Consider the following 225,469-nt stretch of genomic DNA (forward strand, 5'->3'; position numbering starts at 1 on the left):
AAGATGGGGGCGATCAAACTCTAGCTCGGCCCGGCATTCGCAAGAACGTCGACCTGCCATTTCACGATCCGTCCCCCATCGCCGGAGAAGGATGGCCGTCCTCTCCGGCGCTTCTTTATCTCAACAAGAAGCGTGGAAATCATAAGACAAGCCTTTTCTGGTCAGCTTGAAGCATCTGCCGGAGCAGGTTTTCGTCCGGCCCACCGGCCGCACCGCTTCGCCGTGGCGAAGCGACAAGTGCGTCCGGCGATTCCAAAGTCTTGATCCAGGCAAATCTGCGGGAGGGTTGGCTGAAACGGGCCGCCTGCTCGACCGGCCGGCTTGGCCGTAGAGACGGGCTACGACACGCGCCGGCCGGTCGACCATCCGACTCCGTTTGAGCCAACAGAATGCTTCAATCTAACCCGGAAAGGCTCTCCATAATCAGCGGACCTGATCGAGCAGACGTTTGCATTCCAGGAGGTCGTAGAGCGCCTCCTGAAGCAGCGCCCTGTCTTCCTTGCCGACGCTCGATTTGCCGATCGAGACCTCCGGCTGCTCGTCGTCGCCGGCGACGAAATTGAAGAACCGGCGGGTGATCGGCGGCTTGGCGCGGCCGACAATCTGATCCTCCTCCGCCATGCCGACACGCGGTTCCCCGGCGCCCATCTCCTGCGCACCCGAGGCAAGCGCCTCGACGCTGGCGAGATCACCGTGGCCGACCGAGATGACGAACTTGTTGCCGTTGGTCTTCAGAAGCTTCTGCACGCCCTTGATCGTATAGCCGTGATCATAGAGCAAATGCCGGATGCCCTTGAGGAGGTCGACGTCCTCCGGCCGGTAGTAGCGACGGCCGCCACCTCGTTTCATCGGCTTTATCTGGGGAAACCGTGTCTCCCAAAAGCGCAGCACATGCTGCGGCAGATCAAGATCGTCTGCGACTTCGCTGATGGTGCGAAAGGCATCGGGGCTCTTGTCCAACGTCATATGCTACGCAACCTCGCAGGCTCGATCCAACAGCGACTCACCATATTTCAAAGGTTTGGCGTCGACAATTCAAGTCATGTCTCGACGTTGCGCACAGGGGATCGACCAGTGCGAGAAAAAAACACCGCTCCAAGAGGAGGAAGGCTGATCTCAGGGAGCCGGATTCTGCGGCTTCAGCTTGATCTTGCGGGCGACATGCGCCTTGAGGATGCGCGTCTTCAGCACGTTCGAAGCCTTGAAAGTCATCACCCGGCGCGGAGAGATCGGAACCTCCTCGCCGGTCTTCGGATTGCGGCCGATCCGCTCGTTCTTATCGCGAACCTGGAAGGTGGCGAAGGAGGAAAGCTTGACGGTTTCGCCACGCACAATGGCATTGCAGATTTCGTCGATGACGGTTTCCACAAGTTCAGCGGATTCGGTCCGGGAAAGACCAACCTTGCGGAAAACGGATTCCGCCAGGTCTGCTCGCGTCACTGTTTTTCCGGTCATGGTTTCCCCGCCCATTACAAAATATTTTTTGAAAGCGAACGAAGAGTATTTGTCTTGCGCCTCACGGTCAAGCTCTTGTTCGCCGCCAGTTTTTTAGGATTCGTGCTTACCAGCGCAGCAGAACAGCGCCCCAGGTGAAGCCGCCGCCCATCGCTTCGAGCATCACGAGGTCGCCCTTTTTGATCCGGCCGTCGCCGGCGGCGGTCGCAAGCGCGAGCGGGATCGAGGCGGCCGAGGTATTGCCGTGCAGGTCGACGGTGACGACGACCTTGTCCGCATCGATGTTCAGCTTCTTCGCCGAACCGTCGATGATGCGTCGATTGGCCTGGTGCGGCACCAGCCAGTCGAGGTCTTCGGCCGTTGTCCCGGTCGAATCGAAAGCGGCCTGAATGACATCGGTGATCATGCCGACGGCATATTTGAAGACTTCGCGGCCTTCCATACGCAGCTTGCCGACGCTGCCCGTCGTCGACGGTCCACCATCGACATAAAGCTTGTCCTTGTGCGAACCGTCGGAGCGCAGATGCGCGGTCAGCACGCCGCGATCGGCAGACGTGCCCTCACCTTCTGCCGCCTCGAGCACGATCGCGCCGGCGCCATCGCCGAAAAGCACGCAGGTGGTGCGATCGTTCCAGTCGAGAATGCGCGAAAAAGTCTCGGCACCGATGACGAGAACGCGCTTTGCAAGGCCGCCGCGGATATAGGCGTCGGCGGTCGTGACCGCATAGACGAAGCCGGTGCAGACGGCCTGGACGTCGAAGGCAAAGCCGTGGCTCATGCCGAGACGGTTCTGGATGTTGACCGAGGTGGCCGGAAAGGTGTTGTCCGGCGTCGAGGTGGCGCAGATGATAAGATCGATATCGGCAGGCGTCAGGCCGCCATTGGCAAGCGCCGCACGCGCGGCGGCTTCGCCAAGCGAGGCCGTCGTCTCGTCGTCGCCGGCCACGTAACGCTGGCGGATGCCGGTGCGCTGGACGATCCATTCGTCCGACGTATCGACGATAGCCTCCATATCACTGTTGGTCATCACGCGTTTCGGAAGTGCGGCTCCGAACCCGCGAACCACTGAACGGATCATATTCGATTGAACCCCATAGCTCATGCCGCTTCCGGGCCAATGGGAGGCAGCCGCTTGGCATGATATTTCTTAAGATCGTTTTCTATTTTCTGATTGAGGCCGTTCTTAGCCATGTCGTAGCCGACCTCGATGGCAGCGGCGATGCCTTCGGCATTCGCCCCGCCGTGGCTCTTGATGACGATGCCGTTCAGGCCGAGAAACACGCCGCCATTGACCTTGCTTGGGTCGAGCTTCTCACGAAGCATATCGAAGGCGCTCTTGGCGAAGAGATAGCCGATACGGGCGAGCAGTGTGCGCGACATGGCGGCACGCAGATATTCGGCGATCTGCTTTGCGGTGCCTTCGGCCGTCTTCAGCGCGATATTGCCAGAGAAGCCTTCGGTGACCACGACGTCGACCGTGCCCTTGCCGAGGTCGTTACCCTCGACGAAGCCGGAATATTCGAGCGAATCGATATTCGCCTCCCGCAACAGCCGGCCGGCCTCCTTGACCTCTTCCTGGCCTTTCACCTCTTCGACACCAACGTTCAGAAGACCGATCGTCGGGCGTTCGATCTCGAAAAGCGCGCGCGCCATGGCGCCGCCCATCAGGGCAAAATCCATCAGTTGCTGTGCATCGGCGCCGATCGTCGCACCGACATCGAGCACGATGCTCTCGCCCTTCAGCGTCGGCCAGATCGCCGCGATCGCCGGGCGCTCGATATTGGCCATCGTGCGAAGACAGAATTTCGCCATCGCCATCAGTGCGCCGGTATTGCCGGCCGAAACGGCGACATCGGCATCGCCCGTCTTCACCGCCTCGATCGAGCGCCACATGGTCGAGACATAGCGGCCGCGGCGCAGCGCCTGGCTCGGCTTCTCTTCCATGCTGACAGCAAGCTCACAGTCGTGAAAGACTGATTTTTCCTTGAGTTTCGGGAACTTGGCGAGAACGGAATCGCACTGTTCCTTAAGACCGTAGAAAACGAAGGAAATATCCGGATGCCGGTCCAGCGCCTTGGCGGCGCCGGGGATGACAACCTGGGGACCAAAGTCGCCACCCATGAGGTCGAGAGATATTCTGATCACGCGTCCCTGATCCTTCTTTTCGCCGAGGGGCGAAATTTCGGCCAAAATACCGGTTTTGGCGTCGCATACAACTGAATTATGTCAAATGCCAGAGGTGCTTCAGTCCTTTTTCCAGTCCTTGAGGACCGCGAAAGCGGAGGGCTTTTTATCGTTCTCGCCGCTATCCTCGATATGACCCTTGAACTCGACACCCTCCTTACGGGGATAGGGATCAATGGCGAGCGCGGCGAATTCGGCAACCACCTCGCCGGCATCGATCGTGTCGCCGACAAAGGCCTCGGGCAGGTCGGGACCGTCGGGATCGAGCAGCATCTCGCCGGCGTCGTTGCCGGGCTGGCGGGCAAGCTTGGAACCCTCGGGCACGAAGATCTGCTCGAAACTTTCGTCGATCACGGCTTCGACCGGTTCCAGCGTCACGACGCAGGACTGGACGATCTTCACCTGTACGCGGCCCTTGACACGCACGCCGTCGCGTTTCCAGCGGGCGATCTGCAGATCGGCGCTGAGATCGTCGACGGAGACAACGCTCCAGGCCTCGGCAAGCGCCTTCAACTCGCTGGCATCGGCCTCGATATGAACCTCGACGGGATTGGCCGAGATGTGGCCGACCTTGACGCGATAGGAGAAGGGAACATCGTCCCGATCGTTCTTCATCGTTTCCTCCTTCAGGCGACCGGCGGCAGCGTTGCCGAACCGCTGGCGATCAGCTCCTCCGGAACGGCGGACAGATGGGATTCTGCGGCCATCATCCAGCTGGCCAGGCCGGACATATCCGCCGGTGTCTCGGTTTCCGGGTGGATATTGCGCATCAATGCAAGCGCCAGCGCCTCGGCGTCGCCGGCGTCCATCGCCTTCGAATAGGTTTCGAGCCGGCCATAGAACATGCCCGCGAGCTTCTTCATGCGTTTCGGCACGCTGTTGTCGCCGATGCCGAGCTCGCGGATCGAATAGTCGATGTCCTGAAAGAAGGCATCGACGATCTCCTGAGCAATCTCCTGGCCGCTGACGGCCGAGGCGCGCGTGCGGCGAAAAAACAGAATCATCACGATCGACAGCATTTCGAAGCGGCCCATGACCGTATCCGGTACATCGAGCCGCTCGTAGAGATCGGGCATGCGCGCGGCTGCGGTCAGCGTCGCATATTGCCTGTCGACGATCGCCTGATTGTTGTTTTTCTTGCGGAAGAGCCCGAGGATCATTGTTTTTTCCGGAAATGCCTCATTCTTCACGCCGGCTAGCGTCCGGCCTTGTTGCATGATTTCGAAAGCTGGTTTACCGAAGCAGGCGCGAATTGCAATGCCGTTCGTGGCCTGCTTCGGGACGACGCCTTCGAGCCGCCAGCGAAGCGAATTCGGGAAACTCGACCCGGAATGGCCACAATGGTTTTGCAGGAGGAAAGCGTGCAAGGCACAAAATGGCTGCTATCGACACCCAAGGGAGTAGATGTCGTTGAAGAAACGGTATTTCAAGTCTGACATGAAATTCTTCAGCAGCGCGGCCATTGCCTTCATAATCGCCTCCACATCAGCTCTTTCAGGCTGCCAGACCGGCACCGTGCTCAACGGCGGCTATGTCGTCGATCAGCAGTCGCTCAATCTCGTTCCGGAAGGTTCCAGCCGCGAACAGGTCCTGCTCTCGCTCGGCACGCCATCGACGACGGCGACCTTCGACGGCGAGGTCTTCTATTATATTTCACAGCGGCGCACGCGCGCCGTCGCCTTCCAGAAGCTGAAGGTCGTCGACCAGACCGTTCTGGCCATCTATTTCGACAAGGACGGCGTCGTCACCCGCCGCGCCAACTACACACTGCAGGACGGCAAGGTCTTCGATACGGTCTCGCGCGTCACGCCGACCGGCGGCAGGGAACTCACCTTCCTGCAGCAGATGCTCTCCGGCGGCAGCGCAGCAAGTGCTGCCCGCAGCCTGTTCGGCGGCGGCGCCGGCGGCACGCCGCAAAATCCGAGCAGCCTGCGCTGATCGGACAGATTTCCAACAAAAACCCGCCGGATCGCTCCGGCGGGTTTTTATATGTTCGGGGTAGCATCCGCGGCGCACCGCGGTGCTTGGACCATCAACCGGCGAGAACGGCCAGCAACAGCAGCGCGACGATATTGGTGATCTTGATTGCCGGGTTGACGGCGGGGCCGGCTGTATCCTTGTAGGGATCGCCGACGGTATCGCCGGTGACGGAGGCCTTGTGTGCATCCGAGCCCTTCATGTGACGCACGCCGTCCTTGTCGACGAAACCGTCCTCGAAGCTCTTCTTGGCATTGTCCCAGGCGCCGCCGCCCGAGGTCATCGAGATGGCGACGAAGAGACCGTTGATGATGACGCCGAGCAGCGATGCGCCGAGGGCGGCAAAGGCCGAGGCCTTCGAGCCGGAGATCAGAAGCACACCGAAATAGACGACGACGGGGGCGAGCACCGGCAGCAGCGAAGGCACGATCATCTCGCGGATGGCGGCCTTGGTCAGCAAGTCGACGGCCTTGCCGTAATCCGGCTTTTCCGTGCCTTGCATGATGCCGGGCTTCATCTTGAACTGCCGGCGAACCTCCTCGACGATCGAGCCGGCGGCGCGGCCGACGGCTGTCATGGCGATGCCGCCGAACAGATAGGGAATCAGGCCGCCGAAAAGCAGGCCGGCGACGACGTAAGGGTTCGACAACTCGAACGAGATTTCGCCGATATTGGCGAAATAGGGATATTGGTCGCCATGAGCCGCGAAATACCGCAGGTCGTTGGCGTAGGCGGCAAAAAGTACCAGTGCGCCGAGACCGGCCGAACCGATCGCGTAGCCCTTGGTGACCGCTTTGGTGGTGTTGCCGACGGCGTCGAGCGCGTCGGTCGACTTGCGCACTTCCGGCGGCAGATGGGACATTTCGGCGATGCCGCCGGCATTGTCGGTGACCGGACCGAAGGCATCGAGGGCGACGATCATACCGGCGAGGCCGAGCATGGCGGTGACGGCGATACCGGTGCCGAAAAGGCCGCCGAGCTGATAGGTGGCCAGAATACCGCCGACGATGACTATGGCCGGCAGAGCGGTCGATTCGAGCGAGACTGCCAGGCCCTGGATGACGTTGGTGCCGTGACCGGTCACCGAAGACTGGGCGATCGAAACGACGGGGCGTTTGCCGGTGCCGGTATAGTATTCGGTAATGACGACGATCAGCGCGGTGACGACGAGGCCGACGAGACCGCAGACGAAGAGGTTGGTACCGGTGACGTCGGCGCCGGCGACCGTGCCAAGCGAGCCCCAGCCGACGGTCAGCGAGGTGGCGGCGCCGAGACCGACAATCGACAGCAGGCCGGTGACGATGAGGCCCTTGTACAGCGCACCCATGATCGAGCCGTTCGAGCCGAGCTTGACGAAGAACGTGCCGATGATCGAGGTGATGATGCAGGCAGCGCAGATCGCCAGCGGATAGACCATTGCTGATTGAAGGATCGGCGCGCCGGCAAAGAAGATCGCGGCGAGAACCATGGTGGCGACGACGGAGACGGCATAGGTCTCGAACAGGTCGGCCGCCATGCCGGCGCAGTCGCCGACATTGTCGCCGACGTTATCGGCAATCGTCGCCGGGTTGCGCGGATCGTCTTCGGGGATACCGGCCTCCACCTTGCCGACGAGGTCGCCGCCGACATCGGCGCCCTTGGTGAAGATGCCGCCCCCGAGACGGGCGAAGATCGAGATCAGCGAGGCGCCGAAGCCGAGCGCCACCAGCGCGTCGATGACTTCGCGCGAGCCGCTCTCGTGTCCGAGCCCGACTGTCAATATCGTATAGTAGATGGAGACGCCGAGCAGCGCGAGGCCCGCCACCAGCATGCCGGTGATGGCGCCCGACTTGAAGGCGATGTCGAGACCGGCGGAAAGGCTGGCGGACGCCGCCTGGGCGGTGCGCACGTTGGCGCGGACGGAGACGTGCATGCCGATGAAACCGGCAGCACCTGACAGAACGGCGCCGATCAGGAAACCGACGGCGGCAGTGGCGGAGAGAAGCAGCCAGGCTGCGATGAAAACAACGACGCCGACAAGCGCAATGGTTCTATATTGACGCGTCAGGTAGGCTTGGGCGCCCTCGCGGATGTAGCCCGCGATCTCCTGCATCCGGCTGTTGCCCTGATCGGCGGCAAGCACCGACCGGGTTGCCCAGGCGGCATAGACCACCGAGAGCAGACCGGATGCGATTACGCATAAAAGAATGGTCATTTCGCTCTTTCCTCCCATAGGCCGGAGCTCACTCCTTCTCCGGCAGATACGCCGCCGACTCGCCTTCCTCTCCACAGAAATGCACAGCTAAGCGGTGCGGAGATTGCGTGGTCGATCACGTGGCGTCAAGCCCGCAAAGGCCGAAAACCATTGCGGTACGAAGAAAGACGTATGGAGATTGTTCGGCGGCTAAAGAGTTACTTCTTCGCCTCGCCGCGGACCTGCTTGGCGATGCGGTCGAGCACGGCATTGACGAGCTTCGGCTCGTCGTCATCGAAAAAGGCTCGAGCGATCTCGACATATTCGGTGACGATGACCGCCACCGGGACGTCCTTGCGATCGAGGAGTTCGAAAACGCCGGCACGCAGGATGGCCCGCACCGTGCTATCGAGGCGCGACAGCGCCCAATCATCCTGCAATGCCGCGGCAATCAGGGGGTCGAGACGAACCTGATCACGCACGACGCCGGAGACGATGGAGCGGAACCAGGCGGCATCGGCCTTCAGATAGGTGGCGCCGTCGAGTTCCTGACCGAGGCGGTGCGCCTCGTATTCGGCGACGATTTCCAGAACGCCGGTGCCGCCGACATCCATCTGATAAAGCGCCTGAACGGCCGCCAGGCGGGCAGCGCCCCGCTGGTTCGCAGTCTTGACCGGCCGTTCCGTCTTGTCGTCGTTCATTCGTTATGCACCCAGTTTCTGCTTCAGCGCGATCATCGTCAGAGCCGCGCGGGCGGCAAACCCGCCCTTGTCCTTGTCCGAACGGCGGGCGCGCGCCCAAGCTTGTTCGTCATTTTCGACGGTCAGGATGCCGTTGCCGATGGCAAGGGATTCGCTGACCGCGAGATCCATCAGCGCGCGCGAGGATTCGTTCGATACGATATCGAAATGATAGGTCTCGCCGCGAATGACCATGCCGAGAGCGACATAGCCGTCATAATGCGTGCCGCCATTGTCGTCCCCATCGAGCGCCATGGCAATCGCTGCCGGAATTTCCAACGCGCCGGGAACGGTGACAACCTCATAGGTGGCGCCGGCTTGTTCGAGCGCAAAGGTCGCGCCTTCGAGCAGCGCGTCGGCCATGTCGTCATAGAAGCGGGCCTCGACGATCAAAATATGGGGAGCGGTCTCTCTCGACATTGTTTACCTTCGGTTGGCGGGACTTTTTCCACTCGACAGCCCGCGGTCAAAACATGCCTTCATCAGAATGGCAAGCACTTTCGGCCAGTGCTGCAAAAGCGAAAGAGGAAATATCGACAGCGGGATAGCCGCACCATCCCTGCCGAGCCTGCCAAGCCTTCGAAATCCGCTTTTCCGGGGGCGTGGAAAATGGCAATTCGAAGGCGGTTTTCATGAAGAATTTTTAATTCTTTTTCAGGTACTTATCCCATTGAATCGCGAAAGTGACAACGCCAATTCCATCTCGTGACGCAGACGATCCCCTGCACGACAGCCGACCGTCAAAGCAGATGAAAGGATTAAATCATGAACCGCGTTGTCACAATAACCATCGCCGCAGCCCTCTCCTCACTCGCTTTTGCCGGCGTCAGTCGGGCCGAGAGCTTCAGAATGAACTCCGCCCAGGGCATCGAGCAGACGCTCAGGACCTTCCGGGGCAATGACTTCAATGTCGAGCAGGTCCGAAACTGGCACAATCTCGACGACGAGACGACAGGTCCGCGCTCGGCCCCGGAACGTTCCGGCCAGGCGATACACGGAATCCAGGCCTCGATCCATGCCAACAGATCGCTTGCACACCGTCTGAACAATGAGGGCGTCGATGTACGCAACATCGTCAACGCCGAACAGGCGGCGGACGGAAGCGTGACCTTCTACGTCCGCTGAGATCACAACCTGTTGCAAGCTCGAAGCATGGGCGGCGTTCTCCTCTCCGCCCATGCCGAGGATTTTCCCGGGTCAGCGCGCGATTGCCATTGAATTTTCCGGCAAGATGATAGCTTCTCTTCCTGCAACAGGAGGACATCATGGCGGCGGAATCGAAAGCGATCATCAATATCGCTGATCTCAAGCTCGATCACTGGAAACAGGGCGAGTTCTACGAAGGCGCCGACGTCTCGTTCGGCGCGCTGCTCGGCCTTGCGGGCCTCGGCATCAGCTACAATGAGGTGCCATCCGGCAAATCGAGCTGCCCTTTCCACAATCACCACGTCGAAGACGAGTTGTTCTACGTGATCGCAGGCACCGGCGAATACCGCTTCGGCAGCGAGCGCCATCCGGTCCGGGCGGGCGACGTACTCGGCGCACCCGCGGGCGGGCCGGAAACGGCGCATCAGCTTATCAATACCGGCACAACCACGCTCGTCTATCTCGGCATTTCGACGATGGCGAAAACCGAAATCGTCGAATATCCCGATTCCGGAAAGTTCCTTGCCAAGACCAACAGGGAGGCGACAGAAACCGGGCGCTTCCGCCATATCGGAAAGACTGAAGGCGATCTCGACTATTGGGATGGCGAGCCCGGCGCCTGAACGCGATTTCCCCAAGGACCTATCGTGATCGACATCCCCACCCTAGAAACGGAGCGGCTGACGCTTCGCCCTCACCGCCTCGACGATTTCGAGGCGCATGCGGCGCTGTGGGCGGATGAAACCGTCGTTCGCTTCATTACCGGCGCGCCGTCGACGCGCGAGCAGAGCTGGAGCCGCATGCTGCGCATCGCCGGCATGTGGCACCATATGGGTTTCGGCTTTCTGGCCATCGTGGAAAAGGAAAGCGGCAGGTTCATCGGCGAAGCTGGTTTCCTCGAAGCCCGGCGCGATATGGAACCGTCGATCGAGGGAACGATGGAGATCGGCTGGGCGCTGTTGCCCGCAGCCCACGGCCGCGGTTATGCCACAGAGGCGCTGACGGCTCTGATCGGCTGGGCGGAGGCGCATTTTCCGGGACAGCCGATGAGCTGCATCATCAGTCCCGAGAACTACGCCTCGCTGCGGGTCGCGGCCAAGCTCGGTTTCCGCGAGACCACGCGCACGCAGTACAACGGCGAGATCATTCAGTTTTCGCGTTAGGGAATTCAGCCAAGCGGGGAACGCAACGCAGAGAGTCCACCGCGCAGGCCCAATGCTCGTGGAACGCGGAGTTGCGAATGCCCGAGGGCGTGCCACCTTTCTCCCAGCAATCATTTATCTATCTGGCGAGATCCGCGGCGTCTTTTGCCGATTTTGCCTGTCCTTCCGCGCAAGCCTCGCGTAACGCCCGAGTTCTATGGTGATGGCAAGCCGTCTGCTTCGGTCCTCCGGCGAGGCGATCACCGCTTTCGCCGGCTGAGGCTGGAGAAAAGCGTTTCAAGGGGAGAAACATTTGCCGCGCGTGTCGATCTGTATACCGGCCTACAAGCCTGATTTCTTTGAACTCACCCTGAAGAGTGCAATCGCGCAAAGCTATACGGATGTCGAGATCATCGTCTCGGACGATTGCCCGACGGACGCCATCGAGGCAATCTGTTCACGGTATTCCAGCCTCATTACTTATAGCCGCAATCCCCATCCCGGCGAATACACCAATATCATGAGGCTCGCCGGTCTCGCCGAGGGCGAATACATCAAATTTCTGTTCGATGACGACGTGCTTAGCCCTTTCTGCGTGCAGTTTCTTCTTGAAGCGCTGGAGGCAACGCGCGGCAGAGGGACGAAACTTGCCTTTTCACCGCGGCATGTGATCGACGAGAGGAACAATTTCATCAACCTGATCAACCATTTCCAGGTTGCCCAGGGTTTAAAGGTCATCGAAGGCCGGGATTTCATCCGCTTGACAGCCATGCATCACCTCAACCTTATCGGCGAATATTCGACCGTGATGATGCGCAAGGCGGACTGCTTCGATGAGAACGGCGAGTTCCGGCTTTTCAGACCGGAAAACGGTATCTTCCGCGGCCTTCTTGATCTCTCAGGCTGGATGGAGCTCGCCAAGGAAGGCGCATTCGTCGCCCATCCGCACCCGCTTTCCTATTTCCGGCAACATTCCAATTCCAAATCAAACCATACCACGAACCCGATCTTCATCTACGCCATCATCTTTTACGAAGACATTCTGAATTATGCGCACGCCAACGGCTTCCTCAGCCCGCAGGATTTGCCGGTCTCCTATCGCAATCTGATCAATGTCTACCAGTATTGGCGCGCCGCCTTTCCGGAACTTGAGGCGAGGATCGCTCGCCTGAGCACACTGCTTGATGATACTGGGCGATGGAGCGCGTAGCGGTTTGGGGCCGCTCGATTCCGGCGAGCTTCGCGGTACCCGCAGGTTTCGCACAATTCTCACGATTTAATTGATGGTCGACATGGAGCGATCATGCAGGCAGAGGATTTCAAATGATGCAGTTGATGGATGCTACAATGGCGGGTATCAGCGGACGCGAGCAGATCGTGCAGGCGTCTTTTTCCGTCGTCGTCCCCGCCTTCAACGCATCAAACGTCATTGGGCGATGCCTGCAGAGCCTATTAAGTCAGCAGGGGCAGACGGCATTTGAAATTATTGTCGTCGACGATTGCTCGGCGGACGACACGATCGCTAAAGCCGAAGAGATAGCTCGTGGGCATAATAACGTTAGTGTCCTGCGCCTCGACGGCAACGGCGGACCCGGTATCGCCAGGAATGCAGGGGTACTCAGAGCAAAAGGCGAATGGATTTGCTTTGTCGATGCCGACGACGTCGTCGAGAACAACTTTCTGGAGATGCTTCAAGCATCCGTCGAAGACCTCACGGATATCCTCGCGTTCAACTCCAGCCTTCATGACGCAGAAACCGGCAATAGCCTGAAAGCCAGCATCCGCGAGGATCTCGCCCGAGTCGAGGGCGCCGACAGGCTGGCGGATTATCTTCAGGATCGCGTTGATCGATCAGTCATCTTCCATCTGTTCCGCCGCCGTTTCCTCCTCGACAACAACATCATGTTCCGCGGCGGCCTTCACGAGGACGTCGATTACATGTTTCACGCGCTGATGCGCGCGCGTTCGGTCAAGAGTCTCGACCGGCAGATCTACCGCAAGCTCGATACACAGGGCTCAATCGTCAATTCTCTCAGCACCCGTCACGTCGACGGCTTCTTCGATGCGCTCGACGCCATGCATGCGCTCGTGGCGGACACGCCTATGTGGCCTGACCTGAAAAATCCTTTCCTGACGGGCATCATCAACGTGACCGCGTCTCGCCTGCTCAGGCTGCTGCCCGGCAAGGTGGTCAAGCTCGAGGATGCCGGCAAGATCCTCTCCACGCTTCACGACCGTGTCGTGCGCTCAATGAAGCTTGCCGAGATCGTCTATCCCCTGCCGGTTCCGCCATCCGGCTTCCGCACCAAATACCGGATCACCTTCGATGCCTTCATGAACGGCATGGAAAAAGGCGATACGACCGAAGATATGCTGAAAGTCTTCGCGGAAATCGCGCCGAAGCTCTGGAGCTGCTACGACCTTCATCATTCCATTCTGCTCGGACCCGGCGAGGTGCGCACCTGCTGCAAGCGCTTCACCTATGAAGGCGAGCTGAAAGGCGATGTGGTTCTTTTTGGCGGTAACGGCAAGGACTTCGAGTTCACCTACGGCGATATCAAGCAGGCAAAGGATGCCCTGTTCCTCGAGATCAACCGAGACAACTCAGATGAATGCCGCGGTTGTCCCTTCTTGAAATTCGAGGATTGGGGGCGGCCGCTCAATCAGGGCGTCAAGTATCTTTCCTTCGAGCATCACTCGCTTTGCAACATGCGCTGCACCTATTGCAGCGAGACGTATTTTGGCGGCAAGAAGCCTGCTTATGATGCGGGCGCATTTATTGACACGTTAAAGGATGCCAAGGCCCTCGAGAACATGGAATATATCGTCTGGGGCGGCGGCGAACCGACGGTCGAGCCGCGCTTCGACGAGCTGCTCAGCAAACTGGCTGAGGGCATTTCCAATGTTAAGCAGCGCGTCATCACCAACGCGACAATGTATTCGGAGCCCCTTGCAGACCTTCTCCGGAAGGATCAGGCTCATATCGTTACCAGCATCGACGCCGGAAATAGCAAGAATTTCAACGAGATTCGCAAGTACAAACATTTCGAGCGAGTATTCGAAAACCTCCGCCGCTATGCTGCCTGCTCTTCGCGCAACGTCGTCATAAAATATATTCTCTTGCCGGAAAACAGCTCCTCGGACGAACTCCGGCAATACGCCGACCTGATCGTCGAGAATGGCTTGACCGATTGCAACTTCCAAATCAGCTGCGATTTCAAAACGGATCGCGTGACCGATGAGCAGTTAGTGTCGATCGTAGAACTTCACCATCTGCTGAGAGTTCGCGGCGCGCGTCTCATTTTCCTTGACGATCTCGTCTGGCAGCGGATCTTGACGGTTACGCCGGATACTCTGGAATTGCTGAAATCCAAGTTGGAACCTTCGGTGCTGGAGACGGCATTCGAGCCGGTCCATCCTAAGGGCGTTGTGGTTTGGGGGATTGGCGGACAAGCTCAGATCATTCGCCGCAAGTCGCAGTTCTTCAAAACGAGCAAGATCGCCTATTTCATAGATCCGCGCCCCGAAATGATCGGCCAGAGGCTCGGCGGCATCGAAGTGCGCGCTCCTCATTCGGCCCTGTCGGATGACCTGCCGATCATGATCGGCGCCGTGCAAAGCGCGCCGGAAATCTATGATCAGATTGAGGCCCTCGGCATAAGCCCCCAGCGGATCCTGCAGAAAGTCATCCTGTAGCGCTGAAACACTGATCGAAGCGATTGGAAGTCAACCGCCTCGATCAGCAAGCCTCGGGAAACGCCCGCAGCTTATGATTTTGATCACCGCGTCCGTTTTCGAGTCTTTGAACACCGCAAGCGGATGGAAGAGAGCTGTTAATCTGCAGCTCCAGCGGTTTGATGCGCAACGCCCCTAACTCGTCAGGGGATGTGGGAGGGATTTGAGAATGACCAAGAGAGCATTGCTGGTCGGCAGCAACTTCAGCGCAGTTCCCCTTCTATTTGCCCTGAAGAGGCGCGGCCTGCATATTTCCGTGTGCGGAAACCGGCCGGATGAGCCCTGCCACGCGCATGCGGATCAGTCGCATTTCATCGACTACAGCGATCCGACTGTGTTGCTCTCCCTCGTCGAGAACGGCGATTTCGATTTCATCGTGCCGACCGGCAACGACGTTGCCTATATGTCGACCACCTTCGTCGCCGGAAAGCTCGGATTCCCGCGCTTCGATTCCATGGAAACCGCGACGATCATTCACACGAAGCAGGCGTTCCGCAGCTTCACCGAGCAGTACGATATCCCTGCCCCACGTTCGGTGCGCTTGCATGGCGACTCGCCGGTCGAGACCGGCGAACTGCGCTATCCGCTGCTTGTGAAGCCAAGCGACAGTTTCAGCGGTCGTGGCGTCACGAAGGTTTTCGACAGGACAGAACTTACCGACGCCGTCGCCGACGCCCGGCGCAACTCGCGCGCGGCGGAGATCGTGATAGAGGAATTCGTCGAAGGCAGCCTGCACAGCCATTCCGCCTTCATCAAGGATCAGGAAATCGTCTTCGACGTCTTCGTCGACGAATATTGCACAATCTACCCATACCAGGTCGATTCATCGAATCATCCGTCGCGGCTCTCCGAAACTGTTCGTTCGAAGACGCGTGCCATTATGGCGCGTGTCGTCAAGCTGCTCGGACTGCAGGACGGCCTCATCCATACGCAGTTCCTGTCAAATGGCGACGATGTCTGGATCGTCGAATGCATGCGACGCTGCCCGGGTGACCTTTACGGCTCACTTGTGGATCAGTCTCTCGGCATCGATTATGCCGACCTCGTCATAACGCTGCTGCTGGGCGAGGAATTTTCAGTCAATCCGCGCTTCAAACCGCCGCTGTTTTTTGGGCGCCACACCATCACCTCCGACACGCCCTCGACGCCGTTTTCCTTCTCACATTCCATTCCATCATCCGATGTCCGCATCGCGCAACTCAAGACCACCGGCAAGCCGATGAATTCGGCACCGTTCGACAAGCTGGCCATCCTCTACGCCCGCTTCGAGACGCGAGACGAGATGCTGAAGGTGGTGCCGGATTTCAAGACCTTCATTTCGCTCCAAACGATGCAAGGAGACTTCGCATGAGCCGATCAAGCCAAGGAGTACCGGAAAAGCTGCGCCTCGCGTTTCTGGGCGGCGCCGTCAATTCTGCTGTAGGCCGCGCTCATCGGGATGCAATCGAGCTTGATCAGAAATTCGATCTTGTCGCTGGCTGCTTCAGCCGCCATGAGGAGATCAATCGCGAGACGGCGGAACAGTACCGCATTTCACCGGAGCGCTGCCATGGCGACTTCGATACTTTGCTATCGAAAGAAGCCGGCAACATCGATGCTCTCGTCGTGCTTACGCCGACGCAGCAGCATACGAAGCAGGTTGTCGGCGCACTCGAGGCGGGTATTCCGGTGATCTCGGAAAAGGCTCTTGCCGGTTCGAGCGCCGAGACGCGCACGATCGACAATGCGCGCAGTAATGGGACCTTTTTGGCCGTAACCTACAATTACACGGGATACCCCATGCTCCGCGAAATCCGTGGCATGGTCGAGCATGGTGTTTTCGGCGAATTGCAGCAGATCCATATTGAGATGCCGCAGGAGAGCTTCCTCCGTTTCCGCCGCGACGGGACACCGATGACGCCACAAGATTGGCGCTTGCGCGACGGTCCCGTGCCGACGGTTTCGCTCGATCTCGGCGTTCATGTGCACTCGTTGCTTCATTTTCTTACCCAGCGAGAGCCGGAAGAAGTCTGCGCGACCAGCCAGAGTTTCGGCAACTTCCCGCAGGTGCTCGACAATGTGCAGGCGCTCGTGCGATGCGCCGGCGGCCTGCATTGCAGCATGTGGTACGGCAAGACAGCCCTCGGGCAACGCAACGGCCTGCGTGTGCGGCTCTATGGCTCCAAGGCATCAATCGAATGGCTTCAGGAAACCCCCGAAGTTGCCCATTTCTACGACCGCAACGGCCGCAAGCAGATCCTCGATCGCGCCAGCCCGGATATCATGATCGCCAACGCTAGCCGCTATGAGCGGTTCAAGGCGGGTCATCCTTCGGGCTTCATCGAAGCCTTCGCGAATTATTATGCCGATCTTGCGGACGCCCTCCTGCAGCGCAAGACCAATAGCGCACGCTTGCCCCATCCCTATGTGCTCGGGCTCGATGAGGCGGAAGAAGGACTGCGGCTGCTGGAAGCGATCGAACGCTCGCGGCTGGAAAAGCGCTGGATCGAAATTGAGCCGCGGGGCGTACGGCGCCCTGTGACAGAGCGGCTCGAAATCCAGGCTCCGCAACTGGCACTCTAATCTGTCGTCTACAGGATGAAGAAAACGGCGTGATCGATGGTCACGCCGTTTTCTTGTGAGTTGCCGGCTGCATGCGCGGTTTCGCAATTTCTTGTTTGGCAGGCCCCGCGTTCCAAATCCTGCTGACAAGGGAGGCCGCCTGGCCTATTGGCGAGGGATACCGCATAGCAGATCGTTTCTATCTGCGGTGCGACATGACATCCGGAAGATCGTGTTTTAAACCGACTGGATCAGCCCGCAGACCTTGTCGACGATCTCCATCTCCATGTCCGGATAGATAGGAAGGCAGAGCACCTGTAGTGCTGCTTCGCTTGCGACCGGCAGGTTCGACGGCTGGGCGGAAGGCAGGCTGCGATACATCGAGAAGCTTGAAATCAGCGGATAGAAATAGCGGCGCGGATGAATGCCGTTTTCCTTCAGTAACTCGTAGAGCCCGTCGCGTGAAATGGGATAGCCAGCGCGGACGAGGATCGGGAAATAAGAGAAGTTGGAGACGGTCTCGCCGGAACGGTCCAGGCATTCAATGCCCGCAACGCCGCGGAGCCGCTCGCGGTATGCACCGTCGATGAGCTCCCGCCTTTCGAGTGCAAACTTGATGTATTTCAGCTGCAACAGGCCGAGCGCAGCGTTGAACTCGCTCATCTTGCCGTTCGTGCCCGGCGCCACCACGGTCACTTCATCGACGTAACCGAAGTTCTTCAGCTGGTCGATGCGGGTCTTCGTCTTGATGTCCGGGCAGATGATGGCTCCGCCTTCGAATGTGTTGAAAACCTTCGTCGCATGGAAGCTCAGGATGGAGAGGTCGCCGTGATTGAGAACGCTTCCCCGTTCGTCTTCCACGCCGAAGGCATGGGCGGCATCATAGATGATCTTGAGATTGTAGAGATCGGCGATCTTCTGGATCGCATCGACGTCGCAAGGGTGGCCGTAGCAATGCACCGGCATGATCGCCGTCGTCTGCTGTGTGATCGCCGCCTCGATCTTCGCTGGATCGAGATTGAGGGTCACCGGGTCGATGTCGACGAAGACGGGCTTTAAGCCGTTCCAGAGAAGCGAATGCGAAGTGGCCACGAAGGAATAAGGCGTGGTGATGACTTCGCCCGTGACGCGGAGCGCCTGAAGCGCCGTCAGCAGCGCAACGGTAGCGTTTGAAAAGAGGCTGATGTGCTTCACGCCGAGATGATTGCAGAGCTCCTGCTCAAGTTGCTCATGGAACGGCCCGCCATTGGTCAGGATGCGATTGCTCCAGATCGCTTCAAGCGAAGGAATGAATTCTTCAAGCGGCGGCAGGCTGGGCTTCGTTACGTAGATCTTTTCGTTTTTCATGACGCCGTCCAGGGTTGGGCCCTATCTCGGAAATGGGCCTGGTACGAACATCAGGGCTTAACCTGTTGCGAAGCTGACCAGCGAAATTCCTGTCAACAGTGTGGCGCAAGCTTCACGTCCAATAGTCGACCCCCATACGAATGCCGTATCGTGAATCACGAAGACGGCAGCCATTCGCGAAGGACGATACCTTGACGATCAATCAGCCCATTTCTTCTTTGCCGGCCGGTCTTCCTGATCTGGCGCTTCTCACGGAGAAAGCTGCCGGGACGGGATCTGTCATTATCTATCAACCTTATCTCGACCCTTCGCAACGCAGCCAGATCGACGCAGCGGCCATGCCGCTCGATATCTCGTTCAATACGCAGGCCACGACCCGCGAATATGAACTCTTCCGCACCCTGTATCAGCATCACGAGGCGATCGGCCTCGGCGACGACGTATTCTGGGGGCTGCTCTCCAGCAAATTCGAGATGAAGTCGGTGACGAGCTTCCCGTCCTTTGTCACGGAGGCGGAAAAGGCCAGGGCAGAAGGTGCGGACGCCTATCTTTACAATCCGCTGATCGGCCACGCGGCGATCTACAGCAACGTTTGGGAACATTCGCTGCTTGGCGGTCATCCCGGCATGGACCCGATCTTCCTGCATATCCAGAACCTCGGCTATCCGATCGCGCCGCCTCAGGACAAGACTGCCTTCGCGTTCTGCAACTATTTCTGCGGCAACCGGAAATTCTGGTCCGGGTATTTCGCCTTTTGCGAACGCATTCTCGAATCGCTGGAACACCAAGCGCGTGCCGGCACGCCGGCGGGTACTGCCTATGCCGGCACGGCTCACTATTCGCGCGATGCCAATGCGAAGATGCGCCCCTTCGTGATCGAGCGCCTGCTCGGGCTTTATGTCCAGCAGGCTGCCGCCTCCGGATTGAAAATCGCCGCCTTCGTGCCGGCCCTTGCCGATTTCGAATGGAAATTTGGTATCCGCCTCGGCCGTCTGCTGCATGGGCTCTTCGCTGCCAAGGAAGCCTTTCTGAAGAGCCTTGACGAGGCGCTCCTGACCTCGTGGCAGGAAGGCCGCCAGCCGCTCATCAAGCAGCCGCATCTGATCTGGATGGCTGATGATCCGCCCGCCTGGATGCCGCGCGGCCAGTTTATCGGCGGCCGCGAATTGATGCGCGCCTATGCTCCGCAGGCATCAGGCGCCACCCCGACGCCGCAGCAGCCGATACGGATGGAAAGGCCCGCTATATCAGCCGCGCCGAAAATCGAGCAGCCGCTCCGCAACCCGCTGCAGCCCTTTGCCGGCGGATGGCAGGCGCACAAGGACCGTCACTGCATCTGGATCGTGACGCCCGAAAACTACAATCACAGCCACGCCTTTGACGAAGTCGCGCTCGGCCTGCAAGGCGCCTTCGAGGAACTCGGCGGCTCGGCACCGATCGTCCGCGACATGAACGCGTTCGCAGGCCGTGCGCCGATCATCTACGGCGGCAATCTTCTCCCCGCCGAAATCGCCGGCCATCTGCCGAAGGACAGCGTCATCATCAACCTCGAGCAGGTGTCCGAGGAAAGCAGCTGGATCAATTCGCGCTATATGTCGATCCTGAGGGCGATGCCGGTGCTCGACTACAGCCCGCGCAACCGCGAAAACCTTGCCGCCAAGGGCATCGATCACGCCGGTGTCCTCGAAATCGGTTACAGCGGTTGCCTGAGCCAAATCCAGCACAACCCCGTCAAGGATATCGACGTCCTCTTCTACGGCTCGATGAACGAACGCCGCCACCATATCCTGAAGACGTTGAACGACAGCGGGCTAAAGGTCGCGCATCTCTTTAACATCTATGGTGCGGAACGCGATGCGGCGATTGCCCGCGCCAAGATCGTCATAAACATCCATCATTATGCGAGTGGCGTTTTCGAGATCGTGCGTATTTCCTATCTGCTCGCCAATCGCGTTTGCGTGCTGACGGAAGGTGATAGCCGCGATCCAGACCTCCAGCCCTTTATCGGCGGCTTGGCAATTGAGCGCTATGACGACATGATCGACCGCTGCTACAAGCTGATCGCAGACGCAGACGAGCGCGATGCCACTGCCGCGACTGGCCTTGCGGCCATGCGGAGCCGCTCGCAGGCGGACATGCTGATGAGCGTCATGAAGGCCGCAGAAAAGGTAAGTCATGCGCATTGAGACCGCAGCCATCGAGGGCATTGTTGCAATCACGCCGCCACGCTTCGGCGATCACCGCGGCTACTTCTCCGAGGTATTCAAGGATGCCTGGTTCCGGGAAAATGTGGCCAACGTCACGTTCATCCAGGACAATGAGTCGCTTTCGGCGCAGGCTGGAACCGTCCGGGGGCTGCATTTCCAGATCCCGCCCTTTGCCCAGGGCAAACTGGTGCGCTGCCTTGCCGGTCGGATCATGGATGTCGTCGTCGATATCCGCGAGGGATCGCCGAGCTTCGGCAGATGGCTCTCTCAGGAACTCTCGCCGGAAACTGGCAAGCAGCTCTGGATACCGGCCGGTTTCGCGCACGGATTTGTAACGATCGAGCCGAACAGCGTTATCAGCTACAAGGTAACTGCACCCTACAGCCCGCAGCATGATCGGGGCATCGCGTGGAACGATCCGATGATCGGCATTCGCTGGCCGTTCGATGAGAGAGAGATAGTGTCGTCCGACAAAGACAAGACGCTGCCGCGGCTCGCCGATCTGCCAAGCCATTTTTCTTATTCAACACAGCAACCCAAGGATTGATCGTCGATGCGCATACTGGTCACGGGCGGAGCGGGCTTCATCGGATCGGCATTGGTGCGCCATCTTGTCAGCGAGATCGGCGCCGAGGTGCTGAATGTCGACGCACTGACTTATGCCGGCAATATGGCATCGCTGAAATCCGTCGAATCGGCGCCGAACTATCAATTCCTGCGCGCCGATATCTGCGACCACGCCAGGATGCAGGAAGCATTCGCGTCCTTCCGCCCTGATATCGTCATGCATCTCGCCGCAGAGAGCCATGTCGACCGCTCGATCTCGGGCGCTGCCGATTTCATTCAGACCAATATCGTCGGCACATTCAGCCTGCTGGATGCCGCGCGGCACTATTGGGACGGGCTGGACGCGCGCAGCAAGAGCGCCTTCCGCTTTCTGCATGTCTCGACGGACGAGGTCTACGGCTCGCTCGGCGACGAGGGCCTCTTCGCGGAGACGACGCCTTACGATCCGTCCTCGCCCTACTCCGCCTCCAAGGCCGCGAGCGACCACCTGGCGGTCGCCTGGCACCGCACCTATGGCCTGCCCGTCGTCGTCTCCAATTGCTCCAACAACTACGGCCCGTTCCATTTCCCGGAAAAGCTCATTCCGCTGATGATCCTGAACGCATTAGAGAGCAAGCCTCTTCCGGTTTACGGCAATGGCGCGAATGTTCGCGACTGGCTCTATGTCGAAGACCACGCCCGCGCGCTTTTCACGATCGCATCCAGAGGACGCCCCGGGGAAAAATACAATGTCGGCGGCCGCAATGAGCGCCGGAACATCGATGTCGTTCATCGCATTTGCGCGATCCTCGACAGCGTCTACGCTGACAAAGCACCTCATGCACATCTGATCGCCAATGTCACGGACAGGCCCGGACACGACGCACGCTATGCGATCGATGCCTCGAAGCTCGAAAGCGAACTCGGCTGGAAGGCGCAAGAGACTTTCGAAACCGGCATCGAGAAGACGGTGCACTGGTACTTGGAAAACGAATGGTGGTGGAGGCCGCTGCGCGAGAACGTCTACTCCGGCGAACGCCTCGGCGTTCTCAAAGGACAATAAGCGATGCGCATTGCCGTCACCGGCAAACAGGGCCAGCTCGTTCAGTCGCTGCTCAGACGTGGCGCCGAAACGGACGTCGACATCAGTGCGGTCGGGCGCCCGGAAATGGACCTCGCGAATCCCACAAGCATTGCGGCCGCCTTCTCGGCTCTGCGCCCAGATCTGATCGTCTCGGCCGCCGCCTATACGGCGGTCGACAAGGCCGAGAGCGAAGCCGAGCTTGCTTTCTCAGTCAACGCGACCGGCGCCGGGGCGGTTGCCGAGGCTGCCGCGCGGATCGAGGTCCCGGTGATCCACATTTCGACGGACTACGTCTTCAGCGGCGACAAGGCCTCCGCATATTCCGAAGAGGATGCCACGGCGCCGATCTCCGTCTATGGGCGTTCGAAACTCGCGGGCGAGAAGGCCGTCGCGGCGGTGAACCCGAACCACGTCATCTTGCGCACTGCCTGGGTCTATTCGCCCTTTGGCACCAATTTCCTGAAAACGATGCTGCGGCTTTCCGAGACGCGCGATCATCTTCGCGTTGTCGCCGATCAGACAGGATGCCCGACCTCGGCACTCGACATCGCCGACGCGATTCTTGCGATCGCAACCCGCATCGTAGCGGATCCTGCGCCATCGCTCCGCGGCACCTTTCACCTGACCGGCAGCGGCGAAGCTAGCTGGGCGGACTTCGCCGAAGAGATATTCGCGGAGCTTCATAAATCCGGCGGCAAAAAGGTCGAGGTCGAACGCATCCCGACGGCGGATTATCCGACGGCGGCGATGCGTCCCGCCAATTCGCGTCTCAGCGGCGACAAGCTCGCCAGAACATATGGAATCCGACTCCCGGAGTGGAAGCAGTCCATGATGGTGGTCATGCAAGACCTTTTGAATAAAGGTCTTTAAGGAGATTGGCATGAAGGGAATTATCCTCGCCGGCGGCACAGGCACACGTCTGCATCCGATCACAGAGGCCGTCTCGAAACAGTTGATGCCGGTCTACGACAAGCCGATGATCTACTATCCGCTGACGACGCTTATGCTCGCCGGCATCAGGGAGTTGCTGATCATCACCACGCCTCACGACGTCGAAGCCTTCAAGCGCCTTCTCGGCGACGGCTCGCAATGGGGAATTTCGCTGAACTATGCCGTACAGCCGAGCCCGGACGGCCTCGCCCAGGCGTTCATCATCGGCGCCGACTTCGTGCACGGCGACAGCTCGGCACTCGTTCTCGGCGACAACATCTTCTACGGGCACGGCTTGCCGGAAATCATGAAATCTGGCACGAGTCGTCGCGAAGGCGCGACAGTTTTCGCCTATCATGTCACCGATCCGGAACGCTATGGCGTCGTCGGCTTCGACGAAAAGATGAATGCGCTGTCGATCGAGGAGAAGCCGAAGGAGCCAAAATCGAACTGGGCGGTGACCGGCCTCTATTTCTACGATCAGCAGGTGGTCGATATCGCCGCCAACCTGAAGCCGTCACCGCGCGGTGAATTGGAAATCACCGACGTCAACCGCACCTATCTCGAGCGCGGCCAGCTATTCGTGGAGTTGATGGGCCGGGGCTATGCCTGGCTCGACACCGGCACGCCGGACAGCCTGCACGATGCCGCGGGTTTCGTCAGCACCCTGGAGAAACGCCAGGGCTTCAAGATCGCGTGTCCCGAGGAAGTCGCCTGGCGCATGGGTTACATCTCGCAGGCCGAACTCGCCAAGCTCGCGGAGAAGCTCGGCAAGAGTGCCTACGGCCAGTACCTGCGGAAGCTGTCCCCGGATTGGTGAACTGTCTGGCCGACCAGACGCGCTGTCCCTTTCAACCCGCATAACTGCAAAATCGACCGCGATTTTCGCAGTTATGCGTTCGTCCGTATGGATCAGACGTTTCCGGCTTCTCGCGCACTCGGAAATTCCGCCAGCCGGGCAGCGTAACGCGCCATGGTGTCGACTTCGAAATTGACAAAATCGCCGGCCTTGCGCTCACCCCAGGTGGTGACGTCGAGCGTGTGGCGGATGAGCAGGACATCGAAATCGGTGCCGTCGACAGCATTGACGGTCAGCGAAGTGCCGTCCAGTGCGATCGATCCCTTGGGGGCGACGAATTTCGCCAGATGTTCGGGCGCACGCAGGCGATAGCGGGTGGCGTCACCCTCCGATGTCACCGAGAGGATTTCCGCCTTGCCGTCGACATGGCCGGAAACGATGTGGCCGCCGAGCTCGTCGCCGATCTTCAACGACCGCTCGAGATTGATGCGGCTTCCTTCTTGCCAGGTGCCGATCGTCGTCAGCCGCAGCGCTTCTTCCCAAGCTTCCACCTCGAACCAGCGGCCATTGCTGCCTTCATCAGGCAGGCCGGTCACGGTCAGGCAGATGCCGGAATGGGAGATGGATGCACCCATATCGATGGTGGAGGGATCATAAGCGGTCGCGACGCGCAGCTTGATGCCCTCCTTCAGGGGGGAAACGGATTCTACTATACCGACATCGGTGACTATTCCGGTGAACATCAAAGCCCTCTTTCATACTCGTCCAGGCGATCGTCGCCAAAGATTCGCGTGCTCATATGCATGAAACCGGATGGTATGTCGGTTGCCTGCAACGGGGATTCAATACCGCCCTCACCGAGGGCGACAGGCGCCTGATAGAGCTGGATGTGGTCGACAAGACCGGCTTCGAGGAATAGCCGCGCCGTCTTTGCGCCGCCTTCGACCAGAAGCGAAGAAATGCCCCGCGTCGCAAGCGCCGGGAGCAGGACCTCGGGGTGATAAGGATTGCAGTAGACAATTTCGACGCCGGCGGCTTCGAGCGCGGTGCGGCGGGAGTCCATGTCGGCGGGGTCAGTGGTCGGCGCCCCAGCATCCGCCCCCAACGGCGAAACCTCTTCCCTCGCCACCACAATCACCGGCACGTCCCGCGCCGTCTGAACCAGCTTGCTCGTCAACGGCAATGCCAGCGCGGGATCAAGGACGATGCGGATCGGCGACTGTGCTTCGAGGCCTGGCGTGCGCACCGTCAAAAGCGGGTCATCTGCTATCGCGGTGCCGATGCCGACGAGGATCGCGTCGGTTTCGGCGCGCAGCGCCTGAACCTCAGCGCGGGCCTCCGGACCTGTGATCGCCACTTGGCCCTTCCCCTCACGGCCGATCATGCCATCGGCGGAAACGGCAAGCTTGAGAGTCACATAGGGGCGGTTCTTCGTTTGGCGGGTGAGATAGCCGGCCAGCGAGCGCCGGCCCTCTGTTTCCAGCACGCCTGGCGTCACCTCGATGCCGGCGTTGCGCAGCATCGCGATGCCGCGGCCCGAGACGCGCGGGTCAGGATCGGTGACGCTGACAACAACGCGGGCAATGCCATAGGCGATCAGCGCCTCTGCGCAAGGTGGCGTCTTACCGTGGTGCGAGCAGGGTTCGAGCGTCACATAAGCGGTGGCGCCACGGGCGAGTTCGCCGGCTTCGGCGAGCGCCTGCGGCTCGGCGTGCGGGCGGCCGCCGAGAGCCGTGACCGCACTGCCGACGACGACGCCGTCACGAACGATCAGGCAGCCGACGGAAGGGTTGGTGGCGGTACGGCCGAGATGCCGGCGCGATAGGCGGATCGCCGCCGCCATGAAACCTTCGTCCTCCGCCGAGACTCTCATGGCTCATCTGTCCAGCGGGTCGCGGGCGATCTTGGCGTTGATTTCGGAAATGACCTTCTCGAAATCCTCGGCAAGCGAGAAATCCCGGTAGACCGAGGCGTAACGCACGAAGCCGACATCGTCGAGGCTCTTCATGGCTTCCAGCACCTGCAAGCCGATTTGCTCGGAGGAGATTTCCGTCTCGCCGGAACTCTCAAGCCGGCGGACGATGCCGGAAACGGCGCGCTCGATGCGATCCCGCTCGACGGGGCGTTTGCGGAGCGCCACTTCGAAGGAGCGCACCAGTTTGTCACGATCGAAGGGCACCTTGCGGCCAGTCTTCTTGATGACCATCAGCTCGCGCAGCTGGACGCGCTCGAAGGTGGTGAAGCGGCCGCCGCAATCCGGACAGATACGCCGCCGGCGGATGGACGTGTTGTCCTCCGCCGGACGCGAATCCTTGACCTGGGTATCTTCCGAACCGCAATAGGGGCAGCGCATCGCTACTCCTTACCCCATGTAGCCATACATGGGGAAGCGGTCTGTGAGGTTGACCACCTTGCCGCGCACGGCGGCTTCAACGGCGGCGTTGCCGTCATCGGAATTGGCGACCTTCAGGCCGTCGAGAACCTCGACGATCAAATTGCCGATCTCGCGGAATTCGGCTTCCTTGAAGCCGCGCGTCGTGCCGGCCGGTGCGCCCAAACGCACGCCTGACGTGACGAAGGGCTTTTCCGGGTCGAAGGGAATGCCGTTCTTGTTGCAGGTGATATAGGCGCGGCCGAGAGCTGCCTCGGCGCGCTTGCCGGTGGCGTTCTTCTTGCGCAGGTCAACGAGCATCAGGTGGTTGTCGGTGCCGCCGGAGACGACGTCGAGGCCGCCTGCGATCAGCGTCTCGGCCAGCGCCCGGGCGTTCTTGACGATCTGAGCGGCGTAATCCTTGAATTCCGGCTGCAGCGCCTCGCCGAAGGCGACGGCCTTGGCAGCGATGATGTGCATCAACGGACCACCCTGCAGGCCCGGGAAGACAGCCGAATTGAACTTCTTGGCGAGATCCTCTTCATTGGTGAGGATGACGCCGCCGCGCGGGCCGCGCAGCGACTTATGCGTCGTCGTCGTCGCGACATGGCAATGCGGGAACGGCGACGGATGCTGGCCACCGGCGACGAGGCCGGCGATGTGAGCCATGTCGACCATCAGATAGGCGCCGACGCTGTCGGCGATCTCGCGGAAGCGCTTCCAGTCCCAGATGCGGGAATAGGCGGTGCCGCCGGCGATGATCAGCTTCGGCTTGTGCTCTTCGGCTTTGCGGGCGACTTCATCCATATCGAGCAGGTTGTCGCCTTCGCGCACGCCGTAGGAAACGACGTTGAACCACTTGCCCGACATGTTGACCGGCGAACCATGCGTCAGGTGGCCGCCCGAATTCAGGTCGAGACCCATGAAGGTGTCACCGGGCTGCAGCAGCGCCAGGAACACGGCTTGGTTCATCTGCGAGCCGGAATTCGGCTGGACGTTGGCGAAATTGACGCCGAACAGCTTCTTGGCGCGCTCGATCGCCAGTTCCTCGGCGATATCGACGAACTGGCAGCCGCCGTAATAACGCTTGCCCGGATAACCCTCGGCATATTTGTTGGTCATGATGGAGCCCTGGGCTTCCAGCACGGCGCGGGAGACGATGTTCTCGGAAGCGATCAGTTCGATCTCGTGCCGTTGGCGACCGAGTTCCTTTCCGATCGCGCCGAAAATTTCCGGATCAACGTCCGCAAGCGAGCGATTGAAGAAGGATTCGGTGGAAGCATTGGTCATGGGCGGGCTCCTCAACTGGAATGCGCTGAGGTATTAGCCTTCCGCCGTGGCAAGGGCAATACGAAGAACGACATTTGCTGAGCAAAGCGCGCGCTCCGGCCATTTTGCGACAGCGCGGCGCCGATGAATGGCGGCCGCATGACGCAGCGCCCTGCCCGGCATAAAAAAACCGCGCCCTCGAGGCGCGGTTCTCAAAATCACGATGCTGAGGTCGCCGCTTACTGAACCGGCTGTTCCATGCCGGCCGTGGTGTCGAGTGCGAGCTCGGCATTGCCGTCCATCTGATAGATGTCGTCGCGAAACTGGACGATGCCGTCGGGCATGCCCCAGGCGGAGATGTAGACGAAATAGACCGGAACTTCGGTGGCGAGCTTGATCGGCGTGTTGACGCCGCTTGCGATCACCTGTTCCATCTGCTGGCGGTTCCAGCCCGGCGTCTCGCGCAGCAACCAGGTCGACAGGTCGCGCACGTTCTGAACGCGGACGCAGCCCGACGATTCGAAACGCATGAGCTTGTTGAACAGGCCCTGCTGCGGCGTGTCGTGCATGTACTCGCCGTTCTTGTTGTAGAAGTTGATCTTCGTCGACGCCATGGCGTTGATCTTGCCCGGGTCCTGGCGAAACATCAGGTTCGGCGCCTCGCCGTTCCAATCGACAGTCTCCGGAGAAACCTCATTGCCCTTGCCGTCGATCAGGCGGATCGCGTTCTTTTCGAGATATGTCGGATCCTTGCGCATCAGCGGCATGATGTCCTTTTCGACGATCGAGCGCGGCGCGGTCCAGTAGGGGTTGAGGATGACTTCGTAGATCTTCGAGTTGACGAGATGCGTCGGTCGGCTCAGACGGCCGACGACCGCGGTGTGGCGCGTCGCAACGCTGCCGTCTTCGACGGCCTCGACATAGGCGGCCGGAATGTTGACCATTAGGTGGCGGCGGCCAAGATCTTCCGGGAAGGTCTGCAGGCGGACCAGATTGGTGTTCAACTGCTGCAGGCGGACATCGGCCGGAATGTTCATCGCCTTCAGCGTGAACTCGCCGAGAACGCCGTCGGACGGCAGGCCGTGACGCGCCTGGAAGCGCTTGACGGCGCCGTCGACATAGGAATCGAAGGCGTTCGACATGCCTGCCTCGCGCGGCAGGTCGCCGGTGATCGCAAGGCGCTGGCGCAGCGCCTGGACGGCGGGAGAGGAAACGCCGAGCTGCAGGCGCTGATCACCGGGATTGACTTCCGGCCAGCCGCCGGCTGCCGCAATCTGCTGATACTGCATGATCGCCTGCTGTGCGCTCGCGACCGATTGGGGACCGAGGATCGGCGTATTGGAAACGACGGCGGTCGCCGTGCGCGAAGCCGCCTTGGCATCGAACTGGTCGTCCCAGTTGCCGCGGCGCGGCGCGTTGATCAGCGTATCGAGCGCCGACTGCGCCAATGCCGGCGCGGCCATAGCGCTGGCGCCAATCGTTGCCGCGGACGCAAGGAAAGCGCGGCGCGAGAGAGCTTCATTTCCGTTTTTCTTCGACATAGTCCCAACCACTGAATGCCGCATGCAAGGAAGCGCGGCGCTTTGCGATATCACTGCGCCGTAACGCAGATCCCTATCCATTCGTTCTCCCGGCACATCGGAAAATCCTGCCCCGCATCACAAGACTGCGATGCGGAAGCCTGAACGTTCCTGGTCCATTGAAAGCGCCGGTTGCTAACCTTCCGCTGCCACACCAATATGGCCAATTCGTGTTGCCGGGACCGCAGATCGCTGCCGATGGCCGAGTCATCACGCAACGAACCATGTGACGAGGTAAATCGTGCCGGTTAATAACGGCTAAAAAACGGCTTGAATACCGGCCCTTACGCTTGCCTGCCATGCGTTGCAAAGATGCCACGCGGGCGCAAACGGCAAAACCGGACGCGCAGGGAACGCATCCGGTTTTCTTCAACCCTGAAAGGAGGTCGAGGGTCTTAGAGGCGATACATGATCGAGTCGTTCCAGAAGCGGTCGAGCCGCTGGAGCAGCTTGTTCATCTGAGTGAACTCGTCGGTGCCGATGCCGCCGACCTTGTCGATCGAGGCGATGTGGCGTTCGTAGAGCTTGGCGACCGTTTCGGCGATGTCCTGGCCGGTGTCGGTCAGGCTGATGCGGACCGAGCGGCGGTCGATGCGGGAGCGCTGGTGGTTGATGAAGCCGAGGTCGACCAGCTTCTTCACGTTGTAGGAAACGTTGGAGCCGAGATAGTAGCCACGGGAGCGCAGCTCGCCGGCGGTCAGCTCGGAATTGCCGATGTTGAAAAGGAGCAGCGCCTGGATGGCGTTGACGTCGCTGCGACCCTGGCGGTCGAACTCGTCCTTGATGACGTCGAGAAGACGGCGATGAAGACGTTCGACCAGATGAAGGGATTCCATGTAAAGATCACGGATGCCCTGATCCTGCTGGTCACGGAAGTTGGATACCGCCTGCGGCTTGATTTTCGTGTTCATATTGACTGCCTCACTGTTTGTTTGGCGGTGTCGTTTTCTTCCCGCCTTGAGTGAGACCCTATCGAATACATATAAAATTCGACTTAAACCGCAGGCTTAATGGAGCCTTACCGGAAACTCCACGTTGTCTCAGGGTAAATCAACACTTACCTGGCGGCGGTGCCGGCGCTTTTCCAGCCAGAGCAACAGGCGGAATATGCAGTAGACCGCGGCGACCATGAGATGCAGCAGAATGATCAGCTTGTTGGGTCCGAAGATATCAGGCAGCAGGCCATACATCAGGATCTGCCCGCCTGCTGCCAGCACCCAGATAACCGGCCCCCAGGAGACGGTAAGCCAGAGGCCGAGGGAGGCGACGGGGAAAAGCACGGCAAGGCTGGTGCTCGCCACCTTCCACGGCAGGTTCAAAAGATCGAAGCGGCCGGCGCCGACCAAGGAATAGCCGACGAGCATCGCCCAATATTGGAGACCGAACCAGAAGCAGGATACGGCCACCAGCCTCAGGAGGAGGATGAAGAGAAGATCCGCCAGCGTGCGTTTCGGTAGTGTCGGGGATTCGGTTTCCATGGCGCAAACATCGGTTCGGGATCGGATCGTTACAAGCAGTTTTTCCGCCGCGGCCAATCGTCCGGTTTGGATTTTCCGGGCGCCATGATAATGAGCGCTCCGATAAATGGAATGGGCCAGGGACAGATATCATGCAAGATAAGACGCATCTCGTCGACGACATCACCGGCCATCGCCGCATGCGGCGCAACCGCAAGGCGGACTGGACGCGCCGGCTGGTGCAGGAGAACCGGCTGACGGTCGACGACCTGATCTGGCCGATCTTCATCGTGCCGGGTTCCGGCATCATCGATCCGATCCCGGCCATGCCCGGCGTCAACCGCATGAGCATCGACAAGGCCGTCGAGGCCGCCCGCGAAGCGGCCGATCTCGGCATTCCGGCGCTGGCGACCTTTCCCAATATCGAGATGGAGCTACGTGACGAGACAGGCTCGAACAGCCTCGAGGCCAACAATCTGATCAATAAGGCCACGGCGGCGATCAAGAAGGCGGTGCCGGAGATCGGTGTCATCACCGACATCGCGCTCGACCCCTTCACCAGCCATGGCCATGACGGCATTCTGAGAGACGGCGAGATCGTCAACGACGAGACGGTCGATCAGGTGGCGCGCGCTGCCGTGATGCAGGCCGATGCTGGCGCCGACATCATCGCGCCGTCGGAGATGATGGACGGGCGCATCGGCGCCATCCGCATGGCGCTCGATGCCGCCGGCCACCAGAGCGTCGGCATCATGAGCTATGCAACGAAATTCGCCTCTGCCTTCTACGGCCCCTATCGCGAGGCGATCTCGACAGGCGGCCTGCTGATAGGCGACAAGAAGACCTATTATATCGACCCGGCCAACGGCACCGAGGCGATCCGCGACGCCGCCCTCGACGTCGAGGAAGGCGCCGACATGCTGATGGTCAAGCCCGGCCTGCCTTATCTCGACATCTGCTGGCGGATGAAGGAGGCCTTCGGCCTGCCGACCTTCGCCTACCAGGTTTCCGGTGAGTATACGCAGATCAAGGCGGCAGCGATGAACGGCTGGATCGACGGCGAGCGGGCGATGCTCGAAACGCTGCTGTCGTTCAAGCGGGCGGGATGCGACGGCATCCTCACCTATTTCGCGGTCGAGGTGGCGAAAATTCTCGCAAAGAGGTGATTTCGGGGCGAATGATTGTATTTCGCCCCGCCGACACCATATCAGCGGCGTCGCTTTTGCGAGAGGAGATCGAGATGAGCTACAACCCCAATCCGCTTTATGCCGCACCGGAGGACTGGCGCGCCTATAGCGGCGTGTTGAGCCGCCGTGTGTTTGCCTTCATGCTCGATTACCTCATCGTGGCGCTGCTGTGCATTCCCGCGGCGATCGTTCTGTTCTTCCTTTCGATCGTCACGCTCGGCCTCGGCTTCTTCCTCTACCCTGCCCTCTTCGTCATCGTCGCCGGCCTTTACTTCGGCCTGACCGTCGGCGGACCGAGCCAGGCTTCGCTCGGCATGCGGGCAATGGGGATTGCGATCGTGCGCGTCGATGGACGGCCGATGGATTTCCTGACGGCGATCGTGCATCTGGCGCTGTTCTGGATCCTGAACTCGGTGCTGACGCCGCTCATCCTGCTTGCCGGCCTGTTTATCGAGCGCAGCCGTCTCATCCACGACCTACTGGTCGGCACGGTGACAGTGCGCACTGCCTGAGATCCTGCTGCCTGGGACCTGGTGGCGGAGACGAAAAAACTCTCCGCCTTCCCTGTACCGGGGATCACGATGCTCCATATCCAAGATTAGAAGACTGAAATGAAGGGCGGAGACCGCCGCGCTGTTGACGTTTTCTATTCTTAGGTCATGCTGTCAGAAAACGGCACTGTCTCGACAAGGAAACTTCCGCGACAAATGAATACGCAGACGACGCCATCCCCGCAGTTTTATCTGACGGCTCCGGCTGCGTGTCCGTATCTGCCGCATGAGATGGAGCGCAAGGTCTTCACCCATCTGGTCGGCCCGCGGGCCGCCGAGATGAACGACATCCTCACCCAGGGCGGGTTCCGCCGCTCGCAGAACATCGCTTACCGCCCGGCCTGCGAATCCTGTCGCGCCTGCGTTTCCGTGCGGATTCTCGCCCAGGAATTCGAACCGACGAAATCGATGAAACGGGTGCTTGCCGCCAATTCCGACGTCATCGCCACCGAATTCGCAGCCCAGCCTTCCAGCGAGCAATATTCACTCTTCCGGCGCTATCTCGATTTCCGCCACCAGCAGGGCGGCATGTCCGACATGACCGTGCTCGATTATGCGATCATGGTGGAAGACACGCATGTGAACACGCGAATCATCGAATACCGCCGGCGCGAGGAAGGCTCCGGGCTGGAGGAGCGGCCGAAGGGCGAACTGCTTGCCGCCGCACTCACCGACACGATGAGCGACGGGCTGTCGATGGTCTATTCCTATTTCAATCCGGCGCTCGAGCGGCGTTCGCTCGGCACATTCATGATTCTCGACCATGTCAGGCGCACCAAAGCGCTTGGCCTGCCGCATGTCTACCTCGGCTACTGGGTTCAGGGTTCACGAAAAATGGACTATAAGACCCGTTTCCAGCCGCAGGAGCATCTCACTCCGCGCGGCTGGGAGCGTTTCGACCCCTCCTCCATGCCCGAAAGCACCCACGATTAGAGCCTTTCCCGGTCAGCTTGGAGCATTCTGTTGGCTCAAACGGAGTCGGATGGTCGACCGGCCGGCGCGCGTCGTAGCCCAGATCTACGGCCAAGCCGGCCGGTCGAGCAGGCGGCCCGTTTCAGCCAACCCTCCCCCAGATTTGCCAGGCAAATCTGCAAGACTAAAAAATCGCCGGATGCACTTGTCGCTTCGCCACGGCGAAGCGGTGCGGCCGGTGGGCCGGGCATCTCTAGCCAGGGCAGAGGCGATCGGCTCGGACGTACTTGGGGGTATGCCCGTCGCCAATCGCTTCTGCCCTGACGAAAACCTGCTCCGGCAGAATGCTTCAAGCTGACCAGCAAAGGCTCTAAATGCTCCCCACCGCTCTTTCCGATCATCGGAAGGGCCTGCTGCTGACGGCGATCGGCGGGCTGGCGCTTTCCATGGATATCCCGCTCGTCCGCCTTGGCGACGGTGACATCTGGTCGATTCTCGGAATGCGGAGCGCAGCAACGGTCGTCGCCACGCTCGTCATATTAGGAGCAATGCGCCTGGTTTCGGGCAAGTGGCCGGTTCTCGTTCCGGGGCGACCCGGTTTGCTCGCCGGTCTGCTCTACGGTCTCTCTTCCCTCACCTTCGTGCTGGCCGTCTTCAATACGGCCACAGCCAATGTCGTCTTCATCGTCGCCTTCAACCCGATGTTCGGAGCTCTTCTTTCCTGGATTTTCCTCAAGGAGAAGCCTCCGGCCGCAACGCTGGTCGCGATGCTGTTCATGATATCAGGCGTCGGATTGATCGTGAGCGAAGGACTTTCCAGCGGCCATGTTTTTGGCGACGCCATGGCGCTTCTCAGCGCGCTCATTCTTGCCGCAGCCATTACGGTCGGGCGTGCCTCTCGCCGGCAAATGGGCTTCGTGCCGCTGCTTGCCGCCATCCTGCCGGCTGTACTCGGCCTCACGCAGGCTCTGCCCTCAGGGCTTGCCATCGTCCATCCCGGCTGGATCCTCTTCAACGGCGCCATCGTGATGCCGGTCGCCTTCTGGTGCCTGGCGACAGGACCACGTTATCTGTCCGCGGCTGAAGTCGGCATGTTCTATCTCTTGGAAACGGTGCTGGCGCCGATCTGGGTCTGGCTGATCTTTGCCGAAACGCCCGCGACCATGACACTCGTCGGCGGCGGCATCCTGACGGCGACAATCGCCGTGCATTCCCTCTGGATGGCGCGACGCAAGAGCGTCAGGCAAGTCTCATGATGTGACCCTGGCCCCATGTCATACAACGATGAAGGAGCGACGCGCTTCCCTTGGGACTTCAGCGTGCCGCTCAACCGGTAGCCTTCAACTGCTGCTGTTCCAGTTCCCGGCCGAGGGCTTCGACGACATGCGCCCAGCCTTGCCGCGTTTTCTCCTCGTGTGCGGCCCATTCGGCGCACATTTCGTGGGTCAATGTAAGGCGGCTGCCGCCGCCGAGAGGCTCGATGTCGATTTCGACGCGATCGCAATTGTGGTCGTGCTCCTCGACGGAAAAGCTGAAGACCATGCGTTGCGGGCGCTTCAATTCCAGAAAGACGCCCTGATGAAAGGCGTCGCCGGTCGGGCGGCGGTCAACGACGAAGAAACGGCCGCCGACACGCGGGTCGATGTCGGCACGGATGACATGTCCATCATCGGTCGCAAACAGGAAGCGGCGGGCAATTTCGGGGTTGAGCCAGGCGTCGTAGACCACAGCGGGCGGGGCCTTGTAGGTCTGGCTGACATGCAATTTGATGGTGCTGGCGGGCATCGATTTTCCTCCGGTAGGGGCACGGGCGCCTTCTCGAGGCGCAACGGACCACAGCCGCTCCGTCCGCCCACGCAACCGGCCTTCTCTTATTTTGATAACAGCAATGAGATAGAGAAGTTCCCACGCCCGCCAAGAGCCGAGCGCGGAATTTAATTCGACAGAAAACCAAGGCGTTACGACGGTCCTTTGCGCGCCTGGACAGGTGCGCGGCGCCGTAAAGCCTCAGCCGGCGAATTTGCCGCTGCGCGGGAAGCCCTTCGGCACGGTGCGGCCGGCGCTAGCGCGATCGCCCAGCCATTCGGCCAGTTCGTCCTTGTTCTTCGTGAAGGTGCGGCCGGCGCTGTCTTCCCAGACGAGGCCGTCTGATATTGCGAAGCAGCGGACATCGGAAATGCCGCCATCCTTGTAGCGCTGCAGGCGCACGCCCTTGCCGCGCGACATTTCCGGCACCTGCGCGAGCGGGAAGACCAGCAGCTTGCGGTTCTCGCCGACGACGGCAACATGATCGCCGCTAACCGGCACCAGCAGCTGCGTTTCCTCCGGCAGCGCGACATTCATGATCTGCTTGCCTTTGCGCGTATTGGCGACCAGCTCCGCCTCTGGAACGACGAAACCGTTGCCCGCCGTCGACACGATCAGTTGCTTGCGCGCGGAATCGTGGACGAAGGCGGTCAGCACCGCCTGGTCGTTATCCATGTCGACCATGATACGCAACGGCTCGCCGTGGCCGCGTCCGCCCGGCAGCTTGTCACCACCGAGCGTGAAGGCCTTGCCGCCTGTCGTGACGATCAGGATCTTGTCCGTCGTCTGCGCCGGGAAGGCCACCTTCAAGCCGTCCCCTTCCTTGAAGGTCAGCGTCGCGGTGTCGGCGATGTGGCCCTTCAGGGCGCGGATCCAGCCCTTTTCGGATATGACGACCGTGATCGGCTCCTTCTCGATCATCGCCTGCTGGATCGCCTCTTCATCGGCCTCAGGCGCGTCGGCGAACTGGGTGCGGCGGCGGCCGACCTCGGTCGCCTTGGCGAATTTCTTCTTCACCTCGCCGATTTCCCAGGCAACCGTCTGCCACTGCTTGTCGTCCGAGGCAAGCAGCGCCTCGATCTCGCTCTTTTCCTTGGTGAGTTCGTCAAACTCCTTGCGGATCTCGAATTCTTCCAGTTTGCGCAGGGCGCGCAGCCGCATGTTGAGGATCGCTTCGACCTGATTGTCGGTCAGATCCCATCGCGCCATCATGACCGGCTTCGGCTCGTCTTCCTCGCGAATGATCCGGATCACCTCATCGATGTTGAGGTAGGCGATCAACAGACCGCCGAGGATCTCGAGACGCTTGTCGATTGCGGCCAGGCGGAAGCGCGACCGGCGCTGCAGGACTTCGCGACGGTGGTCCAGCCACTCCTTCAGCACCTCGTTCAGCGCCATGACTTTGGGGATGCGCCCCATGGACAGAACGTTCATGTTGAGCGGAAAGCGGCTTTCGAGCTCCGTCAGCTTGAACATCGATTCCATCAGGATGGTCGGATCGACGCTGCGGGACTTCGGCGCCAGGACGATGCGAATGTCCTCGGCCGATTCATCGCGGATGTCTTCCAGCAGCGGCAGCTTGCGGGCGATCAGCAGCTCGGCGATCTTCTCGATCAGCCGCGATTTCTGCACCTGAAAGGGAATTTCGGTGATGACGATCTGATAGCCGCCGCGACCGAGATCCTCCGTCTGCCATTTCGCCCGCACGCGAAAACCGCCGCGGCCGGTGCGGTAGCTCTCGATGATGCTGTCGCGGCTGTCGATGATAATGCCGCCTGTGGGGAAATCCGGGCCGGGAATGAATTCGACGAGCTTTTCGATGGTCGCATCGGGATGCTTGATCAGATGCAGGGCGGCGTCGCAAAGCTCATGCGCATTGTGAGACGGGATCGAGGTCGCCATGCCGACGGCGATGCCGGAGGAGCCGTTGGCGAGCAGGTTCGGGAAGGCGCCGGGAAGCACGACCGGCTCGGAATTCGATTCGTCGTAGGTGTCGCGGAAATCGACCGCATCCTGATCGATGCCTTCGAGCAGCAGTTCGGAGACCGCCGTCATCTTCGATTCGGTGTAACGCATGGCGGCGGGGCTGTCGCCGTCTATATTGCCGAAATTGCCCTGGCCGTTGACCAGCGTATAACGCTGCGAGAAATCCTGGGCGAGACGGGCAAGCGCGTCGTAGATCGACTGGTCGCCATGCGGATGGTAGTTACCCATCACTTCGCCGACGATCTTGGCGCATTTTCTGAAGGCCGAAGTGGGCCTCAGCCCCATCTCGTTCATCGCGTAGACGATGCGGCGATGGACAGGCTTCAGCCCGTCGCGCACGTCAGGCAGCGCGCGGTGCATGATGGTCGACAGCGCATAGGCAAGGTAACGCTGCTCGAGCGCCGCCTTGAGGTCGACCGGCTGGATGTTGTCGTCGTCTCCGCCGGAAGGCGGCAAAATCTCTTGTCCCATGGGCCTTGACTAGCCCAGAAGTGGCCGGCGGGCAAGGAATCCGGCCTATTGCAGCTGTGGATGAAGTCTTGGGGGCGACATCAAAGGATGAGACAAACGTTCCGCCGCAATTTGGACTTCGTTTGCCGTTCCCTTCAACAGAAATTTAGAAGTCCGCAAATATAAAGCGGCCCCAATCCGTAGTAGCGTAACTGCAGATTTCCAAACCGCCACACGCCACCAGAGGAATCACCCTTATGAACATTTATCGGACAACGCGGCTGATGCTGTCGGGCGCAGCCTTTTTCTCGCTCGCCGGCTCGGCCTTGGCCCTCGACGGCAATGATCTGCTGAAGAAGCTCAATGCCGCCTATGCCGCACAGGGCGGAACGATTTCGGCTGACGGCGTCGATATCAATGGCACCACCGTGACCTTGAAGAAAGTCAGCATCAAACCGGCCGGCAACGAGAGCTTCGCCATCGGCGAAGTCACCCTGTCCGGCGTGGAGGAAGATGAGGAAGGTGGCTATTACATCGAAGAGGCCGCCTTCCCCGATATCAACACGACGAAAGACGGCGTCACCATGACCGCACAAGAGCTGACGCTCGGCGGCATTTCCATTCCGGCGACAGCCGGCGGCGACAGCCTCGACACAATGATGCTCTACGAAACCGCCCATACCGGCCCGCTGAAGGTGGTCAAGGACGGCGCGGAAGTGTTCTCGCTACTGCAAAGCGACATGAACCTGACGCTGCGCGAGGACGAATCCGGCTTCGATTTCGACGGCGCCTTCAAAAGCATGAAGGCCGATCTCACCAAGGCCGAAGATCCGCAGGGCAAGGATGCGATCGAGAAGCTCGCCCTGCAGCACGTCCAGGGCGACATCACCATGAAAGGCGCCTGGGAGCTCGGGCCCGGCACGTTCGACGTTTCGGAAATCGCCTTCGACTTCACGAACATCGGCAAGCTCAACCTCGGCTTCAAGATCTCCGGCTATACGATGGCCTTCATGAAATCACTGCAGGATGCGGTGAAGGAATCGGAATCCAATCCGAACACGGAACAGTCGCAGCAGGCGCTCGGCCTTGCCATGCTCGGCCTGATGCAGCAGCTGTCCTTCGAGGGCGCTCACGTGCGCTTCGAAGATGCCTCGATCACCAAGCGGGCGCTCGATTACGCCGGTTCGCAGCAGAACATGTCAGGCAAGCAGATGGCGGATTCGCTGAAGGCGATGACGCCGATCATGCTGGCGCAGCTCAATATCCCGGAACTGCAGAACGCCGTTTCGGCCGCCGTCAACACCTTCCTCGACGACCCCAAGAGCTTGACGGTGAAGGCCGCTCCTGAAAAGCCGGTGCCGTTCCCGACGATCGTCGGCGCCGCGATGGGCGCTCCGAACACGCTGCCGCAGGTGCTCGGCGTCAAGGTTTCGGCCAACGACTGATCGCTCAAATTGCAAGAAAGGGCCCGACAGTTCCGCTGCCGGGTCCTTTCTTGTTTCAAATCAAACGATCCGCGCAGACAAAAAGCCCGGCGTTTGCGGCCGCCGGGCTTTTCTGTTCGACGCTGAGCCGAACTCAGTCCTTCTTGACCGGCGGGATCGGCCGGATCGAAAGCTCGCGCAGCTGCGTCGGGGTTGCCGGGGTCGGCGCGCCCATCAGCAGGTCCTGGGCCTGCTGGTTCATCGGGAACAGCGAGATCTCACGCAGGTTCTTGGCGCCGACGAGCAGCATGACGATTCGGTCGATGCCGAAGGCGGCGCCGCCATGCGGAGGCGCGCCGTACTGGAAGGCGCGGTAGAGGCCGCCGAAGCGGTCCTCGACGTCCTGCTGGCTGAGACCGACCTTCTCGAAGGCGGCGACCATGGTTTCCGGCGACTGGTTGCGGATCGAACCCGAGGCGATCTCGAAGCCGTTGCAGACGGCGTCGTACTGGAAGGCCTTGATCGTCAGGGGATCCTGGTTCCTGAGCGCATCGAGGCCACCCTGCGGCATCGAGAACGGGTTGTGGGCGAAATCGACCTTCTTTTCCTCGTCGTTCCATTCGAAGAATGGGAAGTCGACGATCCAGCAGAGCTCGAAGCGGTCGCGGTCGACGAGGTTGAGTTCTTCGCCGGCCTTGGTGCGGGCCTCACCCGCAAACTTGTAGAATTTTTCCGGCTCTCCGGCGACGAAGAAGCACGCGTCGCCGTCACCAAGACCAAGTTGGGTCCGGATCGCATCGGTGCGCTCCTCGCCGATGTTCTTGGCAAGTGGTCCGGCGCCTTCGAGCTTCTCGCCTTCCTTGCGCCAGAAGATGTAGCCGAGGCCCGGCTGGCCCTGGCTCTGCGCCCAGGCGTTCATGCGGTCGCAGAAAGCACGCGAGCCGCCTGTCTTGGCCGGGATCGCCCAGACCTGGACCTTCGGGTTGGAGGCGATCATGCCGGCGAAGACTTTAAAGCCCGAGCCGGCGAAATGTTCGGTCACCGCTTCCATGACGATCGGGTTGCGCAGATCGGGCTTGTCGGAGCCGTATTTGCGGATCGCCTCGTCATAGGGGATGCGCGGCCATTCCTTGGTGACCGGCTTGCCTTCGGCAAACTCTTCGTACACCTTGGTCATCAGCGGACCCATGGTGTCCCAGACGTCTTCCTGGGTGACGAAGCTCATTTCGAGGTCGAGCTGGTAGAATTCGCCAGGCAAGCGGTCGGCGCGCGGGTCTTCGTCACGGAAGCACGGCGCGATCTGGAAGTAACGGTCGAAACCTGCGACCATGAGCAGTTGCTTGTACTGCTGCGGCGCCTGCGGCAGAGCGTAGAAGGTGCCGGGATGAATACGGCTCGGCACGAGGAAGTCGCGCGCGCCTTCGGGCGAGGAGGCTGTGAGGATCGGCGTGGTATATTCGGTAAAGCCCGCGCCGCCCATTTCACGGCGCATGGCCGAAATCACCTGGGTGCGCTTGACGATGTTTTTGTGCAGGGTTTCGCGGCGAAGATCGAGGAAGCGATACTTGAGGCGAACGTCTTCCGGATAATCAGGCTCACCGAAGACCGGCAGCGGCAATTCCTTGGCGGCGGAGAGCACTTCGATCTCCTGCGCGTAGAGCTCGATCTCGCCGGTCGCCATGTTCTTGTTGACGGTCTCTTCGGTACGGGCTTTGACGAGGCCGTCGATGCGGATGACCCATTCGCCACGCACGGTTTCCGCCGTCTTGAAGGCAGGGCTATCCGGGTCGGCGACGACCTGGGTGATGCCGTAATGGTCGCGAAGGTCGATGAAGAGAACGCCACCATGGTCGCGAACGCGATGGACCCAGCCGGCGATGCGGACGGTCGAGCCGACATCCGTCTTGCGGAGGGCGGCGCATGTGTGGCTGCGGTAGCGATGCATGATCTCAAATCCTGGCATGTGGCTGAAGACGGCAGCAGGGGTTCGAAGACCCTCCCGCGCCGACAAGAAAATCGGGCGGAAAAGCGCATGGACGCTCCGATTTGTCAAGGCTTGGCGCGCCCCGCCCCTGGGTTTGGCATGCGTTTATGGCAAGGCTGCGACCCGCAGGCTGCGGCAGTTTGGCCGCATTTCCCATATTGATGAAGATGCGGCTCAACTTTAAAAGGATCAGCATTCCCATCCTGGAGCCTCCGCATGCCTCTGCTGACCCGCCGCAACATTCTGAAGGCATCCGTCGCGGGCGCATATGGCGCAGGCATGGCCATTGCGGGCAAATTCGGACTGGCCGAGGCGGCGTCGGAACCGCAGCTGCTGACGGCTGTGAAAACCGAGGCCATCCTGACCGAGGCGGGTCCGACTCGGGATGTCATGAGCTGGGGCCATGACGGCATGCCGCCGGTTCTGAGAATGACCAAGGGGCGGCCCTACGCGGCAAGGCTGAAGAACGGACTCGATGAGCCGACGACGATCCATTGGCACGGGCTTCGTATCGACAACCGCATGGATGGCGTGCCCTTCGTGACGCAGCCCTATATCTATACCGGCGACAGCTTCGACTATGCCTTCACGCCGCCCGATGCCGGCACCTTCTGGTACCATCCGCATTGCAACACGCTGACGCAGATGGGACATGGCATGACCGGCATGCTCGTCGTCGAGGATCCGGCTGATCCGGAATTCGATGCCGAGGTGTTGCTCAATCTGCGCGACTGGCGTCTCGGAGGCGACGGGCAGTTCATCGCGCCCTTCCGGCCGCGCGACGCTGCCAAGAGCGGCACCTACGGCACGGTGCGCACGGCCAACTGGCGCCAGGAGCCGCAATATGACGCCCCGGCCGGCGGGTTGGTGCGGCTGCGCATTGCCATCACCGACGTGACGCGCATCTTCTTGCTGAAGATGGCGGGCGCAGATGCGACCGTCATCGCAATCGACGGCAATCCGGTGCCGAAACGCTTCCCCCTCGACCTCCTGCAGATCGGGCCGGGCCAGCGGCTCGATCTTGTGGTGCGCATGCCGGACGATGAAGGCGCCGTCGCGATACTGGAAGACATTCGCGGCACGGCGCCGAAGACGATCGCCAGCCTGCGTGCGGTCGGGGCATCGCTGAAGCGCGACATCGGCGATCTCGGGCCTCTTGGCCAGAATCCTGTTCCGAAGGCCGATCTTTCCGTTGCCGAACAGATCCCGCTGGTGTTGAGCGCCACTGCGGAAAATGCCGCCGTGGAAAGCATCTGCGGCACGCTCGGCTACAGCTTCTGGGCGATCAACAAGGTGCCGTGGCCCGGAGACACGCCCGATCCGACGGCGCCGCTGGCGGAACTGAAGCTCGGCAGAAGCTATGTCTTCAACCTCGAGAACACCACGCCGCACGCGCATCCGATCCATCTGCACGGGATGAGTTTCACGGTGATCTCCTCCTCGGCGCGGGAGGCGATGCCGCTGGTGTCCGACACCTACCTCGTCCAGCCGGACGAGAAAGTGCAATTGGCTTTTGTCGCCGACAATCCCGGCGACTGGGTGCTGCATTGCCACATCATCGAGCATCAGAAGACGGGAATGACCAGCTATATCAGAGTGAGCTGAAGCATTCCCTGTGCCTCAGTTTGGACGTGATTCTTCTTCAGCAATGCTTGAAGCGTATGCTGTTGTATTGACATATCGAAGCGAAAGGAGAAGGAAGGTTCAACCAACCTTTTCCTTGCGAATGAAATGATATGATCGAAACCACCGCCGATTTGGCGGCCGCCTGCAAAGAGCTGGCCAAGTCCGACTTCATCACCATCGACACCGAATTCCTGCGTGAGACGACGTTCTGGCCGGAGCTCTGCCTGATCCAGATGGCAAGCCCGACATTGGAAGTACTCGTCGACCCGCTGGCGAAGGGCATCGATCTCGCTCCCTTCTTCGAGCTGATGGCGGACACCAAGGTGTTGAAAGTCTTTCACGCGGCGCGTCAGGACATCGAAATCATCTTCAATCGCGGCAATCTCATTCCGCATCCGATCTTCGACACGCAGGTCGCCGCCATGGTCTGCGGTTTCGGCGACAGCGTCTCCTATGACCAGCTGGTCAGCCGCATCAAGAACGTCCATATCGACAAGTCGTCGCGCTTCACCGACTGGAGCCGCCGGCCGCTCTCCGAAAAGCAGCTGGAATATGCGCTGGCCGACGTCACCCATCTGCGCGACGTCTACCTGTCGCTGAAGGCGGAACTCGATCGCGAAGGCCGCACGTCGTGGCTGCGCGAGGAAATGGACATTCTCGAGGCGCGCGAGACCTACGACATGCATCCCGACGACGCCTGGCAGCGTCTGAAGATGCGCCTGCGCAAGCCGCAGGAGCTGGCAATCCTGAAATACGTCGCCGCCTGGCGTGAGCGCGAGGCGCGGGCCCGCAACGTGCCGCGTTCGCGCGTTTTGAAGGACGATGCGATCTATGAGATCGCCCAGCAGCAACCCAGGGATTCCGAAGCGCTCGGCCGCCTGCGCACCATTCCGAAGGGCTGGGAGCGTTCGGCCGCCGGGACGGCAGTCGTCGAAGCGGTCAATGCGGCGCTCGCCCTTCCGAAAGCCGAGATGCCGCATGTGCCACGTCAGGCACAGGCCCCGGAGGGCGCAGCTGCCGCCGTCGAACTCTTAAAGGTGCTGCTGAAGCTGATCTCGGAAAAACATGGGGTGGCGCCGAAGGTGATCGCCAACAGCGAGGATCTCGACAAGATTGCCGCCGATGGCGAGAAGGCCGATGTCGCTGCCCTGCACGGCTGGCGGCGCGATCTTTTCGGCGAGCCGGCGCTGCAGCTGATCCAGGGCCAGATCGGATTGCGATTCGCCGGCCGGAAGGTTGAAACCGTCGCACTCTGACACCAAATCGAATTCGCTCAACGCCTTTTTCCCAACCGAAAACAATGGCGGAGACACTGCGAAGCGAAGGGCGCGGCATGCGGGAAATTTCTCCGACGCAGAACTGGATCCTGATCGTCATCGTTCTCGCGGCGAGCGGCGTCGTCTATGATTCGATGTTCTATTCGGAGCAGACGCCGGTCGTCGGGGCGATCTTCGCGCTGTTCATCGGCATGCCGATCATTGCCTTCGAGCGCAAGGTGCTGTTCCGCGGACTCTACAGACGCATCCAGAAGCTACCGACCTTCGCCTTCATCATAACCGAACTGGCGATCTACGAAATTCTGATGAGCATTGGCTTTGCCTGCGCCGGGCTGCTGCTTCGCTCGGTCGGCGTGCTGAAGCCGACGTCGCTCCTCGATCTCGTCATCATGCCGTTCGACGTCTTCCTTTATGCACTTGTCGTCTGCTTGGCGCTGATCTTCATCCTGCGCGTGCGCGAACTGCTCGGCCGCGAAGTATTCACCAGCATGCTCATCAGCCGCTATCGCAATCCGGTCAAGGAAGAGCGGGTCTTCCTGTTCATCGATCTCGTCGATTCGACGGCTTTTGCCGAAAAACACGGCGACCTCAGGGCGCAGCAGCTGCTGAGCTCGCTGTTTGCGACTTTCGCCGAGCCGGTCAGACGCCACAAGGGCATGATCAACGACTATGTCGGCGATGCGGCGATCATTACCTGGCCGCTGGCCCGCGGCGTCAAGGATGCGCGCTGCGTTCGCTGCATCTTCGATATCCTCGCCGATATCGAAGCCAATGCCGCCGGCTGGCGGAAAAATTACGGCCAGGTGCCGAAGCTTCACGTTGCACTTCATGGCGGCGAGATCATCACGGCGGAAGTCGGCGTCGACCACCACAAGATCAGCTATTTTGGCGATACGGTGAATACGACCGCCCGGCTGGAGACGCTCTGCCGCAGCCTGAACCGGCAGGTGCTGATCTCCGCGGAACTGGCCCGGCGCATGACCTTTCCCGATGACATTTCCTGCGAGGATCTCGGGATCCATGCCGTCAAGGGACGCGGCCAGGCACTCGGCGTCATGGCGCTGTCCTCGCGTGCGGTGACCGTTCTGAACACGCCCGCAGTCGTTCTGCACGGCTGAGCAAGTCCATTTATCACCCGTCACCAAAGCTTCACCCAACCGTCAATTCGCTGACACGGAAGCCCTGTTAAGCGGAAGCCATTCGCATCCGTCCATGGGGATATTATGAAGAACGTCCTTTTTGCTTCCGTATCGCTTTTCATCCTGATTGCCGGCCCCGTTTCGGCCGACCAGCAGCAGTTCCCGGCCAAGCTCACCGGCCAGGCGATCCTGCCAGCCAATACCATGGTTCCGGCTCCGGCCGACGCCCCCGAATTTCTCAAGCATTCCGGCAAGTTCACGACGCCGGACCGCAAGCGCAGCGAAGCTCTCGGCGCCGTTCCAGGCAAGGACGGCGCGCGCGTGACCGACCTCAAGATTCCGTTCGACGGCCAGCCGATCCAAGGTTTCTCAGGCATCAAGACGATGGCTGACGGGACCTTCTGGACGCTCTCCGACAACGGCTTCGGTTCGAAAGCCAACTCTTCCGACTCCATGCTGTTCCTGCATCAGATGAAGTTCGACTGGACTGCCAACAAGGCTGAGGTCGTCAAGAACCTCTTCCTCTCCGATCCAAACAAGATCGCCCCGTTCCCGCTCGTGCTCGAAGGCACGGAAAAGCGTTACCTTACCGGCGCCGACTTCGACATCGAATCGATCCAGCCGGATGCCGACGGCTTCTGGCTGGGCGACGAGTTCGGTCCCTATCTCCTCAAGGTCGATACCGAAGGTCGCCTGACGGACGTGATCCCGACGATGCTCGACGGCAAGCCGGTGCTTTCGCCCGACAACCCGCTGATCCAGCTGCCTGGCAATCCGGCCGCCAAGATGCCGGTCTTCAACCTGAAGCGCTCCGGCGGCTTCGAAGGCCTTGCCATGTCGAAGGACGGATCCAAGCTCTACGGCCTGCTCGAAGGCGCCATCTACGAGGATGACGGCACGATGGAAACGGCTGACGGCCATACGGCCATCCGCGTCATAGAATTCGACGCTGGCTCCAAGAAGTGGACAGGCCGCAGCTGGCTTTATCCATTCGAAGACAAGGGTGTATCGATCGGGGATTTCAACATGCTCGACGACTCCACCGCTCTCGTCATCGAGCGCGACAGCGGCGCCGGCACCAGCGACAAGGTCTGCTCCGACCCGAAGCAGCCGAAGCCGGATTGCTTCGAAGCTCCGGCGGTGCTGAAGCGCGTCTACAAGATCGAATTCAACGACGCCAACCTCGGCAAGGCCGTCCGCAAGATCGGTTACATCGATCTCCTTGATATTCAGGACCCCGACAACAAGAAGCAGGCCGGCAGCAAGGATGGCGTCTATGACATGCCGTTCGTCACCATCGAAAACGTCGACCGCGTCGACGCCACCCACATCATCATCGGCAATGACAACAACCTGCCCTTCTCGGCCGGCCGCGCTGTCGACAAGGCCGACAATAACGAGTTCAGCCTGCTCGAGGTTGGCGAGTTTTTGAACGCGAAGTGAGCAGAAAACCCTGAGGACATCCGGAGGGTGGTGCGGTCAGCGCCGCCCTTTTGCGTATGGCACTACTTCGACCTCCCTCATTCCTGTGCTCGTCACAGGAATGAGGGAGGTCGAACGGTCCGCACCGCGGGAAGAGCCCGCGGAAAGAATGCCTCTCTACTCGAACCGAAACGCCAGCCTCTTGTTCGTCAACCGCGACAGCTGCTGCAGGCGGCCGTCCAGGCGCTCGCCGGCGAAATCGCGGTATTCCGGCGGCACGACGAATTCGAGGTCGAAGTCCGGATTCGACGATTTGCGGAAGGTCAGGTGCTTGACGATGCCGGGCATGGAGGCCGAGAAGAGATAGACGACGCGCAGCATGCCGCCGAGCAGTTTGGCGCGGTCGATGAACTGAGGGGTGGCGATCTGCGCCAGCGGACCGGTGGCGCCGTCGTCGTGCAGGCCCTCGAAACGGTAATAATTGGTGAGCGCGATGAAGGCGCGGCCGGGATGGCTGATGCCGACGAAGGAGGAGTGGGCGATGACGTTCAGTGCCTGCAGGCCACGATAATCAGGATGGGCGCGCCAGCTGATATCGGCAAGCAGGCAGGCGGCCTGACGATAGCGGCTTTCCTCTTCGGTTTCCTGGACGCCGAACAAGGGCATCATGCGGCCGGTCCATTCCGCCAGTTCGCGGGCATGCTCGGGCGAACGGGCACGCAGGATCGCTAGTTCGCCAGCGGCAGCCAACAACGGATCGGCGCGGCGCTCGGCCTCAGACAGCAGCGAATAGAGATAACCCTCGCGCACGCCCTGTGCCGAGAAGGAGATCACGGACGGCTTCATGACGCTCAAGACTTCCTTCATGGCGATGGCGCCGAAAGGCAGCAGCGAACGGCGATGCTTCGAGACGGCCTGGAGGGCCGGTTCCTTGGAATCGCGCGCGGTCACCACCTGATCGAGGAACAGCATCATCGCTTCGAGGGATACCTCATAGCCCTGCATCATATGCAGCGGATAATGGGTGATCTCCATGTGCAGCTTGGCGATATTTCGCCAGGTGCCGCCGACGGCATAGAAGGTGCGCCCCTCGCCTTTCGCCAGGAGTTTTGCCGTCTTCACCTGCTTGCGGGCAAAAGTTCGCGCCTTGGAGAGCGAGCCGCCGGCATATTCCGACAGGCGCAGACCGCCGAGCGGCAGCGTAATGCCCTTGCCGACCTCCTTGCCCTTGATGTCGATCAGTTCAAGAGAACCACCGCCGAGGTCGCCGGCAATGCCGTCAGGATTGAAGAAGCCACTGATGATGCCGAGCGAGGCGAAACGAGCCTCCTCCTCACCTGAAAGCACCCGGATGTGGCGCTGCAGGATCGTCTCCGCCTGATGGATGAAGTCGGGGCCGTTGCTCGCCTCGCGGGCGGCGGCCGTCGCCAGCACATACATGGTGGCGGCCCGCGCCTGATCGGACAGGGCCTTGAAACGGTGGAGCGCTGCCAGAGCCCGGGCGACGCTCTCTTCATCCATCTTGCCGGTGATGGCTATGCCCTTGCCGAGGCCGCAGAGGACCTTTTCGTTGAAGAGGATCGTAGGCGAACGGGACAGGCCTTCGTAAACGACAAGACGAATGGAATTCGATCCGATGTCGACGACGGAGACCGGGGCGATCCCTGGAAGGCGCCCCTGGGCTTCAGATTCAACCATATGGTCCAGTTTTACTTGTTGTTGCGGCCTTCGAGCAGGCCGGCGATCAGTTTCGGCGCGCTTGATTTCAGAGCTTCACCACGGCCTGACAGGCTCGGATTGGTCATGAAATACTGCTGCGCATTGAACGGCTCCTCGCCCCTGCGCACTTCCATGCGCCGCGACGTACCGTCGGGCAATATCTCGTAGCTTTGTTGATTGTCAATCACGTTGCCGAGCATAATCTGTGACAAGACCTGCTCATGAACAGTCGGATTCGTCAACGGAACCATGGTCTCGACGCGGCGGTCGAGATTTCTCGGCATCATGTCGGCAGAACCGATGTAGACCAGCGCCTTGTCCGACGGCAGGCCATAGCCGTTGCCGAAGCAGAAGATGCGGCTGTGTTCGAGGAAGCGGCCGACGATTGATTTGACGCGGATCTTCTCCGAGAGACCGGGCAGCTGCGGACGCAGGCAGCAGATGCCGCGCACGACGAGATCGATTTCGACGCCGGCATGGCTGGCGCGATAGAGCGCATCGATGATGTCGGGGTCGACAAGCGAGTTCATCTTCATCCAGATCGCCGCCGGCGCGCCGTTCCTGGCATGCTGAATCTCTTCCTCGATGTGACGCAGGATGCGCGAGCGCAACGTATAGGGCGAGACGGCGAGCTGCATGCCCTCTTCAGGTTCGCCATAGCCGGTGATGAAGTTGAAGATATTCGCCATGTCGTGGGCAATGACGGGATTGCAGGTGAAATAGGAGAGATCCGTATAGATCTTGGCGGTGATCGGGTGGTAGTTGCCGGTTCCCAAGTGACAATAGGTCCTGAGCTTCCCTTCCTCGCGGCGGACGATCATCGACATCTTGGCGTGGGTCTTGAGCTCGATGAAGCCGAAGACGACCTGCACGCCGGCGCGCTCGAGATCGCGCGCCCAGCGGATATTCGCCTCTTCGTCGAAGCGGGCCTTGAGCTCCACCAGCGCCGTCACCGACTTGCCGGCCTCGGCGGCGTCGACCAGAGCGCGGACGATCGGGCTGTCGTTCGAGGTGCGGTAAAGCGTCTGCTTTATCGCCAGAACGTCAGGATCGCGCGCAGCCTGGAGAAGGAACTGGACCACCACGTCGAAGGATTCATAAGGGTGATGGACGACCATGTCCTTCTCGCGGATCGCGGCGAAGCAGTCGCCGGCATGTTCGCGGACACGCTCGGGAAATCGCGCATTGTAGGGCTGAAACCTGAGATCGTCGCGCGGCGCCTTGGTGATCTCCGACAGAGTGTTCAGCGCCAGGAGCCCCGGCAGAACGGCGACGCGATTTTCGGGAATGCTGAGCGCCTGCACGACGAACTGACGCAGCGAGGCCGGCATTTCCGAATCGGTCTCGATGCGGATGACCTTGCCGCGGCGGCGGCGCTTGAGTGCCGTTTCGAAGAAGCGCACGAGATCCTCGGCCTCTTCCTCGACTTCGATATCACTGTCGCGGATGACGCGGAACGTACCGGAGCCCTGCACCTCGTAACCCGGGTAGAGCCTATGGATGAAGATGTTCGCGACGTCTTCCAGCGTGATGTAGCGGATCGTGTTTCCATCGTCGGGCAGCCGGACGAAGCGGTCGAGCGCCGGCGGCAGGCGCAGCAGCGCCGTCATCGGCTCGCGGCCGTTCTTGCTGACGAGCTGCAGGCCGATCGAGAAGCCAAGATTGGGGATGAAGGGGAACGGATGGGCCGGATCGATGGACAGCGGCGTCAGCACCGGGAAGATCGCCTGTTCGAATTCGGAGGCGAGCCACTGGCGGTCTGCATCGCTCAAGGCGCCCGGGCGCACGATCAGAATGTCTTCCTTGGCGAGGTACTGCTGCAGCACAGCGAGCGAAGCCTGCTGCTCCATCTGCAGATGGTCGATCTCCTGCAGGATCGAATCGAGCTGTTCGGCCGGTGTCTTGCCGTCGGGGCTGCGGATAGCGATGTTCTGGCGCACCTGGCCCTCGAGGCCGGCGACGCGCACCATGAAGAACTCGTCGAGGTTGGCCGCCGAGATCGACAGGAAGCGGACGCGCTCGAGCAGCGGATGTTCGGTATTCAGCGTCTCTTCCAGGACACGGCGGTTGAACTGCAGCCAGGAGAATTCACGGTTGATGAAGCGCTCGGGGCTTGCCAGCAACTCGTCCAGCGGGGGGATATTGTCGTTGGTTTCCGGAGTGAGTTCCTGATGTTCTGCGACTGCGCTGTCCATGGTCGGCTTACCCCGTTTTCAATCGCGATGGCAATTATATCAGTTTCACGACGGAACTGTGACAGTCAATCGGCCGGCTCCGAATTTCCCAATTCATTCAATACTTCAGCGGCAAGAGTGCGGGTGATTTTCGTGCCCCGCGACAGGGCCAGCCGGTCGAGCCGTTCGACGATTGTCTGGGCCGCGTTCAGCGACCGCTCCATCCGGTTGACGATATAGAGCACGAGTTTGTCATCTATATAAAGCTGCCGGTCGGCGAAGAGCTTGACGATCACCTGCGACAACAGGGCTTCATCCGGCTCGCCGATCTCGACGACGGTGGCGGCCTTGAGGCGAGAGCGCAGATCCGGCAGCAGAACCGGCCACGACATCGGCCAGAGACGGCTTGTCATCAGCAGGCTGGTGCCGTTTTCGCGCACGCTGTTGATGACATGGAAGAGCGTGTTGTCGTCGAAGCCGAGACGATCGGCATCCTCGAACAGGACAGGGCCGTTCGCCGCCCTGACCGCGGCATTGGAACCGGCCTTGGGGTGAATGATCTCCGCTCCGCTGTGTTCTTTCCAGATGCCGGCCAAGTGCGATTTTCCCGAACCGACCGGGCCGGCAAGGATAACGACCGGCGACGCCCATGCGGGCCACGCATCGACGATCGAGACGGCGGCGGCGAGACGCTCCGAGATCAGGAGATCGTCGCGCCCGCTTGCGGCATCATGCGAAAACACCAGCGGCAGCTGCTCTTCGGCCTTGCGCTTCGGATCAGCGTTCTTCACGTCATTCATTGGGTACTGATTTCGTCTTCCGGGCGTGGCCGTCTGCTGACCCGCCAAAATAAAGATCGCTCTGAAGGTAACGCGAAAGCGCGAAGCGGACAAGGACGCCGACGGCGGCGGCAGCCGGCACGGCGACCAGAAGCCCGACGAAGCCGAAGAGCGCGCCGAAGGCAAACAGTGCAAACATCAGCCAGACCGGATGCAGGCCGACGCTGGAGCCGACGAGCTTCGGCTGCAGGATGTTGCCTTCGAAAAACTGGCCGCTGAAGAAAACCACGAGCACAAGTCCGATCCAGGGATAATCCGGCCAGAACTGCACGATTGCCACGCCAACGGCAAGAACGAGGCCGACCAGCGAGCCGACATAGGGAATGAAACTGATCATGCCGGCGAAGAGGCCGATCAGCAGGCCGAAGTTCAGCCCGACGAGGGAAAGGCCGGCGGCATAATAGATGCCGAGGATAAGGCAGAGGGAGCCCTGACCGCGGATGAAGCCGGCGATCGCCTGATCGATCTCGCTGGCGATCTGGCGGACATCGCTGACGTAATCGCGCGGGATCCACTGGTCGACCTTGGCGACCATGCGGTCCCAATCGAGCAGGATATAGAAAGCGACGACGGGAGTGACGACGAGCAGCGAGATGACGTCGACAATCGCCTTGCCGGAATTCCAGATCTGCGCGAAGAGTCCCGTCAGGAACCCCATGCCTTCGGAGAGGATGCCGGAGAAATTATCCTTGATCGTGCCGACTTGGCTCCTGATCCACGGCGGCAGCAGCGAATGCTGCGACTGGGCGATGAATTTCTGCAGCTGGCTGATATAACTCGGCAAGCGCTCGGCGAAATCGTTGAACTGGCTGATCAGCACGGGAATGAGGATCATCAGCGCCAGCGCAAAGACGATGACAAAGGCGATCAGAATGCCGACCGTCGCCATCAAGCGGCTGAGGCCCAGGCGCTCCAGCCGGTCGGCGACGGGATCGAGGAAATAAGCGATCGCCATGCCGGCGATGAACGGCAAGAGGATCGAGCTGAAGACATAGAGAAAGGCGATGAAGAAGACGAGCACGGCCAGCCAGAAGAAGATCTGGCGCTTCAGACTGTTGCCGCTGACATGCTGTGGCATTGCTTCCCCGTTTCGCTCGCCGCCGCCGAACGCCGCCTCTTGTCCGACGCGGCCATTCAGCACATAGGATGCAGGCGCAAAGATGGTCAACCCTGTCACGCCAAATCCCGGAAAGGCCGATTAAAGACACGGGAAATTGGAGGCTTTTGCCATGCGACGCTTGCATAAAGGCCCCTGTCATGCAATTGCGACCGGCAGATGACGCGGCGCGTCTGCCGCCTGGAAATAGCCATCGGAGACCAGCATGAGCCAGTCTGGAAAAAACGGCCTGACCTATAGCGATGCGGGCGTCGACATCGATGCCGGCAACCTCCTCGTCGAGAAGATCAAGCCGGCAGTGCGCTCGACGCGTCGGCCGGGCGCTGACGGCGAGATCGGCGGCTTCGGCGGGCTCTTCGATCTCAAGGCGGCGGGCTTTACCGATCCGGTTCTCGTCGCCGCCAATGACGGCGTCGGCACCAAGCTGAAGATCGCGATCGACGCCGATTACCACGACACCGTCGGCATCGACCTCGTCGCCATGTGCGTCAACGACCTCGTGGTCCAGGGCGCCGAGCCACTGTTCTTCCTCGATTATTTCGCAACCGGCAAGCTCGATCCCGACCAGGGTGCGGCGATCGTCGGCGGCATTGCCGCCGGCTGCCGCGAGGCAGGCTGCGCGCTGATCGGCGGCGAGACGGCCGAAATGCCCGGCATGTATTCCTCCGGTGACTATGATCTCGCCGGTTTTGCGGTCGGTGCGGCCGAACGCGGCAAGCTGCTGCCGTCAGGCGATATTGCCGAGGGCGACGTGATCCTCGGCCTTGCCTCCTCCGGCGTTCATTCCAACGGCTTTTCGCTTGTGCGCAAGATCGTCGAACTGTCCGGCCTCGGCTGGGACGCGCCGGCGCCCTTTGCCGAAGCCAAGAAGCTTGGCGAAGCGCTGCTCGAGCCGACCCGCATCTATGTGAAGCCCCTTCTGAAGGCGATCCGCGAGACCGGCGCGCTGAAGGCGCTCGCCCACATCACCGGCGGCGGCTTCCCGGAAAATATTCCGCGCGTGCTGCCGAGGCATCTGGCGGCCGAGATCGATCTCAATGCCGTCAACGTGCCGCCGGTCTTCTCGTGGCTCGCCAAAACCGGCGGCGTCGAAGCCAAGGAAATGCTGCGCACCTTCAACTGCGGCGTCGGCATGATCGTCGTTGTCGCTGGGGAAAATGTCGCCGCGGTATCGAAGGTGCTCGAAGCCGAAGGCGAAAAGGTTATCACGCTCGGCCGGATGATTGCGCGCGACGAAGGCGCTGCCGGCACGGTCTACAAGGGCACGCTTGCCATATGAGCATGAAGCGCAAACGCGTCGTCGTCTTCATATCAGGCAGTGGCTCCAACATGATGGCGCTGGTTGCGGCGGCCAAGGCCACCGACTACCCTGCCGAGATCGTCGGCGTGATCTCGGACAAGGCGGATGCCGGTGGACTTGCCAAGGCGGCGGCCGAAGGCATCGCCACCTTCGCCTTCCCCCGCAAGGACTACGCCAGCAAGGAAGCGCACGAGGCGGCGATCTTTTCCGCGCTCGACACGCTCTCCCCCGATATCCTTTGCCTCGCAGGCTACATGCGGCTGCTGACGGCGACCTTCATCCAGCGTTATGAAGGCCGGATGCTCAACATCCACCCTTCCCTGCTGCCGCTGTTTCCAGGGCTGCACACGCATCAGCGCGCCATCGACGCCGGCATGCGCATCGCAGGCTGCACGGTGCATTTTGTCACCGAAGGCATGGATGAGGGACCGACGATCGGCCAGGCCGCCGTTCCGGTTTTTTCCGCCGACACCGCCGAAAGCCTGGCCGCACGGGTGCTGACCGTCGAGCATCAGATCTATCCGAGGGCGCTGCGGCTCTTTGCCGAGGGGCGTGTGGCGATGGAGGGCGGCAAGGCCGTTGGCTTCGAGGCTTCAACGGCGGCGCCTAAGGCCCAGCTGATTTCGCTGATCGGCGACTGCGGTTAGATATCGGTATTGCTGGTTCTCCCCCCGAACCATCGCTTGGTCAGCAGAACCATATTTCCAATGATGACGTAGGACGACAAAAACAACATCGGAAGGTGGATCGCAACCGAGCCGTAACTTCCCCTCTCGCACAGCGTCACTGTCGATGATTCACTTAGAACAATCCTGGCTCCACCCCACATGGCAGCAAATGGATAGCTAAAAAATATGACACATATTGTAATAAAGATAAATATACCTCTGTCATGGACACAACAGAAAATTACCGAAATAAATGAGATAATGAGAAGAGCCAAACCGGGATATTTGTATACCAAGACAATGGCCTTCAACAAAGAAGCAACCGACTTTTCGCATTCTATATACTCTCCACCTACATAGACATACGAAATTCCGTATTGGTTATCGTAGTAAATCGATATGATGAATACAGATATCGTCCCAATTCCACTCAAAACGAGCGGCAGGAGCCCCCATTCCTTGTGTAGCAACCGTGGCTCAGATGACATCTTGATTCCCCATCCTTGCCAGTCTTGTTCCGGAGAAATGTGATAGTCGGGCACCGCCGATGAGAAAGCTCGCCTCGGAGGTATCTCGTCATCGACGTTCAAACCTGCAGCTAAGCCGCCAGCGCCCGCAATGGATGCAGGGTGCCGTCGCTATACACGAACTGGCCGGCGCGGAAGGTGGCGCGGATGCGGTTGATCTCGCCCCGCTCGACGACGACCAGATCGGCGCGCTGACCGATGGCGATTTCGCCGCGATCGGAGAGTCCTGCCGAGCGGGCCGCGTTGCCGGTCGCCATGGCGACGGCGGCCGGCAGGCCGCCTTCCACCGTGTCGGCGAGCTTGAAGATGCCGGGTACGAAGGCGGCCGGGTGATAATCGGCGGCGATGACGCCGAGCAGGCCGGCCCTGGCGGCATCGAGCGCGCTGAGATTGCCCGACATCGACTGGCCGCGCAGCGCGTTCGGCGCGCCCATCAGCGTCCAGAGGCCGCGGCGGCGCGCTTCTTCGGCCGCGGGTGCGGTGACCGGAAACTCGCTGATGGTGACGCCGAGATCGTGCATTTCTGCGACCTTCTCGACGCTGTCGTCGTCATGCGAGGCGAGCGACAGCTTGTGCTTCAGCGACAGCGCGACGATCTCCCGCAGCTGGGCCTCGATGTCAGGATTGCTGCGCATGGCGATGCGCTTGGCGACGATCTCAGCGGCCATCTCCTCGGAGATGGCGCGGCGCTCGGAAATGCTGAGGATATAGCTCTGCAGGTTGTTGTACTGGCCCTGGCCCGGCGTGTGGTCCGTCAGCGAAACCATGTCGATCTGGTGGGCATTCAGCAGGCGCTCGAGCGCAGGTGCTGCGCCGACATTGGTGATTTCATAGCGGGCGTGAACGCGGTGGTCGATCAGCAGATCGTTACGCAGACGGTTGATGCCCTCGATCACCGCCGAAGTCGTCTCCAGCGAGCGGACATGGCCGTAGACGCTTTCGGTGGCGAAGGAGACCGCGGCAAAGGCGGTGGTCACACCGGCAGCGGCAAGTTTCTTGTCGAGCTCGTGGATGCCGAAATCGATCGGCATCGTCGCGTTCGGCCGCGGCGCGATCTCGCGCTCGATCATGTCGCCGTGCAGGTCGACGAAGCCCGGCATCAGCAGCCGCCCGCCGCCATCGATCGCAGCCCCGGCAACCGGCTCCGGCCGGATTTCGGCGATGGCGCCGTCCTCAACAAGCACGGAACCTTCGCTCACCACCTCGTCTGGGAGAACGAGGGTGAAATTGCTGAGCCACATGGGCTTTCTCCTGACTGCATCCGATGATCGACAAACCGCAGCGGATAGAACCGCTTCGTGACAAACGTATGAATTTTCGAGCGCTGGCGGCTCAATGCCGGAGCCATCATGGGCAATCGAAAGATCACCCCTGACGGCTCGCCCCATTATCCGATCCTATCCCGGTTCAACGCGGCCCATTGCAAAAGCATGATCGTCTTGGCGTCGAAAATCTCGCCGGTCTCTATCATCCGGGCGGCTTCGTCGAGAGGAATTTCCAGAACCTCGATGTCCTCATGCTCCTCGTCCAGCCCGCCGCCTTCGGCCACGCGGTCGGCGGTGTCGATCAGGGCTGCGAAGACGTGGACGACTTCGCTGATTGCGCCCGGCGACATGTAGCATTTGAATAGGAAGCGCGCCTCACGCAGGCGATAGCCGGTCTCCTCCATCGCCTCACGGCGGATCGCCTGTTCGGGATGGTCATCGTCGAGCAGGCCGGCCGGCACTTCGATCACCCAGGCGGGGTCGCCGTTGAGATGCACGGCAAGACGGAACTGGCGGACAAGGACGACGAGATCGCGTTTCGGATCATAAAGTAGAATGCAGGCGGCCGGCGTGCGGTGGTAGACCTCCCGCTTCAACCGCTGGGTCGCGCCGTTACGGTCGATATAGTCGAGCAGATAGCTGGCGAGCCGCGTCCACCCATTCGACAGCGTTTCCTCGCTGACAATCCTTACCCGTGATTTCGGCTGCATCATGCTGCGTCCTTGCGAAGCCAGACCTTGTTGTCGTGAACGGCCGCTCCGCCATAGGGCGCGACCGGGTCGGCGCCCGTCAGGACGTTGATGCCCTCGCCGTCGACATGCGCCTTGTTCGGCCAGAGGCCCTCGGCGATCAGCACGCCCGGCTTCACCTCGGTGGTGATACGGGCATGGATGCGGAGATCACCGCGGCTGTTGCCGATGCGGATGAGATCGCCATGGGCGACACCGTTGGCTTCGGCATCGACAGGATTGATCATCACCTCGGGACGGCCTTCTTTCTGACGAGACGTCTTGGTCTCCGAAAAGCTCGAATTCAGGAAGTTGCGCGCCGGCGACGTGGCGAGACGGAAGGGATGCTCTGGATCGGCAACTTCGATGATATCGACCTGATCGGGGAAGGCCGGCAGTTCGGCATGCGGCCCGAGCGCGCCGATTGCGGCCGGCGGCTTGTTCGGCGCCGGCTGGTTGATCCAGTCGGGGCGGAAATGGAACCTGCCGTCCGGATGGGCAAAGCCGTTCAGGAAATGGGCGTCCTCGAAAGCCGGCTGGCGATCGAACCATTTGTGTTCGAGGAAATGGTCGTAGTCCGGCAGGTCGCTCGATTGGAGGATGCGGTCGATCATCTCGCGGGCGGTAAGGCCGAAACCGGGGCGATCGGCGACGCCGAGGCGGCTTGCCAGCTCCTCGATCACGAAGAGATTGGTGCGCACGGTCGGTGGCGGCTCGACCAGCTTCGGTCCCAGCAGAATATGGTTCTGGCCGCCGGCTCGATAGATATCGTCATGCTCGACGAACATGGTCGCCGGGATGACGATATCGGCGACCTCGGCCGTTTCGGTGATGAACTGCTCGTGGACGGCGACGAAGAGATCGTCGCGGGCGAACCCGCGCCTGACGAGGCGCTGCTCGGGAGCAATGTTGGCGGGATTGGTGTTCTGGATCAGCATCGCCGTCACCGGGCCGCGATGGCGCAGCGCCACCGGATCGCCGGTCAGCACGCGGCCGATCTGCGACTGATCGAGCATGCGGATATCGCCGTCCTTCATCGACCGGCCGGTCAGTTCCGCATTGTTCATGCGGAAGATATCGCTGTTCGAATGGAAGGCGCCACCGCCCTCATATTGCCAGGAGCCGAGAACGGTGGCGACCGAGGCGGCCGCATGCATGGCGACCGCGCCGTTGCGCTGGCGGGTGAAACCGTAGCCGAGGCGGAAGAAGGTCTTCTTCGTCATGCCGACGAGGCGGGCAAAGGCCTCGATCTCCTCGACCGACAGGCCGGTGATGGCAGCGGCCCATTGGGGCGTCTTCGTCTTCAGATGCGCTTCCAGACCTTCGGGATCGTCGGCATATCTCGCCATGTAGTCACGATCGGCATAGCCGTCGCGGAAGGCGATGTGCATTGTGGCGCAGGCGAGCGCGGCATCAGTGCCCGGCTTGACGATCAGAGCCATATCGGCCTGCTTCATAGTCGGGTTGTCGTAGATATCGATGACGACGATTTTGGCGCCGCGCTCCTTGCGCGACCTGATGGCATGGGTCATCACGTTGACCTGGGTCGAGACGGCATTGGTGCCCCAAATGACGACGCAATCGGTGCGGCCCATCTCGCGCGGATCAGGCCCGCGGAGCACGCCGGTCGCCATGGTGAAGCCGGTCCAGGCCGGGTTGGTGCAGATCGACGAGAAAAAGCCGGAATAGCGCTTGGCGTGACGCAGGCGATCGATCGAATCGCGCTGCACCCAGCCCATGGTGCCGGCATAGAAATAGGGCCAGACCGCCTCGCTGCCGTCCCTCGCCTCGGCCTTCACGAAGGCTTCGGCGATTTCATCCAGCGCATCGTCCCAGGAAATCTGCTGCCACTGCCCTGCCCCCTTGGGGCCAGCGCGGCGCAAGGGGTGCATCAGCCGGTCGGGATGGTAGAGTCGCTCGGCATACCGGGCGACCTTGGCGCAGATGACGCCCGAGGTGTAGGAATGGTCGCCGGCGCCGCGCACGCGGCCAATGCGGCCGTCCTCCGATATCTCAACCTCCAGCGCGCAAGTGGAGGGACAGTCGTGCGGACAGGCCGTGTGGCCGATCTTGCTGCCCAGCTTCGGGGATTTGGCGTTGATGGGGGTCGCAATGTTCATGGCATTTGTATATGCCAAGGCCTGCATGGCCAAAAGCCAGAAAAACTCCCCATGATACGAATTCATACGGGCATCAGCGAAAATGAACTACCGCCATATCTACCACGCGGGCAATTTTGCCGATGTGTTGAAACATGCCGTGCTGGCGCGGCTGATCCGCTACATGCAGAAGAAGGAAGGCGCCTTCCGCGTGCTCGACACGCATGCCGGCATCGGCCTCTACGACCTCTCCTCCGAGGAAGCGCAGAAAACCGGCGAGTGGCAGGCTGGCATCGGCAAATTAATCGTGGCCGAACTCGGGCCTCAGGTCTCCGAGCTGCTGGAGCCCTACCTCTCGGCCATCCGCGAACTCAATCCCGAGGATGGCATCCGCTTCTATCCGGGCTCGCCGAAACTTGCGCGCATGCTGTTCCGGCCGCAGGACCGGCTGTCGGCGATGGAGCTGCATCCCGAGGATTACGCCCGCCTGCACCGGCTATTCGAGGGCGATCACCATGCCCGCATCACCGAACTCGACGGCTGGCTGGCGCTCGGCGCGCATCTGCCGCCGAAGGAGAAACGCGGCATTGTGCTCATCGATCCGCCCTTCGAGGAAGAGGACGAATATCAGCGCCTCGCCGCCGGGCTGGAAAAGGCCTATCGCCGCTTTCCCGGCGGCACCTATTGCCTTTGGTACCCGTTGAAGAAGGGCGCGCCGATCAAGGAATTCCACGAGACTCTGCAGGCGCTCGACATCCCGAAGATGCTTTGCGCCGAACTCAGCGTGCGCAGCGACCGCGGCATTACCGGACTGACCGGCTCCGGCCTCGTCATCGTCAATCCGCCCTTTACCTTGAAGGATGAGCTGCACCAGATGCTGCCGGCGCTGAAAGACCATCTGGCGCAGGACCGTTTCGCCTCGCACCGCGCCTTCTGGTTGCGCGGTGAGAACAAGATGGTCAAGGCCGATTGACCGGGCAACCGGCTTCGGAAATAGTCGGCACCGCAGCTCCACAGTCTCGCCAGGTGCCCCATGAAACTTCTCTGCTCGCCCGCCTCGCCCTACTCCAGCAAGGTGCGCATGGCCGCGCATTTTCTGAGCATCGAACTGGATGCCATCCGGGTCGACACCAACACCGGGCCGGCGATCCTCGTGGACAACAATCCGCTCGGCAAGATCCCGACGCTTCTGACCGATGACGGGACCTCGATCTTCGACAGCGTGGCGATCATGCATTATTTCGACCGGCTGACGGAAGGCGGGCTCTATCCTGCCAAGAAAAGCAAGCGGACGGATGCGGAAGTGCTCGAAGCGCTCTGCGACGGCATTTGCGACTGCCTGCTCACGATCGTCTACGAGCGCCGCTTCCGTGACGAGGAGAAGGTTCACCAGCCCTGGATCGACCGGCAATGGAAGAAGGTGACGGCCGGACTCGCCCATCTCGGCGCCAAGCCGCCAAAAACAGGCAAGAAGCTCAATGGCGGACATTTCGCGCTGGCCGCCACGCTCGACTATCTCGACCTGCGTTTTAAAGACCAGTGGGAAGCCGAGCATGCGCCGCTGATCGACTGGCTGGCTGAGTTCGAAAAGAAATTCCCGGCTCATCGCGAGCTCAAGGCCAGCGCCTGATCCGGAGCCGAAACGGAGCGCCTGCAAACCATGAGCGGACAGCAAAAAGCCGGGCGATGAGCCCGGCTTCTGCATGTTCGGAAGGGTCAATCGGCTTAGAACTTGACGCCGATACCGAGCTTGACGCTGTTCTCGTCGTAACCGCGCGAGAAGCTGCCGGAGTCGAGGTCGTAGTCCTTGCTCTGGTAGTCGGTGTAGCGATATTCGAGGCGGGTCGTGATGTTGTTGGTCACGAAGGCTTCGACACCGGCGCCGACCGTATAGCCGTAGTTCGTCTTGCTTTCGTCCGAGGTGCCGTCGGAAACCTTGACGTTGCCGAGGGCAAGACCAGCCGTACCGTAGAGCAGGAAGGGATTCATGTCGTAGCCGACTCGGCCGCGGACGGAGCCGTTCCAACCATACTTGTTCTTGACGCCGCCCGAGGAGACGTCATCGCCGCTGTAGCCAAGATCGGATTCAACGCCGTAAACGATCTGGCCTGCTTGCCAGTTGTAACCGGTGAAGACCTGGCCGCCGAAACCGTAGGTGTGGCGATCGGAACCGAAGTCACCCATGTTGTAGGTGCCGGCGCCGCCGAGATAGAAGCCTTCCCAGTTGCCGGCCGGCTTGACCGGGGCGTCCTGGGCGACCGGTGCTTCCGGAACCTGGTCGACGGCATCAGCCGCCTGAGCTGCCGAAACGCCCGCGATTGCAAAAGCAGAGGCCATGAGGCCAGCAATGAGTACACGCATACTTTTCTCCTTTCAGTCCCGCGCCGCTTTCATCTGTCTATCAGCGAAGCATTGGCGGGGAAATTGCCAGATGTCCCTTCCGGATCGAGACTGAAATTGGAACTGAAATGCGGATTTGAAAGAGCCAAATTGTGATATCATTGTGGCTGCCGGATGGCGGAAATTCGATGTTGCTTGAGAGCAACATAGGTTTCATTAACCCTACCTAATGGTTAAACTTAAAATACTTATTTTAAGAAATCACATTATTAAATAATACATAGAATATCCCAACCGCAGATGCAACCGTGGCTGCCTATTTATATAATCTCCGCCCGCCCTTATATAGGCTGCACACAGACTCGCGGGATCAGAAGGCAAGATTTTGAACCACAAAAGACTTCGCTCAGCCCTGATAACGGGGGCGGCCAAGAGAATAGGCCGGGCAATCGCCGAAGACCTTGCTGCAAATGGCTTTTCCGTTGCGATCCACGCCAACAGCTCCCTCAGCGAAGCGGAAGAGCTGGCGGCGGAATTGCGGCGAAAGGGACAAAGGGCGGCCGCATTGCAGGCCGACCTTACCGATATCAGCGAAGCGGGCGAACTGATCGCGAAGGCGTCGGAAGCGCTCGGGCCTCTCGATCTGCTCGTCAATAATGCGTCGGTCTTCCAGCATGATTCCGCACGTAGTTTCAACGCCGACACATGGGCGCTGCACTTCGACCTGCATGTGCGTGCGCCGTCGATCCTTTCGGCAGCCTTCGCGCAGCAGGTGCCAGCTCAGGCAGCGGGGATGATCGTCAACATCATTGATCAGCGGGTCTGGGCACTGAGGCCCAGCTTCTACTCCTATACGCTCTCCAAGTCCGCGCTGTGGACGGCAACGCAGACGCTCGCCCAGGCATTGGCGCCACGTATTCGCGTCAATGCGATCGGCCCCGGCCCCTCGATGCCGAGCGAGCGGCAGTCACTGGAGGACTTCCAAGCGCAGGTCTCAGCCCTTATCCTGCAGCGAGGGCCGGCACTGGAAGAATTCGGACAAACGATTCGCTTCCTTTACGACACGCCCTCGATCACCGGCCAGATGATTGCCCTCGACGGCGGCCAGCACCTTGCCTGGCAGACGCCCGATGTGGCGGAGATTAAGGAATGAACGGACGAAAGCTGCCGGATGGCGGCGTTCTCTACGACGATACGGATGAGAGCGAAGACGAAATCGAGGTGGAAGGCGAGGTTTCCGCCGCCCCTCTGGCGGCTGCGGTCGACTGGAATGCCGGCAGCCTCAACGAGACCGGGCTTGTCGGCGCCGAATTGATCGGCGAATTCGTCAAGCGGCTGCCGAACAGCCCCGGCGTCTATCGCATGTTCAACGCCGAAGGCGATGTGCTCTATGTCGGCAAGGCGCGCAGCCTGAAGAAGCGCGTCGCCAACTACGCCGTCGGCCGTGTGCATTCCAACCGCATCGCCCAGATGGTCCGCCAGACGGCGAATATGGAATTCGTGACGACGCGCACGGAAACCGAAGCGCTGCTCTTGGAAGCGAATCTGATCAAGCGCTTGCGGCCGCGCTTTAACGTGCTGCTGCGCGACGACAAGTCGTTTCCCTATATTCTCATTACTGGGGATCACCGGGCGCCGGCCATCTTCAAGCATCGCGGCGCCAGGGCGCGGAAGGGCGACTATTTCGGGCCTTTCGCTTCGGCCGGCGCGGTCGGACGCACGATCAATTCGTTGCAGCGGGCCTTCCTGATCCGCACCTGCACTGACAGCGTCTTCGAAACGCGCACGCGGCCGTGCCTGCTCTACCAGATCAAGCGCTGTTCGGGGCCTTGTACGCATGAGGTCAGCGATGCCGGTTACGCCGAGTTGGTGCAGGAGGCCAAGGATTTCCTGTCCGGGAAGAGCCAGAAGGTGAAGTCGCACATGGCCGAAGCCATGAACCAGGCGGCCGAGGATCTCGATTTTGAGCGGGCGGCGATCTATCGCGACCGTCTGGCCGCTCTGTCGCATGTGCAAAGCCACCAGGGTATCAATCCGGCCGGTGTCGAAGAGGCCGACGTTTTCGCCATCCATCATGAAGGCGGCGTCTCCTGCATCCAGGTTTTCTTCTTCCGCACCGGGCAGAACTGGGGCAACCGCGCCTATTTCCCGAAGGCCGACCCGCAGCTTTCAAGCGCCGAAGTGCTGAATGCCTTTCTCGCGCAGTTCTATGACGACAAGCCGGTGCCGAAGCAGATCATGCTGTCGGAAACGGTCGAGGAACTGGAACTTCTCGCCGCGGCCCTCAGCGAAAAGGCCGGCCACAAGGTTTCCATCCTCGTGCCGCAGCGCGGCGAGAAGCGCGATCTCGTCGAGCATGTGGTCGGCAATGCGCGCGAAGCGCATGGGCGAAAGCTTGCCGAGACGGCGTCGCAGTCGCGGCTGCTCGAAGGATTCAAGGAAACCTTCGGGCTCGCCTATGCGCCGCAGCGCATCGAGATCTACGACAACTCGCATATCATGGGCACCAACGCCGTCGGCGGCATGGTGGTGGCGGGGCCGGAAGGCTTCGTGAAGAACCAATACCGCAAGTTCAACATCAAATCGACCGACATCACTCCCGGCGACGACTTCGGAATGATGAAGGAGGTGATGACGCGGCGCTTCTCGCGGCTGATCAAGGAGGAAGGTATTCCCGATCGGACGGCGCAGGCAGCAGCTGCCGACGCCGCCGACATGCCCTTCCCCGCCTGGCCGGATGTGATCCTCATCGACGGCGGCCAGGGGCAGATGACGGCGGTGCGCGCCATCCTGGCCGAGCTCGGCATCACCGACAGCGTGACGGCGATCGGCGTCGCCAAGGGTGTCGACCGCGACGCCGGGCGGGAGCGCTTCTTTGCGCCGGGACGCGAGAGTTTCACATTGCCGCCGCGCGATCCGGTGCTCTATTTCATCCAGCGCATGCGCGACGAAGCGCACCGGTTCGCGATCGGCTCGCACCGGGTGCGGCGAAAGAAGGAAATGGTCAAGAACCCACTCGACGAGATCGGCGGCATCGGCCCGTCACGCAAACGCGCGCTGCTCCAGCATTTCGGCACGGCGAAGGCGGTTTCGCGTGCCGCTTTGTCCGACCTCATGGCGGTGGAAGGTATTTCGGAAGCCGTGGCAAAGCAGGTCTATAACCATTTCCACGACGACGCCGCGAAATAAGCGGCGGCCGTCGCAAATTCCACGCAATGGCGGTGAAAAGACAGAAAGAATGTTGACGGTCGCCGGCCAAAGCCGTCATCTACATCGACCCGAAAATCGGAATCGGTTTTCGTAAAGACGCGGCGCGGCAGCGGCGCTTCAATTCAGAGAAACGATCCATGGCATCGCGTGCGTACAGCCTTCCCAACCTTTTGACTTACGGCCGCATCCTCGCCGTGCCGCTGATCGTTCTCTGCTTCTTCGTCGAGGGCAGGCTGTCGATCAGCAATACGGCGCGCTGGGTAGCGCTGTGGATCTTCATCATCGCCTCAATCACCGATTTTCTCGACGGCTATCTCGCGCGCATCTGGAACCAGACGTCGAATATCGGCCGGATGCTCGATCCGATCGCCGACAAGCTGCTGGTCGCCTCGATCCTCCTGCTTGTCGCGGCCGACCAGACCATCGCCGGCTGGTCGATCTGGGCGGCAATCATCATTCTCTGCCGTGAGATCCTGGTTTCCGGCCTGCGCGAATATCTGGCGGCGCTGAAGGTCAGCGTGCCGGTGACACGGATCGCCAAGTGGAAGACGACGCTGCAGCTCGTCGCCATCGCCTTCCTGCTTGCCGGCCCGGCCGGCGACGAGATCTTCCCCTATACGACGCAGACCGGCATCGCGCTCTTGTGGATCGCGGCACTGCTGACCATCTATACCGGCTACGACTATTTCCGTGCCGGGCTGAAACATATCGTGGATGACGAGGAATGACGCGGCTTGTCTATTTCGCCTGGGTGCGCGAGCGCATCGGCAAGGGTGATGAGGAGATCGACCTCCCCTCCTCCGTCGTCACCGTCGCCGATCTTCTAAATCATTTGAAGACGTTGGGCGAGGAATATGAAGCCGCACTTCAATATCCCGAGGTGATCCGCGTGGCGCTCGACATGGAGCATGTTGAGCATGACGAGCCGATCGGCGCCGCACGCGAGATTGGGATTTTTCCGCCGATGACGGGGGGGTGATTGCCGCCCCGTCGGGCTTTGGAAGCATACAATGGCTAGGACTGCGCCTTCGTTTCTCTCCCTCATTCTTGTCCTCGGGCTTGACCCGAGGACAAGAATGGGGGAGTGCTGCGTACCGGTGACCTTCCAAATTGACGGAGGTCTGTGAGGTGACCACCCCCACCATCCGCGTCCAGCGCGAGGACTTCGACCTGCAGGCCGAGGTCGACCGGCTCTCCAAGCACAAGCCCGGCATCGGCGCCGTCGTGACCTTCTTCGGCCTATGCCGCGATGAAGGCGGCACGCTGGCCGCCCTCGAGCTCGAGCATTATCCCGGCATGGCCGAAGCCGAAATGACCCGCATCGGCGAGCTTGCCATCGCCCGTTTCGGGCTACTCGGCCTCACCGCCATTCACCGCTATGGCAAGATCGCCGCTGGCGAGAATATCGTGCTCGTCGTCGCAGCCGCGCCGCATCGGCAAGCGGCGTTCGACGGCGCCAATTTCGTCATGGATTTCCTGAAGACCGCAGCCCCCTTCTGGAAGAAGGAACACGGCAAGGATGGCGCCGCCGGCGACTGGGTCGCGGCGAAAGACGCCGACGATGCCGCGCGCGACAAGTGGAAATAAGTTAGAGAACCACGCGCTCCCTGCGGCTCATGACCAGAAGCAGGACCAGCAGCGAGAAGATCACTAGGTCTCGCCAGACGAAGGCGCCATAGGCGCCCCACATGGTTTCGATGACGGCAAGCCCGGCAGCACCGCCTGCCGAACGCAGCGGATCGGAATAGCCGCCGACGGCTGCGATCAGCAGTACCTTGAGCCCGAACATCAGGCCCGCGCCGAAATCCATCGAACCGTAGTAAAAGGTGGCGAGGATGCCGCAGAGGGTGGCGACGAGCGCGGCTGCCGCATAGGCGACAAGGAAGACAAGGCTGGCGCTGGTGCCGCAGAGCTCGGCGGCCAGCGGATCGTCGGTGACGGCGCGCCAGAGGCGGCCCCAGGCCGTGCGCCTGAGGATCAGCGCACCGATCGCGACGATGGCCGACATCAACGCCGTGTCGATCAGCTGGATATAGGTGAGCGTCACCTTGAACGGACCGTCGCTCCAGAAGACGACGACGTCGTTCAGGAACGGCGGCAGCCAGATCGCCCTTGTATCGGCTGCAAGGCGCGCGCTTTCCATCAACACGATCATGATGCCGAGGGCGGCAACGATCACGGTATTCGGCGATTTGCTGGCGAGCGGCAGCATGATCGAGCGGCCGATCCAGATGCCCGCCGCCAGCGAATAGACAATCGCGGCGCAGGCGCCGATGGCAAGGGCGGCCGGCAGCACCAGCCAGAACCTGACATAGGCGAGCTCGGTAAAGAGCAACAGGATCTGGCCCGAGAAGGCGAAGATCGCCCCATAAGTGATGTCGGCCCGCTTGGTCACGCCGAAGGCAACGGCATAACCGAAGGCGAGCGCGGCATAGAGGGCGGCAAGCGGCACCGCATTCGCCAGCTGCTGCAGAAGATAGGCCATTCCGAGAACTCCGCGTCAGCAAATTATAACTGGTAAAACCTATTTCGCCAGTTATAATTTCACCATGAGCTTTTCCTGGACCCCTCACCGTTTTGCCGGCGGCGCGCTGGCGCTGGATGTCGCCAACAGCGTCGTGCTGCGCGACGACCCAAAGCGGCGGATCGACCGCTTCGCGAGCCGCGAGCAGATGCGGAACTTCCCGCGTGCCGCCGCCGAATTCTGCGCCGAACGGGCCTTGTTCGGCGAGATCGCACCGCTGGCAGCACAAGACGAGGCCGATTTCTTCGCGCTGAGGGAAGCGATCGACCTCTATTTCCGCAAGCGTATACTGGACGGCAGCGACAACCAATTGCTGGCCGGGCTACTGGAAGCGGTGGCCAATATCTTGCGTGGAACCAATCCCGGCAATCTGGCCGCGGCGACCGCCCATTCGGCGCTCAGGCTGATTGCCATGCCGGATCCCGAGCGCATGAAGATCTGCGGCAATTGCGGCTGGCTGTTCATCGACCGCAGCAAGAACAGGAGCCGCGCCTGGTGCGACATGGCGGTCTGCGGCAACCGCGCCAAGGCGAACCGTCACTATCGCCGCAAGAAGGAGGAGACGCCATGAGAAAACATCTGATCGTAGCGGCGGCTGCCACGGGGCTTCTGCTTTCCGCCTGCCAGCGTCAGGCCGAAAACCTCGTCGAAGTCACCGGCCACCTCTTCGTCTTCAACTATCGGGTGGCGAGCGCCACCTATCTGCTGACGCTGAAGAAGACAGGCCCGATCCCTGATGGCTCGGTCATCATCGCCGAATTCGAAAACCCCGTGGGCGGCGCGCCGCTGATATTGAACCAGAAAATCTACCCGATCGACGACAAGATCGCGCTGCAGAGCGAAAACCTGCACTGCGTGCGCAAGGACCGCCCCTATTCGGTGAATGTCCGGCTGGTCGACAAGGACGGCAAGGTGCTTCAGCAATTGAAGACTGAGTTCCGCTCCGACCTCGACCAAACCGTACTGCCGAGCAAGCCGCTCGTCGTCGGCGCGCTTTATGACAAGAACCCGGAAGTCTTCAAGCCTGACGGCAGCGTCGATTTCTCGAACACCGACAAGTGTCCATCATAGAAAAAGCCGGAGCGACACCCCGGCTTTCAAGAGTCAATTCAAGGTATTGCGAGGCAATGCCGAAGCGCGGCCTCAGCCGACGATTTCGGTGTCGGAGAACCAGTACTTGATTTCCTGGGCAGCCGTTTCCGGGGCATCGGAGCCATGCACGGAGTTTTCGCCGATCGACAGCGCATGGACCTTGCGGATCGTGCCTTCGTCAGCGTTGGCCGGGTTGGTCGCGCCCATGATTTCGCGGTTCTTGAGGATCGCGCCTTCGCCTTCCAGAACCTGGACGACGGTTGGACCGGAGGTCATGCCTTCGACGAGTTCGCCGAAGAAGGGGCGATCCTTGTGAACGGCGTAGAAGCCTTCAGCTTCGCGGCGGCTCATCCAGACACGCTTGGAGGCGACGACGCGCAGGCCGGCATCTTCGAGCATCTTGGTGATGGCGCCCGTCAGGTTGCGCTTGGTTGCGTCCGGCTTGATCATCGAGAAGGTGCGTTCAATCGCCATAGTCAGATCCTCTGTTTTCTCGGGAAAAGTGGGCGGTCTTTACCCGCCCCAACGCCCGAAAACAAGGGGTCGGCGGCAATTTCACGCCGCTGTCACAGTCCTGCCGCGGCTTTCGTGAAGATCGAGGCAGCGTTCGAACCAGGCGACGACGGGATCGTCGGCGGCCAGCATGGCCAGCCCTGCGGACACGCGCAGCCATTGCAGCGCGCCGAAGACAATATAATCGGCAAAGAGCGGCGATTGCCCGCCGATGAAGGGCTGGAACTTCAGCATGTGACGGAGCGGCTCCAGCTTGGCGCCGAAGGCAGCTTTCTCCGCCTCGCTGTCGGCAGCAAAGACTTCCAGCGGCTTGCCGAGTCTGACCTCGCGGCTCTGACGAAAGTACGCCTTGTCCCCTTCGTCCAGGATCGCGTGGATATCGAGAAGGGCGATCCGCATGATCGCCGGGTGGATGATCATCTGCGAATAGCCCTCGACCATGCGCGACACCGCCTTGCCGCCCTCGCCATTGAACAGCGACGGCCGCTCCGGATATGCCTCTTCGAGATAGAGCGCGATGGCAAAACTGTCCGAGATCAGCCGGCCGTTATCGTCGAGCACGGGCAGGGTCGACGAGACGCCGCCGCCGATTTCGCGGATGCGGGCATAGGTTGTGGGGAGCTCCTCGAAATCGAGCCTCTTATGCGCGAGCGCCATCACCGCCTTCCAGCAATGGGGCGAAAAGAAGCGCCGTTCGTCGGCGCCGCAGAGGGAATAGAGGGCTCTGGTCATGATAATCCTTTCGAGGTCTGATCTGCCTGCATTCGACGACAGAAAGCGAGCGTGATCAAATCAGGAAATTTCATGGCGCCATCACTCGGATTACTTGGGAAACCGGCTAGACTGCTCCAGCAACGTCAGGGGAAATATATGCTTAGACATTTCAGGATGTTCGCGGCCTATAACCGCTGGGCCAATGCCCAAGTCTATGAGGCTGCGGCCGAACTCAGCGAGACGGAATTCCGCAGGGACCGCGGCGCCTTCTTCGGCTCGCTGCATCGCACGCTCAATCACCTGCTCGTCGCCGACCGGATATGGATGAGGCGTTTCACCGGCATCGGCGAAGCGCCGGCGACTCTCGATGCCGTGCTTTTCGAAGAGCTGGATGCGCTTGCCGCCGCGCGCAAGGCGGAGGACGAGCGCATCATTGCCTGGACAAGTACGCTCGATGAGGCGAGCCTTGCCGGTGACTTCACCTATGCCCCGGTGACGGAGCCGATCCGGATCACTCAGCCACTGTCGAGCGCGCTCGCGCACCTTTCCAATCACCAGACGCATCACCGCGGCCAGTGCCATATGACGCTGACGGCGTTGGGCAAACCGAGCCTCGGGCTGGACCTTATCTACTTTCTGCGCGGCGAAGGCCGCGAGTGGATGTGAGGCAGCCGTCTCCATCAAGACTGAATTAACCGCCTTTGCCGGTTCCCATCGCCAATCCGGCGCTTCCCTTCGTAAATTCAGCCTCTCTTAAAAGCTTGCGAGCATAGCAGACGTGAGAGCAATGAGACCGGGCGCGAGGGGTTCGTCATGCAGAATGCAAGTACAAAGGCACTGGTGGCGCGCGAGCCTGTACGCCCAGGGTCAATGACGGATATCCAGAAGATCGCCCAGCACATGGCGCGGCTCAACGTCGCCGCACTGCCACGCAACTACGAACTCTTTCATGAGGCGATCATCGGGCACAATCCTGGTCTTGCGCAGGATATCGCGGCGCTCGGATCGCAGCCGCAGCAGTCGATGCTCGACGAACTCGGGCTGAAATACCGCCTCGTCGGCCATTGCGGGCTGGCGGGCGAGACGTCGCGCAACGAGGCCAGCCGGACGCTGCGCGCGGTGGCGGAAAGGCTTGCCGAAGGATTGCGGCACAGAGACGCCTTTGCTCGCGCCTGCGGCACGATCCTGAGATCTGTCGGTGGTCACGAGGACCAGAGCCTTGCCGCCTTCATCGGCGAGGTCGATTACCTCTCCGCCTCGCTTGCAACGGTGATGTCGGCGGAGATGGAAATCGGCGCCAGACTGCAGGACGACATCAACAGGCTGGAAACGTTGGAGCGCGGCATTTCGGCGATGCAATCGGCCACCGTCGCCGACAAGATTACCGGCCTTGCAAACCGCATCGCGCTGAACCGGCAGATCACCGAACTCTACGAACGTGAAGAGGGTGCCGCCGGCAGCGCGCTGATCATGGTCGATATCGACGATTTCACCGAGTTCAACGACAGATACGGCACTCAGGCAGGCAACAAGCTCTTGAAGAAGCTTGTCGCGCTCTTTCGGAAGTCGGTGAAGAAGAACGACTTCGTCGCCCGCACAGAGGCCGACGAATTCGCCTTGCTGTTTGCCAATGTCGGCATGCAGGATGCGATTGCTATCGCCGAGCGCCTGCGCGCCTCCGTCGAAGAAAATCTCGTCTTCGCCACCTCCGACAAGGGTGATAGCGACAGACTGACCATCTCGGTCGGCCTGGCGCTCAGCGCCGATGCGGCAACACCGGGACAGCTCCAGGCCAACGCCCGCGTCGCGCTGCTTGCCGCGCAATCGAACCGCCGCCTGCCGGTCCAGGCTTTCGGCCGCTCAGGCGTTTGAGTGCTGTCGGCGCGGACGAGCTCGCCGGGGGACGAGCGTGTTCGCCCGGACGAGCAAGCTCGCCGGGGGATAAGCGGTCTTGCCTTGGCGGGCAGTTTCGGCCAAAACGCCGGCCATGATCACGATTACCGACATTTCCGCCCGCATCGCCGGACGCCTGCTTCTCGACAATGCCAGCGTTTCGTTGCCTTCGGGCACGAAGGCGGGGCTGGTCGGGCGCAATGGCGCCGGCAAATCCACGCTGTTTCGCGTCATCACCGGCGATCTCGGTTCGGAGACCGGGGCGGTGTCGATCCCGAAGGCGGCGCGTATCGGTCAGGTGGCCCAGGAAGCGCCGGGAATCGAGGATTCCTTGATCGAGATCGTGCTTGCGGCCGATAAGGAACGGGCGGCCCTGCTTGCCGAAGCGGAAACGGCAAGCGACCCGCATCGCATCGCTGAAATCCAGATGCGCCTCGTCGATATCGATGCGCATTCGGCCGAAGCGCGGGCTGCGAGCATCCTTGCCGGTCTCGGCTTTGACCAGGCGGCGCAAGCCCGCCCCGCCTCCTCCTTCTCCGGTGGGTGGCGCATGCGCGTAGCGCTCGCCGCCGTACTGTTTGCCGAGCCGGACCTGCTTCTGCTCGACGAGCCGACAAACTACCTCGATCTCGAAGGCACGATGTGGCTGGAGGACTATATCCGCCGTTATCCGCATACGGTCATCATCATCAGCCACGACCGCGATCTCCTGAACAATGCGGTCAACTCCATCGTTCATCTCGATCAGAAAAAACTCACCTTCTACCGCGGCAACTACGACCAGTTCGAGCGGCAGAAGGCTGAGGCCGACGAGCTGCAGACGAAGGCAAAGGCAAAAAACGAGGCGGCGCGCAAACATCTGCAGAGCTTCATCGATCGCTTCAAGGCCAAGGCTTCCAAGGCCCGGCAGGCACAGTCGCGCGTCAAGGCGCTCGAGCGCATGGGAACGGTCGCCGCCGTGATCGAGGACCATGTGCAGCCGATAACCTTCCCCGAGCCGGAGAAGCAGCCCGCCTCGCCGATCGTCGCAATCCAGGGCGGCGCCGTCGGCTACGAACCCGGCAAGCCGATCCTGAAGAACCTCAACCTGCGCATCGACAACGACGATCGCATCGCCCTGCTCGGCTCGAATGGCAACGGCAAGTCGACCTTCGCCAAGTTCATCTCAGGGCGATTGTCGCCGGAGAGTGGCGAAGTAAAGGTTGCGCCGAGCCTGAAGATCGGTTTTTTCGCCCAGCATCAGCTCGACGACCTGATCCCCGAGCAGTCGGCGGTGGAACATGTGCGCCGGCTGATGCCGGCCGAACCGGAGGCCAAGGTGCGCGCCCGCGTTGCGCAGATGGGGCTGGCGACCGAAAAGATGGCTACCGCCGCCAAAGACCTTTCCGGCGGCGAGAAGGCACGCCTGCTGATGGGGCTTGCCGCCTTCCATGCGCCGAACCTGCTCATTCTCGACGAGCCGACCAACCATCTCGACATCGACAGCCGCCGTGCCCTCATCGAGGCGCTGAACGATTATGACGGTGCAGTCGTCCTGATTTCGCACGACCGCCACCTGATCGAGGCAACCGTCGACCGGCTGTGGCTGGTCAACGGCGGCACTGTCACCACCTTCGAAGGCGACATGGACGAATACCGCGACCTCATCGTTAGTTCCGGTAAGAAAAAAGAAGAGAGGCCGCAGACCAGCGACGATACGACCTCGAAGGCCGACCAGCGCAAGCTCAATGCCGAAAGGCGCGCCTCGCTGACGCCGCTGAAGAAAAAGATCAACGAAATCGAATCCTTGACGGCGAAGCTGGAGAAACAGATTCAGGCTCTTGATGCGGAGCTTGCGGATCCTGTTCTCTATGAGAAGACGCCTGCCAAAGCCGCGGAAAAGGCAAAACAGCGTGGCGAGGCAGCGGCAAAACTGACTGCTGCCGAGGAAGAGTGGCTGATGCTGTCAACCGAATATGAAGAGGCAATGGGAGGATAGCCACAGTCTTTTGGGAAACGCGGCGGAGCGCGGCGTCAGCACAATTCCTGCCGATCTCAACCGATCGTTAACCATAATTCGAAAGGTTGTCTCAACATTCATTACTGATTTGTTGAGCCCTTTCCATGCATCGATTTTTCGTTCTTTCCTGCATCGCCCTTGCGGCCGCCCTCTCCGCCTGCAGCACGACCAGACAAGCCCCCGACACCTCGATCAAAACCGCCTCGGTGATTGCGCCGGAGGGACGGACGTTTTCCGGCAAGCGCTCCGAGGATGATGAAGCGCCGCGCATGACCGGTTGGCACCATCTGGCCGGGCGGACGCTGGAGGTTTCCTCGCTTGCCGATCTCAAGCTGCAGGACAAGGAAGTGATCCTGAGCTTCGACGATGGCCCGATCCTCGGCCGGACGAACAAGGTGCTGGCGATCCTCGACCAGTTCGGCGTCAAGGGTGCCTTCATGATGGTCGGCGAGATGGCCGAGATGTATCCCGCGCTGGCGCGCAAGGTGGCGATGGACGGCAATGCGATCGGCAGTCACACCTATGACCACGCCAACCTGAGTTCGCTCGATTTCGACGCGGCGATGGCCGAGGTGATCAAGGGCGAATTGGCGGTGACCAAGGCCACGGGAACCAACGTCGCCTTCTTCCGCTTCCCCTATCTTGCCGAAAGCCACAGACTGCGTGCCGCGATCGCCATGCGCGATATGGTGGTCATGGATGTCGATATCGACAGCAAGGACTATTTCGCCACAACGCCGCTCTCCGTGACGCAGCGGACGATGGCCCTGCTGCACAAGCGCGGCCGCGGCATCATCCTGATGCACGACATCCATAAACGTACGATAACCATGCTGCCGACTCTGCTTTCGGATCTCGAAGCCGAGGGCTACAATGTCGTGACGCTGAAATTCAAGAAGCCGGAGGCGCCAAGCAACCTCGTCGCCTCGGCCGATCTGGTGATGACCCGCTAAGGCGGCTTGCCAAGCCGGGACCGGCTGCCTAGATCTGGGCGACGTCAATGCACGCGGCAGGTCAGCTATGAACCTTCACCTCGAAACGGACGATGATCCGCGCACCCGCCAATTCATCACCGAACACAATGCGCTCTCCGACACGGTATTGAGAACGCCGCAATTTGCCGAAGATCGTGAGGCGATCAAGGCGCTGATCGAGCGGCAGGACAGGCTGATCGTGCCGATGCGCCGCGGCGGTTGGCTGTTCGATTTCCGGCAGAGCAAGGACAATCCGCTCGGGGTCTGGCTGCGCCTGGCAGCCGGCCAGCAGCCGTTGCCGGAGGCCGATTGGGAGCCAGTCTTCGATCTCGACGCCTTCTGTCTGGACGAAGGCAGGCGCTGGAGCTGGCGCGGCGCTGTCACCTGCCCGTGGGAGCCGACGCGCGTTCTGCTGATGCTTTCGGACGGCGGCTCAGACCTCATCCGCCTGCTCGAATTCGACGCCGAGGGCAAACAGATCGTGAAGGGCGGTTTCGACACGCCCGCCGCGCGGTCGCATGCCACCTGGCTGAGCCGCGATGAGATCTGTTATTTCGGCTCGATCGACCGATTTTCGGCCACCCGCTCGGGATGGCCGCGCGTCGGGCGGCGGTTGAAGCGCGGGCAGCGGCCGGAAGATGCCGCCATCATGTTCGAAGCCGCCGATGAGGATGTGTATGGCTTCAATCTCGTTATCGACCCTGCCCTATTTGGCGCTTCGGCGAATGCCGGGCTGATCGACATTTTCGTCACCAGCCACGAAATCGGCGTGGCCAGCGCTTTCCTCATTGCCGATGATGGCGGGCAACGGCGCATCGATCTGCCCAAGGAGGCAGATTTTCAGTTCAATCATAATCATTGCCTCTGGCGGGCAAAGACCGATGAGCGCGTTGCGACCGGCAGCCTCGTGCTGCAATCCTTCGATCTCGCCTCACGGGCGCTGCTCGGGCCGGAACGGATCCTGTTTCAGCCTGGCGAGGGCCAGTCTATTTCGCAGATGATGCTGATGCGCGAATGGTGCGTGTTCATCGTTTCCGACCGGCTGCGCCCGCGTCTTCTGGTGCTCGACCTGACAAAGCCCGATGCCGAACAGCGGGAAATCGTGCTGCCGGCGGAGATGCAGACGGCTTATGTCAGGCCGCTCCATGCGGATCTGCATCTTGGCGACGACACACTCCACATCGTCGGCCAGGGTTTCCTGCAGCCGCCGACCTGCTACCGCCTCGAACTCTCCGATCGCAGCAGAGAGCCGGAGCCGATCTTCATCGCGGCAGCGCCGAGCTATTTCGATGCGACCGATATGTCGTCGGAACTGCTGGAGGCTGTGTCCGAGGACGGAACCAGGGTCGTCTACCAACTGGTGCTGCCGCGACAGTGGACCAAGGGAGCGCTGCCGGTGCTGATCTACGGCTATGGTGGCTTCGATGTCTCGCTATCGCCGAATTACTCCGGTGTAATCGGCCGCTGGCTGGAGCAAGGCGGCGCCTATGTGCAGGCCTATATCCGCGGCGGCGGTGAATTTGGCCCTGACTGGTATCGCAGCGCCAAGCGGCAGGGGCGAGACCGGGCCTTTGCCGATTTCGTCGCCATCGCCCGCGATCTCGTCGCTCGCGGCTACACCGTGCCATCGCGGATTGCCTGCCAGGGCGGCAGCAATGGCGGCCTGCTGACGGGTGTGATGCTGACGCGCTACCCGCACGATTTCGGCGCGGTCTGGTGCCAGGTGCCGGTGCTCGACATGACACGCTTCCACCTGTTCAGCGCCGGCCAGGCGTGGATGGACGAATATGGCGATCCGGAGACGCCAGCGGACCGGGAGTTCATGCTCGGCTATTCGCCGCTTCACAATATCAGGCCGGCCGGCGAGGTCACTTATCCGCCGATCTATATTGAAAGCTCCAGCAATGACGATCGCGTGCATCCCTCGCACGCACGCCGTTTTGCCGCGAGGCTGGAGGAAGAAGGACATCAGCTGCTCTTCCACGAATTCGGCTTGGGCGGGCATGGTGGCGACGGCAGTTCCGAGGAGCGCGCCGCCCGCGCGGCGATGGGTTACAGCTTCCTTCGCGAGACCATCATGCAATAGGATTGAGGAGCAGAGCTTGTCGGCGCTCTTCTTTCTGCTACAACAGGCTTAATAAATCATACTTTTCATACAGACACGAGCGAAACACCATGTCCCCTATCAATCTCGCCATCGTCGGCGTCGGCAAGATCGTCCGCGACCAGCACCTTCCTTCCATCGCCAAGAACCCGGATTTCAAGCTCGTCGCCACGGCAAGCCGTCACGGCACGGTCGAAGGCATCAACAGTTACACCACGATCGACGCGATGCTGGACGCCGAGCCTTTGATCGATGCCGTTTCGCTCTGCATGCCGCCGCAGTACCGCTATGAAGCCGCCTATAAGGCGCTCGTTGCCGGCAAGCATGTCTTCCTTGAAAAGCCGCCGGGTGCAACACTGAGCGAAGTGGCCGACCTCGAGGCGCTGGCGAACAAGCAAGGGGCGTCGCTCTTTGCCAGCTGGCATTCACGTTATGCGCCGGCCGTCGAAGCCGCCAAAGCGTTTCTTGCCTCGACGACAATCAAAAGCGTGCATGTGATCTGGAAAGAGGATGTCCGCCACTGGCATCCGAACCAGGACTGGATCTGGCAGGCCGGCGGCCTCGGCGTTTTCGATCCCGGCATCAATGCGCTGTCGATCGTCACCCATATCCTGCCGCGGCAGGTCTTCATCACCGGGGCTGTGCTCGAATTCCCAGAAAATCGTGATGCGCCGATCGCCGCCGACATTCACTTCCGCGATGCCGACGGCCTGCCGGTTCATGCCGAATTCGACTGGCGCCAGACCGGCAAGCAGAGCTGGGACATCGTCGCGGAAACGGCAGCCGGCCAAATGGTGCTCTCCGAGGGCGGCGCTAAGCTTTCCATCGACGGTAAGCTGACATTCGCCGAACCGGAACAGGAATATCCCTCGCTCTATCGCCGCTTCGCCGAAATCATCAAGGCGGGCAAATCGGATGTCGATCTCGCCCCCCTGCGCCACGTCGCCGACGCCTTCATGCTCGGCAAGCGGAAATTTGTTGACGCTTTCCACGACTGAGTGATTGGGCGGTCCTTGCCTGTCGGCTCCGACGGCAGGCACCCGCTCAGGCCTTCTTCTCCCACCGCCCTTCCGGTGTCTGCTGCCAATAGGTGAGGTTATGCCCCTCGCCTTTCAGTTTCTTCCATTGTGCGCGGGCAGCTTCCAGTTGCTCCTGGTCGTGGCCGTCGAACATGAAGACGACGCGCTCATAGGCATCGGCCGGCGGCGGCTCGGCGCCGTCGACAATGAAACGAACCGTCGCCGCATTGGCATTGTCCGACGTGACCGTCAAAAGCACCGGCTGGTTTTCGGCGAAATCAGCCGTGTCGATCCCATGCGGCAGGAAACTCTCCTCGCGAAACGTCCAAAGATGCGCATCGAGTGCATCGCGCCGCGCGGCCTCGCTCGTCTGGACGACGACGCGCCAGCCGCGCTCGATGCTTTTGTCGAGGAGCGGCGGAAGCGCGTCTTCCAGCCTGGTTTCGGTCAGATGATAAAAGAGAATGTCGGTCATCGGGATTCATGATGGGCGCGAACGAGCTCGTCGAGCAGGCGCACCCCGAAACCGGAACCCCAGGACTGGTTGATCTCATCCTGCGGCGAACCCATCGCCGTGCCGGCAATGTCGAGGTGCGCCCAGGGCGTGTCCTGCACGAAGCGTTTGAGGAAATGCGCCGCGGTGATCGAGCCGGCCTGACGGCCGCCGGTGTTCTTCATGTCGGCGAATTTGCTGTCGATCAGCTTGTCATAATCCTTGCCGAGCGGCATGCGCCAGAGTTTCTCGTTTGTGGAAAGGCCGGCCGCCGTCAGCTGGGCGGAAAGCTGGTCGTCATTGGAGAACAGGCCGGCATGCACGTTGCCAAGCGCCACGACGATTGCGCCGGTCAAGGTGGCCAGATTGATCATGAACTGCGGCTTGAAGCGATCATTGCAATACCAGAGCGCATCGCAAAGGACGAGGCGGCCTTCGGCATCGGTGTTGATCACCTCGATTGTCTGGCCGGACATTGAGGTGACGATGTCGCCCGGACGCTGGGCGTTGCCATCGGGCATATTCTCGACCAGGCCGATGATGCCGACGGCGTTGACGGCCGCCTTGCGGGAAGCGAGCACGTGCATCAGGCCGGTCACGGCTGCGGCACCGCCCATATCGCCCTTCATGTCCTCCATGCCGGCGGCCGGCTTGATCGAAATGCCGCCGGTATCGAAGACGACGCCCTTGCCGACGAAGGCGACGGGACGGTCCTTGCTCTTGCCACCCTTCCACTGCATGACCGCCAGACGCGGCGGGCGCACGGAGCCCTGAGCGACGCCGAGCAGCGCGCCCATGCCGAGACGGCGCATTTCCTTCTCGGTCAGGATTTCCACCTCGACGCCGAGCTTTTCCAGCTCCTTCGCCCTGGCGGCGAATTCGACAGGTCCAAGCGCGTTCGGCGGTTCATTGACAAGGTCACGGGCGAGATTGACGCCGCCGGCGATCGCTTCGGAATCGGAAAACGCCTTTTTGGCGCCGGCCGCATCGGTGGTGATGATCGTCACCCTGACCGATTTTGCCGGCTTCTCCTCGTCGTCGTTCTTCTTTGTCTTGTAGGCATCGAAGCTATAGGCGCGCAGCAGCATGCCAAGCGCGAAATCGGCGGCGGCGCGTGCGTTCGTCTCAAGGCCGGGCACGTCGATGAAGATGGCGGCCTTGTCAGTATTCTTGATTTTCGATGCCGCAGCACCGCCGGCCTTCAGCCAGTCATGGGCGGCGAGTTCGCCGGCCTTGCCAAGCCCGATGACGACGATGCGATCGACGGGTGCGCCTTCCGGGGCCACAATATCGAGCGCAGCCGTGGATTTCGCGGAGAATCGGGCGATCTTCGCAGCCTTGGCGATCACGCCTGCCGGATCAGCCGTTTCGGCGCCTGCGGCGCTGCCGGCCTCGGCAGTCTTCAACAGGATCGCCAGCCCGCCATTGAGCTTTGCCGACTTCGAGAATGAAATTTCGAACTTTACTGACATGTCTTCTCCGCTGGGATTCTTGAAATCCGTCCCAGGCGGATAATTTCGCGTTTGGCGGGTCTGTCAATGGCTCGCGACTATTGTTATGGTCGCCCGCGGCTGTCCAGGCCCTCATGTTTTCGTCAGTTTTGCAGATATTCGCGTTGACAGTTTTTTCGAAAAATCGATGGCGGAGACCGGTGATCCGCCTGCCGAAAACGACTTTCGGTGCATTCCTGCTTCTATTCTGGGCGTGGTGGGCGCTGCTTGCCATCTTTCGCGCCTTCCCTGGAATAGACATTTATTTTTCCCAGCTTTTTTTCGTGGGCGCAGATTGTGACGCGACTGCCGCTGCCGGGAGCATCTGCGGCGGCTTTCCTTATCGCGACTCGGGGAATTTCGACCTGCTGCGAACCATCTTCTTCCGCCTGCCCTACGTCGTGGCGATCGTCATGGCGTGGAAATTGATCGAATGTTACCAGCAGCACGGCGCGACCTTCAACGCCGAGCGGGCGCGCAAGCTCAAAGTCGCACTCGGAACGATGCTGATCGGGCCGGTGCTGCTCGTCAATGTTATCCTGAAGGAACATTGGGGTCGGCCGCGGCCGGTGCAGACGGATATTTTCGGCGGGAGCCTGCATTTTGTCGAGGCAGGCTCGCTTGCCGGCAAATGCGTGTCGAACTGCTCCTTCGTCTCCGGCGAGGCGGCGAGCGCTGGATGGCTGTTCTGCCTTCTGCTCTTCGTGCCGAAATCGATGCGTTACGCGCTGGTTCCGCCCGTCGCCGCGATCTCGATCCTGACGCCAGCCTTGCGGCTATCCTTCGGCGCGCATTATCTTTCCGACGTGACGCTCGGATGGCTCTCCTCGCTTGTCGTCTTCGCGGCGCTGCTGGCGTTAACTGAGTCGCAACAGGACCAAAAAAATTCTGAAATTTGAATGAATTTTTGACACCTGCTTGTCGCAAAAGCGCGACAAAGAGCGTAGAGGGATTCTCCTGCAAGCCGTTTGGGCGTGCAGGTGCTTTCAAGGGCCGGCATGAAACTACTCGAGACATACATATTGCGGCGCGTCGGCCAGATGTTTCTCGTGGCGCTCCTGCCCGTGCTGGCGATCATCTGGACGACACAGGTTTTGCAGCGCATTAACCTCGTCACCGACAGCGGCCAGTCGATCGGCTCGTTCGCCAAGCTCGCGACGATGATCCTGCCGTCGATCATTCCCGTGGTGCTGCCCTTCGCCCTCGTCATCGCCATCACCCAGACGCTGACGACGATGAACAACGATTCCGAGCTAACCGTCATCGACGCAGCCGGCGCACGGCGCAGCATTCTGGTCCGGCCGATCCTGCTGCTTGCCGCCGTCATCAGCGTCTTTTCCTTCTTCGTCGACAATATCGTCGAGCCACGGGCAAAGACCGTGGCGCGTCAGATGATCGCCGAAACCTACGCCGATCTCCTCTCCTCGGTCATCGAGGAAAAGACCTTCCGCAAGCTCGACGAGGGTCTCTATGTGCAGATCTCGCAGCGCCTGGCCGGGCGCATGCTGAAGGGCCTGTTCGTCGCCGACGAGCGGGACCCGGCCTACGAGCTCATCTATTACGCCAAGGAAGGCGCCGTCGACGATACCGGCACGACGCTGATCATGCACGACGGCGAGGTGCATCGCAAAACGCCCGACGGCAACGTCTCGGTCATCAATTTCGATTCCTATTCTTTCGACCTCTCCGACATGACGGAGAGCCGCGGGCAGGCGACGCTGAAAGCCAGCGACCGTGACCTGTGGTTCCTGTTCAATCCGGATCCGAACGACAAGGACTATACGATCCGGCCGCAGAGCTACCGCGCCGAACTGCATCGACGGCTGACGGACTGGATCCTGCCCGTCGTCTTTGCATTGTTCTCACTGGCGATCGCCGGCGATGCGCGCTCGCACCGCGAAGCGCGGCTGCATCCAATGGTGAGTGCGCTCGGCTATGCTTTTGCGCTACGATGGGCTGCCTTCTACGCGGCGAACCAAATCGACACCGATCCGGAATATATCGCAGTTCTCTACGCCATTCCGATCGTCAGCAGCCTCGTCTCGATCATCTTCCTCGGCCTACACAAGCGGCTGGTCATGCCTTCATTCGTCTGGGACCGGATATCGGCTTCCTGGAGACGGATGCAAGAAAGACTGCTTACCGCGACCAGCAGGTCCGGCGGGGGCACGGCCCAATGATGTTCGGGACATTGTCGCGTTATTTCTTTCGCCGTTACCTGGCGACGACCTGCTGGTTTCTGATCGGCGTGTCGGCGATCGCCTTCCTCCTTGATTTCAGCGAGACGGCGGGACGCATGTCCGGCCTGCCTGGCTACACGATCGGCGGCGGCATCGTGATGACCGCCGTGCGCCTGCCGCTCATCCTGCAGCAGACAATCCCCTTCGTCGCCCTCTTCGTCGGCATGACGGTGCTGATCGGGCTCAATCGGAAATATGAGCTCGTGGTCACGCGTGCGGCTGGCATCTCTGTCTGGCAATTCATGTTTCCCTTCATCGCCGGCTCAATTGCGCTCGGCGTGCTGACGATGACGGCGCTCAACCCGCTTGCCGCCTGGGGACAGCGCCAGGCGCTGCTGGTCGAGTCCGACTGGCGTGGCGAAAACGCAGTTCTGCGCAAGGCGCCGCAGATCCCATGGCTGCGCCAGATCAGCGGCCGCGACGATGTCATCATCGGCGCCCAGACGGTCCAGGAGAACGGAACCAAGCTGGTCGACGCCGTATTGATCCATTTCGATTCAAGCGGCCGAGTCATTCTGAGACAGGATGCCGCCACGGCAAAGTTGGAAGATGGTTACTGGCAGCTTAACGGCGTCGTCGAGCGCAAGCCTGGCGAAATCCCGCTGCGCAAAGCTTCGGTCCAACTTCGCACCAATCTGAAACAGGATTTCGTTCAGGAGCGGCTGACAGCGCCGGAAACAATTGGTTTCTTTGACCTTTCCAATCGCATTGCAGCGGCAAAGTCCTTCGGCATCTCGACCAAGGCATTGGAGACGCAATTCAACTCCCTGTTGTCTCAGCCATTGCTGTTGGTGGCCATGACTCTCATTGCTGCAACAGTGTCCCTAAAATTTAGCCGGTTCAACCAATCCCGCTCCGTGATTCTGGGTGGAATCCTGTCAGGCTTCATGCTTTATGTCATCACCGTGCTTGTTAAAGCATTCGGAAGCAGTGGAGTCGTGCCTCCCTTCGTGGCGACGTGGATACCGGTCGTCGTCGCGTTGGCCTTGGGCGCGACTATTTTGCTTCATCAGGAGGACGGCTAGTGGCGGTAGGCGACCGCAAGTACTTTAGTAAACAGTTGGTTGCCCTGCTTGTCGGTGCGGCTCTATGTTCCTATTTCGGCAGTGCCCCGGCCTCCTATGGCCAGGCCAGCACGCCTGAACAAAATATCGAGAATAAGATTCCCGAAGGGGCCAAGCTTCTGCTTTCGGCCAATGAACTCGTCTATAACCGTGACGCCGAACTCGTGTCGGCGATCGGCGGCGTGCAGATCAACTATGGCGGCTATAAAATGGTCGCACAGAAGGTCGAGTACAACCAGAAGACTGGCCGGATGATGGCGCTCGGCAATGTCGAACTCGTCAGTCCGGACGGCAACCGCATCTATGCCGACAACCTAGACGTGACCGATAATTTCGCCGACGGGTTCCTGAACTCGCTGCGCATCGAAACCGCCGACAATACGCGTATCGTCGCCGAAAGCGGCGAGCGGGTCGGCGGCACGAAGATGATTCTTAACAAGGGCGTCTATACCGCCTGCCTTCCCTGCGCCGAAGATCCGAAGCGCGCACCGTTCTGGCAGGTCAAGGCAAAGCGCGTGATCCAGAACGGCGAGACCCATACGATCCGTCTGGAGCGGGCGCGTTTCGAGCTGCTCGGCTACCCGATTGCCTTCGTGCCGTTCATCGAGGTTCCCGACAATACGGTGAAGCGTAAGTCCGGCTTCCTGTTCCCGACGATGAGCCTGTCGCAGAACCTCGGCTTCGGTCTTTCCATTCCTTATTATTATGTGATCTCGCCGAGCATGGATGCGACGGTCACGGCGACCGGCTACACGGCCCAGGGCTTCCTCGTCGAAGGCGAATTCCGTCAGCGCTTCGAGAACGGCACGCATATCCTGCGCGTCGCCGGCATCAACCAGGCAAAGCCGGGCAATTTCAGCTCGGGCACCAGCGATGCCGAAGCCGAGCAGCGCGCCATGGTGGCGTCAAAGGCGGAATTCCGCATCAATCCGCGCTGGACGTTCGGCTGGGACGTCATGGTGCAGAGCGACAATAATTTCTCGAAGACCTACAAACTGCGCGGCTTGAGCGGCACGGATCGCACGAACCAGATCTACCTGACGGGGCTCGGGAAACGGAATTATTTCGACATGCGGGCGTTTTATTTCGACGTCCAGGATGCCGACCGGACGAACACGGCCGAAAAACAGCAGGCCATCGTCTATCCCGCGCTTGATTATCACTATGTCGCGCCTCAGCCGCTTGCAGGCGGCGAACTTTCTGCGGACGTCAATTTGACGAATATTTCGCGCACACACGACGACTTCTATACTGTCGACGGATTCGACCGCTTCCGCGGCCTGAAGGGCCAGACTTCGCGCCTGACCGCCGAACTTCAATGGAAACGCACCTATGTCACGCCGACCGGTCTGGTGATCACGCCGCTTCTGGCCGCGCGCGGCGACGCTTTCGCGCTGAACATGAACGACCCGACCGGTTACGCCGGCAATTATCTTGACGACGAATCCGCCACCCGCTCGATGCTCACCGCCGGGCTGGAGATGCGGTATCCGATCCTGATGACGACTGATAACAGCACGCATATTCTGGAGCCGATCGTCCAAATCTATGCACGCCCCGACGAGCAGCTCGCCGGCCGGCTGCCGAACGAGGATGCACAAAGTTTCGTTTTCGATGCCACCTCGCTCTTCGACCGCGATAAATTCTCAGGTTACGACCGCGTCGAGGGCGGCACTCGCGCCAATGTCGGCTTCCAATATACCGGGACGTTTGACAGCGGTTACAAGCTGCACGGCATTTTTGGCCAGTCTTATCAGATTGCCGGCCAGAATTCGTTCGCGACCGATGACCTCGTCAATGTCGGCGCGGATTCGGGCCTCGAAACCGATCGCTCCGACTATGTCGGCCTCGGCGGCGTCGAAACACCCTATGGTGTTTCCGTTGCGGCCTCCTACCGGCTCGACGAGAAGGATTTCGAGTTTCGCCGTGGCGACCTGACGACAGGCTACCAGAACGACACCTTCCAGACGCAGGTGACCTACACGCATCTCAGCGCCCAGCCGGCCTATGGCTTCGCCGAGGACAACGACGAGATCCAGACCAGCAGCAGAGTCAAGTTCAAGGACTATTGGTCGATCTTCGGCGGCATCGCGTGGGATCTGAACAACGATGTGATCAGCCGCCGGACGCTCGGCCTTTCCTATGAGGACGAATGCACGATCTTCACGATCGCCTATACGGATAGCAGGGATTCCGACGACGAGTCGGCAAGCGACTGGACGATTGGCGCGCGGCTGACGTTCCGCACGCTCGGCGACATCAAGATCGGCTCCGACACTCTCTCCAACTAGCGGGCGGACGGCGTAAACATGGCCTCAAGTCATTCTTTCGCCGTAAGCCTGTGCAGGACATTGCCGCCAGTCGATATCAGAGGCATAGGAGTTTCGCGCCGCCACGGAAGCGATTTCCGCGTGTCTCGCACTGTGGTAAGGACGCCGCGATCAACCTCTCGCGGCGCAATTGGGAGGTCAACAGATGATTGACGCAAAAAAAGCCATAACCGCCTTTCTCGCCGGCGCAGCGATTGCCTTGCTGACGGGCCTTGCTGGCCCGGCGCTTGCAGCAAGCGGAGTCCAGGCCGTGGTGAACGGCACAGCCATCACCAGCGGCGATGTCGCCAAGCGTCAGGCCTTCCTGCGCCTGCAGCATACCAAGGCCGACGCCAAGACCGCCACGGAGCAATTGATCGACGAGACGCTCAAGCGCCAGGAGGTCGCCCGCGTCCATATGTCGGTTTCGCAGCAAGACGTCGATGCGTCTTTCGCGCGCTTTTCGGCCGGCAACAAACTTTCCGTGGAACAGATGTCGCAGATTCTCGATCGCGCCGGCGTCGGCGTCGACCATTTCAAAGGCTTCATCGCCGTGCAGATGAGCTGGCCGCGCGTCGTCAATGCGCGCTACGGCTCGACCTCGCGGCTGTCGAACTATGATCTCGTCTCGCGCATGATGCAGAACAACAAGCAAAAGCCGGTAACAACGGAATATATGCTGCAGCAGATCATCTTCGTCATTCCCGAGGCCAAGCGCGGCGCCGTCACCGGCAAGCGCAAGGGCGAGGCCGAGGCATCGCGCTCAAAATTTCCTGGCTGTGATCAGGCAAAGACCTTTGCCGCGACAATGCGCGATGTTTCCGTGCGTGACCTCGGCCGCATGCTCGCTCCCGAGATCCCGCCGGACTGGAAACCTCTGGTCGAGCAGGCCAAGGGCAACACCACAGGCACCCGCGTCACCGAGAAGGGCGTCGAATATCTGGCGATCTGCAGCCAGCGCCAGGTCTCCGACGACCAGGCCGCCGAAATGGTCTTCCGCCAGGAGGACCTCGACAAGTCCAAGGCCGGCAAGAATGGCCCGCCGGAAAACGAAAACAGCAAGAAATACCTGGACGAACTGCGCAAGAAGGCGCAGATCGCCTATCGCTGACCGACGATGGCGATACCCTTTTCACGACCGCTTGCGCTGAGCCAGGGCGATCCCGCCGGCATCGGACCGGATATCACCCTGATGGCTTGGCTCCGGCGGCGTGAAATCGGGCTTCCGCCTTTTTTCCTTATCGGCGATCCGGATGTCTTGGCTCTGCGGGCCCGCCAGCTCAATCTGGCGGTTTCCATTCGTGAGATCGACACGGCGGGCGAGGCCACCGGCATATTTGCCGATGCGCTGCCCGTCATGAGCGTCCCGGCCGGCATTGAGGTGGTGCCCGGCGAGCCGCATGCGGCAACGGCGAAGGGCACGATCGCGGCGATCGAGAAAGCAGTCTCGCTTGTCATCGGCGGCGAGGCACTCGCAGTCGTCACCAATCCGATCGCCAAGGCCGTGCTCTACGAGGCGGGTTTCCGGTTTCCCGGCCATACCGAATTTCTCGCCGATCTTGCCGCCAGGGCGACCGGCAGTCCGGTGACGCCGGTCATGATGTTGTCGGGACCGAAAGTCAGGGCCATTCCCGTTACCATCCACATTCCTGTCCGCGATGTGCCGCAAGCACTGACCGGCGAACTGATCATCGAAACCTGCCGGATTGCCGATGTGGATCTCAGGCAGCGTTTCGGAATCGACGCGCCGCGGCTTGCCGTCGCCGGCCTCAACCCGCATGCCGGTGAAGGCGGAGCGATCGGCTCGGAGGATGAGGACATCATCCGCCCGTCGATCGAGCAGCTGCGTGACGAGGGTATCGATGCGATCGGCCCCCTGCCCGCCGATACGATGTTCCATGACGAGGCGCGGGCGCGATATGATGTCGCCATCTGCATGTATCACGATCAGGCGCTGATCCCCGCCAAGGCCCTCGGTTTCGATGACAGCGTCAACGTCACGCTCGGACTTCCCTTCGTGCGAACCTCGCCGGATCACGGCACCGCTTTCGGCATCGCCGGCAAGGGACTGGCGCGTGAGCAGAGCTTGGTTGCGGCACTGAAGCTTGCCGCCCAGCTCGGCCGCACCGCCGAAGGCCGCCGCTGATGGCAGCACTCGATGGCCTGCCGCCGCTTCGCGACGTCATTCAGCGTCACGGCCTCGATGCGCGCAAGGCGCTCGGGCAGAACTTCCTGCTCGACCTCAACCTTACGCAGAAGGTCGCCCGCACGGCAGGCGCGCTCGAAGAGACCACCGTTTTCGAGGTCGGCCCCGGTCCCGGCGGGCTGACCCGCGCGATTCTGGCGCTCGGCGCCAAGAAGGTCATTGCCATCGAGCGGGACGCGCGCTGCCTGCCGGCGCTTGCCGAGATCGCCGATCGCTATCCCGGCCGCCTGGACGTCATCGAAGGCGATGCGCTGAAGACGGATTTCGAATCATTGGCGCCGGAAGGCCCCGTCAAGATCATCGCCAACCTACCTTATAATGTCGGGACGCAACTGCTGGTCAACTGGCTGCTGCCGAGGGCCTGGCCGCCATTCTGGCAGTCGCTGACGCTGATGTTTCAGAAGGAAGTCGGCGCGCGGATCGTCGCCGGCGAGGACGACGACCATTACGGCCGTCTCGGCGTGCTTTGTGGCTGGCGAACGGAGGCACGCATGGCCTTCGACGTACCGCCGCAAGCCTTCACGCCGCCGCCGAAGGTAACTTCGACAGTGGTGCATCTTGTTCCCAGGGCGAACCCCATCCCCTGCGCTGTCGCCAATCTGGAAAAAGTAACGCAGGCCGCCTTCGGCCAGCGCCGCAAGATGCTGCGCCAGAGCCTGAAGCCACTCGGCGGCGAAAGCCTGCTCATCAAGGCGGGAATCGATCCGGCGCGACGGGCGGAGACCCTTTCAGTCGAAGAATTCTGCCTTCTCGCAAATAGCCTTTAGCGCCACATCTGCTGTTGGATGCAGAAGGACGCGCCCTTAGGTCTAAGGCCGCCTTCCGCACTGGCGATCGGACGCCAGGCTTGATGAGGCGCACTTTGCTTGCAGATCGCCTGGGCAAGAAAGCCGCGCATCGCATCGCCGAAGGGCGGGCCGCATCATATGCTTCGCCTCCACCATCTTACTCTGGTGATAAACGGCGCGCGGATGCGAGAAGGCGAGGAAACCGCGGTCTGGGCGACTCCTCCTCAAACACAGAAGTCAGTTCTTTCAGCGACCTATACACCAACTCTCTTCGCGATATTACCGCAGAAAGTTACTCTGCAACGTTGCGCTTTGCCTGATGTCCCGACGCGCGACACTGTCTGAAAGTCTTGCCAGAGCCGCAGGGGCAAAGGTCGCTGGTACGCCGTTGCAGCCGACCGATCAGCGGCAACAGAATGGTCTTAGGCAAAAATGTGGCAATTGCTATTGTTACCTTCGCCGAAAACCCGGGAACCACGAACCCGCGGCCGGCCTTAAATCCGTGCCAGGCCTTTTCCGCGACGTATTCCGCGCTGACCTTAGGTAAAATCTTGAACAAGGCGGCGCGGCCTGCACCTGAGCTACGGAGAAACTCAGTCGCCACAGGGCCTGGGGTAACGCAAGTCACGGTGACGCCCGTTCCGCGAAGCTCTTCATTCAGCGATGTTGAAAAGGAACGCACGAAGCTCTTGCTGGCATAATAAAGCGCCATGTTTGGGCCCGGCAAATAGCCGGCGACAGACCCGAGGTTGATCACTCCGCCCCTTCCTCTCGCCGCCATCGCAGGCAGAAATCGCAGTGTCAGTTCTGTCAATGCGCGAATATTGAGATCCACGATGCCCAACTGGTCGGATCTCGGGATGATCGTCGCCGCGCCACGTACGCCGTAGCCAGCGTTATTGACGAGCACATCACAAAACAAACCGCTCTCGTCAAGAAACATTTCCAGCCGCTGGGATGCCCCAGGTGCGGCAAGGTCCAGCTCGAGTGTGACAGCGTTACCGCCGGCTGCTCGTACGTCCGCCGCTGCCGCCGCCAATCCTTCACCTGAGCGGGCAAGAAGAACAACGGTGGCGCTCTCGCCTGCTGCGATCTTCGCTATCGCGCGACCTATACCTCGCGACGCGCCAGTGACAACGACGCTTGGTTGAGGATTTTTATCCACTTTCATTGTTATTCCCGCGAGGATTCGTTGGCACATCCGCGTCTTGAGCAGGTGCGCTTACCTCGTTAGCGATCTCCCCATTGAGGATCGCCTCGAAGCGTTGCAAAGCTCGTGCGACGATCGCGCCATCCATGACCCGGTGATCGTAAAGGATGCGGACTGTGACGGTTGCGTCCTCGCTGATCGGCCCATAATTGAGTAAGGTGGTCAACGGCGTCAGGGGATTTAATGATTCCGCTCCCAGCCCTGAATAGACCGAAAACTGAAAAGTGCCGAAAAAGCGCGGCCGCTGCCGACCGAGATTGAGCCCGATCCACATAATAAACCAGCGAAGCGGCGCCGGAAGCCGAGCGAATTTCAGACTGCGGCGGAATTGCTTGATCTCCGTGACTGGTCGTGTACGTGCGTCCCGGATCAGTGCATCGAGTTCGGCGATGGACTTGCGTTCGGGGCGCCGGATGGGACACAAAAGGACGATACGCTCACCCTCGTATTCGCGCTCATGGGCCACCGACGCCACACTTTCGGGATATTCGTAGAACTGAGGCCGTGGGAGCTTCACATAGGCGCGGCGGAATTCGGGAACTTCAAGGGCAAGAAGCCCATAACCTTTTATGAAGAGCGCCGTCCATGAGGGACGCTCCGGCCGAGCTCGCCGTGCTGCCACCAATGGAGCAAGGTTCATTTGCCGCTGTACGGTCACCCTCGGCACGCGAATCGAGAATCGCATCAGGTCTCCGACAAGACGCCTAGCTGCCGAAAGCTTGATCGGTTTGCCCCGCATGAAGTTCACTCAATAGAGATAGGGGATGATGCGCTTGGTCCTGTCCATGTAATCGCGATACTGCGGGCCGAAGAATTCGATCATCATCTTCTCTTCTCTATGCACTCTCAGGAAGAACAGGAATGCGAAACCGATCAGTCCCGCCATTCCGACAAACCAATTTGCCAGCAAGCATGCTTGGCCGAGCGCCATCAGCAGGAATGACGTGTACATCGGGTGGCGTATGACGCTGTATGGGCCAGTCGATATCAGCTTGTGCTCCTCGCGGATCTCCAGCGAAATCGACCAGTTTCTGCCAAGTTCCTTATGCGTTCGGCGGAAAATCCATATCCCCGCGGCGTAGACGATTGTGCCCAGCGCAAGGGCCCAGCCGGCCAATGGATAGTCAAAGTGAGCTGGAAATCCCGAAAAGACATATATGCCTGGAATGACTGCGAGACCGATGATAGCGGCGACAAGACCAAAGCTGTCCCGCGCGGACCGTCTATTGTTGACTATCGCATTGCGCTTGGCGCGCCTCGCGGCCGGCCGGCGGACGAAGTACCAAGCGATGATTCCCAGTACCCAAATCGTCTTACCAAGCGTAATCAGCGAAAGGCTCACAGGGATCACCCACTACGTTGCGGGCCGCTGATCGCAGAAAACGTGTCGGGCAAACAGCCCAATCGCCCATACGCCAACGAGCAAACAGAACGCAAGCTTACCCAGCGCAGGCGACCTAGGCAAGACGCCGACGCGCTCAGCCCGTATTCATTTCTCTAAGCTGAGTAATGTATTGTTGTGGTCTGAGCCAAATGCCGGGAGTTTTGTATCCCATGTGGCGAGCGATTTGCCCGGTCCAGGCGTTGCAATTATTGACGGTCGCCTCCCAGGTTTTGGACGTAGCCTGTAGCTTGCGAATGTAGGCGACAACATTGCTGTATTCCACCGGGCTGAGCAGCACACGCCAACTTGCAGATCGATATTGCTCTTCAAGATCCCCATCGGTCCACCCGGTCGAAGCCGGGACGGGCACGAAATGGCCAAGCACATAGTCGGCCGGACTGTGAGAAGCCGGGGCAAGTCCTGCCACCTCTGGATTGATCATGTTGCCGCTCTGGTCCAACTTGCCGAAAACCACATAAGTGTGGCCGTAACTCAACGCATATCTCGAGCGAAATTCGATGAAATACTGATTCCCGACAACCCTACCGGTTGTTGCGGCAGCGTTCTTACTGACGGATGTAAAGCGCGGTTGTTGAGGCTTATCTGTTCCTTGGCAAGAGACCAGCACACCTACCATCAGAATCGCCAGCCACGAGCGACCATTTCCAAAGAGCATCAATACGCTCCATTTGCTTGCCCTGCCACGCAGGCCGGAAATTACCGACCACTCTTGAACGTCGAGCATCGAAAACCGACGAGCAAGCCTGACGGATTTAAAGGAGGGAAGGACTATGTCAGCCCTCCCCTACTTAAATCGCATTTACTTATAGACAGCCGCAGCGGGCGGCGGCGCCTTACCTTTTCCCTTGCCAATGGTCCCGCAGGCACTCAGATTGGCAACAGCAAGCACTGCAAAGATCACGACTACGATTCTGCTCATCAAGAAGTCCTCTGCTAGTCTGGAGTGGCTATCAACAAAACGAATCAAAGTTTAGCGGCAAACCGGTTCCTGACTAGTGCATAAAGAACACAATCTGCAACTTCGCTACATTAGCAGCTTGAAATGCGAATAGCCAACCCTTCAGTTCAGATGGTTAACGTCGTCAAATTACCACTACCCGAGTACCCACCGGGACGCGATTGAAGAGATCAACGATGTTTGCGTTGGTCATCCGTATGCAACCATTTGAAACAGCCTGACCGATCGACCAGGGCTCGTTCGTCCCGTGCACGCGGAACAAGGTGTCTTGCCCGCCCTGATAAAGATATAGCGCCGCAGCGCCAAGCGGATTAAGCGGTCCACCGGGAACGCCGTTGGCATATTGTGCCAGTCGCGGCTTGCGCCGCATCATGTCCTCGGTCGGCCTCCAAGATGGCCACTCCGCTTTCCGCCCAATGATTGCTTCGCCCTTGAAGCTTAAACCTTCCTGACCGACAGCAATACCATAGCGTGTCGCCCGTCCGCCGGACTCTACGTAGTAGAGAAATCGTTCCCTGGTGTTAACTATGACAGTACCTGGCGCTTCCCACCCGTAGTAAGCTACCTCCTGTTTGCGATAGCGCGGATCTTGATCGGGATTACCAGCGAAGACTGACCTTATCGTCCAATCTTCCGGAGCGCCACATCCAGAAACTATAGTTGCCAGTCCACCCAAGATGATTGCCCGGCGCGTAATGTGGTCTATCCCCATTTCCACCTGCTGCCTTCTTATTCTCTCTCCGCAAGCTATCATTGCAGAATACAGTGGCCATGCCAAGTGATGGTCCTGTAACAGCATTTTGAGAATTATAGGTTATTCGCTTGCGATGTGTTGTTATCTTCTCAAGGAAGTGCGATGAGCCTCACGTCGCGGTGACAAGGACCAGCAGATGAAACTTGGCCTTCAGGGAAAGATTGCGGTTGTGACCGGCGGAGCTTCAGGAATAGGGGCCGCAATATGCCGGCAGCTTGGCAGCGAAGGTGTGGCCGTGGTGATCGCCGATATCAACCTGGCTGGGGCAAGCCGCGTTGCACAAGAGGTTCGCTTGGAAGGTGGCATCGCCTTCCCCTTCTTTGCCGACGTCACCGATCCCCTTTCGGTGGAGCAATTGATGGCCTTCGCTGAAGCGGAAGGCGGCGGGATCGATCTGGCCGTCAACAACGCGGGAATTCGCGGCCCCCACAAAGCGACGAGAGACTATCCGATAGAGGAGTGGCATCGGGTGATCAAGGTCAATCTCGATGGGGTCTTTTACTGCATGAAAAGCGAGATCGCAGCGATGATGGCGCGCGGCGGCGGAGCAATTGTCAATGTTTCATCCATTTTAGGCGCTGTTGGCTTACCGTTAACATCAGCTTACACAGCCGCCAAACACGGCGTACTCGGACTGACAAAAGCCGCAGCCCTTGAATATGCCAGGTTTGGAATCCGCCTGAACGTTGTCGGGCCGGGCTGGATCGAAACGCCGTTGCTGACAGAACAACAGGAACTTCCGATGCAGAAAAAAATCGAGTCCCTCCAACCGATGGGTCGGCGCGGCAAACCCGAGGAGGTTGCAGCCCTCGTCTGCTTCCTTCTCTCCGAGCAGGCGAGTTTCATCACAGGTAGCTACCATGCGGTCGATGGAGCCTACACCGCGCACTAAGTGCAAAGGCCGCTAGCAACAGCCTCGGCCACAACCTGATTGTTGGGCCGTAGGGGCCGCGACGGCTGTTGAATCGATCGCCCAGGCCTACTGCGATGTTTCGGGCCGTCGGTGCAACGCCGCACGCATTCCAGGGCCGATCTGCGGGAGGAAGAAGGATACTCATGTCAGGCCGAAGGCATTCCTTTCTGCTGGCTTGATGAGAAGCGCTTTACTTGCGGATCGCTTCGGCCAGAAAGCGGCGCATCGCCTCGCCGAAGGGTGGCCGCATCATATGTTCCGCCTCAACCATCTTGCTCTGGTGATAGACGGCGCGCGGATGCGAGAAGGCGAGGAAACCGAACTTGCCATGATAGGCGCCCATGCCGGAATGACCGACGCCACCGAACGGCAGGCCTTCAGCCGTAACATGGCTCATGCAATCGTTTATGGTCACGCCGCCGGAGGTCGTATTGTCAAGCACACGACGCTCCTCTTCGCCATCCTGGCTGAAGTAATAAAGGGCGAGCGGCCGCGGCCGAGCGTTGATGCGATCGATAACGTCGGCGACATCGCGATAGGGAAGAACCGGCAGAACCGGCCCGAAGATTTCCTCCTGCAGCGCGCGCATGTCGTCGCTGGGCTCGAGGATCAGGGTCGGCGGCATGCGGTGGGCCGGTTGCTGGGAGAAGTTCTCTCCTGCCGGATTGATTTCGACGACGCGGGCGCCCTTGGCCCTGGCGTCGTCGACCAGGCCCTGCACGCGGTCATGATGACGGGCATTGACGATCGAAGTGTAATCAGGATTGTCCTTCAGCGTCGGATACATCGCACCGACCGCCGCGACCGCATGTTCGACAAAGGCTTCGACGCTTTCCTCGGGCACGTAGACATGATCCGGAGCCAGGCAGATCTGGCCGGCGTTCAGCGTCTTGACGGTCATGACACGGCGCGCTGCGTCTGCGATATTGGCCGAACGGCCGACGATGACGGGCGACTTGCCGCCGAGTTCGAGCGTCAGAGGCGTGAGGTTTTCCGCCGCGGCCCGCATGACCTGATGGGCAATCGCCGTGCCGCCGGTGAAGATCAGATGGTCGAAGGCGAGCGAGGTGAAAGCGGTGCCGGTCGCCGGTCCGCCCTGCACCACCGCAATTTCCGTTTCGTCGAAGGAGCGGGCAACGAGTTCGGCCATCAGCGCGGCCGAAGCCGGCGTCACCTCCGACGGCTTGATCATGGCTCGGTTGCCGGCGGCGAGAATGCCCGCAAGCGGGGCAAGGGCGAGCTGATACGGGAAATTCCAGGGGCTCAGGATGCCGACCACCCCCTTCGGCTGATAGACTACCTCGGCAACAGCGTCCGGGAACAATGCCTCGTGCTGCTCGGGTCTCAGCCATTCTGCAAGATGAGCCTTGGCATATTTGAGCGAACCGACGCAGGTGAAGACGTCGAGAAGCAGGCTCGCCTCGACGCTGCGGCTGCCGAAATCGTCCGAGAGAGCCGCCGCAATCGCATCCTTATGATCGACGAGAAGGGCGACGACACGGTCGATGCGATTAATGCGGGTCCCGATATCAGGCGGCCCCTCCTTGAGGAAGGACGCCCGTTGCCGGGCAAGCAGCGCCTTCATGGCGTCAGCACTGTTATCGGTGGCGATTGGGGTGACGGTGTTCATTGGTTCCTCCCTTAAAACGATGTCAGGCGGCCGGCTGGCGCACGACCGGTTTCAGCACAACGCCTCTTTCCGAGTCCTCCACCGCGCGGTTGATGTCGGCGAAATCGTAGAAGCTGACGAGCCTGTCGAACGGGAAGCGCCCTTGGCGATGAAGGTCGATCAACAAGGGGATCAGCACGTCGGGATTGGAATCGCCCTCGACGATGCCGCGCACCCGGCGTCCGCCGGACAGGATATGGGTGAGATCGAGCGTCAACGTTGCACCGTGAGGCGAGGCCCCGACGATGCCGCATGTGCCGCGCGGCGCCAACACCCGCACGCACTGGTCGATGACGGCGGGCACACCAGAGGCATCGATCGAATAGTCGACGCCAGCACCGGTCAGCGCCATGATCGCGGCGGCCGCGTCGCACGCCTTGCCATTGACGATGTCGGTCGCCCCGAGTTCCGCTGCAAGCGCCAGCCGCGTCTCGTTGACGTCGACGGCGATGATCCGTGACGCACCGACGACCCGCGCCGCCATCACGGCGGCCAGACCAACAGAGCCCATGCCGAAAACTGCAAGTATTTTTCCAGGCTTGACGCTGAGGGCATTCATCACCGCGCCGGCGCCGGTCTGGATACCGCAGGCGAGCGGGCCAAGCAGCGCCAGATCCGCATCTCTCGGCACTTTCACGATATTGCGTTCATGGCAGAGCGCGTGGCTTGCGAAGGACGATTGTCCGAAAATGTTGCCATGAATACGCTCTCCTTCGCATGAGAGCCCGCTCGAACCGTCGGCGCGCGCACCGAAGAAGTTGCGCGGGAAGAACTCGTGGCAGTAGGTTTCTTCATGATCGTTGCAGCTCGGGCAATGACCGCAGGAATTGAAGGTCATAACCACGTGATCGCCCGGGACCACCTTGGCAACGCCCGGCCCGACACGTTCGACGATGCCGGCGCCCTCGTGGCCGAGCACGACCGGCTGCGGCACCGGCAGATGCTGGTCCCGCATGACGATATCGGTATGGCAAACGCCGGTCGCTATGACGCGAACCAGGATTTCCCCCTCGCGCGGCTCCTCCAGATCGAGACTTTCCAATGAAAACGGCATATGCGGCGCACGCGCCACCGCGGCATGAATCTTCATTCTATCCCCCTCCCGAGATCAATCCGCGCCCTCAGCCGCGCTTGTAGGCGCCGAGCCCCGGCTGATAGGTCTTGTCGTCGAGGAACTGCTTCAGCCCCTCATCGCGCCCTTTGGTCTTGTCGAGAAACAACATCTGCTCCAACTTGGCGTAGATGTAATCGTCGGCGAGATCCCACGGCAGGTTGCGCACCCGCTTATAGGTGTCCTTGGCGGCCTTCAGCGTCACCGGGTTCTTTTCGAGCAGGCTCGCGCAAATCTTGCGAACCCGGTTTTCGAGCTCGGCGAGCGGCACGGCCTCGTTGACGAGACCCATTTCGGCAGCCTTGCGCCCGCCGAAGAGTTCGCCGGTCATGATGTAGTAGAGGGCGTCGCGATGGCGCATCACCTCGGCCACCGCACGGGTGACATTGCCACCCGGCAAGATGCCCCAATTAATCTCGGAAAGGCCGAAATTCGCCTCCTCGGCGGCGATGGCAAGGTCGCAGGAAACGAGCGGTGTGAAGGCGCCGCCGAAGCACCAGCCATTGACCATGGCGATCGTCGGCTTTTCGAAATACATCAGCCGACCCCACCAGCCGCCGGATTGGCGCCGCGCCTTCAATGTGGCATCGCGCGGCTTGTCGTCATTGTCGCGAAAGTATTCCTTGAGATCCATTCCGGCGGACCAGGACTCGCCGGCGCCGCGCAGGACGAGCACGCCGCAGCGCTCATCGCCCTCGAGCTCATCGAGCACCTCCAGCATCCGTGCATTCAAGGCCGGATTCATCGCATTGCGCTTTTCCGGTCGGTTGAGAGTCACGAAAGCGAGGCCGTTATCGAACTCGACCAGAACCGGCGATTGGTCTTCAGTCATGAGGTCACTCCATTGGTTTCGGCGTGATTGCCGAGGGCCGTTTCATCAGGCCTGTCGTTGACGGGTTTCGTCGGCATGAAGCTGGCGCAGAACATGTTTCTGCACCTTGCCGGAGGCGGTGCGGGGAACGGCTTCGACGAAGAGGATGTGCGCCGGGCGCTTGAAGGCGGCGAGCTTCGCCGCGCAATGGCCGGCAATCGCCTCGCCCGTCACCACGGCACCCGGCCGCAGTACGACATAGGCAACGCCGCATTCTCCCCACCTGTTGTCGGGAAAGCCGACGACCGCGACGTCGAGGATATCGGGATGGCTTGCGAGTACGGCCTCGACTTCGGCCGGATAGACATTCTCACCGCCGCTGATATACATATCCTTCAGCCGGTCGACGATGCGATAGAAGCCGTTTGCTTCGCACCGGCCGAGATCGCCGGTACGGTACCAGCCATCGGTGAAGGCGTCGGCGGTTTCCGCAGGCTTGTTCCAGTAGCCCGGCGTCACCGCCGGTCCACGCAGCCAGAGTTCGCCGATCTCGCCGCGGCCAACGTCGTGGCCACCCTCGCCGACAATGCGGATGTCGACCAATGGTGCGGGAAGACCGACGCTGCCAAGATTGTCCTGCACCGCGCGCCGGTCGATCGGCACATGCAGCACCGTTCCGGCCTCGCTCATGCCGTAACCGTTGACCAGTACAACGCCGTCATCGAGATAGCTTTCGATCAGCGCCTGCGTCAGCGGCGCGCCGCCGACGAAGAGCGCCTGCAGGCCAGAGAGAGCCGCGGCGCTATAGGCGGGATCGTTGCGCAGAGCGAGGGCGATCTGCGGCACGGCGAAATAATGGGTGACGGCACGCTCACGCAAGACGGCCAGCGTACGCGCCGGAGTGAAGCGGTCGCAGATGACGAGCGTACCACCCAGCATCAATGTGGTTCGAGCCACGGCAATGAGCCCGATCGTGTGGAAGAACGGCAGATCGCACAAAGCGACCGATGCCGGCCCGATCTCTCCGACGAAGGAAAAATTGATGGCGGCAAAGAAAGCATTGCGGCCGGTAATGACGACGCCCTTCGGCCGCCCTGTCGTGCCCGAGGTGTAGAGAAGGACGCACGCCCGATCGGCATCTCCGGACACCGGATCGGCGGAGGCGCTCGCCTCGATGCGGCCCGCAAGCCCGGCTGGGCCATCTGCCGTCGAGATCACCGCCATGTCAGGATCGGTATCGGCAAGGGTCGCCGCAACAGCCGAAAACTCCTCGTCGCAGACCAGGAGCGCCGGCGCGCAATCGGCAAGGATCGGCAGCAGTTCGGCGGCGCCGAGACGCCAGTTGAGCGGCACATAAACGGCGCCGACGCGCTGGCAGGCAAAAGCCAGCACGATCGAATCGATCGAGTTGCGCGCCAGCATGGCGATCCGCGCCCCGTCCCGGCGCGCTCCGAGCATATCATCGAGGAAACCGGCGCATCGGGCGATCCGCATATCGAGCTCGGCATAGGTAAGCTCCCGGCCGGTCGCGATCTCGAACAGGGCCTGTCGATCCGGCGCGACACGGGCGCGGTAAAGGATGGGATCATCCGCCACCAGTCCGCAATCGACGGACGAAGACTTTCCGGAAAGGCAATGCGCCATTTTTCCTCCCATGCCAGCCGCTCCTCCGCGGCCGACAAATTTGTATGTAACACATACTAATATTTTTTTAGGAGGATGCAAGAGGCTGCTCGCCGCAAATCCATCCACTCCGACAAGCTCTGGGAAATCTTCGGGGCGGATATTGACTAACCTGCTGATTTTGATGGTTATGGCGCCTTGACTGGGCGAGAATGAATAATGGCCGGAAAACCACCGCAGGATGATTTTGAGAGCGAGGATGTTCCGGCGACCCCGTCACTCGACGTCGGCCGGCTTGGCAATCTCCTCGGTTTTCATCTGCGTATGGCGCACGTCGCGATCTACCGCGACTTCGCTGAAACCATGGAGGAGCTGGGGCTGACGCAAAAACAGCTCGCGGTGATGGAACTGCTTGCAGTCAATGCCGGTGCATCGCAGATCGACCTTGCCAATACGCTCGGCACCGACCGCGCGACCATGATGGCCCTCGTCAACCGGCTCGCAGGCCGCGACCTCATCGAGCGCCGCCCTTCAGCTACGGACCGGCGCCGCCAGGAACTGCATCTGACGATGGCCGGTCACGCCATGCTCGCGCGGGCGCGCAAGCTGATCGATGCGCACGAACAGCGTTTCATCGACCGGTTTTCGCAAGATGAAATGGATGCTCTGCTGGCTGCGCTGAAGCGGATATATAAGCGCGACTGAAACCCGCTTCCGCCCTTTGCCGGCTTGCCAGAGCAGAACAGGAGCCTTGGCAACTCCGGCGAAGCAATGCGCGCAGACCTAAGGCCAGTCCGCATAACCCGAGGAGAGCATACTGTTTTCCGAGCCGGCGGAAGCGCGGGCGATCTCTCTGTAGCCCGCAGGGGAAAGGCCGGTCCTGCGCTTGAAGAAATGGCTGAAATAGGTCGGGTCGCGGAAGCCGAGGCTGTCGGAGATTTCCTGGATGTTGCGGGCCGAGCGCTCCAATCTCAGCTTTGCCTCCTGCACCACGCGCTCGTGCAGAAGCTGGATCGGCGAGCGGCCGAGCGTCCTTTGACAGATCGAATGCAGCCGGTCGGCGGTGACGCCCAATTCCGCGGCATAGTCGCTGATCGGCCGGTGCTGGCGGAAACCGGCCTCGACCAGCTGGCGATAGCGCTGCAGGATCGATCCAGTTTCGCCCTGCCCACGCGGCTCACTTCTTTCGCCGTCGCTGCCGCGCCACAGCGTCATCAGGATCAGCCTGAGATAGGCCGAGACCACCATCCAGGAGGCCCGGGAGGGATCGCCGAGTTCCCGCACGAAGCCCGAAATCAATGGACCGATTTCGGCCACCAGCAAGGGATCCCGTGCCTCGACCAGCTTGCGCTGCTCGATGAGGAGGCGCAGCGAGTAGGATTCCACCTTGTCGCCGATCGCGTCGACCATGATCTGCGCCGAGGCGCCGATGAGATGGGCGGCACTCCCGGCAGCAATCGACAGATCGCAGCGTGCCTGCGGCGGTAGGAAGGCAAGCAGCGGCCCGTGCAGCGGCCGATCTTCGCCGCTCTCGAAATGAAGCTCGGCGGCGCCTTCGCCGAGAAGCAGGAAATGATGGAAATCGGCATAGAGCCCTTTTTGCAGACGGATGCGCCGATGCGACAGCGACGGCGCGTGCCACTCGCCCCTGGCATAGTGATGAATGCCTCCGTCCGTGGCCAAAGCCGCTCCTCCGCTTCTGTCAAATAGTGCCGCAATCGCCAGATAATGACAATATTAACCCAATAAATCGCATTCCATCCGCCATCGATCGGCGTAACCTTCTCGTCATCAGCCTTTGGGAGGAGGCATTTCATCAGACGCACGAACGCTTAAGCGGCCTCTAGGCCGTCGCGTCCGCTCGTCTTTTCCCGTGGCAATAATGCAGGCGTCAGCACTTGGCGCCAGCATGTGACGAATGGGTGAAACCGTGTTTTCGGCAAAGCTGATGATCAACAACGAGGCGATGGATGCGTCCGAGGGGGCCACCTTCGAACGCATCGATCCGCTGACCGGCGACGTCGCGACGATCGCTTCGGCAGGATCCGTCGCCGACATGAGGCGGGCTGCCAATGCCGCCGCTGCCGCCTTTCCCGATTGGTCGCAGACCGGCCCGGGCGAACGGCGCAGACTGCTCAACGCCGCCGCCGAACTTCTCGATGCCCGTTCGCCGGAACTGATTGCCGCCATGACCGGCGAAACCGGCGCCACGAGGCAATGGGCGGCGATCAATTGCCGGCTCGGCGCCGATATTTTCCGCGAGGCGGCGGCGATGACCACGCAAATTTCGGGTGAACTCATTCCATCGGGCATTCCCGGAAACCTTGCCATGGCGGTGCGCCAGCCGGCCGGCGTCTGCGTCGGCATCGCGCCCTGGAACGCGCCCATTATTCTCGGCACCCGCGCCGTCGCCATGCCGCTTGCCTGTGGCAACACCGTCATCCTGAAAGCCTCCGAACTCTGCCCGAAGACCCACGGCCTGATCGGCGACATCCTCCGCGACGCCGGCTTTCCCCGCGGCGTCGTCAACGTCGTCTCCAATGCGCCGAGCGATGCCGCCGCCGTCGTTGATGCCCTGATCGCCCATCCGGCTGTGCGCCGCATCAACTTCACCGGCTCCACCCGTGTCGGCAGGATCATCGCGGAAAGCGCGGCACGGCATCTGAAGCGCTGCCTGCTCGAACTCGGCGGCAAGGCACCATTCATCGTTCTTGCCGACGCCGATATCGACGAGGCAGTGGGTGCCGCCGCCTTCGGCGCCTTCATGAACCAGGGCCAGATCTGCATGTCCACAGAGCGGATCATCCTGATGGACGAGATCGCCGATAATTTCGTCGGCAAATTCCGGGCGAAGGCCGAGACCCTCGTCGCGGGCCATCCCGGGGACGGCAATACGCCGCTCGGCACGCTGATCAACGCCGAAGCGGCGCGCCGCGTGAAGTCGCTCGTTGAGGATGCCCTGCAGAAGGGCGCGGCGCTCGTCTGCGGCGGCCGGCCCAACGGCACGCTGATGGATGCGACCGTCATCGATCACGTGACGCCTGCCATGCGCATCTACCGCGAGGAAAGTTTTGGGCCGGTCGCGGCGATCGTCCGGGTCGGCAGCGTCGACGAGGCGGTGACGGTTGCCAACGACAATGAATACGGGCTCTCGGCGGCGGTTTTCAGCGCCGACATCAATGCGGCGATGGCTGTTGCCATGCGGCTTGAATCCGGCATCTGCCACATCAACGAGGCCACGGTTTCCGACGAGCCGCAAATGCCGTTCGGGGGCGTCAAATCAAGCGGCTACGGCCGCTTCGGCGGCAAGGCCGCAATCGATGAATTCACCGAGCTCAGATGGATCACCATGGCATCGGGAAAACGACACTACCCGATCTGACTTCAGATCGGGATGAACACAGGGAACGGGCTGGGAGGCCCGCATCAGGAGGAGGAACGATTTCATGAACGGCATTTTCCGCAACGGCAAACTCAACGCGGCAACTCTCACCCGCCGCTCTTTCATCGCATCGGCTGCCGCAGGCGGTGCGGCGCTGGCGCTTTCCGGCCGCACGGCTTTTGCCCAAGGCGGTACGCTGAAGGTCGGCTTCATCAGCCCGCGCACCGGCCCTCTCGGCGGCTTCGGCGAGACCGACGGCTATGTGCTGGAACTGGCGCGCAAGGCGCTGGCGAACGGCCTGCAGGCGGGCGGCAAGACCTGGAAGGTGGAGATACTCGACCAGGACACCCAGTCAGATCCCTCCCGCGCCGGGCAACTGGCGAAAGACCTGATCAACAATGAGGCGATCGACCTGATGCTCGCCGTCTCGACGCCCGAAACCATCAATCCGGTGGCCGATGCCTGCGAGGCGGCAGGCATTCCCTGCCTTTCCACGGTCATGCCCTGGGAAGCCTGGTATTTCGGCCGCGGCGCCAAGCCCGGCGCGCCCTCGCCCTTCAAATGGACCTATCATTTCGGCTTCGGCGTCGAAGAGTTCCACAAGGCCTATGTCTCGCAGTGGAGCCTGATCGAGACCAACAAGAAGGTCGGCGTCATGTATCCGAACGATGCCGACGGCAATGCGATCCGCGCCCATCTGGCTCCGGCACTTGCCAAGGCGGGCTTCACCATTGTCGACCCAGGCGCCTATGAAACCGGAACCACCGATTTTTCGGCGCAGATCGCTCTCTTCCGGCAGGAGGGTGTGGAGATCTTCAACTCCTTTCCGATCCCGCCCGATTTCGCCGCCTTCTGGCGTCAGGCGGCACAGCAGGGCCTGACCCAGCAGATCAAGATCTGCCAGGTCGCGAAAACCGGCCTCTTTCCATCCGACATCGAGGCGCTCGGCGATCTCGGCCTCAACATCGGCAGCGCCGCCTACTGGCACAAGGCCTTCCCTTACAAATCGACGCTGACCGGCGTCTCCGGAACCAAACTTGCCGACGGCTATGAAACGGCCAGCGGCAAGCAGTGGACGCAGCAGCTCGGCGCCAGCCTGGCGCTGCTCGATGCCGGCTTCGATGCGCTGAAGGCGAGCACCGACGTCAAGAGCAAGGAGGCGGTCGCCAAGGCGCTCGCCACGCTGAAAACCACGACGATCGCCGGCAAGGTCGACTTCACTAGCGGTCCCGTCGCCAATGTTTCTCCCGGGCCGATCATCGGTACGCAGTGGGTGAAGGCGCCGGAGGGCTCGAAATTCGCGCTCGACTACGTCGTCACCGAAAACGCCACCGATCCCAATGTCCCGGTCGGCGCCAAGCTGACCGCCTACAACGGATAACAGCAGTGCAGAGGCAAGAAGCGCAAAGACGGCCGGGGGAAGCTTTTCTCTCGGCCAAGGGGATCCACAAGCGGTTCGGCGCGCTTGTCGTGCTGGAGAACCTGGATTTCTCCATGGGCGACGGCGAGGCGGTCGGCATCGTCGGGCCGAACGGCGCGGGCAAGACGACGTTGCTCAGCGTGCTCGCCGGCGCCTCCCCGCCGAGTGCGGGAACCGTCGTCTTCGACGGCGCCGACGTCACCAACCGGACGGCGGCGGAGCGCTGCCGTTCCGGGCTCGTGCGGACGCATCAGATTCCCAAGCCCTTTGGCGGCATGACCACCTTCGAAAATGTCTTCGTCGCCGCCTCGCACGGCAATGCGGCAAGCCGGGACGAGGCCTATGAGCGTGTGGTGGATTCGCTGTCGCTCTGCGGCATGCTCGGCGTGGCTAACCGTTCCGCCGACACGCTCGGCCTGCTCGACCGCAAACGCCTGGAGCTTGCCCGTGCGCTCGCCACGCAGCCGAGGCTGCTGTTGCTCGACGAGATCGGCGGCGGCCTGACCGATGGCGAGGCGAGCGAACTCGTCGAAACCATCCTGGAATTGCGCCGCCGCGGCATCGGCATCGTCTGGATCGAGCATATCGTCCATATCCTGCTGCAGGTGGCGGAACGGCTGATCTGCATGGATGCCGGCCGGATCATCGCCGACGGCGAACCGAAGACTGTCATGAGCGATGCGGAAGTGGTCAAGGCCTATCTTGGAGGGGCGCCCGCATGAGCCTGCTTTCCATCGACAATCTCGACGTCCGCCACGGCCTGCTGCAGGCGGTGCGCGGGGTCAGTTTCGACCTGGCCAAGGGCGAGGTGCTGGCGCTGGTCGGCGCCAATGGCGCCGGCAAGACGACGCTGCTGAGATCGATCGCCGGCGCCCACCTGCCCGCCGCCGGCCGCGTTCTTCTCGGCGATGAAGACCTGGCTGCAGTCCCCTCCCACAAGCGGATCGCCAAGGGCATCGCCCTGGTCCCGGAAGGCCGGCGCCTGTTTGCGCAGATGACCGTCGAAGAGAACCTGCTTCTCGGCAAGAGCTGCGGGCGCAAGGGCGAGTGGAACATCGACCGTGTGCTCGACGCTTTTCCGAACCTGAAACCCCGCCGGCACGCCAAGACCGGGCACCTCTCCGGCGGGGAGCAGCAGGCGACCGCCATCGGCCGGGCGCTGATGAGCAATCCCGATATTCTTCTCTTGGACGAGGTCTCGCTAGGGCTTTCGCCTCTCGTCGTCGACCGCGTCTATACCCAGCTGCAGGCGCTCCTGACTTCGGGAACAACGATCGTGCTGGTCGAGCAGGATCTTGGCCGCGCCATGAGAGTCGCCGGCCGGGTCATCTGCATGCTGGAAGGCCGCATCGTGCTCGACAGGCCGGCAGCCGCCGTCACCCGCGACGAAGTCACCAAGGCCTATTTCGGACTGCACCGGACAGCCGGCGAAAGGAGCGCATCATGATCAACACCCTGATCCAGGGCCTCCTGCTCGGCGGTTATTACGCCGTCATCGCCTGCGGCCTGTCCTTCATGTTCTCCGTCATGCGGATCATCAATCTCGCCCATGGCAGCCTGGCGGTCGCCGCCGCCTACGGGCTGTGGCTGCTCGCCGCCAAAGCCGGCATCCCGCCTTTTGCCGGCCTGCTGATCGTGCTGCCCGTCATGGCGGTGATCGGTTGGCTGCTGCAGCGCTTCATCCTCGAACGCAGCGCCCGCGGCGGCGCGCTGCTGCCGATTCTCACGACCTTCGGCCTGTCGATCGTCATCGACAATCTGCTGTTCGAACAGTTCGGCGCCGACACACGCTCGCTCGCGCCCTTCATCGGTAATCTCTCCTACGCATCCTGGCAGCTGCCCGGCCACATCTTCGTCGGCGAGCTTGCCGTGATGATGATGGTTACGGCGATCCTCATTCTCGGCGGGCTGCAGTTCTTCCTCGGCCGCTTTGCGCTCGGCCGCGCCATTCGCGCCACCGCCGAAGATCCCGATACGGCAGGGCTCGTCGGCATCGATGCGCGCAGGGTGAATGCGGTCGCCACCGCCATTACCATGGTCACGATCGGCATCGCCGGCGCCTTTCTCGGCATGCGGGCGACCTTCAGTCCCTATGCCGGCGGCCCGCAGCTGCTCTTTGCCTTCGAGGCCGCGGTCATCGGCGGAGCGGGATCGCTCTGGGGCACGCTTGCCGGCGGCATCGTCCTCGGCCTTGCCCAATCGCTCGGCGCGCAATTGCATCCCCAGGGCTTCCTGATCGGCGGCCATGCCGTGTTCCTGCTGGTGCTTTTCATCCGGCTGTCCCGCTCCCGCCCGCTGGTTCTCGACAAGATCGCAGCGCTTCTGAAACCCCGCGCCCTCCTCAACCCTCGCGCACGCCATCGGAGCCCGACATGACATTCGTCGCCAACGGAATATCGATCGAGCGCTGGACGACCTCGTCGCGGGTGGCGCTTGGCTCCATGGCCGCGGTGTTTGCGCTGCTGATCCTCGCCCCCGCCGTGCTTGGTGCCGGTGCGATCGACCGGATGACCGCCCTGTTCATCTATGTGATCCTGGCCGCCATGTGGAATGCGCTTGCCGGTTTCGGCGGGCTGGTCTCGGTCGGCCAGCAGGTGTTTTTCGGCCTCGGCGCCTATTTCACCATTCGGCTCGCCGATGCGGGGCTCGATCCCTTCGTCTCGGTCTTTGCCGCGGCGATCGTGATCGGCGCGCTGTCGATCCCGCTTTCGCTGTTCATGCTGCGGCTGAAGGGCGGCGAGTTTGCGATCGGCATGTGGGTCGTGGCCGAACTCGCGCATCTGCTCGTCAATCTCGACCGGCTGATCCAGGGGGAAACGGGAACCTCGCTGATTTCGCTCAACGTCTATGACAGCGGCACGCGGCGGGCGGCGATCTATTGGCTTGCCCTCACGTCCATGGCTGCCTTGCTCGGCGCGCTCTTCATGCTGATGCGCAGCCGCGCGGGTGCGGCGATGCAGGCGACCCGCGACAATGAGGAGGCGGCGGCCTCGGTCGGCGTGCGGGTGACCGCCACCAAGCGGCTGCTCTTCGTACTCGCCGCCTTCGGCATCGCCATCGCCGGCGGCTTGTGGCTGGCGACCGCCACGACCTTCCAGCCGAAAACCTATTTCAGCGTCCAGTGGACGGCCTACATGATCTTCATGGTGCTGGTCGGCGGGATCGGCAGGTTCGAGGGCGCGATCCTCGGCGCCATCCTGTTCTTCGTCATCGAGACTTTCTTCGGCAGCGCCGGCGTCTGGTATCTGATCGGGCTTGGCGCCACCGCGCTGATCTTCTCGCTCTATCTGCCGCGCGGCCTTTGGGGCGAAGTCGAGCGCCGCTTCGATTTCCAGCTTCTGCCCGTCGGCTACCGGCTGAAACTGCCCGGGCCGACGAAAATCAAATGGGAAGAATGAACCTACCTGCTTCCCGTTTTCTTGCGAAAGGTGAAATCCATGCTTTTTGGTAAAACAATCCTGGTGACCGGCGTCGCCTCCGGCATCGGCGCCCGGACGGCGGAACTGGCCGGCCAGATGGGCGCCGAGGTCATCGGCGTCGATGTGCGCGAACCGGCAAATGCAAGTGCCGCCTTCATCAAAGGCGATCTCTCCACGCCATCGGGCGTTGCCGAGATTGTCGCGCAGCTGCCGTCGCGTCTCGATGCGCTCGCCAATGTCGCCGGCCTTTCCGGCAATACCGGCGTCGTCTCGACGCTCGCCGTCAATTTCTACGGGCTGCGCGCCCTGTCGGAAGCCGTGGCACCCCGCCTGCGCGAAGGCGGCGCCATCGTCAACGTCGCCTCGATCGCCGGTTACGGCTGGCGCGCCAATCTCGAGAGGGCCAAATCGCTGACCTCGATCGAAGGCTTTCCAGATGTGGCGGCCGTTGCCGCCGAACATGACCTCAAGGACGAGCAGGGTTATCCGCTCTCCAAGGAGCTGCTGCTGCTCTGGACCATGCGCGCCGCCCACCAGCCCCTGTTCAAGAACCGCGGCATCCGCGTCAATGCGGTGAGCCCCGGGCCGGTGGAAACGCCGATCCTCAAGCAGTTCCGCGCCGTGCTCGGCGACGCCAGGGTCGACAGCGACATCACCCGCGTCGGCCGCGCCGGCACATCAGCCGATATCGCGCCCGCCGTGCTCTTCCTCTGCTCGGATGGCGGACGCTGGATCAATGGCGCCAATCTTGCCGCCGACGGCGGCCTCGAAGCATCGATCAATGCCGAGGTTCTCGGCTTCTAGTTCTTTCCCAAGGAGACACACGATGAATATTTCCCTGCTCATAAACGGCGCCGACCGGGCCGCCACCAGCGGCCGGACCTATGACCGCATCGACCCCTTCACCGAAAAGCTTGCGAGCCGCGCGGCCGCCGCGAGCCTCGAGGATGTCGCTGCGGCCGTCGACGCCGCTTCCGCCGCCTTCGGCGCCTGGTCGAAGACCGGGCCCGGCCAGCGCCGCGCCATCCTGATGAAGGCCGCCGACATCATGGATTCGAAAGCGGCCGAATTTACCCGGCTGATGATCGAGGAAACCGGCGCCACCGCGCCCTGGGCCGGCTTCAACGTCATGCTCGCCGCCAACATTCTGCGCGAGGCGGGCGCGATGACGACGCAAATTTCAGGCGAAATCATCCCGTCCGACAAACCCGGATCGCTTTCCATGGGCGTTCGCCAGGCGGCCGGCGTGTGCCTCGCAATCGCGCCGTGGAATGCGCCCGTCATCCTCGCCACCCGCGCCATCGCCATGCCGATCGCCTGCGGCAACACCGTCATCCTCAAGGCATCCGAACAATGCCCGGGCACGCACCGGCTGATCGCCACGGCGCTGACCGAAGCCGGCCTGCCGGCCGGCGTCATCAATGTTCTGACCAATGCGCCGGAGGATGCGCCTGAGATCGTCAACGCACTGATCGCCCATCCGGCCGTCAGGCGCGTCAACTTCACCGGCTCGACCAAGGTCGGCAGGATCATTGCCGAGACCTGCGGCAAATATCTCAAGCCCGCCTTGCTCGAGCTCGGCGGCAAGGCGCCGCTGGTCATTCTCGACGACGCCGATATCGACGGCGCCGTCAATGCCGCGATCTTCGGCGCCTTCATGCATCAGGGCCAGATCTGCATGTCGACCGAGCGGATCATCGTCGACACGGCGATCGCCGATCAGTTCGTCGCCAAACTGGTCGCCCGCGCCAGCCAGCTGCCGGCCGGCGACCCGCGCGGCCATGTCGTTCTCGGTTCACTGATCAGCCTCGACGTCGCCAGGAAAATGGAGGAGCTGATCACCGATGCCACCGCCAAGGGCGCAAAACTCGTGGCCGGCGGCAAGCGCTCCGGCACCGTGGTCGAGGCGACGCTGCTCGATCACGTCACCCCCGACATGCGCGTCTATGCGGAGGAATCCTTCGGCCCGGTCAAGCCGATCATTCGCGTCGCCGGCGAGGAGGAAGCAATCCGCATCGCCAACGACACAGAATACGGCCTGTCATCCGCCGTCTTCAGCCGCAACATCCAGCGGGCGATGGCGGTTGCAGCCCGCATCGAATCCGGTATCTGCCACATCAACGGCCCGACGCTGCACGATGAAGCGCAAATGCCCTTCGGCGGCGTCAAGGGCAGCGGCTACGGCCGCTTCGGCGGCAAGGCAGCGATTGCCGAATTCACCGACCTACGCTGGATCACGGTGGAGGATTCTGCCCAGCACTATCCCTTCTGAGGGGGCAGGCGCGCCCAGCGAATTTTCCGAGGTAGCGAGCGCGCCATTTCAATGCCGTGGTAGGTGACCTGGCGCGATGCTGTCTCAAACCTGATGTCAGCGAATTCCAGTGTCGACCTGGCTGTCACCGGCGAGCGCCGCATCAGGACACGAACTCGCGCAATCGGCTCGCTAGAGCGACGGCGTCTCTTCCAGCAATTCGCGGACGAAATCGAACATGCCGTGGCGGCGGTCACGGCGCAGGCGTTCGGCCTTGACGATCGACTGGACGGCGTCGAAGGCGGTGTTGAGATCGTCATTGACGATGACATAATCATATTCGCGCCAGTGGGCAATCTCGGCGCGGCTGTTGGCCAGACGCGTCTGAATGACCGCCTCGGAATCCTCGGCACGGCGATGCAGTCGCGACTGGAGCTCCGTCATGGTCGGCGGCAGCACGAAGATCGAGACGACGTCGGCCGACATCTTCTCCTGTAACTGCTGGGCGCCCTGCCAATCGATATCGAAGAGCATATCGCGACCTTCGGCCATGGCCTGCTCGACCGGCTCGCGCGGCGTACCGTAGAAATTGCCATGCACTTCGGCCCATTCGAGCAGTGCGTCGCTATCGCGCAACCGCTCGAACTCGCGCACGCTTTTGAAATGGTAATGCACGCCTTCGACCTCGCTCGGGCGGCGTTGGCGCGTGGTGACGCTGACGGAGAGGCCGATATGCTTGTCGGTCTCCAGAAGCGTGCGCGCAATTGTGGACTTGCCGGCGCCGGATGGCGACGAAATTACAAGCATCAGACCGCGACGGGCGATCTGTACGGGCGAGGATTTCGCCGGTTTCATGTCCTACTCCAAATTCTGGACCTGCTCGCGGAACTGGTCGATCACGACTTTCAGTTCGATGCCGGCGGCAGTGACCGCCGAGGCATTCGACTTGGAGCAGATGGTATTCGATTCTCGGTTAAATTCCTGTGCAAGGAAGTCCAGCCGGCGCCCGGCAGGCCCGCCTTTCTCCAGGAGATCGCGCGCGGCGGCGATATGTGCCTTCAGGCGATCGATTTCTTCGCGCAGATCCGCCTTCGTCGCCAATAAAGCGGCCTCGGCGTGCAGCCGGTCACGGTCGAGGGCGGCCATGCCGTCCATCAGCAAGGCGACCTGTGCCGCAAGCCTAGCCGCGATCTCAGCCGGCGAACGTGAGGAATCCATCTCGATCGTCCGGGTCAGACCCTCGATCGTCGCGACGTGATCGAGAAGGATGCGGGAGAGCGCCGCCCCTTCCTGTGCGCGCATTGCCTTGAGATCGGCAAGCGCGGCGAGCAGGCCGGCAATAATTTCTGCGTCACGGGCGGCAAGCGCCTCCTCGCCATCCTCGCCTTCACGGAACTCCACGATGCCGCGCACGAGAAGCAGCGTATCGAGCTTCAACGGCGCAGGATCGATCACGTCAACCAGTTGCTCGCGCATGGCAAGCACGGCAGCGAGCGCCTCTTTGTTCAGCACCGCCTCGAAACGGTTCTCGTCGGCAGTGACCGATAGGGATGCCTGCAGGTTGCCGCGGCTGAAGGTTTCGCCGGCAAGGCGGCGGACCTCCGCCTCCATGCGTTCGAGGCCGGGCGGCAGGCGCAGGCGCAGGTCGAAACCCTTGCCATTCACCGAGCGCAGCTCCCATGCCCAGCGCCAGCGGCCGCTCGTTCCCTCGCGCCGCGCAAAACCGGTCATGGACTGCAAAGCCATCCGAGCCTCCCGAAAACTGTCAATTGATCTTCTTTTTCTTCGGCGGCACGACAGTCGCGCCGTTGTCGCCCGGCTGCTCTTCCGGCTGGCCGTCGACGGCGATGTTCGGATCCGAACCCTTGTCGGCCTCGAGCTTGCGCCAGCGCTTGACGTTGGCATTGTGCTCCTCGAGCGTCGCGGCAAAGACGTGGCCGCCGGTGCCGTCGGCGACGAAATAGAGATCCTGGGTCTTCCAAGGGTTGGCAACGGCTTCCAGCGCATCCTTGCCGGGATTGGCGATCGGCGTCGGCGGCAGGCCCTTGATGACATAGGTATTGTAAGGCGTGTCCCGCTTCAGGTCCGACTGGTAGATCGGCCGGTCGGCTGGTTTTCCCTGCCCACCGAACAGCCCATAGATGATCGTCGGATCCGACTGCAGACGCATGCCCTTGCCAAGCCGGTTCAGGAAAACGGAGGCGACATGGGCACGTTCGTCTGGAATACCGGTCTCCTTTTCGACGATCGAAGCGAGGGTCACGAATTCCTCTTTGGATCGCAGCGGCAGCGAGGCGTCGCGCTTATCCCAGATCTGATCGACGAGCTTCTGCTGCGCAGCCGCCATTTGCTCGATGATTTCCGAGCGCTTGGTGCCGCGCGAGAATTTGTAGGTGTCCGGACGCAGGCTGCCTTCTGCCGGCAACGCGGCCGGCAGGTCGCCCTCCAGGACCGGATCCTGCAGCATGCGGTCGAACATCTGGCGGACCGTCAGGCCTTCCGGAAAGGACACCGAATAGAGGATGGACTTGCCCGATTTCAGCAGCTCCATGATATCGCTCATGGAGGCTCTCGCCTTGATCTCATATTCGCCGGCCTTCAGGCTCTCGCCGGCGGAAAGATGAGTCGCCGTCAGATATCGGAAAATACGGGCGTCGGAGATGATCGCGTTGCGCTCGAGGTTCGTGGCGATTTCCGCCAGACCCGCACCGTTGCGGACGATGAAATTGGTGTTGGTCTGCAGCGGGCCCGGGCTCTGATAGGTCGAGGTCGCGTAGTAGAAGCCGATGACGGCGAGGACGCAGACCAGCACCGTCATCGTCATGATGAAGTTCAGGAAAAGAACGATCTGGCTGCGGGCGTTCCTGGAGCGTTTCGGCGGCTCCGGAACACGTTCCGGACGCAGGGCTTCGCTCGGCGACTTCGGGATGATCGGTCCCTTCTGCGCCTGGGTGTCGTTGCTCTGGTTCGTCGTATCGCTCACCGGCAATCCTCTATAACTCAGCCCTCATTCCGCTATTTCGCGAAGCAATGCGGCAAAAGCAGGTTCTGCCGCCGTTCAACGAAGCCGCTGCCGGTCGTTGTGCTTTCACCCGGCCTGCTACGACGGTACCCTTATTGTGCGTATCGGCGCAGCACGAGCGATGCATTTGTGCCACCGAATCCGAACGAGTTGGACAGCGCCACATTGATTTCTCGCTCACGCGCCTTGTGCGGAACAAGATCGATCGCCGTTTCGCGTTCGGGATTGTCGAGATTGAGCGTCGGCGGCGCGATATTGTCACGGATGGCAAGTGTCGCGAAGATCGCCTCGATCGCGCCGGCAGCACCGAGAAGGTGTCCCGTCGCCGACTTGGTCGAGGACATGGAGATCTTCGACGCCGCGTTGCCGACCAGGCGCTCGACCGCGCCGAGCTCGATCGTGTCGGCCATGGTCGAAGTACCGTGGGCGTTGATGTAATCGATGTCGGCCGGCGTCAGCCCGGCGCGCTTCAGCGCCATCGCCATGCAGCGGCCGGCACCCTCGCCGTCTTCGGAAGGCGCGGTAATGTGATAGGCGTCACCCGATAGGCCGTAGCCGACGATCTCGGCGTAGATCTTGGCGCCGCGGGCTGTGGCATGCTCCAGCTCTTCGAGCACGACGATGCCGGCGCCCTCGCCCATGACGAAGCCGTCGCGATCGCGGTCATAGGGGCGCGAAGCCTTCTGCGGCTCGTCATTGTGCTGGGTCGACAGCGCCTTGCAGGCGGCAAATCCCGCCAGCGAAATGCGGCTGACGGGAGATTCCGTGCCGCCGGCGACCATGACGTCGGCGTCACCAAGCGCGATCAGCCGCGCGGCATCGCCGATCGCATGCGCGCCCGTCGAGCAGGCGGTGACGACCGAATGATTGGGTCCGCGCAGCTTGTGGCGGATTGAAACCTGGCCGGAAACGAGGTTGATCAGGCGGCCGGGAATGAAGAAGGGGGAGATGCGGCGCGGGCCCTTGTCACGCAAGGTGTAACCCGCCTCGACGATGCCTTCGATGCCGCCGATGCCGGAGCCGATCAACACGCCGGTGGCAATCTGATCCTCATCGGTTTCGGGATGCCACCCGGCATCGGCGAGCGCCATATCGGCGGCGGCCATGCCGAAGATGATGAAGGGATCGACTTTGCGCTGCTCCTTCGGCTCCATCCACTGATCGGCACTGAAGGTGCCGTCGGTACCGTCACCGATCGGGATACGGCAGGCGATCTTGGCGGGAAGGTCGTCGACTTCGAATTCGGTTACAAGACGAGCGCCGTTCTGGCCGGCAAGCAGCCGCGACCACGCCACCTCAGTTCCGCATCCCAAGGGTGATACCATGCCGGTACCGGTGATGACGACACGTCTCATCGCGTGCTTTCCCCCGTCTCTTATGTTCTATGGAGAAATATGCCGAAAAGAAAAGGGCGGACTCCAGGCCCGCCCTTTCTCAAATATATAGGATCAGGCCTGGGCCTTCTCAATAAACTTCACTGCATCACCGACCGTCAGGATCGAGTCGGCTGCGTCGTCAGGAATTTCGACGCCGAATTCTTCTTCGAATGCCATGACAAGTTCGACCGTGTCGAGCGAGTCAGCGCCCAGATCGTCGATAAAGCTGGCGCTCTCGACGACCTTGTCGGCATCAACGCCAAGATGATCAATAACAATTTTCTTTACGCGTTCTGCGATATCGCTCATGTCGGTTTCCTCGACCTTATGTCCTGATCGGAATGCCGTTGCGGCATCCCTACCCTGTTTCAGCCTGCGATGTTTTCAGACATCCTCGGCAAACTCGTTCACCCGGCTTCAGAGATGTCCCAGGCTTGCGAAAAGCCCGCCGGTCCGTCTGCTTTCTCGGGACGACTGTTCACAGTCATTGGCCCGCTTAACATGGTTTAAGCCTGCCGCAAAGCCAGAAAATCAACGCTTCGTGATTGCTCAACATGCTATTGCGGGAAATATCCCCGTGCCAACAGTTTGTCGTTTCAGATCATCGCCATGCCGCCGTTTACGTGCAGCGTCTGGCCTGTCATGTAGGCGGCTTCGGAGGATGCAAGGTAGGCAACAGCCGAAGCGACCTCGCCGCCGGTGCCCATGCGCTTCATCGGGATCGCCCCCATAATCGCTTCCTTCTGCTTGTCGTTCAGCTTGCCGGTCATGGCGCTTTCGATGAAGCCGGGCGCGACGCAGTTGACCGTCACGTTACGGGTGGCAATTTCCTGCGCCAAGGACTTGGTGAAACCGATCATGCCAGCCTTGGAGGCGCAGTAATTGGCCTGGCCCGGATTGCCGGTGACGCCGACGACGGAGGTGATGTTGATGATACGGCCATAGCGGCGGCGCATCATCGGATGCGTCAACTCGCGCGTCAGGCGGAAGGTCGCCGTCAGATTGATCTCGATAACCGCATCCCAGTCCTCGTCGCTCATGCGCACGAACAGGCCGTCCTTCGTGATGCCGGCATTGTTGACGAGGATATCGACACCTTCGAGCTCGGCCTCGGCCTTCTGGCCGAGCGCCTTCACCTCGTCACGGTCCGACAAGTTGGCCGGGAAGATCTTCACGCGCTCGCCGAGCTCGGCCGCCAGCGCTTCCAGCTTCTCGACACGGGTGCCGTGCAGACCGACGATGGCGCCCTGCTTATGAAGAAGGCGAGCGATTTCCTCGCCGATACCGCCCGATGCGCCGGTGACGAGAGCCTTGCGGCCGGAAAGATCGAACATGGAAAGGTTCCTTATATCTGGAGATATCAATCAGGCCATGAGGGCGGCGACGGTCGTGTCGATATCCGAGGGACCATTGACCGAGACGCCGTTGATTGTCTTGTCGATGCGGCGGGCAAGGCCGGTCAGCACTTTGCCGGAACCGAGCTCGTAAAGCGTCGTGACGCCGTTTGCGGCGAACCATTCCACCGTCTCGCGCCAGCGGACCTGGCCGGTCACCTGCTCGACCAGGAGGCTGGCGATCTCGTCGGCGCCGGTCACCGGCGCGGCGCGGACATTGGCGATCAGCGGCACGACCGGATCGGACTTGGCGACCGTTACCAGCGCCGCGCGCATGGCCTCGGCCGCAGGCGCCATCAGCTTGGAATGGAAGGGAGCGGAGACCGGCAGCAGGATGGCGCGCTTGGCGCCCTTGTCGGTCGCAAGCCCGGCGGCCTTTTCGACAGCTGCCTTCTCGCCCGAGATGACGATCTGGCCGCCGCCATTGTCGTTGGCGATCTGGCAGGCGCCGATGGCGGCCGCCTCCTCGCAGGCGGCAACGACATCGGCATGTTCGAGGCCGATGATCGCGGCCATGGCGCCGACGCCGACGGGGACGGCCGCCTGCATGGCATTGCCGCGAATACGCAGCAGCCGCGCCGTATCGGCGAGCGAAAAAGTGCCGGCGGCGCAGAGTGCCGAATATTCGCCGAGCGAGTGGCCGGCGACGTAGGCAACATTGGACTTCAGATCCAGCCCCCTGGCCTGCAGAACACGGACGACGGCGATCGATACCGCCATCAGCGCCGGCTGGGCGTTCGCCGTCAAGGTCAACGTGTCCTCAGGCCCGTTGAACATGACATCGGAAAGCTTTTCACCAAGTGCCTCGTCAACCTCTTCGAAAACGGCGCGGGCTTCGGCGAAATTCTCGGCGAGATCCTTGCCCATGCCGACGGCCTGGCTGCCCTGGCCGGGAAAAGTGAAAGCGATGGTCATGTTCATGTCCCTGACTGTGCCCCTCAAGGCTGTTTTGCCTCCAATTGACATTCTTTCCGGCAGAGTCAAGTGGCGCGCCATTCTCCGCAAAGCCTTTCGCGCCCGCGCAAAAGCCCGGATTTTGCTCTTGCGCTCCGTCAAATCCGGCCTAGATTTGCCCAGACCCTTCCAAGGCTTCCCTCTCTCTCCCAAGGTTTTTCCATGAAGTACAATTCCCTAGGCCGAACCGACATTTCCGTCTCAGAAATCTGCCTCGGCACCATGACTTGGGGCTCGCAGAACAGCGAAGCCGACGCTCATGCGCAGATGGACTACGCCGTCGAGAAGGGCGTGAATTTCTTCGATACCGCCGAACTCTACCCAACCACACCGGTTTCGCCCGAAACACAGGGCTGGACCGAAGACTATATCGGCAGCTGGTTCAGCAAATCGGGCAAGCGTCGAAATATCGTGCTTGCGACCAAGGTCGCCGGCCGCGGCCGCGATTATCTGCGCGGCGGCGAAGGCGCGGATGCAAAGAACATCCGCCAGGCGCTCGAGGCCAGCCTGAAACGGCTGAGGACGGATTACGTCGACCTCTACCAGATCCACTGGCCGAACCGCGGCCATTTCCACTTCCGTCAGAACTGGAGCTACAATCCCTTCACCCAGGATCGAGACAAGGCTGTCGCCAATATGGTCGAGATCATGGAAACACTGGGCGCGCTGGTGAAGGAAGGCAAGATTCGCGCGATCGGCCTTTCGAACGAAACCACCTGGGGCATCCAGAAATATCTGACGCTCTCAGAACAGAAGGGTCTACCGCGCGTCGCCAGCGTACAGAACGAGTACAATCTGCTCTACCGCCATTTCGACCTCGATCTCGCCGAACTCTCGCATCACGAGGATGTCGGGCTGCTTGCCTATTCGCCGCTCGCCGGCGGTATCCTGACCGGCAAATATGTCGATGGTCTGAGACCGAAGGGTTCGCGCGCGTCGATCAACCCCGATATCGGCGGCCGGTTGCAGCCGCTGCAGGAGCCGGCGACCAAGGCCTATGTGGCGCTCGCAGCCCGGTACGGCCTCAATCCGACAGCCATGGCGCTTGCCTTCTGCCGATCAAGGCCCTTCATGACGTCGGTCATCATCGGCGCGACGTCGATGGAGCAGCTCGATACTGACCTGAGTTCCGTCAATCTCAAGCTGTCGATCGAGGTTTTGGCTGAAATCGAAAAGGTTCACCGCCAGTACCCGATGCCGATGTGAGGCAAACGGACATCCCACAATCGATGCGGCCATTCGTGGTCGGATCCGCTCCCGGCGGAGCGTACATCGCCTGGCCCTCGCACCACGCACTGCAACGACGAGGTCAAGCTCCGGAGGCGATTTCGCTTCTCCGTTCTCGGCATTTCAGCTAGATTTATATAGTGCCGGCAGCGCCGCAGGAGCGCTCACCCCGTGGAACGAAAGCTCGCAGTGATACTTGCCGGCGACGTTGCCGGTTACAGTCGCCTTGTTGCAGCCAACGAGGAAGACGCCCTTGCGACACTCAGTGTCTATGGCGCCACCATCGGTGATCTGGTGCGCGAGCATGGCGGGCGGATTTTCGGCAGCGCCGGAGATAGCATGGTCGCCGAATTCCACAGCGCAGTGCAAGGCGTCCGTGCAGCCGTCGCGATCCAGCGCGCCCTCCATCGCCGAAATGCGGACCTGCCTGTGGATCGACGCATGGAGTTCCGCCTTGGGCTCAACCTCGGCGATGTCGTCGTCTCCGGAGATAACTTGCTTGGCGACGGCGTGAACGTCGCCGCCCGCCTTCAAGAAGTGGCGCTGCCTTCAGGTATCTGTGTTTCCGGTGCTTTGCGGGAGCAGATCGAGGGCAAGCTGGACTTTCCGCTCGTGTCGATGGGCGATCGCACACTGAAAAACATTCCCCGCCCGGTGCCCGTGCATCGGGTTGACTGGAGCCGCGAGGACCCTGTTGAAGCGGGGGTGCTCGGCGGACCACTCAGACTGCCTGACAAACCCTCGATCGCCGTATTACCCTTCGTCAACATGTCCGATGACCCGGAGCAGGAGTTCTTCGCCGATGGCTTGACCGAAGACATCATCACGGCGCTCTCGCTTTATCGCTGGTTTTTCGTCATCGCTCAGAACTCGTCCTTTGTGTTTAAGGGACGCGCGGTTGATGTGAAGCAAATCGGGCGCGATCTCGGCGTGCGCTATATCGTAGAAGGCAGCGTGCGCAGGGTCGGGATGCGTATTCGCGTCACAGGCCAGCTGATCGAGGCGGAAAGCGGCGTGCACCTCTGGGCACAACGCTACGACCGTGAAATCGCCGATATCTTCGCCATTCAGGACGAACTTACCCAAAACGTCGTCGGTGCCATCGAGCCTGAAATCCTTATCGGCGAAAGCCGCCGTGCGTTGCTGCGAACCACGGACAACCTCGATGCCTACGAGAGCCACATGCGCGGCACCTGGCTGCATAACGCACAGGATACGGCCGAGCATTTCAGCGAGGCCATCATCTGGCATCGGCGAGCCATCGAACTCGATCCCAGCTTTGCGCGCGCCCACATGATGTTGGCCCGCTCGCTCTACGCCCGCTGTCTCCGCGGCTTCAGCGACGACGTCGACAGGGACAGTACTGAACTTCGCCTCGAGGCAGAACGTGCTGTCGCGCTCGACCCGCGCGATCCCTACTCTCATTATGTTATGTGCCTCGGCCATTTTGCGGCTCATAACGCTCCAGCCGCGGTCGAGGCGTCCCAGCAGGCGATCGATCTCAACCCCAATTTTGCACTCGCGCACATGGCGCTCGGATGGGCTCGCATTTTCGCCGGCCATTTCGCCGAAGCCTGCGACCCGCTGCACATGGCCCTGCGGCTTAGTCCGCATGACCCCTTTACCTATCACTTTTTCGACCGACTAGCGTTGTCCCATTACCATCTCAGCAACTACGAGGAGGCTACTCACTATTCCGAACGCGGACTGTCGCTCCGCCGTGCTTATTTCAACCGACTCGTGCTCCTCGCGAGTCTAGGACAGCTCGATCGCCACGACGAAGCGCGGCGGCTAATACCGGAAATTCTAGCACACGCACCGACGGACCTCGAACACTACTGGAAGTTTCTGACACCCTATGTCGCCACCAACCACTACGACCATTTCGTCGACGGTTTACGCAAAGCAGGACTACCTTTGTTGAACTCGCCGCGAGAACAATGCTGACTGTCCCTTGCGTTTCGCGCAAAAATCCGTATAAGCCGCGCTGTTCGTTAACCCGGTCTTCTGGCTGGTGGCTGAACGGAGGGCCGGTTTCCGCTTGGAAATCGTTCGGAACGGAAGCGTTCCAGCCTCCCGTGTCTCCGCTCTCGACCGTCTCGGAAACGCTTTTCTTGCCTGGGCCCGCCCAATCAGGAGCAGTCGTTGAGGCTTAGCCGCCGAATATCGGGTTGAACCAAACGCAAGAAAGGCAAAGCTGTCATGGCTCTTTATGAACATGTATTCCTTGCCCGGCAGGATATTTCCGCTCAGCAGGTCGATGCCCTCGTAGAACAGTACAAGGGTGTGATCGAAGCTAACGGCGGCAAGGTCGGGCGCATCGAAAACTGGGGCCTCAAGTCCCTCACCTATCGCATCAAGAAGAACCGCAAGGCACACTACGCCCTGATGGACATCGATGCACCGGCAGCAGCGATCCAGGAAATGGAACGTCAGATGCGCATCAGCGAAGACGTTCTTCGCTACATGACCATCGCCGTCGAAAAGCACGAAGAAGGCCCGTCTGCCATGCTGCAGAAGCGCGACCGCGACGATCGCGGCCCGCGCGAAGGTGGCGATCGTGGCCCGCGTCGCGAATTCGGCGACCGTCCGCCGCGCCGCGACGGCGATTTCCAGCGTGGCCCGCGTCCGGACCGCGCTCCCCGCGAAGACCGTGCATAAGGAGATATAAGAATGTCTGAAGCTTCCTCCGCACCGGTCCGTCGTCCGTTCCATCGCCGCCGCAAGACCTGCCCGTTCTCCGGCGCAAACGCACCGCGGATCGACTACAAGGACGTACGTCTGCTGCAGCGCTACATTTCCGAGCGCGGCAAGATCGTTCCGTCCCGCATCACGGCCGTTTCCCAGAAGAAGCAGCGCGAACTCGCCCAGGCGATCAAGCGCGCGCGTTTCCTCGGCCTGCTGCCTTACGTCGTCGCCTGATCGGCCGATGTGATGACATTTAAGGGAAGGCATTCGTGCCTTCCCTTCTCCCTTTCGCGATGGGCGCGGATCGGAATTCTTAAAACCCATGTTGAGACGTTTCTGAATTCGATTCAGCAACAGCCTCTAACTGCTTGATGAAGCAGGACAGCGACCTTGAAACGACCGGATCTTAAAACGCTGCTGATCGGCGCACTCGCCGGATTGACCGCCGCCCTGCTGGTGTTGGGCGCGAGCATGCAGCCGTCGTTTTTCAGCGCGCTGCTCTACACGGCCTCGGCGCTGCCGATTCTGATCGTCGGGCTTGGCTGGGGCAATGCCGCCGCGATTTCGGCCGTCGTCATGGGAGCGGCGCTTGGTGCGGTCCTCATCTCCCCGTCTTTCGCGCTCATCATGACGCTGGTGACGCTGCTGCCGGCCGGCTGGCTGAGCCATCTCGCCAATCTCGCGCGTCCCGCCTCCGAACTCGGCGGCCCCGACCATCTGCTTGCCTGGTATCCGCTCTCCGATATCCTGCTGCATCTGTGCGGACTGGTGACGCTTGCCGTCATCGTCATCGGCGTGATGATCGGCTATGGGCCTGATATCACCGACCCGATCGTCGATCTGCTGATCACCTCGGTCAAACAGCAGCAGCCGGAATTCATGCCCGATCCGGCGGCAACCGCGCAGACCAAATCGCTTATCCTGCTGATGCTGCCGGCCGTGCAGGGCGGCATGTGGGTCAGCATGCTGTTTGCCGCCTATTATTTCGCCGTGCGCATCGTCGCCGCATCCGGCCGGGGCCTTCGGCCGCGCGAGGATATTCCTTCGTCGCTGCGCATGAACCGCAATTCGATCTTCATCTTTCTGGCCGGGCTTGCTGCCTGCTTCTTCGGCGGCGTTCCAGCGCTCGTCGGCGCGACCGTGATCGGCACCTTCGGCGCCGGTTTCATGCTCTCCGGCTTCGCCTCGCTGCATTTCCGCACACGTGGAAAGGACTGGCGCATACCGGCCCTCATCCTCTGCTACCTGGCTTCGATGCTCATGCTGCTGCCAGCTCTCCTCATCCTCGTCCTGGGTCTCAGCGATACGCGCAAGGCGATCGCGCTCACCCCGGCGAAAGATGCCGATACCTCCAAACAATCCGACACGAAAATCTGAGACACAAGAAAGGAACAAGAAAATGGAAGTCATCCTTCTCGAACGCATCTCCAAGCTCGGCCAGATGGGCGAAACCGTAAAGGTTCGCGACGGCTTTGCCCGCAACTACCTGCTGCCGCTCGGCAAGGCGCTGCGCGCCAATGCCGCCAACAAGGCTCGCTTCGAATCCGAGCGCGCGACGCTCGAAGCCCGTAACCTCGAGCGCAAGTCGGAAGCCCAGAAGGTCGCCGACGTTCTCGACGGCAAGTCCTTCATCGTCGTACGCTCCGCCGGCGAAACCGGCCAGCTTTACGGCTCGGTCGCTGCCCGCGACGTTATCGAAGTTCTCGCCGCGGAAGGCTTCAACATCGGCCGCAACCAGGTTCACCTCAACACGCCGATCAAGGCGATCGGCCTGCACAAGGTCGAGCTGCAGCTGCATGCCGAAGTCGAAATCAACATCGAGCTGAACGTTGCCCGTTCTGCCGAAGAGGCAGAGCGTCAGGCCAAGGGCGAAGAACTCACCTCGGTCGACGCGATCTACGGTGTTGACGAAGACGCACTGCGTCCGGAAGATTTCTTCGATCCGGAAGCCGACGGCCTAGACGAAGACGAAGCATAATTCTCGACGGACAGTCCGCGAGAGGGAGAGCCCGGCCACCGCGCCGGGCTTTTTCTTTTCCGTGCGTTCCGGGTTCGCGCAGCCGTCGGTCGCCTTTTTAGCGGGGGATACCCGGATGTTTTTGCTGCGTGCCCGATGCCATCGGGCTAACATATCCTTCTCCGGAACGGATGAGCTGAGTCGGCTCCGTACCGTGTCCTGCGGGTGACACTGCCAGTATTTCTGAATTGTGTCGCCCGGGACTGTGGAGAAGTCGAACAATGGGCACAGCGTTCAGGATTTAAGTGAGACGAGCCCCGCTCCTGTCGCAGCCCCTTGATTTTCTCCATCCGGAATTGCAAATCCGGAGTTGGAAAAAGACAGAACGGATGATGATGAACGACGCCGCTCGAAAGATTGCAGCCGTTGCTCCGTCGGAGCAGCATTACCGCGAAGCACCCAACAATATCGAAGCCGAGCAGGCGCTTCTCGGCGCCATCCTGATGAACAACGACGCCTATTACCGGGTGTCGGATTTTCTGAAGCCGATCCACCTCTACGAACCGCTGCACCGGAAGATCTTCGAGGTCGCCGGCGACATCATCCGCATGGGCAAGATCGCCAATCCGGTAACGATCAAGACCTTCCTGAAGGCCGACGAGAAAGTCGGCGACATGACGGTTTCGCAATATCTGGCGAGCCTTGTCAGTAATGCAGTCACCGTTATCAACGCCGAGGATTACGGCCGGGCGATCTACGACCTCGCGCTGCGGCGGGCGCTGATCACCATCGGCGAGGACGTCGTCAACATCGCCTATGACGCGCCGCTCGACATGCCGCCGCAGTCGCAGATCGAGGATACCGAGCGCCGGCTGTTCGAGCTCGCCGAAAATGGCCGCTACGACGGCGGCTTCCAGTCCTTCAACGACGCCGTGGCGCTGGCGATCGACATGGCGGCCGTCGCCAAGGAACGCGACGGCGGCCTTTCCGGAATTTCCACCGGCATCCATTCGCTCGATGCCAAGATGGGCGGCCTGCAGCGTTCGGACTTGATCATCCTCGCCGGACGCCCCGGCATGGGCAAGACTTCGCTTGCGACCAACATTGCCTATAACATCGCTGCCGCCTATGAGGGCGAGGTGCAGCCGGACGGCAGCATGAAAGCCAAGAACGGCGGCGTCGTCGGCTTCTACTCGCTCGAAATGTCGTCCGAACAGCTCGCCACCCGTATCATCTCCGAGCAGACGGAAGTCTCCTCCTCGAAGATCCGTCGCGGCGACATCAACGATGCCGATTTCGAAAAGCTCGTCGCCTGCTCGATGATGATGCAGAAGGTGCCGCTCTATATCGACCAGACCGGCGGCATCTCCATCGCCCAGCTTTCAGCGCGGGCGCGCCGCCTCAAGCGCCAGCGCGGCCTCGACGTGCTCGTGGTCGACTACGTGCAGCTGATGACCGGCTCCGGCAAGTCAAGCGACAACCGCGTCCAGGAAATCACCCAGATCACCACCGGCCTCAAGGCGCTCGGCAAGGAGCTCAACGTTCCGATCATCGCGCTGTCGCAGCTGTCGCGTCAGGTCGAAAGCCGCGACGACAAGCGCCCGCAGCTCTCCGATCTTCGTGAATCCGGCTCGATCGAGCAGGACGCCGACGTCGTGCTCTTCGTGTTCCGCGAGGAATATTACGTCAAGAACCAGGAGCCGCGCGATCCTCATGATCCCAAATACCCGGAATGGGAAGCGCTGTTCGACAAGGTGAAGGGCACGGCCGACGTCATCATCGCCAAGCAGCGTCACGGACCGACGGGCACGGTGAAGCTCGCGTTCCAGGCGGAATTCACGCGCTTCGCCGATCTCGCAGATCCTTCCTTCATACAATACGAGGAACATTGACGCGGTTTCCCGCGTCGATTTTCTTCAGCGCCCTGCGGCCCGCAATAATGCAACCGTCGCGACGCCGACCACGACGGTCGCAAGCATCGGCAGGCGGCGTGCGGCGATTGCCGTTGCCGCGCAGGCCAGCGTCTCCGCCCAGCCGGTCGCAAAGGCGGTCGGGGCGATGACGGCCATCAGCACGGCCGGCGGAATGGCCTCGATCGCCGTTGTCCGGCGCTCGTCGGTCTCGACATGCCGGATCAGGATGAGGCCGCTGACGCGGGTGAAGACGGTTGCGGCAGCCATCGTGAGGATGGCGATAAAGGTGTTGAGGTCGAGCGTCATGCCGCCTGCTCCCGCGCCCTGCCCTGCCAGAGGGCCATTGCCAGACCGGCCAGCGCACCAGCGGCGATATACCAGACGCTCGGGACGAAATGGTGGACAGCAACGGAAGCGGCACCGCTTGCAGCAAGGACTGCGCCGGTTTCAGGCCCCTTCCAGAAGCCCATGACGAGCACGACGAAAACGGCCGGAAAGGCGAAGTCGAGGCCGATGACGGCAGGATTGCCGAGAAAGGCGCCGAGCAGTGCGCCTGTCAGCGAAGAGCCGACCCAGGTGAGGTAAAAGGGCATGACGATTCCGGCATACCAGGCGGGTGTCAGCTTCGTGCTGCCGGCCCGGAATTCCGCCATGGCCCAGAGCTCGTCGGCGAGGAAGAGCATGGCGATATAACGTTTGACACCGGTGAAGCACTGCATCTTCGTGCCGATCGACGCGCTCATCAGCACATGGCGGATATTGACGAGCAGGGCGGCGAAGCCGACGCTGACCCAGCTTGCCGGATGCGTCCAGATGTCCATCGCCACGAATTGCGAACCGCCTGCGAAAACAAGCGCGCTCATCAGTGTCGTTTCCAGCGGCGAAAGGCCCTTGGTGGCGGCGACCGCGCCGAAGACGAGACCGATCGGCAAGACGGCGATAACAAGCGGAAAAATGGCACGCATTCCGGCGAGAAATTCGCTGGATGGCCGGCTGTGCTGCAACATGGCAATCTCCTGATCAAGATCGCGGAGGGTTAGCCCAGCCCACCATGGCTGTATTGAACGAAAGTGATCAGCCCAGGCGGAATTGGCCGGGGGTTACCCCCGTGCGCGCCTTGAAATGCCGGGTGAAATGCGCCTGATCGGCAAAACCGCATTCAAGCGCGATATCGGCCGGCATGTGCCCCTGCCGCAGCAGCCGGCGGGCCACCTGCACGCGCCGATCCGTCAGAAATGCGTGCGGCGTGATATGATATTCCTTGCGGAAGGCGCGGATGAGATGAGCGCGGCTCAATCCCGCCACGCCCGCCAGTTCCTCAAGGCCGACATCGCTTTCGAAATTCTCGACCAGGTATTCGCGGGCGCGGGCGACGGCGCTTCGCTCCTGCGTATCGACAGGCACGACAATCGTGCTGCCGTGACGCGCAAAGATCGCTGCCAGCACCGAGAACATGCCTTCATCGGCCTCCAGCGCCCCCGCGCCCCTTTCGAGCGTGCGATGGGCGGCATGAAAGGCATTGGCGAGCTCAGGATCGCGTGGAAGCGCGCCGGCGAAGGACGGCGTCGCGTGGAAGGCCTTGCCGGTGACATCCTCCAGAATATCGACGAACAGCTTCATGTCGGGATAGACCATACGGTAACGGTAGCCTTCACCGCCCGGGGCGCCGTCATGGATGACACCGGGATCGATCAGATAAAGATCGCCCGGCCCGGTTTCCTCCCGCCTGCCGCTGAGGGTGGCAATCTGAGTGCCACTTTCGATCGCGCCGATGCTGAAGGTATCGTGCGCATGCGGCGCATACTCATGCGTGAGAAAGGTGGCGCTCAGGCACTCCATGCCGCGGAAACGGGTATCCCGCCAGAAGCGGGCCGATTCCACATTGGCAAGCGGCATGGCCTCCGCGGCCTCTTTCTGGGATACGTTGTGCATCCGCTAAGATTAGCGCGGAAGCTGGTAGGCGTCTTGAACAAAAGTGATCGGACAAGAGGCAAAGGGTGGTATGTGGACTGCCTGCGCTTTCCCTTGACCACAATCGTCTTTAGACTGGTTCGGGTGGTTACCTTCCATTTCTTCACGGCGATTCATGACAGATTTTCCCATCCCCTTCGAAGACGACGATCTTTTCGCTTCCGCAGGACTGCGGCTGACGGTCGACCTGACCGCGCTGACGGAGAACTGGCGCGACATGGCGCGCCGCTCGGGCGCAGCGCGCGCCGCCGCGGTCGTTAAGGCGGATGCCTACGGCATGGGCATCGAGGATGCCGGCGAAGCGCTCTACCTGGCGGGCGCCCGGGATTTTTTCGTCGCGACCGTCGACGAGGGCGTGACGCTTCGCCTCTATGCGCCGGAGGCGCGCATCTTCGTGCTCTCGGGCATATGGCCGGGAGCCGAACGGCGCTTCTTCGAGAACGATCTTGTGCCGGTGATTTCGTCCGACGAACAACTCGCCTTCTGGATGGCAGTGCTTGCCGATTATGGCGATTATCCCTGCGCGCTGCATGTCGATACCGGCTTCAATCGGCTGGGGCTGCGCATCGACGACGCCATTGCCCTTGCCGACGACGTCTCGCGGCCGGCCAGCTTTGCGCCGGTGCTGGTCATGAGCCACCTCGCCTGCGGCGACGATCCCAGCCATGCCATGAACCGGCAGCAACTCGAATCATTCCGTAGGGTTGCGGCCGCGTATGAAGGCATCGATTCAAGCCTTGCCGCCTCGGCCGGCATCTTTCTCGGCGCAGACTATCACTTCGACCTGACTCGTCCCGGCATTTCGCTCTATGGCGGCGAGGCGGTCTGCGGCATGGCCAACCCGATGCGGCCGGTTGCCACCGCGGAAGCGCGCGTCATCCAGGTTCGCACCGTCGAGGCCGGCGAGACCGTCAGCTACGGGCGAGCGCTGCAGCTTCGCCGTGAAAGCCGGCTGGCGATCGTGTCCGCAGGTTATGCCGATGGTTATATGCGCAGCCAGTCGAGCGGCGGCGTACCGCTGCGCCAGGTGGTGCCGCAGGGCGGGCAAGGCTTCATTGCCGGACACAGGGTGCCGGTCGCGGGCCGGATCACCATGGACCTGACGATCTTCGATATCACCGACCTGCCCGAGAACGCCGTGCGCGCCGGCGATTATGTCGAGCTGTTCGGAACGAACATGCCCCTCGACGACGTGGCGCGGGCGGCGGGCACGATTGGCTACGAGATCCTCACCAGCATGGGGCTGCGCCACGAACGGTGCTACGTCGCCGAGGAATAGGCCTCGCTGTCATCGACTGCTGAGGGCAAGACGCACACCGAGCGCCACGAAAAACGCGCCGAGGCTGCGATCGAGCCATCGTCGGATTTTCGCATTACGCCTGAGCGCATCGGCAAGGCGTCCTCCGAGGAGCACGAGCGGCGGTTCAATGAAGGCGGCGACGGCGATGATGAGTCCGCCATGCAGCATCAGTTGGGCCCATGCCGGCCCTGCCCCCTCGGCAACGAATTGCGGCAGGAATGCCAGGAAGAATATCGCCACTTTCGGATTGAGCAGCGACACCAGGATTCCTTGCCGATAGATCCTTGCGGCCGGGATTTCCTCACCAGTGGCATTGATCAGGCCACCGTCGCCGCTGGCACGCAGAGCTTGAATGCCCAGCCAGACGAGATAAACGGCACCGAGCCATTTGACCGCAGAGAATGCCAAGGCAGAGGCGGCAAGCACCGCGGAAAGGCCCAATGCCGCCATCAGAACATGCAGGCAGGCGCCTGACCAGACGCCGAACAATGCGGAAAAACCGGCGCTTTTCCCGCCTCTCATCGTATGGCCAAGGATGAAGGCGATGTCTGGGCCTGGCGAGAGGTTCAGCAAAACCGCCGCCGATAGAAATGCAAGCCAATGCGCGAGCGAATAGTCGAACATCTTCCACCGTTCCTGATGATCACAGGCGAAAAGCATAGGCACGGCGAAGGCTGATGGGGAAATCATTAGTTTTGATCCATCGCGATAGCCATTATCTCGAGCACGACAATGATTCGATGAAGCATTCGATGGCTTCATTTGTGGAACGCGACTGAAAGAAAGATTGATGGCGAAGGCCAAGACACAATTCATCTGCCAGAATTGCGGCGCGGTTCACAACCGCTGGGCCGGCAAATGCGACAATTGCGGCGAGTGGAACACCATCGTCGAGGAGGACCCGATGGGCGGCATCGGCTCCGGTCCCGGCAAGACGCCGAAGAAGGGCCGGCCGGTGACGCTGACGGCGCTGTCGGGCGAGATCGAGGAGGCGCCGCGCATCCATACCGCCATGTCGGAGCTCGACCGGGCGCTCGGCGGCGGTTTCGTGCGCGGCTCGGCGGTGCTGATCGGCGGCGATCCCGGCATCGGCAAATCGACGCTGCTGATGCAGGCGGCCGCCGCCCTGGCGCGGCGCGGCCACAAGATCATCTATGTCTCCGGCGAGGAGGCGGTGGCGCAGGTCCGGCTGCGGGCGCAGCGGCTTGCCGCGGCCGATACCGACGTGATGCTGGCGGCCGAAACCAATGTCGAGGATATTCTGGCGACGCTCGCCGAGGGCAAACGGCCGGATCTCGTCATCATCGATTCGATCCAGACGCTGTGGAGCGAACTTGCCGACTCCGCACCGGGAACGGTGACGCAGGTGCGCACCGGCGTGCAGTCGATGATCCGTTTCGCCAAACAGACGGGAGCCGCCATGGTGCTCGTCGGGCATGTGACCAAGGACGGGCAGATCGCCGGGCCGCGCGTCGTCGAGCACATGGTCGATGCCGTGCTCTATTTCGAAGGCGATCGCGGCCACCACTACCGCATCCTGCGCACGGTGAAGAACCGCTTCGGACCCACCGATGAGATCGGTGTCTTCGAAATGTCTGACAAAGGCTTACGCGAAGTCGCCAATCCCTCCGAGCTCTTCCTCGGCGAGCGCAACGAAAAATCCCCCGGTGCTGCGGTCTTTGCCGGCATGGAGGGCACCCGTCCGGTGCTCGTCGAGGTGCAGGCGCTGGTGGCGCCGACCTCGCTCGGCACGCCGCGGCGGGCGGTGGTTGGATGGGATTCGGCCCGGCTGTCGATGATCCTGGCGGTGCTGGAGGCTCATTGCGGCGTCAGGCTCGGCCAGCACGACGTTTATCTCAATATCGCCGGCGGCTACCGCATCTCCGAACCGGCGGCCGATCTCGCCGTCGCCTCGGCGCTGGTTTCCTCGCTTGCTGGTATTGCCCTTCCTGCCGATTGCGTCTATTTCGGCGAAGTCAGCCTGTCGGGCGCCATCCGGCCGGTTGCGCACACTGCCCAGCGCCTCAAGGAAGCCGAGAAGCTGGGCTTTTCCGCAGCGCTGCTTCCTTCCGCCTCCGCCGAGCTGCCGAAGGGATCCGGCGGACGATGGAGCGAGGTCGAAAGCCTGCCGGATCTGGTGGCGCGCATCGCCGGGTCGAAGGGAGCGCTGCGTGTGGAAGACGAGGTTTGATCCTTTCATTGCCGGGAATGGTGATGATATAGGAGGCACACGATAAGGCGCGACTCGGCCGCCGAGCGGCAGTCCTGGAGTTGAATTTACATGCCCATTACGATTTTCGACGGTATTGTCATCGGCGTCGTGCTCTTCTCCGCCGTGCTGGCGATGGTCCGCGGCTTTTCGCGGGAGATCCTTTCGATCGCGAGCTGGGGCGGTTCGGCCGCCGCCGCCTATTACCTCTATCCCTACCTGCTCCCCTATGCGAAGAAATATACCGATGACGACCGCATCGCGATCGCCGGTTCGGCAGCCGTCGTCTTCCTGATCGCGCTCATCGTCATCTCCTTCATTACCATGAAGATCGCCGATTTCATCATCGACAGCCGCATCGGCGCCCTCGACCGCACGCTCGGCTTCCTGTTCGGCGCGGCCCGCGGCCTGCTGCTGATGGTGGTCGCCGTCGCCTTCTGGAACTGGCTTGTCGATGTCGACCATCGACCGGCCTGGGTCAACGAAGCCAAGTCGAAGCCCTTCCTGGACTCTATGGTCGTAAAGCTGAAGGCGGTGCTGCCGGAGCAATTCGCCCAGATGATACAGGCGAGCTTCCGTGATAAGATGCAGTCGCCGGCACAGGGCAGCGAAGGCGCCACGCCGCCGGCGGCCGATCAAGCGCCGGCGGAAGACGCGCCTGCAGGCAGCGCGCTGCAGCCGGCGAATTGACGCAGTGTTCAAGAGCTTGACCCGCCGTCCGGCAATTGCCATTTGAGCGGGACGTAAAGTTAAGGTCCGGCCGGGCATTCCAGCTCCGCCGGGCCTCAGCCGTTTCAGAGCCGGAAAACGAGCTTTGAAAGCAAATGTCGTTCAGCATGACGTTATCGGAAAGCTGCCAGGTTTCCGGTATATGATATTGGAAATGCCGATCCATTCTTGTGAGAGCAGAGGCCCGCAGAAATGAACCAGTCCCATTCCTTCCCAATCGACGATCCGCTCGACGGAGATACGCTGCATGAAGAATGCGGTGTTTTCGGAATTCTGGGCCATCCCGATGCCGCAGCTCTCACGGCTCTCGGGCTGCATGCCCTGCAGCACCGCGGACAGGAGGCAGCCGGCATCGTCTCCTTCGACGGCAAGCGCTTCTATCAGGAGCGTCATATGGGCCTGGTCGGCGATCACTATACCAATCCGATGACGCTGGCCCGCCTGCCCGGCAGCATAGCGATCGGCCACACGCGCTATTCGACGACAGGCGAAGTGGCGATGCGCAACGTGCAGCCGCTTTTTGCCGAACTGGAGGAAGGCGGCATCGCCATTGCCCATAACGGCAATTTCACCAATGGCCTGACGCTGCGCCGCCAGATCATCGCAACTGGCGCCATCTGTCAATCGACGTCCGATACCGAGGTCGTCCTGCATCTCATCGCCCGGTCGCGCCATGCTTCGACATCCGACCGGTTCATCGACGCCATCCGCCAAATGGAAGGCGGCTATTCGATGCTTGCCATGACCCGCACCAAGCTGATTGCCGCACGCGACCCCACCGGCATCCGCCCGCTTGTCATGGGCGAACTCGACGGCAAGCCGATCTTCTGCTCGGAAACCTGCGCGCTGGACATCATCGGCGCCAAGTTCATCCGCGACGTGGAAAACGGCGAGGTCATCATCTGCGAAATCCAGGCTGACGGCTCGATCAGCGTCGATGCCCGCAAGCCCAGCAAGCCGCAACCGGAGCGTCTCTGCCTGTTCGAATATGTCTATTTCGCCCGTCCGGATTCGGTCGTCGGCGGCCGCAACGTCTATACGACGCGCAAGAACATGGGCATGAACCTCGCCAAGGAATCGCCTGTCGATGCCGATGTCGTCGTGCCGGTGCCGGATGGCGGCACGCCCGCGGCTCTCGGCTATGCGCAGGAAAGCGGCATCCCGTTCGAATACGGCATCATCCGCAACCACTATGTCGGCCGCACCTTCATCGAGCCGACGCAGCAGATCCGCGCCTTCGGCGTCAAGCTGAAGCATTCCGCCAACCGGGCGATGATCGAAGGCAAGCGCGTGGTACTGGTCGACGATTCCATCGTGCGCGGTACTACGTCGCTGAAGATCGTACAGATGATCCGCGAGGCCGGTGCGCGCGAAGTCCATATCCGCGTCGCCAGTCCGATGATCTTTTTCCCGGATTTCTACGGAATCGATACGCCCGACGCCGACAAGCTGCTCGCCAATCAGTATGCCGACGTCGAAGCCATGGCCAAATATATCGGTGCGGATTCGCTTGCCTTCCTGTCGATCAACGGGCTTTACCGCGCCGTCGGCGGCGAGGACCGCAACCCGGCCCGCCCGCAGTTCACCGACCACTACTTCACCGGTGACTATCCGACCCGGCTGCTCGACAAGAACGGCGAATCCATGGGCAACAAGCTTTCGATGCTTGCCAGCAACGGCTGAGCCGCTGCCGCTTTGACTTTCGCTTCCGAGGGGCCTATTGCGCCCCTCACCTTCGCAAGCAAATCCGGAACCGGGCAGATGAACATCAATCTTGAGGGCAGGATCGCACTCGTCACCGGTGCGTCGCGCGGCATCGGCTACTTCACAGCCCTGGAGCTTGCCAAAGCTGGCGCCCATGTCATTGCCTGCGCGCGCACGGTCGGCGGACTGGAGGATCTCGACGATGCGATCAAAGCCGTCGGCGGCAGTGCGACCCTCGTGCCCTTCGACCTTGCCGACATGAACGCGATCGACGCGCTCGGCGGCTCGATCTTTGAGCGCTGGGGCAAGCTCGACATCCTCGTCGCCAATGCCGGCGTGCTCGGCGTCATCTCGCCGATCGGCCATATCGAAGCGAAGGTGTTCGAGAAGGTGATGACCATCAACGTGACGGCGACATGGCGGCTGATCCGCTCGGTCGATCCGCTGCTCGCCCGCTCGGATGCCGGCCGCGCCGTGATCCTCTCCTCGGGCGCGGCCCACAAGTGCAGGCCCTTCTGGGGCGCCTATTCCGCCTCCAAGGCCGCTGTCGAGGCACTGGCCCGGACATGGGCCGGCGAGAGCCAATCGACGCCGCTGCGCATCACCAGCGTCGATCCGGGCGCCACCCGCACGGCGATGCGGGCGCAGGCCGTGCCGGGCGAAGATGCGCAGACGCTGCCGCATCCTTCCGAGGTCGCCAAGGCGATCCTGCCGTTGCTCGGTCCGGGCGTGACAGAGACGGGCAAGCTGTTCATCGTGCGCGAGAACAAGCTCGTCGACTACCGCCTGCCGGAATAAACGGACGCTTCAGTTCGCGGCAACGGCCGGGAACAGATGTGCGAAATCTGTTTCGGCGGGGCATAGGACATTGAGGTCCACTGGTCCCCGGATGCCGTCCAGGGCGCCATTGTCGGCAAATTGCCAGATCGACCAGCGATTGCACCCCTCCTGCGTCGGCTCGTCGAACACGCTTCGCAGCCAGAGGTAGTGCTCGGGGAAGCGGGCCTCATTGCCCTTCAGATATTGATCGAAGAATTCCTGCGTGACGTAGAAGATCGGCTTTTCCGGAAAGATGGCTTTCAGTTCGGTGACGAAGGCATTCACCTCCGTCGCCATCTCATCGACCGTCGGGACCTTGTTGCAATTGCCGACGAATTCCAGATCGATGGCGATAGGCAGGGTGCGCGGCGCCTTCTGCACCGTCGCCAGTACATTCTGCGCCTGTTCCCTGCCCGGGCGGCAGAAGGTGAAGAAATGGTAGGCGCCTCTCACCACCCCAGCATCTCCGGCACGCTGCCAGTTCTCGGCAAATCTCGAATCCTTGTGATCGCCGCCTTCGGTCGCCTTCATGATTGCAAAACGCACGTTCGGCTGCGCGGCCACCGTCTTCCAATCAATGTCGCCCTGGTGATGGCTGACATCGATGCCTTGGATTGGATACTGCGATAAGGACGGATAGTTGAAGCGAAGCATGCCGAAATCGTATGCGAAATATGCGGCGGATGCGACCACCAGAATTGCAGCCGCACCGATCGTCCATCGAACAACGCTTGCCACTCATTCCCCCGTGTTTTCAGCAGCTTTTGAAGCGGCTATACGCGATTTGCGCCACGAAAATGGCAGACAAGCCTCAGGGGACGCACGGCATCGGAGAGGTCGTTCCAGTTGCCGCCGATCCTTCCTCGCCCCTCTTGACCAAACGTCATTCCCGCGCCATAAAACGCGGCATGAAAACGGTTATCTGCATTATCTGCGGAAAGATTATTCGCTAGCGCACGCGCTGGCCTGGCCGTTTTCGTCTCCCCAATAGTCAAGATGCGAAACGCCCCGGCCTGCCGGTCGCGATATTTTTCTGATCGTGCATTTGGGAGAGTGAAATGGGCCGCACGCCGAAACTGAGGCTGTACAACACGCTGACGCGGGAAAAATCGGTCTTCGCGCCGATCGACCCCGACAATGTCCGCATGTATGTCTGCGGCCCGACGGTCTATGATTTCGCCCATATCGGCAATGCCCGGCCGGTCATCGTCTTCGACGTGCTGTTCCGGCTGCTGCGCCATGTCTATGGCAGAGATCACGTCACCTACGCCCGCAACATCACCGACGTCGACGACAAGATCAATGCGCGGGCGCTCAGAGATCATCCGGAGCTGCCGCTGAACGACGCGATCCGCGCGGTCACCGAAAAGACCGAGACACAGTTTCACGCGGATGTCGCCGAACTCGGCTGCCTCGAGCCGAATGTCGAGCCGCGCGCCACCGACAATATCGCCGAGATGATCCAGATCATCGAAAAGCTGATCGGCAACGGGCATGCCTATGTGGCGGCAGGCGAAGTGCTGTTCGACACCAGATCCATGGCCGATTACGGCCAGCTCTCGAAGCGGCCGCTCGACGAACAGCAGGCCGGCGCCCGCGTCGCCGTCGATGCGCACAAGAAGTACCCGGGCGATTTCGTGCTCTGGAAGCTCTCGAGCCACAACGAACCCGGCTGGGAGAGCCCCTGGGGCCGCGGCCGGCCCGGCTGGCATATCGAGTGCTCCGCGATGAGCCGGCGCTACCTCGGCGATGTCTTCGACATTCACGGCGGCGGGCTGGACTTGATCTTCCCGCATCATGAAAACGAGATCGCCCAGTCGCGCTGCGCCCACGGGACCGAGGTGATGGCGAATGTCTGGATGCACAACGGCTTCGTGCAGGTCGAGGGCCGCAAGATGTCGAAATCCGAGGGCAATTTCATCACCATCCACGAGCTGCTGCACACGCAAACCTTCGGCGGCCGCAAATGGCCGGGCGAAGTGCTGCGTCTTGCCATGCTGATGACGCACTACCGCGAGCCGATCGATTTCTCTATCAAACGGCTGGAAGAGGCCGAACGCCTGCTCGCCAAGTGGCCTGCGACGGAAGCCGGCGATGCCGAGCCTGACGAGGCCGTGCTCCATGCCCTTGCCGACGACCTCAATACGGTCGCGGCGGTGCAAGCGCTGCATGCGCTGGCGCAATCCGGCAACGATGCCGTCTTCGCCGCAAGTGCGGCGCTCCTCGGAGTGCTGCCGAAGAAGGTCGAAATCGATGAAGCCTTCGCAGCAGCGGTCGATGCGCTGGTCGCTATGCGTCTCGAAATGCTGAAGGCGAAAAACTTCGCCGAGGCAGACAAGGTTCGCGACGAGCTGACGGCAAAGGGCATCCAGCTGAAGGACGGTAAGGATGTGGTGACCGGCGAGCGGGTGACGACGTGGGAGGTCAAGCGGTGATCGGCGAAGTTGCCGCAAATACCCCTCCCCAACCCCTCCCGACAAGGGTGAGGGGCTGCGATGCCACGCTGCTTCGAAGCAACCTCCCGGCAATCGCAAATATGGGAGGAGTCTTCTCTTTTTTATCGGCATCCTGGCGGAGGGACCTGCCATGACCAAGACCTATACCGGCGGCTGCCAGTGCGGGGCGATCCGTTTCCGCGTCAGCGGCGAACTCAAGGATTCGTCGATTTGTCATTGCCGCATGTGCCAGAAGGCGTTCGGAGCCTATTATGCACCGCTGGTCTCGGTGCGCGGCGCAGACTTTGAGTGGACGCGGGGGGAGCGCAAAAGGTACCGCTCATCGAATTTCGTCGAGCGCGGTTTCTGCGGCGATTGCGGCACGCCGCTGACCTATGAGGCGCCGGACGGAATGGCGATTGCGGCGGGCGCGTTCGACGATCCGTCGCAGCTGCCGCCGACCATTCAATGGGGTCTGGAAGGCAAGATCGGCTTCGTCGATCATCTGCACGAACTGCCGGGAGAACGGACCGAGGCGGATCTGACGGCGGGCTCCTTCCTGCACGAACTGATTTCCTACCAGCACCCCGACCACGATACGCCGGTCTGGCCGCCGGAGGAGCGTGCCTGATGGAAACGGCGAGACAGACCGGCGGATGCCAGTGCGGCGCGGTTCGCTATCGCGCGCTGGGCGAACTGGGTTATCCCCATATCTGCCATTGCCGCATGTGCCAGAAGGCAGCCGGCAATTATTTCCTGCCGCTCGCTGCGGCCAAGCGCGAGCGTTTCCAGCTGACGCGCGGCGAACCGAAGTGGTTCCGCTCCTCCGATCTCGTCCGGCGCGGCTTTTGCGGCGATTGCGGCACGCCGCTGTTTTACGATATTCCGGAAGCGGACTTCATCAACATCGCGCTCGGCTCGCTTGATGAGCCCGATAAGGTCAAGCCCGTGATGCAATCGAACACCGGGCGCAAGGTGTCGTGGTTCCACACACTCGACGGCCTGCCGGTGGAACCAGAGCCTGAAACGCCCGACCGCGAGGAGGCGATCGCGGCAAGTAACCATCAGCACCCGGATCAGGACACTTCCCATTGGCCACTCGGAGAAACACATGACGGATAAGATCAGAACAGGCGGATGCCAGTGCGGCGCCGTGCGCTTCCGCATATCGGGCCAGTTGGGGCGGCCGTCGATCTGCCATTGCCGCATGTGCCAGAAGCAGTTCGGCGGCTTCTTCTCCGCGCTGGTCACAGCACCGGAGGAAGGGATGGAATGGACGCGCGGCGAGCCGAGCTATTTTCAATCCTCGGTCAATATCGATCGCGGCTTCTGCAGCAATTGCGGCACGCCGATGACCTACCGGCATCCAGGTGGGCTGGAGCTTGCGATCGGCACCTTCGACGACCGCAGCGATCTCGCGCCGCAGATCCAGGTCAATTACGAGGCCCGCCTGCCCTGGGTCGAGGAAATCTTCGACGCTCCTGTTTATAAGGACCCGGATTTCTACGCGCGGCAGGAGGCGATCATCTCCTTTCAGCATCCCGACCACGACACCCGGGCGTGGCCCGCGAAAGGCGTGAAAATATGACCGAGGTATTGCGCACGCTCTATCCCGAAATCGAAGCCTATGCCTCCGGCCATCTCGATGTCGGCGACGGCCATGTGATCTACTGGGAACGCTCGGGAACGCCCGGCGCCAAACCAGCCGTCTTCCTGCATGGCGGCCCGGGCGGCGGCATCTCGCCCGCCCACCGCCGGCTTTTCGATCCGGCTCGCTACGACGTCATGCTGTTCGACCAGCGCGGCTGCGGCAAGTCGACGCCGCATGCGGAACTGAATGCCAACACGACCTGGCACCTCGTCGCTGATATCGAGCGGCTGCGCGAAATGGCCGGTGTCGACCGATGGCAGGTGTTTGGCGGCTCCTGGGGCTCGACGCTGGCGCTCGCCTATGCCGAAACGCATCCCGCGCGCGTGTCCGAGCTCATCCTGCGCGGCATCTACACCCTGACGAAGGCCGAGCTCGATTGGTACTACCAGTTCGGCGTCTCGGAAATGTTCCCGGATAAGTGGGAACGCTTCATCGCTCCCATTCCCCCGGAAGAGCGGCATGAAATGATGCATGCCTATCATCGCCGTCTGACGCACGAGGACCGGAACGTGCGCCTTGAGGCCGCGCAAGCCTGGAGCATCTGGGAAGGCGAAACGATCACGCTGCTGCCGGAGCCGGCGACCAGCGGCAAATTCGAGGAGCCGGAATTCGCCTATGCCTTCGCGCGCATCGAGAACCACTTCTTCGTCAATGCCGGCTGGATGGACGAAGGGCAGCTGATCCGGGATGCGGGCCGCCTTAAGGACATTCCGGGCGTGATCGTGCATGGTCGCTACGATATGCCCTGCCCTGCCAAATATGCCTGGCTGCTACACAAGGCCTGGCCGAAGTCGGAGTTCTACCTGATAGAGGGTGCGGGCCATGCCTATTCGGAGCCGGGGATTCTCGATCAGTTGATCCGGGCGACGGATAAGTTTGCCGGGAAGCCGGACTGATGATTTGGGGCAGCCCCTCACCTTAACCCTCTCCCCGCTCGCGGGGAGAGGGGACGTGCCCAGCGAGACGCTCCGGCATATATCTTCTCCCCCGTCAGAACGGGGAGAAGGGGGCGGCAGCCGGATGAGGGGCAGCATCCGCAGTACAACAACACCCGCTCGCCGGGAGGAAACGACATGAAAGAACGCATCTATCTGTTCGACACGACGCTTCGGGACGGGCAGCAGACGCCCGGCATCGACTTTTCCGTCGAGGACAAGATTGCGATCGCCGACATGCTCGATGAGTTCGGCCTCGATTACGTCGAAGGTGGATATCCCGGCGCCAATCCGACGGACACCGCCTTCTTCAGCGAGAAGCGCACGAGCCAGGCCACCTTCGTCGCCTTCGGCATGACGAAGCGGGCAGGCGTTTCGGTCTCCAACGATCCAGGCATCGCCGGGCTGCTGCAGGCCAAAAGCGACGCTGTCTGTTTCGTCGCCAAGAGCTGGGACTATCATGTCGCGGTGGCGCTCGGCTGCACCAACGAGGAAAACCTCGAATGCATCGCCGAAAGCGTCAAGGCGGCGGTCGGCGCCGGCAAGGAGGCGATCGTCGACTGCGAACATTTCTTCGATGGCTTCAAGGCCAATCCGGCCTATGCGATCGCTTGCGCGAAGACGGCCTATGAAAACGGTGCGCGCTGGATCGTGCTCTGCGACACCAATGGCGGAGCGCAGCCGCCGGAGGTCCGCGCCATCGTCGAAGCGGTGATCGCGTCAGGTGTTCCCGGCCGCTGTCTCGGCATTCACGCTCACAATGACACCGGCCAGGCGGTCGCCAATTCGCTTGCTGCCGTGGAAGCCGGCGTCCGGCAGATCCAGGGCACCTTGAACGGTATCGGCGAGCGCTGCGGCAACGCCAATCTGGTGACGCTGATCCCGACCCTGGCGCTGAAGAGTGCCTACAACAGCCGTTTCGAAACGGCGATCGACGAGGAACGGCTGCTCAACCTCACCCGGCTCTCGCACGCCTTCGATGAGTTGCTCAACCGCTCGCCGGATCACCAGATGCCTTATGTCGGCGCCTCCGCCTTCGCCACCAAGGCCGGCATCCATGCTTCCGCTCTGCTGAAAGATCCGCGCACTTACGAACACGTGCCGCCGGAAAGCGTCGGCAATTTCCGCAAGGTCATGGTGTCGGACCAGGGCGGCAAGGCGAACTTCATCAATGCCCTCAAGCGGCGCGGCATTATCGTCGCCAAGGACGATCCGAAGCTCGATCTCCTGATCTCGATCGTCAAGGAACGTGAATCCATCGGCTATGCCTATGAGGGAGCGGATGCGAGCTTCGAGCTGCTGGCGCGCCGCACGCTCGGTACGATCCCGGAATTCTTCACCATCGAAGGCTTCCGGGTGATGATCGAGCGCCGCTTCGACAGTCTTGGCCGCGTGAAGATCGTTTCGGAGGCGGTGGTCAAGATCACCATCGACGGCCAGACGCTGATGTCGGTTGCCGATGCAGAAGGCCCGGTCAATGCGCTTGACCTCGCACTGCGCAAGGATTTCGGCAAGTATCAGCACGAAATCGACGACCTGGTGCTCGCCGATTTCAAAGTGCGCATCCTGAATGGCGGCACGGAGGCGATCACCCGCGTGCTGATCGAATCCACCGACAGCGACGGCGTGCGCTGGTGGACGGTCGGCGTCTCGGAGAACATCATCGACGCGTCGTTCCAGGCGCTGATGGACTCTGTTATCTACAAGCTGATGAAGAACCGGCAGTTGGCCGGCAGGATCGCGGCGGAATAATCCCATCCCGCCGGTTCGGCTAACCGCGGGCAAACGCCGCCAGTGTCTCGCCCCAGATCCATCGAGGGTCGGTTCAACGAAATGAATTGGCCTATTCACGGCGCTTAAGCTAGGCCGGATCAGAAGAAGAACAAAGATGGAAACACCCGATGTCGACCGATGCATCCGTTCCGTTAATCAAGAACGAAGACAGTCCGCGCGGTTTCGCCTTTGCGCTGACAGCCTATCTGCTCTGGGGCTTCCTGCCCTTCTACATGAAGGCGGTGGCGCATATTCCGCCGGCCGAAGTCATCGCCCACCGCATCGTCTGGTCGCTGCCGCTGGCCGGGATCGTGTTGGTTCTGCTCGGGCGAACAGCCGATATCCGCGCGGCACTGCGCTCGCCGCGCATGCTGGCGATGGGCGCGCTGACCGCGTCGTTGATCACCGTCAACTGGGGCACCTATGTCTGGGCGATCGGCGCCGGCCATTCGCTTGATGCAGCGCTTGGCTATTTCATCAATCCGCTGTTCAGCATTTTCCTCGGTGCGGTGCTGCTCAAGGAGAAGCTGCAGCCGCTGCAGATCGCAGCGATCGCGCTGGCGGCGCTTGCCGTCGCCATTCTCGCATTGGACAGCGGCGGCATTCCATGGGTAGCGGTGACGCTGGCGGTCAGCTGGGGTTTTTATGCCCTGCTCCGCAAGACGCTGCCGCTAGGGCCCAACCAGGGCTTCTTCCTCGAGGTTCTGATTCTCAGCGGGCCGGCGCTCGTCTACATCCTCTATCTCGAATATGGCAGCGGTCTTGGCCATTTTTACCGTACCGGCCTTGCCGACACGTCGTTGCTGCTCGGCTGCGGTGTCGTCACCGCCGTGCCGCTGATGATCTATGCCAACGGCGCCAAACTGCTGAAGCTCTCAACGATCGGCATCATGCAGTATATCGCGCCGACGATGATCTTCCTGATCGCCGTCTTCGCCTTTCACGAGCCGCTCGGCATGGCGCGCATGATCGCTTTCCCGCTGATCTGGGCGGGACTGTTCCTCTATAGCTGGTCGATGCTGAAGGGAAGCCGAGGAAGGGAGTAGCCATCGCGCTTATCGCAAATCCGACCGCCTGGCTCAAAGCCAGGATAGCAGCGCTGTGCGGACGAGGATTCCGGCCAATGCGCTGAAGACGGCGACGCCTGCGACCGAGCGGAGCGCCGGCACCGAAGCGACAAGGATGGAGAGGCCGGGAAGGTCGAGAGGGTTTAGCAGAAATGCGGATCCGTGAATGATTTTCTCAGGCGGAAGGCTCAGTTGCTTGTGGGCGTCGATTAACAGCGTGACCGCTGCGCTCGATCCTGCCAGACACTTTGTGAGGATGAACAGGACATCCTGCTGCGAGGCGCCGAGCAGCTGAAGCAATGGCTGCGCAGCAGACGTGACGGCCGAAAGCGCGCCTGTGCTCTGGGTAAGCCTTACCAGAGCAAGTGAGATCACGAGCATCGGCAGGATCGCAGAAATGACGCCAATGGCATCCGCGCCGCCGCGATTGATCGCAGCCAGCAGATCATGCCTTGCGACGTCGCGGTCATCCGCCCTGTCGCAGGAACAGATCTTTCCGGGCAAGGAACGGCGTCCAACGATCCAACAGGCGAGAGTGGACGCAACGAGCGCTCCGCAAATGCCGTTTAAGATGATCAAACCCGGATCGACCCCGAGGCTTGCGAGCGGAAAACTGGCATTCGCCGGTGCGGCCGCAAGCACCGCGGCAAAGGCGGCGGCAATAAATTTCTCCGATCTTCCTTTGTGCACCATCAACGACAGGGCGGCGACAGGGGCAGCCGAACTGACGAGGCTGAGCTGGATGATTGCCAAGGCCCCGAAACCGTCCAGACCGAAAAGTCGGAAGAGCGGGCTGGCCTTGTCGGCGATCGATCGCAGTGCACTCACGCCCTCGAGGTAGCGCATCAGCGAAAACGTCACGATCATGAGCGGCAGAAAGGTGAATATCGCGATGTCGACGGCACTTCGTCCGGCATCCAAAATGGCGGTGATCAGAATTGTCATGGGAACGACTGGATTGATGGCCGTGAACGCTGCCGGCTTGAGGGAGGACGAGGGCTCCGGATTCGCTACCGGAGCCCCGTCGTTCAGACTCTATTCCGGTTTGAATGCTTCATCGAAGAAGCGGGCGATCTCGGAATAGGCCTGCATGCGGTGGCTCTCCATGAGAGCGAGATGCGTTGCCTCCCCGATTTCTACCCATCGCCTGTAGAAGGCGCCGGTCAGTTGCTCGAAATAGGCCCGAGCCAGGTCAAGCGGAACGTCGATGTCCCATTCGCCGTGCAACAGCAGCACCGGCGCGCGAATCTCGCTCGGCCGATAGTAGGGGTTTCCAGCTCTCCAATAGGTTCGGATGTCCTGGATCGGCCCATTGGTGGCTCGCAGTCTGCCTTGCTCCCTGTCGGCCTGCGACGTCTCCTCCGAGAGGGTCAATTCGGCCCAGAGGTCGAACCAGCCCTCGGGCACAAGACGTTCACGCGCGTATTCGGGTGCGGTGCCCAGCCAGCGCGCCAGGACCGCATGGACCGGAACAAGCCTGTAGGAGCCGAGGGCGCCACCCTGATCGATGGGGATGGGAACGTCACTCAGCCATTGCGGCGCGAGCAGCGCCAGCTTGACGACCTTGTCTGGGTTGCGCGCAGCGTATGCGCCGGCAACGGTACCGCCCCACGACATTGCGAAGACACTGACGGCCCTCAGGCCGCGAAGCCGGAGAACGAAATCGACAGCCGTTGCGAAATCGGCGACGCCGGTGTCGGTGGCGACAAGCGGCGGGTTGAGGTCGGGGTTCGCCTGCATTTCCGGCGGGCGGGTTGATTTTCCATAGCCCCGGACATCAACTGCAAAGACATCGAAGCCGCGAAGAGCGAGGAAGTCGATGAAGGACATCCCGTTGAAGGGTACGTCGTAGAGACTTCCGGACGAGAAGGTCGCCCCATGCACCATCACGATTGTTTTCTCCGCGAGAAAGTCCTCGTGGTCTTTCCTTCGCTTGTTGCGGAGATAGAGCTTGATGCCTTCGGTTCCGCTATCGATGTAATGCTCCTCAAATACGATCTCGCCGCGGTCAAAAGCTGAAGATGCAAGATTGTTCTTAGACATAGGACCACCTGAATTTTTCGCCGTCGCGGGTGACATATCCGGCAGACGAACCGGGGAAATGGGTGGAGAAGTACAGGGCGCGATTATCGGCTGCGAGTTCGAGGATGCGGCGTCTCGACTGGGCAGCCTGATCCAGGAATTCGCAGAAGACCGTGTTGAGGTCGGGCCGCTCCACCTGGATCGGATGGTGTGTGACATCGCCCGCGAAGATTGCCGCTTCATTGTCCGCCTCGAGCAGAACGGACATATGGCCGATGCTGTGGCCAGGCGTCGGCAAGAAGGAAAATCGATCCAGGAAAGGACCGCCTGCGCCGTCGATGAAATCGGCAAGCCCCGCCTCGATCACTGGCCGCACGCTGTCTTCATAGACGCCGGCACTCGGAATGTTGACGTCGTTGTGGCTCGCCGTCGACGCGTAATATTCCTGCTCGGCGCGCGGGAAGACGTAACGCGCATTTTTGAAAGTGGGGATCCATCTTCCGTCCTCGAGCACGGTATTCCAACCGGAATGATCAACGTGAAGATGGGTATTTATGACGAAGTCGACGTCTTCGGGCTCTACACCCGCCTGACGCAGCCTGTCGAGAAACGGAATGGTCTGATGGTGAAAGCCGGGATTGCGCGGCCTTTCCTTGTCGTTACCCGAACCAGTATCGATGAGGATGACGTGGTCGGGCGTAATGACAAGCCAGCTGTGAATGCTCACCACAAGGGCATCGCGGCCCTCTTCCATATCGACGGCGGAAAGCCGCGGTTCGACGGCCTTGATCTCTTCAGATCCGGCAGCCGGGTAGAGAAACGAGGGCGGGACGTTGTGCAGATACTGCTCCTGCACTTTTCTCACTGTCGCGCCGGCAATACGATATTCCTTTCCAAGATCGCTCATGGAACTTCCTTTCGAGTTGAATTGGAACCGGGGACAGCGCTGTCTGATGCCTATGGACAATAGGGAAGATTCATGCAACGATCAAATCGATGAACGAAATTGTCTCCATCGATCATTTCAATTTGTGGTCTTTCGACCTCAACCTGCTCGTGGCTTTTGACGCGCTCATGAAGGAGCGGAGCGTTACGAAAGCTGCTGTTCGCCTGAAAATCCAGCAGCCTGCCATGAGCCACAATCTCGGCACGCTCCGTACATTGCTTCAGGACGAGCTGTTCGTGCGTGTCGGCCAGGTCATGCAGCCGACCCATCGGGCGCTGCGTTTCGCCGAAGCGGTTGAGCAGATACTCAGCCACACCCAGCAGGCGATCGTAACGCCTGCGACCTTTGAGCCAGGACAAGCCGAGCAGATATTCCGCATCGGCTTTTCCAGTGAGCTTGAGGTGCTGCTTGTGCCGCGTCTCGCCGCTGTGTTGAACGAGATAGCCCCCGGTATCAAAGTGCTTGCGCGAGCGGTCGACCCCGAGCTTGTCCACAAGCTTCTGGACGACAACATCATCGACCTCGGCGTCGGCTGCTATGATGACGGCAACAACAGACATCGGCGGAGCCTGCTGTTCGAGCAATCGCTAATGTGTTGCTACAATCCGAAGCTTCTCGATCTTCCCGAAATTTTGGATCGCGACAGCTATGTCGGGCTCAAGCATGCCCTGGTTTCACAGAAGGACGCCATCGAAGGATGCATCGATGATGCCTTGAAGCGGATCAACGTGCGACTCAACGTGTCGGTGGCTGCGCCGGAATTTCTGACCGTGCTTACCGCTGTCCTCGAAGCGCCCCTGATCGCGACCCTGCCGACCAGAATCGTGAAGCGGTATGCCGGCCTGTTCGGCTTGGCGATAGCCGAAGTTCCCCTCGATCTAGCGGTAAGCCCGATATCGATGGTCTGGTCGGCGGCAAGCGACAATGATCCCGCCAACCGATGGATGCGATCTCAGGTGACGGAGCTTGTTTCCGCCTATAGCTGAATAGAGATAGGCTGGTCAGTGCCAGGGGTTCCTACCCTGCCTACATTTTGGAGATCACTTCGTCCTCGCCCTCGCGATCGGCGGCGAGCTGGGCGGCCTGGGCCATGATTGCCGGAATGATGCCGGCGACGTCGTCGACGACGAGCGGCTGCACCCGATGAGCGGTGTGCAGGAAGCCTTCTTCCGTCATATGGCGCATCAGTTCCATCATCGGATCCCAGAAACCGTTGATATTGGCAAAGACCATCGGCTTTTCATGACGGCCAAGCTGCGCCCAGGTCATGATCTCGACGATCTCCTCCAGCGTGCCGATGCCGCCGGGCAAGGCGACGAAGGCATCGGAACGCTCGAACATCGTATGTTTGCGCGCGTGCATGTCAGGGGTTACAATAAGTTCGTTGAGCTGACCGAGCGAATGGCGAGTCGCTTCCATATCGATCAGAAATTCCGGGATGATACCCGTCACCTGACCGCCGCCTGAAAGCACCCCGCTCGCAACCGCGCCCATGATGCCTTTGGTACCTCCGCCGTAGATGAGGCGCAGGCCGTATTCGGCGATCTCTCTTCCGAGAGCACGCCCGGCCGCCATGTGGGAAGGATCGCGTCCCGGCCTTGAGCCGCAGTAAACGCAGATGGATCGAATCGGTACAGATTGTTCGGTCATAGGGCAAAACAACTATTCCATTTCAATGCAGTCAAGAAAATTGACTGAAAAGAAGCATGCCGAGCTTGCCAAATTGCGTTGAATGCTTGTGAAAAGCATCGGAAATCGCTAGCAATTTCGGTTACTACGGCAAATTGCCGCCTTGGGAGACATAATGATGAAGAACCGTGCCGGCTTGCTGGCCCTTGCAGTGCTCGTAATCGCAATCCTACTCATGGTATTCTTCGTCATGCCGCGCATCGGCGGCGATGCATCCAAAGTCGGCGACGCCATCAACCAGGCGGGCACGGAGCTCAAGAACACGGTTAACGAAGCGGCAAAGACATCACGCCCTGCCGTGGCCGACTCGGCTGCGGTCGGCGATCAGGTTAGACGCCTTTCGGCCGATGCCGGCATGGCGCTCGGCGAGCTGAAGGCGCTGTTCGCCGACGGCAAAGGCCCAGCCACCGATGTCTTCACAGCCGCCAAAACCAAGGCCATGAATACGCTCACCGCACTTGTCGGCTTCACCGTTCCCGAGGGCATCGATCCCGCAACACAGGCCATTGCCGCCAAGGCCAAGGAAGGCGGTGCCAAGGCGCTCGCCATCGTGCAGTCGCTGCCGGAAAACATCGCCGATGCGCCTGCCGCGATTGCCAAGGCCGAAGCTGCGCTGATCGGCGCGCCGGAGCCAGCCTCTGCCGCGACCGCGGCGGCCGCAAATTCCGGCTCGAAGGTTCCCGCCTTCGACGTCCTGCGCGTCGAGCCTGATGGATCGACCGTCATCGCCGGCTCCGCCGAGCCGAACGGTAAGCTCGAAGTACTCGACGGCGAAAAGGTGGTGACGACGGCCGATGTCGGCCCGAGCGGCGATTTCGCCGCCGTCCTCGACGACCCGCTTCCGGCCGGGGACCACCAGCTCGTGCTCAAGGTGACGGGCAAGGATGGCAAGACCGCTCTTTCCGAAGAAGTCGCCACCGTTTCCGTGCCGAAGGACGGCAATGCCGCCAACCTGCTCGCCATGGTCTCCAAGCCCGGCGCGGCGAGCCGCATCATCACGGCGCCGACGGGCGGCACCGAGGTCGCCGACGCCGCCAATCCATTGGCGCCGGCTGCCGACAAGCCGGCAACCAGCGAGGCTGCGACTGCTCCCGCTGCAGCCGACGCGCCTTCCGCAACAGCAGCACCGACCGGTGAGCTGGCGCTGCAGACGCCCGGTCTGCCCGGCGCCTCCGCCGGTGGGACAGACGCGGCGCCGGCTGTTCCCGGTGCTGGCGAAACCGACAAGGCCACTGCGCCCGATGTGATGGTCAACGCCGTGGAGATCGAGGGCAACAAGATCTTCATTGCGGGCATGGCTCGGGCCCACGCCAAGGTCCTCGGTTATGCCGACGACAGCCTTGTCGGCCAGGACACGGCCGGTCCCGACGGCCATTTCGTCATCGACGGCGTCGCGGCCCTTTCGGTCGGCGATCATAAGATTCGCGTCGACGTCGTCGATCCCGCGGGCAAGGTGATCGTGCGGGCCGCGGTGAACTTCAATCGCCCGGCCGGCGATCAGGTGCGGGTTGCTGCTCAAGCCGGCCCCGCCGATGCAAATGGTGCTTCCTCGATGGTGCCGCTCGACGAAGGTGAACTCGGCAAACTCAAGGCCGAAGCCGGCAAGGCGTTCGGGCTTTTGAAGGGGCTGTTTGCCGATGGCAAGCTGCCCGGCGACGAACAGCTGGCGGCGGCGCGCTCGGCAACGGAATTCGCGCTGCGGTCTGTCGCCGACTTCCGCCCGGCAGCCGATGCGTCAGACAGCTTCAAGCAGGCCTCCGGCTCCTCCTCGCAAACCGCCGCCAAGGCGCTGAAAATGCTGCAGGATCTGCCGAAGGATGCAAAATCGGTCGGCGCCGGGCTCGACGGGTTGGGTGTGATCATCGGTGAACTGACCGACACGCCCGCACCGGCCGCGCCCACCGCAAACGATGCTGCGAGCAATCAGCCGAAGACGATCGAACAGGCGCCGCTGACGGCAAACAATGCGGCGGTCATCATCCGCCGCGGCGACACGCTGTGGCAGATTTCTCGCCGCACCTACGGCCTCGGCGTGCGTTATACAACGATCTACATCGCCAACGAGGACAAGATCGTCGACCCTGATCGCATCCGTCCCGGCCAGATTTTCGGCCTGCCGAAGGATGCGCTGCCGAACGCCGAGGAACTGCACCGCAAACGGCTCTCCAAGCAGCACCTCTAAAAGGTAGCGCCTTAAGCGCAACGCGACATGATGAGACCGGGCGGGAGAAACGCCCGGTCTCACTTTTCCCGGCCCCTGTACGTGTTGCATTCCTCGATCCGACGCCCTATCTGCCGGTGGCGGTTCGGGATTCAGGTAAGCGCGCCAGGCGCGCCCCTGCCCTACGCCTTGCCGGACATCGAAGCAAATCATCCGGACTGGAGACACGGCATGGCAAACGGCAAGACAGTTTCGGAATCACACCTGCTGCGGACGCTATTCAACCTCTGGCCCTATATGTGGCCGGCCGGGCGAACCGACCTCAAGATGCGGGTCGTCTGGGCGTCGGTCTATCTGCTGATCTCCAAGTTCGTCCTGCTGCTCGTCCCTTATTTCTTCAAGTGGTCCACCGATGCACTGAACGGCAGGATGGACCTCGCAGGCGGCGCGGTACCGCCGCTCCTTGCCGGCGCCATCGCCCTCGTCATCGCCTATAACGTCACCAGGCTGATCCAGCTCGGCCTCAACCAGCTGCGCGACGCGCTCTTTGCCAGCGTCGGGCAACATGCGGTGCGCCAGCTCGCCTACAAGACCTTCGTGCACATGCACGAGCTGTCGCTGCGTTTCCATCTGGAGCGAAAGACCGGCGGGCTGTCGCGCATCATCGAGCGCGGCACCAAGGGCATCGAGACGATCGTGCGCTTCACGATCCTCAATTCCGTTCCGACCGTCATCGAATTTTTGTTGACGGCGGTGATCTTCTGGTGGGGCTACGGCTTCTCCTATCTTGCCGTCACCGCCTTTACCGTCTGGGCCTATATCTGGTTTACGATCCGCGCATCCGACTGGCGCATCGCCATCCGCCGCTCGATGAACGACAGCGACACTGACGCCAACACCAAGGCGATCGACTCTCTGCTCAATTTCGAAACCGTCAAATATTTCGGCAACGAGGAGATGGAGGCCAAACGCTTCGACAAGTCGATGGAACGCTACGAGAAAGCGGCGACCGACGTCTGGACGTCGCTCGGCTGGCTGAACTTCGGCCAGGGTGTCATTTTCGGTATCGGCACCACCATCATGCTGGTGCTGTCGGCGCTGGCGGTGCAGCGCGGCGAGCAGACGGTTGGCGATTTCGTCTTCGTCAATTCGATGCTGCTGCAGCTTTCCGCGCCGCTCAATTTCATCGGTTTCGTCTACCGCGAAATCCGCCAGGGTCTGACCGACATCGAGCAGATGTTCGATTTGCTCGAGGTGAAGGCGGAGGTCAAGGATGCCCCCGGCGCGGCCGAGCTTCGGATCCACAAGGGCGCGATCTCCTTCAAGGATGTACACTTCGCTTACGATTCGGCGCGTCCGATCCTGAAAGGCATTTCCTTCGAGGTGCCGGCCGGCAAGACGGTCGCGGTGGTGGGGCCGTCGGGCGCCGGAAAATCGACGCTGTCGCGCCTGCTCTACCGTTTCTACGATATCCAGAGCGGCACCATCACCGTCGACGGCCAGGATATCCGCACCGTGACGCAGAAGAGCCTGCGCTCTCATATCGGCATGGTGCCGCAGGATACCGTGCTGTTCAATGACACGGTCGCCTACAATATCCGCTACGGCCGCACGTCGGCGAGCGATGGCGAGGTGTTTGCGGCGGCCGAGGTGGCGCAGATCGCCCATTTCATCGAGACGCTGCCCGAAGGCTTCGATACCAAGGTTGGCGAGCGCGGGCTCAAGCTTTCCGGCGGCGAGAAACAGCGTGTGGCGATCGCCCGCACCATCCTCAAGGCGCCGCCGATCCTGATCCTCGACGAAGCGACATCGGCCCTCGATACGACGACGGAACGGGAAATCCAGACGGCCCTCGACGTGGTTTCGAAGAACCGGACGACCTTGGTCATCGCCCACCGGCTTTCGACCGTCATCGGCGCGGACGAGATCATCGTGCTCAAAAGCGGCGAGATCGCCGAACGTGGCACGCATGCCGCCCTTCTCGAAAGGAACGGCCTCTATGCCTCGATGTGGAACCGCCAGCGTGAGGCGACGCAGGCGGAGGAGCATCTGAAGCAGGTGCGCGACAGCGACGAGATGGGCGTGATCACGCGGCTTGCCCCGGCAGGCTGAAGCGGGAGGCGGTAGCGTTACCCAGCCACTAACGTAAATGTGGAATCGCTGGAACGATCTTCAGCAATCGTTTTTTTGCGGCAAGGCTTATAGGCTGCTGGTGTCTTCCCGAACCTTCAGAATACGGTCTATAAGACCCCATTCAAGCGCTTCCTCCGCCGTCATGAAGCGGTCGCGATCCATCCCGCGCTCAAAGTCGTCGTAGGAACGTCCGCAATGCTCCGCGTAGAGCCGCGTCATGCGTTGCTTGGTCTTTAAAATTTCCTCGGCATGAATCAACATGTCGGAAGCCTGTCCTTGAAAGCCGCCGGAGGGCTGATGAATGAGGATACTGGCATTGGGCAATGCGGCTCTTCCGCCGGGTTCGCCTGCCATCAGCAGGAACGATCCCATTGAACGGGCCGTCCCCATGCAAAGTGTATGTACCGGCGCACGGATGAAGCGCATGGTGTCGTACATGGCCAGGCCGCTGGTCACGCCGCCGCCCGGCGAATTGATATAGAGGTTGATGGGCTTTTTCGGGTTTTCCGCTTCCAGAAACAGCAGTTGCGCGCAGACGAGCGCCGAAACGGTATCGTTCACCTCGCCATTGAGGAAGATAATCCGCTCGCGCAGAAGCCGGGAATAGATATCAAAGGATCGCTCCCCCCGGCTGGACTGTTCTATGACCATAGGGACGAGTTGCATCGCTTCGCGCATCGGCGACCTCCAGACTTTCAGAAGCTAAGGGGAAGGCTCGCCGGGTCAGGCGGCGAGCCTGAGAGGCGGGCTGTTGCCGTTCGCCGGCGCTCTTGTCCTTCCATCGAATCTTGCGTCCGTCAGTTGGTGGACGATCCGAAGGCAGGTGCCGCCAATGGCATTCGGGGTGATCGTGAATGTCACAATACTTTCAAGGAAAGGCGGGGTATCGTCACGCAGCTTGTAGCGAACTTCCTGGCCCGGGGTGACGGTGATCGCATCGGGATCAGCCAATGCTTCCTTCGGCAACCATCTTTCCCGAAGTTCAGGAACGGTGACGGCACGCCAGACCTTTTGCGGCGGATCGCCCAAGTCAAACTCCAACTCGACGCCGCTATCCTGCTCCTTGGTCTTCCCTTTGTTCATTGATCCATGTCCTTCAGCAAGACTTTGAGTGCTGCGATACGCTCCGGCCAATAGGCGCGGTATTTTGCGAGCCACTGGGCGATGAGAGCCAACCCATCGGGGTTGACTTCGTAATTCACGAAACGCCCCTGTCGTTCTTCCCTCACGAGCTTTGCACTGCGCAGAACCGCGAGGTGTTGCGACATCGCCGGCTGGCTAATCTCCATGCCCTCGCGCAAGGCACTCGCGTTCATGCTACCTGCCACCAGCTTCTCAAAGATCGCACGGCGGGTCGGGTCTGCCAAAGCTCGGAAAAAGTCATTCTCGATCATGAAAACACATAAGCACGTACTTATGCGATTCGCAAGCAATTTCGAGGCAGCTTTCTGTTGCTGCGGAAATCCTAGCCGATGTCCGCATCGGGCCGAAGCCGGTCAAAAGCTACATAGTGGGATCATAAAACCTTAGCGATTCCACATTTACGTTAGTGGATGGGTAGCGTTACCGGCTTTTGTTGTTCAGAACCACGACGGCGGAACCAGGGCCAGGGTCGCAGCATTGCTCAGGAGCTGGTTTTTCGCTAACCAGCAAAAACCGAAAAGCAAGGAGACCGGCAGCCATGAGCCTGTTCAACACGGTTCGCAACACGATCGTGCCCGTGCACAAGGAGGGTTACCCCTTCGTCGCCGCCTTCTTCGTCGCATCGCTGGTGCTGGGCTGGATCTTCAAGCCGCTCTTCTGGATCGGCATGATCTTCACGCTTTGGTGCGCCTATTTCTTCCGTGATCCCGATCGGGTGACCCCGCAGGACGACGATCTCGTGATCTCTCCCGCCGACGGCAAGGTCTCGGCGATCCAGATGGTGACCCCGCCGGCAGAGCTCGACCTCGGCTCCGAGCCGATGCTGCGCATTTCCGTCTTCATGAACGTCTTCAACTGCCATGTGAACCGGGCGCCGATGCGCGGGCGCATCGTCAGCATCAACTACCGCTCCGGCAGCTTCGTCAACGCCGAACTCGACAAGGCGAGCGAGGACAACGAGCGCAACGGGCTGGTGATCGAAACGCGGCACGGCCAGATCGGCGTCGTGCAGATTGCCGGCCTCGTGGCGCGGCGTATTCTTTGCTGGGCAAACACCAACGAGCCGCTGGACGCCGGCGAACGTTTCGGACTGATCCGTTTCGGCTCGCGGCTCGACGTGTTCCTGCCCGCCAGTGCGGCGCCACGCGTCTCGCTCGGTCAGACGGCGATTGCCGGGGAAACCGTCATCGCCGAATTCGCCTCCGCCAAGGGTCCGGTCATCAGCCGCCGCAGCTAAAGCGCGGAACCTCCGCGCCTTTGCCGGAATTGCTCAAGGAACGATTGGAACGCGACATGGAAACACCCTTTCCGCCTTTCGAGCCAAACGGCCCGGATGATTCCGCCCGCGGCCCACGCCTGCGCGAGATTCCGTTCCGCCTCGTCTTTCCGAACCTCATCACCATTCTGGCGATCTGCGCAGGCTTGACCGGCATCCGGCTCGCTTTCGAGAACCGTTACGAACTCGCCGTCGCAATGGTGCTGCTCGCCGCCTTCCTCGACGGCATCGACGGGCGCGTGGCGCGGCTGATGAAGGCGACTTCGAAGTTCGGCGCGCAGATGGATTCGCTTGCCGATATCGTCAATTTCGGCGTTGCGCCTGCTCTCGTCGTCTATGTCTTCGCGCTCGACCAGGCCCGCTCGCTCGGCTGGATCGCCGCGCTGATTTATGCGATCGCCGCCGGCCTTCGCCTTGCTCGCTTCAATGTCATGGCTGAGCGCGAAAACAAGGCGAGCTGGCAATCGGAATATTTCGTCGGAGTTCCCGCGCCGGCCGGCGCCATGCTGGTGCTGCTGCCGGTCTATCTCGGCTTCCTCGGCCTGGCGACGGACCGCACCTTCGCCTATCTCTCTTCGGTCTATACCGTTGCCATCGCCTTCCTGCTCATCAGCCGGCTGCCGGTCTGGTCGGGCAAATCTGAAGGCAACCGCTTGCGGCGCGATCTGGTGCTGCCGATGATGCTCGGTGTTGTGCTCTATGTGGCCCTGCTGATGAGCTACACCTGGGAGGTAATGGTCTTCACCGTTGCCGCCTACCTCGTCTCCCTTCCCTTCGGCGCTCGCAGATGGCGGCGGAAATATGGAACCCTGACGATCGAAGAACCCGGCGTCGGCGACGACGATATCGGCCGGCACATCTGACCTGCGCGCGCTTCCGGATTCTCCCGGGCCACGGAATTGCTTCTCTCCCTGTTGTCGCCTGTTCCCGGACATACGCCCACGCGTCTTCCCGGGGAAAACCGCTCTGCGGTTTTTTTGGAACCGCTACCTTCAGTAAGTATTAACCAACGTAGGCTTCAGTTAAGCCTCGCGAATTATGGTGGGCGTTCACAAATCCTGATAAGCGACGCCGCCGTTTTGTCGCTATTTCCGACGAAAAGCAAAATTACAAAATACCCAGGGAAGCAACACGCAAGGAGAGTATCGTGACTTCGAAGAAGAGCAGTACCGGCGAACAACAGGCGGCCAAGCCAGACCTCGCCGCCAACTATCGCCCGGTCGGCTTGAAGGCCGTTGCCGCCGCATCGCTGATGGCAAAGAACAAGCCGGACAGCGTCAAGAAATCCGCTTGAAGCGCCGAGCTTCGAACAGCAGTCATCCGCGCTTCACGTTCGGTTTCTGGCCCATCCGGCATGGCGTCATCCCAAGACTGCGGCATGGCTCTCGTGACCTGCCTTAAGCCTCGCGGGTGAGCCGAACAGCGGCCGTGCCGGAAGCGGCCGGTCCCGCTTTTAGAAAAAGCTGAGCTGGCCGTGATCCGGCCCTTGTTTCGCAGGCGCCTCGAGCGGTGTTTCGACGACGATCAACTCCTGCAGGTCCGGCCCCATATTGGCAACCTTGTCGACCTTGTCGGAAACCGGGATGGCCTCGAAAAAATCGGCCTGAGCAGGCTGCATCAGGTCGACCACCTCGCGCGGTTCCTGCGTCTTGCAATCGAGCCAGCGCGAGAAGTCCTCCGGTTTTATGACGACAGGCATGCGATCGTGGATCGCGGAGATGCCCGCATTGGCTGACGTCGTGAGGATCGCACCAGTATCGACCTCCGAACCGTCGGCCGAAGACCATGTCTCCATCAGTCCCGCGAAGGCGATGACCCCGCCCCGGCGCGGCCTGATCCAATAGGCCTGCGGCTTGCGGCCGCTCTCCTTTGACGGGCGCTGCCATTCGTAAAAACCTGAGGCCGGAATAAGCACGCGTCGATGACGCATCGCCGCCCGAAAGGAGGCCTTGCCGATCGCGGTCTCGGCGCGCGCGTTGATCAGCAGCGGGAAATCCTTCGGGTCCTTGACCCAGCCCGGCGTGAAGCCCCAGCGCACGAGTACGGCGCGCCGGTCGGGCAGGTTGCTGGCCCGCTCCCTGCCCTCGCCTGCGATGACGACGAGGATCGGCTGCGTCGGGGCGATGTTGTAGCGCGCCGGAAAATCGTCGAGATCGAGACCGGAGAAGAAGTTGCGCAGGTCGGCGCTGGAACTTGTCAGGGCGAAACGTCCACACATCGGCCCGTCTTTGCATCCGGCCCGAGTCCGGTCAAGGCGTACTGCATGCTTTTGCGTGACGTGTTTCAGGCTCGCGGCGCAAAGAGGATGACGCTCGCTCCGGCGAGGCAGATCAGTCCGCCGCCGATATCATAACGATCGGGCACGCGGCCTTCGATCAGCCACAGCCAGAAGAGCGAGGCGAGAACATAGATGCCGCCATAGGCTGCGAAGGTTCGACCGGCGGCATCGCTCGGCACCAACGTCAGAAGCCAGGCGAAAAACGCGAGCGAGATCATGCCCGGCGCCAGCCACCAGATGGGCTTTTCAAGCTTCAGCCACGCCCAGAAGGCGAAACAGCCGGCGATCTCGAAAACGGCGGCAAAGGCGTAAATGAGATAGGTCACGCAAAGCCCTTTCGAATATTTTGACTTCTTGTTGCACAGATATCGTTATCTCAGGAACCGCTGCGGAGATTTTTGGGGGTTGTCTCGGGCGCTATCCCACACGAAAATCGGGCAGGGCCCGCAGCCGCGACCCGCAATCATCAGCCCGTCAGATCGAACAGGCCGTCACAGCAAGAGCAGCCATGACCTCCACCGCCAAAGCCGCCTCCTCCGCCATTCTCGAACGCGACGGGCGATTCCTTCTGGTGTTGCGACGCAACCCGCCCTCTGCCGACATGTATGCCTTTCCCGGCGGGCGCGCCGAGCCGGGCGAAACGCCGGAGCAGACGGCGCTGCGGGAGTTCCGCGAGGAAACCGGCATCTCGGCGCATAATCCGCGGCTGTTTTCAACTTATGACCTCAAGACGCATGGGCCGGATGGCAGCATTAGGAGTCATTTCTTCCTGTCAGTCTTTTGCGTCGACTCCGACCGGGAAATGGTGGCGGAAGCCGCCGACGATGCGGCGGCGCTTGGCTGGTATACCGTGGAGGAGATCCGGCGGCTGCCTGTGCCGCAAAGCGTGCTCGAATGCGCGGAACGGCTGGCGGGCGGTGAATAGAAGTGGAAACTTTCAAGGGCGCCTTGTTGCCGTCACGCTCAACGTATCAACTGGAAGCATGATTCCCGTTCGACGCGTTGTCCTGTCTCTGCTCGTGCTTGCCGGCCCTGCCATGGCGCAGGGCAAGAATACGGCGCCTGCGCAGGAGGAGATTGCGCCGCCGGTCGCGACCGTGCCCTATGACGACAAGCTGGCGCGGCTCGCCGAAGTGCTGGGTTCGGTGCATTATCTGAGAACGCTTTGCAAGGCGCCGGGCGGGGATGAGTGGCGGGAAGGCATGAAGCAACTGCTCGATTCGGAGACAGGCAACGAACCGCAGCGCAAGGAAAGGCTCACCGCCGCCTTCAATCGCGGCTACCGAACCTTCGCGTCCGTCTACACGGATTGCACCCCGGCGGCCATCGTGGCAGAAGAGCGCTACCGTAACGAAGGTGCAACACTCGCCACAGAAATTACCTCGCGCTTTGGAAATTGACGTTTAATTAACCTGTTTTCGCATGCGGACGTGTCGTTTTGGGAAAAGGCTGTTAGTGTTATTAACGGTGCAGTAAGACATGAGAAGTTCTGAGGAAAAGACAATGGAAGCAAGCCTCAACGACATCGACGACATGATCGTCCACGAAAAGATGCAGGCGGCTCTGGAGTACCAGAACGAGGCTTGGGCCGACGGCATGGCCGACGGGATCGAACCGGAGATCATTGCTGATGCCGCCATCGCGCATGCCCTGCGCGAAACCATTCGATTGCACGGGGAAAACAGCGCCGAAGCTCTGCTCGATTCGCTGCGCGACCGTATGCTTGCCGGCGAATTTTCCGCCAACCGCACCCTGCAATAATTACTATCAGAGAGTTCGATGCGCATCGGTAAAGAGAAAGTTTCGCGAATTCGGCTCGCGCCGGTGCTGCTTGCGCTGAGCTTTGCCGCCGGCACCGTCCTCCTTGCGCCCTCGGCCTACGCGCTTTCCGAACTCCACAAGATCCCCGGCCAGGCCCCCAGCGACGCGCCGCCCGCACAGGGAAGTGCTGAGGGGCAGAACCAGACCCAAGGCACAACTCCCAGCGTTCCCATGGCGGAGCCGCTGGTCAACAGCCAGAACAATCAGGGCGTTGACAAGACGCCGGGTGCCCAGGACGCATCCAAGCCGGTCGAGGTGATTTACGACATCAATAAGGCGCCCGAGCCGGTTCGAAAAATGCGGCAACAGATCGTCGAGGCCGCCGCCTCCGGCGACCTCGAACGGCTGCGGCCGCTGATGGGCACTGGCAAAGACCAGACGCAGGTGACGGTGGGCGAAGCGAGCGACGACCCGATCGGCACGCTGAAAGATCTCTCCGGCGATCCCGACGGAGACGAAATTCTCGCCATCATGCTCGACATCGTCTCGACCGGTTTCGTTCATGTCGGCCAGGGCACAGCCGACGACATGTATGTCTGGCCCTATTTTGCAGAGAAGGATCTGAAGTCGCTGACCCCGCCGGAGCGAGTCGAGCTGCTGCGCATCGTCACCGCCGGCGATCTTTCCGACATGCAGGAGTTCGGCGGATATAATTTCTACCGCCTCGGCATTACGCCCGACGGCAAGTGGAAATTCTTCACGGCGGGCGACTGACGCCGCCCCGCGGCATGTCGCATGACCTTGCGATCCGCTTTACGAAGTCATACCTCTGAGCGACGACCAACGCGACAGGTTCCGCCATGCCAGCCGTATTCCTGAAAGACCGCTCACTGCTCTCCGTCGGCGGCGCGGACGCCCAGTCCTTCCTACAGAACCTGATCACCACCGATGTCATTTCCCTGGGCGCGGACGAGGCGCGGCCCGGAGCACTGCTGACACCGCAGGGCAAGATCCTGTTCGACTTCATGGTCTGGCAGGACGGCGACGGCTATCTGATCGAGACGGATGCCGGCCAGTGCGAAGCGCTGGCGAAGCGGCTGACGATGTACAAGCTGCGGGCCGCCATTACGCTTACGACCGTCGCTGAGAATGGCATTACCGTTTGCTGGGGCGAGGATGCCGATAGCATCGGCGGTGCTCGAGACAGCCGCTTCGCCAAGGCGGGTGTCCCGCTGCGCCGCCGGGCAGGAAGGCATGGCGATGATGCGCCGTCACTCTACGACGCGCTGCGCATCCGCCATGGTATCGTCACCTCAGGATCGGACTTCGCCTTACAGGATGCCTTCCCGCATGACGTGCTGATGGATCTGAATGACGGCCTCTCCTTCAAGAAAGGCTGCTATGTCGGCCAGGAGGTTGTCTCGCGCATGCAGCACCGCGGCACCGCGCGCCGTCGCGTTGTCACCGTGTCCGCCGCAACGACCTTGCCTCAAGCGGGCACGCAGATCACGGCCGCCGGCAAGCCGGTGGGGACACTCGGTTCGGTCGAGGGCGGCAGCGGGCTTGCGATCGTGCGAATCGACCGCGCCGGTGCCGCGATGGCGGAAGGCACGCCGCTGCTGGCCGGCCAAACGCCGGTTTCCCTCGCCCTGCCGCCATGGTCCGGGCTTGTCTTCCCCACCAGCGTCGACGAGGCCAGCGCGTGACGGCCAAAGCTCCGCGTGCCTGGCAACGCATGCTGTCCGGGCGCAGGCTCGATCTGCTCGACCCCTCGCCGCTCGATGTCGAACTCATCGATATCGCCCATGGGCTCGCGCGTGTGGCACGCTGGAACGGCCAGACATCAGGCGATCATGCCTTTTCGGTGGCGCAGCACAGCCTCGTCGTCGAAGATATTTTCCGCCGCTTCAACAATGCGCGGCCGGAGGACTGTCTGATGGCGCTGCTCCACGACGCGCCCGAATATGTGATCGGCGACATGATCTCGCCGTTCAAATCCGTTGTCGGCGGCGGCTACAAGGCGGTGGAAATGCGGCTGGAGGCCGCCGTGCATCTGCGCTTCGGCCTGCCGCCGCATCCGTCGGGCGATCTCAAGGACCGGATCAAGAAGGCCGACACGATCGCCGCCTATTTCGAGGCAACAGTCCTTGCCGGTTTCACGCCCGCCGAGGCGCAGAAATTCTTCGGCCAGCCGCGCGGCATCAGCAAGGAGATGCTGATGATCGAACCTTTGCCGGCGCTGGAAGCACAGCGGTTGTTCTGCGAGCGCTTTGCGGCGATCGAGGCCGAGCGGGGGATGGTATCGTGAGCTTCATCGTCGTCTCGCCGCTCTCGCGTATCGCCGAAATGGCGGTGCGCCACAAGGCGGGCGACATGATCAGCCTGATCGCCAAAGAACAGACCTTTCACCGGCCGGGTGTGATCGCCCCCGACCGCCATCTGACGCTTTCGATGAACGACATCGCGTTCAAGGGCACCGGCGGTCTCGTGGCGCCGGACGAAACGCATGTGCAAGCGATCATCGAGTTTGCCGCATCATGGCGGCAGGAGACCCCGCTGCTCATCCATTGCTGGATGGGCGTGTCGCGATCGCCGGCCGCGGCACTCATCGCAGCGTTGTCGATCGCGCCGGATCAGGACGAGGAAGGACTTGCCTGTCGGTTGCGCGCCGCCTCGCCTTTCGCGACGCCGAACGCCCGGCTAATCGAGATCGGCGACACATTGCTTGACCGCGGCGGCCGGCTGGTGGCGGCCGTAAAGGCGATGGGCCGCGGTGCCGACGCCGATGGCAACGCACCCTTCCTGCTTACGATCCGCGACGACGCCTGCAGTTGACGCTGCTGCCGTCCGCTCCATCTTGGCCTCGACCCATGCACAATTCTCAAGGCCTGATCATGGAACAACAAGCAGCCGACGTCCTCCTCGCCACCCGCACGGCACTCAGCCAGGCAAGCGCACTTGCAGTCCAATATTCCTTCTCGATCCTCGGGGCGTTGATCCTGCTCGTCATCGGCTGGACGCTGGCCGGCTTTGTCAGCCGCTGGGCCTATGAGGGCCTGTCGCGCATCCATGGCATCGACGAGACCCTGGCGCGCTTCTTCACCAATGTGGTGCGCTATGCGCTGCTGATCCTGGTGTTCATCACCGTTCTCGGCCAATTCGGCGTCCAGACCGCCTCGATCATCGCCGCCCTCGGTGCAGCCGGCCTGGCGATCGGGCTGGCGCTGCAAGGGACACTGCAGAATATCGCGGCTGGCATCATGCTCCTGATTCTCAGGCCGTTCCGCGTCGGCGAATATATCGAAACCAGCAGCGTGGCCGGCACGGTGCGCGAGATCGGATTGTTCGCCACGGAACTCAGAACCGGCGACGGGCTCTATCGGCTGGCGCCAAATTCGACGCTATGGAACACGCCGATCACCAACTTCAGTCGTGAACCTACGCGGCAAAACGACCTGAAAATCAGCATTTCTCGTGAGGATGACCTCGATCTGGCGATGGAGACGTTGATGGGCATTGCCAAAGGTAACCCAAGAGTGCTGGCGTCACCGGCACCCCACGTTTTCATCGACAGCCTTGGTGAAAGCACGATATCGCTAACGCTGCGCTACTGGGCAAAGACCGGTGACTGGTGGCAGGTCAGCCGCGACATGGTGAAGCGGGTAAAACTTGCCTTCGATGAAAAGGGCGATCCGACCGCTGTGCGGGACGGTGGAAGTTCCGCGCTAGGAAAAAGGTCCAACGGCACGGCGACGGAAAAGCCGACACGGCAGTGAAACGCTGCAGCGCAGGGGCGCTCGTCGGCCTATTCGACCACGCCGCAGGCTAGTCTTTCCCCGGCGTCACCGGAAGGCTGGCTGCGATAATCGTCGGAATTGGCGTGCACCATCAATGCGCGGCCGCGAATGCCATCTTTCTTGCCATCGAGCGTGACCATGCCGTCGAAGATCTGCGCTCTGAGCACCCCGTCCTGTCCGACATATTGATTGGGCATGTCGCCGGCATGCGGCCCTTTGGCGGCAAGGAGGCCATGTTCGGCCGAGTCCGGGTTGAAATGACCACCTGCCGATTCGTAATGGCTCGCCGCGTCGCAGCGGCCGGTTTCATGAACATGAAAGGCCACCCATTTGTTCGCCGGCAGCCCCGATATCTCCACTTCGATCAGGACGCCGCCATTGGCGGCGGCCGTCAACTGGGCGCGGCCATTTTCCTTGCCGTCCTTGCCGACGAAGTTGGCGACCGCCGTCTGCTTGTCCTGAGCGCTTGCCGGCAATGCAGCCGCCAGCAGGCTCAGGGCGGCGATGAAGCGCATGGCTTTCATGGAGATCTCCTTCCCTCCGGTTGTTCTTCTGAACGTATCAACCCGAAAGGTGTTCCTCTGCGGAGCATCCAAAGAGAAAGGCCGGCCAACGGGCCGGCTTTAGATCACGTGCGCTGTGACAGTGTCAGGCAACGGCGTCGAAATCGAACTGGCCGTAGGTCTTGCGGTAGAGATCGTCGGATTGACTGCCGGTTTCCGACGCGGTCTGCTGCAGCGGATAGGGGACGGCGATGCTGCTTGTCGTGCCGCTATCGTGGGTATCCATCATCAGCGCGATCAGGCTGCCGGAAAATTTGGGCTGAGTCTCGCTGCCCATGTCTTCCTCCAGGAGTTCCTTGATGATGCCGGGCTTCTCATCGGCGGCACGCTCGCCGCGGCTCAACACGCCGTCGCCGTTTAGATCAAGCCGCGAAAGCGTCGCGAGATACGCATATGAAGTGTCTGAAACGGATGTGGTGCGGGTCACACAAACCTCCATTCACCGCCTTTTGCCGGTGGCGTTTCTACGCAATACGGGGTGGGAAATAACTGTTGACTCGGTGGTTAAACTGATTTGCGCAGTGCGTCAATAAGCTGTTAACTTCTCGTTAACAATGGTTGACGGAAATTAACGGAGTGCACTCAGACCCGCGCTCCGCCGGCAGCCCTCCCGGTTTTTCGGCGATTTTCAGCATCGAAACAAGCGTCTGACGGCGTGCACCAGTGCTGCACTGCAACCGAATATTAATCCAGCCGTTCCAAGGTAATCATCCGGCGTCACCCATTATACGTATTCATAAGAACTGATTTCGATGTTTCTCTCAGGAAGGTTTTTCATGTCCGAAATTTTGAGGCACGTTCATCAGACGCGGGCGGCTCTTGCCGTTGCCGTTCTCCAAGACGCTTCCACATGAAGGCCGAGGCGCTTTTCTGGCGGCAATGCACCGAGGCCGTCATGGCCGATGGATCGATCGATGCGCAACGTCTGATGGAGCTGGTGATCGCAACCTATCGCGGCCATGAAAGCGACTATGATGCAATCGAGAGAAGTGCAGAAACCCTTCAAAAGGAAAACCGGACGCTGAGAGGGAACCTGTCGGCGCTCAGCCAGGCGTTCGACGGACAGAAAAGACTCTTCGAGAGCGTCCTGAACAACCTGCCGCTCGGCCTCAGCGTCTTTGACGCCAGCCAGCGGCTGACGCTTTACAATCTCCGCTTCCCTCAGCTCTACGGCCTGCCGCCGGAAGATGTCGCCGCGGGCGCGACGATCGACGAACTCATCGGCAAACTGCGCGGCAACGAAAGCGCTGCATCCAAACCCGTCCGGCAGACAGCACGGCCTTCCCCCGTCAAGGCGGGAAGCAGCAGCATCCGCCGGCGCGAATGGCTGATGCATGATGGCCGCATCATTCAAAGCGTGGTGACCATCCTCTCCGACGGCAGCAGCATTGCCATTCATGCCGATATCACCGAGGATCGAAGGGCGGCCCAGCGCATCACCTATCTCGCCCATCACGATCCCCTGACCGGACTTCCCAATCGGATGCATTTCCGCGAGCTGGTTGATGCGACGCTCGGCGAGCGCAAGCCGCACGAGCAGATCGCCCTCGTCCACCTCAATCTCGACCGTTTCAAATCGATCAACAATACGATCGGGGTGTCGGTCGGCGACAAGATCCTGCAGCAGGTCGCGGAGCGGATCCGAGCCTCGGCCGGGTCGGAAAACATGCTGGCGCGCCTTGGTTCGGACGAGTTCGCCATCCTGCAGACGGGCAAGCAGCAGCCGAGAAACGTGACGGCGCTGGCCGACCAAATCCGCCGATCGCTTTCCGAGCCATTCCTGAACGGCGAGAAAAAGGTGACGCTCAGCGTCTCCATGGGTATTGCGATCGCTCCCGAGAACGGCGGGGAAACCGATATCCTGCTGAAAAATGCCGGCGTGGCGCTGTCGCATGCCAAGGCGGACGGACGCAAGCGCGAGCGCTTCTTCACCGGCGAAATGGAAGCGCAGATGCAGTTGCGCCACGCGCTGGAGGCAGATCTTCGAGCCGCCGTCGATAACGAGGAATTCGAACTGCATTACCAGCCGCTCTACGATCTTGCCGAGCGGCGAACCTGCGGTTTCGAAGCATTGATCCGCTGGAACCATCCGGTCCGAGGCCGCGTGCCGCCGATGGATTTCATTCCGCTTGCGGAGGAGGTCGGCCTCGTCGTCGATATCGGCCGCTGGGTTTTGCGGCGGGCCTGCAGGGATGCGGCCCAATGGCCGGAGAGCGTCAAGGTCGCAGTCAATGTTTCGGCGATCCAGTTCCGCAGCGGCAACCTGATGCAGGACGTCAGCGAAGCGCTTGCCGCGGCCGGGCTCTTGGCATCGCGGCTCGAACTGGAAATCACCGAGAGCGTGCTGATGGAGAACCTCAACGAGGTGCTGCCGATCCTGCATGCCCTGAAGGATCGCGGCATCCGCATCTCGATGGACGATTTCGGCACCGGCTACTCCTCGCTGAGCTATCTCTCGAGCTTTCCCTTCGACAAGATCAAGATCGACAAATCCTTCGTCAACGATATCGTCGACAACAAGGAAGCGCATGCGATCATGCGCGCGATCATCCTGCTCGGCGATGCGCTCGGCATGCGCGTGACCGTCGAAGGCGTCGAGACGGCCGCCCAACTGACGCTGCTCGAATGCGAGGAATGCGACGAGATCCAGGGCTATCACATCAGTCCGCCGCGCCCGGTCCGTGACGTGCCCCATCTTCTCTCACTGCCGCCGAAGAGCAGCGGCGCGACAGCTTTTCCGACGCTCGAGCGCTGACCTCCCTCGATTGCGACTCGCACGTTAAGCCGCTACAAACCGACTTCGAGATCCCCGGGTTTCGTAGCGGCGTCGGTTCCTGCGAAGCTCTTCGCTTTCGGCCGGCGCTCTTCGACGTTTTTCTTCCGACAAGAGGTGGCGTAATGTTCGAGGCCGAAGCCTTCTCCCCTCATGAAACGCTCGCAGCGGCGCTGGTCGCACACGCGGCCGAGGGCGACGACGGCTCACACGATCTTGCCCATATCCTGCGCGTCTTCAGGAACGCCATGCGCATCCATGCGGGAGAAGGCGGAGATGGGCGGATCCTTGCCGCCGCCGTGCTGCTGCACGACTGCGTCGCCGTCGAGAAGAATTCGCCCTTGCGGGAAAAAGCGTCGGCCTTGGCTGCGGAAAAGGCTTCGGTGATCCTTTCCGAACTCGGCTGGAGCGAAGCGGATATCGAAGCCGCGGCCCACGCCATCACCGCTCACAGTTTTTCCGCCGGGGTGGCGCCGCAGACGCTCGAGGCGAAGATCCTGCAGGATGCCGACCGGCTGGACGCGATCGGCATGGTCGGCGTCGCGCGCTGCTTTTATATCGGCGGACGAATGGGGTCAGGGCTCTACGATCCGTTCGACCCTGCGGCTACGAACCGTCCCCTCGACGACAAGCGTTATGCCATTGACCACTTCCAGACGAAGCTGTTCAGACTGGCGGAGGGATTCCAGACCGAGACCGGCCGCCGGATTGCGGCCGCGCGCGACAAGAGCCTGCGCGATTTTCTCGCGGCGTTCATGGATGAAATCTAGAGAACGAGATTCAGGGAGAAAGCATGCGCATCAGCAACCTCTTCATCTACCCGCTCAAGAGCGCTCGCGCCATCGCGCTACCCGCCGCCGACATTGGCGCCGAGGGGCTTGCCGGCGACCGGCGGGCGATGATCACCGACCCGCAGGGTCACTTCATCACCCAGCGCGAACTGCCGGACCTCGCGCGCATCGCGGTACGCCCGGAACCCGGCGCCTTTCGGCTGCTGATGCAGGGAAAGTCTGAGCTAGCGGTGCCTCTGCCTCGGCATGAAGCCCGCATGGATGTGACCGTATGGAAATCGACCGTCAGCGCCGCCGTCGCCGATCCCGACAGCAACCACCGGCTTTCCGAATGGCTTGGACGCGAGGTGCGGCTGGTTTTTTTCGATGGGCAGGCACGACGGACGGCGAGCGCCGAATGGGCCGGCGAAGGCTCGCCCGTCACCTTTACCGACGGCTACCAGATCCTGGTGACGACGACGGGTTCGTTGAAGGCGCTGAATGCCGATCTCGCCGTTCATGGCGAAGGCGCGGTCGGCATGGAACGTTTCCGTCCGAACATCGTCATCGATATCGACGAGGCCTGGCCGGAGGACCGCTGGGCGGCGATCGAGATCGCCGGCATCCGTTTCGATCTCGTCAAGCCCTGTTCCCGCTGCATCATGACGACGCAGGATCAGTTGACCGGTTCGCGCGAGGTGCCGAACCCGATGCCAGCCATGGGCCGTATCCGCATGTCTGCTGACCGGCGTGTGCCCGGGCCGCTCTTCGGCTGGAACGTCACGCCGCGTGACAGTGGAAGGATCACGATCGGTGACACCGTCAAGATCATTGAAGTGCGGCCGGAAGGCTGGGCACTGAAGGTTCGCGCGCGAGGGTAGGTCCGAATTGCGGAAGGGCTGTTTGAACGGCGCTTTCGTCCGTATACGTCGCGACATCCTCTCATTCCCGTGCTCGTCACAGGAATGAGGGGGCGTGCGTCGCGCCCGCCCCCTACCCGCGCCCGAGTGCGGCGTCGATCGCGACCATGACCTCGGCTGACAGCGGTCCCTTTTCCAGCGCGCCGGCATTTTCCTCCACCTGGGCGACGGTGCGGAAGCCCGGAATGGGGAACGTGCGCGGAGACCTCGCGAGGAGCCAAGCGAGCGCCCCCTGCGTCAGCGTGCGGCCGCCTGACGTCAGGAGATCGCGGACGGCATCGAGCCTTGCGGCAAATTCCGGAGCCATGCGCCCGTCCTTGAAATAAACCATCCAGGGAAGTGCCGCGCCGCGGACATCCTTGGCGCCCACTGCCTTGTCGGCGGTGAACTTGCCGGTCAGGAGCCCCATGGCCAGCGGACCGCGATTGATGGAGATCAGGCCCTTCCCTTCGATCACCGCGATCATCTCCGGCACCGGATCGAAGACGTTCATCGTATGCTGGACCGAGACAAAGCCAGCGCGGCCGGCATGGCGGGCGGCGCGATCCGGATAATCGGTGCTCCAGCCGAATGCGTCGATCTTGCCTTCGGCGCGCAGGGCCTCCAACGTATCGAAGACGGCATCCGACTGTTCCAGCGGAAAATCGTTGATGTGAAACTGCAGCAGATCAAGGCGGTCGCGCTTGAGACGGAGCAGCGATGTCTCGACCGAGCGGCGAATGAAAGCCTCATCGGCGAAGGCGCCGATTGCCTGCTTCGTCTCGGCATCGGTCGCGAAGCCGAATTTGGTGGCGACGACGATATCGTCACGATTGCCGATCGCCCGGCCGAGCACCTCTTCCGAATGGCCAGCGCCGTAGTTCGAAGCGGTGTCGAAGAAGCGGATGCCGAGCGCGATGGCGCGATTAATCGCTTCGACCGATTCATTGTCGTCGACTTCGCCCCAGCCAAGCGGCGTGTCACCAGCGTAGAAAGGGCCGCCGATCGCCCAGCATCCCATGCCGAGGCGCGGGATTTCGCGACCGTTCCAGAGCGTGATCGTCGTCGGTGATGCGGTCTTGGTCAGCATGGGATCCTCCTTGATTGGCAGTCAAGAGATAGGTGCCGCCCATCGGCGGGTAAACCGCCAAATCCGGAGGATGTTTTGCAGCAGTAAAAAACCAGGTCAGGCGGAGACGCCATTCGGACCGGAAAGCGTCCGCGAGGCTGGATCAAGCGCCCTGAGGGCGGCCTGGACGAAACCGTCACGGGCTGCCGCAGCCTCGATGCCGCGCGGCTCGTAAACATGGCGATGCAGGAAGAACCCGGTAAGACGGAACGCGGCTGCAAGGCTGTCGAAGTCCGCCGCATGATTGCCTTCGACGCCGAGGAAGGGCGGCAGGATCAGCATCTTGTCGGCCCACGGCGCGCCGGCGCTGCGGCTGACGGCGCGGCCGGATTTCGGCGAGACATAGGCGAGATCGGAGCGGGCGCCGGTCGCCGCGCATTCGGCAAGATCGAGGCCGAAGCCGAGATCGTTCAGCACCGCCAGCTCGAAACGCACGAAAAGTTCGCCGGCATCAGCCGGGTTATGCAGGTGATCGAGGATCACCTGCAGCGCGTCGAACAGGTGCGGATGCGGGTCTCGCTCCGGCAGCAGCCGCAGCAGAGCGCCCATCGCCTGGACGCCGTAGACGGCTGTCGCCGTTTCCATCAGACGGGCGGCGCGCAGCGTCACGGGCTCGACGCGGAATTCGCCGAGATGTTCGTCAAGCCGGGCGCGCCAGACGACCTCGACGGCATTGCCCGGCTGCAGCACCGGCTGCATGGCGCGGGAGCGACCGGAACGCACCAGACCGAGGTGACGGCCGCGATCACGCGTCATCACCTCGGCGATGACGCTCGTCTCGCCGTGGCGTTTGACGCCCAGAATGATTGCATGGTCCTGCCACTGCATAAAAAGTCCCTGCGGCCGATTACCCTATCGTAGCGCATAAGTCGGGAAACCGGAATCGATTTCCCGAAGGATTGCCCGCAGTTTCAAAGTGATAGCATCTTGCGCGCAGGCGCTCTCAAGCAGATCCCGCTTCCGTCACGGACTGCGTCATGCCGCAGCCGGCAGAAGTCTCTGCAGGAATTCGCGCATCGCCTTTTCGTCGAAAGGCTTCACCAGCAGCGGTATGTGCTGAAGGTCGCACGGGAAGTCACGGATATCGGAATAGCCGCTGACGAATCCGAAGGGAATACCGGCATCAAGAAGATGGCGGGCAAATCCGAAACTCATGCCCTCGCCGAGGTTGACGTCGAGAAGGGCGAAATCATATTTTTCTGCAGCGATGGCAGCCCTTGCCTCATCGAGACTGCCGACAATATCGATGCTGTCGACACCGGCCAGGCGCAAGATATCCTCCGCCTCCATTGCGATGATCAGACTGTCCTCGAGAACCAAAACACGGAGTGCATTCATGATTCCGTGCCCCTCGTCAGGCACTTGTCGCAGCGCCCCGGCCTTTTCGCCAACATCATTGCCCTCCGGTGCCCCGCATGGCACGCTATCGGTGAATTCCGCCACCAGTTCTGAGTAAACCATTTTTCTGCCCGGTCGATAAGAATCAAAGTCGGAGGAAAGATGACGGCCGACCTTATTTTCCCAAATGCTAAACCGCATTTAAAAAAGACATAGGCCCTTCGGCTAAATGAAGGGACGCTTGCCCTCTCCAAGCCCCTCCCAGCCGGCGATCGCCATCAATTCCTCACCGTTTTGAACTTCGCAGCCGCGTTCCTGCCAGCGGATCAGACCGCGTTCCCCAAGCTTTCTCAGGGTCTTGTTGGTGTGAACGATGGAAAGACCGAGAGTGTCGGCGATGTGCTGTTGTGTGATGGGGATGAATTTGCGGCCGTCGAAGAGATCGAGCTTCCTGCCGCGCTCATACAGGAAAGCGATGAGATAGGCCGCTCTTTCCAGTGCGGTGCGGCGGCCGATGCTCAGGAGATGCTCGTCCAGTATCCGCTCTTCGCGCGCGGCGATCCAGGTGATGTCGAAGGCGAGCGACGCATGTTTGTTGTAGAGCGTCATCAGCCGGTCACGCTCGAAGACGCAAAGCGAAACGGGTGACAGCGCTTCGATGGAATGCTGCATTTCGCCGGCGATCGTTCCCTGCAGACCGATCAGGTCACCGGGCATGATGTAATTCAGAATCTGGCGGCGACCGTCCTCCAGCATCTTGTAGCGGAAGCCCCAACCGGACAGCACGGTGAAAAGATGAGCGCTGTGGGCGCCCTCAACGAGGATGGTGGAACCGGCATCGACGGCAAGTTCGCCGCGCTTAAAACGCGAAACGAATTCGAGCTCGTCTTGGCTAAATTCCCTGAAATGCGGCAGGGGCCGCAAAGGACATAGCTCGCAAGGAGTCTTGAAGGAATGGATGCGTTTCGAGGTTGCCATGCCTGCCCTGCGGTCGCGCAACGACGGCGCGTCAGGCGCGCCGTCGATGGGGAAATGCTCAAAGCTCGGATTCGTTCCGCAACGAACCGAATTTTTTCCTAAGAAACAAGGCACTGGAGGCTAGCCGATAAAATCGTTGCCATCCTTATTTAGGAAATTCGAGGCCCATTTCGCGGAACCGCTCCGGGTCATCACCCCAGTTTTCGCGAACCTTGACGAAGAGGAAGAGATGGACCGGCTGCTCTAATATTTCCGACAATTCCTTGCGAGAGGCAGTCGAGATCGCCTTGATGGTTTCGCCAGCTTTGCCGAGGGCGATCTTTTTCTGGCTGTCACGCTCGACATAGATTACCTGCTCGATCCGCACCGAGCCGTCCTTGCGCTCCTCCCACTTTTCCGTTTCGACATGCGAGGAATATGGAAGCTCCTGGTGCAGGCGCAGAAACAGCTTCTCGCGGGTAATCTCGGCGGCGAGTTGGCGCATGGGAAGATCGGAGATCTGGTCTTCCGGATAGTACCACGGCCCCTCCGGCAAGGTGGTGGCCAGATAATCCATGACGTCGTCGCAGCCGGAACCGGTTTCGGCCGAGATCATGAAGGTGCGCTCGAAAGCAATCTTCTCGTTGGCGCTCGCGGCCAGCGCCAGCAGATCCTCGCGGTTGACGCGGTCGATCTTGTTCAGCACCAGGATCTTCGGCTGCTGGACTTCCTTGAGGCCTTCAAGGATGGCTTCGGCATCACCGCGCAGGCCGCGCTCGCTGTCGATCAGCAGCATGATCAAGTCTGCATCCTTGGCGCCGCCCCAGGCGGATGTCACCATGGCGCGGTCGAGCCGGCGGCGCGGCTTGAAGATGCCGGGCGTATCCATGAAGACGATCTGGGCATTGTCGTGGATGGCAATGCCGCGCACGATAGCCCGCGTCGTCTGTACCTTATGGCTGACGATCGAGACCTTGGCGCCGACAAGACGATTGACCAACGTCGATTTGCCGGCATTGGTCGGCCCGATCAGCGCGACGAAGCCCGAATGCGTCGGACCATGGATTTGTGCAGCAGCGTCGGCCGCGATATCTTTTTCTTGAGTCATTGTCCCGTCAGTTTCCGGCAGGCGATTGCTGCCAAATGCCTTCACGCTCGAGCATCTTGGTCGCCGCAACCTGTTCGGCGGCACGCTTCGACCGCTCTACGCCGGTTTCCGGCTTTATGCCAGCAACTTCCACCGTCACCTTGAAGCGCGGATCATGGTCCGGTCCGCTACGTTCATCAACCCGATAGATCGGTGTGACGCCGAATTTCGCGTGTGACCATTCCTGCAGCTCGGTTTTGGCGTCGCGCTTGGCGCCGTCGGCCCTGACCGCCCTGCCTTGCCAATAGCGCAGGATGAACCGGCGGGCGACTTCGAGACCGCCATCGAGATAGATCGCGGCGATCAGGCTCTCGACGACATCGGCGCGCACATTCATCATGCGCTTGCCGGTCAATTTCTTCACATCGGCGCCGGTGCGGATATAGAGATGCAGATTGAGTTCGTCCGCGACCGCGGCACAGGTTTCAGCACTGACGAGCTGGTTGAGGCGAACCGAGAGCTCGCCTTCCCCCGCCGTGCCGAAGGTGCGGAACAGCAGCTCGGCGATGCAGAGCCCGAGCACCCTGTCGCCGAGAAACTCCAAACGTTCGTAATTGCCGCCCTTTTCAGTCCGGGCGCTGGCATGGGTCAGCGCGCGGTCCAGGCGTGCCTTTTCGGCGAAGTCATGGCCGATCAGGCTTTCGAGCTTTGCGCGGTCTGCCGCAGAAAGCGTCTGCGCCTTGCTCATTCAACGACCTTGAAAAGGCGGTCCCATCGCATGTTGGTCGGCCACTTCCAGATTTCGCGGAAAGACGTGTCGTTGCCAAGCGAGAAGAAGATGACGCTGGCGCGACCGACAAGATTTTCAGCCGGCACGAAGCCGACGTCGAAGCGGCTGTCCAGCGAGTTGTCGCGGTTGTCGCCCATCATGAAATAATGGCCTTCCGGCACGATGAATTCGCGGGTGTTATCGCCGCGCGACACCGGCGACTGGTCGAGCGTGTCGTAAGTCTTGCCGTTATCAAGCGTCTCGCGGAATACCGGCACGTCCTCGCCCGGATCGAGCTTGTAGTCCGAGGTGAAACTGCCATCAGCCACCTTCGGAACCGGCTTGCCATTGACGTAGAGAACGCCGTCAGTGACCTGAATATGGTCGCCGGGCAGACCGATGCAGCGCTTGATGTAATCGACATCGGGATTCGGCGGGAAGCGGAAGACGACGATATCGCCGCGCTTCGGATCGGAGCCCAAGATGCGGCCGCTAAACAGATCAGGCGAGAAGGGCAGCGAATACTTCGAATAGCCGTAAGCGAACTTATTGACGAAGATATAATCGCCGACGAGCAGCGTCGGCATCATTGAACCGGACGGAATAGTGAAGGGCTGGAACAGCACGGTTCGAATCACCATCGCCAAAATCAGCGCCTGAATGATGACCTTGATATTTTCCCAGAGGGCGTTCGGCTTGGTATCGACTTTTTCGGACACTCAGTCTTATTCCTTCAAGACGCCGTAAAGGCGCAATTCTTTCTGCCGTTCTCTCTAGCGGCTTCGGCCGGTTGCGGCAATGGCGACAACATTAAAAGCGACGAGAGGTCGCGATCAAACGCTCCCGGGGTCACGATCAAACGCTCCCGGGGTCACGATCAGAGGCTCTCGGGCAACGCCTCAATGATAACGAAGGCCTGCGCCAAGGGATAATCATCGGTTATTGTCAAATGAATGGCGGGCCGATGGCCCGCGGGCAGCATCGATTCCAGGAGCACGGCAGCGGTACCGGTCAACTGCATGGTCGGCTTGCCGCTCGGCAGGTTGACGACTCCCATGTCCTTCCAGAAGACGCCCTGGGCGATGCCGGTGCCGAGCGCCTTGGAACAGGCCTCCTTGGCGGCGAAACGCTTGGCATAGGATGCGGCGCGGTTTGCCCGGCGGTCGGAGCGGGCGCGCTCGATCTCGGTGAAGCAGCGGTGGGTGAAGCGCTCGCCGAAGCGCTCGATCGATTTCTCGACACGACGAATGTCGATCAGATCGCTGCCAATGCCGATGATCATGCCGGAACCTTCCGTCGCCCAAGAATTCTGTACCGGTTCATACGCTCGGTATGTCGCCGGCCGGACCCGCCAGGCGCAGGCGCGCCCGCTCCATCAGCCGCGTTCGGCGGCGGGCCTGAAACCCCTTGACGGTGTAGAACGTCAGCGCATAGAGCGCAACGGCGGTTACGATCCCCGGCGGAATAGCGCCGATCAGCATCGGTTCCAGCACTGGCCTCCACAATTCGGTGAAGTTCAGCTTGTGAAAGAGCGCGGCGAGATCCACCGCCTGACCGGCCAGATGATCCTCACGGCTGAGCAGCAGATGGCCGATCTCCCAGGTGACCCCCCAGATGAAGGGATAGGTCAGCGGATTGCCGAAGGCGGCGCAGCCGAGAGCCGCGGCCACCATATTGCCGGAGAGGAGATAGGTGATGACGAAAGCCATGACGAAATGCACGCCAATGAATGGCGTCCACGAGACAAAGACGCCCGCGGCCACGCCGGCCGCAACCGCATGCGGCGAAGCGCTCAGGCGCAGGATGCGCATTGTCAGGTAACGGATCGGGCGAAGGAAACCTTTTCGGGGCCATAGAAGCTCCCGCATCTTTTCCTTGAAACCCGCAGGCTTGCGACGGCGAAACAACATGTTCGCTATTTAGTGCAGTGCACCGGACCATGACAAGAGCGGCAAATGGCACCGCCCGAAACAGCCCCCTTATCTTTCTTGCAAAGGAGCATCTTCATGCCGAGGGGCGCTCGTCGTACGTAACGTCCCTCACTCGACCAAGTATAAAGGCGGTATCAGCGATTGCGGAACAGACCGCGGTCGACCTGACGCTGACGAAACTCGAGATCGATACGATCCAGCGAGCCGTTCAGATAGGCCATTTCACGTTCCTGTGTGGTCGGAGCGCGAAAGGCGCGAGCGATTTTCCTGATAGGATCAAACATTACCTTGCCTCATCTTCTGTTTACGTTTTCGATGATCAGAAGATAGTCCTGCCAAAGGCTAATTACCACCGCTGCAACATGGACACAGCTATGCGCTCAACGCATTCCTTGCCTTATTGCTGCGCCATGACGATTATAAACCGATCATAAAATGTGCATTTTCGTCGATCAGGTCCCTGGCAGGCTTAACAAAAGCCTACTCATAGAGCCGCCGGACCGTGGCGATGCAATCCAGGTCCTTCATCTGGGCGAGCAACTGGTTGAGCTGGCGCAGATCCCACACCTCGACTTCCAGCATCATCTCGGTGAAGTCGGCTGCCACGCGCACCGTATTCAGCATGCGAATATTGACGTCGAGCCCGGCCACGGTCTGGGCGACCTTGGCAAGCGTGCCGGGCTCATTCAAAGCATTCACCATGATACGCGCCATGAAACGCGACTTGTTGGCCTCGTCAAGATCCCAGCGCACATCGATCCAGCGATCGGGCTGATCGTCGAAACGCTGCAGGCTCGGCGACTGGATCGGATAGATGGTGATGCCCTTGCTCTGATCCATGATGCCGACGATGCGGTCGCCGGGCACGGCGCCGGTCGAGGCGAACTTGACGTCGACATTGCCGGACAGACCGCGGATCGGGCCGACGTCGACATCGGCATCGAGTTCCGAATGGCCGCCTTCGGCGCCGGCCTTGGCTTTGCCGGGAATCTTGAAGATCATGCCTGCGGCGCTGCGGACATTGAACCAGCCGTCGTCGCCGGAAGGCTTGACGGTGACGCGCTCGTCCTGATGGTCGGGATAGACGGCGCGCAGCACGTCGAGTGAGGACATCTCGCCGCGGCCGACGGCGGCGATCGCATCCTCGACATCCTTCTGACCCAGACGGTGCAGTGCCGGTTTCATCGCCTCGCGCGAGAAAATCTTGCCGGCCCGGTTGAAGGTGCGCTCGAGAATGCGGTGACCGAGGCCAGCATATTGTTTGCGGATCGCCATGCGGGTGGCGCGGCGGATGGCGGCCCGCGCCTTGCCGGTGACGACGATCTCCTCCCAGGCGGCGGGCGGGACCTGCACGCCGGAGCGGATGATCTCCACCTCGTCGCCATTCGCAAGCCGCGTCACCAGCGGCATGATGCGGCCGTTTATCTTGGCGCCCACCGTGGTATCGCCGATATTGGTGTGCACCGCATAGGCGAAATCGATCGGGGTGGCGCCACGCGGCAGGGCAATCAGCTTGCCCTTCGGCGTGAAGCAGAAGACCTGATCCTGGAAGAGTTCGAGCTTGGTGTGCTCGAGGAATTCCTCCGGGCTGTCACCTTCGGCGAGCGCCTCGATCGTATGGCGCAGCCAGGAATAGGCATTGGATTCGCGCGAAAGAATGTCGCCATCGGCATTGGTAGCGCCGTCCTTGTAGAGCGTGTGGGCGGCAATGCCGAATTCCGCGATTTCATGCATGCGCTTGGTGCGGATCTGCAGCTCGATGCGCTGGCTGGACGGACCGACGATGGTGGTGTGGAGCGAACGGTAATCGTTCTGCTTCGGTGTCGAGATATAATCCTTGAACCGGCCGGGCACGACGCGCCAGCGCGTATGGACGATGCCGAGCGCCCGGTAACAGGACGGGATGTCCTCGACGATCAGACGGAAGCCGTAGACATCGGAAAGCTGCTCGAACGACAGCGACTTCGATTGCATCTTGCGAAAGACCGAATAGGGCTTCTTCTGCCGGCCCTTGACATAAGCGCTCGTCAGGCCGCTTGCGACCAGGAGGTCGCGCAATTCGGCCTCGATCTTCTTGACGATGCCTTCGTTGCGCTTGGAGAGCTCTTCCAGCCTTTTCGTGACGGTCTCGTAGGCCTCCGGATTCATGTGCCGGAAGGAAAGCTCCTCCAGTTCCTCGCGCATGTCCTGCATGCCCATGCGGCCGGCGAGCGGCGCATAGATTTCCATCGTCTCCTCAGAAATGCGGGCACGCTTGTCGGCCGACATGTGATCGAGGGTGCGCATATTGTGCAGGCGATCGGCAAGCTTGACGAGCAGCACCCGCACGTCATCCGATATGGCGAGCAGCAGCTTGCGCAGGTTTTCCGCCTGCTTGGCCTTCTTGGTGACGAGATCGAGCTTCTTGATCTTCGTCAGCCCCTCGACCAGTCGGCCGATATCCTCGCCGAAAAGCTCGTCGATTTCGGCGCGCGTCGCCGTCGTATCCTCGATCGTGTCATGCAGAAGGGCAACCGCGATCGTCGATTCATCGAGATGCATGTCGGTCAGGATCGCGGCGACCTCAAGCGGATGCGATATGTAGGGATCGCCGCTCGCGCGCTTTTGCTGGCCATGTTTCTGCATGGCGTAAACATAGGCCTTGTTCAGCAGTGCTTCATTGGCATCGGGCTTGTATTGCTGAACCCGCTCCACGAGTTCGTACTGCCGCATCATTCCAAAGCCACTCCGACAAAAACAAAAGCGCGCCAATCAACGATTGGCGCACACATGGGCAATAATATGCCTAAGCAATAAAGGCGCAAGATTGACGATTGGTAATCGTCGCTCTTTTCCGGATCAGATCCGGTCGAGACGCTTAATAATCGTCGCTCTTTTCCGGCGGCACGAGGCCCTCGATACCGGCAAGCAGCTCTTCTTCCGACATCTGGTCGAAAGTGATCGTCTCCGGCAGGTCATCCTGCTCCTCGCTGTCGGCGGCAGCAGCGCCGCCGGCGGCGATCATGCTGGCCGGATCGGGCTCGGGCTCGTCGACTTCGACATGCTTCTGCAGCGAATGGATCAGATCTTCCTTGAGGTCATCGGGCGAAAGCGTCTCGTCGGCGATTTCGCGCAGCGCCACGACAGGATTCTTGTCGTTGTCGCGATCGATGGTGATCGAGGCACCCTGGGAAATCAGCCGGGCGCGGTGGCTGGCGAGCAGAACCAGCTCGAAGCGGTTCTCTACCTTGTCAATGCAATCTTCAACTGTGACACGGGCCATTGCCTGTCCTTTACGGTCGTCATTTCGGGATTAGCACGCCCGATACAATTAAAACCGGGCAAATACAAGTTTTTCGTTCCGGCTCCCCTCGTCTTTATCCGGTGCCGAGCTAAATTTCCATGGAGAATGTGACAATTCCACCAAAGGTTGCTTGGAATATGCGGAACCGTGCCCTAAATCTCTCTTATATGAACAGATGGTAAAGTAAGCATCAGATCAAAAATCACAATAAGCCATTGTATTTATTGAAATTTGATGCCCTGCGAATTTCGATTTCTCTCATTGGAATTGGTAAACGATGTTTGACCCACGCGAAAAAATTGCACTCTTTATTGACGGCGCCAACCTCTACGCTGCATCCAAGAGCCTAGGTTTCGACATAGATTACCGCAAGCTCTTGAAGGCATTCCAGAAACGCGGCTACCTCCTGCGCGCCTACTATTATACGGCTTTGATCGAGGACCAGGAATATTCATCGATCCGTCCTCTGATCGACTGGCTCGACTACAACGGCTACAAAGTCGTCACCAAGCCTGCCAAGGAATTCACCGACTCCATGGGCCGGCGGAAGATCAAGGGCAACATGGACATCGAACTTGCGATCGACGCCATGGAACAGTCCGAAACCGTCGACCATCTCGTCATCTTCTCCGGCGATGGCGATTTCACGAACCTCGTCGAGGCGCTGCAGCGCAGAGGCCGCAAGGTCTCGGTGATCTCGACCATGGCGACGCAGCCGCCGATGATCGCCGACGACCTGCGGCGGCAGGCCGATCATTTCATCGATCTCTTGTCGCTGAAGGCTGAGATCGGTCGCGATCCCGCGGAGCGGGCGCCGCGCCCGGCCGAAGTCGCCCCGGCCAGCGATTTCGAGGACTGATCGAAAACGCCGCGAGCCGATCGGCTGCGGCGTGATGGTCAGCCGTTTTCCTTCAATAAGCGGCTCTTCTGCCGGTTCCAATCGCGCTCCTTCTCGGATTCGCGCTTATCGTGCAATTTCTTGCCCTTGGCGAGTGCCAGCTCCATCTTCGCCCGACCCCGATCGTTGAAATAAATCTTGAGCGGGACCAGCGTCATGCCTTCGCGGTTGACGGCGGAACGCAGACGATGGATTTCACGGCCCGACAGAAGCAGCTTGCGGCGCCGGCGCGGTTCGTGATTGAAGCGGTTCGCCTGCAGATATTCCGGCAGGTAGGAGTTGATCAGCCAGATCTCGCCATCCTCGTCCGACGCATAGGATTCTGCGATATTGGCTTTGCCTTCGCGCAGCGACTTCACCTCCGTGCCCTTCAGCACGAGACCTGCCTCATAAGTATCGATGATCTCGTAGTTGAAGCGGGCCTTGCGGTTTTCGGCCACGACCTTGTTCACCACGCGCTGGCTGCCTTTTGGGGCCATGACGATATTTCCTTCGAGGTTGCGCGAAAAGTCGCGCCCTCATTGCTTGCCCTTTATGTAAGGGAACGATCCGGCCTTGTGAAGACGACCGGTCCCCTCAGTTCAGCAAGCCTGCATGACGCATGGCGGCGTCGATCGCTGCTTCGGTTGCCGGCTCCAGCGTTGAAAGCAGCGGCGAGCGGACATTGCGGCTCATCCGGCCGAGCTTGGAGAGGCCGTATTTGGCGCCGCAGAGACCGGGCTCAAGGAAGATCGCCTTGTGCAGCGGCATCAGCCGGTCCTGATATTCCAGCGCGCGGGCGTATTCGCCGGCCAGCGTCGCGGCCTGAAAATCCGCGCAGAGGCGCGGGGCGACATTGGCCGTCACCGAGATGCAGCCGACGCCGCCATGAGCGTTGAAACCCAGCGCCGTCGCGTCCTCGCCGGACAATTGCCGGAAGTCCTTGCCGCAGGTGATGCGCTGCTCGGAGACACGCTCGATCTTGCCCGTTGCGTCCTTGACGCCGACGATATTGCTGTGCGCCTTGGCGAGAGCACCCATCGTCTCCGGCGTCATGTCGATAACCGAACGGCCGGGGATATTGTAGATATAGATCGGCAGGGCGACGGCCTCGGCAATCGCGGAAAAATGGGCAATCAGACCCTTCTGTGTCGGCTTGTTGTAATAGGGCGTGACGACGAGCACGGCGTCGGCGCCGACCTTTTCGGCATGCTGGGCGAGTTCGACGGCCTCACGCGTATTGTTCGAACCGGCGCCGGCCATGACCGGAACGCGTTTTGCCGCCACTTCGATGCAGAGTTCCACGACCCGCTTGTGCTCGGCATGCGACAGCGTCGGCGATTCGCCAGTCGTGCCGACCGGAACGAGACCGCTGCTGCCTTCCTTGATCTGCCAGTCGACATGGGCGGCGAAGCTCGCTTCGTCGATCAGTCCGGCATCGGTGAAGGGGGTGACGAGGGCGGGAATGGACCCGTTGAACATGCAAAGCTCCTCACGACCAAATCCTTGCTTCGGCCGCATTCCATGAATATTTTGCGCACCATAGAGCGCCGAAATCATCGCGACAAGCGCGGAGAGTTCGGTTTAGGGCAAATTCCGATAGCAGATGTGAATGAATTTTACCTGGTACGGTAAGGTTTCGTTAAGATGCCTCCAGCCAAATGGGCAGGGCGTGTTTTCGTTGCGAGATCCCGGATGAAGAAAGCTGTGCTGATTCTGACCGCCTTCGGCTTTGCTGCCGCCGCGTGGGGCAGCCTCGCGTCGCCGCTTCCCGGCGAAAGCATTCCGACGCCTGAGGTCAAGCCGATCGGCTTCGTTCCCGAGACATCGATTCCGGAAGCGCTGACAACCGGCGCCATCCCCCGCAATCCGGCCGTCGCGCCGGTCGCCAATGACTTGAAAACCGGCCTCGATGCGCTTTCCGCCAGGAATCCGCAACTGGCCCTCTCGATCCGCGACAGCCTGCGCGAGGGCACGCTCGACCGCCATATCCTCACCTGGGCGATCGCCGTCTCCGGCTTGAAGGGCGTTCCCTCCTATGAAATTGCCCGTGCCGCGCAGGAGCTCAAGGGATGGCCAGGCCTTTCAAGGCTGCGCGCCTATTCCGAACGAGCGCTCTACGACGAAAACCCCGCCCCGTCAGCGGTGCTCGCCGCCTTCGGCGATACCGCGCCGGAAACGATGCAGGGCGCCGTCATTCTCGGGCGGGCGCTGACTGCGTCAGGCAAGCAGGCGCAGGCGGCAAAATATATCCGCAAGGTCTGGCGCACCGAGGCTCTCGACAAGGCGAGTGAAGACAAGATCCTCCTCGAGTTTTCCGCCCTGCTGACGCCAGCCGATCACAAGGCGCGGATGGACTATCTGATGTATCGTGGCAGGGTGGCGCAGGCCAAGCGCTTCGGCGACATGGGCGAGGCGCAGTCCCTCTACAAGGCCTGGGCCGCCGTCGACGCCAAAGCCGCCAATGCCGGCGCGCTGCTCAATAGCGTCGAGCCGAAATGGCGTGGCGATGCCGGCCTGCTATTCGCGCGCATCGAATATCTGCGCAAGCAGGACAAATATACCGAAGCGGCGGCGCTTCTGGAGAAGATGCCGCGTGAACCGGGCGAACTCGTCAATTCCGGAGAATGGTGGAACGAGCAGCGGATCGTCAGCCGCGGCCTCGTCGATCAGGGACAATTCAAGCCTGCCTACCGCATCGTCGCAAGCTCCGCGGCAACCAGCCCGACTGATATCGTCGAGGCCGAGTTCCATGCCGGATGGTATGCGCTGCGCGGGCTGCAGGACCCGACAACGGCAGAAAAGCATTTCCGCAAGATTCTGGTGACTTCGAACGGTCCCATCTCGGTGTCGCGCGCCTGGTATTGGCTCGGGCGGGCCGCCGAGGCCGGCGGCCCCGGCAACTCCGGCGAATTCTATGGCAAGGCCGCGAATTTTCCCGGCACCTTCTATGGGCAGCTCGCGGCCGAAAGGCTTGGACGCAAGACGCTCAACGTCAGCTATCCCACCCCGAGCGCAGCAGACCGCCAGAGTTTCCAGGCGCGCGAGGCCGTGCAGGCAATCGCCCGGCTTGAGGCAGCCGGACATGGATGGCGGGCCGACATCCTCTATCTCGCGCTCGCCGATCAGCTGCAAAGTCCCGGTGAACTGGCGATCCTTGCGGCGCAGGCCGAGCAATCAGGCAATCATCATCTGTCGCTGCAGGTCGGCAAGATCGCCTATGGCCGCGGCATCGATGTCGCCGCGCTCGCCTTTCCCGTCGGCGTGATCCCGCCGAATGCCAATATCTCCGGCTCCGGCAAGGCCCTCGCCTATGCGATTGCCCGGCAGGAGAGCGCCTTCAATCCGGCCGCCGTTTCGGCGGCGAATGCACGCGGCCTGCTGCAGCTTCTGCCCGGCACGGCCCAGGCGGTGGCCAAGCGCCACAACATCACCTTTTCGAAGGACAAGCTGACTGCCGATGCCGGTTATAATGCGACGCTCGGCGCGCATTATCTCGGCGAGCAGATCGAAGCCTTCGGCGGCTCCTACATCCTCACCTTCATCGCCTATAATGCCGGACCGAAGCGGGTGCCGGAATGGATCGGACGCTACGGCGATCCACGCGGCAGGCCGATCGACGAGATCGTCGACTGGATCGAGCGCATCCCCTTTCCCGAGACGCGTAACTACGTGCAGCGGGTGATGGAGAATTATGAAGTCTACAAGGCCCGCCTTGGCCAGTCGACGGATATCGAGCGCGACCTGATCGGCGGACGCAGCGCCTCCTGAACCGTTTGGCGCGCCTTGAAAAGCAGGCTGGTCTTTTGTTTTCCGCATGTCTTTATCGCAAAACCGCTGCACACTTTTGCGAGACATGCTCTACACCTTCTGGATCAGACAGGTCTCGAGGATGCGATGCCGAACGTGGATGCAGGCGGTTTCCAGGAACGATTTTACTCTTCCTCCGATGGACTGAGGCTTTATGCCCGCGACTACCGGCCCGAGGAGGCGGCAGCCGCCGAACGGCTGCCGGTGATCTGCCTGCCCGGCCTGAGCCGAAATGCCCGGGACTTTCATCCGCTTGCGCTGCTTCTCAGCCGCGACAGAACCGGCCCGCGCAGGGTGATCGCGCTCGATTCGCGCGGCCGCGGAAATTCTGCATGGGATGAGAACAAGGCCAATTACAATCTCGCCGTCGAGACCGGCGACATCATTGCCGCCTGCGCGGCATTCGGCATCGAACGGGCGGTTTTCATCGGCACGTCGCGTGGCGGCCTGATCCTGCATTTGATCGCGGCGACACGCCCGGATCTTCTCGAAGCCGTCATCCTCAACGACATCGGGCCTGTGATCGAAGCTGAAGGGCTGGCGCTGATCCGAGATTACCTCAACGGCGGCAGGAGACCGGCGGACTGGACCGAGGCGGCCGAACTATTGAGGGAAAATCATGGTGCCTCGTTTACCGCGCTTGGAGAGCAAGACTGGCGCGAGATGGCGCTTGCCCTTTATCGCGACGTTGGCGGAAGGCCAGTCGCCGACTTCGATCCTGCGATCGCAGAGGCATTGAGAGCCATCGATTTCAGCCAGCCGCTGCCCGATCTCCGGGCACAGTTCGAAAGCCTGAGCCGCCTTCCGCTGATGTTGATCCGTGGCGAAAATTCACCGCTGCTTTCGCAGGAAACCGCGAGCGAAATGGCCCTACTGCATCCCGGATTGATCCTTCATAGCGCCGAAGGGCAAGGACATGCGCCCCTCCTTCATCTCGGCAATATCCCTGCAGCAATTCGCGATTTTCTCGCAACCTGCCGGTAGGTCGATTAATCGGAACGGAAATTCGGCTCCCGCTGATACCCGAGCTTTTCGGGCGGCTGCCTGAAATCCTGGCGCACGCCGTCCCCCGGCGTGTGTAGGAGGCGGCTTTCTCAGTTCGGTTCCCGGATGGCATCATCCAGGCCGCGCAACAGCGGGTAGAGGAAATAGGAGATCACCGTCCTGTTGCCGACCTTGATCTCTGTGGAGACGGTCATGCCCGGCAGCAGTGTGACCGGCACGTCCGAGGCGTTCAGTCTCGTGTCGGCAAGCAGGATGCGAGCCTTGAAGAAGGGCGCGGCCGGCTGGCTCGGGGTGGCGGTCTGTTCCTGCTGCTGGCCGGTCATAAACGTGTCCTGGCTGATGGTGCGAACTTCGCCCGACGCGGTGCCGTATTTCTGGAAAGGATAGGCGTCCAGCTTGATGCGAGCCTCCTTACCCACGGCGATGCGGCCGATGTCGCGGGTGTTGATCGAGACTTCCGCTTCGAGCGGCACGTTGATCGGCACCAGCGTGACGATCGGTTCGGCTTCGCGCACGACCGAGCCGATAGAGCGCTGGGCGAGATCGAGCACGACGGCGTCGGCAGGTGCTGTCAGCGACACCATGTTGCGGCGCAGCTCCATCTTCTTCAGTTCCTCGTCGGCCATGTCACGCTGGCCGCGCAGCTCCACCAGCTGTTCCATCGCGGCGCGGCGGAAATCCTCGATGAAGGCCTGGCGGTCGGCTTTCAGCTTGGCAAAGGCATGCGCCGCCTCGTCGGCTTTGCCGCGCACGGCGGTCAGATCGGACTCGACGTCGAGGCGGGCGTCGCGCGAGCCGAGCATGGTGATCAGCGAGCCGCTCTGCTTGTCGTAGAGCCGCGTGCGGGCGCCTTCGATCTGCGAGAGCGTGTCGCGCCTGTCGATGAGCACGGCCTCCTGGTTCTTGGCCGCGGCAAGCGCTGCCGACTGGCCGGCGATCTGCTGCTCGAAATTCTGCAGCTGCGCCGTATAGAAGGCGCGCCGCTGGCCGAAGAGCTGCACCTGCAGCATCTCGTCGGGCGTCGTTCCCGCGATCATCGTGTAGTCGTCTCCGGCTAATTCCGCCTCGATGCGCTTCACCTGGGCGTCGAGTGCCGAGAACTTCGCCTGCTGCTGGTCGACATCGGCCTGACTGAAGGTGGCGTCGAGAGTTGCGAGCGTCTGGCCGGCATGCACCACCTCGCCGGCCTTCACATCGATCGTGCGGATGATCGAGGTTTCGAGCGGCTGGACGACGATGGTCGGCTGGGTGGTGACGAGCTTGCCGGGCGCAATCACCACCTCATCGATATCAGAGACGGAGGCCCAGATGATGATCGCAGCAATCAGCGCCGTCACACAATAGAGCGTCATGCGCGCAACGCGCGGCGGAGCACGTTCCTCGAGCTCGACGGCGTCGGACTGGAATTCGGCAATTGCTGGCGGCAGGGGCGGGCGAGCGACGAGCTGCCCGCCCCTGCCTGGCGGCCCCTTGTCTGAAGGGCCATGGTCTGAGGCACCCTTGTCTGATGGAATTGGCAGGTTCTCGCTGGATTTTCTGACACGCGCGTTCATGCGACCTGCCTCATTTGCTGTGCCCACAGGTGGCGATAGGTCATGCAGCGCGACACCAGCTGATCGTGCCGGCCGATATCGGCGACCTTGCCGCGATCGATGACGAGAATGGCATCGGCATCCACAAGCGTCGAAAGCCGGTGCGAGACGATGACGACGGTGCGCCCGGCAGCGATACGCCTCAGATTCTCGCGGATGATCGCCTCGCTGTCGGGGTCGAGCGCGCTCGTCGCCTCATCGAAGATCAGGAGCTTCGGATCGGTGATCAGCGCGCGCGCAATGGCGAGCCGCTGCTTCTGGCCGCCGGAGAGGTTGGCGGCATTTTCCTCCAGCATCGTATCGAAGCCGCGCGGCAGCCGCTCGATGAACTCTTCCGCGCCGGCGATGCGTGCGACCTCCATGATTTCCTCGATACTGGCATCCGGCTTGGCGGCGGCGATATTGTCGCGCACCGTGCCGCGAAACAGGAAATTATCCTGCAGCACGACGCCGATGCTGGTTCTGAGATGCACGAGGTCGATTTCGCGGCTGTCATAGCCATCCATGCGCACCAGCCCTTCCTGGCTCTGGTAGAGGCCCTGAATCAGCCGGGTGATGGTCGTCTTGCCCGACCCGCTCTTGCCGACGACGCCGAAGACCGAGCCCGCCGGAATGGCGAAGGACACATTGTCGAGCGCAGGCGCCGCATCGGGAGCATAGCGGAAGGTGACCCTGTCGAATTCGATGCGGCCATGCAGATGCGGTCGCACGCCTCGGCCGCGGCCGGCCTGCTCCGGCCGCTGGTTCATGATCTCGCCGAGCATGCGCACCGAAAGCGCTACTTCCTGATATTCGTGGACCATGGTGACGATCTGCACCAGCGGCCCCGAGACGCGGCCGGCGAGCATGTTGAAGGCAACAAGCGCGCCGATCGTCATCGCGCCGCTGAAGACATCGAGCGCGCCGAGGCCGATAATCGCCACGCTCATCAGCTTTTCCAGAAGCCCGGTCATCGACTGGGCGATGGTGGAGATTTTTTCGACCCGGAAACGCACTGAGATCGACTGCGCCGAATAATCGTCCCACACCTTGCGCTGGCGCGGCTCCAGTGCCAGCGACTTGACGGTGCGCATGCCGTGCACGGTTTCCACCAAGAGGGCCTGCCGGTCGCCTTCGGCCTGGTAAAGCGCCTGCAGGCGGCGCTGGAACGGCCCGACGAGCATCATCACCACCAGCCCGACGAGGGCTGCGAAGCCGAGCACCACGAGCGTCAGCTTGACGCTGTAGAGAAGCAGGATCGGCACGAAGACGAAGAGCGATACGCCGTCGAGAAGCGTCAGGAACAACCGGCCGGTCAGGAATTCGCGGATGCGTCCCGTCTGCTGCATATGCTTGACGAGAACGCCCGCCGAGGCCTGCTCGAAGAGCGCGATCGGCAGGTTGAGCAGATGGCCGAAGGTGCGCGTCGCCACCCGGATGTCGATCCTGTTGGTGGCATAGAGCAGCAGATAACGGCGCAGGAAACTGAAGGTCGCATCGAAAACGAGCGCGACCGCGATACCGACGGTCAGGACCGTCAGCGTCGCATAGCTCTGATGCACGAGCACCTTGTCGATAACGAGCTGGAAGAACATTGGTGTCGTCAGCCCCAGCCCGTAGAGCACGAAGGCTGCAAGCGCCACATCGCGGAAGAAGCTGCGCTGCCGGATGATTTCGGGGACGAACCAGCGGAAGCCGAAGGGCCGGTCCTCATCCGACATGCGATAGTTGCGCTTCAGCAGCACCACCGATCCGAGCCAGGCCTTGGCGAATTGCTCCTCGCTCAGCAGCATGACTTCGGGACGGGTGGCGAGCGGGTCGAGAACGCGGATCCGCTCATCCTCGCCCTCCCCGAGAGCGCCGGCGATGACCACCCAGTTGCCGTTCGAAAGTTCGGCAAGCACCGGGAAAGCCTCGCCGAGCTGGAACATGCCTCGCCAGTCGAGCGTCAGATGCCTGGCCCTCAGGCCGGCATCCTTGGCCATCCGGAGCATTTGCCGCACGGCCACCGGATCGTTGCCGACGGCATAGTCGTGTTGCAGTCGCTCAGGCGAAAGATCGACGCCGTGATGACGCGCGACGAGCGCAAGACAATGCAGATTGGTATGCAGAAAACCACTCATGGCCCACCCGAAACACTACGAGACCGAGGCTTTGCCTGTTGTCAGTTGAAATTCGGCGACGCGTTTGAAGCACCCTGCGCCGGCTGGATATCGGTGGCGGCGGCAGCCGACATCTCCCCGATGCGACGAACCGCACCCGCCTCGACCAAACCGCCAAGCGCCTTCTGCATGAGGTCGACCGCATTGGCGAAGGCATCGACAGGCATGATGATGCGCTGGCGGAAAACCGGCTTCGGATTGTTGTTGGCGTCACGATCGGTGGCCGAGAGCGACATCAGGTCGATGCGCACGATCGTTCCCGTGACGGTGATTTCGCCGATACCGTCTGCATAAAGTTCGCTGCTCATTGTTCTCTCCTCTGGTTGATAATCAAAACCTGTTCACCTTTGAGTCGACGCATCGGATTATCCGAAAACCGCTTCACATTTTTCGGTTCGATGCGTGCGTGTCGTGCCGCCATGGCGGAAACGGATCGCGAAGACCGACGGCGGTCTGGGGATCGAAACCCCTCTCCTCGCCAGTCAGGCATTCGTCGAGAGCAATGCGGATGGCGCTCTCATCGAAGCCGGAGCCGATGAAGACCAGTTCCTGGCGGCGGTCGCCCCAGACATCGTCCCAATGCCGGTCGAGCAACTGGCGGAATTGCGGATGGCGCGGCCAGTGCGCGCGCGGCACCGAGGCCCACCAGAAACCCCTGGTACCGATGCGGCATTGGGTGCCGGCGATCGACAGCAGGCCGATCTCGTCCGGTCGGGTCGCCAGCCAGAAATGACCTTTTGCCCTGATGATGCCGGGCAATGGCTGCTCCAGCATGCGGCCCAGCCGTGCCGGATCGAAAGGCCGGCGGCTGCGATAGACGAAGCTTGTTATGCCGTATTCCTCGGTCTCCGGCACATGATCGCCCCAGCCGTAAAGCTCCTTGTGCCAGAGCGGATGGCGCGCGGCCCTGACCTCGCTGAAGAGCCCGGTATCCATGATTGCGCCAAGCGGCACCTGGCCAAAGACCGCCTCGATGACACGGGCATCCGGATTGAGCGCCGCGACGACCCGGCGAACTTCCGCGAGCATTGCGGGCGGCACGTCGCCTGCCTTGTTGATGATGACGACGTCGGCAAATTCGATCTGTTCGACGAGGAGTTCGACGAGCTTGCGCTCGTCGTCTCCATCACGGCTCTGGCCGCGATCGCTCAGAAACTCCGCACTGGCATAATCGGCGAGAAGATTGACCGCGTCGATGACGGAAACCATCGTGTCGAGCCGTGCGACATCGCAGAGTGCTGCTCCACTCTCGTCACGGAAGGAGAAGGTCGCTGCTATCGGCAGGGGCTCAGCGATACCCGTACCCTCGATCAGCAGATAGTCGAAACGGCCGGCGGCGGCGAGGCGGCGGACCTCGCTCAGGAGATCGTCGCGCAATGTGCAACAGATGCAGCCGTTGGTGAGCTCGACCAGGGTTTCGTCCGTCCTAGAGAGGTTGGCGCCGCCGTCACGGACGAGATCGGCATCGATATTCACCTCGCTCATGTCGTTGACGATCACGGCGATCCGGCGTCCCTCGCGATTGTTCAGGACATGATTGAGGACAGTCGTCTTGCCGGCGCCGAGAAACCCCGCCAGGACCATCACCGGAAGTCGATTGTCTGCACCCGTCATCGATACCCCCGCTCGCCTTTACGCCGCGAGCTGCGGTTTGAACGCCACGTCCACATAGTAGTTTGTGCTGTTGTAACTGCTGGTCGGGAACAACCCGCTCGATCCATAAGCGTAGAGACCGTTGTCACCGCTGAGCGCCCTGAGGTCGCCGCTCGTCTTCTCGGTGCTGAAGTAATTGCCCGTCGCCGAGTAATTGCCGTTCGTGCTGTAGGAAACGACATAGGTCGTATCCGCTTCGACCGCGACCTGCTGGGTGAGCGTGGCAGTCTGCCAGCCGCTTGCCGTTTCGTTGCTGAAGGTGATGCTGGCAAGCAGCGTGCCCGAGGCGGTCCAGAGATAACCGTTATGCGGGCCTATATTGTCGGCGCCCTTGTAGAAGCGGAGGCCCGTGACCCAGCCTGCCGTGTCTGCCTGAAATTTCATGCCGAGATTGACCGGCTGATTGTCGTTCACGGAGACGACTGCGGGCGTTTCATTGGCACTGAAGACGTTCTGCTCGCTTGCCTGGGAGTTGACGGCAAGCGAAACCTGGGCGGATGCCGTGCCGCCCTGACCGTCGGCGATGGAATAGCTGAAGCTTGCCGGCCCGGTATATCCTGCCGTCGGCGTGAAGGTGACGGTCTGCGTCTGGCTGTCGTAGGACACCGAACCGTTGACAGCGCCGCTGACGCCGGTGATGACAAGCGGGTCGCCATCGGCGTCGCTGTCATTTGCGAGCAGGTTTGCAGCGGCGATCGACAGAGCCGTATTGGTATAGGTCGTATAGCCGTTGTCATTGGCGGCGACCGGCACCGTATTGCCCGCCGACTGGTTGAAGACGACGTCGACCCAGTAATTCGTCGACTGGTAGCTTGACGTCGGGAAGGTCGAGCCCGATCCGACCGCGTAGACGCCATTGCTGCCTGCAAGCGCCGTCAGCGAGCCGTTGGTATGCGCCGCGTTGAAATAGTTCGAGGTCGCCACATAGGTGCCGGTCGTGTGGTAGGAGGCGACATAGGTCGCACCCGCCGTGATCTGCAGCGGAGTGGCGAAGTTCGCGGTCTGCCAGCCGGAAAGCGACTCGTTGGTGAAGGTGACCGTGGCGACGAGCATGCCATCGGCCCTCCAGATGGAGCCGGTGTGCACACTGGTATCGCCGGCAGCCTTGTAATAGCGGATGCCCGAGATCGTGCCGTTTGAGGAAGCGACGAACTTCATTCCGAGTTCCATCGCCGTATTGTCGTTGAAGCTGCCGCCGCTGGGTCCCTCACTCGCCGTAAACAGTGTCTCGCCGGCCGAACCAGTCTGAACGGTCAGGCTGACATTGCCCTGATCCGTGCCGCCGCGCCCGTCCGACAGCGCATAGGTGAAGCTCGCCGGGCCTGAGTAATCGTTGGCCGCCGTGAAAGTGATGGCGCCGGTCTGCTTGTTGAGAGCGACCGTGCCGTTGACGGCATTGCCGACGGCGGTGATGGTCATCGCATCGCCATTGGGATCGGTATCGTTTGCCAGGAGTGCGGCAATGGAGATGACAAGCGTTCCGTTGTGGCCGATGATCAGCCCGCTGTCGTCGGTCGCGACCGGCTGGCTGTTGGGGCCGGCATCGAAGACCACGTCCACCCAGTAATTGGTACCGCCGGGGTTCTGGCCGGGGAATGTGCCGGCAGTGGTCCCGTAGGCGTAGACGCCGCCTCCATCGACGGCCTTCAGCGCGCCGCTGGCATAGGGCTCGCTGAAATAATTGGCAGTCATCGAGTAGTAGCCGTTGCTGTGATAGGAGGCCACATAGGTCGTGCCGGCCGCAATCTGGATCGGGCTGGAGAACATCACCGTCTGCCAGCCAGAGAGCGATTCACCTGTCGATACGCCGGTCGCCAGCAGCGTCCCGGTGCTGCTCCAGAGGCTGACGACATGTTCGCCGATATTGTAGAAGTCCTTGTAGAAGCGGATCCCCTCCACCGAGCCTGCCGTCGTCGCCTGGAAGCGCAGGCCGAGCTCGACGGAATCGCGATCGACCGCCGTCTCGGTCGCGGGCTTTTCGGCCAGTGTCCAGAGGCCCTGCGTGCCCGGCAGCGTAACGGTGACCTGCTTGCCGGCCGATGGCGCCTCCAGATTGACGCTGTCGTCGACGGCGCGTGACAAGATCGTATAGGTGCCGCTCGCCTGGACGACCCAGTTATAGGTCCAGCTCTCGCGGCCCGTGGCCTTGAACCAGTGCTGGCCGCCGTCGGTGGAAACCTCGACGCCGGCAATGATGCCGCCGCCGAAATCCTGCGCCGTTCCAGTGATCGTCACGTGCTGCCCTTCGAGGAAGCTTGCGCCAACGATGGGCGAGGTAATCGACGAGGTGGGCTTCAGCGTATCGGTCGATTGGGTCGCGAGGATCAGGCTCGCATCGAGCGTCGTCGGCTGGATGCCCATGTCCGCGAACATGTTGACCATCGCCTGCTGCACGTTGCGATCGGTTGGCGTTGCCGGCCCCTGATGCTGATCATTCAGCCCCCAGGACCAGAAGACGGTGCCGGCGCCGAAGACGAGCGCGCCACTTGCCGCCCGGTACATGGTCAGGCTGTGGGTCGCCACCGCATCGCCGATCGTGGAACCGTAATCGCGGAGGTAGGTGTTCACCGCGACCGAGGAGAGCGACAGGTCGATCAGTCCAGCCGGACGGAATCCGTTCTCGACATCGGAATCCCATTCGTAGCCGAGCAGGTTCTGCACCAGATTGTAGGTTTCACCCTCCTGAAGCTCTGCCACATCGGTATTGCGCCAGAAGCGAAGGTTCGAATAGTCGTAGGGGATGGAGATCGTATCCTGGCGGTAGCTGTCCACCTGGAACATCGTGCCCGTCAGCGAATTCTCCGGCTCCTGCCCCGGATCGGCATAACGCGGATCGCGCCAGGTGCCGGTGCCGACATTGCTCGGGTCCGTGCTCGTGCCGTAGGTCTCCTTGTAGCAGACCATGGTGCGGTAGGCCTGGCCGCTGCCGTCGATGCTGCTTTCCCACCGGACTTTCCAATAAACCTCATTGCCGCTCCAGAAGGCGAGGTTCACGCCGGCATCGCGCGCGGCCTCCACATTGGTGCGCTGCTCGGCCGACCAGTATTCGTCGTGGCCGACGGACAGAAAGGCATCATGGTTCAGCAGGAGGCTGCCACTGCGTGTAGCATCGACGCCGGAAATATAGGAAACGTCATAGCCGTTCTGCTCCAGCCACTGGATAGCGGAATGCTCGACGCCGAAGACGAAATCGTGCGAGCCGCCGACCGGGCTCGTATTGGTGATGATCGGCCTGTTATAGCTGACTGCAGAGGCGCGGCCGATGGCGGTCAGACCGCAGCTGCAGTTCGGCGGCAGGTAGCCGATCATATCGGCCGGATCGACGGGGACCTCGCCATAATAGAGGCTGGCGCCGCCCCAGGCATTATAGGCCTGCCAGGTCGTGTCCGAGGTCTGGAAGACGATGTTGCTGTGCGAGGAGTCGTCGCGCACGACGAAGGGAATGATGCTGGCATCCTCGGTGCCATCCTCGCGCACCAGCTTGGCAAAATAGACGCCCGAGACGGCGTCGGTGGGGATCTGCCAGCTGGCGGACACTGACCAGTTGCCGCAGTCGATGAGACCGAGCGACATATCGACGATCGGATGCGGCTGGATCTGCGCCGTCGTCAACTGCTGCTCGATCGAGTCGACCTTGCGCGCACCAGCCCCGCCGTAATAACCCATTCGGTAGATGTCGATGCGGTAATGCGTGGAATCGGTGGCGATCTTGAAATCGACGGTCTGGCCGATATTCGTGCTGATTTCAGTGGCGAAGCCCTGGATGGTGCCGTTGCCGTCGCCCTCCAGACCCCACTCGCTGATCGGGTTGCCCTGCTTCAGGTTTTCGAGTGCGATCCTGTTGAGCGTGACCGCAGCCGGAGCGACCGCCGGTGCGGCCAGCGCTGAAACCGCGCTCGTGTCGGCCGGAGCGTCCTGGCTCGGCTCCACCGAGAGGGATGCTATCGAGGCCTGAAGGCGCAACGAAGTCGTGTCGAGACTGCTGGAATAAGTGACCGGCACAGCCGTCGTGGCGCTTCCGGTGTCGGCATCGCTGGTAATGCCCGTCAGCTCAGGCGCGGCAGGCAGCGTCGCAGCCTCTTCGTACGGATCCGGGGCAAGCACGGTGTCTTGCGATATCGAGGAAGGCGTCTGGAAGACCGTCGCAGCCGACGCCGTCTTCGTGGAGCTGTCTTGTGCCCCGCCATCTGCCTCAGGCGCCGGTATGGCCATCGACGAGGCAGGGGACGATTGCATATCGCCGGATGACATCAGCGAAGCTGTGACTGTGCCGGTGAAAGAGGATTGGACGGTTGCGCTGCCTTGATTGGCAAAGCCGGAAGAACCCTGGGTGCTCGAAGACACTACGGTTGGAGTTCCAAGCAGCGCGGCCCGGCCGGTGATAGCATGAGTGACGCATGGCGTGCCGCCGGCAGCAGTCAGATATTTGCGATTCCGCACATGAAATCTCAGCAAGAGCGGCGTCCCCGTTTCCCGTCGACCAGCATTGGATGACTTCATCCTGCCAGCTTTCGAAACGGAACGTACGACAGCAATCTGGGGTATGTGGGTGGTACCTCCATACGCCCATATGATGATCCTCGCCGCGCACCCGACCGACAGGGCTGCGACGCTGCGGAGAGCGCTCGGCTGGGCGCTGACGCACGTTGAAAAGGAACTCTGGTATTGTTTCGCCGACCCGGCTGAACTGCGCCGCGCCGTGCTACCAGGCCGGAAACGGATCTTCGAGGACCGACCAGTCCCGCGGATCCGAGCTGGCCAGGCAGTCGTCCAACGCGCTGCGGACGCCTGTCTCGTCCATGTCAACACCAATGAACACCAGTTCCTGCCGACGATCGCCCCAGGCACTGTCCCATCGGCGCTCGATCTGCTGACGAAACTGGTGGTGGCTCGGCCAGTCCTGCCGGGGGACGGCCGCCCACCAAAGCCCCATGGGTTCGCAGCGCCGCTGCGCGCCGGCCGCCGACATCAGACCCACGTGACGCGGTCGCGTGGCCAGCCAGAAATGACCTTTGGCGCGGATGACCCCCGGCCAGGGCTCGTCCAAGAATGCTCGAAACCGCATGGGGTCGAAGGGACGCCTCGTGCGATAGACAAAGCTCGACACGCCATATTCCTCCGTCTCCGGAACATGATCACCCGGGCTGTACAGCTCCTTGTGCCATAACGGGTGAGCGGCGGCTTTTGCTTCGTCGAAGAGGCCCGTATTGAGAATGGTTGCAAGAGAAACATTGCCGAAGTCCGTCTCCACCTGGTGCGCATCCGGGTTGAGCGCAGCCACCGTCTTGCGGATTTCCGCTCTTAGCTCCTCGGTCGCGTCCGCGATCTTGTTGATCACGACAACGTCGGCAAACTCGATCTGATCCACCAACAGGTCGATGAGTGTCCGCCGGTCCTCGCCGTCCCGCTGCATGCCGCGGTCGCGAAGCAGATCGGCACTGCTGTAATCAGCCAGGAGGCTGGCGGCATCCACGACGGTCACCATCGTGTCAAGTCTGGCAAAATCGGAGAGCGAACCACCGTTCTCGTCGCGGAAGGAAAAAGTGGCAGCGATGGGGCGCGGCTCGGCAATGCCCGTCCCTTCAATCAGCAGATAGTCGTATCGCCTCTCTTCGGCCAGTCGCCGCACTTCCGTCAGGAGGTCATCGCGCAGGGTGCAGCATATGCAGCCATTGCTGAGCTCGATCAACGTCTCCGTCGTGTGCGAGAGGTTGCAGCCGCTGTCGCGAATGAGATTGGCGTCTATATTCACTTCGCTCATGTCGTTGACGATGACGGCAACACGCAGGCCCTGACGGTTGTTCAGGACGTGACTGAGGAGCGTCGTCTTGCCGGCGCCGAGAAAGCCGGCAAGCACTGTCACCGGGAGCCGCTCGCCCTTGTTCATCGCGGTCCCTTGAATGGGAGCGGAGGCAGCTCCCCTCTCTGCGACCCGCATTTGCGTCGTATAAGCCTCATTCCCGATCCTAACTTTATCCTTTGCATCACGCGACGAGTTGCGGCCGGAAGACGACGTCGGCGTAGTAATTGGTTGAGTTGTAGCTGTTGGTCGGGAAAAGACCTGTGGTGGCGGATCCGCCATAGGCATAGACGCCATTGCCGCTGGCCGGCGCCGTCAACGGACCGTTGGTGACGGCGGTCGTGAAGAAATTGTTGGTCGCCACGTAAGCGCCTGTCGTGTGATAGGAGGCGACATAGGTGGTATTGGCGGCGATGGTGACGGGGTTTGTGAAGTTCACCGTCTGCCAGCCGCTCGCGGTGGTGGTGGTGAAGGTGGCGGTGGCAAGCTTGGTTCCCGTCGTGGTCCAAAGGTCGACGACATTCTGACCGTTGTCATTGGCGCTGCGATAGAACCTGATGCCCGTGACATCCCCGGCAACGTTCGACGTGAACTTGACGCCAAGTTCGAGCTGCTGACCATCGTTGAGGGTCCGGGCCGGCGTACTGGAGGCGGAGAACAGGCTGTAGGTTGTCGGCGCCGTCGACACGGCGATGTTGAAGGTCTCGTTGGTCGCAAGGCCGCCGAGATCAGTCGCCGTCACCTTGATGCCATAGGTGGCCGACGTCGTCGGCGTGCCGGAGAAGGTGCGCGTCGAGGCGTTGAAGGTCAGCCAGGAAGGCAGCGCCGTGCCGTCGGCGGCGGTTGCCGAATAGGTCAGCGTCTCGTTGCTGTCGACATCGGTGAAGGTGGTCGTCGGCAGCGTGAAGGAAAAGGCAGAGCCGACGGTGGCATTCTGGGTCGTCGTCTGGACGGCCAGCACCGGCGCATCGTTGGCGCCATGGATGGTGACGGTCAGGTTTGCCGTAGCGGTGGCCCCGGCGGCATCACGCATCGTGTAGCTGAAGACATCACTCAGCGTGTTGGTGGACAGGCGCAGCGCCTGGACGGCGGTATTGGTCTCGTTGATCGTATAGGTATAGGTGCCCGATGCATTGAGCACGAGACTGCCATAGGTGCCGTTCAGCGATGAGCCGAGCGTGCCTGACGTCGTCCCGAAGCGGACCGCCGTCACGGTCTTGGTATCGCCGGCATCCGGATCGGTATCGTTGGTCAGCACGTTGCCGCTGGCGGCCACGCCGCCCGAGCCGTTGGCCACCCCGCCCTTCTCGGTCGCATCCCCCGTATCGGCAACCGCCGTCGGCGTCGTATTCCCGGGCACTGACACGGCGATGTTGAAGGTCTCGTTGGCCGCAAGGCCGCCGAGATCAGTCGCCGTCACCTTGATGCCATAGGTGGCCGACGTCGTCGGCGTGCCGGAGAAGGTGCGCGTCGAGGCGTTGAAGGTCAGCCAGGAAGGCAGCGCCGTGCCGTCGGCGGCGGTTGCCGAATAGGTCAGCGTCTCGTTGCTGTCGACATCGGTGAAGGTGGTCGTCGGCAGCGTGAAGGAAAAGGCAGAGCCGACGGTGGCATTCTGGGTCGTCGTCTGGACGGCCAGCACCGGCGCATCGTTGGCGCCATGGATGGTGACGGTCAGGTTTGCCGTAGCGGTGGCCCCGGCGGCATCACGCATCGTGTAGCTGAAGACATCACTCAGCGTGTTGGTGGACAGGCGCAGCGCCTGGACGGCGGTATTGGTCTCGTTGATCGTATAGGTATAGGTGCCCGATGCATTGAGCACGAGACTGCCATAGGTGCCGTTCAGCGATGAGCCGAGCGTGCCTGACGTCGCCCCGAAGCGGACCGCCGTCACGGTCTTGGTATCGCCGGCATCCGGATCGGTGTCGTTGGTCAGCACGTTGCCGCTGGCGGCCACGCCGCCCGAGCCGTTGGCCACCCCGCCCTTCTCGGTCGCATCCCCCGTATCGGCAACCGCCGTCGGCGTCGTATTCGAACTCGACGTGGTAAACATCACATCGACCCAATAGTTCGTCGACTGGAAGGTGGCCGTGGGAAATAGGCTGTTGCTGCCATAGGCATAGACGCCATTGCCGCTGGCCGGCGCCGTGAGCGGACCGCTGGTTACATTTGAGGTGAAGTAGCCGGTGGTCGACGAATAGTGACCGGTATTCGTATGGTAAGATGCAGTGTAGGTTTGTCCAGCCGTCAGCGATACCGGACTGGTGAAATAGGCGGTCTGCCAGCCGCTGGCAGTCTCGTTCGTGAAGGTGAGGGTCGCAATCCGCGTGCCGGTACTCGACCATAGTGAACCGGTATGCGTGCCGGTATCCTGGCTGCCCTTATAAAAACGAATGCCGGTGACCGTACCTGCGACGGAGGTCTGGAATTTGAAGCCAAGTTCAACCGCCGAGGTATCGTTGGTGTTGACGACCGCTGGCGTCGCCGAACCGAAGAGAGAGGTGTAACTCGGCCCGCTGACGGTGACCGTTCGTCCCGCCGAGGGCGTTTCCAGGTTGACGTTATCATCGACTGCGCGAGACCGGATAGTATAGGTGCCCGTGGCTTGCGGCTGCCAGGTATAAGTCCAGTTCTCATCGCCCGTCGCCGGATGCCAGCTCGCCCCGTTGTCGGTCGAAACCTCGACCGCGGCGATGACCCCACCTCCGGTATCGGCAGCGGTGCCGGTAATCGTCACAGTGGATCCAACGGTCGCCGTGGCGGGCACCGTGATGACCGATGTCGGCGCAGTGTGGTCCAACGAAGCGGTTGCGGCGGTGAGTCCGGACTGCAGCGTTCCCGGCTGAATACCCATGTCGGCAAGCAAATTGACCATTGCCTGCTGCACACGCGGGTCCGTCGGGGTCGCCGTGAGGTCGTGATTGTCGCTGAGCCCCCATGTCCAGTAGACCGTGCCGGCGCCGAATACCAGCGCACCGCTGGGGGCGCGATAGAGGGTCAGATTGTGGGTCGCCGTCGCATTGCCGGTCGTGTTTCCGTAATCGAGCAAGTAGGTGCTGACCGGAAGCGTCGTCGACGACAGCTTCACCAGGCCAGCCGGATCAAAACCGTTATCGGGCGCTTCGTCCCACTCGTAACCGAGATAGTTTTTGGTGAGCGTCGCCGTCTGACCGGGCTGGAGGTTGGCAACGCTCGTATTGCGCCAGAAGCGCAGGTTGGCATCATCATAGCCAACGGTGATGGCGCCAAGATTATTGCCGACATCATCGACCTTGAATAACTGGCCGGTCAGCGAATTCTCCGGATTGCCGCCGCCAATGGCCGGTGGGCTGAAGCGTGGATCGCGGAAGGTGCCTGTCCATTGGTCGGAAGGATCGATATCGCCGCCGGCCCATGTCTCCTTGTAGGTGATGAGGGTGCGATAAGGCGTGCCGTCGGCGCTATAGGCGTTGCCCCAGCGGGTACGCCAATAGACCTCGTTGCCGCTCCAGAACATCAGGTTTACGCCCGCGTCGCGCGCAGCCTCGACATTGGTTCTCTGCTGTCCCGACCAGTATTCGTCATGCCCGGCATCGACATAGGTCTTGTGATTGAGCAAGAGGCTGCCATAGCGGTCGGCGTCGACACCCGACAAGTAGGAGACGTCATAGCCGTTCTGTTCCAGCCAGTAGATACCCGCATATTCGGCGCCGAACAGATAGTCCTGGGGACCGGCGTAAGTGCCGACATTGCCGCGGGTGGCAATCGGCCTGTTGTAGCTGACCGCATAGGCGCGGCCGGCGCCCTGCCCCGTCGCAGGCCCGTTGCCGCCATACAAGTTCGCGCCACCCCAGCCATTGTAAGCTTGCCAGGTCTCATCCGCGGTCTGGAAGACGACGTCACTGTGGCTGTCGTCGTCGCGCACGATGAACGGAATGTGGTTAGATCCGGAGGTACCGTCCTGACGCACGAGCTTGGCGATATAGACGCCCGAGACGGCATCATCAGGTACCGTCCACGACGCCGAGACGGCCCAGTTGCCGGCGTCCACTGTGCCGGTCGTGGCATTGCGCAATGGACTGGGCTGAGTCTGCAATCCGGTATGCTGCATGGTCGCGACCTTGCGCGCTCCCATGCCGCCGTAATAGCCGAGCCGATAGATATCGATCCGGTAATTGGTGGAGTTGGTATTGATCTTAAAGCTGATCGTCTTTCCGTTATCGACGCTGATGTCTGTCGCAAACCCCTCGATGTTGGAGCTACCGGCACCGTTGATGCCCCACTCGCTCTCCGGATTGCCCTGCTTCTGGTTTTCCAGCACGATCGCATTGCTGGCAGCCGCCGCCGTGACCGCCAGACTTTGCGTTGTCGATGACCCCTGCATAGAAGGCTTAGGTGGCTTCGTCACAGAGCCGGACAGGATACCTATATCCTTGGATTTTGTTCCCGTTCCCGTCTCTCCCCCGCCTGGCAGGGTTCCATTGGTGAGCGCCACGTCCGACCATGTTGCGGTTCCGCGCCAGCCCGAGAGCGGGGACAGGTCCCGATCGAAAAGCGGATCGCTGATCGAGGCGCCGATGGCCTGCTTGATCGTCGCGACATAGTCAGGTCCTTCGGTCAGCCTGGTCCCCGGCAATTGACCGTCCTGTTGAAGCAGGGCGCCGCCATGGGCCCAATCGAGGATGCGCGTCGGTGAGGTAAAGTAGCCGCACCCGCACACGCCAAAGGGCATGCCGAAGGCCAGCGAATTCGCGCCGGCGTCGTGCGCGGTCGCCTGCCCTGACGGGCTCGATTCGAGAATAACGACCTTGCCCGAATGAGCACGTCCGGCCGCCACCTTAGGAACACCTTCCCCCGAAGCTGTCGATGCCGGGCTTTGCGGCAGATAGGCAGCCAGAGGATCGTCGCCCATGGAGCTCATTCCGGGATAGGAGCTCATTCCGGTATAGGTGCGCTGAAGGGACGATGTCGTCCCGAACGCAACTCCGTCCGCGTGCCACGGGAAACTCGCAAGATTCGGCATAGAACCCGACAGCGCGGCCCCGTCACCGCTTAGAATTCTCATTTCGCTAGGCGTGGCGATCGTGTCGGTTAAGGGCCGCTCGTCGACGTTTTTGTCCGAGTCGCCGTTCACGTGCGCTTTCTGCCCATGATGTTCGTTGAGGGCCGCATCCTTATAGGGATCGTCGACAAGGGTGCCCTGCTTGTGTCCATCGGCGGTTTGCACCAATGCCGCAAGTTGAGCACTATCCCTATGCTTTTCAGCAGGCTTGCGCGGTCTCTCTTTTCCGCCGACGGTGAACCACCGGGGCACCAGCGAGTCCAGGAGGAGTGAGCGCGAAGTCCACCGGCGGGCGTTGCGATACATGGCAGGCACCTCTCGCGAAATTTATAAGATCAAATCTATGAGCGATCGTTTGACACCAGCCTGGAAGTATAGCCGAAAAACAGGCGAGTATATCCTACACCTTTTGCTCTACATGCGGTATCCTTTGGGCAACGGCCGTATCGTATAAACCCAATAAAGTTGAGACCGGCGGGCCGCAGAGCTTGGCTGCGCTCGGTGCAAGGCCCAAGCCGTGGCGGTGGCTTCTTCCACCATCGCCCCATGGCGGCACTGACGCCGGAAACGCCCAAGCAGGAACAACGGAGGTGGTCTGCCGAGCTATGGCAAGAGCCGTCGGGATCGCGGCGTGTTCAATCCGGAACGAGGATGCGATCGCGGTCGTTCGCGGCTAGAACGCCTATTCCTGCGTGCATGAGCTATTGATTTTCCAAGATGATACCTCTCTGAGATATACGCTCCTGCTCGATTTAGACTGAGGCACCCGCCCCCACCTCATCAAAATTGATGAGGCAAAGCAAACGACCTCCACCTTCCTCAAGCCTTCGCCAGACTGCACACTAACAATGCGGCGTCGGACCTACCGGCCGGCGGTCGAACAGCGTGAAGGCATTGGATCAGCATCCGTGCAAGGATGTTTCGCAGGCGAGATATGTGTATGAATTTATCGCACCGCATCCCCAAGCTGCTCTTTCGCACGGCGTATGTCATCAGTGCGTTCGCCTTTCTTGTCGGAGCCGTGTCTCCGGCTCTCGCTGATGGCGCATCCTTGGCACCCCAAACGAAGATCCGTCTGACGATCGTCCAATGGATGCAGTCCAAAGGCCAATACGAACGATGGGATGCACTTGGTGGCGAATACACGGTCTCGGATGAGGGCACGGTTTTCCTGCCCTTTCTCGGATCCCTTTCCGTCGACAATCTTAAAAAGAGTGACCTCACAAACGAAATCGCCAAGCGTCTGCAGGAGAAAATCGGACTGGTTCAGCCACCCGCGGTCACGATCGAAATTCTCGAATATCCGCCAATCTATGTTGTGGGAGACGTAACCACGCCGGGAGAGTATAAGTACCGCCCTGGGCTTACCGTTCTGCAATCCCTAGCGATGAGCGGCGGCCCGTTTCGCTCTAAAACTCCGCTGCAAACGGAGTCGATCAAGCTCGTCGGAGAATTGCGGGAAATAGATCATTCTATCCTGCGCAGCACGGCGAAACTGTCGCGACTCCAGGCGGAGATGGCCGGTGCGAAGGAAATTACCTTCGATCAGGCGGCAGGGGCCGATCAGCAATTTTCCGCTGGGATATACAGCGAGGAGAGGGTCATTTTTCAAGCTCGTGCAAATGCGCTGGAGCGGCAGTCAAAGGCGCTCACGGAATTGCGCGAACTTTTGACCACCGAAATTTCAACTTTGGAAGAGAAACTGGTGGGCGCCGACGATAATATCAAATCAGTCGAGGACCAGCTGACCAGCGTCAAGTCCCTGGTGCAGAAAGGCCTCACGATCTCGTCGAGGCAGTTGGACCTGGAACGGTTGCTGACGACCTACCGTTCCGACAAGCTCGACCTCGTTACCGCCATCATGCGGGGTCGTCAGGCAGTCAGCGAGACAACGCGGAATCTCGAGGGCCTGTCCGACACGCGTCGGAGCGAAGTCGCGGTCGAAGCGCAGGCGGAACGGGCAAATCTCGATCAGCTCAAGATGAAGCGTGAGATGACGCAGAAGCTGCTTATCGATCAACTTGCTGCCGACGACGGCTTGAAAAACCGCAGCGTGGAGCTCCCGATCACTTTTACCGTCAGCCGGCGGAATGAAGGACGAATCGATCAATTCCAAGCCTCAGAAACGACGACACTGGCGCCGGGTGACGTCGTGAGAGTTGTTCGGCCGCAAATTCCGGACGAGCCGTCCGGGCCCACCTCCGATCAATCTGGGGAGATGGAGCCAGAGACGCTCGCAAATCGGACAAGCCAGTGACCTGCGACGAAAGCATGACCAAGGTGAAAGCGGCGGTGAGACCTACGGAGGTGAGATCCCGCCGCCTCGAATATCATGAGCGATATGACGGTCGCAAAAAGACCGCGCGCGCGGTGCATCCCCGAAGCTGCGTTGGGCGCCAGGCCCAGGGTAAAGCGTCGGAGATGCAGCCCGACAGGATAAACGCTGGGGATATCTGATGACGTTGCGCATGATCCCGCCCAGCGGCCAGTCTTATACCCAAATACTGAAGTCGACGATGCTGATGGGCGGTTCCTCGCTGGTGAATGTCGCTCTTAGCATCGTTCGCAACAAAGCCCTGGCTGTTCTGCTCGGGCCGGAAGGGGTGGGGCTTATCGGCCTTTACGGGGCAATCCTCGATATCGCGCAGGCGATAGCTGGTATGGGAGTGAGCAGCAGCGGTGTGCGCCGGGTCGCCGAGGCGGCGGGCGCCGACGACGGAGAGAGGATCGCGCGGTCGGCGACAGCGCTCAGACGCATCTCGCTGGTGCTCGGGCTGCTCGGCGGGCTTTTGCTTGCGGCGTTGGCTCTTCCGGTCTCGAAATTCACTTTCGGCGACTACCAGCACGTCGGCGGCATTGTACTGCTCTCCCTTGCCGTATTCTTTCGCATAGTGTCTACCGGACAGGCCGCTTTGATCCAAGGCTTGCGGGGCATTGCCAATCTGGCCCGCATCAACGTGCTTTCCGGACTCTTCGGCACGATGGTCAGCATCCCGTTGATCTATCTGTTCGGCGAAAAGGCGATTGTACCCTCTCTCGTGGCGATCGCGGCCGTCTCGGTGCTTCCCACCTGGTGGTACAGCAAACACATATCCACGCAGCCACCGCCCATGTCGGTGCGTCAGTTCGGCCGGGAAGCGAAAGCCCTGTTCAGTCTCGGCATGGCGTTCATGGCAAGCGGACTTCTGACGTTCGGCGCCGCCTATGCCATCCGCATCATCGTGCTGAATGAAGGGGGAGTTGTGGCGGCGGGATTATACCAGGCAGCCTGGGCGTTAGGCGGTCTCTACGCCGGTTTCATCCTGCAGGCGATGGGAACAGACTTCTATCCGCGCCTGACCGCAATCGCCGACAACAAGGCCGAGTGCAACCGGCTGGTCAATGAGCAGGCGGAAATCAGCATGCTGCTGGCCGGCCCCGGTCTGATCGCCACTTTGACCCTGGCGCCGCTCGTGATGAGCATGTTCTATTCCGCGGAATTTCATGGGGCTGTGGAGCTCCTGCGCTGGATCTGCCTTGGAATGATGCTCAGGATCGTCGCCTGGCCGATGGGTTTCATCGTGCTCGCGAGGGGCGCGCAGACGATCTTCTTCTGGACGGAGGTCGCAGCAACGCTGGTACATGTGGGGCTGGCTTGGCTCTTCGTAGCGAAGCTCGGCACGACTGGAGCCGGCATGGCGTTTTTCGGTCTCTACGTCTGGCATAGTATTCTGATTTACCTGATCGTGCGTCGCCTCACCGGCTTCCGCTGGTCGCGCGCCAATCGCAGGCACGCGCTGCTCTTCCTGCCTGCGTCGGGGATGGTCGTCTCGGCCTTTTTGCTCTTGCCGTCATGGTCGGCCATGGTGATCGGCTGCATCGCCATCGTCGCGACCGGGCTTTACTCGCTGCGCATGTTGGTCGAACTGCTTCCGCCGGAGTCGGTGCCCGCAATCGTCCGAGGATGGATCACGAAATCCGCATGAAAAAAAGCGCGCATCAGAGGATGCACGCTTTCCTGATGTTGTACGACATGCTGCCGTGTGCCGGCGTCAGTTCAGGCAGGTACGGCGTCCGGCTCGGGCTGACGGACGACGCGCCCGGTGCTGGCGTCGGCAAGGGCCTGGCGCAATGCCTCAACGACCCTGACGATATCAACTGGCGTCATCTGCGCATAAAGCGGCAGGATGACGGTCTGCTGCTGCGCCGATATGCTTCGCGTCAGGCTGGTGGCGGCGCGATGAGAGCTTAGGCCGGAATAGGCTCCCTCCAGGTGAATGTTCATCACGCCGCGCCGCGTTGATATCCCCTGATCGAGCAGCGCTTGCATGACTGCGCGCTGGTCGATTTCGTCAGACAATCTCACGCAGAAGCTTTGCCAGTTGCTGCGAGCCCAGCCAGGCTCGGTCGGAATCGACAGGCCTGGGATCGTGGACAGCCCCTCGCAATACTGCAATGCAAGCCGCCTTCGCTCCGCAACCAGCTCCGGCAGCCGCCGCAGTTGCACCCGTCCGACCGCGGCCTGGAGGTCGGTCATACGGTAGTTGTAGCCCAGCTCATCATAATCCTCGAAGATCACCTGTTTGGAGCCGTGGCGGACAGCGTCGGTGACGCTCATGCCATGCTGGCGCCACAGCCGGAATTTTCTGTCATATTCCGGATTCACAGTCGTCAGCATGCCGCCATCACCCGTGGTGACGACCTTGCGGGGATGGAATGAGAAGCAGGCAATATCGCCATGCGGTTTGCCGATCTTTTCCCAACGCCCTTCCCACAGAATTTCGCTTCCCGTCGCACAGGCCGCATCCTCGATAACCGGTACCGAATGGCGTTTGCCGATCGCCACGATCGAACGGAGATCGCAGGGCATGCCGAGCTGATGCACGCACAGGATTGCCTTGGTGCGGGGCGTGATTGCCGCTTCGATCAAGCTCGGGTCCATATTGTAACCATCCGGCTCGATATCGACGAAGACAGGCACCGCATTACAGTATCGAACAGCATTCGCGGTTGCGATGAACGAGTGGCTGACGGTGATGACCTCATCGCCAGCGCTGACGCCCACCGCCATCAAGGCGAGATGAAGCGCGGTCGTGCAGTTGGAAACGGCACAAGCGTGCTCGGTGCCGACGAAGGCTGCGAATTCTTTCTCAAATGCCGCGACTTCCGGCCCCTGCGTCACCCATCCCGACAGGATGACACGGCGCGTGGCCTCAGCCTCTTCCTCTCCGAGGACGGGTTTGGCAACGGGGATTGTCGATAACAACGGGCTCATGCAGCCTGACCTCCTGCCGAAGCAGTCTTCGACTGCCACCACATGACAAGGTCACGAAGCCCCTGCTCCATCGAAATTTCCGCCTTGAAGCCCAGAAGTCTTTCGGCCTTGCTGATATCGGCAAGACGACGCGTGACGCCGTTGACGGCGCGCGCCTCTTTGTGTTGCGGCTCGAGTGAGGATCCCATGATGTCGCTCAGCATCCGCGCGAGTTCCAGCAGGCTTATTTCCCTGCCGCTCGCGACGTTGAACACCTCGTCCGTAACGTCGCTCTTTGCCGCCAGCATGTTTGCCCGCGCAATATCGCGTGCATCCACGAAGTCCATCGTCTGGCTGCCGTCCCCATAGACGAGCGGCGGCATTCCGGCCGCCAGGCGTTCCATCCAGCGGATCAGAACTTCCGTATAGGCACCGTAAACGTCCATTCGCGGTCCATAAACGTTGAAATAACGCAGCGCCACATAGCGCAGGCCGTACATTTCCGCGAAACTGCGCAATAGACCTTCGTTGAAGGTCTTGGCCGCGCCGTAGATCGTCCGGTTATTGTAGGGGTGATGCTGTTCGGTCGTCGGGAAGCTTTCAGCAAGCCCCAGCACGGAGGCAGAGGAGGCCGCGACGACCTTCGACACGCCTGCCTTGACCGCAGCTTCAAGGACATTGAACGTGCCCTCGGCCAGAACATCGAAGGCGAGCCGCGGTTCTTCCGCGCATTGCGTGATGCGGATCGCAGCCTGGTGGAAGACGATGTCGACGCCTTCGAAGGTTTTCGCCAGCAGTGCCCTGTCGCGGATATCGCCCTCGATGATGTTGACGGAGCCGCTTGATATTGCCGTGCTGAGATTGTCCCGGCGCCCACGCACGAAATTGTCGAGGACGATGATCTCGCGAGGTTTTTCCAAGGCAACAAGATCGGCAATATGCGAACCGATCAGACCGGCACCACCGGTGATGAGCACTCGTTTGTTTCTCATGATCTTCCCTCACGCGACATGTTCGTCATCGGATCATTCTCCGAACGCCAACGGATGAATTTTGCCGGTACACCGGCGGCAACCGAGAACGGCTCGACGTCGGAAACGACGACTGCCCCCGCTCCAACGATCGCCCCCTTCCCGATGGTCACTCCGGGAAGAATGGTCGCATTTGTTCCGATGTCGGCCTCTGCACAGATGCGCACCGGCCTGATTTCAAGATCCGTGCGGATGATCGGCACATCCACCGGCAGTGCCGTGTGGGTCGAGCCAAGCACCTTGGCGCCCGGCCCCCACCCGACAGAATCCTCGATCACCAGGTCGCGCGCGTCGAAATAGGACATCGGCCCGATCCAGACATTGTCGCCAATGACGCAGGTGCCGTCGTAGCGTCCCTGGATGTAGGCCTGAGCGCCGATGAACACGCCGCTGCCGATTTCGAATGTTTCCGGATGTTTGAAACCGGCGCCGCTGGCAACCTGCAGGCCTTCGCCGCAGTTCCGTGTGATAGCCTGCCAGATGGCTTTGCGCATCAGCCCGTCGACGAACCCGTCGCCCGTCGCGAAACGGCCGTAGAGTTCGATCAGACCGCCACGTCCATATGATTGCCTGAGCTCTTCGGCGAGCCCCGCCTGATAGGCTGGATCTGCCGGCTTCTGGCTACGGCCGTGAACGGCCTGCACGACGCGAGCCTCGCGTGGATTAACTGACATAGGCATACTCCAGCGCAGCCGCGACCTGATCGACGTGCTGCACGGGCATTTCAGGGTAGATCGGCAAGGAGAGGACCTCGCGTGCGGCGGCTTCCGAGACCGGGAAGTCGCCGACCTGGTAACCGAGGTCGGCATGGGCCTTCTGCAAATGAACGGGGATCGGATAGTGCAAACCAGACGGAATGCCCTCTGCTGTGAGCACACGTTGCAGGCCATCGCGATCGTGGCTTCTGATGGCGTAGACATGGTAGACATGCCGCCGCTCCGGCACTTCGACAGGCGTTCGCAAATGCGGCGATCCTGCAAGCAGGGAGGAGTAGCGGCGACCATGCGAACGACGGGCTTCGGTCCAGGCTTCGAGATGCCGGAGCTTGACGCGCAGAATGGCTCCCTGGATGGCGTCCATGCGATAGTTGAAGCCCTTCAGCAGATGGTGATAGCGCTGCTCCTGACCCCAATCCCGCAGCATGCGCATTGTCTTGGCCTGCTCATCGCTGTTCGTGACGGCGATCCCGCCCTCGCCGCAGGCGCCGAGGTTTTTGCCCGGATAGAAGCTGAAGCAGCCAGATGCGCCGATGCTGCCGGCGCGCGCGCCCTTATACCGGGCGCCATGTGCCTGGCAGGCGTCCTCGATGACCGGGATCTGGTGGTGATCAGCGACTTCCATGATGCCATCCATATCGGCCATCTGGCCGTAGAGATGGACGGGAATGATCGCCTTGGTCCGGGAGGTGATCTTCGCCTCGAGCTGAGCCGGATCCATGGTGAGCGTCATCGGCTCGACATCGACGAATACGGGTGTTGCGCCCGTGTAGCAGATCGCCGACACGGTCGCGACGAAGGTGAACGGCACGGTGATGACTTCATCGCCGGGACCGACGCCCGCCGCAAGCAGAGACAGGTGCAGGGCGCTCGTTCCGGTGTTGAGGGCAATTGCATGTTTGACGTTGCAATAGTCGGCGAATTCCTGCTCAAGCCGGATGACTTCCTCGCCCAGGATGTATTGCCCCGAGGCCAGCACGCCGAGCACTGCGGCATCGATTTCGCTCTTGATCGATTGATATTGTGCTTTGAGGTCCAGAAAGGGGATCATGCAATGCGCCTCGCCTCTTCGAGCTCGATGATACGACCGCGCTGGGCGAGCGACCGGCTCGCCGCTTCAAGGATGCGAACGACGCGCAGCCCGGCCTGGCCGTCTGCAATGGGGCGCGAATTCTGCTCGATGCACTCGACGAATTGATCCAGTTCGCGTTTCAATGCCTCGGTCATATCGAGCTTGGGCGCCCACATATCGCCGCTGCGGTAGCCGACCAGCATCTGATGCACCTTCTCGCCGTACGCATCGGAATTGGGGCACATGGTGATGCCCTTGTCATAGACCTTGATTTTTTCACTGGGCTCCAGATCGTCATAGACGATCATCTTGTTGCTGCAGCCGATCAGCGTGCGGCGGACCTTCACCGGGGCCAGCCAATTGACGTGAACGTGGGCGATAAGCTTGCTTTCGAAGAAGAGCGTCAGATAGGCGATGTTCTCCGGCTCGCCGAGCACATGGCTCATGCCCGTCGCTGAAACAGCCACCGGCCTTTCCTGCACGACATGGTCCAGGATAGAGAGATCATGCACGGCGAGGTCCCAGATGACGCTGACATCATGCTGGAAGAGCCCAAGATTGACCCGAACCGAGTCGTAATAATACATGTCGCCGAGGCCGCTTTCGACCAGTTCACGCATCTTTCGGACGGCGCCGGTATGGACGAAGGTATGATCCACGGCCAGCACGAGGCGGCGGCGCGCGGCTTCCTCGACCATCCGTGCGGCTTCGTCCGTCGTCGATGCCATAGGCTTTTCGACGAAGACATGCTTTCCGGCCATCATTGCCTGCATTGCAAGCTTGAAATGCGTCGAGACCGGCGTCGCAATGGCGATTGCATCCACTCTCGGATCGGCCAGAACTTCCTCGAATTTATCGGTGATCGTTATTGCGGGATACCGGCTCTTAACAGCCGCCAACCGTTCGACATTGAGATCACAGACTGAAACGAGGTGGGCGCCGGCCGCTTCCGAGATGTTACGAACCAGATTCGGACCCCAATACCCATATCCGACGACAGCGATACCGATCATTCGATTTCTCCCAACGCAAACATGTCGACCGGTCCGTCATTGACGCGGCCGATCACCCGAGCCGGAACGCCCGCGACGATGGCGCCCTCAGGCACGTCCTTTGTTACAACCGCTCCGGCGCCAACCTGCGCGGCCTCTCCGATGGTCACACCTGGCAGAATGGTGGCGTTGCTGCCGATCGACGCGTGTCGCTTGACCAGCGTCGGGATGAGGACCCAGTCGGCCTCCGTCTGCAGGCTGCCATCCGGATTAATGGCGCGCGGGTAGGTGTCGTTCGTAAACATGACCCCGTGGCCGATGAAGACGCCGTCTTCCAGTGTCACGCCCTCACAGAGGAAGGAATGGCTGGAGATCTTGCAGTCTTTTCCGACCACGACGTTCTTCTGAATCTCGACGAAGGTGCCGATGCGCGTCCTTGCGCCGATCGTGCAGCCATACAGATTCACGAGATCTCGATGGTAGATGACGCTGCCGTCACCCAGCTTGACATTTGATGCAATCATCCCTGCAAACCCCTACTACTCCCAACAGGGCCCGATTTTTCAGTTGAACAAACAATCGGGCGATTGCGTCCAAGGTTTCAAACCAACAGGACAACTATTTCTCTGCACTCCAAAGAGAATTGTTTTCTTCGCCCGAGTAAAGAAACAAAACGTTTAAGCTTATTCACCTAAAGGCGTACCTACTTATGACGACTTACACCCTGGTTCACGTCCTCCACCAGCATTGGTGGCAAGCTCACACCTTCCGCACCCATTGCCGGGCCTACGCCGGAGACAGTGATTGTTTCCATACATTTAGTGGCTCGTCGCAAAACTGACATGTAACAACAGAGACTATCTTGCAGGAATCCCAGTAAGACCTAAGTCTACACTCAGGCTTATCTTCCCGTTTTCATCCCGTTATAGAAGTTGTGCTGTACTTAGCCTATATTAGCTACTGTAACGTTCCGCGAATTGTGGTATTCGATTCCTACTTTAGAGTTTCCTAAGCCCCCGTATTGAGAGGGGTCGGTACTCGGGTCGTAGTGAAGCGTAACGTGTTAGAGGGAGGGTGAAGCTGTGAATTCAGCACTTATACCGAATTTGGACCTCAGGCAGGAGAACGTAGCTCTTCCCCTTAAGTTAGAAAATAACGAGCACGCACCTGCAAAGTCGGCAAGGCAAACTCATTCGCTTGTTATTCTCGACAATCGTGAGCTCGATCGCCAATGCCTGGCGCAATGCATGGCTGCGCAAAAGGCGGATTTGCAGATCCTGGCCTTTGGATCCATTGAGGAGTGGAAGCAGAAGCGCGACGAATACGCTCCGCTTTCGGCGATCCTTTTGAACGTCGGCGGCAAAAAGGTCGATGAACCGGCCGTTTCGGAGCAAATCCGGAAGCTTTCGTCGGAATTCGCTGCCACACCCCTTATCGTATTGGCTGATAGCGACGATTTCGGCCAAATCGTCAGGGCTCTTGAGTATGGTGCCAAAGGGTTCATACCCGCCTCAGTCAGCGTCAGCGTCTGCATGGAGCTAATCGCGCTGTCGGTGGCAGGAGGAATATTTGTGCCTGCAAGCGCCCTGTTCGCCATGCGTCACCTGCTCGACTCGAGCAACTCGACCGCCCACCCGCTCGCCGGCATATTCACGGATCGTCAGGCAGAAGTGGTGGAGGCGCTCCGACGCGGAAAGGCGAACAAGATCATCGCCTATGAGCTCAATCTCCGAGAAAGCACGGTGAAGGTGCATGTTCGCAATATCATGAAAAAGGTAAAAGCGACGAACAGAACGGAAGTCGTGTTCAAGCTCAACGATCTTTTTCAGAATAATCTTTCGGGCGGGTTAGCAGCACACTGACGGATGCCAATGCGGTCAGCCGATCAGATCCTGCTCCGCATCGCGAGCACATTCTCTCTTAAAACATCCCGGTGGATGCACGGAAATACGCCGAGTCGATGATCTAAAGCGTGCCGCGATCTTTCGGATTCGCGTGTCACGCTTCAGGTCTTTGTTTTCCGCAATTGCATTTTCCCCACAGCTAATTGCCGGTGCCCACAGGATGCTTGGAAAGCGCCGTTCGAATCCTGCGCAACCGCGCTTTCTGCGAATGAGGGATAAGACCCCGCGCAAGATGCCAGAGATATCGGAACTCCGGCAGAGGCGGCACATTTGGCCTCAAGCCATTCAGGCGCAGTTTGATCATCAGGCCGTCGATGCACGAATAGAGTCGCAGGCGCCAGCCAGCACCAGGTTTGAACTGTGGAGGTGCCACTTTCTCGCCACCGCTTGCGCTAAGCGGAGCATGACGAAGAATATTTGCAAGATCTGGCTGCCGGCACCGTTCAAGAATCTCGGCGAACCATCCAAACCACTCGGTGTCGGTTCGGTCGAAAAGCTGATGAATGCTTTTTCGATCCCGGCCATGCCTTCCCAAGGCGACCCCATCGGCTGAGCGAGCGAGCTGCGCGATGACGAGGCGCGCGCGCCTGAATTCGTCATGGGACAGAGATGGATAGAAATCTTGCAGCTTCCGCGCCCGTTCAAACTGGCCTCTGCAAATCAAAGCAAGAAGGAAGTAGGCCCATTCGACCGGATCCGGATCGAGCGCCCCATATTCGATGATGGTCACCTTGACCAGATCCACCAGAAGATCACAGGCGCGGTCGGCGTCGCCCTCCTGTAATGCGCAGATGGCAAGGCGGAATTTCGCTTCGGGCAAGTAGGATACGTAGTCGAGACAGCTGAGGTAGCGGTGCTTGGCCTCCTCCACCCTGCCCTGCTGGAGAAGCAGGTCTCCCTGCTTCAGCAAGGTGCGATCGCATGCTTCCCCGACGATATGGACGCTCTCTTGCTTTGAGATACGCCTGACCTTTGTAAGATCGCCGAAGGGGCCGGACTGGATGATCCTTTCGCCGAACTGCAGGCTCTTGTTCAGCGTGAACCACTGATATACTTGCGGCCTGTGGCTCAACGTATGACGCGAATGGATCAGGCTGAAACCGGCTGTCGTGATACGTCTTAGTTCGTCAGGATGGGCAAAAAGATAGTCCAGTCGCTCGACTACATTGCTGCCGTCAACAAAGACACAGTTCTGCATGTCGACAAAGCCGGCCGCCTCCACGGCTGCCGTGCGTTCTGTCACGAGACAGGCCTTTGCCCCGGGGATCTCAAAATGCTTGCGCACGACCTCGCCGCCCATAGTGCCGCATGTGGGGACGACGAAGCTCGCGTTCAGCGCGCGCGCATAGGCTTCTCCAGATAGGAGCTGGGCGGCCAGCTTGCTCTCATAGGCGTGTTGCGGCGAGACCAGGCAGGGGTAACGGTCGCGGATCGTCGGAAAGACCATCTGTCGCCAGGGATAAAGACCATAGGCCTGACCCGTGAGCGTGACCGGGATGACCTTTTGCTGCCCATAGTCGCGGTAGACTTCGGGATCGATGAAATTTGGCCAGACGAACAGATTCTCCCTCATTGCCGGCATATATTCCGGCGCCATGGTTGCGATCGCGAAATAGGTCTCGATGCCCCAGTGCTCCATATCGGAAAGAAAGCCGGCGCGTCGGTCGCACCACGCATCGGCGTTATGAAGACCGAGCTTCGGAACGGCGAGATGGGTATTGGTGTTTGTGATTTTTATCCGACGTGAGCCATGCGACCGGTAACCGCTTTCAAACAACGTCAGATCCGGTTCGTACCTGTCGCATATCTCTGCATAATCGCAGTCGCGATTAACGACGAAGACATCGAAATGTGTTGCAAGACATTTGACCTGCTGCTGCATGTGCAGCAGCAGGTAACTGGCCGCGTTCGCGTTGGGCTGATGGTCCCATTGAAAAAAAACGAGCCGCGGCTTTCGATGATCGACTTTGCTGTTCATGTCCCTATCGAATGGCTTCAGGAGCATTGAGTTCGACGCCCGGTGACGCCAGATGCGGATATGCCTCTTGCCAGGAGTGGGCGCTGAGTTTGTTCGTTACTCCGCCAGAAAGCTTCCACTCGAAATAAGCGATCGTCCTCTCAAGCCCCTCGCGAAGGTTCACCTTCGGTTGCCAGCCCAGTTGTTGCGTCGCGCGGCTGATGTCGGGCTTGCGTTGTGTCGGATCGTCAATCGGCAGAGCCTTGTAGACGATGCCGGACTTCGATCCGGTCATTTCGATCACCATTTCTGCCAATTCACGGACCTGGAATTCTCCGGGATTGCCGAGATTGATCGGGCCCGTAACCCCAGCGGGGGCGGCCATCAAACGGATGAAGCCGTCGATCAGGTCGTCCACGTAGCAGAACGACCGAGTTTGCCTGCCGTCGCCGAAGATGGTGATCGGCTCGTTGCGAAGCGCCTGAACGATGAAATTGGAGACGACGCGGCCGTCATTCGTCTGCATCCGGGGACCGTAGGTATTGAAGATCCGCGCCACCCGGATTTCCACGCCATATTGACGATGATAGTCGAAAAACAGCGTCTCGGCACACCGCTTGCCTTCATCATAGCATGCCCGCGGGCCGATGGGACTGACGCTGCCGCGATACTCCTCGGGCTGCGGGTGAACCGCCGGGTCGCCGTAGACCTCGCTCGTCGATGCCTGGAAGATCTTCGCTTTGGTGCGTTTGGCCAGGCCGAGCATATTGATCGCCCCGTGCACATTGGTCTTTACGGTCTGCACGGGATCGTGCTGGTAGTGGACCGGAGATGCCGGGCAGGCAAGGTTGTAGATCTCGTCGACCTCCACATAAAGCGGGAAGGTGATGTCGTGGCGGAGTATCTCAAAACGAGGATCGTCAAGAAGGTGCAGTACGTTATCGCGCGAACCGGTGTAGAAATTGTCCACACAGAGGACGTCGTTGCCCTCTCGCAAAAGCCTTTCGCACAGGAATGATCCCAGAAATCCGGTGCCGCCGGTAACCATGATTCGCTTGTATCCGTGCATTGATGTGCTCCGTTGTTGATGTTTGCCCGCAAGGGTGAAAACCATCTCAGCAAGCTCCCTTGCCTTTCAGAACCGCAGGAATTGTGCTGAGAAGAATGTGCCAGTCGAACCACAGGGACCGATTGTCGATGTAGAACTCGTCGAGTTGCTGCTGCAGTTCGATATCCGCGTTGCTTCGTTCGGATATCTGCCAAAGCCCCGTTAGCCCAGGTGTTACCGAACGCCGCTTGACACGAAACTCGCTATCCATTGCCGAGAGGTGATACTCCGGGAAGGGGCGCGGTCCCACGAAGGACATCTCTCCTGCAATGATGTTCACCAACTGCGGGAGTTCGTCGAAACTCGACGCGCGAAGGACATGCCCGATCACCGGCAGGATGCGCGGGTCCTGCCGAAGCTTGAAGTGGTTCGACCACTCGGCTTGTATGGCCGGATTGTCCCGGAACAAGGTTTCGAGGCGCTGTTCCGCATCTCTGTACATCGTTCTCAGTTTCAGGACGCGCACCGGCTTGCCAGACAAACCTTCCCTGGTGTGTCTGAAGAAGACGGGCCCTGGATCGATGGCATAGATCGCGGCGGCGGCAACCAGAATGCAGGGCATAAGCACCAGCGTCGCAGGGACGGCGATCACGAGATCGAGGACTCGACGAACCAGGTTCGTGCCTGCCGATCTCCCACCGACGGCCAAGCGAACACCGATCTCTCCGCTGACGTCTGCCGGTCGCAATCCGGTTATCTTGAGGTTCGGCGTGTCGGAGAGGAGGATGACTTCGGCGAACTGCCGACGCATCGTTGCCAACTCGGCGATAAATGAACCCGTATCGTCAGCGATCAGGGCAATCGACGGCCCATTGTCGAGAAATACTTCCGAAGTATCGGGAGAAGAGACTTCCGGCCGAATGCCATAGTGCCAATGCTCGGAGAAATACGCCACAAGCGCAGGGATACGATTGCGGGCACCAATGATCACTGCCGGCTCACCCCAAATACCAAGCCTCCAGGACAGTCCTCGTGCGGCCCCCCGCATAACAGGTTGAACAACCAATCCGAGGCCAAGGAAGCCGATGATCGGAAGCAGCAGTCCTAACCCTTCCGGCAGAAGGATCGCACCAAGCGCTGCGATGACGACCACCTTGAAGGACGCTGTCGTTCGGCGGCGCAGATGTTCGTGGTCGTGAAGCCGATATCCGGGATAGAGCGCGTTCGATGCATAAAGAACGATTGCTGCCAGTGCTGCGAGGGCGAAAGCGCGCTCCGGCACCATATTCTCCGAACCGTGCGGAAGAAATGGCAGCAGAACAAGATAGGCTATCAGATAGCTTGCGATGTCGCCGGCGACCAGAAATGACGAAGCAGCAAGCCGAGGCAACCTGCGCCTCAATGGAACAGGGATATTCAGCCCTGCCCGCTTGTTGAATTCGGCGGCCGGCGTGGGGCTTGCCACTGATGGGACGGAGTTTGCCGCCTTCCGCAGGTCGGACGTGATTGCTGACGACGCAAATAGGGACATGATCGCTTCACACCTTTGCGGCTGCTGTTTTTGGCGCGCTCGATCCAAAAACCTCGTCTTCGATCGGAAACTTCCGAAGCCCCAGTCTCTGGAATGCTGTCAGTGAGATGAAGGTCGGCACGACGAGCGCGTAGCGCCGCCACAGCCGTCGCGGTTCGCATAAAAGACGAAAGGCCCATTCAAAGCCGCTTCTTTGAATTATCCTCGGAGCCTGCCGCTTGAGGCCGGCGTGGAAATCGAATGCAGCTCCGACACCGATGAGCATCGAAGCTTCGAGACGGTCGCGCATGCGCGCCATCCAGAGTTCCTGCTTGGGACTGCTGAGGCCGACCCAAATAATATCCGCACCCGACCGGTTGAGCCGGTCTGCGATATCAGCCTCCTCTTGCAACGACAGCTTATGAAAAGGCGGTGCATAGGTGCCGGCGATCTGCGCCTGCGGGAATCGTGCGAGAAGGCGCGCCTGCAACTGCTCCAGCGTCTCGGCTGTTGCGCCATAGAGGAAATGGCGCAGACCTTTGGATATTCCGGCCTCGAAAACAGACAACATCAGGTCAGGTCCGTAGACCCTGTCGCTTTCCGAATGGCCAGCACGCTTCAACGCCCATACCAGTGGCATGCCGTCGGGGGTTACGAGGAACGCCCGGTTATGTATCGACCGCAGCTCTGGATCATCTTGACATCGCACGACACCGTGGGCGTCGCGAACGCACACATATTCCCTCCTGCCGTCTTCGATGCCCTTTTGAATAAAACCGGTCGCGCTTTTAAGATTAACTGCCGAAATGCGAACACCAAGGACATTAGTCCATCCCAAAGAGTCCTTTTGTTTAAGAACTGAAGCTTGGATTCTGTCTGCTGTTTGCTTTCTCATGACCTGCGCTTTCGCGATCTAAACTGTCATCAGAATATGCCGGCAGCGCGATTGTCTCCATACTTTCAATTCCAACTATTGGACGTAGAAGACACTTCATATTCCTACGCCTTCGGCCCAGATAAGTTACAATGTTCGAAGTAAGGCGACGTACCCCCAATGCCTGCCACGTTGCTCTTTTTGATGAGTGCGATCCCGAAAGAGCTGTTTGACCTTCACAAAGCCGCGGAAGATAGTCACCCTCGCGTCCAGGCTGGGGTGGTTTGCGCGAATAAAGCGGGGGGAAATGGCCAACCCAATAGGCGAGATGGCTGGCGAGCCTTCAGAGCTGCCCGAGAAAACCAATCAGCTGCAGAAAAACTTGAGTTCTATTGGGAATATCGCCATCAGAGAACACTGAACCCTGATCAGGTGGAACGCTTATGGCTGACTATCAAGCAACGCCGAAGTCGCGAGGTGGGTACTCGGGGCGGGCTCGGCGGCGGCGGGCCGAGCATGGTTTGGATGATAAGACACACCCACAAGGAGCGCGCACACGACGTGGTCGAGCAGTTTCAAGCTGCCATGGCTGAAAGCGCTATAGTCCGTCGCGCCGCCGGTTTCGTTACTCGGGGTGCGACGCCACGCTCCCGATGTCGATCCCGGCCTTCTGAAGATCGCCTAGACTGCCAAACTCTCCTGAAAGCATGATCTCCGGGTGTATCCTGAAGCTCTTGTCGTTCAGATTGCCGCTGTAGCGGTTGCGCGCAAACTGCACCGATCCGAGCTTGTGGTCCGGCACGTAAATGTATGCTGCAAGCCCATTGCCGCTCTCGACCGAGACGATATTGTCCTCGATGCGATTGGGGCCTGCCCAAGGGGGATGCCACCCCCAGCCCGTACCGTCATCGACGCGAAAGGCAGCGCCAGACCCGCCTGTGATGACGTTTCCTGTCACCAGGTTGCTCCAGCCACCGTTTATGCCGATCGCCGATATGTTATCCGAAAGCGTATTTCCTTCGATGCGCACTCCACTGGCCTTGCCGTCGGTATAGATCGCCCAACTTATAGGAGAAGGCCATTCACTGGTATTTTCGTATCCGGGAGGCCAGAATGTCCCATCAACCCTGTTCATAAGCTGACCTGTTCCGGTGACGAGATTATAACGAATGCTGCTGTTCAAAGGATCGGCCTGCTCACCCATCATCTTGATGGCGCCGCCATCTGCCGTTTGCTGATTGGCGTTGCGGACCACGTTGTGTTCGATGACCGCATCATGAACTGCGTCCTGAGGTCCCCATAGCGAGCCACCGGCAATACCGAACTGAGCCGCGTTTTCGATGAGATTGTGAGCGATCCTGACATTGTCGGCAGCCTGGAACCATATCCCGGCCGTTTCGAAATAGACCCTGCCGATGTCATGGATGTGGTTCGACAGGATTGTCGCACCGTCCGATTTGAGGAAAGTGCCGTAGGTCGTGCCAACATAAATCCCGTTGCCGGCCACATCCGCAATCTCGTTGCCGGCAATCAAGACATCCTTGCTCTCGGAAACATGGATGCCGACGCCGACATTGTCGATGGAGTTGCCGAGCAGCCGGACGCCGTCCGCCCGCTCGATCCGTATGGCGCCAAAGCTCCTGGTGTCGGTACCGAACTTGCCGCTACCGCGCGGGTCCCCTTCCCGGAACTGAAGCCCTGATACAACCATCCGGTCGGCTCCATCCAGCCTGAAGAATGTCGGCAGGATACCGGCGACAGCCGTAGATCTGATTGGCAATCCATCGGTTGGGAGGTAGACGAGTTGCTCCCCAGCGCGGTCATACCACCACTCGCCGGGAGCATCGAGCAGGGCCGCCGCCCCGGCAAGGAAATAGCGGCTGCCTTCCGCGGTGAAGAAATAGGCAGTGCCTCTGGTGTTGATGGCCCGGTTGGCGGTATCGATTGAAACCACAGGGAGGGTGTCACTGCCCCATTGGCTGCCGGGGCGAAAACCACCGACAATGTGGGTGACAAGCCCCGCTGTATTTTTGGAGATCGGAAGATCGCCGGCATGGAAACAAAAACGCGTGTTGCCATGCCATATGTCGTCGTCCTCAGCGCACTTGGCCGCAAAAAGCCATCCTTTGCGCGGGTCTCCATCGAGCGGAGCATTGGGAAAGCGGGCCTGCGTCTGGAGCGCCCCGTTGACGAAAAGGTCGCCCAACTCCCTGCCTGGAGGCAGCTTCAGCGACGCCGTCCATCGGCCATCGGCCTGTGCCGTCCAATTGCGTATAAGCGGGCCACCGTGCAGAACCGGCGCTTCGTTGCACCTTGCAGCGATGACCAGGCCCGCGTCGCGGGCGTCGAAGACTATCGGTTCAGCGAGATAATAGTCCCCCTTGCCTATTGCGATCGTGTTTTCGCGGCCCTTCTCACGCGCAGCGTCCCGAGCTCGCTCGATGCTGGCAAAAGGACCATCGGTACGCTGAGGATTGGCTTTGGGAAGACGCCCACTCCAACTGTCTTTGCCATCGGGAGAAACATAGAATACCGCCCGGGGCGCGGATGTGCCCGTCAGTACTTTGCTCAGAGAAGTCCCCTTCAGCCTGTCCGAAAAGGTCGCCGGCGACGCTTCCGCGCAAGTCGCTTCCCTGAGCGCTGCCTGCAGCCTGTCGGGCGCATCTGCGTCCGGACTCACTGCGGCCAGGTTGCTCGGCTGCGGAAAGAGCGAAGCAAGCAGAAAGCTCAAGATCGGTGCGAAGCGCAGCCTGATCAAATCTGCAGCTCCGCCGTTGTGCTGCCTGCCGAGGCCCGCAGTTGCTGGCCGGGAGCCGTCGAAACAACGGGCTCATATAGAGAGAACATGATGATGCCCGACATAAACAGAACGAAAATCGCATCATTCTGGATCAGGAAGATCGTTTCGGTCAGATTCATCACCAAAATCACGACTGTAAAGACATTCAACCAGAGCCAGCCATAATGCGGATCGCGGCATTGGAGGACCGCCCCTTGGCGCAAGGCCTGCAAAAGCATCAGAGCGAACAAGATCATTCCGCTTATTCCGAAGTTCAGCAGCGTGTCGCGGAATCCGTTATGGGCGTGGGGAGCCATCCATTGGATCCTCGACCAGATAATCCAGGCCTCGGGGTTCGCCTCTGTCCAAAAGGCCTGGTAGCCGAAGCCGAGCAGCAGGTGATCGGCGATCTGACCATCGACCAGCTCCCATAAGGGCACTCGGCCCGTCAAAGTGGCATCCTTGCCAAGCGCCTCCAGGAATGGAACCAGGAATTCGTGAAGCAAAAGGAGGAGCCCAACGAACATTTGAACAAAAAACAGGACGAAGACGATGCGGCTGATGCCACCGATCCGCCGCAACAGGGAATAGAACCCGATCAAGCAATAGGCCGATGCCGTCGCAATGATCGCGGTCATCGATCCGGAGGCCACGAGACAGGCCCCGCCCGCGATCAAGAAAAGCAAGGCGGTTCGCCGTAAACCCCGGTTACCGTCAATTAAAACGGCCGTCGACACCAGTATCATCATGGCGGCGTACCAACCGAGACTGTTCTTGTGGATGAATATGCCACGCACGGACCCGTCCATTGGCATGCGAGCGAGACTCGGCGACGCCACGAAGACCAGAAGGCTGAGGACGATGCATGTTCCGAAGGTGGCAAATGCCAGGAGAAGCAACTGCCGTGGTGTGAAGCGTATTGCCAGCACGTAAGCCAGAAGCACTGTAAAGAGCAGGCCGATGGCGCGCCTGAATGTCGTTGATGGGCCCACCGACCAGAAGACGGACACAAACGGCATGGCGACCATCAAGGGGACAAACCAATTTCGCTTGAGCGCCGTTAGAAACAGCGGAAAATTCCTTACCAGCATCAAGAACGTAAAGCCGTATACGGGCAGGCAAAGCAGACGCAATATAGACCTGGCATGATCGCCAAGGGCTCCGTCGGCGTCCGCCAGCATGAGCGGGAAAAGGGCGCCTGTTTGAAGAAAAAGGCAAAAGCCTGCGCCCCAGCACTCTATCGCTCGCCAACTGACGGTCGGCCCATTCGCGGCTCTAAGCATATAGGCTCTCATTATCGGTCCCGATTTGACTGGACAGATGAGAGGCTGTTGGTCGCGGCAATTTGGAAAGACATGGGTCCCCTTTCACAGCTGCGCTGCTTACCAACGAACATCCCGCCACCTCCCTAGTCAACCGACGCAAACGAAGGCGGAGCTAAGCCTAACGCGCGTACCCACCGTCCAAGGACGTTGTTTGGGTTAAGCTCACGGTCTACGCCTCCCCCAAAAGTTGGTGCCTGGGCAAACGGCATTGCCCATAAGAGCAGATGTCACCCGTGACCAATCGCCGGTAGCTTGACGATGAAAACGAACCGCGAAGCACGCCGCGCTAAGCCGCAGTCGGTGGTGAAGTGAGGCAATAATTTCTGGCGCAGCCGGCAGTTGGCAGGTGACGCTCGGAAGGGTTGGGATTTTTATGGTTCTGCGTCATGGTCCTGGTTTCGTATGCATTATAACGGAAGCGTCACGCGTTGCGGTGGTGACCCTACGAGCTCAGGGCGCAAGCCTGATCGCGCGGAATGATGCCTGTCCGCCTCCCATCCCTTTCCATGAAATCGCGTTGCCAAACGAACGAGCGTCCGCAACTCCGGCGTACCGATGTGTCGCGCAGCAACGCGCTTGAGAGGGGGTGTCATGGAGCGGCCGACGATCAGCGTCCTCATCAACAACTACAACTACGGTTGCTTCCTTCCTCGGGCGATCGACAGCGCCCTGCGCCAAAAGGCGTCTAATGCCGAAATCATCGTCGTCGATGACGGCTCGAGCGATCAGTCGCGCTCGGTTCTGGAAGGATATGAAAACCGGGTGAAGGTGCTCTTCCAGGAGAACCGGGGACAGGCCGCCGCCATCAATGCCGCTGTGAAGGCAAGCAGTGGCGAAATCCTCTGTTTTCTCGATGCCGATGACTGGTGGGCGCCGGGCAAGCTGTCGGCAACAGCCGCTGCTTTCCAGTCGAATCCTCATGCATCGCTTGTTTATCACCGACTGCAGCCGACGCAGATCGATGGCTCAATAGCCTTCAAGCCAATTCCTCGGACCTTGTGTTCGGGAGATTTGTCGTCACGGCTTGCGAGATCGGCCGGCTGGTGGCCCTTCCCACTGACATCAGCCATCGCTGTAAGACGTAGCGCGTGGGATGCGGCAGGAGATATTCCCGAACAGTTCCACATTTCCGCCGACGCCTGGCTCGCGGGCCTCTACCCATTTCTGGGGAACGTTGTCGCCTTGTCGGATTCACTCGGATTCTACCGAATTCACAACAATAACTGGTATCGGTCAGTCGATGACGCCGCCATGCTGCGAAAGCGCATGGCCCATTGGCGGACTGTCGTCGAAGTGACGAACCAGTTTCTTTCCGCCCACGATTTAGCGGGAAGGTTGCGTCTGACCGATCACTTTCCGTACCGGGTTGCCTCCGTCAGGCTGGAGGGCGCAGATACACGCACCCGGTTCAGACTTGCTGTTGAAGGGCTTTTTTTCGCCGGAGAACCAAACTTGCTGAGGCGTATGCGCGAGGCATTGCGGACAGCCCGCGACCTTCCTCGACGCGGTCAGGCTGTTGGCTTGTCGGAGTCGGCACGATGAAGGCGCTGATGCTGGTTTCCGAACTCGAAGACTACACCATCTCCTTCGCCAACGGTGTTGCGCAACACCTGCAGGTCGTGCTCGCAGTTCCGCATCGGCGCTATGCCAACCTTGCCTCCGCCTTCGATCCGGCTGTCGATCTGCACCTTTTGGACTGGCCACGGCACCGCTCACTCTCCAACCCCTGGTTCCTGCACCAACTCACGCGTCTCATCCGGACCGAGCGGCCGAACATCATTCACCTTCTGAGCAATTCCACACTCTGGTTGAACTTTGCTGCGCCATTCTGGCGCCCGATCCCTCTGGTGACGACCGTCCACGATGTTGACGTGCATCCCGGCGATTCCGACACCCGCACGCTGCCCGCCTGGGCTCCGCAACTGATGGTGCGGCAATCAGGTCATGTGGTCGTTCATGGTGAGGGGCTGAAACGAATGGTTCTCGAGCGATATTCAAAATCGCCTGATCGCGTCCATGTCCTGTCGCATCCGGCCATTCATCGCTACGCGGAGCTCGCTCGACAGCACAAGCTGACGCGGCGCCACGCAGATGGAACCTTGCGCGTCCTGCTTTTCGGGCGGATATTTGCTTACAAGGGATTGGAGCATCTGGTCCGCGCCGAGGCGATGCTGAAGGACCAGCTCCCCAATCTGCGCATCACGGTCGCCGGCCGCGGCGATGATCCCTGGATCTTCCAGCCCCTAATGGGCGAAGCCGGCCGCTATGATATTCGCAACCGCTTTATCGAGGATATGGAGGTCGCCCAGCTTTTTCTGGATGCCGATATCGTTGTTCTTCCCTACACGGAAGCCTCGCAAAGCGGTGTCCTCAACCTTGCCGCGGCATTTGGCAAACCGGTCATCGTGACCGACGTCGGCGAATTACGCGCCACCGTTCTACCAAACGGACTGGGAATGGTGGTTCGGCCAGGGGACGTCGAACAGCTCGCCAGTGCCATCCGGACACTGGCGGAAAACAACGAATTGAGAAGCAGCTTAGGGACCAGCGCGCTCGCCTGGGCCACAGGTCCGAATTCGCCTGAGCAGGTCGGCGCAAAGGCTGCGGCCGTTTATCGTGAGGTGGTCGGAGCATGCGGATGACGGCGCTCACGGAGGGGAATCGGATAGCAGTGCGGAATGCAGCAACGGTCCGCCACTATGTCCCGGGTGGTTGCGAGAACGGCGGCGGAATCGGCAGGCTGGTCGGGTATATATCGAGCACCGCCAGGGAGGCGGGCGAAACGCACCTTGTCACAGATACCAGAGGGCGTCGCTGGTCCCTGGTTACGTCGCCGATGCGCCTGCTCGGCGCCATCTTGATGATGGCCAAGGATCGGATAATTGCTCCGGCACGCATTCACCATATCCATGTCGCGGGTCGCGGCAGCACCGCAAGAAAACTGATCCTCACCGAGGCTGCCCGCCTCCTCGGGTGCTCTCACATATTGCACCTGCACGATTACGACTATGCGAGTGACTTTGCCGCGCGCTCGCCACGTCAACAGATGCTCATACGCCGGATGTTTCAACATGCCGACCAGGTGGTAGCACTGGGTCAGCGCGACCGCATGACGCTGACGACGCTTCTCGGCGTGGACGAGCGCCGCGTGGCCGTCATCCGCAATTGTGTTCCCGACCCCGGGGCGCGCAGTGTTCACGTCGGCAAGATGCCGTTGATCGTCTTTCTCGGCCGATTGAGCGAACGCAAAGGCGTTGGGGAGCTTCTGCTTGCCTTAAGTCATCCGATTATGAAGGAGCTCCAGTGGCGGGCCGTGCTGGCCGGCGACGGACCCGTGGAAGACTACCGACGCCAGGCCGCAGCCCTGGGCCTTTCAAATCTGGTGAAAATGCCGGGCTGGCTCGGCGCCGACGAGGCGCAAGCCTTGTGTGCACGGGCAGATATCCTGGTTCTGCCTTCGCATGCCGAGGGCTTGGCAATGGCTGTGGTCGAAGGGCTCGCCCACGGGCTTGCGGTCGTTACCACGCGCGTCGGTGCGCATGGCGAAGTCATCTCCGACGGTGAAACGGGCGTCTTCGTGCCTGTCGGAGACAAGGATGCCCTGGCTGCGGCGCTGGCGAAACTCGTCAGCGATCCGGAAATCCGCAACCGCCTCTCGGCCAAGGCCCGGGCTCATTATCTCAACCAGTTCAGTATGAGGGCCTACATGCGATCGCTGGAAAAACTCTACGACGCCGTCTCCGCGCAACCTCAAACGTCGGTTGGTGAACGATGACCATTTCAACTATCCCGCCAGACCGCAACACCTCGCTCTCGTCGATGCGCTACGACCCCCGGTTTCAGGTGGAAACCAGTTCGGACGACTTCGATCTGACATCGGGCTTGCGTCTTATCCGGCGAAGGATGGTGATGATCGTGGCTATCATCACGCTGATGATGGCGATTGCCGCTATCATGGTTTCCGGGTTGAAGCCGAGTTTTCATGCCGAGTCCCGGCTGATTATCCACACGCCTCTGGCGACGAAGCTCGGCCCTGAAGATTCCGGCCGCAACGATCCGCTGGACGCCACATCGGAGACCGAACGACTTCTTTCCAGAAGCATTGCAGAGCGGGTCATCCGCGACCTGAGGCTCGATGAGTGGCCGGAATTCAATCCGGCGCTGCAAGAGACCTCGCTTATCGACAGGATGCGAGCAATGTTGCGCGGTCTGGTCGACAGAGAAAAACCATCCTCGCCGGTACGAGACAGCATCGAGCCAATCATCCCGAATTACTACAAGGCATTGCGCGTATGGCGCGATGGCCAGGGTGACGTTATTCAGATCGGCTTCGATGCGAGCGACCCCCAACTGGCAGCCTCGGTCCCGAACCGGCTCATCAGCATCTATCTCGAAGAGCGGAAGGACAGTCTGCGTGGGCGCCTGGACGCGGCAGAAGAATGGGTTCTGCAGCGCATCGCCGAACAGAAAGACCGTGCTGCGGCGGCACGCGACGCCGCCGACGCGTATCAGAAAACTATGGACGTCGTCTCAAATGACGACGATCAGGTCGAACAGATCAAGTCGATAATGGAGCTGGGCGAGCGACAAACAAAAATCGAACAAGGCCGCGCTGAAGCGAGAGCAACGATATCTGCAATGGAAGCGGCTGACGACCTCTCGCTCGCCCTGCAGAATATGGTTATTCCCGACAGCATTGGTGCAATGCAACGGGAGCTTCGTGCGCAGGAGCAAGATCTCGAGCGCCTTCTCGAGACCTATGGCAACACGGCCGAAGCCGTGGTCGATATGCGCGCGAAGATCCTTAAATCCCGCACCGATCTCAGCCTTGCGGCCGATCGATATCTTCAATCAGTCCGCGCCAGGCTTGCGGCGCTCGATCATGAAGATGACGCGGTCCGGTCGGCCTTGGCGGTTGCTCATGAGAAACGCGCTCGCTCGGCCCTGGCGCAGACGGAACTGGCGCGACTCCAGCGGATGGCTGACAAGGAGCAAACCGCTCTTGATAAGCTCGACGAGCAGCGCCGCGGCTTGGCTGCGCAAGCCATGCTGCCGGGAGCGGAACTGGAAGTTTTGTCACCGGCAGCAGTGCCGCTGGCACCGCAGGGACGCGGACGGCTTTTCTATCTGGTCGGCGCCCTCCTGGCCTCGATATCGATCGCGGTGACGGCCGCTTTTGTGGTCGAGATGCTGGATAACTCGGTCCGCAGCTTCGATCAGATGGCCGGAATGCCTCGCATAGTGCCAGCCGGATTCATCCCACGCCTGAAACGGAGAGACCGGGGGGGGCCATCCATGCTCTTCGGGGACATTCAAGACGGGATGTTTGACGAAGCAATTCGCTCCGTCATAACTTCGCTCAAACAGTCCAACGGTGGAAAGCTGCCTCACAGTATCGTCGTGACGTCAGCTCACAGTGGAGAGGGCAAGTCGCTCGTCGCCAGATCACTGGCAATCGATCTCGCCGCCAACGGCATTCCGGTGCTGCTCGTTGATGGCGACCTCAGACACGGAAATCTCGACTCGTTTTTCAGGTCCGAGCTACAGCAGGGGTTGAATGAATTCCTGTGTGGACAGGCTGGAATCCGGGACATTATCGATCACCATCCGAGCGGCATCGACTTCATTCCGGCCGGCAATGCCACTCTCCATCGGCGCGCCCGCGTGACTGATGCGGCTGACATCGTCTCGATCGCCGCCTCACTGGGCCAAGTCGTCATCTTCGACAGCGCTCCTGTGCTCGCCTCGGCTGATACAATGCATCTGACGGCCTTGGCAGAACGAACGCTCGTGGTCGTTAAATGGGGTAAGACGAGCCGTCGAGCCGTCGAATTCTGCTTGCATCAGCTGAAGACCGCACGCAACGCGGAGCTTTGCGTCGCCATAAACAACGTCAATCCGAAACAACACGCCAGGTACAACTTCAGCGATTCAGAACTGTTTGTGAAGTCCTTGCGGAAATACCACGAATTCACATGAACAACGGCAGCATCACGCCTGGTTCAGCGAAGCAAATACGGAGGGCTGTCGTGAAGAATAAAAACAAGGTTGCGCTTATTACGGGTATAACAGGTCAGGACGGTGCGTATCTGGCCGAGCTTCTCTTGGGGAAGGGCTATATTGTTCACGGCCTCAAGCGACGCTCTTCGTCCTTCAACACCAGCCGCATCGAGCATCTATACGAGGATCCGCACGTCGAGAATCCTCGGTTCATCTTGCATTTCGGGGACATGACCGATTCAACGAATCTCATCCGTGTGATTCAGGAAACGCAGCCGGACGAGATCTATAACCTCGCGGCACAGAGCCACGTTCAAGTCTCCTTCGAGACGCCAGAATATACGGCCAACGCGGATGGAACCGGCACACTTCGACTACTTGAAGCAATTCGCCTCCTGGGACTGACCAGGAAGACGCGCTTCTATCAAGCGTCCACCTCAGAGCTCTACGGCAAAGTTCAGGAAGTCCCGCAAAGCGAAACGACGCCTTTCTACCCTCGATCGCCCTACGCCGCGGCCAAGCTCTACGCCTATTGGATCGTGGTCAATTATCGCGAGGCCTATGGCATGCACGCCTCGAACGGCATCTTGTTCAATCATGAAAGTCCGATCCGCGGCGAGACCTTCGTGACGCGTAAAATCACCCGGGCGGCGGCTGCGATCCATCTTGGACTGCAGGAAAGGCTCTATCTCGGCAATCTGGATGCCAAGCGCGACTGGGGGCATGCGCGCGAATATGTACGCGGGATGTGGCTGATGCTGCAGCAGGACGAACCGGAGGACTATGTCCTTGCGACCGGTGAAACGCACTCGGTCCGTGCCTTTGTCGACAAGGCCTTTGCCAAGGTGGGCATGCCGATTGATTGGCGTGGGACCGGAGTTGAGGAAAAGGGGTATGACAAGTCATCGGGTCGGTGTGTGGTGGAGATTGATCCGGCTTATTTCCGCCCGACTGAAGTTGACCTTCTTATCGGTGATCCAACGAAGGCGCATACGAAGCTTGGCTGGAAACATGAGACCAGTCTTGATCAGCTGGTTACGGAGATGGTCCGCGAGGACCTGAAAGTCATGGCACGAAATGTTCCGGCGGTAAGTGTAACCAAAGGTTTTGCCTATGCGTAAGGTGATCTACAGCCTTGCCGGAAAAAGGGTCTATGTCGCGGGGCACCGCGGCATGGTTGGCTCTGCGATCGTGCGCCGTCTTGTTTCCGAGGACTGCGAGATTCTAACCGCCACCCGCGCCGAGGTCGACCTCAGACGGCAGGAGCAGGTAGAGGCCTGGATGAGCAAGAATCGTCCCGACGCTGTCTTCATGGCTGCTGCGCGGGTCGGCGGTATTCTCGCGAACGCTCACTATCCAGCCGATTTCCTTTACGACAACCTGATTCTTGAAGCGAACGTCATCCACGCAGCCCATAGAGCTCAGGTCGAGAAACTGATGTTTCTCGGCTCATCTTGCATCTATCCGAAGTTCGCCGATCAGCCGATCGTCGAGGATTCACTTCTGACGGGATCGCTTGAACCAACGAACGAGTGGTATGCGATCGCCAAAATTGCCGGATTAAAGCTCTGCCTTGCCTATCGCAAACAACACGGCAGGGATTTCATCTCGGCCATGCCTACCAATCTTTATGGTCCAAACGACAATTTTGACCTCGGATCAAGCCATGTCATGCCGGCACTCATACGCAAGGCGCATGACGCCAAGGTCAACCAGCAGCAAGAGATGTGCATCTGGGGCACTGGCGCACCGCGCCGCGAATTTCTTCATGTTGACGATTGCGCCGACGCCTGCCTCCATCTCATGAAGACCTATTCCGCCGAAAGTCATGTGAACGTAGGTTCTGGCGAAGACATTACCATCCTCGAACTGACACGCCTCGTCTCGGAGGTCGTTGGCTTCGAAGGCAAGATCACGCACGACCTCGCCAAACCAGATGGCACGCCACGTAAACTCCTGAGCGTCGACAAGCTTCGCACTCTCGGCTGGTCTCCGAAGATCGGTCTGAAGGAGGGCATCGCCGACGCCTACCGCTCCTTCCTTGATGGGCATTATCTCGAACGCAGCAACACGAGTTTATCCGGCGACGTGATCGCTCAAAGCGACGTCAGTTGTGAGAGAGCTAAGGCTTCGGCGCTGCACTAACAGGTTTTTGTCTCCGACAGCGCCCATGCTCTCACGGTACGGTGATGCAACCCGTCGCCCCTGATGAATACAGCACGCTCCTGTTTTCCATCTGATGCACTCCGTTATCGCGCAACGACTGCTGACGTCTGCGCGGCAGCTTTGAGCCCCTCGGCACCGGAGCCCCTTTGCGCCAACGCAAAAAGCCCGGCTCGAGAGCCGGGCTTTCCTGATCGACCAAAGTCAGACCAGATTAGAACGAACGCTGCAGGCGGAAGTAGCCCGAGGTAGAGTCGTCAGCGTCTTCCGGATCGAGGTACTGAACCGAAGCCTTGGCGTAGAAGTTGTCGACGATCTGGTAATCAACCGTCAGACCAA

The 225,469-nt window shown here is 60.9% G+C and carries 205 protein-coding genes and 1 pseudogene; 104 read left to right on the plus strand and 102 right to left on the minus strand.

Features of this window, described 5'->3' with window-relative positions:
• Positions 1-423 precede the first annotated feature (423 nt).
• The 6 genes from HJC00_RS20540 to HJC00_RS20565 all read right to left on the minus strand — a co-directional run bounded on the left by HJC00_RS20540 (position 424) and on the right by HJC00_RS20565 (position 4,856).
• Positions 424-966 carry a MerR family transcriptional regulator gene (locus tag HJC00_RS20540; RefSeq protein ID WP_207608344.1) on the minus strand — a complete coding sequence of 181 codons (543 nt, stop codon included), beginning with the start codon at positions 964-966 and terminating at the stop codon, positions 424-426.
• A gap of 150 nt (positions 967-1,116) precedes the next feature.
• A complete protein-coding gene (locus tag HJC00_RS20545; RefSeq protein WP_047616420.1) occupies positions 1,117-1,455 on the minus strand; it encodes an integration host factor subunit alpha in 339 nt (112 codons plus the stop codon).
• 106 nt (positions 1,456-1,561) lie between these two features.
• Entirely contained in the window at positions 1,562-2,533 is a 972-nt protein-coding gene (locus HJC00_RS20550) for a beta-ketoacyl-ACP synthase III (protein WP_210631655.1), read from the minus strand.
• A gap of 20 nt (positions 2,534-2,553) precedes the next feature.
• The gene (gene plsX / locus HJC00_RS20555; protein ID WP_210628347.1) at positions 2,554-3,600 is read right to left on the minus strand and encodes a phosphate acyltransferase PlsX; all 1,047 of its coding nucleotides are present in this window, start codon (positions 3,598-3,600) and stop codon (positions 2,554-2,556) included.
• A gap of 99 nt (positions 3,601-3,699) precedes the next feature.
• On the minus strand, positions 3,700-4,254 hold the full coding sequence (locus HJC00_RS20560; protein WP_221164543.1) for a DUF177 domain-containing protein: 555 nt from the start codon (positions 4,252-4,254) through the stop codon (positions 3,700-3,702).
• Between the two features lie 11 nt (positions 4,255-4,265).
• Positions 4,266-4,856 (minus strand): ubiquinol-cytochrome C chaperone family protein, encoded by a 591-nt coding sequence (locus HJC00_RS20565; RefSeq protein WP_210628349.1) that lies wholly within the window; start codon positions 4,854-4,856, stop codon positions 4,266-4,268.
• 187 nt (positions 4,857-5,043) lie between these two features.
• On the opposite strand from HJC00_RS20565, the gene HJC00_RS20570 reads away from it, so the two are divergent.
• On the plus strand, positions 5,044-5,577 hold the full coding sequence (locus HJC00_RS20570; protein ID WP_221164544.1) for an outer membrane protein assembly factor BamE: 534 nt from the start codon (positions 5,044-5,046) through the stop codon (positions 5,575-5,577).
• 94 nt (positions 5,578-5,671) lie between these two features.
• Here HJC00_RS20570 and HJC00_RS20575 read toward each other — a convergent pair whose 3' ends face one another.
• The 4 genes from HJC00_RS20575 to HJC00_RS20590 form a co-directional block, all read right to left on the minus strand.
• On the minus strand, positions 5,672-7,810 hold the full coding sequence (locus HJC00_RS20575) for a sodium-translocating pyrophosphatase (RefSeq protein WP_210628351.1): 2,139 nt from the start codon (positions 7,808-7,810) through the stop codon (positions 5,672-5,674).
• 197 nt (positions 7,811-8,007) lie between these two features.
• Complete coding sequence (gene nusB, locus HJC00_RS20580) at positions 8,008-8,490, minus strand: transcription antitermination factor NusB (RefSeq protein ID WP_064706868.1); 483 nt, start codon at positions 8,488-8,490, stop codon at positions 8,008-8,010.
• A 3-nt stretch (positions 8,491-8,493) separates the two neighbouring features.
• Entirely contained in the window at positions 8,494-8,949 is a 456-nt protein-coding gene (locus HJC00_RS20585; protein ID WP_011424856.1) for a 6,7-dimethyl-8-ribityllumazine synthase, read from the minus strand.
• A gap of 46 nt (positions 8,950-8,995) precedes the next feature.
• On the minus strand, positions 8,996-9,163 hold the full coding sequence (locus tag HJC00_RS20590) for a hypothetical protein (RefSeq protein WP_221147275.1): 168 nt from the start codon (positions 9,161-9,163) through the stop codon (positions 8,996-8,998).
• A 131-nt stretch (positions 9,164-9,294) separates the two neighbouring features.
• Here HJC00_RS20590 and HJC00_RS20595 point away from each other — a divergent pair, with 131 nt between their 5' ends.
• From HJC00_RS20595 to HJC00_RS20625, 7 genes are all read left to right on the plus strand, one after another.
• Positions 9,295-9,654 carry a hypothetical protein gene (locus HJC00_RS20595; protein WP_210628353.1) on the plus strand — a complete coding sequence of 120 codons (360 nt, stop codon included), beginning with the start codon at positions 9,295-9,297 and terminating at the stop codon, positions 9,652-9,654.
• A 140-nt stretch (positions 9,655-9,794) separates the two neighbouring features.
• The gene (locus HJC00_RS20600) at positions 9,795-10,298 is read left to right on the plus strand and encodes a cupin domain-containing protein (protein WP_221147276.1); all 504 of its coding nucleotides are present in this window, start codon (positions 9,795-9,797) and stop codon (positions 10,296-10,298) included.
• A 24-nt stretch (positions 10,299-10,322) separates the two neighbouring features.
• The gene (locus tag HJC00_RS20605; RefSeq protein WP_210628355.1) at positions 10,323-10,838 is read left to right on the plus strand and encodes a GNAT family N-acetyltransferase; all 516 of its coding nucleotides are present in this window, start codon (positions 10,323-10,325) and stop codon (positions 10,836-10,838) included.
• A 292-nt stretch (positions 10,839-11,130) separates the two neighbouring features.
• On the plus strand, positions 11,131-12,027 hold the full coding sequence (locus HJC00_RS20610; RefSeq protein ID WP_210628356.1) for a glycosyltransferase: 897 nt from the start codon (positions 11,131-11,133) through the stop codon (positions 12,025-12,027).
• A 137-nt stretch (positions 12,028-12,164) separates the two neighbouring features.
• On the plus strand, positions 12,165-14,513 hold the full coding sequence (locus tag HJC00_RS20615) for a glycosyltransferase (protein WP_247241664.1): 2,349 nt from the start codon (positions 12,165-12,167) through the stop codon (positions 14,511-14,513).
• 208 nt (positions 14,514-14,721) lie between these two features.
• Positions 14,722-15,903: an acetyl-CoA carboxylase biotin carboxylase subunit family protein gene (locus tag HJC00_RS20620; protein ID WP_210628358.1), complete on the plus strand. Its 1,182-nt coding sequence runs from the start codon at positions 14,722-14,724 to the stop codon at positions 15,901-15,903.
• Complete coding sequence (locus HJC00_RS20625) at positions 15,900-17,114, plus strand: Gfo/Idh/MocA family protein (protein ID WP_210628359.1); 1,215 nt, start codon at positions 15,900-15,902, stop codon at positions 17,112-17,114. Before HJC00_RS20620 ends, HJC00_RS20625 begins: the two co-directional genes overlap by 4 nt.
• A gap of 216 nt (positions 17,115-17,330) precedes the next feature.
• Here the strand turns inward: HJC00_RS20625 and HJC00_RS20630 are convergent, their stop codons facing one another.
• Positions 17,331-18,440: a DegT/DnrJ/EryC1/StrS aminotransferase family protein gene (locus tag HJC00_RS20630; RefSeq protein WP_221164545.1), complete on the minus strand. Its 1,110-nt coding sequence runs from the start codon at positions 18,438-18,440 to the stop codon at positions 17,331-17,333.
• Between the two features lie 191 nt (positions 18,441-18,631).
• Here HJC00_RS20630 and HJC00_RS20635 point away from each other — a divergent pair, with 191 nt between their 5' ends.
• From HJC00_RS20635 to rfbA, 5 genes are read left to right on the plus strand one after another with little or no spacing between them, the layout of a single operon-like run.
• Positions 18,632-20,626: a glycosyltransferase family 1 protein gene (locus HJC00_RS20635; RefSeq protein ID WP_221155843.1), complete on the plus strand. Its 1,995-nt coding sequence runs from the start codon at positions 18,632-18,634 to the stop codon at positions 20,624-20,626.
• Positions 20,616-21,194 carry a dTDP-4-dehydrorhamnose 3,5-epimerase gene (gene rfbC, locus HJC00_RS20640; RefSeq protein ID WP_210628362.1) on the plus strand — a complete coding sequence of 193 codons (579 nt, stop codon included), beginning with the start codon at positions 20,616-20,618 and terminating at the stop codon, positions 21,192-21,194. The genes HJC00_RS20635 and rfbC overlap by 11 nt, the downstream gene beginning before the upstream one ends.
• Before the next feature lie 6 nt (positions 21,195-21,200).
• Positions 21,201-22,256 (plus strand): dTDP-glucose 4,6-dehydratase, encoded by a 1,056-nt coding sequence (rfbB, locus tag HJC00_RS20645; RefSeq protein ID WP_210628363.1) that lies wholly within the window; start codon positions 21,201-21,203, stop codon positions 22,254-22,256.
• A 3-nt stretch (positions 22,257-22,259) separates the two neighbouring features.
• Complete coding sequence (gene rfbD, locus HJC00_RS20650; RefSeq protein ID WP_221147283.1) at positions 22,260-23,147, plus strand: dTDP-4-dehydrorhamnose reductase; 888 nt, start codon at positions 22,260-22,262, stop codon at positions 23,145-23,147.
• 10 nt (positions 23,148-23,157) lie between these two features.
• Positions 23,158-24,027, plus strand: coding sequence for a glucose-1-phosphate thymidylyltransferase RfbA (rfbA, locus tag HJC00_RS20655; protein ID WP_210628365.1), 870 nt, complete (start codon positions 23,158-23,160; stop codon positions 24,025-24,027).
• Positions 24,028-24,119: 92 nt separating this feature from the next.
• Here rfbA and HJC00_RS20660 read toward each other — a convergent pair whose 3' ends face one another.
• The 7 genes from HJC00_RS20660 to HJC00_RS20690 all read right to left on the minus strand — a co-directional run bounded on the left by HJC00_RS20660 (position 24,120) and on the right by HJC00_RS20690 (position 30,704).
• Complete coding sequence (locus HJC00_RS20660; RefSeq protein WP_210628366.1) at positions 24,120-24,749, minus strand: riboflavin synthase; 630 nt, start codon at positions 24,747-24,749, stop codon at positions 24,120-24,122.
• Positions 24,749-25,879, minus strand: coding sequence for a bifunctional diaminohydroxyphosphoribosylaminopyrimidine deaminase/5-amino-6-(5-phosphoribosylamino)uracil reductase RibD (gene ribD, locus HJC00_RS20665; protein WP_221164546.1), 1,131 nt, complete (start codon positions 25,877-25,879; stop codon positions 24,749-24,751). Before ribD ends, HJC00_RS20660 begins: the two co-directional genes overlap by 1 nt.
• A 3-nt stretch (positions 25,880-25,882) precedes the next feature.
• Positions 25,883-26,359, minus strand: coding sequence for a transcriptional regulator NrdR (gene nrdR, locus HJC00_RS20670; RefSeq protein ID WP_003547190.1), 477 nt, complete (start codon positions 26,357-26,359; stop codon positions 25,883-25,885).
• Positions 26,360-26,368: 9 nt separating this feature from the next.
• Positions 26,369-27,667, minus strand: a complete 1,299-nt coding sequence (gene glyA, locus HJC00_RS20675) for a serine hydroxymethyltransferase (protein WP_210628368.1) — start codon at positions 27,665-27,667, stop codon at positions 26,369-26,371.
• A 218-nt stretch (positions 27,668-27,885) separates the two neighbouring features.
• Positions 27,886-29,187 (minus strand): murein L,D-transpeptidase, encoded by a 1,302-nt coding sequence (locus HJC00_RS20680; protein ID WP_210628369.1) that lies wholly within the window; start codon positions 29,185-29,187, stop codon positions 27,886-27,888.
• A gap of 434 nt (positions 29,188-29,621) precedes the next feature.
• Positions 29,622-30,137: a transcriptional regulator LdtR gene (gene ldtR / locus HJC00_RS20685; RefSeq protein WP_210628370.1), complete on the minus strand. Its 516-nt coding sequence runs from the start codon at positions 30,135-30,137 to the stop codon at positions 29,622-29,624.
• A 129-nt stretch (positions 30,138-30,266) separates the two neighbouring features.
• On the minus strand, positions 30,267-30,704 hold the full coding sequence (locus HJC00_RS20690; protein WP_210628371.1) for a DUF6163 family protein: 438 nt from the start codon (positions 30,702-30,704) through the stop codon (positions 30,267-30,269).
• Between the two features lie 131 nt (positions 30,705-30,835).
• On the opposite strand from HJC00_RS20690, the gene hemB reads away from it, so the two are divergent.
• The 4 genes from hemB (at position 30,836) to HJC00_RS20710 (ending at position 34,589) form a co-directional block, all read left to right on the plus strand.
• The gene (gene hemB / locus HJC00_RS20695) at positions 30,836-31,849 is read left to right on the plus strand and encodes a porphobilinogen synthase (RefSeq protein ID WP_221147286.1); all 1,014 of its coding nucleotides are present in this window, start codon (positions 30,836-30,838) and stop codon (positions 31,847-31,849) included.
• Between the two features lie 74 nt (positions 31,850-31,923).
• Positions 31,924-32,382 (plus strand): RDD family protein, encoded by a 459-nt coding sequence (locus tag HJC00_RS20700; RefSeq protein ID WP_221147287.1) that lies wholly within the window; start codon positions 31,924-31,926, stop codon positions 32,380-32,382.
• A gap of 195 nt (positions 32,383-32,577) precedes the next feature.
• Entirely contained in the window at positions 32,578-33,354 is a 777-nt protein-coding gene (locus tag HJC00_RS20705; RefSeq protein ID WP_011424835.1) for an arginyltransferase, read from the plus strand.
• A gap of 353 nt (positions 33,355-33,707) precedes the next feature.
• Positions 33,708-34,589, plus strand: a complete 882-nt coding sequence (locus HJC00_RS20710; protein WP_221164547.1) for a DMT family transporter — start codon at positions 33,708-33,710, stop codon at positions 34,587-34,589.
• Positions 34,590-34,659: 70 nt separating this feature from the next.
• On the opposite strand, the gene HJC00_RS20715 is transcribed toward HJC00_RS20710, so the two are convergent.
• Both HJC00_RS20715 and parC read right to left on the minus strand, forming a co-directional pair.
• On the minus strand, positions 34,660-35,118 hold the full coding sequence (locus tag HJC00_RS20715; protein ID WP_184453111.1) for an SRPBCC domain-containing protein: 459 nt from the start codon (positions 35,116-35,118) through the stop codon (positions 34,660-34,662).
• Between the two features lie 222 nt (positions 35,119-35,340).
• Entirely contained in the window at positions 35,341-37,596 is a 2,256-nt protein-coding gene (parC, locus tag HJC00_RS20720) for a DNA topoisomerase IV subunit A (RefSeq protein ID WP_210628375.1), read from the minus strand.
• Positions 37,597-37,832: 236 nt separating this feature from the next.
• Here parC and HJC00_RS20725 point away from each other — a divergent pair, with 236 nt between their 5' ends.
• The gene (locus HJC00_RS20725) at positions 37,833-39,020 is read left to right on the plus strand and encodes a hypothetical protein (protein ID WP_210628376.1); all 1,188 of its coding nucleotides are present in this window, start codon (positions 37,833-37,835) and stop codon (positions 39,018-39,020) included.
• A gap of 133 nt (positions 39,021-39,153) precedes the next feature.
• On the opposite strand, the gene aspS is transcribed toward HJC00_RS20725, so the two are convergent.
• On the minus strand, positions 39,154-40,944 hold the full coding sequence (gene aspS, locus HJC00_RS20730; protein ID WP_221155846.1) for an aspartate--tRNA ligase: 1,791 nt from the start codon (positions 40,942-40,944) through the stop codon (positions 39,154-39,156).
• 255 nt (positions 40,945-41,199) lie between these two features.
• Here aspS and HJC00_RS20735 point away from each other — a divergent pair, with 255 nt between their 5' ends.
• From HJC00_RS20735 to HJC00_RS20750, 4 genes are all read left to right on the plus strand, one after another.
• Positions 41,200-42,588: a multicopper oxidase family protein gene (locus HJC00_RS20735; protein ID WP_221155847.1), complete on the plus strand. Its 1,389-nt coding sequence runs from the start codon at positions 41,200-41,202 to the stop codon at positions 42,586-42,588.
• Positions 42,589-42,719: 131 nt separating this feature from the next.
• Positions 42,720-43,865 (plus strand): ribonuclease D, encoded by a 1,146-nt coding sequence (gene rnd, locus HJC00_RS20740; protein WP_210628379.1) that lies wholly within the window; start codon positions 42,720-42,722, stop codon positions 43,863-43,865.
• Positions 43,866-43,942: 77 nt separating this feature from the next.
• A complete protein-coding gene (locus HJC00_RS20745) occupies positions 43,943-45,004 on the plus strand; it encodes an adenylate/guanylate cyclase domain-containing protein (RefSeq protein WP_210628380.1) in 1,062 nt (353 codons plus the stop codon).
• Positions 45,005-45,109: 105 nt separating this feature from the next.
• Positions 45,110-46,468, plus strand: coding sequence for an esterase-like activity of phytase family protein (locus HJC00_RS20750; protein ID WP_221155848.1), 1,359 nt, complete (start codon positions 45,110-45,112; stop codon positions 46,466-46,468).
• 156 nt (positions 46,469-46,624) lie between these two features.
• Here HJC00_RS20750 and ppx read toward each other — a convergent pair whose 3' ends face one another.
• The 4 genes from ppx to HJC00_RS20770 form a co-directional block, all read right to left on the minus strand.
• Entirely contained in the window at positions 46,625-48,145 is a 1,521-nt protein-coding gene (gene ppx / locus HJC00_RS20755; RefSeq protein WP_221123397.1) for an exopolyphosphatase, read from the minus strand.
• An 11-nt stretch (positions 48,146-48,156) separates the two neighbouring features.
• On the minus strand, positions 48,157-50,361 hold the full coding sequence (locus tag HJC00_RS20760; protein WP_221123398.1) for an RNA degradosome polyphosphate kinase: 2,205 nt from the start codon (positions 50,359-50,361) through the stop codon (positions 48,157-48,159).
• Between the two features lie 65 nt (positions 50,362-50,426).
• The gene (hdaA, locus tag HJC00_RS20765) at positions 50,427-51,140 is read right to left on the minus strand and encodes a DnaA regulatory inactivator HdaA (RefSeq protein ID WP_221123399.1); all 714 of its coding nucleotides are present in this window, start codon (positions 51,138-51,140) and stop codon (positions 50,427-50,429) included.
• A complete protein-coding gene (locus tag HJC00_RS20770; protein WP_210631656.1) occupies positions 51,133-52,257 on the minus strand; it encodes an AI-2E family transporter in 1,125 nt (374 codons plus the stop codon). The genes hdaA and HJC00_RS20770 overlap by 8 nt, the downstream gene beginning before the upstream one ends.
• 244 nt (positions 52,258-52,501) lie before the next feature.
• On the opposite strand from HJC00_RS20770, the gene purM reads away from it, so the two are divergent.
• Both purM and purN read left to right on the plus strand, forming a co-directional pair.
• Positions 52,502-53,575: a phosphoribosylformylglycinamidine cyclo-ligase gene (gene purM / locus HJC00_RS20775; protein ID WP_221123400.1), complete on the plus strand. Its 1,074-nt coding sequence runs from the start codon at positions 52,502-52,504 to the stop codon at positions 53,573-53,575.
• A complete protein-coding gene (gene purN, locus HJC00_RS20780) occupies positions 53,572-54,243 on the plus strand; it encodes a phosphoribosylglycinamide formyltransferase (RefSeq protein WP_210628386.1) in 672 nt (223 codons plus the stop codon). The genes purM and purN overlap by 4 nt, the downstream gene beginning before the upstream one ends.
• A 619-nt stretch (positions 54,244-54,862) precedes the next feature.
• On the opposite strand, the gene HJC00_RS20785 is transcribed toward purN, so the two are convergent.
• From HJC00_RS20785 to HJC00_RS20795, 3 genes are all read right to left on the minus strand, one after another.
• Positions 54,863-56,032 (minus strand): alpha-D-ribose 1-methylphosphonate 5-triphosphate diphosphatase, encoded by a 1,170-nt coding sequence (locus HJC00_RS20785; protein ID WP_221147295.1) that lies wholly within the window; start codon positions 56,030-56,032, stop codon positions 54,863-54,865.
• Between the two features lie 146 nt (positions 56,033-56,178).
• Complete coding sequence (locus HJC00_RS20790; protein WP_221147296.1) at positions 56,179-56,769, minus strand: NUDIX domain-containing protein; 591 nt, start codon at positions 56,767-56,769, stop codon at positions 56,179-56,181.
• A complete protein-coding gene (locus HJC00_RS20795) occupies positions 56,766-58,970 on the minus strand; it encodes a molybdopterin-dependent oxidoreductase (RefSeq protein ID WP_221164548.1) in 2,205 nt (734 codons plus the stop codon). Before HJC00_RS20795 ends, HJC00_RS20790 begins: the two co-directional genes overlap by 4 nt.
• Before the next feature lie 16 nt (positions 58,971-58,986).
• Here HJC00_RS20795 and HJC00_RS20800 point away from each other — a divergent pair, with 16 nt between their 5' ends.
• Positions 58,987-59,856, plus strand: a complete 870-nt coding sequence (locus tag HJC00_RS20800; protein WP_210628390.1) for a 23S rRNA (adenine(2030)-N(6))-methyltransferase RlmJ — start codon at positions 58,987-58,989, stop codon at positions 59,854-59,856.
• Between the two features lie 60 nt (positions 59,857-59,916).
• Positions 59,917-60,513 (plus strand): glutathione S-transferase, encoded by a 597-nt coding sequence (locus HJC00_RS20805; RefSeq protein ID WP_210628391.1) that lies wholly within the window; start codon positions 59,917-59,919, stop codon positions 60,511-60,513.
• 95 nt (positions 60,514-60,608) lie between these two features.
• On the opposite strand, the gene HJC00_RS20810 is transcribed toward HJC00_RS20805, so the two are convergent.
• Entirely contained in the window at positions 60,609-61,244 is a 636-nt protein-coding gene (locus HJC00_RS20810) for an outer membrane protein (RefSeq protein ID WP_011424814.1), read from the minus strand.
• Between the two features lie 364 nt (positions 61,245-61,608).
• On the opposite strand from HJC00_RS20810, the gene HJC00_RS20815 reads away from it, so the two are divergent.
• The 5 genes from HJC00_RS20815 to HJC00_RS20835 all read left to right on the plus strand — a co-directional run bounded on the left by HJC00_RS20815 (position 61,609) and on the right by HJC00_RS20835 (position 66,020).
• Positions 61,609-62,376, plus strand: coding sequence for an SDR family oxidoreductase (locus HJC00_RS20815; RefSeq protein WP_221164549.1), 768 nt, complete (start codon positions 61,609-61,611; stop codon positions 62,374-62,376).
• A complete protein-coding gene (gene uvrC, locus HJC00_RS20820; protein WP_210628393.1) occupies positions 62,373-64,412 on the plus strand; it encodes an excinuclease ABC subunit UvrC in 2,040 nt (679 codons plus the stop codon). Before HJC00_RS20815 ends, uvrC begins: the two co-directional genes overlap by 4 nt.
• Before the next feature lie 158 nt (positions 64,413-64,570).
• On the plus strand, positions 64,571-65,161 hold the full coding sequence (gene pgsA, locus HJC00_RS20825; protein ID WP_011424811.1) for a CDP-diacylglycerol--glycerol-3-phosphate 3-phosphatidyltransferase: 591 nt from the start codon (positions 64,571-64,573) through the stop codon (positions 65,159-65,161).
• Positions 65,158-65,412, plus strand: a complete 255-nt coding sequence (moaD, locus tag HJC00_RS20830; RefSeq protein WP_221147298.1) for a molybdopterin converting factor subunit 1 — start codon at positions 65,158-65,160, stop codon at positions 65,410-65,412. The genes pgsA and moaD overlap by 4 nt, the downstream gene beginning before the upstream one ends.
• Positions 65,413-65,561: 149 nt before the next feature.
• The gene (locus HJC00_RS20835; RefSeq protein ID WP_221147299.1) at positions 65,562-66,020 is read left to right on the plus strand and encodes a molybdenum cofactor biosynthesis protein MoaE; all 459 of its coding nucleotides are present in this window, start codon (positions 65,562-65,564) and stop codon (positions 66,018-66,020) included.
• Between the two features lies 1 nt (position 66,021).
• On the opposite strand, the gene HJC00_RS20840 is transcribed toward HJC00_RS20835, so the two are convergent.
• Positions 66,022-66,918 carry a branched-chain amino acid ABC transporter permease gene (locus HJC00_RS20840; protein ID WP_221147300.1) on the minus strand — a complete coding sequence of 299 codons (897 nt, stop codon included), beginning with the start codon at positions 66,916-66,918 and terminating at the stop codon, positions 66,022-66,024.
• 64 nt (positions 66,919-66,982) lie between these two features.
• Between HJC00_RS20840 and HJC00_RS20845 the strand changes: the two genes are divergently transcribed.
• Positions 66,983-67,528, plus strand: a complete 546-nt coding sequence (locus HJC00_RS20845) for a CGNR zinc finger domain-containing protein (protein ID WP_221147301.1) — start codon at positions 66,983-66,985, stop codon at positions 67,526-67,528.
• Positions 67,525-68,028, plus strand: a complete 504-nt coding sequence (locus tag HJC00_RS20850; protein WP_221147302.1) for a hypothetical protein — start codon at positions 67,525-67,527, stop codon at positions 68,026-68,028. Before HJC00_RS20845 ends, HJC00_RS20850 begins: the two co-directional genes overlap by 4 nt.
• 72 nt (positions 68,029-68,100) lie before the next feature.
• Here the strand turns inward: HJC00_RS20850 and ndk are convergent, their stop codons facing one another.
• Together ndk and HJC00_RS20860 are read right to left on the minus strand one after the other, a co-directional pair.
• A complete protein-coding gene (gene ndk, locus HJC00_RS20855) occupies positions 68,101-68,523 on the minus strand; it encodes a nucleoside-diphosphate kinase (protein ID WP_004680549.1) in 423 nt (140 codons plus the stop codon).
• Positions 68,524-68,604: 81 nt separating this feature from the next.
• A complete protein-coding gene (locus tag HJC00_RS20860) occupies positions 68,605-69,294 on the minus strand; it encodes a glutathione S-transferase family protein (protein WP_210628397.1) in 690 nt (229 codons plus the stop codon).
• 138 nt (positions 69,295-69,432) lie between these two features.
• On the opposite strand from HJC00_RS20860, the gene HJC00_RS20865 reads away from it, so the two are divergent.
• From HJC00_RS20865 to HJC00_RS20890, 6 genes are all read left to right on the plus strand, one after another.
• Positions 69,433-69,942 (plus strand): DinB family protein, encoded by a 510-nt coding sequence (locus HJC00_RS20865; protein ID WP_221164550.1) that lies wholly within the window; start codon positions 69,433-69,435, stop codon positions 69,940-69,942.
• Between the two features lie 147 nt (positions 69,943-70,089).
• Positions 70,090-71,148: a GGDEF domain-containing protein gene (locus HJC00_RS20870; protein WP_221164551.1), complete on the plus strand. Its 1,059-nt coding sequence runs from the start codon at positions 70,090-70,092 to the stop codon at positions 71,146-71,148.
• A 115-nt stretch (positions 71,149-71,263) separates the two neighbouring features.
• The gene (locus HJC00_RS20875; protein ID WP_221164552.1) at positions 71,264-73,147 is read left to right on the plus strand and encodes an ABC-F family ATP-binding cassette domain-containing protein; all 1,884 of its coding nucleotides are present in this window, start codon (positions 71,264-71,266) and stop codon (positions 73,145-73,147) included.
• Between the two features lie 125 nt (positions 73,148-73,272).
• Entirely contained in the window at positions 73,273-74,121 is an 849-nt protein-coding gene (locus HJC00_RS20880; protein ID WP_221155854.1) for a polysaccharide deacetylase family protein, read from the plus strand.
• Positions 74,122-74,188: 67 nt separating this feature from the next.
• Positions 74,189-76,228: a prolyl oligopeptidase family serine peptidase gene (locus HJC00_RS20885; protein WP_221155855.1), complete on the plus strand. Its 2,040-nt coding sequence runs from the start codon at positions 74,189-74,191 to the stop codon at positions 76,226-76,228.
• 89 nt (positions 76,229-76,317) lie between these two features.
• A complete protein-coding gene (locus HJC00_RS20890) occupies positions 76,318-77,244 on the plus strand; it encodes a Gfo/Idh/MocA family protein (protein ID WP_221164553.1) in 927 nt (308 codons plus the stop codon).
• 46 nt (positions 77,245-77,290) lie between these two features.
• Here the strand turns inward: HJC00_RS20890 and HJC00_RS20895 are convergent, their stop codons facing one another.
• Both HJC00_RS20895 and HJC00_RS20900 read right to left on the minus strand, forming a co-directional pair.
• The gene (locus HJC00_RS20895; RefSeq protein ID WP_210628404.1) at positions 77,291-77,740 is read right to left on the minus strand and encodes a DNA polymerase III subunit chi; all 450 of its coding nucleotides are present in this window, start codon (positions 77,738-77,740) and stop codon (positions 77,291-77,293) included.
• On the minus strand, positions 77,737-79,230 hold the full coding sequence (locus HJC00_RS20900; RefSeq protein WP_210628405.1) for a leucyl aminopeptidase: 1,494 nt from the start codon (positions 79,228-79,230) through the stop codon (positions 77,737-77,739). The genes HJC00_RS20895 and HJC00_RS20900 overlap by 4 nt, the downstream gene beginning before the upstream one ends.
• A 143-nt stretch (positions 79,231-79,373) precedes the next feature.
• Between HJC00_RS20900 and lpxF the strand changes: the two genes are divergently transcribed.
• From lpxF to rsmA, 7 genes are all read left to right on the plus strand, one after another.
• Complete coding sequence (lpxF, locus tag HJC00_RS20905) at positions 79,374-80,147, plus strand: phosphatase PAP2 family protein (protein ID WP_210628406.1); 774 nt, start codon at positions 79,374-79,376, stop codon at positions 80,145-80,147.
• 99 nt (positions 80,148-80,246) lie between these two features.
• A complete protein-coding gene (gene lptF / locus HJC00_RS20910; protein WP_221164554.1) occupies positions 80,247-81,428 on the plus strand; it encodes an LPS export ABC transporter permease LptF in 1,182 nt (393 codons plus the stop codon).
• Positions 81,425-82,513 (plus strand): LPS export ABC transporter permease LptG, encoded by a 1,089-nt coding sequence (gene lptG, locus HJC00_RS20915; protein ID WP_210628408.1) that lies wholly within the window; start codon positions 81,425-81,427, stop codon positions 82,511-82,513. Before lptF ends, lptG begins: the two co-directional genes overlap by 4 nt.
• Positions 82,513-84,843 (plus strand): LPS-assembly protein LptD, encoded by a 2,331-nt coding sequence (locus HJC00_RS20920; protein ID WP_210628409.1) that lies wholly within the window; start codon positions 82,513-82,515, stop codon positions 84,841-84,843. The genes lptG and HJC00_RS20920 overlap by 1 nt, the downstream gene beginning before the upstream one ends.
• A 184-nt stretch (positions 84,844-85,027) precedes the next feature.
• Complete coding sequence (locus HJC00_RS20925; protein WP_210628410.1) at positions 85,028-85,972, plus strand: peptidylprolyl isomerase; 945 nt, start codon at positions 85,028-85,030, stop codon at positions 85,970-85,972.
• 6 nt (positions 85,973-85,978) lie between these two features.
• Positions 85,979-87,007, plus strand: a complete 1,029-nt coding sequence (gene pdxA, locus HJC00_RS20930) for a 4-hydroxythreonine-4-phosphate dehydrogenase PdxA (RefSeq protein WP_210628411.1) — start codon at positions 85,979-85,981, stop codon at positions 87,005-87,007.
• Positions 87,007-87,834: a 16S rRNA (adenine(1518)-N(6)/adenine(1519)-N(6))-dimethyltransferase RsmA gene (rsmA, locus tag HJC00_RS20935; RefSeq protein ID WP_210628412.1), complete on the plus strand. Its 828-nt coding sequence runs from the start codon at positions 87,007-87,009 to the stop codon at positions 87,832-87,834. The genes pdxA and rsmA overlap by 1 nt, the downstream gene beginning before the upstream one ends.
• A 313-nt stretch (positions 87,835-88,147) precedes the next feature.
• On the opposite strand, the gene HJC00_RS20940 is transcribed toward rsmA, so the two are convergent.
• The 6 genes from HJC00_RS20940 to HJC00_RS20965 all read right to left on the minus strand — a co-directional run bounded on the left by HJC00_RS20940 (position 88,148) and on the right by HJC00_RS20965 (position 92,140).
• Positions 88,148-89,026 (minus strand): SDR family oxidoreductase, encoded by an 879-nt coding sequence (locus tag HJC00_RS20940; RefSeq protein WP_210628413.1) that lies wholly within the window; start codon positions 89,024-89,026, stop codon positions 88,148-88,150.
• Positions 89,013-89,804 carry a hypothetical protein gene (locus tag HJC00_RS20945; RefSeq protein ID WP_221155856.1) on the minus strand — a complete coding sequence of 264 codons (792 nt, stop codon included), beginning with the start codon at positions 89,802-89,804 and terminating at the stop codon, positions 89,013-89,015. Before HJC00_RS20945 ends, HJC00_RS20940 begins: the two co-directional genes overlap by 14 nt.
• A gap of 9 nt (positions 89,805-89,813) precedes the next feature.
• A complete protein-coding gene (locus HJC00_RS20950) occupies positions 89,814-90,407 on the minus strand; it encodes a protein-S-isoprenylcysteine O-methyltransferase (protein ID WP_311044185.1) in 594 nt (197 codons plus the stop codon).
• 136 nt (positions 90,408-90,543) lie between these two features.
• Entirely contained in the window at positions 90,544-91,125 is a 582-nt protein-coding gene (locus HJC00_RS20955; RefSeq protein WP_210631657.1) for a hypothetical protein, read from the minus strand.
• Positions 91,126-91,269: 144 nt separating this feature from the next.
• Entirely contained in the window at positions 91,270-91,389 is a 120-nt protein-coding gene (locus HJC00_RS20960) for an ABC transporter (protein ID WP_210628416.1), read from the minus strand.
• A gap of 163 nt (positions 91,390-91,552) precedes the next feature.
• A complete protein-coding gene (locus HJC00_RS20965) occupies positions 91,553-92,140 on the minus strand; it encodes a L,D-transpeptidase (RefSeq protein WP_210628417.1) in 588 nt (195 codons plus the stop codon).
• Between the two features lie 178 nt (positions 92,141-92,318).
• Between HJC00_RS20965 and HJC00_RS20970 the strand changes: the two genes are divergently transcribed.
• On the plus strand, positions 92,319-93,074 hold the full coding sequence (locus tag HJC00_RS20970) for an SDR family NAD(P)-dependent oxidoreductase (protein WP_210628418.1): 756 nt from the start codon (positions 92,319-92,321) through the stop codon (positions 93,072-93,074).
• A gap of 211 nt (positions 93,075-93,285) precedes the next feature.
• Here HJC00_RS20970 and HJC00_RS20975 read toward each other — a convergent pair whose 3' ends face one another.
• The 4 genes from HJC00_RS20975 to HJC00_RS20990 are packed head-to-tail and all read right to left on the minus strand — an operon-like array spanning position 93,286 to position 98,330.
• On the minus strand, positions 93,286-94,725 hold the full coding sequence (locus tag HJC00_RS20975) for a coniferyl aldehyde dehydrogenase (protein WP_221164555.1): 1,440 nt from the start codon (positions 94,723-94,725) through the stop codon (positions 93,286-93,288).
• Positions 94,726-94,747: 22 nt separating this feature from the next.
• On the minus strand, positions 94,748-95,854 hold the full coding sequence (locus HJC00_RS20980; RefSeq protein ID WP_221164556.1) for an NAD(P)-dependent alcohol dehydrogenase: 1,107 nt from the start codon (positions 95,852-95,854) through the stop codon (positions 94,748-94,750).
• Positions 95,855-95,885: 31 nt separating this feature from the next.
• Complete coding sequence (locus tag HJC00_RS20985; RefSeq protein ID WP_221164557.1) at positions 95,886-96,707, minus strand: p-hydroxycinnamoyl CoA hydratase/lyase; 822 nt, start codon at positions 96,705-96,707, stop codon at positions 95,886-95,888.
• A gap of 45 nt (positions 96,708-96,752) precedes the next feature.
• Positions 96,753-98,330, minus strand: coding sequence for an AMP-binding protein (locus tag HJC00_RS20990; protein WP_221155859.1), 1,578 nt, complete (start codon positions 98,328-98,330; stop codon positions 96,753-96,755).
• 198 nt (positions 98,331-98,528) lie between these two features.
• Here HJC00_RS20990 and HJC00_RS20995 point away from each other — a divergent pair, with 198 nt between their 5' ends.
• Positions 98,529-99,014, plus strand: a complete 486-nt coding sequence (locus HJC00_RS20995) for a MarR family winged helix-turn-helix transcriptional regulator (protein WP_210628422.1) — start codon at positions 98,529-98,531, stop codon at positions 99,012-99,014.
• A 78-nt stretch (positions 99,015-99,092) separates the two neighbouring features.
• Here the strand turns inward: HJC00_RS20995 and HJC00_RS21000 are convergent, their stop codons facing one another.
• Positions 99,093-99,992 carry an AraC family transcriptional regulator gene (locus HJC00_RS21000; protein ID WP_221147309.1) on the minus strand — a complete coding sequence of 300 codons (900 nt, stop codon included), beginning with the start codon at positions 99,990-99,992 and terminating at the stop codon, positions 99,093-99,095.
• A 235-nt stretch (positions 99,993-100,227) separates the two neighbouring features.
• On the opposite strand from HJC00_RS21000, the gene HJC00_RS21005 reads away from it, so the two are divergent.
• The 8 genes from HJC00_RS21005 to HJC00_RS21040 all read left to right on the plus strand — a co-directional run bounded on the left by HJC00_RS21005 (position 100,228) and on the right by HJC00_RS21040 (position 108,802).
• Positions 100,228-101,691: an aldehyde dehydrogenase gene (locus HJC00_RS21005; protein WP_221155860.1), complete on the plus strand. Its 1,464-nt coding sequence runs from the start codon at positions 100,228-100,230 to the stop codon at positions 101,689-101,691.
• Between the two features lie 64 nt (positions 101,692-101,755).
• Entirely contained in the window at positions 101,756-103,072 is a 1,317-nt protein-coding gene (locus HJC00_RS21010) for an ABC transporter substrate-binding protein (RefSeq protein ID WP_210628425.1), read from the plus strand.
• Between the two features lie 5 nt (positions 103,073-103,077).
• A complete protein-coding gene (locus tag HJC00_RS21015) occupies positions 103,078-103,833 on the plus strand; it encodes an ABC transporter ATP-binding protein (RefSeq protein ID WP_210628426.1) in 756 nt (251 codons plus the stop codon).
• Entirely contained in the window at positions 103,830-104,558 is a 729-nt protein-coding gene (locus tag HJC00_RS21020; RefSeq protein ID WP_210628427.1) for an ABC transporter ATP-binding protein, read from the plus strand. Before HJC00_RS21015 ends, HJC00_RS21020 begins: the two co-directional genes overlap by 4 nt.
• A complete protein-coding gene (locus tag HJC00_RS21025; RefSeq protein WP_210628428.1) occupies positions 104,555-105,487 on the plus strand; it encodes a branched-chain amino acid ABC transporter permease in 933 nt (310 codons plus the stop codon). Before HJC00_RS21020 ends, HJC00_RS21025 begins: the two co-directional genes overlap by 4 nt.
• Positions 105,484-106,509 (plus strand): branched-chain amino acid ABC transporter permease, encoded by a 1,026-nt coding sequence (locus HJC00_RS21030; RefSeq protein ID WP_210628429.1) that lies wholly within the window; start codon positions 105,484-105,486, stop codon positions 106,507-106,509. Before HJC00_RS21025 ends, HJC00_RS21030 begins: the two co-directional genes overlap by 4 nt.
• Before the next feature lie 39 nt (positions 106,510-106,548).
• Positions 106,549-107,334 (plus strand): coniferyl-alcohol dehydrogenase, encoded by a 786-nt coding sequence (locus tag HJC00_RS21035; protein ID WP_221164558.1) that lies wholly within the window; start codon positions 106,549-106,551, stop codon positions 107,332-107,334.
• Positions 107,335-107,356: 22 nt separating this feature from the next.
• Positions 107,357-108,802, plus strand: a complete 1,446-nt coding sequence (locus tag HJC00_RS21040; RefSeq protein WP_210628431.1) for an aldehyde dehydrogenase — start codon at positions 107,357-107,359, stop codon at positions 108,800-108,802.
• A 171-nt stretch (positions 108,803-108,973) separates the two neighbouring features.
• Here the strand turns inward: HJC00_RS21040 and gmk are convergent, their stop codons facing one another.
• The 7 genes from gmk to fabD all read right to left on the minus strand — a co-directional run bounded on the left by gmk (position 108,974) and on the right by fabD (position 115,488).
• Complete coding sequence (gene gmk / locus HJC00_RS21045) at positions 108,974-109,636, minus strand: guanylate kinase (RefSeq protein ID WP_210628432.1); 663 nt, start codon at positions 109,634-109,636, stop codon at positions 108,974-108,976.
• A 3-nt stretch (positions 109,637-109,639) separates the two neighbouring features.
• The gene (locus HJC00_RS21050) at positions 109,640-110,527 is read right to left on the minus strand and encodes a YicC/YloC family endoribonuclease (protein ID WP_221147311.1); all 888 of its coding nucleotides are present in this window, start codon (positions 110,525-110,527) and stop codon (positions 109,640-109,642) included.
• Between the two features lie 19 nt (positions 110,528-110,546).
• Positions 110,547-111,764 (minus strand): endolytic transglycosylase MltG, encoded by a 1,218-nt coding sequence (mltG, locus tag HJC00_RS21055; protein ID WP_210628434.1) that lies wholly within the window; start codon positions 111,762-111,764, stop codon positions 110,547-110,549.
• Between the two features lie 131 nt (positions 111,765-111,895).
• Entirely contained in the window at positions 111,896-113,158 is a 1,263-nt protein-coding gene (fabF, locus tag HJC00_RS21060; RefSeq protein WP_210628435.1) for a beta-ketoacyl-ACP synthase II, read from the minus strand.
• A 93-nt stretch (positions 113,159-113,251) separates the two neighbouring features.
• Positions 113,252-113,488, minus strand: coding sequence for an acyl carrier protein (locus HJC00_RS21065; RefSeq protein ID WP_003547058.1), 237 nt, complete (start codon positions 113,486-113,488; stop codon positions 113,252-113,254).
• Between the two features lie 287 nt (positions 113,489-113,775).
• Entirely contained in the window at positions 113,776-114,513 is a 738-nt protein-coding gene (fabG, locus tag HJC00_RS21070; protein WP_210628436.1) for a 3-oxoacyl-[acyl-carrier-protein] reductase, read from the minus strand.
• 30 nt (positions 114,514-114,543) lie between these two features.
• Positions 114,544-115,488, minus strand: coding sequence for an ACP S-malonyltransferase (fabD, locus tag HJC00_RS21075; protein WP_210628437.1), 945 nt, complete (start codon positions 115,486-115,488; stop codon positions 114,544-114,546).
• A gap of 201 nt (positions 115,489-115,689) precedes the next feature.
• Between fabD and HJC00_RS21080 the strand changes: the two genes are divergently transcribed.
• From HJC00_RS21080 to HJC00_RS21110, 7 genes are all read left to right on the plus strand, one after another.
• The gene (locus HJC00_RS21080) at positions 115,690-116,733 is read left to right on the plus strand and encodes an aldo/keto reductase (protein ID WP_221164559.1); all 1,044 of its coding nucleotides are present in this window, start codon (positions 115,690-115,692) and stop codon (positions 116,731-116,733) included.
• A 192-nt stretch (positions 116,734-116,925) separates the two neighbouring features.
• Positions 116,926-118,701 carry an adenylate/guanylate cyclase domain-containing protein gene (locus HJC00_RS21085; protein ID WP_221164560.1) on the plus strand — a complete coding sequence of 592 codons (1,776 nt, stop codon included), beginning with the start codon at positions 116,926-116,928 and terminating at the stop codon, positions 118,699-118,701.
• 255 nt (positions 118,702-118,956) lie between these two features.
• Entirely contained in the window at positions 118,957-119,415 is a 459-nt protein-coding gene (gene rpsF / locus HJC00_RS21090) for a 30S ribosomal protein S6 (protein WP_004680499.1), read from the plus strand.
• Positions 119,416-119,427: 12 nt separating this feature from the next.
• A complete protein-coding gene (gene rpsR, locus HJC00_RS21095; RefSeq protein WP_004680498.1) occupies positions 119,428-119,676 on the plus strand; it encodes a 30S ribosomal protein S18 in 249 nt (82 codons plus the stop codon).
• A gap of 156 nt (positions 119,677-119,832) precedes the next feature.
• Positions 119,833-120,819, plus strand: a complete 987-nt coding sequence (locus HJC00_RS21100) for a DUF2232 domain-containing protein (protein WP_210628440.1) — start codon at positions 119,833-119,835, stop codon at positions 120,817-120,819.
• A 22-nt stretch (positions 120,820-120,841) separates the two neighbouring features.
• Complete coding sequence (gene rplI / locus HJC00_RS21105) at positions 120,842-121,420, plus strand: 50S ribosomal protein L9 (protein WP_210628441.1); 579 nt, start codon at positions 120,842-120,844, stop codon at positions 121,418-121,420.
• Between the two features lie 374 nt (positions 121,421-121,794).
• Complete coding sequence (locus HJC00_RS21110) at positions 121,795-123,291, plus strand: replicative DNA helicase (protein ID WP_011424771.1); 1,497 nt, start codon at positions 121,795-121,797, stop codon at positions 123,289-123,291.
• A gap of 24 nt (positions 123,292-123,315) precedes the next feature.
• Here HJC00_RS21110 and HJC00_RS21115 read toward each other — a convergent pair whose 3' ends face one another.
• From HJC00_RS21115 to HJC00_RS21125, 3 genes are all read right to left on the minus strand, one after another.
• Entirely contained in the window at positions 123,316-123,618 is a 303-nt protein-coding gene (locus HJC00_RS21115; protein WP_221164561.1) for an AzlD family protein, read from the minus strand.
• The gene (locus HJC00_RS21120) at positions 123,615-124,319 is read right to left on the minus strand and encodes an AzlC family ABC transporter permease (RefSeq protein ID WP_210628443.1); all 705 of its coding nucleotides are present in this window, start codon (positions 124,317-124,319) and stop codon (positions 123,615-123,617) included. The genes HJC00_RS21115 and HJC00_RS21120 overlap by 4 nt, the downstream gene beginning before the upstream one ends.
• Positions 124,320-124,386: 67 nt before the next feature.
• On the minus strand, positions 124,387-125,208 hold the full coding sequence (locus HJC00_RS21125; RefSeq protein ID WP_210628444.1) for an AraC family transcriptional regulator: 822 nt from the start codon (positions 125,206-125,208) through the stop codon (positions 124,387-124,389).
• Positions 125,209-125,398: 190 nt separating this feature from the next.
• Between HJC00_RS21125 and alr the strand changes: the two genes are divergently transcribed.
• The gene (gene alr, locus HJC00_RS21130; protein WP_221164562.1) at positions 125,399-126,562 is read left to right on the plus strand and encodes an alanine racemase; all 1,164 of its coding nucleotides are present in this window, start codon (positions 125,399-125,401) and stop codon (positions 126,560-126,562) included.
• 9 nt (positions 126,563-126,571) lie between these two features.
• On the opposite strand, the gene HJC00_RS21135 is transcribed toward alr, so the two are convergent.
• A complete protein-coding gene (locus HJC00_RS21135) occupies positions 126,572-127,207 on the minus strand; it encodes a LysE family translocator (RefSeq protein WP_210631659.1) in 636 nt (211 codons plus the stop codon).
• A gap of 166 nt (positions 127,208-127,373) precedes the next feature.
• Here HJC00_RS21135 and radA point away from each other — a divergent pair, with 166 nt between their 5' ends.
• The 4 genes from radA to HJC00_RS21155 all read left to right on the plus strand — a co-directional run bounded on the left by radA (position 127,374) and on the right by HJC00_RS21155 (position 132,023).
• Complete coding sequence (radA, locus tag HJC00_RS21140) at positions 127,374-128,774, plus strand: DNA repair protein RadA (RefSeq protein WP_210628447.1); 1,401 nt, start codon at positions 127,374-127,376, stop codon at positions 128,772-128,774.
• Positions 128,775-128,864: 90 nt separating this feature from the next.
• Positions 128,865-129,482: a CvpA family protein gene (locus tag HJC00_RS21145; protein WP_221164563.1), complete on the plus strand. Its 618-nt coding sequence runs from the start codon at positions 128,865-128,867 to the stop codon at positions 129,480-129,482.
• 231 nt (positions 129,483-129,713) lie between these two features.
• On the plus strand, positions 129,714-131,204 hold the full coding sequence (gene purF, locus HJC00_RS21150) for an amidophosphoribosyltransferase (RefSeq protein ID WP_221123411.1): 1,491 nt from the start codon (positions 129,714-129,716) through the stop codon (positions 131,202-131,204).
• Positions 131,205-131,282: 78 nt separating this feature from the next.
• Positions 131,283-132,023, plus strand: coding sequence for an SDR family NAD(P)-dependent oxidoreductase (locus tag HJC00_RS21155; RefSeq protein ID WP_210628449.1), 741 nt, complete (start codon positions 131,283-131,285; stop codon positions 132,021-132,023).
• Positions 132,024-132,032: 9 nt separating this feature from the next.
• Here HJC00_RS21155 and HJC00_RS21160 read toward each other — a convergent pair whose 3' ends face one another.
• Positions 132,033-132,782, minus strand: coding sequence for a GH25 family lysozyme (locus HJC00_RS21160; RefSeq protein ID WP_210628450.1), 750 nt, complete (start codon positions 132,780-132,782; stop codon positions 132,033-132,035).
• A 320-nt stretch (positions 132,783-133,102) separates the two neighbouring features.
• Here HJC00_RS21160 and cysS point away from each other — a divergent pair, with 320 nt between their 5' ends.
• From cysS to rarD, 7 genes are all read left to right on the plus strand, one after another.
• Positions 133,103-134,479, plus strand: coding sequence for a cysteine--tRNA ligase (gene cysS, locus HJC00_RS21165; RefSeq protein WP_221164564.1), 1,377 nt, complete (start codon positions 133,103-133,105; stop codon positions 134,477-134,479).
• Positions 134,480-134,630: 151 nt separating this feature from the next.
• Entirely contained in the window at positions 134,631-135,110 is a 480-nt protein-coding gene (locus HJC00_RS21170; protein WP_221155863.1) for a GFA family protein, read from the plus strand.
• Entirely contained in the window at positions 135,110-135,601 is a 492-nt protein-coding gene (locus tag HJC00_RS21175; RefSeq protein ID WP_210628453.1) for a GFA family protein, read from the plus strand. Before HJC00_RS21170 ends, HJC00_RS21175 begins: the two co-directional genes overlap by 1 nt.
• The gene (locus tag HJC00_RS21180; RefSeq protein WP_210628454.1) at positions 135,591-136,067 is read left to right on the plus strand and encodes a GFA family protein; all 477 of its coding nucleotides are present in this window, start codon (positions 135,591-135,593) and stop codon (positions 136,065-136,067) included. Before HJC00_RS21175 ends, HJC00_RS21180 begins: the two co-directional genes overlap by 11 nt.
• On the plus strand, positions 136,064-137,026 hold the full coding sequence (pip, locus tag HJC00_RS21185) for a prolyl aminopeptidase (protein WP_221155864.1): 963 nt from the start codon (positions 136,064-136,066) through the stop codon (positions 137,024-137,026). The genes HJC00_RS21180 and pip overlap by 4 nt, the downstream gene beginning before the upstream one ends.
• A 177-nt stretch (positions 137,027-137,203) precedes the next feature.
• Positions 137,204-138,817 carry a citramalate synthase gene (gene cimA, locus HJC00_RS21190; protein ID WP_210628456.1) on the plus strand — a complete coding sequence of 538 codons (1,614 nt, stop codon included), beginning with the start codon at positions 137,204-137,206 and terminating at the stop codon, positions 138,815-138,817.
• Positions 138,818-138,966: 149 nt separating this feature from the next.
• Positions 138,967-139,884 carry an EamA family transporter RarD gene (gene rarD / locus HJC00_RS21195; RefSeq protein ID WP_221123417.1) on the plus strand — a complete coding sequence of 306 codons (918 nt, stop codon included), beginning with the start codon at positions 138,967-138,969 and terminating at the stop codon, positions 139,882-139,884.
• A gap of 33 nt (positions 139,885-139,917) precedes the next feature.
• Here rarD and HJC00_RS21200 read toward each other — a convergent pair whose 3' ends face one another.
• The 3 genes from HJC00_RS21200 to HJC00_RS21210 form a co-directional block, all read right to left on the minus strand.
• Positions 139,918-140,850, minus strand: coding sequence for a hypothetical protein (locus tag HJC00_RS21200; protein ID WP_210628458.1), 933 nt, complete (start codon positions 140,848-140,850; stop codon positions 139,918-139,920).
• A gap of 90 nt (positions 140,851-140,940) precedes the next feature.
• Positions 140,941-141,948, minus strand: coding sequence for an alpha/beta hydrolase (locus HJC00_RS21205; protein ID WP_210628459.1), 1,008 nt, complete (start codon positions 141,946-141,948; stop codon positions 140,941-140,943).
• Entirely contained in the window at positions 141,941-142,834 is an 894-nt protein-coding gene (locus tag HJC00_RS21210; RefSeq protein ID WP_221164565.1) for an MBL fold metallo-hydrolase, read from the minus strand. Before HJC00_RS21210 ends, HJC00_RS21205 begins: the two co-directional genes overlap by 8 nt.
• Positions 142,835-142,923: 89 nt before the next feature.
• Between HJC00_RS21210 and HJC00_RS21215 the strand changes: the two genes are divergently transcribed.
• Positions 142,924-143,859: a LysR family transcriptional regulator gene (locus HJC00_RS21215; RefSeq protein ID WP_221164566.1), complete on the plus strand. Its 936-nt coding sequence runs from the start codon at positions 142,924-142,926 to the stop codon at positions 143,857-143,859.
• A 40-nt stretch (positions 143,860-143,899) separates the two neighbouring features.
• Here the strand turns inward: HJC00_RS21215 and HJC00_RS21220 are convergent, their stop codons facing one another.
• Entirely contained in the window at positions 143,900-144,523 is a 624-nt protein-coding gene (locus HJC00_RS21220) for a TIGR00730 family Rossman fold protein (protein WP_210628462.1), read from the minus strand.
• Between the two features lie 154 nt (positions 144,524-144,677).
• Here HJC00_RS21220 and HJC00_RS21225 point away from each other — a divergent pair, with 154 nt between their 5' ends.
• Both HJC00_RS21225 and HJC00_RS21230 read left to right on the plus strand, forming a co-directional pair.
• A complete protein-coding gene (locus HJC00_RS21225) occupies positions 144,678-146,744 on the plus strand; it encodes a LysM peptidoglycan-binding domain-containing protein (protein ID WP_221164567.1) in 2,067 nt (688 codons plus the stop codon).
• Positions 146,745-146,954: 210 nt separating this feature from the next.
• On the plus strand, positions 146,955-148,835 hold the full coding sequence (locus HJC00_RS21230; RefSeq protein WP_210628464.1) for an ABC transporter ATP-binding protein/permease: 1,881 nt from the start codon (positions 146,955-146,957) through the stop codon (positions 148,833-148,835).
• Positions 148,836-148,922: 87 nt separating this feature from the next.
• Here the strand turns inward: HJC00_RS21230 and HJC00_RS21235 are convergent, their stop codons facing one another.
• Genes HJC00_RS21235 through HJC00_RS21245 form a run of 3 tightly spaced genes read right to left on the minus strand, consistent with a single transcriptional unit; the run spans position 148,923 to position 150,250 of the window.
• Positions 148,923-149,534 (minus strand): ATP-dependent Clp protease proteolytic subunit, encoded by a 612-nt coding sequence (locus HJC00_RS21235; RefSeq protein WP_210628465.1) that lies wholly within the window; start codon positions 149,532-149,534, stop codon positions 148,923-148,925.
• 45 nt (positions 149,535-149,579) lie between these two features.
• Positions 149,580-149,939: an SRPBCC domain-containing protein gene (locus HJC00_RS21240; protein ID WP_221164568.1), complete on the minus strand. Its 360-nt coding sequence runs from the start codon at positions 149,937-149,939 to the stop codon at positions 149,580-149,582.
• Positions 149,936-150,250 (minus strand): helix-turn-helix transcriptional regulator, encoded by a 315-nt coding sequence (locus HJC00_RS21245; protein WP_210628467.1) that lies wholly within the window; start codon positions 150,248-150,250, stop codon positions 149,936-149,938. The genes HJC00_RS21240 and HJC00_RS21245 overlap by 4 nt, the downstream gene beginning before the upstream one ends.
• A 182-nt stretch (positions 150,251-150,432) precedes the next feature.
• On the opposite strand from HJC00_RS21245, the gene HJC00_RS21250 reads away from it, so the two are divergent.
• From HJC00_RS21250 to HJC00_RS21260, 3 genes are all read left to right on the plus strand, one after another.
• Positions 150,433-151,236: a phosphatidylserine decarboxylase gene (locus tag HJC00_RS21250; RefSeq protein ID WP_259665395.1), complete on the plus strand. Its 804-nt coding sequence runs from the start codon at positions 150,433-150,435 to the stop codon at positions 151,234-151,236.
• A 56-nt stretch (positions 151,237-151,292) separates the two neighbouring features.
• A complete protein-coding gene (gene pssA, locus HJC00_RS21255; RefSeq protein ID WP_064801555.1) occupies positions 151,293-152,138 on the plus strand; it encodes a CDP-diacylglycerol--serine O-phosphatidyltransferase in 846 nt (281 codons plus the stop codon).
• Positions 152,139-152,422: 284 nt separating this feature from the next.
• Entirely contained in the window at positions 152,423-152,569 is a 147-nt protein-coding gene (locus HJC00_RS21260) for a hypothetical protein (RefSeq protein WP_164517774.1), read from the plus strand.
• Between the two features lie 159 nt (positions 152,570-152,728).
• Here the strand turns inward: HJC00_RS21260 and HJC00_RS21265 are convergent, their stop codons facing one another.
• Both HJC00_RS21265 and HJC00_RS21270 read right to left on the minus strand, forming a co-directional pair.
• Positions 152,729-153,493: an SOS response-associated peptidase gene (locus HJC00_RS21265; protein WP_221164569.1), complete on the minus strand. Its 765-nt coding sequence runs from the start codon at positions 153,491-153,493 to the stop codon at positions 152,729-152,731.
• Positions 153,494-153,558: 65 nt separating this feature from the next.
• Positions 153,559-153,879 (minus strand): YnfA family protein, encoded by a 321-nt coding sequence (locus tag HJC00_RS21270; protein WP_210628470.1) that lies wholly within the window; start codon positions 153,877-153,879, stop codon positions 153,559-153,561.
• A 182-nt stretch (positions 153,880-154,061) separates the two neighbouring features.
• Between HJC00_RS21270 and HJC00_RS21275 the strand changes: the two genes are divergently transcribed.
• The 8 genes from HJC00_RS21275 (at position 154,062) to HJC00_RS21310 (ending at position 159,090) form a co-directional block, all read left to right on the plus strand.
• Positions 154,062-154,478: an NUDIX hydrolase gene (locus HJC00_RS21275; RefSeq protein ID WP_210628471.1), complete on the plus strand. Its 417-nt coding sequence runs from the start codon at positions 154,062-154,064 to the stop codon at positions 154,476-154,478.
• 58 nt (positions 154,479-154,536) lie between these two features.
• Positions 154,537-154,953: a TIGR02301 family protein gene (locus tag HJC00_RS21280; RefSeq protein WP_210628472.1), complete on the plus strand. Its 417-nt coding sequence runs from the start codon at positions 154,537-154,539 to the stop codon at positions 154,951-154,953.
• Between the two features lie 103 nt (positions 154,954-155,056).
• On the plus strand, positions 155,057-155,314 hold the full coding sequence (locus tag HJC00_RS21285; protein WP_020920882.1) for a hypothetical protein: 258 nt from the start codon (positions 155,057-155,059) through the stop codon (positions 155,312-155,314).
• 18 nt (positions 155,315-155,332) lie between these two features.
• Positions 155,333-156,088 carry a hypothetical protein gene (locus HJC00_RS21290; RefSeq protein WP_210628473.1) on the plus strand — a complete coding sequence of 252 codons (756 nt, stop codon included), beginning with the start codon at positions 155,333-155,335 and terminating at the stop codon, positions 156,086-156,088.
• 86 nt (positions 156,089-156,174) lie between these two features.
• Positions 156,175-157,020 carry a folate-binding protein YgfZ gene (locus HJC00_RS21295; protein ID WP_221164570.1) on the plus strand — a complete coding sequence of 282 codons (846 nt, stop codon included), beginning with the start codon at positions 156,175-156,177 and terminating at the stop codon, positions 157,018-157,020.
• Positions 157,021-157,049: 29 nt separating this feature from the next.
• Positions 157,050-157,622, plus strand: coding sequence for an HD family hydrolase (locus HJC00_RS21300; protein ID WP_210631660.1), 573 nt, complete (start codon positions 157,050-157,052; stop codon positions 157,620-157,622).
• Positions 157,619-158,149, plus strand: a complete 531-nt coding sequence (locus tag HJC00_RS21305; RefSeq protein ID WP_221155870.1) for a tyrosine phosphatase family protein — start codon at positions 157,619-157,621, stop codon at positions 158,147-158,149. The genes HJC00_RS21300 and HJC00_RS21305 overlap by 4 nt, the downstream gene beginning before the upstream one ends.
• A 59-nt stretch (positions 158,150-158,208) precedes the next feature.
• Positions 158,209-159,090, plus strand: a complete 882-nt coding sequence (locus HJC00_RS21310) for a mechanosensitive ion channel family protein (protein ID WP_210628476.1) — start codon at positions 158,209-158,211, stop codon at positions 159,088-159,090.
• A gap of 29 nt (positions 159,091-159,119) precedes the next feature.
• Here HJC00_RS21310 and HJC00_RS21315 read toward each other — a convergent pair whose 3' ends face one another.
• Together HJC00_RS21315 and HJC00_RS21320 are read right to left on the minus strand one after the other, a co-directional pair.
• Positions 159,120-159,635 (minus strand): superoxide dismutase family protein, encoded by a 516-nt coding sequence (locus HJC00_RS21315; protein WP_210628477.1) that lies wholly within the window; start codon positions 159,633-159,635, stop codon positions 159,120-159,122.
• Between the two features lie 124 nt (positions 159,636-159,759).
• Positions 159,760-160,113 carry a hypothetical protein gene (locus HJC00_RS21320; protein WP_210628478.1) on the minus strand — a complete coding sequence of 118 codons (354 nt, stop codon included), beginning with the start codon at positions 160,111-160,113 and terminating at the stop codon, positions 159,760-159,762.
• A 411-nt stretch (positions 160,114-160,524) separates the two neighbouring features.
• Between HJC00_RS21320 and HJC00_RS21325 the strand changes: the two genes are divergently transcribed.
• The 3 genes from HJC00_RS21325 (at position 160,525) to HJC00_RS21335 (ending at position 164,098) form a co-directional block, all read left to right on the plus strand.
• Complete coding sequence (locus HJC00_RS21325) at positions 160,525-162,429, plus strand: bifunctional diguanylate cyclase/phosphodiesterase (RefSeq protein ID WP_221164571.1); 1,905 nt, start codon at positions 160,525-160,527, stop codon at positions 162,427-162,429.
• 143 nt (positions 162,430-162,572) lie between these two features.
• Complete coding sequence (locus tag HJC00_RS21330) at positions 162,573-163,217, plus strand: HD domain-containing protein (RefSeq protein ID WP_221155871.1); 645 nt, start codon at positions 162,573-162,575, stop codon at positions 163,215-163,217.
• Positions 163,218-163,240: 23 nt separating this feature from the next.
• Complete coding sequence (locus HJC00_RS21335; protein ID WP_221147318.1) at positions 163,241-164,098, plus strand: MOSC domain-containing protein; 858 nt, start codon at positions 163,241-163,243, stop codon at positions 164,096-164,098.
• Positions 164,099-164,210: 112 nt separating this feature from the next.
• Here the strand turns inward: HJC00_RS21335 and HJC00_RS21340 are convergent, their stop codons facing one another.
• The 12 genes from HJC00_RS21340 to rpoZ form a co-directional block, all read right to left on the minus strand.
• Entirely contained in the window at positions 164,211-165,206 is a 996-nt protein-coding gene (locus HJC00_RS21340; protein ID WP_221147319.1) for an aldo/keto reductase, read from the minus strand.
• Positions 165,207-165,302: 96 nt separating this feature from the next.
• A complete protein-coding gene (recO, locus tag HJC00_RS21345) occupies positions 165,303-166,073 on the minus strand; it encodes a DNA repair protein RecO (protein ID WP_221147320.1) in 771 nt (256 codons plus the stop codon).
• A 147-nt stretch (positions 166,074-166,220) separates the two neighbouring features.
• Positions 166,221-166,706: a hypothetical protein gene (locus HJC00_RS21350; RefSeq protein WP_210628484.1), complete on the minus strand. Its 486-nt coding sequence runs from the start codon at positions 166,704-166,706 to the stop codon at positions 166,221-166,223.
• Between the two features lie 102 nt (positions 166,707-166,808).
• Positions 166,809-167,561 carry a Crp/Fnr family transcriptional regulator gene (locus HJC00_RS21355; RefSeq protein WP_221103849.1) on the minus strand — a complete coding sequence of 251 codons (753 nt, stop codon included), beginning with the start codon at positions 167,559-167,561 and terminating at the stop codon, positions 166,809-166,811.
• Positions 167,562-167,706: 145 nt separating this feature from the next.
• Positions 167,707-168,648: a GTPase Era gene (gene era, locus HJC00_RS21360; RefSeq protein WP_221164572.1), complete on the minus strand. Its 942-nt coding sequence runs from the start codon at positions 168,646-168,648 to the stop codon at positions 167,707-167,709.
• A 7-nt stretch (positions 168,649-168,655) separates the two neighbouring features.
• The gene (gene rnc / locus HJC00_RS21365; protein WP_064706760.1) at positions 168,656-169,375 is read right to left on the minus strand and encodes a ribonuclease III; all 720 of its coding nucleotides are present in this window, start codon (positions 169,373-169,375) and stop codon (positions 168,656-168,658) included.
• Positions 169,372-170,115, minus strand: coding sequence for a signal peptidase I (lepB, locus tag HJC00_RS21370; protein ID WP_210628487.1), 744 nt, complete (start codon positions 170,113-170,115; stop codon positions 169,372-169,374). Before lepB ends, rnc begins: the two co-directional genes overlap by 4 nt.
• Before the next feature lie 158 nt (positions 170,116-170,273).
• The gene (gene acpS, locus HJC00_RS21375; RefSeq protein WP_210628488.1) at positions 170,274-170,678 is read right to left on the minus strand and encodes a holo-ACP synthase; all 405 of its coding nucleotides are present in this window, start codon (positions 170,676-170,678) and stop codon (positions 170,274-170,276) included.
• Between the two features lie 37 nt (positions 170,679-170,715).
• The gene (locus HJC00_RS21380) at positions 170,716-171,306 is read right to left on the minus strand and encodes a DUF2062 domain-containing protein (protein ID WP_210628489.1); all 591 of its coding nucleotides are present in this window, start codon (positions 171,304-171,306) and stop codon (positions 170,716-170,718) included.
• Between the two features lie 155 nt (positions 171,307-171,461).
• Complete coding sequence (locus HJC00_RS21385; RefSeq protein WP_064706756.1) at positions 171,462-171,611, minus strand: DUF3563 family protein; 150 nt, start codon at positions 171,609-171,611, stop codon at positions 171,462-171,464.
• A gap of 196 nt (positions 171,612-171,807) precedes the next feature.
• Positions 171,808-174,042, minus strand: a complete 2,235-nt coding sequence (locus HJC00_RS21390; RefSeq protein WP_064801517.1) for a bifunctional (p)ppGpp synthetase/guanosine-3',5'-bis(diphosphate) 3'-pyrophosphohydrolase — start codon at positions 174,040-174,042, stop codon at positions 171,808-171,810.
• Positions 174,043-174,184: 142 nt separating this feature from the next.
• Positions 174,185-174,589: a DNA-directed RNA polymerase subunit omega gene (gene rpoZ / locus HJC00_RS21395; RefSeq protein ID WP_011424719.1), complete on the minus strand. Its 405-nt coding sequence runs from the start codon at positions 174,587-174,589 to the stop codon at positions 174,185-174,187.
• Between the two features lie 298 nt (positions 174,590-174,887).
• Between rpoZ and HJC00_RS21400 the strand changes: the two genes are divergently transcribed.
• Positions 174,888-175,469, plus strand: coding sequence for an NYN domain-containing protein (locus HJC00_RS21400; protein WP_003578261.1), 582 nt, complete (start codon positions 174,888-174,890; stop codon positions 175,467-175,469).
• A 38-nt stretch (positions 175,470-175,507) separates the two neighbouring features.
• Here HJC00_RS21400 and smpB read toward each other — a convergent pair whose 3' ends face one another.
• Positions 175,508-175,987 (minus strand): SsrA-binding protein SmpB, encoded by a 480-nt coding sequence (gene smpB, locus HJC00_RS21405; RefSeq protein ID WP_210628490.1) that lies wholly within the window; start codon positions 175,985-175,987, stop codon positions 175,508-175,510.
• 97 nt (positions 175,988-176,084) lie between these two features.
• The gene (gene dapA, locus HJC00_RS21410; RefSeq protein WP_085859039.1) at positions 176,085-176,969 is read right to left on the minus strand and encodes a 4-hydroxy-tetrahydrodipicolinate synthase; all 885 of its coding nucleotides are present in this window, start codon (positions 176,967-176,969) and stop codon (positions 176,085-176,087) included.
• Between the two features lie 213 nt (positions 176,970-177,182).
• On the opposite strand from dapA, the gene HJC00_RS21415 reads away from it, so the two are divergent.
• Entirely contained in the window at positions 177,183-179,258 is a 2,076-nt protein-coding gene (locus tag HJC00_RS21415; RefSeq protein ID WP_221155873.1) for a lytic transglycosylase domain-containing protein, read from the plus strand.
• A gap of 126 nt (positions 179,259-179,384) precedes the next feature.
• On the plus strand, positions 179,385-180,281 hold the full coding sequence (locus HJC00_RS21420) for an alpha/beta fold hydrolase (protein ID WP_221155874.1): 897 nt from the start codon (positions 179,385-179,387) through the stop codon (positions 180,279-180,281).
• Positions 180,282-180,391: 110 nt separating this feature from the next.
• Here the strand turns inward: HJC00_RS21420 and HJC00_RS21425 are convergent, their stop codons facing one another.
• From HJC00_RS21425 to HJC00_RS21455, 7 genes are all read right to left on the minus strand, one after another.
• Positions 180,392-181,855: an HlyD family type I secretion periplasmic adaptor subunit gene (locus HJC00_RS21425; protein WP_221155875.1), complete on the minus strand. Its 1,464-nt coding sequence runs from the start codon at positions 181,853-181,855 to the stop codon at positions 180,392-180,394.
• Entirely contained in the window at positions 181,852-183,996 is a 2,145-nt protein-coding gene (locus tag HJC00_RS21430) for a peptidase domain-containing ABC transporter (RefSeq protein WP_221147324.1), read from the minus strand. The genes HJC00_RS21425 and HJC00_RS21430 overlap by 4 nt, the downstream gene beginning before the upstream one ends.
• 41 nt (positions 183,997-184,037) lie before the next feature.
• Positions 184,038-184,343 carry a hypothetical protein gene (locus HJC00_RS21435; RefSeq protein WP_210628495.1) on the minus strand — a complete coding sequence of 102 codons (306 nt, stop codon included), beginning with the start codon at positions 184,341-184,343 and terminating at the stop codon, positions 184,038-184,040.
• Between the two features lie 73 nt (positions 184,344-184,416).
• Complete coding sequence (locus HJC00_RS21440) at positions 184,417-185,649, minus strand: GTP-binding protein (RefSeq protein WP_210628496.1); 1,233 nt, start codon at positions 185,647-185,649, stop codon at positions 184,417-184,419.
• A gap of 18 nt (positions 185,650-185,667) precedes the next feature.
• Complete coding sequence (locus HJC00_RS21445; protein WP_221164573.1) at positions 185,668-190,188, minus strand: DUF4082 domain-containing protein; 4,521 nt, start codon at positions 190,186-190,188, stop codon at positions 185,668-185,670.
• A gap of 202 nt (positions 190,189-190,390) precedes the next feature.
• Positions 190,391-191,575 (minus strand): GTP-binding protein, encoded by a 1,185-nt coding sequence (locus HJC00_RS21450; RefSeq protein ID WP_221164574.1) that lies wholly within the window; start codon positions 191,573-191,575, stop codon positions 190,391-190,393.
• A 97-nt stretch (positions 191,576-191,672) separates the two neighbouring features.
• A complete protein-coding gene (locus HJC00_RS21455) occupies positions 191,673-196,832 on the minus strand; it encodes a DUF4082 domain-containing protein (RefSeq protein WP_221164575.1) in 5,160 nt (1,719 codons plus the stop codon).
• A gap of 634 nt (positions 196,833-197,466) precedes the next feature.
• Here HJC00_RS21455 and HJC00_RS21460 point away from each other — a divergent pair.
• Both HJC00_RS21460 and HJC00_RS21465 read left to right on the plus strand, forming a co-directional pair.
• Positions 197,467-198,783 (plus strand): polysaccharide biosynthesis/export family protein, encoded by a 1,317-nt coding sequence (locus tag HJC00_RS21460; RefSeq protein WP_221147327.1) that lies wholly within the window; start codon positions 197,467-197,469, stop codon positions 198,781-198,783.
• Between the two features lie 199 nt (positions 198,784-198,982).
• Complete coding sequence (locus HJC00_RS21465; RefSeq protein WP_221155878.1) at positions 198,983-200,491, plus strand: O-antigen translocase; 1,509 nt, start codon at positions 198,983-198,985, stop codon at positions 200,489-200,491.
• 71 nt (positions 200,492-200,562) lie between these two features.
• Here the strand turns inward: HJC00_RS21465 and HJC00_RS21470 are convergent, their stop codons facing one another.
• Genes HJC00_RS21470 through HJC00_RS21495 form a run of 6 tightly spaced genes read right to left on the minus strand, consistent with a single transcriptional unit; the run spans position 200,563 to position 206,094 of the window.
• Complete coding sequence (locus HJC00_RS21470) at positions 200,563-201,780, minus strand: DegT/DnrJ/EryC1/StrS aminotransferase family protein (protein ID WP_221155879.1); 1,218 nt, start codon at positions 201,778-201,780, stop codon at positions 200,563-200,565.
• Positions 201,777-202,751 carry an NAD-dependent epimerase/dehydratase family protein gene (locus tag HJC00_RS21475; RefSeq protein ID WP_210628503.1) on the minus strand — a complete coding sequence of 325 codons (975 nt, stop codon included), beginning with the start codon at positions 202,749-202,751 and terminating at the stop codon, positions 201,777-201,779. Before HJC00_RS21475 ends, HJC00_RS21470 begins: the two co-directional genes overlap by 4 nt.
• Positions 202,748-203,464, minus strand: a complete 717-nt coding sequence (locus HJC00_RS21480) for a DapH/DapD/GlmU-related protein (protein ID WP_221164576.1) — start codon at positions 203,462-203,464, stop codon at positions 202,748-202,750. The genes HJC00_RS21475 and HJC00_RS21480 overlap by 4 nt, the downstream gene beginning before the upstream one ends.
• Positions 203,454-204,557, minus strand: a complete 1,104-nt coding sequence (locus tag HJC00_RS21485) for a DegT/DnrJ/EryC1/StrS aminotransferase family protein (RefSeq protein ID WP_221147332.1) — start codon at positions 204,555-204,557, stop codon at positions 203,454-203,456. Before HJC00_RS21485 ends, HJC00_RS21480 begins: the two co-directional genes overlap by 11 nt.
• A complete protein-coding gene (locus HJC00_RS21490) occupies positions 204,554-205,591 on the minus strand; it encodes a Gfo/Idh/MocA family protein (RefSeq protein ID WP_210628506.1) in 1,038 nt (345 codons plus the stop codon). The genes HJC00_RS21485 and HJC00_RS21490 overlap by 4 nt, the downstream gene beginning before the upstream one ends.
• Entirely contained in the window at positions 205,588-206,094 is a 507-nt protein-coding gene (locus tag HJC00_RS21495) for an acyltransferase (RefSeq protein WP_210628507.1), read from the minus strand. Before HJC00_RS21495 ends, HJC00_RS21490 begins: the two co-directional genes overlap by 4 nt.
• A 558-nt stretch (positions 206,095-206,652) precedes the next feature.
• On the opposite strand from HJC00_RS21495, the gene HJC00_RS21500 reads away from it, so the two are divergent.
• Positions 206,653-207,432 carry a response regulator transcription factor gene (locus HJC00_RS21500; protein ID WP_210628508.1) on the plus strand — a complete coding sequence of 260 codons (780 nt, stop codon included), beginning with the start codon at positions 206,653-206,655 and terminating at the stop codon, positions 207,430-207,432.
• 181 nt (positions 207,433-207,613) lie between these two features.
• Here HJC00_RS21500 and HJC00_RS21505 read toward each other — a convergent pair whose 3' ends face one another.
• The 6 genes from HJC00_RS21505 to HJC00_RS21530 all read right to left on the minus strand — a co-directional run bounded on the left by HJC00_RS21505 (position 207,614) and on the right by HJC00_RS21530 (position 216,937).
• Complete coding sequence (locus HJC00_RS21505) at positions 207,614-209,452, minus strand: glycosyltransferase (protein ID WP_221164577.1); 1,839 nt, start codon at positions 209,450-209,452, stop codon at positions 207,614-207,616.
• A gap of 4 nt (positions 209,453-209,456) precedes the next feature.
• Complete coding sequence (locus tag HJC00_RS21510; RefSeq protein ID WP_210631661.1) at positions 209,457-210,500, minus strand: UDP-glucuronic acid decarboxylase family protein; 1,044 nt, start codon at positions 210,498-210,500, stop codon at positions 209,457-209,459.
• Positions 210,501-210,546: 46 nt separating this feature from the next.
• Complete coding sequence (locus tag HJC00_RS21515; RefSeq protein ID WP_221164578.1) at positions 210,547-212,010, minus strand: sugar transferase; 1,464 nt, start codon at positions 212,008-212,010, stop codon at positions 210,547-210,549.
• A 7-nt stretch (positions 212,011-212,017) separates the two neighbouring features.
• On the minus strand, positions 212,018-212,884 hold the full coding sequence (locus tag HJC00_RS21520) for a WecB/TagA/CpsF family glycosyltransferase (protein WP_210628510.1): 867 nt from the start codon (positions 212,882-212,884) through the stop codon (positions 212,018-212,020).
• 604 nt (positions 212,885-213,488) lie between these two features.
• Positions 213,489-215,618 (minus strand): right-handed parallel beta-helix repeat-containing protein, encoded by a 2,130-nt coding sequence (locus HJC00_RS21525; protein WP_221164580.1) that lies wholly within the window; start codon positions 215,616-215,618, stop codon positions 213,489-213,491.
• Entirely contained in the window at positions 215,618-216,937 is a 1,320-nt protein-coding gene (locus HJC00_RS21530; protein WP_221147335.1) for an O-antigen ligase, read from the minus strand. The genes HJC00_RS21525 and HJC00_RS21530 overlap by 1 nt, the downstream gene beginning before the upstream one ends.
• A gap of 621 nt (positions 216,938-217,558) precedes the next feature.
• Here HJC00_RS21530 and HJC00_RS21535 point away from each other — a divergent pair.
• From HJC00_RS21535 to HJC00_RS21560, 6 genes are read left to right on the plus strand one after another with little or no spacing between them, the layout of a single operon-like run.
• Positions 217,559-218,509, plus strand: coding sequence for a glycosyltransferase (locus HJC00_RS21535; RefSeq protein WP_210628512.1), 951 nt, complete (start codon positions 217,559-217,561; stop codon positions 218,507-218,509).
• Positions 218,506-219,609, plus strand: coding sequence for a glycosyltransferase family 4 protein (locus HJC00_RS21540; protein WP_221155882.1), 1,104 nt, complete (start codon positions 218,506-218,508; stop codon positions 219,607-219,609). The genes HJC00_RS21535 and HJC00_RS21540 overlap by 4 nt, the downstream gene beginning before the upstream one ends.
• Positions 219,600-220,742, plus strand: coding sequence for a glycosyltransferase family 4 protein (locus HJC00_RS21545; RefSeq protein WP_221155883.1), 1,143 nt, complete (start codon positions 219,600-219,602; stop codon positions 220,740-220,742). Before HJC00_RS21540 ends, HJC00_RS21545 begins: the two co-directional genes overlap by 10 nt.
• Positions 220,739-222,946, plus strand: a complete 2,208-nt coding sequence (locus HJC00_RS21550) for a polysaccharide biosynthesis tyrosine autokinase (RefSeq protein WP_221147337.1) — start codon at positions 220,739-220,741, stop codon at positions 222,944-222,946. Before HJC00_RS21545 ends, HJC00_RS21550 begins: the two co-directional genes overlap by 4 nt.
• Positions 222,947-222,996: 50 nt before the next feature.
• Positions 222,997-224,088 carry a GDP-mannose 4,6-dehydratase gene (gene gmd / locus HJC00_RS21555; RefSeq protein WP_210628516.1) on the plus strand — a complete coding sequence of 364 codons (1,092 nt, stop codon included), beginning with the start codon at positions 222,997-222,999 and terminating at the stop codon, positions 224,086-224,088.
• Positions 224,081-225,112, plus strand: coding sequence for a GDP-L-fucose synthase (locus HJC00_RS21560; RefSeq protein WP_221164579.1), 1,032 nt, complete (start codon positions 224,081-224,083; stop codon positions 225,110-225,112). The genes gmd and HJC00_RS21560 overlap by 8 nt, the downstream gene beginning before the upstream one ends.
• Positions 225,113-225,344: 232 nt before the next feature.
• Here the strand turns inward: HJC00_RS21560 and HJC00_RS21565 are convergent.
• Positions 225,345-225,469, minus strand: a pseudogene (locus HJC00_RS21565) (porin); the annotation flags it as partial.

The organism is Rhizobium sp. NLR22b, from assembly GCF_019685295.1.
In the GTDB taxonomy this organism is placed as follows: domain Bacteria; phylum Pseudomonadota; class Alphaproteobacteria; order Rhizobiales; family Rhizobiaceae; genus Rhizobium.

Bases quoted from the DNA above. Each gene is read 5' to 3' on its own strand.
- recO (WP_221147320.1), bottom strand. From the start codon at position 166,073: ATGCAGTGGCAGGACCATGCAATCATTCTGGGCGTCAAACGCCACGGC.
- HJC00_RS21545 (WP_221155883.1), top strand. From the start codon at position 219,600: ATGCGGATGACGGCGCTCACGGAGGGGAATCGGATAGCAGTGCGGAAT.
- HJC00_RS20975 (WP_221164555.1), bottom strand. From the start codon at position 94,725: ATGAACACCGTCACCCCAATCGCCACCGATAACAGTGCTGACGCCATG.
- HJC00_RS20980 (WP_221164556.1), bottom strand. From the start codon at position 95,854: ATGAAGATTCATGCCGCGGTGGCGCGTGCGCCGCATATGCCGTTTTCA.
- HJC00_RS20860 (WP_210628397.1), bottom strand. From the start codon at position 69,294: ATGACCAGAGCCCTCTATTCCCTCTGCGGCGCCGACGAACGGCGCTTC.
- HJC00_RS20995 (WP_210628422.1), top strand. From the start codon at position 98,529: ATGGCCGGAAAACCACCGCAGGATGATTTTGAGAGCGAGGATGTTCCG.
- HJC00_RS20625 (WP_210628359.1), top strand. From the start codon at position 15,900: ATGAGCCGATCAAGCCAAGGAGTACCGGAAAAGCTGCGCCTCGCGTTT.
- HJC00_RS20895 (WP_210628404.1), bottom strand. From the start codon at position 77,740: ATGACCGACATTCTCTTTTATCATCTGACCGAAACCAGGCTGGAAGAC.
- HJC00_RS21220 (WP_210628462.1), bottom strand. From the start codon at position 144,523: ATGACCGAACAATCTGTACCGATTCGATCCATCTGCGTTTACTGCGGC.
- HJC00_RS20880 (WP_221155854.1), top strand. From the start codon at position 73,273: ATGCATCGATTTTTCGTTCTTTCCTGCATCGCCCTTGCGGCCGCCCTC.
- lptF (WP_221164554.1), top strand. From the start codon at position 80,247: ATGAAACTACTCGAGACATACATATTGCGGCGCGTCGGCCAGATGTTT.
- HJC00_RS21505 (WP_221164577.1), bottom strand. From the start codon at position 209,452: ATGAACAGCAAAGTCGATCATCGAAAGCCGCGGCTCGTTTTTTTTCAA.
- HJC00_RS20945 (WP_221155856.1), bottom strand. From the start codon at position 89,804: ATGCGGGGCAAACCGATCAAGCTTTCGGCAGCTAGGCGTCTTGTCGGA.
- cysS (WP_221164564.1), top strand. From the start codon at position 133,103: ATGGGCCGCACGCCGAAACTGAGGCTGTACAACACGCTGACGCGGGAA.
- cimA (WP_210628456.1), top strand. From the start codon at position 137,204: ATGAAAGAACGCATCTATCTGTTCGACACGACGCTTCGGGACGGGCAG.
- HJC00_RS21310 (WP_210628476.1), top strand. From the start codon at position 158,209: ATGGAACAACAAGCAGCCGACGTCCTCCTCGCCACCCGCACGGCACTC.
- ribD (WP_221164546.1), bottom strand. From the start codon at position 25,879: ATGAGAGTCTCGGCGGAGGACGAAGGTTTCATGGCGGCGGCGATCCGC.
- HJC00_RS20760 (WP_221123398.1), bottom strand. From the start codon at position 50,361: ATGGACAGCGCAGTCGCAGAACATCAGGAACTCACTCCGGAAACCAAC.
- HJC00_RS20990 (WP_221155859.1), bottom strand. From the start codon at position 98,330: ATGGCGCATTGCCTTTCCGGAAAGTCTTCGTCCGTCGATTGCGGACTG.
- HJC00_RS20770 (WP_210631656.1), bottom strand. From the start codon at position 52,257: ATGCCACAGCATGTCAGCGGCAACAGTCTGAAGCGCCAGATCTTCTTC.
- HJC00_RS21240 (WP_221164568.1), bottom strand. From the start codon at position 149,939: ATGAACAAAGGGAAGACCAAGGAGCAGGATAGCGGCGTCGAGTTGGAG.
- HJC00_RS21495 (WP_210628507.1), bottom strand. From the start codon at position 206,094: ATGATTGCATCAAATGTCAAGCTGGGTGACGGCAGCGTCATCTACCAT.
- HJC00_RS20875 (WP_221164552.1), top strand. From the start codon at position 71,264: ATGATCACGATTACCGACATTTCCGCCCGCATCGCCGGACGCCTGCTT.
- HJC00_RS21540 (WP_221155882.1), top strand. From the start codon at position 218,506: ATGAAGGCGCTGATGCTGGTTTCCGAACTCGAAGACTACACCATCTCC.
- moaD (WP_221147298.1), top strand. From the start codon at position 65,158: ATGACGCGGCTTGTCTATTTCGCCTGGGTGCGCGAGCGCATCGGCAAG.
- lptG (WP_210628408.1), top strand. From the start codon at position 81,425: ATGATGTTCGGGACATTGTCGCGTTATTTCTTTCGCCGTTACCTGGCG.
- glyA (WP_210628368.1), bottom strand. From the start codon at position 27,667: ATGACCAATGCTTCCACCGAATCCTTCTTCAATCGCTCGCTTGCGGAC.
- HJC00_RS21475 (WP_210628503.1), bottom strand. From the start codon at position 202,751: ATGAGAAACAAACGAGTGCTCATCACCGGTGGTGCCGGTCTGATCGGT.
- HJC00_RS21460 (WP_221147327.1), top strand. From the start codon at position 197,467: ATGAATTTATCGCACCGCATCCCCAAGCTGCTCTTTCGCACGGCGTAT.
- aspS (WP_221155846.1), bottom strand. From the start codon at position 40,944: ATGCATCGCTACCGCAGCCACACATGCGCCGCCCTCCGCAAGACGGAT.
- HJC00_RS21440 (WP_210628496.1), bottom strand. From the start codon at position 185,649: ATGACGGGTGCAGACAATCGACTTCCGGTGATGGTCCTGGCGGGGTTT.
- HJC00_RS21290 (WP_210628473.1), top strand. From the start codon at position 155,333: ATGCGCATCGGTAAAGAGAAAGTTTCGCGAATTCGGCTCGCGCCGGTG.
- HJC00_RS21280 (WP_210628472.1), top strand. From the start codon at position 154,537: ATGATTCCCGTTCGACGCGTTGTCCTGTCTCTGCTCGTGCTTGCCGGC.
- HJC00_RS21390 (WP_064801517.1), bottom strand. From the start codon at position 174,042: ATGATGCGGCAGTACGAACTCGTGGAGCGGGTTCAGCAATACAAGCCC.
- HJC00_RS20965 (WP_210628417.1), bottom strand. From the start codon at position 92,140: ATGGGGATAGACCACATTACGCGCCGGGCAATCATCTTGGGTGGACTG.
- HJC00_RS21025 (WP_210628428.1), top strand. From the start codon at position 104,555: ATGATCAACACCCTGATCCAGGGCCTCCTGCTCGGCGGTTATTACGCC.
- rfbD (WP_221147283.1), top strand. From the start codon at position 22,260: ATGCGCATTGCCGTCACCGGCAAACAGGGCCAGCTCGTTCAGTCGCTG.
- HJC00_RS20630 (WP_221164545.1), bottom strand. From the start codon at position 18,440: ATGAAAAACGAAAAGATCTACGTAACGAAGCCCAGCCTGCCGCCGCTT.
- nrdR (WP_003547190.1), bottom strand. From the start codon at position 26,359: ATGCGCTGCCCCTATTGCGGTTCGGAAGATACCCAGGTCAAGGATTCG.
- HJC00_RS20710 (WP_221164547.1), top strand. From the start codon at position 33,708: ATGCTCCCCACCGCTCTTTCCGATCATCGGAAGGGCCTGCTGCTGACG.
- HJC00_RS21115 (WP_221164561.1), bottom strand. From the start codon at position 123,618: ATGACGCTCGACCTCAACACCTTTATCGCCATCCTCACGATGGCTGCC.
- HJC00_RS21350 (WP_210628484.1), bottom strand. From the start codon at position 166,706: ATGGTTTACTCAGAACTGGTGGCGGAATTCACCGATAGCGTGCCATGC.
- HJC00_RS21215 (WP_221164566.1), top strand. From the start codon at position 142,924: ATGAACGAAATTGTCTCCATCGATCATTTCAATTTGTGGTCTTTCGAC.
- HJC00_RS21485 (WP_221147332.1), bottom strand. From the start codon at position 204,557: ATGATCCCCTTTCTGGACCTCAAAGCACAATATCAATCGATCAAGAGC.
- HJC00_RS21425 (WP_221155875.1), bottom strand. From the start codon at position 181,855: ATGAACGCGCGTGTCAGAAAATCCAGCGAGAACCTGCCAATTCCATCA.
- HJC00_RS20735 (WP_221155847.1), top strand. From the start codon at position 41,200: ATGCCTCTGCTGACCCGCCGCAACATTCTGAAGGCATCCGTCGCGGGC.
- pdxA (WP_210628411.1), top strand. From the start codon at position 85,979: ATGGCGATACCCTTTTCACGACCGCTTGCGCTGAGCCAGGGCGATCCC.
- HJC00_RS20940 (WP_210628413.1), bottom strand. From the start codon at position 89,026: ATGAAAGTGGATAAAAATCCTCAACCAAGCGTCGTTGTCACTGGCGCG.
- HJC00_RS21490 (WP_210628506.1), bottom strand. From the start codon at position 205,591: ATGATCGGTATCGCTGTCGTCGGATATGGGTATTGGGGTCCGAATCTG.
- HJC00_RS21550 (WP_221147337.1), top strand. From the start codon at position 220,739: ATGACCATTTCAACTATCCCGCCAGACCGCAACACCTCGCTCTCGTCG.
- rnd (WP_210628379.1), top strand. From the start codon at position 42,720: ATGATCGAAACCACCGCCGATTTGGCGGCCGCCTGCAAAGAGCTGGCC.
- radA (WP_210628447.1), top strand. From the start codon at position 127,374: ATGGCGAAGGCCAAGACACAATTCATCTGCCAGAATTGCGGCGCGGTT.
- HJC00_RS20800 (WP_210628390.1), top strand. From the start codon at position 58,987: ATGAACTACCGCCATATCTACCACGCGGGCAATTTTGCCGATGTGTTG.
- HJC00_RS21120 (WP_210628443.1), bottom strand. From the start codon at position 124,319: ATGTTGCAGCACAGCCGGCCATCCAGCGAATTTCTCGCCGGAATGCGT.
- acpS (WP_210628488.1), bottom strand. From the start codon at position 170,678: ATGATCATCGGCATTGGCAGCGATCTGATCGACATTCGTCGTGTCGAG.
- HJC00_RS21035 (WP_221164558.1), top strand. From the start codon at position 106,549: ATGCTTTTTGGTAAAACAATCCTGGTGACCGGCGTCGCCTCCGGCATC.
- HJC00_RS20550 (WP_210631655.1), bottom strand. From the start codon at position 2,533: ATGATCCGTTCAGTGGTTCGCGGGTTCGGAGCCGCACTTCCGAAACGC.
- HJC00_RS21355 (WP_221103849.1), bottom strand. From the start codon at position 167,561: ATGGCAACCTCGAAACGCATCCATTCCTTCAAGACTCCTTGCGAGCTA.
- fabG (WP_210628436.1), bottom strand. From the start codon at position 114,513: ATGTTCGATCTTTCCGGCCGCAAGGCTCTCGTCACCGGCGCATCGGGC.
- HJC00_RS20585 (WP_011424856.1), bottom strand. From the start codon at position 8,949: ATGTCGAGAGAGACCGCTCCCCATATTTTGATCGTCGAGGCCCGCTTC.
- hemB (WP_221147286.1), top strand. From the start codon at position 30,836: ATGCAAGATAAGACGCATCTCGTCGACGACATCACCGGCCATCGCCGC.
- HJC00_RS20615 (WP_247241664.1), top strand. From the start codon at position 12,165: ATGGCGGGTATCAGCGGACGCGAGCAGATCGTGCAGGCGTCTTTTTCC.
- HJC00_RS21340 (WP_221147319.1), bottom strand. From the start codon at position 165,206: ATGCTGACCAAGACCGCATCACCGACGACGATCACGCTCTGGAACGGT.
- HJC00_RS21295 (WP_221164570.1), top strand. From the start codon at position 156,175: ATGCCAGCCGTATTCCTGAAAGACCGCTCACTGCTCTCCGTCGGCGGC.
- HJC00_RS20810 (WP_011424814.1), bottom strand. From the start codon at position 61,244: ATGCGTGTACTCATTGCTGGCCTCATGGCCTCTGCTTTTGCAATCGCG.
- HJC00_RS21155 (WP_210628449.1), top strand. From the start codon at position 131,283: ATGAACATCAATCTTGAGGGCAGGATCGCACTCGTCACCGGTGCGTCG.
- HJC00_RS20840 (WP_221147300.1), bottom strand. From the start codon at position 66,918: ATGGCCTATCTTCTGCAGCAGCTGGCGAATGCGGTGCCGCTTGCCGCC.
- uvrC (WP_210628393.1), top strand. From the start codon at position 62,373: ATGAACGGACGAAAGCTGCCGGATGGCGGCGTTCTCTACGACGATACG.
- hdaA (WP_221123399.1), bottom strand. From the start codon at position 51,140: ATGAATGACGTGAAGAACGCTGATCCGAAGCGCAAGGCCGAAGAGCAG.
- HJC00_RS20660 (WP_210628366.1), bottom strand. From the start codon at position 24,749: ATGTTCACCGGAATAGTCACCGATGTCGGTATAGTAGAATCCGTTTCC.
- HJC00_RS21480 (WP_221164576.1), bottom strand. From the start codon at position 203,464: ATGTCAGTTAATCCACGCGAGGCTCGCGTCGTGCAGGCCGTTCACGGC.
- HJC00_RS20985 (WP_221164557.1), bottom strand. From the start codon at position 96,707: ATGACTGAAGACCAATCGCCGGTTCTGGTCGAGTTCGATAACGGCCTC.
- HJC00_RS21465 (WP_221155878.1), top strand. From the start codon at position 198,983: ATGACGTTGCGCATGATCCCGCCCAGCGGCCAGTCTTATACCCAAATA.
- ldtR (WP_210628370.1), bottom strand. From the start codon at position 30,137: ATGAACACGAAAATCAAGCCGCAGGCGGTATCCAACTTCCGTGACCAG.
- HJC00_RS21420 (WP_221155874.1), top strand. From the start codon at position 179,385: ATGCCGAACGTGGATGCAGGCGGTTTCCAGGAACGATTTTACTCTTCC.
- HJC00_RS21205 (WP_210628459.1), bottom strand. From the start codon at position 141,948: ATGTCTAAGAACAATCTTGCATCTTCAGCTTTTGACCGCGGCGAGATC.
- HJC00_RS21560 (WP_221164579.1), top strand. From the start codon at position 224,081: ATGCGTAAGGTGATCTACAGCCTTGCCGGAAAAAGGGTCTATGTCGCG.
- HJC00_RS21125 (WP_210628444.1), bottom strand. From the start codon at position 125,208: ATGCCGCTTGCCAATGTGGAATCGGCCCGCTTCTGGCGGGATACCCGT.
- purF (WP_221123411.1), top strand. From the start codon at position 129,714: ATGAACCAGTCCCATTCCTTCCCAATCGACGATCCGCTCGACGGAGAT.
- HJC00_RS21530 (WP_221147335.1), bottom strand. From the start codon at position 216,937: ATGAGAGCCTATATGCTTAGAGCCGCGAATGGGCCGACCGTCAGTTGG.
- HJC00_RS21400 (WP_003578261.1), top strand. From the start codon at position 174,888: ATGTTTGACCCACGCGAAAAAATTGCACTCTTTATTGACGGCGCCAAC.
- HJC00_RS21330 (WP_221155871.1), top strand. From the start codon at position 162,573: ATGTTCGAGGCCGAAGCCTTCTCCCCTCATGAAACGCTCGCAGCGGCG.
- HJC00_RS20620 (WP_210628358.1), top strand. From the start codon at position 14,722: ATGACCAAGAGAGCATTGCTGGTCGGCAGCAACTTCAGCGCAGTTCCC.
- HJC00_RS21535 (WP_210628512.1), top strand. From the start codon at position 217,559: ATGGAGCGGCCGACGATCAGCGTCCTCATCAACAACTACAACTACGGT.
- HJC00_RS21030 (WP_210628429.1), top strand. From the start codon at position 105,484: ATGACATTCGTCGCCAACGGAATATCGATCGAGCGCTGGACGACCTCG.
- HJC00_RS21320 (WP_210628478.1), bottom strand. From the start codon at position 160,113: ATGGAGGTTTGTGTGACCCGCACCACATCCGTTTCAGACACTTCATAT.
- HJC00_RS21145 (WP_221164563.1), top strand. From the start codon at position 128,865: ATGCCCATTACGATTTTCGACGGTATTGTCATCGGCGTCGTGCTCTTC.
- HJC00_RS21170 (WP_221155863.1), top strand. From the start codon at position 134,631: ATGACCAAGACCTATACCGGCGGCTGCCAGTGCGGGGCGATCCGTTTC.
- rpsR (WP_004680498.1), top strand. From the start codon at position 119,428: ATGTCTGAAGCTTCCTCCGCACCGGTCCGTCGTCCGTTCCATCGCCGC.
- HJC00_RS21175 (WP_210628453.1), top strand. From the start codon at position 135,110: ATGGAAACGGCGAGACAGACCGGCGGATGCCAGTGCGGCGCGGTTCGC.
- HJC00_RS21235 (WP_210628465.1), bottom strand. From the start codon at position 149,534: ATGCGCGAAGCGATGCAACTCGTCCCTATGGTCATAGAACAGTCCAGC.
- HJC00_RS20560 (WP_221164543.1), bottom strand. From the start codon at position 4,254: ATGAAGAACGATCGGGACGATGTTCCCTTCTCCTATCGCGTCAAGGTC.
- era (WP_221164572.1), bottom strand. From the start codon at position 168,648: ATGACTCAAGAAAAAGATATCGCGGCCGACGCTGCTGCACAAATCCAT.
- rpsF (WP_004680499.1), top strand. From the start codon at position 118,957: ATGGCTCTTTATGAACATGTATTCCTTGCCCGGCAGGATATTTCCGCT.
- HJC00_RS21515 (WP_221164578.1), bottom strand. From the start codon at position 212,010: ATGTCCCTATTTGCGTCGTCAGCAATCACGTCCGACCTGCGGAAGGCG.
- HJC00_RS21415 (WP_221155873.1), top strand. From the start codon at position 177,183: ATGAAGAAAGCTGTGCTGATTCTGACCGCCTTCGGCTTTGCTGCCGCC.
- HJC00_RS21050 (WP_221147311.1), bottom strand. From the start codon at position 110,527: ATGGCTTTGCAGTCCATGACCGGTTTTGCGCGGCGCGAGGGAACGAGC.
- HJC00_RS20850 (WP_221147302.1), top strand. From the start codon at position 67,525: ATGAGAAAACATCTGATCGTAGCGGCGGCTGCCACGGGGCTTCTGCTT.
- HJC00_RS20785 (WP_221147295.1), bottom strand. From the start codon at position 56,032: ATGTGGCTCAGCAATTTCACCCTCGTTCTCCCAGACGAGGTGGTGAGC.
- HJC00_RS21225 (WP_221164567.1), top strand. From the start codon at position 144,678: ATGATGAAGAACCGTGCCGGCTTGCTGGCCCTTGCAGTGCTCGTAATC.
- HJC00_RS20845 (WP_221147301.1), top strand. From the start codon at position 66,983: ATGAGCTTTTCCTGGACCCCTCACCGTTTTGCCGGCGGCGCGCTGGCG.
- purN (WP_210628386.1), top strand. From the start codon at position 53,572: ATGAGCATGAAGCGCAAACGCGTCGTCGTCTTCATATCAGGCAGTGGC.
- HJC00_RS21265 (WP_221164569.1), bottom strand. From the start codon at position 153,493: ATGTGTGGACGTTTCGCCCTGACAAGTTCCAGCGCCGACCTGCGCAAC.
- alr (WP_221164562.1), top strand. From the start codon at position 125,399: ATGACAGATTTTCCCATCCCCTTCGAAGACGACGATCTTTTCGCTTCC.
- HJC00_RS21325 (WP_221164571.1), top strand. From the start codon at position 160,525: ATGAAGGCCGAGGCGCTTTTCTGGCGGCAATGCACCGAGGCCGTCATG.
- HJC00_RS20600 (WP_221147276.1), top strand. From the start codon at position 9,795: ATGGCGGCGGAATCGAAAGCGATCATCAATATCGCTGATCTCAAGCTC.
- dapA (WP_085859039.1), bottom strand. From the start codon at position 176,969: ATGTTCAACGGGTCCATTCCCGCCCTCGTCACCCCCTTCACCGATGCC.
- HJC00_RS21200 (WP_210628458.1), bottom strand. From the start codon at position 140,850: ATGACAATTCTGATCACCGCCATTTTGGATGCCGGACGAAGTGCCGTC.
- HJC00_RS21180 (WP_210628454.1), top strand. From the start codon at position 135,591: ATGACGGATAAGATCAGAACAGGCGGATGCCAGTGCGGCGCCGTGCGC.
- ndk (WP_004680549.1), bottom strand. From the start codon at position 68,523: ATGGCGATTGAACGCACCTTCTCGATGATCAAGCCGGACGCAACCAAG.
- HJC00_RS20870 (WP_221164551.1), top strand. From the start codon at position 70,090: ATGCAGAATGCAAGTACAAAGGCACTGGTGGCGCGCGAGCCTGTACGC.
- HJC00_RS20795 (WP_221164548.1), bottom strand. From the start codon at position 58,970: ATGAATTCGTATCATGGGGAGTTTTTCTGGCTTTTGGCCATGCAGGCC.
- HJC00_RS21315 (WP_210628477.1), bottom strand. From the start codon at position 159,635: ATGAAAGCCATGCGCTTCATCGCCGCCCTGAGCCTGCTGGCGGCTGCA.
- ppx (WP_221123397.1), bottom strand. From the start codon at position 48,145: ATGGTTGAATCTGAAGCCCAGGGGCGCCTTCCAGGGATCGCCCCGGTC.
- HJC00_RS20900 (WP_210628405.1), bottom strand. From the start codon at position 79,230: ATGTCAGTAAAGTTCGAAATTTCATTCTCGAAGTCGGCAAAGCTCAAT.
- HJC00_RS20545 (WP_047616420.1), bottom strand. From the start codon at position 1,455: ATGACCGGAAAAACAGTGACGCGAGCAGACCTGGCGGAATCCGTTTTC.
- rfbA (WP_210628365.1), top strand. From the start codon at position 23,158: ATGAAGGGAATTATCCTCGCCGGCGGCACAGGCACACGTCTGCATCCG.
- HJC00_RS20805 (WP_210628391.1), top strand. From the start codon at position 59,917: ATGAAACTTCTCTGCTCGCCCGCCTCGCCCTACTCCAGCAAGGTGCGC.
- HJC00_RS21455 (WP_221164575.1), bottom strand. From the start codon at position 196,832: ATGTATCGCAACGCCCGCCGGTGGACTTCGCGCTCACTCCTCCTGGAC.
- HJC00_RS20715 (WP_184453111.1), bottom strand. From the start codon at position 35,118: ATGCCCGCCAGCACCATCAAATTGCATGTCAGCCAGACCTACAAGGCC.
- HJC00_RS20590 (WP_221147275.1), bottom strand. From the start codon at position 9,163: ATGAAAACCGCCTTCGAATTGCCATTTTCCACGCCCCCGGAAAAGCGG.
- HJC00_RS21230 (WP_210628464.1), top strand. From the start codon at position 146,955: ATGGCAAACGGCAAGACAGTTTCGGAATCACACCTGCTGCGGACGCTA.
- HJC00_RS21435 (WP_210628495.1), bottom strand. From the start codon at position 184,343: ATGAGCAGCGAACTTTATGCAGACGGTATCGGCGAAATCACCGTCACG.
- HJC00_RS21300 (WP_210631660.1), top strand. From the start codon at position 157,050: ATGCTGTCCGGGCGCAGGCTCGATCTGCTCGACCCCTCGCCGCTCGAT.
- rplI (WP_210628441.1), top strand. From the start codon at position 120,842: ATGGAAGTCATCCTTCTCGAACGCATCTCCAAGCTCGGCCAGATGGGC.
- HJC00_RS21450 (WP_221164574.1), bottom strand. From the start codon at position 191,575: ATGAACAAGGGCGAGCGGCTCCCGGTGACAGTGCTTGCCGGCTTTCTC.
- HJC00_RS20865 (WP_221164550.1), top strand. From the start codon at position 69,433: ATGCTTAGACATTTCAGGATGTTCGCGGCCTATAACCGCTGGGCCAAT.
- HJC00_RS21210 (WP_221164565.1), bottom strand. From the start codon at position 142,834: ATGAGCGATCTTGGAAAGGAATATCGTATTGCCGGCGCGACAGTGAGA.
- gmk (WP_210628432.1), bottom strand. From the start codon at position 109,636: ATGAAACCGGCGAAATCCTCGCCCGTACAGATCGCCCGTCGCGGTCTG.
- HJC00_RS20540 (WP_207608344.1), bottom strand. From the start codon at position 966: ATGACGTTGGACAAGAGCCCCGATGCCTTTCGCACCATCAGCGAAGTC.
- HJC00_RS20890 (WP_221164553.1), top strand. From the start codon at position 76,318: ATGTCCCCTATCAATCTCGCCATCGTCGGCGTCGGCAAGATCGTCCGC.
- rfbB (WP_210628363.1), top strand. From the start codon at position 21,201: ATGCGCATACTGGTCACGGGCGGAGCGGGCTTCATCGGATCGGCATTG.
- fabD (WP_210628437.1), bottom strand. From the start codon at position 115,488: ATGACCATCGCTTTCACTTTTCCCGGCCAGGGCAGCCAGGCCGTCGGC.
- HJC00_RS21385 (WP_064706756.1), bottom strand. From the start codon at position 171,611: ATGTTTGATCCTATCAGGAAAATCGCTCGCGCCTTTCGCGCTCCGACC.
- rpoZ (WP_011424719.1), bottom strand. From the start codon at position 174,589: ATGGCCCGTGTCACAGTTGAAGATTGCATTGACAAGGTAGAGAACCGC.
- HJC00_RS21135 (WP_210631659.1), bottom strand. From the start codon at position 127,207: ATGTTCGACTATTCGCTCGCGCATTGGCTTGCATTTCTATCGGCGGCG.
- HJC00_RS21080 (WP_221164559.1), top strand. From the start codon at position 115,690: ATGAAGTACAATTCCCTAGGCCGAACCGACATTTCCGTCTCAGAAATC.
- HJC00_RS20745 (WP_210628380.1), top strand. From the start codon at position 43,943: ATGCGGGAAATTTCTCCGACGCAGAACTGGATCCTGATCGTCATCGTT.
- HJC00_RS20750 (WP_221155848.1), top strand. From the start codon at position 45,110: ATGAAGAACGTCCTTTTTGCTTCCGTATCGCTTTTCATCCTGATTGCC.
- HJC00_RS21470 (WP_221155879.1), bottom strand. From the start codon at position 201,780: ATGAGCCCGTTGTTATCGACAATCCCCGTTGCCAAACCCGTCCTCGGA.
- HJC00_RS20960 (WP_210628416.1), bottom strand. From the start codon at position 91,389: ATGAGCAGAATCGTAGTCGTGATCTTTGCAGTGCTTGCTGTTGCCAAT.
- HJC00_RS20955 (WP_210631657.1), bottom strand. From the start codon at position 91,125: ATGCTCTTTGGAAATGGTCGCTCGTGGCTGGCGATTCTGATGGTAGGT.
- HJC00_RS21335 (WP_221147318.1), top strand. From the start codon at position 163,241: ATGCGCATCAGCAACCTCTTCATCTACCCGCTCAAGAGCGCTCGCGCC.
- rnc (WP_064706760.1), bottom strand. From the start codon at position 169,375: ATGAGCAAGGCGCAGACGCTTTCTGCGGCAGACCGCGCAAAGCTCGAA.
- HJC00_RS21245 (WP_210628467.1), bottom strand. From the start codon at position 150,250: ATGATCGAGAATGACTTTTTCCGAGCTTTGGCAGACCCGACCCGCCGT.
- HJC00_RS20885 (WP_221155855.1), top strand. From the start codon at position 74,189: ATGAACCTTCACCTCGAAACGGACGATGATCCGCGCACCCGCCAATTC.
- pgsA (WP_011424811.1), top strand. From the start codon at position 64,571: ATGGCATCGCGTGCGTACAGCCTTCCCAACCTTTTGACTTACGGCCGC.
- purM (WP_221123400.1), top strand. From the start codon at position 52,502: ATGAGCCAGTCTGGAAAAAACGGCCTGACCTATAGCGATGCGGGCGTC.
- HJC00_RS20700 (WP_221147287.1), top strand. From the start codon at position 31,924: ATGAGCTACAACCCCAATCCGCTTTATGCCGCACCGGAGGACTGGCGC.
- parC (WP_210628375.1), bottom strand. From the start codon at position 37,596: ATGGGACAAGAGATTTTGCCGCCTTCCGGCGGAGACGACGACAACATC.
- nusB (WP_064706868.1), bottom strand. From the start codon at position 8,490: ATGAACGACGACAAGACGGAACGGCCGGTCAAGACTGCGAACCAGCGG.
- HJC00_RS21285 (WP_020920882.1), top strand. From the start codon at position 155,057: ATGGAAGCAAGCCTCAACGACATCGACGACATGATCGTCCACGAAAAG.
- smpB (WP_210628490.1), bottom strand. From the start codon at position 175,987: ATGGCCCCAAAAGGCAGCCAGCGCGTGGTGAACAAGGTCGTGGCCGAA.
- HJC00_RS21520 (WP_210628510.1), bottom strand. From the start codon at position 212,884: ATGAGAAAGCAAACAGCAGACAGAATCCAAGCTTCAGTTCTTAAACAA.
- HJC00_RS20790 (WP_221147296.1), bottom strand. From the start codon at position 56,769: ATGATGCAGCCGAAATCACGGGTAAGGATTGTCAGCGAGGAAACGCTG.
- HJC00_RS20565 (WP_210628349.1), bottom strand. From the start codon at position 4,856: ATGCAACAAGGCCGGACGCTAGCCGGCGTGAAGAATGAGGCATTTCCG.
- fabF (WP_210628435.1), bottom strand. From the start codon at position 113,158: ATGAGACGTGTCGTCATCACCGGTACCGGCATGGTATCACCCTTGGGA.
- HJC00_RS21510 (WP_210631661.1), bottom strand. From the start codon at position 210,500: ATGCACGGATACAAGCGAATCATGGTTACCGGCGGCACCGGATTTCTG.
- HJC00_RS20690 (WP_210628371.1), bottom strand. From the start codon at position 30,704: ATGGAAACCGAATCCCCGACACTACCGAAACGCACGCTGGCGGATCTT.
- pip (WP_221155864.1), top strand. From the start codon at position 136,064: ATGACCGAGGTATTGCGCACGCTCTATCCCGAAATCGAAGCCTATGCC.
- HJC00_RS20680 (WP_210628369.1), bottom strand. From the start codon at position 29,187: ATGTCGAAGAAAAACGGAAATGAAGCTCTCTCGCGCCGCGCTTTCCTT.
- HJC00_RS21110 (WP_011424771.1), top strand. From the start codon at position 121,795: ATGAACGACGCCGCTCGAAAGATTGCAGCCGTTGCTCCGTCGGAGCAG.
- HJC00_RS21275 (WP_210628471.1), top strand. From the start codon at position 154,062: ATGACCTCCACCGCCAAAGCCGCCTCCTCCGCCATTCTCGAACGCGAC.
- rsmA (WP_210628412.1), top strand. From the start codon at position 87,007: ATGGCAGCACTCGATGGCCTGCCGCCGCTTCGCGACGTCATTCAGCGT.
- HJC00_RS20725 (WP_210628376.1), top strand. From the start codon at position 37,833: ATGAACATTTATCGGACAACGCGGCTGATGCTGTCGGGCGCAGCCTTT.
- HJC00_RS20595 (WP_210628353.1), top strand. From the start codon at position 9,295: ATGAACCGCGTTGTCACAATAACCATCGCCGCAGCCCTCTCCTCACTC.
- HJC00_RS20575 (WP_210628351.1), bottom strand. From the start codon at position 7,810: ATGACCATTCTTTTATGCGTAATCGCATCCGGTCTGCTCTCGGTGGTC.
- HJC00_RS21010 (WP_210628425.1), top strand. From the start codon at position 101,756: ATGAACGGCATTTTCCGCAACGGCAAACTCAACGCGGCAACTCTCACC.
- HJC00_RS21380 (WP_210628489.1), bottom strand. From the start codon at position 171,306: ATGTTGTTTCGCCGTCGCAAGCCTGCGGGTTTCAAGGAAAAGATGCGG.
- rfbC (WP_210628362.1), top strand. From the start codon at position 20,616: ATGCGCATTGAGACCGCAGCCATCGAGGGCATTGTTGCAATCACGCCG.
- HJC00_RS21040 (WP_210628431.1), top strand. From the start codon at position 107,357: ATGAATATTTCCCTGCTCATAAACGGCGCCGACCGGGCCGCCACCAGC.
- rarD (WP_221123417.1), top strand. From the start codon at position 138,967: ATGTCGACCGATGCATCCGTTCCGTTAATCAAGAACGAAGACAGTCCG.
- HJC00_RS21430 (WP_221147324.1), bottom strand. From the start codon at position 183,996: ATGAGTGGTTTTCTGCATACCAATCTGCATTGTCTTGCGCTCGTCGCG.
- HJC00_RS21020 (WP_210628427.1), top strand. From the start codon at position 103,830: ATGAGCCTGCTTTCCATCGACAATCTCGACGTCCGCCACGGCCTGCTG.
- HJC00_RS20970 (WP_210628418.1), top strand. From the start codon at position 92,319: ATGAAACTTGGCCTTCAGGGAAAGATTGCGGTTGTGACCGGCGGAGCT.
- pssA (WP_064801555.1), top strand. From the start codon at position 151,293: ATGGAAACACCCTTTCCGCCTTTCGAGCCAAACGGCCCGGATGATTCC.
- HJC00_RS21065 (WP_003547058.1), bottom strand. From the start codon at position 113,488: ATGAGCGATATCGCAGAACGCGTAAAGAAAATTGTTATTGATCATCTT.
- HJC00_RS21005 (WP_221155860.1), top strand. From the start codon at position 100,228: ATGGGTGAAACCGTGTTTTCGGCAAAGCTGATGATCAACAACGAGGCG.
- HJC00_RS21445 (WP_221164573.1), bottom strand. From the start codon at position 190,188: ATGAAGTCATCCAATGCTGGTCGACGGGAAACGGGGACGCCGCTCTTG.
- HJC00_RS20925 (WP_210628410.1), top strand. From the start codon at position 85,028: ATGATTGACGCAAAAAAAGCCATAACCGCCTTTCTCGCCGGCGCAGCG.
- HJC00_RS20570 (WP_221164544.1), top strand. From the start codon at position 5,044: ATGTCGTTGAAGAAACGGTATTTCAAGTCTGACATGAAATTCTTCAGC.
- HJC00_RS20705 (WP_011424835.1), top strand. From the start codon at position 32,578: ATGAATACGCAGACGACGCCATCCCCGCAGTTTTATCTGACGGCTCCG.